Annotated in this window: 156 protein-coding genes and 5 tRNA genes (2 of these 161 only partly in view); 104 read left to right on the top strand and 57 right to left on the bottom strand. The window is 43.5% G+C overall.

Annotated features, from left to right (window positions below):
• From E2K93_RS02865 to E2K93_RS02855, 3 genes are all read left to right on the top strand, one after another.
• Positions 1-1,944: the 3' portion of a hypothetical protein gene (locus E2K93_RS02865; RefSeq protein WP_135437641.1), read on the top strand. The gene continues 738 nt to the left of window position 1, outside the view; the window shows 1,944 of its 2,682 coding nt (coding positions 739-2,682); its start codon lies beyond the left edge, outside the window; its stop codon occupies positions 1,942-1,944.
• 237 nt (positions 1,945-2,181) lie between these two features.
• Complete coding sequence (locus E2K93_RS02860) at positions 2,182-5,577, top strand: FG-GAP-like repeat-containing protein (RefSeq protein WP_135437640.1); 3,396 nt, start codon at positions 2,182-2,184, stop codon at positions 5,575-5,577.
• A 10-nt stretch (positions 5,578-5,587) separates the two neighbouring features.
• Positions 5,588-7,549 carry a vanadium-dependent haloperoxidase gene (locus E2K93_RS02855; RefSeq protein ID WP_135437639.1) on the top strand — a complete coding sequence of 654 codons (1,962 nt, stop codon included), beginning with the start codon at positions 5,588-5,590 and terminating at the stop codon, positions 7,547-7,549.
• 84 nt (positions 7,550-7,633) lie between these two features.
• On the opposite strand, the gene E2K93_RS02850 is transcribed toward E2K93_RS02855, so the two are convergent.
• Positions 7,634-8,200, bottom strand: a complete 567-nt coding sequence (locus tag E2K93_RS02850; protein ID WP_135437638.1) for a DUF1566 domain-containing protein — start codon at positions 8,198-8,200, stop codon at positions 7,634-7,636.
• 6 nt (positions 8,201-8,206) lie between these two features.
• Positions 8,207-10,975 carry a DUF1566 domain-containing protein gene (locus E2K93_RS02845; protein WP_135437637.1) on the bottom strand — a complete coding sequence of 923 codons (2,769 nt, stop codon included), beginning with the start codon at positions 10,973-10,975 and terminating at the stop codon, positions 8,207-8,209.
• Positions 10,976-11,408: 433 nt separating this feature from the next.
• On the opposite strand from E2K93_RS02845, the gene E2K93_RS02840 reads away from it, so the two are divergent.
• The 3 genes from E2K93_RS02840 to E2K93_RS02830 all read left to right on the top strand — a co-directional run bounded on the left by E2K93_RS02840 (position 11,409) and on the right by E2K93_RS02830 (position 24,955).
• Entirely contained in the window at positions 11,409-17,198 is a 5,790-nt protein-coding gene (locus tag E2K93_RS02840) for a S8 family serine peptidase (protein WP_135437636.1), read from the top strand.
• Positions 17,199-17,266: 68 nt separating this feature from the next.
• Entirely contained in the window at positions 17,267-21,763 is a 4,497-nt protein-coding gene (locus E2K93_RS02835; protein ID WP_135437635.1) for a M36 family metallopeptidase, read from the top strand.
• Positions 21,764-21,796: 33 nt separating this feature from the next.
• On the top strand, positions 21,797-24,955 hold the full coding sequence (locus E2K93_RS02830) for a TonB-dependent receptor (protein ID WP_135437634.1): 3,159 nt from the start codon (positions 21,797-21,799) through the stop codon (positions 24,953-24,955).
• A 118-nt stretch (positions 24,956-25,073) separates the two neighbouring features.
• Here E2K93_RS02830 and E2K93_RS02825 read toward each other — a convergent pair whose 3' ends face one another.
• The 3 genes from E2K93_RS02825 to E2K93_RS02815 all read right to left on the bottom strand — a co-directional run bounded on the left by E2K93_RS02825 (position 25,074) and on the right by E2K93_RS02815 (position 28,278).
• Positions 25,074-25,361: a SelT/SelW/SelH family protein gene (locus tag E2K93_RS02825; protein ID WP_228445462.1), complete on the bottom strand. Its 288-nt coding sequence runs from the start codon at positions 25,359-25,361 to the stop codon at positions 25,074-25,076.
• 76 nt (positions 25,362-25,437) lie between these two features.
• A complete protein-coding gene (locus E2K93_RS02820; RefSeq protein WP_135437632.1) occupies positions 25,438-25,698 on the bottom strand; it encodes a hypothetical protein in 261 nt (86 codons plus the stop codon).
• Between the two features lie 306 nt (positions 25,699-26,004).
• A complete protein-coding gene (locus E2K93_RS02815) occupies positions 26,005-28,278 on the bottom strand; it encodes a putative Ig domain-containing protein (protein ID WP_135437631.1) in 2,274 nt (757 codons plus the stop codon).
• A gap of 436 nt (positions 28,279-28,714) precedes the next feature.
• Between E2K93_RS02815 and E2K93_RS02810 the strand changes: the two genes are divergently transcribed.
• The 5 genes from E2K93_RS02810 (at position 28,715) to E2K93_RS02790 (ending at position 43,727) form a co-directional block, all read left to right on the top strand.
• Positions 28,715-31,849 (top strand): TonB-dependent receptor domain-containing protein, encoded by a 3,135-nt coding sequence (locus E2K93_RS02810; protein ID WP_135437630.1) that lies wholly within the window; start codon positions 28,715-28,717, stop codon positions 31,847-31,849.
• 69 nt (positions 31,850-31,918) lie between these two features.
• Positions 31,919-38,395, top strand: coding sequence for a S8 family serine peptidase (locus E2K93_RS02805; protein ID WP_135437629.1), 6,477 nt, complete (start codon positions 31,919-31,921; stop codon positions 38,393-38,395).
• Positions 38,396-38,433: 38 nt separating this feature from the next.
• Positions 38,434-40,875: a Calx-beta domain-containing protein gene (locus E2K93_RS02800; protein ID WP_135437628.1), complete on the top strand. Its 2,442-nt coding sequence runs from the start codon at positions 38,434-38,436 to the stop codon at positions 40,873-40,875.
• Between the two features lie 216 nt (positions 40,876-41,091).
• The gene (locus tag E2K93_RS02795; RefSeq protein ID WP_135437627.1) at positions 41,092-42,189 is read left to right on the top strand and encodes a helix-turn-helix domain-containing protein; all 1,098 of its coding nucleotides are present in this window, start codon (positions 41,092-41,094) and stop codon (positions 42,187-42,189) included.
• 92 nt (positions 42,190-42,281) lie between these two features.
• Positions 42,282-43,727, top strand: a complete 1,446-nt coding sequence (locus E2K93_RS02790) for an amidohydrolase family protein (RefSeq protein ID WP_135437626.1) — start codon at positions 42,282-42,284, stop codon at positions 43,725-43,727.
• Between the two features lie 185 nt (positions 43,728-43,912).
• On the opposite strand, the gene E2K93_RS02785 is transcribed toward E2K93_RS02790, so the two are convergent.
• From E2K93_RS02785 to E2K93_RS02775, 3 genes are all read right to left on the bottom strand, one after another.
• The gene (locus E2K93_RS02785) at positions 43,913-46,495 is read right to left on the bottom strand and encodes a putative Ig domain-containing protein (protein ID WP_135437625.1); all 2,583 of its coding nucleotides are present in this window, start codon (positions 46,493-46,495) and stop codon (positions 43,913-43,915) included.
• 296 nt (positions 46,496-46,791) lie between these two features.
• A complete protein-coding gene (locus E2K93_RS17840; RefSeq protein WP_135437624.1) occupies positions 46,792-50,604 on the bottom strand; it encodes a S8 family peptidase in 3,813 nt (1,270 codons plus the stop codon).
• A gap of 226 nt (positions 50,605-50,830) precedes the next feature.
• The gene (locus E2K93_RS02775) at positions 50,831-52,312 is read right to left on the bottom strand and encodes a peptide MFS transporter (RefSeq protein ID WP_135437623.1); all 1,482 of its coding nucleotides are present in this window, start codon (positions 52,310-52,312) and stop codon (positions 50,831-50,833) included.
• A gap of 514 nt (positions 52,313-52,826) precedes the next feature.
• On the opposite strand from E2K93_RS02775, the gene wecA reads away from it, so the two are divergent.
• The 15 genes from wecA (at position 52,827) to galE (ending at position 71,283) form a co-directional block, all read left to right on the top strand.
• A complete protein-coding gene (gene wecA / locus E2K93_RS02770) occupies positions 52,827-53,885 on the top strand; it encodes a UDP-N-acetylglucosamine--undecaprenyl-phosphate N-acetylglucosaminephosphotransferase (protein WP_135437622.1) in 1,059 nt (352 codons plus the stop codon).
• A gap of 200 nt (positions 53,886-54,085) precedes the next feature.
• Positions 54,086-54,442, top strand: a complete 357-nt coding sequence (locus tag E2K93_RS02765) for a hypothetical protein (RefSeq protein ID WP_135437621.1) — start codon at positions 54,086-54,088, stop codon at positions 54,440-54,442.
• A 2-nt stretch (positions 54,443-54,444) separates the two neighbouring features.
• Positions 54,445-56,247: a polysaccharide biosynthesis/export family protein gene (locus E2K93_RS02760; RefSeq protein ID WP_228445460.1), complete on the top strand. Its 1,803-nt coding sequence runs from the start codon at positions 54,445-54,447 to the stop codon at positions 56,245-56,247.
• Between the two features lie 4 nt (positions 56,248-56,251).
• On the top strand, positions 56,252-57,037 hold the full coding sequence (locus E2K93_RS02755; RefSeq protein WP_135437620.1) for an ABC transporter permease: 786 nt from the start codon (positions 56,252-56,254) through the stop codon (positions 57,035-57,037).
• A complete protein-coding gene (locus tag E2K93_RS02750) occupies positions 57,034-57,684 on the top strand; it encodes an ABC transporter ATP-binding protein (protein WP_135437619.1) in 651 nt (216 codons plus the stop codon). The genes E2K93_RS02755 and E2K93_RS02750 overlap by 4 nt, the downstream gene beginning before the upstream one ends.
• A 2-nt stretch (positions 57,685-57,686) precedes the next feature.
• Positions 57,687-59,111, top strand: a complete 1,425-nt coding sequence (locus E2K93_RS02745; protein WP_135437618.1) for a lipopolysaccharide biosynthesis protein — start codon at positions 57,687-57,689, stop codon at positions 59,109-59,111.
• Between the two features lie 19 nt (positions 59,112-59,130).
• Positions 59,131-60,261, top strand: coding sequence for a non-hydrolyzing UDP-N-acetylglucosamine 2-epimerase (wecB, locus tag E2K93_RS02740; protein ID WP_135437617.1), 1,131 nt, complete (start codon positions 59,131-59,133; stop codon positions 60,259-60,261).
• Between the two features lie 13 nt (positions 60,262-60,274).
• Positions 60,275-61,540 carry a UDP-N-acetyl-D-mannosamine dehydrogenase gene (gene wecC / locus E2K93_RS02735; protein ID WP_135437616.1) on the top strand — a complete coding sequence of 422 codons (1,266 nt, stop codon included), beginning with the start codon at positions 60,275-60,277 and terminating at the stop codon, positions 61,538-61,540.
• Positions 61,541-61,556: 16 nt separating this feature from the next.
• Positions 61,557-65,366 (top strand): FkbM family methyltransferase, encoded by a 3,810-nt coding sequence (locus tag E2K93_RS02730; RefSeq protein ID WP_135437615.1) that lies wholly within the window; start codon positions 61,557-61,559, stop codon positions 65,364-65,366.
• A 43-nt stretch (positions 65,367-65,409) separates the two neighbouring features.
• Positions 65,410-66,393, top strand: coding sequence for a hypothetical protein (locus E2K93_RS02725; protein WP_135437614.1), 984 nt, complete (start codon positions 65,410-65,412; stop codon positions 66,391-66,393).
• 13 nt (positions 66,394-66,406) lie between these two features.
• A complete protein-coding gene (locus E2K93_RS02720) occupies positions 66,407-67,606 on the top strand; it encodes a glycosyltransferase (RefSeq protein WP_228445458.1) in 1,200 nt (399 codons plus the stop codon).
• Complete coding sequence (locus E2K93_RS02715) at positions 67,603-68,499, top strand: glycosyltransferase (protein ID WP_135437613.1); 897 nt, start codon at positions 67,603-67,605, stop codon at positions 68,497-68,499. Before E2K93_RS02720 ends, E2K93_RS02715 begins: the two co-directional genes overlap by 4 nt.
• Complete coding sequence (locus E2K93_RS02710; protein WP_135437612.1) at positions 68,499-69,257, top strand: glycosyltransferase family 2 protein; 759 nt, start codon at positions 68,499-68,501, stop codon at positions 69,255-69,257. The genes E2K93_RS02715 and E2K93_RS02710 overlap by 1 nt, the downstream gene beginning before the upstream one ends.
• A 20-nt stretch (positions 69,258-69,277) precedes the next feature.
• A complete protein-coding gene (locus E2K93_RS02705) occupies positions 69,278-70,237 on the top strand; it encodes a DHH family phosphoesterase (RefSeq protein ID WP_135437611.1) in 960 nt (319 codons plus the stop codon).
• A 35-nt stretch (positions 70,238-70,272) separates the two neighbouring features.
• Positions 70,273-71,283 (top strand): UDP-glucose 4-epimerase GalE, encoded by a 1,011-nt coding sequence (gene galE / locus E2K93_RS02700; RefSeq protein WP_135437610.1) that lies wholly within the window; start codon positions 70,273-70,275, stop codon positions 71,281-71,283.
• Positions 71,284-71,409: 126 nt separating this feature from the next.
• On the opposite strand, the gene E2K93_RS02695 is transcribed toward galE, so the two are convergent.
• From E2K93_RS02695 to E2K93_RS02650, 10 genes are all read right to left on the bottom strand, one after another.
• The gene (locus tag E2K93_RS02695; RefSeq protein WP_135437609.1) at positions 71,410-72,045 is read right to left on the bottom strand and encodes an EAL and HDOD domain-containing protein; all 636 of its coding nucleotides are present in this window, start codon (positions 72,043-72,045) and stop codon (positions 71,410-71,412) included.
• Between the two features lie 175 nt (positions 72,046-72,220).
• Complete coding sequence (putP, locus tag E2K93_RS02690) at positions 72,221-73,690, bottom strand: sodium/proline symporter PutP (RefSeq protein WP_135437608.1); 1,470 nt, start codon at positions 73,688-73,690, stop codon at positions 72,221-72,223.
• A 242-nt stretch (positions 73,691-73,932) separates the two neighbouring features.
• Positions 73,933-74,646, bottom strand: a complete 714-nt coding sequence (locus E2K93_RS02685) for a DUF3379 family protein (RefSeq protein WP_189637837.1) — start codon at positions 74,644-74,646, stop codon at positions 73,933-73,935.
• A complete protein-coding gene (locus E2K93_RS02680; protein ID WP_135437606.1) occupies positions 74,639-75,154 on the bottom strand; it encodes a sigma-70 family RNA polymerase sigma factor in 516 nt (171 codons plus the stop codon). The genes E2K93_RS02685 and E2K93_RS02680 overlap by 8 nt, the downstream gene beginning before the upstream one ends.
• Before the next feature lie 157 nt (positions 75,155-75,311).
• Positions 75,312-76,949, bottom strand: coding sequence for a BatD family protein (locus tag E2K93_RS02675; RefSeq protein ID WP_135437605.1), 1,638 nt, complete (start codon positions 76,947-76,949; stop codon positions 75,312-75,314).
• Entirely contained in the window at positions 76,943-78,877 is a 1,935-nt protein-coding gene (locus E2K93_RS02670; RefSeq protein ID WP_135437604.1) for a VWA domain-containing protein, read from the bottom strand. The genes E2K93_RS02675 and E2K93_RS02670 overlap by 7 nt, the downstream gene beginning before the upstream one ends.
• Positions 78,877-79,887: a vWA domain-containing protein gene (locus E2K93_RS02665; RefSeq protein WP_135437603.1), complete on the bottom strand. Its 1,011-nt coding sequence runs from the start codon at positions 79,885-79,887 to the stop codon at positions 78,877-78,879. Before E2K93_RS02665 ends, E2K93_RS02670 begins: the two co-directional genes overlap by 1 nt.
• A complete protein-coding gene (locus E2K93_RS02660) occupies positions 79,884-80,399 on the bottom strand; it encodes a DUF4381 domain-containing protein (RefSeq protein WP_135437602.1) in 516 nt (171 codons plus the stop codon). Before E2K93_RS02660 ends, E2K93_RS02665 begins: the two co-directional genes overlap by 4 nt.
• Positions 80,387-81,388 carry a DUF58 domain-containing protein gene (locus E2K93_RS02655; RefSeq protein ID WP_135437601.1) on the bottom strand — a complete coding sequence of 334 codons (1,002 nt, stop codon included), beginning with the start codon at positions 81,386-81,388 and terminating at the stop codon, positions 80,387-80,389. Before E2K93_RS02655 ends, E2K93_RS02660 begins: the two co-directional genes overlap by 13 nt.
• A 29-nt stretch (positions 81,389-81,417) precedes the next feature.
• Positions 81,418-82,374, bottom strand: coding sequence for an AAA family ATPase (locus E2K93_RS02650; protein WP_135437600.1), 957 nt, complete (start codon positions 82,372-82,374; stop codon positions 81,418-81,420).
• A gap of 272 nt (positions 82,375-82,646) precedes the next feature.
• Between E2K93_RS02650 and fadI the strand changes: the two genes are divergently transcribed.
• Together fadI and fadJ are read left to right on the top strand one after the other, a co-directional pair.
• On the top strand, positions 82,647-83,957 hold the full coding sequence (gene fadI, locus E2K93_RS02645) for an acetyl-CoA C-acyltransferase FadI (protein WP_135437599.1): 1,311 nt from the start codon (positions 82,647-82,649) through the stop codon (positions 83,955-83,957).
• A gap of 8 nt (positions 83,958-83,965) precedes the next feature.
• Positions 83,966-86,110, top strand: coding sequence for a fatty acid oxidation complex subunit alpha FadJ (fadJ, locus tag E2K93_RS02640; protein ID WP_228445456.1), 2,145 nt, complete (start codon positions 83,966-83,968; stop codon positions 86,108-86,110).
• 669 nt (positions 86,111-86,779) lie between these two features.
• Here the strand turns inward: fadJ and E2K93_RS02635 are convergent.
• From E2K93_RS02635 to E2K93_RS02625, 3 genes are all read right to left on the bottom strand, one after another.
• On the bottom strand, positions 86,780-87,100 hold the full coding sequence (locus E2K93_RS02635) for a hypothetical protein (RefSeq protein WP_135437597.1): 321 nt from the start codon (positions 87,098-87,100) through the stop codon (positions 86,780-86,782).
• A 284-nt stretch (positions 87,101-87,384) separates the two neighbouring features.
• The gene (locus E2K93_RS02630; protein ID WP_145988259.1) at positions 87,385-91,809 is read right to left on the bottom strand and encodes an EAL domain-containing protein; all 4,425 of its coding nucleotides are present in this window, start codon (positions 91,807-91,809) and stop codon (positions 87,385-87,387) included.
• A gap of 180 nt (positions 91,810-91,989) precedes the next feature.
• Positions 91,990-94,755: an insulinase family protein gene (locus E2K93_RS02625; protein WP_189637836.1), complete on the bottom strand. Its 2,766-nt coding sequence runs from the start codon at positions 94,753-94,755 to the stop codon at positions 91,990-91,992.
• A gap of 192 nt (positions 94,756-94,947) precedes the next feature.
• On the opposite strand from E2K93_RS02625, the gene sixA reads away from it, so the two are divergent.
• Positions 94,948-95,424 carry a phosphohistidine phosphatase SixA gene (gene sixA / locus E2K93_RS02620; protein ID WP_135437594.1) on the top strand — a complete coding sequence of 159 codons (477 nt, stop codon included), beginning with the start codon at positions 94,948-94,950 and terminating at the stop codon, positions 95,422-95,424.
• Positions 95,425-95,432: 8 nt separating this feature from the next.
• On the opposite strand, the gene smrB is transcribed toward sixA, so the two are convergent.
• Entirely contained in the window at positions 95,433-95,894 is a 462-nt protein-coding gene (smrB, locus tag E2K93_RS02615; protein ID WP_135437593.1) for an endonuclease SmrB, read from the bottom strand.
• Positions 95,895-96,084: 190 nt separating this feature from the next.
• On the opposite strand from smrB, the gene prmB reads away from it, so the two are divergent.
• The 12 genes from prmB (at position 96,085) to E2K93_RS02555 (ending at position 107,780) form a co-directional block, all read left to right on the top strand.
• Positions 96,085-97,017 (top strand): 50S ribosomal protein L3 N(5)-glutamine methyltransferase, encoded by a 933-nt coding sequence (gene prmB, locus E2K93_RS02610; protein WP_135437592.1) that lies wholly within the window; start codon positions 96,085-96,087, stop codon positions 97,015-97,017.
• Positions 97,018-97,023: 6 nt separating this feature from the next.
• Entirely contained in the window at positions 97,024-98,112 is a 1,089-nt protein-coding gene (gene aroC / locus E2K93_RS02605) for a chorismate synthase (RefSeq protein WP_135437591.1), read from the top strand.
• A gap of 242 nt (positions 98,113-98,354) precedes the next feature.
• Entirely contained in the window at positions 98,355-99,560 is a 1,206-nt protein-coding gene (locus E2K93_RS02600; protein WP_189637835.1) for a carbohydrate porin, read from the top strand.
• A 174-nt stretch (positions 99,561-99,734) separates the two neighbouring features.
• The gene (locus E2K93_RS02595; protein ID WP_135437589.1) at positions 99,735-100,883 is read left to right on the top strand and encodes an acyl-CoA dehydrogenase family protein; all 1,149 of its coding nucleotides are present in this window, start codon (positions 99,735-99,737) and stop codon (positions 100,881-100,883) included.
• 198 nt (positions 100,884-101,081) lie between these two features.
• Entirely contained in the window at positions 101,082-102,113 is a 1,032-nt protein-coding gene (locus tag E2K93_RS02590; protein WP_135437588.1) for a YeiH family protein, read from the top strand.
• Between the two features lie 451 nt (positions 102,114-102,564).
• On the top strand, positions 102,565-103,536 hold the full coding sequence (locus E2K93_RS02585; protein ID WP_135437587.1) for a Phenylacetic acid catabolic protein: 972 nt from the start codon (positions 102,565-102,567) through the stop codon (positions 103,534-103,536).
• Positions 103,530-103,850 (top strand): metal-sulfur cluster assembly factor, encoded by a 321-nt coding sequence (locus E2K93_RS02580; protein WP_135437586.1) that lies wholly within the window; start codon positions 103,530-103,532, stop codon positions 103,848-103,850. The genes E2K93_RS02585 and E2K93_RS02580 overlap by 7 nt, the downstream gene beginning before the upstream one ends.
• 59 nt (positions 103,851-103,909) lie before the next feature.
• Entirely contained in the window at positions 103,910-104,146 is a 237-nt protein-coding gene (locus E2K93_RS02575) for a phenylacetic acid degradation b (RefSeq protein ID WP_135437585.1), read from the top strand.
• Positions 104,146-104,355, top strand: coding sequence for a hypothetical protein (locus E2K93_RS02570; protein ID WP_135437584.1), 210 nt, complete (start codon positions 104,146-104,148; stop codon positions 104,353-104,355). The genes E2K93_RS02575 and E2K93_RS02570 overlap by 1 nt, the downstream gene beginning before the upstream one ends.
• A 45-nt stretch (positions 104,356-104,400) precedes the next feature.
• Entirely contained in the window at positions 104,401-105,255 is an 855-nt protein-coding gene (locus E2K93_RS02565; RefSeq protein ID WP_135437583.1) for a Phenylacetic acid catabolic protein, read from the top strand.
• A 179-nt stretch (positions 105,256-105,434) separates the two neighbouring features.
• Entirely contained in the window at positions 105,435-106,583 is a 1,149-nt protein-coding gene (locus E2K93_RS02560) for an acyl-CoA dehydrogenase family protein (protein ID WP_135437582.1), read from the top strand.
• 21 nt (positions 106,584-106,604) lie between these two features.
• Positions 106,605-107,780: an acyl-CoA dehydrogenase family protein gene (locus E2K93_RS02555; protein WP_135437581.1), complete on the top strand. Its 1,176-nt coding sequence runs from the start codon at positions 106,605-106,607 to the stop codon at positions 107,778-107,780.
• Between the two features lie 195 nt (positions 107,781-107,975).
• On the opposite strand, the gene E2K93_RS02550 is transcribed toward E2K93_RS02555, so the two are convergent.
• On the bottom strand, positions 107,976-109,049 hold the full coding sequence (locus E2K93_RS02550; RefSeq protein WP_135437580.1) for a helix-turn-helix domain-containing protein: 1,074 nt from the start codon (positions 109,047-109,049) through the stop codon (positions 107,976-107,978).
• 74 nt (positions 109,050-109,123) lie between these two features.
• On the opposite strand from E2K93_RS02550, the gene E2K93_RS02545 reads away from it, so the two are divergent.
• From E2K93_RS02545 to E2K93_RS02525, 5 genes are all read left to right on the top strand, one after another.
• On the top strand, positions 109,124-110,161 hold the full coding sequence (locus E2K93_RS02545; protein WP_135437579.1) for an AraC family transcriptional regulator: 1,038 nt from the start codon (positions 109,124-109,126) through the stop codon (positions 110,159-110,161).
• A gap of 229 nt (positions 110,162-110,390) precedes the next feature.
• Complete coding sequence (locus E2K93_RS02540) at positions 110,391-111,692, top strand: carbohydrate porin (RefSeq protein ID WP_135437578.1); 1,302 nt, start codon at positions 110,391-110,393, stop codon at positions 111,690-111,692.
• Between the two features lie 225 nt (positions 111,693-111,917).
• Positions 111,918-112,652 (top strand): ABC transporter ATP-binding protein, encoded by a 735-nt coding sequence (locus E2K93_RS02535; protein ID WP_135437577.1) that lies wholly within the window; start codon positions 111,918-111,920, stop codon positions 112,650-112,652.
• Entirely contained in the window at positions 112,652-114,307 is a 1,656-nt protein-coding gene (locus E2K93_RS02530; RefSeq protein ID WP_135437576.1) for an ABC transporter permease, read from the top strand. The genes E2K93_RS02535 and E2K93_RS02530 overlap by 1 nt, the downstream gene beginning before the upstream one ends.
• An 18-nt stretch (positions 114,308-114,325) precedes the next feature.
• On the top strand, positions 114,326-115,003 hold the full coding sequence (locus E2K93_RS02525; protein WP_135437575.1) for a DUF3299 domain-containing protein: 678 nt from the start codon (positions 114,326-114,328) through the stop codon (positions 115,001-115,003).
• Between the two features lie 103 nt (positions 115,004-115,106).
• On the opposite strand, the gene E2K93_RS02520 is transcribed toward E2K93_RS02525, so the two are convergent.
• The gene (locus tag E2K93_RS02520; RefSeq protein ID WP_135437574.1) at positions 115,107-115,400 is read right to left on the bottom strand and encodes a hypothetical protein; all 294 of its coding nucleotides are present in this window, start codon (positions 115,398-115,400) and stop codon (positions 115,107-115,109) included.
• Positions 115,401-115,733: 333 nt separating this feature from the next.
• Positions 115,734-116,156 carry a MaoC family dehydratase gene (locus tag E2K93_RS02515; RefSeq protein ID WP_135437573.1) on the bottom strand — a complete coding sequence of 141 codons (423 nt, stop codon included), beginning with the start codon at positions 116,154-116,156 and terminating at the stop codon, positions 115,734-115,736.
• 371 nt (positions 116,157-116,527) lie between these two features.
• Here E2K93_RS02515 and E2K93_RS02510 point away from each other — a divergent pair, with 371 nt between their 5' ends.
• From E2K93_RS02510 to E2K93_RS02495, 4 genes are all read left to right on the top strand, one after another.
• On the top strand, positions 116,528-117,664 hold the full coding sequence (locus E2K93_RS02510) for a hypothetical protein (RefSeq protein WP_135437572.1): 1,137 nt from the start codon (positions 116,528-116,530) through the stop codon (positions 117,662-117,664).
• Between the two features lie 13 nt (positions 117,665-117,677).
• Positions 117,678-118,151, top strand: a complete 474-nt coding sequence (locus E2K93_RS02505) for a MaoC family dehydratase (protein WP_135437571.1) — start codon at positions 117,678-117,680, stop codon at positions 118,149-118,151.
• Between the two features lie 182 nt (positions 118,152-118,333).
• Positions 118,334-119,383, top strand: a complete 1,050-nt coding sequence (locus E2K93_RS02500) for a helix-turn-helix domain-containing protein (RefSeq protein WP_135437570.1) — start codon at positions 118,334-118,336, stop codon at positions 119,381-119,383.
• 149 nt (positions 119,384-119,532) lie between these two features.
• Positions 119,533-121,881 (top strand): molybdopterin-dependent oxidoreductase, encoded by a 2,349-nt coding sequence (locus E2K93_RS02495; protein ID WP_135437569.1) that lies wholly within the window; start codon positions 119,533-119,535, stop codon positions 121,879-121,881.
• An 87-nt stretch (positions 121,882-121,968) separates the two neighbouring features.
• Here E2K93_RS02495 and E2K93_RS02490 read toward each other — a convergent pair whose 3' ends face one another.
• Positions 121,969-123,114 (bottom strand): MBL fold metallo-hydrolase, encoded by a 1,146-nt coding sequence (locus tag E2K93_RS02490; protein WP_135437568.1) that lies wholly within the window; start codon positions 123,112-123,114, stop codon positions 121,969-121,971.
• 269 nt (positions 123,115-123,383) lie between these two features.
• Here E2K93_RS02490 and E2K93_RS02485 point away from each other — a divergent pair, with 269 nt between their 5' ends.
• From E2K93_RS02485 to E2K93_RS02470, 4 genes are all read left to right on the top strand, one after another.
• Entirely contained in the window at positions 123,384-124,532 is a 1,149-nt protein-coding gene (locus tag E2K93_RS02485; protein ID WP_135437567.1) for an alpha-hydroxy acid oxidase, read from the top strand.
• Between the two features lie 401 nt (positions 124,533-124,933).
• Positions 124,934-125,428: a RidA family protein gene (locus tag E2K93_RS02480; protein WP_228445454.1), complete on the top strand. Its 495-nt coding sequence runs from the start codon at positions 124,934-124,936 to the stop codon at positions 125,426-125,428.
• Positions 125,429-125,445: 17 nt separating this feature from the next.
• A complete protein-coding gene (locus E2K93_RS02475) occupies positions 125,446-128,928 on the top strand; it encodes an indolepyruvate ferredoxin oxidoreductase family protein (protein WP_135437566.1) in 3,483 nt (1,160 codons plus the stop codon).
• A 12-nt stretch (positions 128,929-128,940) separates the two neighbouring features.
• Positions 128,941-130,101, top strand: coding sequence for a CaiB/BaiF CoA transferase family protein (locus E2K93_RS02470; RefSeq protein WP_135437565.1), 1,161 nt, complete (start codon positions 128,941-128,943; stop codon positions 130,099-130,101).
• Positions 130,102-130,300: 199 nt separating this feature from the next.
• Here E2K93_RS02470 and E2K93_RS02465 read toward each other — a convergent pair whose 3' ends face one another.
• Positions 130,301-131,326, bottom strand: a complete 1,026-nt coding sequence (locus E2K93_RS02465; protein WP_135437564.1) for an AraC family transcriptional regulator — start codon at positions 131,324-131,326, stop codon at positions 130,301-130,303.
• Between the two features lie 249 nt (positions 131,327-131,575).
• On the opposite strand from E2K93_RS02465, the gene E2K93_RS02460 reads away from it, so the two are divergent.
• The 5 genes from E2K93_RS02460 (at position 131,576) to E2K93_RS02440 (ending at position 139,193) form a co-directional block, all read left to right on the top strand.
• Positions 131,576-133,930, top strand: a complete 2,355-nt coding sequence (locus tag E2K93_RS02460) for a TonB-dependent receptor (protein WP_135437563.1) — start codon at positions 131,576-131,578, stop codon at positions 133,928-133,930.
• Between the two features lie 116 nt (positions 133,931-134,046).
• Positions 134,047-135,318 (top strand): FAD-dependent oxidoreductase, encoded by a 1,272-nt coding sequence (locus E2K93_RS02455; RefSeq protein WP_135437562.1) that lies wholly within the window; start codon positions 134,047-134,049, stop codon positions 135,316-135,318.
• 27 nt (positions 135,319-135,345) lie between these two features.
• Positions 135,346-136,989, top strand: a complete 1,644-nt coding sequence (locus E2K93_RS02450) for an amidohydrolase family protein (protein ID WP_135437561.1) — start codon at positions 135,346-135,348, stop codon at positions 136,987-136,989.
• 97 nt (positions 136,990-137,086) lie between these two features.
• A complete protein-coding gene (locus E2K93_RS02445) occupies positions 137,087-137,800 on the top strand; it encodes a Crp/Fnr family transcriptional regulator (protein ID WP_135437560.1) in 714 nt (237 codons plus the stop codon).
• Between the two features lie 148 nt (positions 137,801-137,948).
• Complete coding sequence (locus E2K93_RS02440; protein WP_135437559.1) at positions 137,949-139,193, top strand: dipeptidase; 1,245 nt, start codon at positions 137,949-137,951, stop codon at positions 139,191-139,193.
• Between the two features lie 71 nt (positions 139,194-139,264).
• Here E2K93_RS02440 and E2K93_RS02435 read toward each other — a convergent pair whose 3' ends face one another.
• Positions 139,265-140,176 carry a permease gene (locus E2K93_RS02435; RefSeq protein WP_135437558.1) on the bottom strand — a complete coding sequence of 304 codons (912 nt, stop codon included), beginning with the start codon at positions 140,174-140,176 and terminating at the stop codon, positions 139,265-139,267.
• Between the two features lie 111 nt (positions 140,177-140,287).
• Here E2K93_RS02435 and E2K93_RS02430 point away from each other — a divergent pair, with 111 nt between their 5' ends.
• Positions 140,288-140,581: an ArsR/SmtB family transcription factor gene (locus tag E2K93_RS02430; RefSeq protein ID WP_135437557.1), complete on the top strand. Its 294-nt coding sequence runs from the start codon at positions 140,288-140,290 to the stop codon at positions 140,579-140,581.
• Between the two features lie 44 nt (positions 140,582-140,625).
• Here the strand turns inward: E2K93_RS02430 and E2K93_RS02425 are convergent, their stop codons facing one another.
• Together E2K93_RS02425 and E2K93_RS02420 are read right to left on the bottom strand one after the other, a co-directional pair.
• Positions 140,626-141,336: a TetR/AcrR family transcriptional regulator gene (locus tag E2K93_RS02425; protein ID WP_135437556.1), complete on the bottom strand. Its 711-nt coding sequence runs from the start codon at positions 141,334-141,336 to the stop codon at positions 140,626-140,628.
• A gap of 140 nt (positions 141,337-141,476) precedes the next feature.
• Positions 141,477-143,159, bottom strand: coding sequence for an AMP-binding protein (locus tag E2K93_RS02420; protein WP_135437555.1), 1,683 nt, complete (start codon positions 143,157-143,159; stop codon positions 141,477-141,479).
• A 457-nt stretch (positions 143,160-143,616) separates the two neighbouring features.
• Between E2K93_RS02420 and E2K93_RS02415 the strand changes: the two genes are divergently transcribed.
• Entirely contained in the window at positions 143,617-146,007 is a 2,391-nt protein-coding gene (locus E2K93_RS02415) for a TonB-dependent receptor (protein ID WP_135437554.1), read from the top strand.
• 146 nt (positions 146,008-146,153) lie between these two features.
• The gene (locus tag E2K93_RS02410) at positions 146,154-146,636 is read left to right on the top strand and encodes a GNAT family N-acetyltransferase (protein ID WP_135437553.1); all 483 of its coding nucleotides are present in this window, start codon (positions 146,154-146,156) and stop codon (positions 146,634-146,636) included.
• Here the strand turns inward: E2K93_RS02410 and E2K93_RS02405 are convergent.
• Both E2K93_RS02405 and E2K93_RS02400 read right to left on the bottom strand, forming a co-directional pair.
• A complete protein-coding gene (locus tag E2K93_RS02405; protein ID WP_135437552.1) occupies positions 146,633-147,067 on the bottom strand; it encodes an RNA-binding S4 domain-containing protein in 435 nt (144 codons plus the stop codon). The two genes, E2K93_RS02410 and E2K93_RS02405, sit on opposite strands and share 4 nt — an antisense overlap.
• A 193-nt stretch (positions 147,068-147,260) precedes the next feature.
• Positions 147,261-147,608, bottom strand: coding sequence for a DUF3718 domain-containing protein (locus E2K93_RS02400; RefSeq protein ID WP_135437551.1), 348 nt, complete (start codon positions 147,606-147,608; stop codon positions 147,261-147,263).
• A gap of 438 nt (positions 147,609-148,046) precedes the next feature.
• On the opposite strand from E2K93_RS02400, the gene E2K93_RS02395 reads away from it, so the two are divergent.
• From E2K93_RS02395 to E2K93_RS02380, 4 genes are all read left to right on the top strand, one after another.
• Positions 148,047-148,122, top strand: a tRNA-Val gene (locus E2K93_RS02395).
• A gap of 26 nt (positions 148,123-148,148) precedes the next feature.
• A tRNA-Val gene (locus E2K93_RS02390) sits at positions 148,149-148,224 on the top strand.
• 31 nt (positions 148,225-148,255) lie between these two features.
• Positions 148,256-148,331: transfer RNA gene (locus E2K93_RS02385), tRNA-Val, on the top strand.
• 21 nt (positions 148,332-148,352) lie between these two features.
• Positions 148,353-148,428 (top strand) — tRNA-Val (locus E2K93_RS02380).
• Between the two features lie 534 nt (positions 148,429-148,962).
• Here E2K93_RS02380 and E2K93_RS02375 read toward each other — a convergent pair.
• On the bottom strand, positions 148,963-151,107 hold the full coding sequence (locus tag E2K93_RS02375) for a hypothetical protein (protein ID WP_135437550.1): 2,145 nt from the start codon (positions 151,105-151,107) through the stop codon (positions 148,963-148,965).
• 368 nt (positions 151,108-151,475) lie between these two features.
• On the opposite strand from E2K93_RS02375, the gene gltX reads away from it, so the two are divergent.
• Positions 151,476-152,885 carry a glutamate--tRNA ligase gene (gene gltX, locus E2K93_RS02370; protein ID WP_135437549.1) on the top strand — a complete coding sequence of 470 codons (1,410 nt, stop codon included), beginning with the start codon at positions 151,476-151,478 and terminating at the stop codon, positions 152,883-152,885.
• A gap of 44 nt (positions 152,886-152,929) precedes the next feature.
• Here the strand turns inward: gltX and E2K93_RS02365 are convergent, their stop codons facing one another.
• On the bottom strand, positions 152,930-154,033 hold the full coding sequence (locus tag E2K93_RS02365) for a hypothetical protein (protein WP_135437548.1): 1,104 nt from the start codon (positions 154,031-154,033) through the stop codon (positions 152,930-152,932).
• Between the two features lie 146 nt (positions 154,034-154,179).
• On the opposite strand from E2K93_RS02365, the gene E2K93_RS02360 reads away from it, so the two are divergent.
• Complete coding sequence (locus tag E2K93_RS02360) at positions 154,180-155,514, top strand: DEAD/DEAH box helicase (RefSeq protein WP_135437547.1); 1,335 nt, start codon at positions 154,180-154,182, stop codon at positions 155,512-155,514.
• Positions 155,515-155,606: 92 nt separating this feature from the next.
• Here E2K93_RS02360 and hpf read toward each other — a convergent pair whose 3' ends face one another.
• From hpf to E2K93_RS02330, 6 genes are all read right to left on the bottom strand, one after another.
• On the bottom strand, positions 155,607-155,918 hold the full coding sequence (hpf, locus tag E2K93_RS02355; protein WP_135437546.1) for a ribosome hibernation-promoting factor, HPF/YfiA family: 312 nt from the start codon (positions 155,916-155,918) through the stop codon (positions 155,607-155,609).
• 153 nt (positions 155,919-156,071) lie between these two features.
• The gene (locus tag E2K93_RS02350) at positions 156,072-156,494 is read right to left on the bottom strand and encodes a DUF1801 domain-containing protein (protein WP_135437545.1); all 423 of its coding nucleotides are present in this window, start codon (positions 156,492-156,494) and stop codon (positions 156,072-156,074) included.
• A 38-nt stretch (positions 156,495-156,532) separates the two neighbouring features.
• Complete coding sequence (locus tag E2K93_RS02345; RefSeq protein WP_135437544.1) at positions 156,533-156,979, bottom strand: VOC family protein; 447 nt, start codon at positions 156,977-156,979, stop codon at positions 156,533-156,535.
• A gap of 6 nt (positions 156,980-156,985) precedes the next feature.
• A complete protein-coding gene (locus tag E2K93_RS02340) occupies positions 156,986-157,180 on the bottom strand; it encodes a DUF4250 domain-containing protein (RefSeq protein WP_135437543.1) in 195 nt (64 codons plus the stop codon).
• Positions 157,181-157,330: 150 nt separating this feature from the next.
• Positions 157,331-158,920, bottom strand: a complete 1,590-nt coding sequence (locus E2K93_RS02335) for an ABC-F family ATPase (protein WP_135437542.1) — start codon at positions 158,918-158,920, stop codon at positions 157,331-157,333.
• A gap of 89 nt (positions 158,921-159,009) precedes the next feature.
• Positions 159,010-161,286 (bottom strand): YgiQ family radical SAM protein, encoded by a 2,277-nt coding sequence (locus tag E2K93_RS02330; protein WP_135437541.1) that lies wholly within the window; start codon positions 161,284-161,286, stop codon positions 159,010-159,012.
• A gap of 201 nt (positions 161,287-161,487) precedes the next feature.
• On the opposite strand from E2K93_RS02330, the gene E2K93_RS02325 reads away from it, so the two are divergent.
• The 6 genes from E2K93_RS02325 to E2K93_RS02300 all read left to right on the top strand — a co-directional run bounded on the left by E2K93_RS02325 (position 161,488) and on the right by E2K93_RS02300 (position 170,201).
• Complete coding sequence (locus tag E2K93_RS02325) at positions 161,488-163,956, top strand: S9 family peptidase (RefSeq protein WP_135437540.1); 2,469 nt, start codon at positions 161,488-161,490, stop codon at positions 163,954-163,956.
• Positions 163,957-164,082: 126 nt separating this feature from the next.
• A complete protein-coding gene (gene nadA, locus E2K93_RS02320; RefSeq protein ID WP_135437539.1) occupies positions 164,083-165,141 on the top strand; it encodes a quinolinate synthase NadA in 1,059 nt (352 codons plus the stop codon).
• Between the two features lie 502 nt (positions 165,142-165,643).
• A tRNA-Ser gene (locus E2K93_RS02315) sits at positions 165,644-165,731 on the top strand.
• A 219-nt stretch (positions 165,732-165,950) separates the two neighbouring features.
• Positions 165,951-166,244: a hypothetical protein gene (locus E2K93_RS02310; RefSeq protein ID WP_145988258.1), complete on the top strand. Its 294-nt coding sequence runs from the start codon at positions 165,951-165,953 to the stop codon at positions 166,242-166,244.
• A gap of 431 nt (positions 166,245-166,675) precedes the next feature.
• Positions 166,676-167,983 carry an MFS transporter gene (locus E2K93_RS02305; protein WP_189637834.1) on the top strand — a complete coding sequence of 436 codons (1,308 nt, stop codon included), beginning with the start codon at positions 166,676-166,678 and terminating at the stop codon, positions 167,981-167,983.
• An 850-nt stretch (positions 167,984-168,833) separates the two neighbouring features.
• Positions 168,834-170,201, top strand: a complete 1,368-nt coding sequence (locus E2K93_RS02300; protein ID WP_135437536.1) for a S8 family serine peptidase — start codon at positions 168,834-168,836, stop codon at positions 170,199-170,201.
• Between the two features lie 109 nt (positions 170,202-170,310).
• On the opposite strand, the gene E2K93_RS02295 is transcribed toward E2K93_RS02300, so the two are convergent.
• A complete protein-coding gene (locus E2K93_RS02295; RefSeq protein WP_135437535.1) occupies positions 170,311-170,532 on the bottom strand; it encodes a hypothetical protein in 222 nt (73 codons plus the stop codon).
• 174 nt (positions 170,533-170,706) lie between these two features.
• Between E2K93_RS02295 and E2K93_RS02290 the strand changes: the two genes are divergently transcribed.
• The 6 genes from E2K93_RS02290 to E2K93_RS02265 all read left to right on the top strand — a co-directional run bounded on the left by E2K93_RS02290 (position 170,707) and on the right by E2K93_RS02265 (position 176,857).
• The gene (locus E2K93_RS02290; protein WP_135437534.1) at positions 170,707-172,086 is read left to right on the top strand and encodes an aldehyde dehydrogenase family protein; all 1,380 of its coding nucleotides are present in this window, start codon (positions 170,707-170,709) and stop codon (positions 172,084-172,086) included.
• 10 nt (positions 172,087-172,096) lie between these two features.
• Positions 172,097-173,467: a glutamine synthetase family protein gene (locus tag E2K93_RS02285; RefSeq protein WP_135437533.1), complete on the top strand. Its 1,371-nt coding sequence runs from the start codon at positions 172,097-172,099 to the stop codon at positions 173,465-173,467.
• A 17-nt stretch (positions 173,468-173,484) separates the two neighbouring features.
• Positions 173,485-174,639, top strand: coding sequence for an iron-containing alcohol dehydrogenase (locus E2K93_RS02280; RefSeq protein WP_135437532.1), 1,155 nt, complete (start codon positions 173,485-173,487; stop codon positions 174,637-174,639).
• Positions 174,639-175,346, top strand: a complete 708-nt coding sequence (locus tag E2K93_RS02275; RefSeq protein WP_135437531.1) for a glutamine amidotransferase-related protein — start codon at positions 174,639-174,641, stop codon at positions 175,344-175,346. Before E2K93_RS02280 ends, E2K93_RS02275 begins: the two co-directional genes overlap by 1 nt.
• An 81-nt stretch (positions 175,347-175,427) precedes the next feature.
• Positions 175,428-176,213 carry an RNA polymerase sigma factor gene (locus E2K93_RS02270; RefSeq protein ID WP_135437530.1) on the top strand — a complete coding sequence of 262 codons (786 nt, stop codon included), beginning with the start codon at positions 175,428-175,430 and terminating at the stop codon, positions 176,211-176,213.
• Positions 176,213-176,857 carry an NrsF family protein gene (locus E2K93_RS02265; protein ID WP_135437529.1) on the top strand — a complete coding sequence of 215 codons (645 nt, stop codon included), beginning with the start codon at positions 176,213-176,215 and terminating at the stop codon, positions 176,855-176,857. The genes E2K93_RS02270 and E2K93_RS02265 overlap by 1 nt, the downstream gene beginning before the upstream one ends.
• Before the next feature lie 288 nt (positions 176,858-177,145).
• Here the strand turns inward: E2K93_RS02265 and E2K93_RS02260 are convergent, their stop codons facing one another.
• The gene (locus E2K93_RS02260; RefSeq protein WP_135437528.1) at positions 177,146-177,517 is read right to left on the bottom strand and encodes a hypothetical protein; all 372 of its coding nucleotides are present in this window, start codon (positions 177,515-177,517) and stop codon (positions 177,146-177,148) included.
• Between the two features lie 252 nt (positions 177,518-177,769).
• Between E2K93_RS02260 and E2K93_RS02255 the strand changes: the two genes are divergently transcribed.
• Positions 177,770-178,264 carry a hypothetical protein gene (locus E2K93_RS02255; protein ID WP_135437527.1) on the top strand — a complete coding sequence of 165 codons (495 nt, stop codon included), beginning with the start codon at positions 177,770-177,772 and terminating at the stop codon, positions 178,262-178,264.
• Here the strand turns inward: E2K93_RS02255 and E2K93_RS02250 are convergent.
• From E2K93_RS02250 to E2K93_RS02240, 3 genes are read right to left on the bottom strand one after another with little or no spacing between them, the layout of a single operon-like run.
• Complete coding sequence (locus tag E2K93_RS02250; RefSeq protein WP_135437526.1) at positions 178,261-179,262, bottom strand: LacI family DNA-binding transcriptional regulator; 1,002 nt, start codon at positions 179,260-179,262, stop codon at positions 178,261-178,263. The two genes, E2K93_RS02255 and E2K93_RS02250, sit on opposite strands and share 4 nt — an antisense overlap.
• Positions 179,263-179,316: 54 nt before the next feature.
• Positions 179,317-180,642, bottom strand: coding sequence for a glycoside-pentoside-hexuronide (GPH):cation symporter (locus tag E2K93_RS02245; protein WP_135437525.1), 1,326 nt, complete (start codon positions 180,640-180,642; stop codon positions 179,317-179,319).
• A gap of 56 nt (positions 180,643-180,698) precedes the next feature.
• Positions 180,699-182,027, bottom strand: a complete 1,329-nt coding sequence (locus E2K93_RS02240) for a GH1 family beta-glucosidase (RefSeq protein ID WP_135437524.1) — start codon at positions 182,025-182,027, stop codon at positions 180,699-180,701.
• A 232-nt stretch (positions 182,028-182,259) separates the two neighbouring features.
• On the opposite strand from E2K93_RS02240, the gene E2K93_RS02235 reads away from it, so the two are divergent.
• The 4 genes from E2K93_RS02235 to E2K93_RS02220 all read left to right on the top strand — a co-directional run bounded on the left by E2K93_RS02235 (position 182,260) and on the right by E2K93_RS02220 (position 190,640).
• Positions 182,260-183,516: a sugar MFS transporter gene (locus E2K93_RS02235; protein ID WP_135437523.1), complete on the top strand. Its 1,257-nt coding sequence runs from the start codon at positions 182,260-182,262 to the stop codon at positions 183,514-183,516.
• A 31-nt stretch (positions 183,517-183,547) separates the two neighbouring features.
• Entirely contained in the window at positions 183,548-186,136 is a 2,589-nt protein-coding gene (locus tag E2K93_RS02230) for a glycoside hydrolase family 3 protein (RefSeq protein ID WP_135437522.1), read from the top strand.
• Between the two features lie 145 nt (positions 186,137-186,281).
• Positions 186,282-187,352 (top strand): family 16 glycosylhydrolase, encoded by a 1,071-nt coding sequence (locus E2K93_RS02225; RefSeq protein ID WP_135437521.1) that lies wholly within the window; start codon positions 186,282-186,284, stop codon positions 187,350-187,352.
• A 405-nt stretch (positions 187,353-187,757) separates the two neighbouring features.
• Positions 187,758-190,640 (top strand): family 16 glycosylhydrolase, encoded by a 2,883-nt coding sequence (locus tag E2K93_RS02220; protein WP_135437520.1) that lies wholly within the window; start codon positions 187,758-187,760, stop codon positions 190,638-190,640.
• 214 nt (positions 190,641-190,854) lie between these two features.
• Here E2K93_RS02220 and E2K93_RS02215 read toward each other — a convergent pair whose 3' ends face one another.
• The 6 genes from E2K93_RS02215 to E2K93_RS02190 all read right to left on the bottom strand — a co-directional run bounded on the left by E2K93_RS02215 (position 190,855) and on the right by E2K93_RS02190 (position 199,747).
• Positions 190,855-191,565, bottom strand: a complete 711-nt coding sequence (locus tag E2K93_RS02215) for a DUF6445 family protein (protein ID WP_135437519.1) — start codon at positions 191,563-191,565, stop codon at positions 190,855-190,857.
• A gap of 40 nt (positions 191,566-191,605) precedes the next feature.
• Positions 191,606-193,126, bottom strand: coding sequence for a tryptophan halogenase family protein (locus tag E2K93_RS02210; RefSeq protein ID WP_135437518.1), 1,521 nt, complete (start codon positions 193,124-193,126; stop codon positions 191,606-191,608).
• Positions 193,123-194,139, bottom strand: coding sequence for a cupin-like domain-containing protein (locus E2K93_RS02205; protein WP_135437517.1), 1,017 nt, complete (start codon positions 194,137-194,139; stop codon positions 193,123-193,125). Before E2K93_RS02205 ends, E2K93_RS02210 begins: the two co-directional genes overlap by 4 nt.
• Positions 194,140-194,156: 17 nt before the next feature.
• Positions 194,157-194,894: a SapC family protein gene (locus E2K93_RS02200; RefSeq protein ID WP_135437516.1), complete on the bottom strand. Its 738-nt coding sequence runs from the start codon at positions 194,892-194,894 to the stop codon at positions 194,157-194,159.
• 37 nt (positions 194,895-194,931) lie between these two features.
• A complete protein-coding gene (locus tag E2K93_RS02195) occupies positions 194,932-196,485 on the bottom strand; it encodes a tryptophan halogenase family protein (protein ID WP_135437515.1) in 1,554 nt (517 codons plus the stop codon).
• 232 nt (positions 196,486-196,717) lie between these two features.
• The gene (locus tag E2K93_RS02190) at positions 196,718-199,747 is read right to left on the bottom strand and encodes a TonB-dependent receptor (protein WP_135437514.1); all 3,030 of its coding nucleotides are present in this window, start codon (positions 199,745-199,747) and stop codon (positions 196,718-196,720) included.
• A 565-nt stretch (positions 199,748-200,312) separates the two neighbouring features.
• Between E2K93_RS02190 and E2K93_RS02185 the strand changes: the two genes are divergently transcribed.
• From E2K93_RS02185 to E2K93_RS02150, 8 genes are all read left to right on the top strand, one after another.
• A complete protein-coding gene (locus E2K93_RS02185; RefSeq protein ID WP_135437513.1) occupies positions 200,313-201,722 on the top strand; it encodes an MFS transporter in 1,410 nt (469 codons plus the stop codon).
• Positions 201,715-204,099, top strand: coding sequence for a GH36-type glycosyl hydrolase domain-containing protein (locus tag E2K93_RS02180; protein ID WP_135437512.1), 2,385 nt, complete (start codon positions 201,715-201,717; stop codon positions 204,097-204,099). The genes E2K93_RS02185 and E2K93_RS02180 overlap by 8 nt, the downstream gene beginning before the upstream one ends.
• 48 nt (positions 204,100-204,147) lie before the next feature.
• A complete protein-coding gene (locus E2K93_RS02175; protein ID WP_135437511.1) occupies positions 204,148-204,933 on the top strand; it encodes a sugar-binding protein in 786 nt (261 codons plus the stop codon).
• An 8-nt stretch (positions 204,934-204,941) separates the two neighbouring features.
• On the top strand, positions 204,942-207,593 hold the full coding sequence (locus tag E2K93_RS02170) for a beta-glucosidase (protein WP_135437510.1): 2,652 nt from the start codon (positions 204,942-204,944) through the stop codon (positions 207,591-207,593).
• A 37-nt stretch (positions 207,594-207,630) separates the two neighbouring features.
• Positions 207,631-209,061, top strand: coding sequence for an ADP-ribosylglycohydrolase family protein (locus E2K93_RS02165; protein WP_228445451.1), 1,431 nt, complete (start codon positions 207,631-207,633; stop codon positions 209,059-209,061).
• Between the two features lie 327 nt (positions 209,062-209,388).
• Positions 209,389-209,985 (top strand): protein-disulfide isomerase, encoded by a 597-nt coding sequence (locus tag E2K93_RS02160; RefSeq protein WP_135437509.1) that lies wholly within the window; start codon positions 209,389-209,391, stop codon positions 209,983-209,985.
• Between the two features lie 72 nt (positions 209,986-210,057).
• Positions 210,058-210,267, top strand: coding sequence for a TIGR02450 family Trp-rich protein (locus E2K93_RS02155; RefSeq protein ID WP_135437508.1), 210 nt, complete (start codon positions 210,058-210,060; stop codon positions 210,265-210,267).
• Between the two features lie 166 nt (positions 210,268-210,433).
• A complete protein-coding gene (locus tag E2K93_RS02150) occupies positions 210,434-210,661 on the top strand; it encodes a glutaredoxin family protein (RefSeq protein ID WP_135437507.1) in 228 nt (75 codons plus the stop codon).
• 144 nt (positions 210,662-210,805) lie between these two features.
• Here the strand turns inward: E2K93_RS02150 and E2K93_RS02145 are convergent, their stop codons facing one another.
• Both E2K93_RS02145 and E2K93_RS02140 read right to left on the bottom strand, forming a co-directional pair.
• On the bottom strand, positions 210,806-213,115 hold the full coding sequence (locus E2K93_RS02145) for a zinc-dependent metalloprotease family protein (RefSeq protein WP_135437506.1): 2,310 nt from the start codon (positions 213,113-213,115) through the stop codon (positions 210,806-210,808).
• A 149-nt stretch (positions 213,116-213,264) separates the two neighbouring features.
• Positions 213,265-214,260 carry a YhdH/YhfP family quinone oxidoreductase gene (locus tag E2K93_RS02140; RefSeq protein WP_135437505.1) on the bottom strand — a complete coding sequence of 332 codons (996 nt, stop codon included), beginning with the start codon at positions 214,258-214,260 and terminating at the stop codon, positions 213,265-213,267.
• Positions 214,261-214,544: 284 nt separating this feature from the next.
• Here E2K93_RS02140 and E2K93_RS02135 point away from each other — a divergent pair, with 284 nt between their 5' ends.
• From E2K93_RS02135 to E2K93_RS02110, 6 genes are all read left to right on the top strand, one after another.
• Complete coding sequence (locus E2K93_RS02135; protein WP_135437504.1) at positions 214,545-215,252, top strand: spondin domain-containing protein; 708 nt, start codon at positions 214,545-214,547, stop codon at positions 215,250-215,252.
• 12 nt (positions 215,253-215,264) lie between these two features.
• Positions 215,265-215,975 carry a spondin domain-containing protein gene (locus E2K93_RS02130; protein ID WP_135437503.1) on the top strand — a complete coding sequence of 237 codons (711 nt, stop codon included), beginning with the start codon at positions 215,265-215,267 and terminating at the stop codon, positions 215,973-215,975.
• 43 nt (positions 215,976-216,018) lie between these two features.
• On the top strand, positions 216,019-216,738 hold the full coding sequence (locus E2K93_RS02125; RefSeq protein ID WP_135437502.1) for a response regulator transcription factor: 720 nt from the start codon (positions 216,019-216,021) through the stop codon (positions 216,736-216,738).
• The gene (locus tag E2K93_RS02120) at positions 216,735-218,210 is read left to right on the top strand and encodes a sensor histidine kinase (RefSeq protein WP_135437501.1); all 1,476 of its coding nucleotides are present in this window, start codon (positions 216,735-216,737) and stop codon (positions 218,208-218,210) included. The genes E2K93_RS02125 and E2K93_RS02120 overlap by 4 nt, the downstream gene beginning before the upstream one ends.
• A 43-nt stretch (positions 218,211-218,253) precedes the next feature.
• Entirely contained in the window at positions 218,254-218,685 is a 432-nt protein-coding gene (locus E2K93_RS02115; RefSeq protein WP_135440384.1) for a potassium channel family protein, read from the top strand.
• A gap of 166 nt (positions 218,686-218,851) precedes the next feature.
• A complete protein-coding gene (locus E2K93_RS02110) occupies positions 218,852-219,772 on the top strand; it encodes a prenyltransferase (RefSeq protein ID WP_135437500.1) in 921 nt (306 codons plus the stop codon).
• An 80-nt stretch (positions 219,773-219,852) separates the two neighbouring features.
• Here E2K93_RS02110 and E2K93_RS02105 read toward each other — a convergent pair whose 3' ends face one another.
• The 4 genes from E2K93_RS02105 to E2K93_RS02090 form a co-directional block, all read right to left on the bottom strand.
• Positions 219,853-220,899: a succinylglutamate desuccinylase/aspartoacylase domain-containing protein gene (locus E2K93_RS02105; RefSeq protein ID WP_135437499.1), complete on the bottom strand. Its 1,047-nt coding sequence runs from the start codon at positions 220,897-220,899 to the stop codon at positions 219,853-219,855.
• A complete protein-coding gene (locus E2K93_RS02100; RefSeq protein ID WP_135437498.1) occupies positions 220,890-222,377 on the bottom strand; it encodes a glutamate-cysteine ligase family protein in 1,488 nt (495 codons plus the stop codon). The genes E2K93_RS02105 and E2K93_RS02100 overlap by 10 nt, the downstream gene beginning before the upstream one ends.
• Positions 222,378-222,515: 138 nt before the next feature.
• Positions 222,516-222,821 (bottom strand): DUF3301 domain-containing protein, encoded by a 306-nt coding sequence (locus tag E2K93_RS02095; RefSeq protein WP_135437497.1) that lies wholly within the window; start codon positions 222,819-222,821, stop codon positions 222,516-222,518.
• A 35-nt stretch (positions 222,822-222,856) separates the two neighbouring features.
• Complete coding sequence (locus tag E2K93_RS02090; protein WP_135437496.1) at positions 222,857-223,933, bottom strand: DUF3549 family protein; 1,077 nt, start codon at positions 223,931-223,933, stop codon at positions 222,857-222,859.
• Between the two features lie 102 nt (positions 223,934-224,035).
• Here E2K93_RS02090 and truC point away from each other — a divergent pair, with 102 nt between their 5' ends.
• The 5 genes from truC to adhE all read left to right on the top strand — a co-directional run.
• Positions 224,036-224,824 carry a tRNA pseudouridine(65) synthase TruC gene (truC, locus tag E2K93_RS02085; RefSeq protein WP_228445449.1) on the top strand — a complete coding sequence of 263 codons (789 nt, stop codon included), beginning with the start codon at positions 224,036-224,038 and terminating at the stop codon, positions 224,822-224,824.
• 117 nt (positions 224,825-224,941) lie between these two features.
• Entirely contained in the window at positions 224,942-226,588 is a 1,647-nt protein-coding gene (locus tag E2K93_RS02080) for an AMP-binding protein (RefSeq protein ID WP_135437494.1), read from the top strand.
• Between the two features lie 440 nt (positions 226,589-227,028).
• Positions 227,029-227,238 (top strand): cold-shock protein, encoded by a 210-nt coding sequence (locus E2K93_RS02075; RefSeq protein ID WP_135437493.1) that lies wholly within the window; start codon positions 227,029-227,031, stop codon positions 227,236-227,238.
• Between the two features lie 106 nt (positions 227,239-227,344).
• The gene (locus E2K93_RS02070) at positions 227,345-228,127 is read left to right on the top strand and encodes a DUF6174 domain-containing protein (RefSeq protein ID WP_135437492.1); all 783 of its coding nucleotides are present in this window, start codon (positions 227,345-227,347) and stop codon (positions 228,125-228,127) included.
• 156 nt (positions 228,128-228,283) lie between these two features.
• Positions 228,284-230,686 carry the 5' portion of a bifunctional acetaldehyde-CoA/alcohol dehydrogenase gene (adhE, locus tag E2K93_RS02065; protein WP_135437491.1) on the top strand. Its footprint extends 270 nt past the window's final position, so 2,403 of the gene's 2,673 nt are visible here — the first part of the coding sequence; the start codon lies at positions 228,284-228,286; its stop codon lies off the right edge, out of view.

Raw genomic sequence — 230,686 nt, 5'->3', positions numbered from 1 at the left:
GCGACATTATTCACCGTTAGTTTCGGTCTAGAATTTGCTGATGGTTCTATGGTGACACAAGGTCCTGAACACTTATACCTAAATGACGGCGAATTAATGGCGGCATGGGATGATGCATCACAAATGTATTGGATCACTGACCTATCTTTTGCGCAAGTAATGAACCCAATCGCTCTAGATATGGTTGAAATTGATGGCGTTATGTTCGCCGCAATGGATGTTGCTTCAGCAGGTCTACCGTCATTTGACCAAGCGGCTTCTTCAGCAAACATCACTCTAGCGATGAATACTGACACTGAAAACGGTGAAGCACTACCAATTGAATATAAAGTTGTTTCTTCATCTGTAGTTGCTGGTACCGAAGCTAAATTCACTGTAATTTTCAACCAACCAGTTGAAATTTTAGGTGACCGTGTAACAGCTTACTCAGAATTTGTAAGAATGCGTGGCGACCTTGAAAACTACTCTTTCCGTCAATCAGGTCGTGAGCACAGCTACTACTTCTTTAACGAAGATGGCACTCTATGTGAAGACCCTTGGGAACAAGGCTTATGTCCTACTGAAACCGTACTAGGTGACACACAAGCTATTGATTCAACAGCGGTAACAGGTGTTGATGAAGAAGGTAATAACATCGTTGAAGGTGTTATTAAGTACAAAGCTGATAACTATGATGAAACCAGCACATGGTCACAAGTGACTGTTGGTGCACCAATGGTTGGTACTGATGGTAAAATCTTAGCTGGTACCAATGGTTGGGTTCACGGTTTCTATCGTGATGCCGGCAGCAACACTCGCCACGATTTAATCGCGGCCGGTGAAGATGGCGCAGAGTTTAGCTGGAACGAAGACAAAACTGTTCTTACCATTACTCTAAATAGCGAAAGCTACGACGCTGATGCCGAGACTCCGGTACTGCCTACCGGTCATGTTGACGCATTACCACGCGGTTACTTCAACGCAACTGACCTACAACACGGTGAGCAACTGCAACTTTCATTTGTTACAACACCAGTAGAAGGCAGTGCGACAGCAATCGATGTGATGATCGATGAAATGATTCCAGAAGCGATGGCAGTACAAGCAACGGCTGAAAACTTAGTTGTTGCAACCGGTGCTGGTATTGACGTAGCGGCTACCACGTACACTAACGAAGGTTACCAGTGGACTAACTATGAAGGTCAAGAAAACTGGTTAGACTCAGATGCTAACTGGATTGACTTACCTGGTCTTAATGGTCAAATGGCAGCCGCTGGTGATGCGTACTGGCAATGGCAACAAACGCCAGACGGTCAATGTACTTTCTCTCACCCTTATTGGGACAATGGTACATGGCAATGTATCTACCCTGGCGAAGGTTTTGATTACTTCCCTGCGAAAACGAAAGTTGTCGATATGGCCACTTGGTACTCATACGTTGTTGATGATTACGAAGTTGTAAGCAAAATGCTTTACGCAGACGGTGAAACATCATTCCGTGCGGCATACCTAGTTTCTCCAGAGCCATTAACGGGTAACGTTACTATCGTTAAATCTCATAACGTATTCTGGGATGCAACGGCAAACGACGGTTTAGGTGGCGCTGGTACTGGTGAGCGTGAAGTCAACGAAATCGTTGGTATCAACCTTGAAGAAGATGCGTCTTACGGTAACGCTGCAGAAGAAATGTACTACGTTATGCACACTTGGGATAACACCCTAATTTATAACGGCAACAATAAGTCTGATGTTGAAGGTTCAGCTTACGGCTTACCAGTACGCACAGGTTTCCCAAGCGACGTTATGGAAGGTAAAAACTACTTCTATAAAATCACTAATTCATTAACATCACTGCGTCCATCTGATACGCGTGGTACGGTTACTCACATCACTGTGAACCTTAACCTAACCACAGCATCTGGTGAGACCATCCGTGTTGAAAATGTGATGATGCCTGTTAAGTAATAACTTAATACCCCCAAGTAAAAACAGTAGCTTCGGCTACTGTTTTTTTTGCTTAAAACAACGCCTACGAATAAACACATTGTCAGCTAGCATTGGCAAATCATGTTATCCCATGCTGTCGCCAACGCCGCAGTGGGTAACGCATTATTAGCACCACTTTAACAAAAGTTAACATTATCAGCGTCGTTTATTGTGATAAGGATAGGGGGTGTAATCGATAAGCTGTATACCATCAAAATGAAAATAAAAAATTGCCCATCAAAGCCCGCTGTTTACCGTGTTAAATCGGTTGTTAGCACAGCGCTTCTGTCGTTAACGTTATCCACAACACTCGTCTCATGTGGCGGTTCAAACAAAGGTTCTAGCAACAGCCAAGCAGATAAAGAGGCAGTGTTAGCATTCGATCAGAGCTCAACGCCAGCTAAGCAAGTAAATGAACTTGAGGCATATACCTATACACCCAAGTTAAACATCGATACCAGTCAGCTTAGTTTTTCATTATCCAATCAACCGAGTTGGTTAAGTCTTGATGAACAGACAGGTCAGCTGATGGGCACACCGTCACAAACTGATGCCGGCACGTATAACGACATCACGTTAACCGTGCAATATCAGGGGCAAACGATTACTCAGCACTTTGATATCGCGGTTTATGACCGTTTAACCATTTCTGGCAGTTTAGCGGGGTTTGAACATTTAGACATAACATCATTGTCGGTATTTATAGACCGCAATGGTAATGGTCTGGCTGATGAGAATGAGGTTGCCAGTGAGCTGCAACACGGCGAATTTGAATTTCAACTATCGGCACCATCACTGGCGGATTTAAGCTATATTCAGCCGGTATTGTTATTTTCTGGCAACGAGCAAAACTACCTCGATACGCCGATATTTGCTCACCTTGCAGGCACGATCGCATCGCTGCCAGTAGCTATTGAGAATAGCGACAATGACCTAACCAATCTATCGATAACGCCAGTGCATGCATTACTTGCTGAGCACAGTCGCTCTTATTGGCAAAAGCTGCATATGTCAGCCCTGAATATTAACGATTTTCAGCAACAACTGGCGTCTATAAGCCAACACTGGAGCCATCAATACGGCTTGCCTTTAACGGTTTTAGGCGATGATTTTAATGCACACTATGCAAACTTATCAGCGCAACAAAAAGTCACTGTTGAGCGCCTCAGTCGTCACTATTTTACTGAACAACTTTTATTGCAAAGTACGATTATCGACACTGATGACGACGGCCAAGTAAATCGTATTGATGACGATGTCGATAATGATGGTTTTGTTAATGTCATCGACCAATTTCCAACAAATTTAAATGAACATCACGACAATGACGTTGATGGTCTCGGTGACTATGAAGATAATGACGATGATAATGATCAAATACTAGATCAAGACGATGCATTTCCGTTCGACGCTAGCGAATATCAAGACAATGATGCGGATCGTATTGGCGATAATAAAGACCAAGATGATGACAATGATGGTATCGCCGACCTACAAGATCATTTTCCGCTTGATGCATCAGAACACATGGACAGCGATCTAGATGGTATTGGCAATAACGCCGATGAGGATGATGATAACGATGGCGTAAATGACGCAGATGATGCTTACCCGTTAGACAACACTAAATGGCAGAATAATGACGCCGACGAAGACGGTTGGCCGCTTGGCCAAGACCCTGACGATACAGATAATCGGGTGCCAGATATAGCGTTTAATGATTTCGATTTTGACGGCTTTGCCGATAGTGGCGGCCTATTGCCTGATAACGATGATGACAACGATGGCGTGTTGGATATTGATGATGCCTTTCCATTTGATAAAACTGAATTCTTAGACAGTGACGCCGATGGCATAGGCAATAATCAGGACATTGATGACGATAATGATTTAGTCATCGATATCGACGATGCATTCCCACTCGATGCGACGGAAAGTAAAGATAATGACGACGATGGTGTAGGTGACAATGCCGACAATGACGACGATAACGATGGTATACCGGACGATGAAGATGACATTGACGATATCAACTTTGACGCCGATGTACTAAACAGTGGTCTTATCTTTGCCGACTCTAGCAACTTGCTCGGCTTAACCCATCGCTGGCAACTTGATGACGTTTCGCCAGCAAATGCTACGCAAAATGTTGCCTACAATGTTGCTGGCGGCTTAGCCAGTGGTGATTACGATCAAGACGGTGACATTGATATATATGTGGTTGGTGGTAATAGCCAAGCGAGTAAATTATATCAACAACAAAATGATGGCAGTTACATTGATATCGCAGCACAAGCCGGGGTGCAGCTGAATGGTTTATATTCAGGGCCGGCGTTTGCTGACACCGATGGTGATGGCGATCTGGATCTATTTGTCGCCGCCATGCCAGGCTTTGAAAATGTGCTATTTATCAATGACGGTAATGGTAAGTTCAGTGACAGCAATAGCGCCATAGCCGCAAATAACGCATTCAATATTTCAACATCGTTTGGTGACTTTGATGCAGATGGCAAATTGGATATGTTACTGACCCATTATGGCGAAAGCCTTGCCTCAGAGCCGCAATTACTATGGCAAAATAAAGGCGACAATCGCTTTGTTGCCATTGATGACAGCAGTAAGCTAACCAGCATTGCAACCACACATCAGCGCGATACGCAAAATGAAGACTATATGTTTACCGCCAGCTTTGCCGACATAAATCAGGATGGCTTGCAGGATATCCTCGTCGCCTCAGATCACAGTACCAGCATGTCGATGCTCAGTCAGGAAGATGGCACGCTATCCGATAGCAGTGATGAGTTAAATATCCGTATTGATGATTTGCAAGGCATGGGCAGCAGTCTCGCAGATATTGATAATGACGGTGACTTAGACTGGTTTGTCACCAGTATCACCCAGTTTGATGGTACAAGCGGTAGCTTATCGTTTAGTGGTAATAAACTTCTTAAAAATAATGGTGATGGCAGTTTTGTCGATGTCTCTTATGCCAGCAATACCTTTAACGGTGGTTGGGGCTGGGCAAGTTGTGCCGCGGATTTTAACAATGATGGCTGGATTGATCTGTTTAACGTCAATGGCTGGCTTATCAACTCAGATGCCGCCAGTCATTACGAAAGCCATTTAAACGATACCGTGGCGTTATTTCTTAATAACAAAGATGGCAACTTCTCTCGCACCAACATTAACGTCGGATTGAGTCACCAAGGTCAAGGAAGGGCGGTCTTATGTAGCGATTTTGACAATGACGGTGACGTCGATATCCTTTTAACCGACCACACCGTGGGCAAAAATGCCTTGCTGTATTATGAAAACCAAAACGGTAACCAATTAGGCAACTATCTTACGGTTAGGTTATCTGCCACTGAGCATAACAGCCAAGGTATTGGTGCTATAGTTGAAGTGCACACCCGTAACAATAAGCAATACCGTCATATCAATCTCAACAGTAATTTTACTTCTCAAGCGCCGGCTCTGGCGATGTTTGGCGTAGGCCAACATAAGCAAATTGAACGCATTCAGGTTACGTGGCCAGATGGCGACATACAAACCGTTGAAAACATCGCTGTGAATCAATCCATATTAATAAAGAAAACAGACAATACTCTGTAAGTAGTCGATTATGAACGTAAATAAAATAACCAAAACCAGCCTTTGTTTGGCAATAGGCCTCGCGCTAACGGCGTGTGGTGATAGTAATGATGAAGCCGATAGACCTGTGCTGCCAAAACAATCAGCAGACAAAACCCACAGTGTCGCTAGACAATGGAATGAGGTGTTGCTGCAAGGTATTCGCAATGATTTTGCCAGACCAACAGTACACGCTCGCAATTTGTTTCACGTGTCTGCGGCCATGTATGATGCATGGGCGTTATATAGCGACGATGACAGCTATTTAGCGGGGAAATCATTAAATAATAATGAGTGTCGTATTGATATTGAATTGCAGACTGATGATAGCAAAAGCGCGCAGCAAACAGCGATAAGTTATGCTGCATATCGCATTATTCAGCATCGCTTTGAGTTATCTCCAGATGCCGAGCATACCTTTGAGCTTGCCAATAAGTTGATGCAAGAGTTGGGTTATGATGAGGATTATGTAGACACAGAATTAAGCCCAAATGATGCCGCAGCGTTAGGAAATTATATCGCCGAGTGCTATATCGCTTATGGCTTTGACGATGGTGCCAAAGAAGATATCCTCTATAGCAATATTGCTTACCAAGTGAGTAATGACGCACTAGACCCAGAGCTTCCCGGAAATCCTAATATCAGTGATTTGAATCGTTGGCAGTCACTCGATCTTGGTACCTACATTGACCAATCTGGCAATGAAGTAGCTGGCGCAATTGAATTTTTAGGTCCTGAATGGGGACAAGTGAAACCGTTTTCTTTATCCCAAGACGACCTAACCATCAAACAACGCGATGGCTTTGATTATTATATCTATCATGACCCGGGGATGCCGCCATTGGTAGACGATGAGTTGGCAGATGAATACGAATGGGGCTTTTCTTTAGTCAGTGAGTGGTCCGCTCAACTAGACCCAAGCGATGGCGTGATGATTGACATATCTCCAGCATCACAAGGCAATATTACGCTAGAGCAATACCCTAAAACATTTGCAGAGCATCGTGATTTCTATCAACTTGATGGTGGTGATATCGGCCAAGGTTATGCTCAAAACCCGGTTACCGGTCAGCCATACCAACAACAAATGGTACCAAGAGGCGATTATGCCCGAGTACTCGCTGAGTTTTGGGCTGATGGACCGGATTCAGAAACGCCACCGGGGCATTGGTTTGTTATCTTAAACACGGTATTTGATCATCCTGATTTTGTGCCTCGCTTTGCAGGGCAAGGCGATGTTCTTGATAACCTAGAGTGGGATGTTAAAGCTTACTTTACCTTGGGCGGGGCGATGCATGACTCAGCAATCAGTGCTTGGGGTATTAAAGGCTGGTATGACTATATTAGACCAATCTCTGCGATACGAGCCATGGCCGATTTAGGTCAGCGCAGTGATAATACTAAAGCAAATTATCATCTCCAAGGCTTGCGATTACAGCCTGGTTTGGTTGAGCTTGTTAAAGACGGTGATGTCCTAGCAGGTAGTGAAGGTGAACATGTAGGCAAGCTTAAACTGTTTGCTTGGCGCGGCCCTACGGCAATCTCTGATGCAAGTAACGATGTCGCCGGGGTTGATTGGATTTTGGCTGAGAATTGGTGGCCGTATCAGCGTCCATCATTCGTTACCCCGCCGTTTGCAGGTTATGTTTCTGGTCACTCTACATATTCACGTGCAGCCGCAGAGGTGATGACCAAGCTCACTGGCAGTGAATACTTCCCCGGCGGGATGAGCAGCTTTGCCATAACAGCCGATGACTTTTTAGTCTTTGAACAAGGGCCAAGTGTTGATATGACGCTGCAGTGGGCGACATACCAAGACGCGTCTGATCAGTGCAGCTTATCGCGTATTTGGGGAGGAATTCATCCACCAGCCGACGATATTCCCGGCCGTTTAATTGGTTATAAAATTGGCCAAGATGCGTTTCAATATGCGAGCCAGTATTTTAGCCAATAGATGTGGTAAGGTATTATAAAGTAATGAAAAAACCCACCATTAGGTGGGTTTTTTATTGGCGTTAATTAGCTTAAATTAACACGGTTAGTCTCTAACGTATTTTACTTTTAATAAGTCATCTTTACTAACCGATTGGATTTGACCAAGTCGACTGAAAAAGGCATAGGCTGAATCACCGGTCGCTTTCAGGTTATTAATGGTCGAACTAAAGTAGATATCTGCATAGAAGGTCGATGGGAACACTTGGGTGTTCATCGCCGGACCTGCACAGCGCTCTTCCACTAATGAATAGAGCTCTTTGATATTCGGTACGCGCCAGTCATTATGACCACCAGCAGTGTAGCTTTGCGCACTTTTGTGAGCATCTAACCAGTTGACTTCTTCTTGCTCACCTAAGCAACGACCTTGCTCATCACTCCAAGCTTGACCTAAATCACAACGTGCCCAGGTTAAGCCGGTTTTGTTGTCAAGTACGCTTTGACCGTCATCGCTGATATTAAAACGTTGATTATCGGCGGTGCCTTTAACATTATAAACACAGTGCTGGGTAGTGCTACCAACACCGCGGATGGTCTCAACTTGCGCAATTGCTGAAAAAGCAAATGTTGAACCTGCTAGTGCAACGCTGATAAGGGTTGAATTAAATTTCATGCTTGATTACTCCTGAGTTGCTGTGCGCACTAAGCGGGCGTTAAGGCGGGCGTCACCGGTATATGAGGCATTAAAGTGAAGCGCTTCACCGGTGCCAAAATCAACGACAATGACTTTACGAGTTTGATAATCTGGGTTGCCAACATTACCTGAAAGTGACCCACCTTCACCGGTACGGGTATTCGAGAAGTAGGCTTTATTTACCGCATGCTTAAACCACGTCGAGATGGCCGGTTTGCTTTTGTTGGTGCCACTATAATCAAAAATAGACAATAATTCGGTACCGTTTGGTATACGCCAATCGTTGTAGCCGCAATATCCTTGATCATTTGTTTGTTGCACAAACTCTTCTGTGGTTAAACAGGCTAAGAAAGTCGGATCACAATGCTCTAGGCGTTGTTCTGGTGTTTTACCAGGGTAACCAGCATTGGTTGCAGGGTCACTGTCATAGTAACTAAATCGTTCAAATTTATTGTGGATGCCCGATTGGTCGGTCTTTACTTCCCACATTAGACCGGTGACGTTGTCCAACAAACAGCTGTACTCGGTTGCATCATCGCTTAGCTCTGTGCCATCAGCGGCAATTTTAGTAAAACTAAAGCCGGCAATACCGTCACTGTTGTCATTGTTCGTCGCATCGCGGCCTTGAGTCGCATCTTGATTGAGTGGCGTATAACGATCAGACTCAATGTCTGCACAAATTTGATCGTTTAAATGGCCTTCACTGACATTATCACCAAAACCAAAGTTACCACATGTGGTTACACCACTGTCGTTTAATGCCATTGGGATATAAGTAAAGTTTTCAGTGACATAGACATCAATACTATTTGAGTTTGATTTGCCACCTGAATCGGTTGCGGTCAGTGCGAACTGTAATTTAGTAAACCCATTGCCAACTTGTGGTGTGGTAAATGTCGCATGAGCTGCAGTTGGATCAACAATACTTACTGCCTCTCCACCAATTTGCATCCATTGGTAACTCATCTCTGAGGCAAAATCTTGCCCATCAATGACTTGACTGAATAAGGTAACCGTTTGCTCGGAAGAGACCACTAGATCAGCCATATCTTCAACCGTTGGTTGAGTATTTTCTGGCGTGCTGGCAGGGGATATGGTGATATCTATCGTTGATTCTTCACTAAATCGTTCGGTACTGGCAATCACTTTTATAGTAATGGTGGTGACTTGCTCAACACTTGGCAATTTAACGTTTAAGGTTTCTTTACCGAGTTCCTCGGTTACCAATGCAATATTGTCTGGTAGTACCCAGTCAAAACTCATGCTATCGGTAAGAAACGCTGTGGCATTTGCCCCAAAGTATTTAGGGTTTGCCGTTAAACTGATTTTACTGTGTGCCGTGGTATCAAACGCGGCACCTAAATTTACTGTCAAACGAGTGGTATCACTGGCTAAAAAGATTGAGCCAATGAGTTCCAGTTTGCTGGTATCTTCTTGCAGTAAATAGGCAAGAATTGAGTTAACTACGGCTTGCATTGAGGTCGCTTCGATATGTTGCTGCAATTGCTGTAGCGATATATTTGATTGGCCCTCATCGACAGACTCAACGTATGGGTCTTGTGCGAGTGAAATGTTTAAGCCTTTTTCTATTTCAATAATGGCGTTTTCTTCACTGATAGTGACCATTTCACCAAGTTGCGCTCGTGCATCGATATATTGACGAACCAAATGCGTAAATGGTGTCACATCACATGCTGCGCGTTCGTCTGCTTCACAGATAGCGGCGATATCATCTTGCCAACTAGGCTCTAGAATGAGGTTACCATCTTCATCGCGTTTCGGGATTGGTTGGTCAAACTCATCTTTTTTAAGCGAGCCATCTTCATTTTTTTCATACTGTGGGGTATAGGTCAGATGACTTGATTGCACTACATAGCCGTTATTTAAAGAGTTATTAACCGCAACAGAGAAACTGCCATCATCAGCAGGAATACCCGAGCCAATTAATGTACCTGCCAAGTCATATATATCGACTTTATAAGGTGGTTCATTATTGCCATCGCTTTCAATAACCGCTTGATCTTCATATTGTTCGCGGGTTTCGGCAAGCGGGCGGGCATATAACATACCGCTAATTACTGGGTTAACATTAACGGTAAGGGTGTCACTGCTGGTGGCACCTTCGTTGTCGGTAACGGTAACGCTGACTGAAAATGGAGATGAATTGCTTACCGCAGGCGTTGTGAAACTGGCGGTTGCTTGGTCATTTACCGTAAATACCAAATCGGCACTGGTACTTGTCCAAAGATAAGAGGCAATTTCACCATCGACGTCGTTAGCATCGACGCTGACTGATGCCGTACTTTGCTCATTGACGCTGACATTGGTGATGTTATTGACCAATGGCGCGGTATTAATTGCTTCAATACTAAAGCTTACCGTATCGCTTGCGGTTGCACCGTCATCATCGGTTACCGTTAGTTGAAACTCAACCGTCGGTGCGGCATCCAAGGCACTGACAATTGGTGTTGTAAATTGTAAATCGGCTGAGCTTGTACCATTACTCATGGTCATTGCTGGGCCGGAAATTTGGCTCCAGCTGTAGCTGCTAATCGAACCATCTGAATCGCTGGCAGTTGCGGTTAACACCACATTTTGTTGTTCTTGCACCGAACCTGGCGAGCTAATGCTAACGCTTGGTGCTTTGTTCTCAGGTGTCTTATTGTCTGGTCCATCTGGCGTTGAGCCGCCACCACCGCCACCACATGCGGTAAGCACGAGCAGACTGGAAAAGGTAATTCCTAAATGCTTCATTTATTATTCCTCTAATTATTATTTGGCTGTTGTTATTTTTAAAGCGCCAATTTTCGACACTTCAATGTAAACCAATCAATTTCTGCTCGCTTTCGCCAGCACCACTATAAGTCGTGGATTAATCAATGAGGAATAACGCTGTTTAAACTTAATTGCTAATTAAATCATGTGCTTATACTTGGTTTTTGGCTGGGGTTTGTGATCGCTTTATTGATGTGTTGTTTAACACTTTTTAACAAAATATCAGCATCAGACTTTTAAAGTTCACTTGCTTAACCTGTTTGTTACTCGCTTAACACTTTTTAACATAATTCGTACATCTCATTATCGATAATCGAGGCGCTAATTTATAAGCCGTTAAAGGCAAAAAATACCACCCTTGGTCGATGGTCACGCCGTCGAACCTCAAAATAATTATGATAAGGGGATAGTCTTGAAGTTTAATCGCATACTTGCTGCCATATGCGCGGCAGGTTATTCAATTGGCGTCGGTGCGACTGTGACCAGCTCAGAGAATGAAACCGAGCTAAAACAAGTAACAGGTCAAGCCATCGTTACGCAAAAACTGCTGCAAAACAGCGAGCTTACCGCCAATCACGGCAGGGTTAACCACGTGATTGATAATGGCAAGCAAAGTAAATTTGTTGCAGAACAAAATCTTGTTGGTAAACAACGTTTTGTGGTGATGTTGAAGCAGCCATCGGGCAGTCATTTTGATTCGCATATTCTAGCCAATAGTGGCAGTCAAAAACTGGCGCAATCAAGCCAACTGCAAACGCTTGCTCACAGCTATAAAACCCGCGCTGAGTACGAAGCCTACATTCTTGCAGAACAGCAAGATTTAGTCAGACAAATTAATCGCCAAGGCCACTCGGTCAATATTAGGCACCAATTCAGTAAGGCGCTAAACGGTTTCACCATTGAAGTCGATACTGAGCTAGCAAAATATATTTCAAACTTGCCAAGCGTGGCTAAAGTGATGCAGTTAGGTGCGTCTCGCCTACAGTCCTACAGCACAGGTAAAGATATTGGCGCGGATAGCATTTGGAATGGTTTATCGGGCTTTTCGAGTGAGCAGTATCGTGGTCAAGGTATGTTGGTGGCGGTATTAGATACCGGTATTAATTCAGACCATCCATCATTTGCAGATCAGCCATTTGATCAGCAAACCAGCTTAATTTCAAACTTTCCTAATACAGACAACGTTGGCGTTTGTGCCAGTTCTGCTGACGCTGAACAGCGTTGTAATGATAAATTGATTGGTATTCGCGCCTATCAACAGATTAAAGATGTCACCTTGGGCAATGGCGATATCCCGGCATTGACCTTGTATAACGGTGCCGAGCACGAGTTCGTTTATCAAGATGGCGAAGATTATAATGGCCATGGCTCCCATGTCGCCAGTCTGATTGCTGGTAATCAACTTACCGATGTCAGTTTGCATTACCCGTCATACAAACAATGGCAAGCCGATGGCGTATCGCTCAATGTGTCTAAACACGATGTCGCTGGTATTGCACCGGATGCGCAAATCATTTCTTACCAAGTCTGTGATCCGATTGGCAATGATGTCAGTTGCCCAGATGAAGTAGTGTTGCAAGCCATCGAAGACGCCATTAACGATGATGTCGATGTGATTAACTTCTCTATCGCGAAAGCCGCCGGTGGTAACCAAAACCCATACCAAGACGCGGTTGAACTGGCGTTTTTAAATGCCCATAAAGAAGGCATCGTTGTTGTTACCGCAGTCGGTAATGGTGATAACTACGGTCGCGGATTAGGTGATCATCCATCGCCTTGGCTACTGAGTGTTGGTGCGGCAGATAAAAGCGAATCTTATGTGGTCGGCACGGCCGTCACCGAGGTTGGCGGCGGCGATCCAGAAAGTATTCCTAAACGCTTAGATTTTGCTGGATTGGTGGCTATTACCGAATACAGTGCCAATACAGGTTATGTCGGCGCCTCTTTCTCAGGTAACCCTGTGGTTGCAGCAGCAAAAATTGACACATCATTGTATTCACCTGAGCAACAGCTGAATATCGCCTCGTGTATTGATTTACCAGAAAATGTTTTTGCCAGTAATGAAATATTGGTTTGTCTTGCCAACGGCGAGGGCAATACCGATTTATTACCAGGGTTTAATGCTTATCAAGCCTATCAGCACATGGCTGAGCAGGCAGAGCTTGCAGGTGCCGGTGGTTTATTGATTGTACCGAGTGATTTTGCCACTCCTAATTTGACCGTAAATTATACTAATCAGGCGTTTCCTGTCAGCTTTATGCGCTCAACGCCGCAAGATGATTCCAATGTAATCTACGATTGGGTGCTTACCTCAAATGAGATGAATTTACTGGTTGAGGCAACCATTAATCCACTGTCTGAATTTAGATACCCAACCATACTGGGCATGATGTACAGCAATAATACCGCGGCAGGTCCAGGTGCGGGAATAAATGGTGAGTACATGCTACCAAGTGTTGTTGCACCTGCGGTCAACGTATTAGCCGCCTCTGCTGACCAACGCCCGTTTAATGAATTTGGCAATAGCTCTGATTGGTTACCTCGTTCAGGAAGCTCGACCGCGACTGCCGTGGTTTCTGGTGCTGCTGTTTTAGTAAAACAAGCTCACCCAGATTGGTCACCTTCGGAAATTATTTCTGCCTTAACGCTTACCGCGCAACCGGCTATTCATATTGGCAATACCGAGATATATGGGCTGCCAGATGCTTACACCATGGGTGCTGGTTTAATTAATGTTGAACGAGCCATTAATACCGGCTTGGTGATGCATGAAAGTGTTGAAAACTTTATGGCTGCAGACCCTCAAGCACATAATGTTTCAGACTTAAATATGCCAGCGGTTATTGAACGTGCTTGTTACGGTAAATGTAGCTTAACTCGTACTTTTAAGGCCACCCGAGATGGTAGCTGGCGTTCAGAAATCTTCATGGATTATGCCTCGGCAACGGCGACAGTTAGCCCTGCCAACTTCACCTTGAAAAAAGGTGAGAGCATTGATATCACCATTGATTTTACCGTTGTTGATGAATCGGCGCGTTTTGGCTGGGATTTCGATAACTGGGAAAATCAATACGATGAAGACAGTACAGATATCATCAATAACGAAGGTAATTTAACCGGTGGTGATTTGGTGTTCTTCGCGGATGATAAAACCATTCCAGAAGTACATCTGCCACTTGCCGTTGAATCCAAGTTAGATATCGGTAATGACATGCATCGTGTCGATATTGCCTTAAATAAAGGCTCTAAAGTACTGCCTTTGTTCACCACCGACGATGTGACAACAGCATTGTTCACTGCATATCAGCCTGTGGTATCAGCCCCAGTTGAGACCGCAATTGTGCCAATCCACAGTTTAGATGACATGAGTTGTTATTTGAATCACCCACAGTTTTGTGAATTTACTTTGTTTGATGTTGAGCAGCACATGGCCGATCAAACCGCGCACATTGAATGGTTGCGAGTCGAACAGGGTAGCAAGCGATTATTTGCTGAAGCACAAGAAGTAGGGGTTCGTAACCTTACTGAAAACCGTCGTCGTAATGCAGTAAAAGTGGCGGTAGGTCGTGATTTAAATAAAAACTCACGAGTGGATTTTAGAGAAGAATTGTTATGTATCTCTGATTTCGCGCCACCGATGTCATCAAACGATGACACCCCAGGCTCTAATAACTTCTGCAGTATCACCGACCCTGAGGCAGGTGACTATTGGGTTATGTATCAGTGGGCTAGTGGCTTTAGTCGCGAATACACTGAGTTCTTTAAAGAGCAGCTGACAACAACCATTAAAACCCATTCTGGTGTGGTAAGCGGTCAACCGGCGAACAATATCTTCTTAACCGCAGATACGGTGAGCAAAGAGGTGACGGTGCACTGGGATGCCTCATTAGCGCCAGGCGCAACTGTATTTACCGCTTTTAATGCGGTTGATGACAGCAAGACGGTTAATTTGAATTTAACTCGTGCCAATGATATTGCCACATTAACCAGCAAAGCTCGCCCAGAAGATATTGTTGCTGGCGCCGAAGTGGAGATGGAAATTCATTTTAAAGAAAATCTATCGGACGCGACCCAGTCCATCAATTTAACCACCATGCTACCGGCAGGAGTTGAATTGGTTGGCAGCATCATTCCAGAGACCAATAGCCACTTGCAACTTGCCGTACAAACGGCCAGTGAGCAATTCCGTATCTTTGGTTCAATCGCCAGCGCCAAGGGGCTTGCTCGAGACTACGTTATCACCACCAGTGATAACGATGATATGTGTCGTACCCCAGAAGTCGATGGTCAAAGTCACGGTAAATACCTTGAATTAGGTATGACGCCTATCACCGGCAGCGCCATGCGTCTTGATGAACAAGCGGATGAGCATTACTTATTGTCACCGATTGCTCGTACCATTATTTCAAACCCTCGCCGTATCGATGAAGATGGCGTGTTGGAGTCTGAAAAAGATTGGGCAGCAAGAGTGCATTTCGATCAGTGGGGGCCGTTTAATTGGATGGCAACGGTGGACGCAGATGGTCAACAATACATTGACCGCGAGCATGTCACTATTGATCTGCAAGAGGTTTTTGCCGACTCCGATATAAGCACCCCGTGGGTGTCATTTTTCGGTAACAGTGATTACGCTCGTGGCCGTTATATGTATGTGTTTGGCAATGGTTTTATTGATTTTCAAAACTTTGCCGGGGCGAACCCATTAGGCACCGGAACACCAAACTTCAGCGATTTGTTTAATTTTGCCCATAGTGGCGGGTTAAACGGCGGTAACTTGTCTAATACCATTGCGCCATTGTGGCGTGCAGCAGGTTTTAATGAGCAGTTTATTACGCCATTTAATCCAAACCCTGAACAAGGTGAAGAGCTCTCTGGTATTGCTGTCGGCCATGTTGGCAGCAAACTCGTAGTCGATTATAAAAATATGCAAACCGGTTGGAAGCAAACCTGTTTGCATCAGCAATCGATCAATCTTGAAGATGGCAATGTGGGCACCCAATGTTTGTTGAACAATGGCGAATACGATTACTTTAGTAATACCCAAGGTAAGTCTATTCACCCAAGCCTAATGGAGTTTTACGGTAACGACCGTTATAACATGCAAATCTTTATGGAAACCGGAGAAGCGAAAAACCGCGCTGGTGACTATGAAGTGATCATTGCTTATGGCGACATCAAACGTATTATTTTTGAAGACGAGACGTTGCATTACGGTGATACCTTGTTAGACGACGCCTTATATAGCGCCAATATTGGTTTGCTTGGTCATGAAGGCTATCGCAATAGCTTTGGTGGTGTTTATCACGGTGCAGAATACTACAACTCAAGTAAAGCTGCAGACCGTTCAGAGATATTTAATGCCGTAAAACGCGATAAAGTGGTTTGTTTTGATTACGCCGGACCAAGTGCTAAATCGGGTAAAGTTCGCTTTACGGTGCGCTTACCTGATGATGCTGTTGCCGGTCAGACGTTCGAATTTGATTTAACCAATTCAGGTTCAAATACCGAATTTAGTAACAGTGCACAATTACTGGTAGCGCCATCTCTTGGTTTATCGCAATTGGCAAATCTAAGCATCACTGAAGACAGTCCAGCGCGTATGGTTACCGCAGCCCTGTCTGATGCCGATGTTACGGCCTATGTTGAGTCTAGTGATCGCTTTATTCAGGCCGATGCCACGGTTGTTGGCTCGCAGCTGCAAATCAGTATTCAAAGTGACGCCGACTACTACACTACGTCACCTGCGGTCATATCGGTACAGTTGGTATCAAATAGCAACGCTAATGATGTGGTTCATGCCAGTTTTGAAGTGAACGTCGATGCCATCAATGATGCACCTGAATTGTTTTATGAACAGGACAGCTTTGCCATCATGAGTGATGAATTTGTCGAGCTTATTGCCTTTGCAACGGACAAAGATGGCGATCAATTAATCTATACCTGGTCAGGTGAATATATTGACCAGTCGCAAATTAATAATGCCTCAATTAACTTATCGAACTTGCCAGCAGGTGAGCATGTTTATCAATTGCATGTGACCGATGGTCAGGTTGAGGTAAGTAAATCATTTACGGTCTCTGTTACCCAAGCAGAAGAAGATGCGTCCACACAACGCAAAGAACCAAGCGGCGGTGCCGTGCTTTGGTTATCACTTTTCACCCTTCTTAGCATCTTCAGGAAACGTACCCTGACGATCAAATAACCGATGCGCATAGCCTGCTTGGTGGGCTATGCAATTGCAAGAAGCTAAGAAGACATTTGGAAAAGATTATGTTGAAGAAAAAATTACCATTAACGCTGGCCATTGCCAGCGCCCTGACAGTGTCAGGCGTTGGTGCAATCTCCCACGACTTTAATCAGGTTGCAAACCATAACCAGCAGCACACAGGTGTTGCTAAGCCTTATCAATTACAAAGTCAGTTTGATAGCCAACAACGTGCCACGTTTCAGTGGTTTGATGCGCAGCAAAGTCAAAATCATTTAAATTTTGTTGCCGATAAACAACAGCAAATTGAACGCGCCGCGTCACATCATTTTGCCAGTGTCGCCAGTCAGCACGGCTTTATTAATAATGGTGCTAGCCAAGCGAAAGTCAGCACCGTGCATACAAGTGCCAATGGCCCAATCATCATGCGCTATCAGCAACAGGTCAATGGTGTTGATGTATTCAGTTCGCAAATAAATGTGGTCATGGATCAAAACTTACGTGCTGTTGCCAGCAGCGGCACCTTTGCACCGATTGTCGGTGAAGCGGCGTCATTATCGTCATTACCAGGCGATGCGGCGAAAGCCTCTGTTGTTGCTGCATTTCGCGACGCCGGTGTTAGCATTAGCGACTCAGCATTAACAGCTCTGGGGCGTCGAGGCAAATTTGATGAGTTCGAGATCAACCAACAACAGGATGCTATTGACTCTGAAAGTTGGGGCCTAGGTAAATCTGCGGCGCAGTTTATCTATTTCCCTAAGGCGAAGGGCGTAGAGCCGGCCTTTATGATCAACTTACAACGCATGGTGGAAAACGAAACGCGCAGTGAAATGATGGGTTATATCGTTTCTGCAATCGATCAGCGGATTCTGCACAAAGGCAAATTGGAAGCGGATCATAGTTTCCGTTACCGTCTGTATGCGGAAACCGAGTCGCCATTTAAGCCATACGACTCGCCAACCACCATTGAAGTATCGCCATACCCTATCGGTCTTGACCCACAAAGCTATGGCGATTATCAGCAACATTTGCACGACAGTAACTTAGTTACCATCGATCATGCCGGTGTCAGTACGCAAGATCCATGGTTGCCTGAAAGTTCAAACTGGGCACAAGGCAATAATGTTTGGGCGTTCGTTGATAAGGTGCCGCCAGAAGGCTTTAATCCAGTAGAAGACTTGGATAACGAACGTATTGAAAACGGTGATTATTACTTAATGACCTCGTCGGCGGGTACGTTCAGTTATACATACAATTACCGTGCACCGGCAAGCGAAGATAACAACGTAAAAGCGGCCATGACGTCGATGTTTTACGTGAATAACTTCTTGCATGACTGGTTTTATGACTCAGGATTTGATGAGCAGTCAGGTAACGCGCAATTTGATAACTATGGTCGTGGTGGCCTAGATCGTGACCCAATTGAAGCTCGTGTAGATTTCAACTCAGCCAATAACGCATCAATGGCGACGCCACCAGATGGCCAAGTACCTATCATGCGCATGTATCCATGGGGCTTATATGAATTAGGTTTTGAAATTCGAGGTATGCTGGATGAGTATTACAGCGAAGACGACGCGACCGATGCTAACGGGGAAAAGTTCTTTTGGGTGCCAAGTTTTGGCCGTTCCGTGTTTGGTCCGTCTACGTTTACCATCGAAGATGATAAAGATACGACGGATATCAATGAAAATGAATTGGTTATTGCTTATGACGGTGAAGGGGTAGACGGACAAGATCTGTGTGAACCGGCTATCAATGCAGAAGAATTGCGCGGTAAAACGGCATTGATTCGCCGCGGTAACTGTAATTTCTTCCAAAAAGCATTGCACGCACAAGCCGCAGGGGCAACGGCTTATCTTATGACCAATCATGTCAAAGAAGGTCAAGTTAACGCAGCCGGTAACGCTGGCGGTACCATCAATATGGCGTTAGGTCCGAATGATGATGCCTCGGATATGGAAATTCCCGGTGTGTTCTTATCCTATGAGCATGCTGAGCCGGTTTACCTGTCGATGCAAGCGGGTGAAAAAGTTCGTATTGACGTTGAAGTCGAAACCGATCAAAACCACTCTGCTTTTGATACCAGTATCGTTGCCCACGAGTGGGGTCATTATTTAACCAATCGCTTGATTCACAATGCCTGGGGCTTAATGCAATGGCAGGGTGCGTCACTAGGTGAAGGTTGGTCTGACTTTGTGGCCTTGATGTTGATGCTCAAAGAAGAAGATCGTCATATTGTCGGCAACGAGCAATTTGCAGGTCATATTCCAATGTCGACCTTTGTAGGTCGTAACCTGGTTGGTAATGCATCGTTTGCCGAAGGTATTCGTCGATACCCATACACCACAGACATGAATGTTAACGGCTTAACCTTAGGTCATATCGCCTTTAGCGCGCAGTTGCCTGATCACCAGCAGGGGGCATTCCATGCTGAACATCCGGTGCCGAATAACGAGGTGCATAATGCCGGTGAAGTTTGGACGGCGGCACTTTGGGAAGTCTATGTTGCCTTGCACAATGAACGCAGTGATTTGAGTTTCGACATGGTTGAGAAACGCATGAAGGAGTACTTGGTCGCCAGTTTGAAAATTACACCGTATTGGCCAACCTTTACCGAAGCTCGCGATGCTTTGCTGGCGGTAACCGCCGCAACCGATAGTCGAGACTTCGACATCATGCTAACAGCATTCGCCAAACGAGGTTTTGGTTTGGATGCGGTAGCACCGGATCGCACCGATTTCTTATTTGACAACGTACGTGAAGGTTTTGCCACGCAATACCCATCGTTTGTGGTCGATAATGTTACCGCCGACTACCAATATTTGGGCAACTCAGGATTTTACTGTGATATCGATGGTTCATTAGATGTTAATGAGACCATGCAAATTACCTTGCACCTTAAAAACCTAAGCAATATGCCATTGACGGGTGTGCATGCGGTGATTGATAGCATCTCTGATATTACCTTATCCGTCGATGGGGTCGAATTAACGGATGGCCGATTACCAATACAATTCAATGAAAACAATTACGGTGAAGTGATTGAATTCCCATTTGAGGTGACTTTACACAGCGCCGAGCCGTTATCGACAGTGCGTTTTGATATTCGCTTTGACAGTGATAATGCTGACGCCATTGTACCACCTGTTGGTACAGCCTGGACCAGCGCTGAAACCGATATCGTCAAAAACGAACACCAATTAACGCGTTTTGAAGACAATACCTCATCCGAATCCGATTGGACCACGACGGCGGACAACGTGTCTCCTGCCGCTTATGGTAATGCGGTGTTCCCTTGGGTATTAGATAACGGTTTTGGTGCCAATACGCTTGGTTTACGTCAAGGACAAATGTTCTGGGGCGCGGCAAGTCCAACTCGAGTATTAACCAGCCTGCAATCACCAGACGTTATCGTCAATGAGAGCGGTGATTTTGCCTTTGAATTTTTCCATATTTATGAGTTTGAAGTCGCTGAATACCGAGCAGCAGGTGCGCCGGAAGATGCGCCTTGGACACTAGAGTATTGGGATGGCGGTGTTATCGAAATCAGTGTTAATGGCGGCGAATGGCGCGACATTACTGAATTCAATGCACTGATGTCAGACCCATATGATGCGGTTATTCACGGCACATTTGCCAAAGAAGTGGCAGAAAGTCAAAACCCATTAGGCCATCGTATGGGCTATGCCGGTCAACTGCCTGGTGGTGAAGATGTACGCATCGTCATTCCTGAAGGCGAGCTAAATGGTCAATCAGTGCGGGTACGCTTTGCTATTGGTACCGATGAGCAAGCGCCAACCGCGGGTTGGTTTATTGATGACTTTGTCTTTGAAAACACCCAAGCGCCAGCATTTTCGGCGGCAGTTGCTGAGCAACATGAAGCATGTGGTAATCGTGTGCCAATGATCCGTGTTGATAATCGCCAGCGATTTGTTGAGCGTGCTAACGGTCAACAAGCAACCATTAGCCTAAGTGCCGATGTGGTTGATGTTGATAATGATGATGTCAGCGTCAGTTGGACACAAATATCCGGTCCATCTGCGCAACTGCTTAATGCCAATTCCACGCAAATGAGCTTTGTTGCTCCCGTAATCAATCGCAATGAAGAATTGATGTTTGAAGTGACCGCAACCGACTCGCACAACAATGCCCGTAGCAAAGAGGTGATTGTTAGCCTTATCGACGTCAATATTGCGCCAACGGTGCAAAGTATCAATCTCACCGTTACCGAAGGTGATCGGGTTGAACTTGAAGCCTTAGCTGAAGATGGCGATTTTGATGCGTTACTGTTCAGTTGGCAGCAAACCAATGGTGATGCGGTGCAAATGCAAGGCGCGCGCACGCAAGTGCTTAGCTTTAATGCGCCAAACGTTGACGACACACAAGACTTCGAGTTCTTGGTGACGGTAACCGATGGCAGTGCAAGCGATACGGCAATAGCAACCGTAACCGTAGAACCACGAGAGTCCAATGTATCCAGCGGTGGTGGCCTTAGTTGGTTATCGCTTTTGCTATTAACTTTGCTGGCGCGTATGCGCGCCAGCAAGGCTCAGATTTAGTCTTTAACTTGCGGATATATAAAGAGAATAATTATGCAAAATAAAGTTACTGCGCCGTTTAAGCGCACGTTGATTGCCGCAACGTTATTAACCGTGTTTGCATCGGGTCATGTCAAGGCCGATGCGACAACGGGTCATATTTCAGGGCAAACGATCACCTATAACGACGCGCCGGTTGAAGGCGTTGAAATCACCATCATTAATGTCGATACCGGTTATAGCAAAACCATCACCTCTGATGATGATGGTAAATACCGTTTTCCACTATTGCCTGCCGGTACCTATAACATCATTGCCCACAAAGATGGCTACTTGGTGACCGAGCAAAACAATGTCGACGTCAACATTGGTGGTAAAACCTTAATTAACATCGGCATGAATGAAGAGGGCGTAGAACGCATTGAAGTTCGTGCGACGACGATCGCAGCCATTGATACCACCAATACCGAATCTGGCTTGGTGATATCTAAAGATGAACTTGAGCTGCTGCCGGTGCCGCGAGATATGAGTTCGGTGGCGCTATTGGCGCCAGGCACCAACAAAGGTGATGCGGCGTTTGGTAACCTAGTGTCGTTTCCTGGTGCATCGGTAGCGGAAAACGCTTATTACATCGATGGCATCAACATTACCGATGTACGTACCGGTCTTGGTTTTAGCCAGCTGCCTTGGGAAATGTTCCAAGACTTTCAAGTGAAAACCGGTGCTTTCTCGGCTGAATACGGCCGTGCTGTCGGCATCATCAGTGCCACCACCAAAAGTGGTACGAATGAGTTTCAAGGCGGGGTTAACGCGCGTTACATTCCTGATGAATTACGTGAAGACCGTCCGGATGTAAAGCGCACCGATATTGGCGCTGAGCTATACGGTACGGAGTATTTCGCCATTAACCATGGTCGCACTTACGACAAAGTTGATCTCGATATTTGGGCCAGCGGTCCGATCATTAAAGACAAACTGTTCTTCTACGCGATTTATAATCCGTTGTTTGAAACCCGTGAAAATGCCAGCTTGTGGCGTTATACCGAAACCGACAGTGACGATGCAATTTGGGCAACTAAGTTTAACTGGAATATCAGTGATGACCATCGACTTGATTTTACGTACTTTAACGATGAGCGTGAGTATGAAGTCAGTTCAAAGCCTTATGATTTAACCAACAAGGTGATCGGCAGCTATTACTTCAAACCAAGTATCGACGCTGAAGATGCCAATCATGGTCGCGTGGTGACGCCGATTGTCGGTAATAACTTTGGCTCTTACGAGCAAGTTGAAGGTGGTGAAAACTACTCATTAAAATACACCGGCTACTTCCTTGATGGCGACTTAACCATGTCGGCAATGCTCGGTCACAATGAATCGCAAATCTCGAATCGTTCACTGGTGAATGAAGGTCAGACTCGCATTATTGACAGTAAAACCGGTATTATTTTGCACGGTCCTTCGGTCGGCAATTTTGGTACATCGCGCAATGAACGAGATCAATTTCGAGTCGATTTTGACTACTTCTGGGGCGATCATGAATTCCGTTTTGGTGTTGATATAGAAGAGCTTGAAGCCTACGAAAACCGTGACGCATATGGCTCAGGTACGTACACCATGTCGGTAGGTACCGATAACTTGATTGATTACCTTGAAGGCTCGACCGACGTTATTTACCAGCAAGACAGTGCCATTATCCAATCCGTTGATCTGAACAATAATGGTACCTATGAAACGGAAAACTTTGCGGTTTATATTCAGGATGAATGGCAGATTGCTGATAATGTGGTATTAAACCTTGGCCTGCGCTACGACGAGTTCACCAATAAGAATATCGAAGGCGATGATTTCATTAATATGGATGGTCAAATTGCGCCACGTTTGGGCTTGGCTTGGGATATCTTCGGTGATGGTGAGTCGGTATTTACCGCTTCATTTGGCCGTTTCTATCTGCCAGTTGCAACCAATACCAATATTCGTTTGGCGGGTAAAGAGTTATACATAATCAAACGTGATTTTCAGTTTGATAGCATTCCAGCGTCTGAGTTTGAAAACATTGCCGATATTTTGGGGAACAGCGAAGCTGACTTAATCGCTGCAGACGGTACCTTAAAAGATACCCGACGATTAGTCGATGCCGATATCGACCCTATGTATCAGGACGAATATACCATGAGCTTTGAACAGCAATGGGATGATTACGTTTGGGGCATTCGTGGTACCTACCGTGAGTTAGGTGAATCGATTGAAGATGTTACGGTACAGCGCGGTCTGGAAAAATATCTCGATGAGGTGTTTGACGAAGATTGTCCAGCATGTGCAGGCAGTCAAGCGGCTATGTATGTGTTGACCAACCCAGGTTCATCGGTGGATATCTGGGTCGATACCGATGATTATGTTGATGAAAACGGTAATCTGGTTAAGGGGCCAAAGGAAGCACGTAATTTTGTTATTCCTAACGAGTACTTGGAGTACCCGAAAGCGGAACGTAAATACATTGCTTGGGATTTGAAATTAACTCGCCCATGGCAAGATGATTTCACGTTCTCTGCAACCTATACCTGGTCCCATTCATGGGGCAATACTGAGGGCTTAGTCGACTCAGATATTGGTCAGCGAGATGCTGGTGCAACACAAAGTTTTGACTATGCAGCTTTGATGGATCATTCATACGGCGACTTGCCAAATGATCGTCGTCATACCTTTAAACTAACCGGTGCTTACGCATTCAATGAAGAGTGGTCTGTTGGTTTTAATGCAACATGGCAAACAGGTCGACCGAATAATTGTTTTGGTTATCACCCTGACGCTGGTGCGGTTCCATCAATATATGGGCCAACATCATTCTACTGTGAAGAAGAGGTCATTGACCCGGATAGCGATCCAGAAAATCCAGAATATATTGCTGAGTCGGTACCGAGTCCACGTGGTTCGAAAGGCCGCACGCCGACGACCTTTGTATTGGATTTAAGCTTAACGTATAAAACCACCATTATGGGGCTTGATACCAGAGCGCAATTGCAAGTGCAAAACGTATTTAATGAGATTGAAGCGACTCGATACTTTGAAACAGGTGAAGTGAGCGACATTACCTTGCCAAGGTTAAAAGAAATTAACCCTGAGATGATCGCCAACACCCATCCTGATTATGGTCTGGTGTCATCAACGACGGCACCACGTTATGTCGAATTGTCGATATCCGCTAGATTCTAGCGAGCGAAAGACAACGATTAATACGCGTATAATAAAAAACCACAAAGTTCGCTTTGTGGTTTTTTTATATTCGAGTTTGCCTACTGACGATAGATGTTAACCATCGCTTACTGACATGTCATTCCGGTTGAGCTGATTTACGGTCGATGCAGCCTAAATCTTTGTTGGGGGCGATAGCATCACGCACACATTGTTTTAATTCGGTTATTTCTGGAAATCGAGCCATTTTTTTGCGCGACCAAACCAGTTTGCCATTGGCGACGATTTCAAAAATCCCACCATTGCCCGGACGCAAAGTCAGCTCGTCAATGTCACCATCAAAGGTGGTCAATAATTCCTGCGCCATCCATGTTGAACGCATTAGCCAACGGCATTGAGAGCAATAGGTAATTTCTACTTTATTCATAATCGGATCTTTATCTTGTTTGTGCTTATTCGATGCAGCGCTTAGCTGAACTGTAGCTGAGCTGCATTGGCTTGTGCTATAGCTTAAACAGCTTTTTCGTTAGACGTGATACCGCGAATGCAATCGCTATCGCTAACACGAAATACAAGGCGACGAGGTAATTGGTAAAACTGGCCACGTGCACCTTAGCGTCAGCCAACAGGCATTGACCGGTTTGATAATCAAAGCGTCCACCATGATTTAAACAGTCATCAACGATAGTAAACTCGTTTATTAGCAAGATAACCAAAACCGCGACGACGACACCAAAAAACATGGCAATGGAGTGTTTGTTCATAAACGTTTCTTGATTCCTAATAGGACGATTGGTTACTGGCCTATTTATTAGAGATGTAATGAATCCGCCAAGCTGCGGTAACTAACCTTATCGGTCACACAAGGTAATGTACTGAAATAAACGGTATTGTCAATTTGCTTGCGGCCAAAATAGCAATAATGACTGTTTTAGCTGGTGGCACAATTGACTCATAAAAAACCACAGACAAAAGCGCAGACAAAGCCGCAAACAAAACCGCGTATAAAAATGCACAGATAAAAAAGCCCGGTAATAAACCGGGCTTTTATCGTTAAAGTTGCAGTATTGCTATTGCTTACTTAACTCTTCAAGATATTCGCCATTAGCTACGTAGTTACAACCTGCAGCATTACAGCATGAACCGGCGATGTCATCACCATTAGCAAGTTCACCAGCTGCCGCAGCTGGGTATTTACCAAAGGCACAACACTTGCCATTCGATTCACCGGTTAAACCACGGTGACTTTCAACACACAAGTTTGCCGCGACGTTAGTACAGGCAAAGGTGTTGCGAACAACCGCTTCTGGGTCGCGCACCAATACCTCGGTTTCCAAACCGGCTTCTAGACAGATGTTTACCGTAGGGCCTAGGTCAGGTAGCTCTTCACAACCACCAGCACCATTTTCTTGTTCACCAACTAAACAATTACCGTCTAGCAACCATGGCGTCAAAGTAACCAAGCGACTCACACTGTATGCGGAAGTACCGGTTTCAACCATCAATTGAGCGCCTTGTGACAAGTCTTGCTGACCAATCCAGGTGTAACGCATTGGCAATTGACCGGCTTGGTTGTAATTAACCAGCAGGCGGCCATCGCTATCAACAGACCAAGTGAAATTGCTTATCGCATCAGAGTTATCCGTATGACCACTGTTATCGGCATTGAAGTTGTTTTCAACACTGGTTAAGCCACGATCTTCGATGTATTTTTTGCTGGTGTTGATGTGCTCGAGTAAAATTGGTTTTGACTCAATGTCTACATTGCGCTCTCTCAGCGTCTTATAATGGCTGTAATTAAAGTCGGCATCCCATAGGTTGATTTTGCTTAACTTCGGCAAACTAAACATAGGCGTGAAATCAGCAACCGGGTTTAACTCATTAACCAAGTCGCTAAAGTTCGCCTTGGCAACCGACAAATACTCGAGATTAACAAGCTTTGTGATGGTGTCTAGGGTGCGAATGTTTTGACCTGATAAATCAAGACTGGTCAGATGCTCTAATTCATATAAGTCGGCAATATCAACGCCATCACTATAGGCAAATGACAATTGCTTAATCGACGGCAAGTGCTGAAAATCGCTAAAGTTTACACTACCTGTAAAGTAAGAGTTACTGATGGTCAGCGACTCTAAAGCGCTAAAGTAGGCTAAATCGGTAATGCTATCTACATTGATTAAGCCATCACAGTTTATGTCTGTGATGCTCGCTGTTGTCGCGTTTTCACCGTGTTGCTCTACGATACACGTTTTCAGCTCGTCATTAGTAAAGGTTAATTCATTTAAGAAGGTAACGGTGAAGTCAGCTAAACCGTCACCATCATTATCAACACTGGCGGATTTGTCTAACGGAAAGGCATCGTTGATATCCAATACTAAATCGTTATCGGAATCATCGTCTTCAGCATTAACCATGCCGTCATTATCGGTATCAAGGTTAGCACTATTGGCTAACACCTTATTTTGAAAATGATCGACAAGTAATGAGGCACGAGAGCTGATCATCTGTTTTTGTTGTGAGCTTAACGTTTCTGAATTACTAAAATCCGTCATCAATTCGCTGCTTTCAACGTTTAAGTAACTGGTGATTTGTGCTAAGTATTGTGTTTCACCGTGCGCAGATAGAGTCGAAAATGGCGAGATAGTCGTGCTCATAGCATCCGTTGCAGCATCAAATCCCAAAGCCGATACCGATAAGGTTATTGGTGTCGCGGCAAAATCATCGTCTTGACGGCTTACATCATCCGCCCCTTCACCTAAGTAAGCGTTTAGGTTAGCGCTGGCGTACATGCCCGCTTGCTCTGCTGTCAGGAGAAACTCGAATTGACCTTGTTCAAGGCTTGATACCGACAACTCATCGTCGTCATGTTGATTATTGTTATTGGCATCAAAGTAAACAAGTGCACCGGAAATTGGACCATCAAGTACGCGACCGCTGATTTGCACGAGATTATTTACCGTTAAATCAAACCCAGCTAGATCCGTTGATGCAGAGCCATCGCTTACTGATATAACGATGTCAGCAATCGTGCCGGCATCGGCCAGTGTCGGTGTACCGGCTAAGGTACCCGTCGCGCTGTCAAACTCTGCCCAGCTGATGGTTTTATTGATTGAAAACGTCAATGAATCGCCATCGCTGTCATTGGCGCTAGGCGTAAATGAAAAGGCTTGTAGCTCATTGATGCTGGTGCTTTCTGGTGCACCGCTGATGCTTGGTGCGGTATTTGTTGGTGGTTCTTTTTGCTCTGGCCCTGAGCCACTGCCGCCACCACCGCCACATGCGGTTAATGTCAATGAACCAGCAATCAGCATTGCCAACTTATGACGCGTAAAGAGAGTATTCATAGTTTTCCCCGAGTTAAAACATGTTATCAACTGACCACTTTATAAGAGCGAAAAATAAGCGGATGTTAAAAAGTGTAAATTTTGCCTTGTTAATGCTGATTTTTAGTCAACTATTCCTCCATGATTTAAGGTAAAGGCCAATAAAAACAGGTGATTACAATGGTATTAAATAAATCGTCTGCAGCCTTATTAAAGTCATATTTACGATTTCTTAACGAAGTTAATAAGTTGTTGATTTTGTTATTCTAATGTTGGTTTTTTAGGGCGTATTTGTAGATCTAAATCCGTTAACCTTTTTTCACATATTTTCGCACTTAATTACATTAGTCTGAGGCTGCAATTTTTATCTCTGCAGCTTTTAATAAGTCTGGATGTCAGTGTTTATGAGGCCTGCAGGGTAATTTATAACGATAACTACACTGTATAGGCTAACACTATGAAATTAAGCTTAAACAAGTTAACAAGAGCGATGGGATATTCGTTGTTAACTTCGTCTCTGCTGCTCGCGCAAGCAGCCAGAGCGGAAGCTGAAAGGGATGCAAATCAGCAACAGAACAATGCAGTTGATGAAGTAGAAGTATCACAAGTTAACAATAACGACGTTGAAGAATACCAAGAAGCGGAAGAGGAAATTGAAGTATTTCAAATCACCGGTTCGCGCATTAACCAAACAACGCTAGAAGGACCATTACCGGTTGAAGTCATCAGTGCCGAAGACATGCTCAAGGCAGGTAACTTGACGGTTTATGATGCCCTGCAAAATCTTTCGCAAAATACCGGTTCAGTAACCGGTGATGAGAACTCAAATGGTTTCACACCAAATGCGAAAGTATTAAATTTCCGTGGTCTAGGACCACAATACACCTTGGTTTTGATTAATGGTCGTCGTATCGCCAACTATCCAGCGGCGTATAATTCGAATGCGACGGTTGTCAACGTAAACTCGGTGCCTATGGCAGCGGTTGAGCGTATTGAGGTGGTCTCTACCGGTGCTTCTGCAATTTATGGCTCGGATGCCGCCGCGGCTGTTATCAACGTTATTTTGAAAAACGATTATGAAGGTACTGCATTAGGCGGTACCTTTGGTACACCTGATAATGTCGACGGTGATTCGTATCGTTTTAATATCGTAAAAGGCGTTGATTTCGATAACGGTAATATTACCGCCGTTTTAGAATATGCTGATTCAGATACCATTTTAGGGCCGTCAGATCTTGATTATCCTTATGGCACACCAGTAATGAATCGCGGTGCCGCAAAAGTACGCACCCTTGCATCACAGGGCTACGATGCCTTCTTTAATAACCTGCCTGTTGACTTGCAGCCTGATACCTATATTGATCCGGGTAAAGAGCTATGTGATTCATTACCAGGCCAGGAATATCAATATCGTGCCCGTGATGAAGAAAGTTCTATTCCGGGTTCATACGGCAGTTATTGTGGTTTTGATATCGGCAAGCGCAGCACTATTCGCAACGGTCAAACTAAAATCTCAGCAATGATTTCGAGCAATTTCGAAATTAACTCTGACGTCAGTTTTTTCGCTGATGTGATTTTTACCGACATTGAAGCAGAAAATGATCGCGGCTACATCAACATTCAAGGTGTGGTTGAAGATCAAAGTTCTGCAGCACCTGTTTTCCAATTTGGTGAAGGTGATAACGCGGTATTAATTCCGGGTAATCAATACGGCTATAACCATCACCTTGAAACGCACTTACGTTTAATGGGCTCAGAAGAGATTGGCGATACATCGACCAGTTTTGATGAGCAAGCGTTCAGTGTGTCGCTTGGCTTAGAAGGTTTTGTGTTTGATGACTACCAGTGGGAAGTGAGTTACACCCACAGTGAATACACCATGGATACTGCTCGTACGTTAGCGGACCATAAAATGGTTGAAGAGTATTTCCTTGGCGAAAAAGTCATGGTTAATGAAGACACTGAACTAAGCTACTTCGGCTCACCTGTATACGATGGTAACGCCAAGTTAGGTGTATTCTCGGCGCTAGATCAGCAAGCAATCGATGATATTTTTGGTCGCGCTAAAGAAGAAAATAAAACCTACTCATACATGACCACGGCGGTTCTATCTGGTGACTTATTTGAAGTTCCAAGTGGCTACGTGCAGTTTGCTGCTGTCGCTGAATATATGCACGAAGGCTTTGAGTATAACGCCGATGATAAAATGACCGCAGATCCTGGTGAAGGTTGGTATAACTTTGCCGGCTTTGGTGGTGAAGGTGAGCGTGACCGTTACTCAGCGGGTTTGGAAATCAAGGTGCCAATTCTTGATGACTTAAGTGCTACCGGTGCGATTCGTTACGATGAATATCATGCAACCGGCCCTGTAAACAGTGACTGGACTCCGGCGATCAGCCTTGAGTATCGTCCACTTGATGATTTATTGGTGCGTGCCTCTTATTCTGGTATTTTCAGAGCCCCAGACTTACAAGCCATCTATACCGAAAGTTCATTCTACAGCGGTGGTACTGACTGGTTAGGTTGTTACGATCAAATTTGGGCACCAGAAGGTGTTTCGCCAGAAGAATTCTCTAATGGTCCAAATGCCGGTGTTTATCAATCTGCTTGTCGCAGTTTCTCGGCGACTTTCTTAGCCAATAAATTGCCAGCAAGCGATCTGAAAAACGAAAGCGGTACCACCTTTGGTATCGGTTTTGTGTGGGAGCCTATCGACAATTTATCTATCCAATTCGATTACTACGAAGTGGAAATCAATGATCAAATTCAACAAGCAAGCTTAAATGGCATTTTGTATGACGAATTTGTTTGTGCCTATGAAGATGAAGTTAGCGATAACGTTACCTTTGGTTGTGAGAAAGTCGATCAACTTATCGTTCGTACCCCGAGTGAAGACAGTGAGCTAAACCAAAGTAATCTGGAAAGTGTAAATACCACACCATTTAACTTGGCGATGCACCGTCAAACCGGTACCGATACCAAGGTTAATTACACCTTGTTCACTGAAAGCTATGGTGTGTTCAACTTTGGTATCAGCCATACCGGTATCATCAGCACCCAGCGCGATACCATTGAGGGCGACGGCATCCCGGCAGTTGAAATTCATGACCTATTAGGTAACCCAGAGCCTATCGATACCATTATTGGTTCACTAGGTTGGGCTTACCAAGATTTCACCGCCAACGTTAATGTGCGTTACAAGAGTGGTTTAGGTCCGCGTCGTCCGCAACCGATTCAAAACGATGATGGCAACGATGCGCTATACGACATCGATACCGGTAAAGAAATCGACTACGTGTTTGACGAAGACGATATGCCGATTGATCCGAGTAGCGGTGAGCCAATCGAAAATGCGGAAAAACGTATATCACAAAAACGTTTAGACCCTTACATCACGACCAACTTAGTTCTTGGTTACACCTTCAACGAAGGTGATACCCGCATCAACTTCACCGTAAATAACGTGTTTGATGAAGAGTCACCAGATGACGATACCTTCCTGGCCCATGAATGGCCTTGGTACAACATTGGTGCCTACGCAGGTTCTGCCATTGGCAGAGAGTTCTATTTTGGTTTTGAACACAACTTCTAATAGCTCGCGTTATTGGTTGTGTGAATTGTTACGGGCAGATTATCTGCCCAATATAAAGAGGAATTTAAGGTGAAATTAAAGCAAATCGCTATAGCAGCTTGCTCCACGCTCTATATGGGCGCGGTTGCAGCATCTGCTGTTACCTTACCCGAAGTAAAAGATCGCATTGATCTACCGGATCTTGCAAATTCCGGTTTACCTGACAACTTGAAACAGACTCGTTCTTTCGAGCATCAGGAATTACCAACGTCAACAGAGTCAAAATCGTCGTCTGTTAACCGTATTACAGGTTTACCATTGGTTGGCGGTGTCAATCAGCATATGTCTCAACCGGTTAAATTTACCCCTGAAGAGGGTATTGAAGGTGAGCATCGTTATTTTATTACTCTGCAAGATCGCCCGGTTGCGCAATATACCGGTGGCATTGCTGGATTGGCAGCAACCAACCTAGCAACGGTCGCCAAGCAAGGCTTAGGCAGTTCAATTGCCAGTGCTGATGGTCAAATCGATCTTAGATTTATTAAAAAATCGGATGCTTATCAGACACGTGTTGAGAAGTACAAACACTACTTACGCGCTAAGCAAGACAGCTTTATTAATGCGGCAAGCAGCTTAGGTTATGAACTTGAAGCGGAAACCTCATATGATACGGCGATCAACGCCATTACTGTCGTGCTAACGCAACAACAAGCGGCGCATTTAGCGGAGCTTGCATCGGTTAAAAATATTCATCGTGTTACAGCCCATCAAGTACAAACGCTGGTTAATGCTGACAACGATGTTACTGGTGCTCACGATATCATCAACACCCACCATATTTGGGAATTGGGTGCTAAAGGTGAAGGCATCATCGTTGGCGTCAGTGATACCGGTATCAATACCGACCACCCATCGTTTGTCGATTTTGGTGGCCAACGTTTTTATACCGATGATAGCGGCGTTACATGGGAAGCTGTTGAACTATATGACCATGTTAATCCATGGGGCGAAGGTAACTATGTCGGTGATTGTAATAAGCATGGCTTTGAGCACATGTGTAATGACAAGCTTATTGGTGTTCGTTCATATGAACGTTTAACAGACCAATACAGTAAAACTGATTTGATCAATCACATGCTCGAAGAGCGTGAATTATCTTATGCTGATTTACATTCTGAGAATGGCCGTTATTACGCAGTTCCACCAGTAGGTGAAGATCATGCGGGTCACGGTTCACATACCGCAGGTACCGCTGCCGGTAATGCCATTAAAGATGTTCATCACTTATATCGCGCCATTGAAGGTCCAGGCTTAAAAGCCTCTGAACAGCCAATTGGTAATGTCAGTGGTGTCGCGCCACGCGCCAACATCATTGCTTATCAAGTGTGTATTTCAGCCAACAGTAACTCGGGTTATGCCGGTTGTCTTGCCGACGTTATGGTCGAAGCATTAGAAGATGCGATTGAAGATGGTGTTGATGTAATGAACTGGTCATTGGGTGGTGCGCCATACGATGCCTGGGAGAATCCATTAGGTCAGGCGTTTTTATCTGCTCGTGAATCGGGCATGCACATCGCAGTTTCTGCCGGTAACAATGGCTATCAAGGGTCGGTGAAACATGCTGCGCCTTGGATAATGACCGTTGGTGCGACGCAAACTAACCGTCGTGAACGCACAACCTCTGACGATAGAATGACAACCGGTTCGGTTGTTCCGGCAAGTATCGATGGTGAAGAATTTCCTATCAACTTGAGTCAAGCATGGTACAACATTTCTGGTCATCATGAAGATGGTCGCGCTGTGTTAGGCGAGTTCATGGGGGCCTGTGTTGAAGATGATTGTTCAGAAGGTCCAGTGTGTAAAGTTGGCTATGAAATGCTTGACGATGATCTGTGTTATCTGGAATGTAAGGACGATGAGTTCCGTGATCCAGATACCCTATCATGTGACAGTTTTGAGATTGATGACTTACCGGATCAAAAAGATCCTGCCAATTGTTTGATTGGTACCGAATGGGTCGCACAAGACGAAGTGGGTTCTGGTCAAGAGTGGGGTTGTTTAGATATCAACCGTAACGTTCCAACTAACTACACAACCCGAGAATCAATCTGTCTTAGTAATGATGATGTGATATTCCCATCATTAACAGATGCTGGCTCGCCTTATGAGCAAAAAAGCAAACAACGTTTTTATTGCCCTGATGTCGAAGTAGATGATGCTCACCCTAATTATCGTGGGCGACTTGGCGGTTCTAAAGGTGTGGTTTGTGCTTACGGTGTTGAACCGTACATGGAAACCGAATTCAACAATGGCTTCACTTGGAATAACAAAAACGCCATCGTTTATTGGGATGGTGACTCTTGTAAAGACAGCGAAGAAGAAAACTGTGTACCAGAAGATAGAGATGGTGATGGCGAAAACTCAACCATTGATGAGCCTACGCTAGGCCAATGTCGCGTTAGAGCGCCAGCGGATCGTGATGTTGATTACAGTATCTATGAAAACAGCACAGGCCCAGGCGCATCAACGGATAGCTTTGGTGTTATTGCCAATCGCCCAGTGATCACCGATTACAAAGCGCCAGCACCAACGTTTAAAGGTTCGAGCAAGACACCTGACTCAAGCGTGCAATCACGCGCAGTTGGCTTGCAGCCTGAAATGCGTGTATTTGAAGGTGACCGTTATTGTGAAAACTTGCACGAATGGCGTGATCCGCATAACCCGCAACAGCTTTTCGATTTTGATAATGCTGTAGTCTTTTGTGCCCGTGGTAACGGTAACAACATCAGCTATTTACAAAAGAGTAAAAACGTTATTGAAGTTGCTGAGCGCGATGCCGAACTAGCCGGCCGTGCAAGCGATGAAATGCAGGCATCGATAGTGGTCTATAACGATGTGGAAACATACGGCAGTGTGTATCAATTCCCTGCGAACATCCCGTTTGTAAATGTGCGTTTTGACTCTTGGGTAACTGACTTCGCGCCGTTCTTTAAAGGTGGTGATGTACCATCGAGCCTGACGGAACTGCAAAAAGATCGTCGCATTACCTTATCGTCACAAACTGTTGAAGTTGTGCCTATTAATGAAGACGACGAGCGTATTAACAACACCTTAGCCAACTTTACCTCAAAAGGTCCGCATTACTATCAAGAAGATTTAATGCCGGTGCAAGTGATGGCGCCTGGTGTAAATATCTATGCTCCATGGACTGATAATGCGATTTTAGACAAAGGTTGGAATTCTGCAGATTGGGCGTTTAACAGTGGTACGTCAATGGCTACACCAGTTGTTGCTGGTACATTGGCTATTCTAAAACAAGTTCGCCCAGAGTGGACTCAACACGAACGTGAATCAGCGCTTACCATGACCTCTGGTGAAGTGGCTTACCGTACCGTTTACATGAATGAAAATGATTATGATGAAAATAATCCAGATCATATTAAATCGGTTGGTTTAGTGCCTGCAACGGATGAAAATGGCGAGCTAATCTACGACGAAGATGGTGTATTGGTGATGATCGAAATCGCTCAATACTTGAAAGTTATCAACGTCAGTTCATGGCATGTTGGTACCGGTATTATCAATCTAAAATCAGCGATTAACTCTGGTTTGGTACTTGATGAGTCGCTCGATAATATGATTGCGGCAAACCCAAGCGCTGGTGGCGATGCTCGCCAATTGAATATGCCATACATGTTTGATGGTAGCTGCCCTGAAGTGTGTACCTGGTTACGTACCTTTACCGCGAAACGCGCAGGTCGTTGGACGGTGAATATTGAGAAGCTTGATGCTGCAGTACAAATTAGCTCATCAGTGGATAGCTTTGAATTGAGTGAAGGCGAGACCATCACTATCATGTTCACCGCTAAAATTGATCGCAGTATTGCCCAAGACCAGTCTGACAATGTCACTAATGGTACCGGTTACACCGGTGGTGAAGTGCGCCTTGTTGCTGATGATATCAGTATTCCTGACGTTCGTTTACCTGTGGGTGTGTCATTAGATAATGACTCATTACCAACCTTGATTCAGGCACAAGCGTCATCTGAGACAGGTCGATATCCTGTGGATTTAAGCATGCCATCGATGTCAACTGACAGCATGATCTCAAAGGTATATCACCAAGAAAATATCCAATACATCAATACTGATGACCACGGCGAACTTGCTAAATCTGGCAGTGGTGTGATTGAGTTGCAAGCCAGCACTGGCTATGGTCAAACATGGTTAGGTCGAGTTGAACTACCACTCGATGAGACCAAGCTTAACTTTGACTTTGCAACCGCTCATAAAGAAAAATCGGCCAAATTGATTTGGGTTGATGTGCCAGAAAACACCAAAATGCTGGCCATTGATGTGTTAGGAAAAGTAGCCACCAATGCGCATTCTTTACCTGAGTTACAAGCTGCACAAGGTACGCTGATGATGGCGGTTGGTCGCGATATGATCAATCCGGGTCAATTAGACTTTGAACACGAAGGAACCTGTGCCTCTATGGCAGAGAACCTGCGTAACTTCTGTTACATCATGGATCCACAGCCTGGTCGTTATTGGGTATTAATGCAAAACGTGAACGATAGCTTCCCTGGTTATTCGTCATGGTTATTGGATACCTATGATTACGCGGTATCTGTGGTATCAGACGATCTATCAAGCCACATGATTTTAGATGCGCCACAAACAGCTAACCCAGCACAAGGTGCGCTGCAACTGGATCTTGTATACAGCTTGCCGATGAAAAAGCATGAAGCACGTTTTGCCGTGGTTGAGTTATTCTCCAATGAATTTGCCACAGCTGCCGATATGGGCACCGTGCCGGTACGTTTGTATCGAGAAGATGACCCCGTATCGATTAGCTTCGAGCGTACTCGCGCCCTTGAGCTGCAAGACAATGTTGTATCTGCAGCACCTGGCAGCTATATGAAAGTGAACTTGGATGTTGCGCAAAATATGTCGGGCTACGATCGCCCGGTAAGTCTGAAAGTCGATTTACCTGAAGGTATCACCTATGTGCGTGGTGCCATCAGTGGTGATGGCCGTTTTGTCACCGGTTATCAGGAGATGGAAAATGGTGAAGGTATGGAGCTGTCTCTATATCAACCTAATACGCATCGTCTTGGTAAAGGTTATGTGATGACCACCAACATCGATCCGCAAGACCCGAAAAACAGCAATCATCCATATGTGATTGATGGTAGCCATAGATACAGTGCGCAATGTCGTACGCCAGCGGTTGGTACCTATTACGATGGTTCAAGCCCTAATGGTGGCTATGTTGATTTGGCTAAGCTAAATCCGCTGTATGCTCGTAACATGTGGGGCGAAGACACCTATGTTGATTTAGAAAGATTGTTCTATTTCGACAGTCGTGGTTATGACGTTGGCCTATATGATGGTCCTCGTCGTCATAGTGAATTTAAAGTATCGCCACGTGGTTATGTCTCTGCCGGCATGGGCTCATTTTTAGATACCAAATTCTTCAGTCCACTAGTTTGGCCAAATAATGAAATTTTAATTGCGCCGCTTATGCGAAAAGGTGTGACTTATGAGCAAACCGTTGCATTGAAATCTGGTCGCGATCTCCTGATCGGTGAAAGCCCGGACGTAGTCGAAGGTATGACCATGGCATTGTTCGCCGATGGCATCGAATACAAAGCGATGATCGAATGGGATAATGCCCATACGCAAGACGCTGGCGTTCGTTTAGATGATAACGTTGATTTCCAAGCGTGGTTTGATTTAGAGCATTCGCATTTACCGGGTAAATACGAGCTTATTTTTGCCTACGACAACGTCGATATGATGGCGCCAGATGCCAACTTTAATCGCAGCGATGTCATTGGTTTTCAAGGCATTGAGTCGGATATCCATTTCTTTGGTTTGATTAAAGCGCCAAGACGTGAGTTCTTTGCCTTCAATAATGTTGAAGAGGTCATTCATGACGATCTGGTTATTTGTTATGACTACTACGGTCCAGACTACAGTGCATCAGACTTTAGTTTCTGGGTACGTGTCGATGATCAAAGTGCCGGTGAGCAACTTGAATTGAACATTGAATCAGCGGTGGGTGGCTCGGTTGTCGATCAAACCTATATCGTTAATGTGCCAAGCCAAATAACCATTGGTAACTTCAATAGTGTGGTACTGAATCAAGGTAGCAGTATTGATGTACCGGTATTCTATGCCGATTCAAATGTCACCTCGAATACCATCAGTGCATACAATGATAATTTGAATCTGTCTGTTGATGGCAAAGTGTCTGGTTCAATGTTAACCATTGATGCTAACTGCTCATTCACCGGTGACACGCAAATTGAAGTTGAAGTGGTTGATGACTTTAACAATGAAGATCGCGCCACAGCGACCATTGACGTGACCGTGCTTGCGGTTGCTGGCTTTGACGGTGCTGATTGCAGCACCAGCAAGGACAGTGATGAAACGTCAACAGAAGAAGAAATCAAAGAAAAAGAGCCAGACTCAGATGATTCTTCAGGTGGTAGTTTCGGTGTTTGGATGTTGCTGTTCAGCCTATTGGCAGCAGTACGTTTAAAAGCTATTAAAGGTTAAAGCGAATAGGGCAGCGTTAGCTGCCCTTGTGGAGAATAATGATGAATTATAAAAAACTAACCGGAATCGCTTTATCAGTCGCATTCGCTATGCATAGTGGCACAGCGTTGGCGAATAGCAGCGACGATGCGGAATATAAATTTCCAGAGCAAAACTATAACCATGTCGGAGAGGATCAATTTAGCGATCCTGTGTTTACCGATGCAGGTATTTTACCTAGCAATGGTGATGCCGACTCTGAGCTAGAAAACCCGTTTGAATTATTAACTGCGGCATACGACTTGTTCAATGAACACGTTGTTGCCGGTGCCGACCTATTAACCTTCAGTGTTGATGGTGAGCAGTTTTCATTCAATACTCGAACCGAGTATAAATACGGTTTGTTGCATCTGTATGGTGAGAATGAACAAGGCCACTTTCTGCGTTTGATCCGAGGTGATGATACTCGCTGGTTTGGTGATGTCAGTAATGGCGTTAATGCCTACACCTTAATGCCGCATGTAGCGGTTGGCGGTAGTGCATGGTTTACAGCCGATTGGCGTATACCAAACAAAGGTGAGCTGTTGGTTAACGGTGCTGAGCCGGTTGCCGCCGATCCTTTAACCAGCTTAAATGTTGATGTTGGATATGTATATACCCATTTGCTTGAAGCAACTTATGGCCGTTTGGGTATGCGAGCATCGATATTGTATTCTCACTATCAAGTACAAGATATTTTAGATAACAGTGGTATCAACTTCTATCTGAATCCGGTATTTATCGAACGACAAGATGCTCGATTCTTCGATCAAGGTACCAACAGCCGTGACTATATTGCCGGTCGAGAATTCATGTTCGGTGATTTAGAGGGGGCTGAAAACCTGCGTGAATACCTGATGGATTTCGGTGTCGATTACGTTGGTTCATGGATTGCTGGCGCTGGATTTTTCTGTGGTATTTTACGCCAAGAATATGAATTGGACGATATCGGTTTACCGAAATTTGTTCTTGATGATGAAGAAGAGCGCGCCGATACTCTATACGGTACGTTATTAGGCGGTAATAAACAGTCTTGTCGCAATACCTTTACCAGTCGTTGGTTCTTTATTCATAACATGGCGCGTGCACACCGTCAGTATTATAAAGATAACCCGGTCTTGCCAGCGAACCGCCGCATGGACTTTGGTGGTATCAGTGATTATGCTCACGCGAGCAGCTGTAACGGCCATCCAACCATAATGAACACCTATTATGGGCACGATAATTACCCGTTGCCGGTATTGTCATCACCTACTGTTACCTACAAAGGTGAAGCGTGTGGTGATGAGCGAAACAATAACGTAAAAGTTGTTAGTGAAACACTACCTGGTATGGCCAACAACGGTCAGCGACCAGAGACAAGCTCTGTGGTTTCATTTAAGTCAGTGATCAATCTGGCGAATGAAAGTCAACAATGGGCGACGGTGACCTTGGTCCGCGATGGCGATATCTCAGAAAGCGCCAGCGTCGAAGTAGCTGCGATCAGTAAAGGCAACCCAGGCTCTGCGGTTGCTGGTGTTGATTTTGCTCAAGGATTCCCTCGCGCAGAATTTGCCGCAGGTGAAAAAGAAGCTGAAGTTAAGGTACGCATTATTGATAACGATGTGTATCGTAAAAATGCCACCATAGATCTCGCCTTAAACTTTGCCAAGCGATTGACGGTAGAGTCAGGTACGGTGTCTAAGCTTATCATTCAGGATAACGATTCTGAGCAGCCTGGTCGATTTGATTTTGCCAGTGATTCTATTGTTGTAAATGAGAGCGACCAAGCCGCTGTCATTGAATTAACTCGAAGCGGCGATTTTGTCGGTTCGCAAATGATTCGTTACAACGTGGTTGAAGGCACGGCGAAAGAGGGCAGCGATTTTGTTGGTGACAGTGGTTATGTGGTCTTTGGCGAAAACGATAGCAGCAAAATGATTGAAATTGAGTTGATTGGCGATGATTATCAAAACGCCACGAATCGCAATTTTTATGTTGAAATCAGCTCTGATGTCGATGGCGACCTGCAACGAACTGAAGTGGTTATTGGTGATGATGAAGCTGCCAGTGGTCGCGTTGCATTGCGCTCAGCGGTTGTTGATGTCGATTATCACGCTTCGAGCGCTAATATTACCTTGACCCGTGATGATGCTAGCCAAGGTGAAATCTTGGTTCACTTTGAAACGTTTGATGATACAGCACTAGCGGGCACTCACTATGTGCATACCAATGACAGCGTTAAGTTTTTAGCCGGAGAAACGGAAAAAACCATCAGCATTCGACGTCTAAGAAAAGGTGAGGCAAGCGAACAAAACTCGTTTACCGTGGTATTTGACAGCCCGATGTTAGATGGTGAAAAAGTGGTTACCGTCAACCTTATGGCGCAACCTGAGCGTGAAGAGTCAAGCTCAGGTGGAGCTCTAGGTCTATGCTTTGCACCGCTATTGTTGTTGCTAGCAAGACGTCGTTGTTACCGTTAAAAAATAACAACCTTTAGAATAAAATCCGTAGCTTGTCTGCGGATTTTTTTTGCTTTAATTTCAGTTAACTAACCATGTTCTATAAATTTGACCAGACGCCATACAAAGGGTTAATGTTGGCATGAATGTCATACTTTTCGTGGCAAACGTTACGGCAAAAATTACGGCATAAGTCGACTTAAAACGGCACAAGCGCTAAGGACGAGCATCGCTCAAATGGAACAATTAAATTTTGTTAATCTGATTCAGGCTGGTATCACCACCATAGGTATTTTGGGGGCGGTTTTGCTATGGCAAAGCAAAGGCAATGAATATCGCGGTGTAGCCTTATTGCTATTGATGACGGCAATTGCTTCTTGCATCAATATCATGGAAGAGACAGGACTTACTCGTGATATATATTTGATAAGCCCAGTGTTTATTATGTTATTTGGGCCTGCCAGCTATTTGGCGATTAAGCTACTCATTGAAAAGCGGTTAAATAGATCGCAATTGCTGCACTTACTTCCGGTATTGCCGGTTTTAATGGTCACCGCGTATGTTGAAGTGGTCATCGCTATCGGCACGGTGTGGCGTATAGTGTATGCGTCGTTAACGGTACTGTTGTTGCTCAACTATAAACGTTTACTCGATCAGCAACGCTCCGACTCTGATGAGTTTTCTTTAACTTGGCTTATGTGGATTTTAGCCATCACCGCCACGTTTAATCTGCTCGACCTGTTGCGGTTAAACTTACAACATGCCATTCCGATGCAACTTAATGTGTTTGGGCAAGGTTTAAATAACCTTATTTGGCTTATCAGCGCCATGTTAATTATTGTCAAACTGCAACTGCAGAACAAGATGCCACGTACTGGCCAAGACGCATCAGAAAAACCAGTAGAAAATACGGAAGAAAATCGAGTAAAAAGCCGCGCAGAAAACGCAACACTAAACCCTGTAGAACAGCCTGAGAGTGCACAGCAATCTGAAGGGGATTATGCGGCAATCTTTGTTGAATTAGACCGTTTAGTGAGCAACAATGCTTGGTATTTGACACCACGGTTAACACTTAATGATGTAAGCGAATTAACGGGTTTGCAAACCCGAGATATCTCACGTGCGATCAATGTCTGTGCGAAAAAGTCCTTTAATGAATACATTAATGGCTACCGTGTCGACTATGTTTGTCAAGCCTTGCGCCAAGCCAACAAACAATCTTTGACGGACATTGCACTAGATGCCGGATTTAGCTCGAAAGCCTCATTTAATAAGGTGTTCAAACACATCACAGGTCAAACGCCAAGCCAATATAAATCGGCGAATGAGGTCTAGAATCAAGAAACTGGACGGATAAAAACATGACATTGGACGATCGAATAATTTATTCACGGTAACCTTCAAACATCGAGTTTAAGGAGTTAACCATGAAATATTTTATCGTCATATTATTATTCTGTACCGCAAGCTGCAGTGCCCAAAACAGCGCTAATACCAGCAACACAACCAACACCACAACCAACACCACAAACAAAGAAAATCCCTCTGCCCATAACGGCTTTGTGCTCAGTAACGTGCATATCGTTGATGTTGAAAAGCAAACCATTCATCGAGACAAAATCGTCACCGTTGAAAACGGTGTGATCACCGCTATCACCGACATTAACAATGTTAGTCATGTTAGTGATGTTAGCGATGAGTTACCAAGTAACAGCCAAACTGAGCTTACTCACATTGATGGTAACGGTGGCTACCTCACCCCTGGCCTTATCGATATGCATGTGCATATATATGAAAAAGCATCGTACGCGTTAACGCTGAGTCATGGCGTCACTCATGTGCGCATTATGAATGGCGTTGCTGAGCAATTGGTTTGGCGTGAGCAAGTAAACGCTGGCAGCTTAATTGGCAGCACGTCAACTGTCAGCAGCCCGATCATTTCTGCCTATGAGGATGCCTATTTGCACCATAGCGTGACAACAGCAGCGCAAGCTCGAGAGGCTGTTAGAGCCTATCATCGGCAAGGGTACGATGTAATAAAGGCCTACGGAAACCTTAATCAACAAGCATTAACCGCCATTGTCGAGGAAGGGCAAAAGCTCAATATGCCTATTGCTAAACATGGCCCGCACGCATCAGGTACCATGCCAGTGTCTGCATTAACCGGATTACAGTCTTTTGAGCATGTAGAAGATATTTATCAAGGGCCGCTAAATCATCAGTTTGACGCAGATCTATTACCGCAGATTATTGCCGAGCTAAAGGCAACTGAGGTGGCCATCACACCAACCCTGAATATTTTTCAGCAACTGACTAAGTTAAGTAGCGACAAACAGGATCATCTTAGCAAAACGCCACAACACTATACCTCTGATATTATCCGCCTTGAAACCAAAAATAATCAGGTCAAACGTTGGCTAAATGCCTCTGACGATATGGCGGCACACAATAGAAAAACACTGAATTTTTTAATATCCATCACCAAACAACTGCATCAAAGTGGCGTGCCTTTATTGGTTGGCTCTGACTCTGGAGTCTTGTTGTCGCCACATGGCATCGCCACCCATCATGAAATGCAGCTTTTACAGCAAGCCGGGTTAACCCCCTATGAGGTTTTGCAGGCAGCAACCACTAATCCGGCGAAAGCGCTAAATATGGCGAGCCAAATTGGCTCGGTTGCAGCAAACTATCGAGCGGACTTTATCTATTCAAAATCAAATCCAATAAAGGATTTAAGCGTATTACAAGAGCCGGACGCAGTGGTTAAAAATGGCACTTGGTATTCTCAGCAACAATTGCAGCAAATACGAGATCAGGCCATTGACTCTAGAAGTATGTGGCAGGAGTTTTGGGTGCTATTCGAGGCGCTATAAGCCGTTATTGAGAAAGTTGCGCGGTAAAAAAAGCCCTCTGTATATCACGACAGAGGGCTTTTTGTGTTTTGTTGTTCAAGAGCGAATTTAGATTTAAATACGCGTTAACTAATTCTTTAACTAAGCCTTTAACTGAACCTTTAACTAAGCCTTTAACTGAGCCTAGATTAAGGCTTATTTAACCATTAATTAAGCTTGATTTCACCGTTGAATCCGGCACCAACACAATGAGCTTTAAGAGCGCCAATGGCACAAACCGTATTGCTGTTATTGATTTGTGTTTTTACCTCAAAGTCAATGTCATCAAAGTTAAACTCGACGGTCTGACATTGCCATTCACCATTGTCTAAACCACAATAACGTTGACTATCACAGCTGATTTCACCATCACTGATCAAACAGGTGTTTTTGGTGTAGTTTCTTAATCTAAATACCTCGGTAGCAGTTTGCCCTTGTTCAAAATCCACCTCAGGAAGTAAAACGCGTTGTTGATGAACACCTTCAACATATTTGGTTAGCTGCTCTTCAAATGGGGCGATGAATTCACCGTGGGCGACAATAAGCTCACCACTGTCGGCATCAAAATAATCCTTATCAGCAGAGATTGGCGTAGGCTGATCACTATTACCGTAACAAACAGGTGTTTGCTCGTCGATAAAACACAAGCTATCGCCCGTTAGGTGAATGTTAGACAGCTTGGTTGAAGCGTGATCAACCTTGTCTAGATTGTAATCCGGGTTACCCCAACACTTAATACCTGTGTCATCCAGTGCACAAATGGTTGTCATATTACTGAACAACTGAGTTGGGTTGCTCAGTACTGGTACACCCGTGGTTAATCCGTAACTATCACTGCCCCAACAGCTAACCGCCGTTGACGTTTGTTCATTATCCGTAACTTCAGAGATAGCACATGCGTTTCCAGACGTTAGTGCAAGTGCGCTTGCGTTGACTAAACTTTCCGGCATTGATTCTTCAATGCCGCCGAAACATTTAACCCCAGTTTGGTCAAGATAACACATGCTCAAATAACCCATCTCTAATGCAATTGGGTTTAAGCTTACTGGGTTTTCACCGGCAAAATCGAAGCGCATTTTACCGTCCAAGCAGTACACTTCATTGTTGGCAACGGCACACGTACCGACGGCAGCCGCCGAGTCACCAGACTTAACGATAGAATTGGTATCAATAGGTAATGGCTCGCCTTTGATTGAATCTAGGATAGACCATTGATAGTTGTCTAAACACAACACCTTGTCTTGATTTACTAGACCAACGCACATCTCATAGCCAGGTACGTTCATCTCAGGCACTGGTTTAAATACCGCTAAACCTGCTGGTACCGTTGGCTCCGGATCGTCGGCATTGGTAATGTTGTCACCATCAATGTCGTCATCTTCTTCAACACAAGATTTACCTGGGATTGTGCGCACACAATCGCCTAGACCATCTTGGTCGATATCACTGATGTATTCACTGTTAAAAGGTAAGTCATCTTCAGCATTGACGAAGCCGTCTTGGTCTGAATCGTTGACTTGGTCTTGCAAATCGTTCAGTACCGCTTTGGCAACCGATGCGATGTCGTTACGGCTATTAATCGGAACTTCTGCAGCAAAAAAATCAGACGTGGCTAAGTCAAGATCGACGCTGTACAAGCCGTTGATGCGATCAACTGCACTGTCTTTGATGAGATTGTAAAGTTCTTGGTCGGTGATAAGTGATAAATCACCACCGGCAGCACTTAGAATTTCTTCATGAATTAGGTGCGTAAACGGTGTGATGTAGGCTGTTAAACCATTGCTCATATTCGTTAAATCGCGAATAGGGTAGCTCATCATTTTAATTGGACGAGCGGCAAAGTCATCGTCAAAACGTGACATGTCGTCAGCATCAACACCTTGGCCAGAGCCTAATTCTGCTACCAGCGTGCTGGTCGGAATCGAGTCAATAAGTGTGCCTGGTACATCAAGCGTAAATTCACCGGCATTGTTTGACAGCGCATTAGGCTCGTTATCGTCAAACATCATGTTGTTATTCACATCTAAAAACACATGGGCGCCAGAAATATAGCCATCAATCACTTTACCAGCGACGCTGATGCTGCCTGGGCTAATGGTAAGTGTCATATTGTGTGAGGCAGAATTAACCCCATTTGATGCGGTAATGGTGATGTTGAAACTGCCAATATCATCAGCCGCTGGTGTAACACTTACTTGGCCGGTTGCAGCATCAAAACTAAAACCTGCAAAGCTTGGTGCCCCGTCAATACTGTAGCTAAAATCAGCGTCTACATGGTCAACTAGCGTCGGGGTAAATACATTGGTTTCGCCTACAGTAACCTCTAAAGTGGCGGAACCTTGTAAGGCGAAAATATCATTTACGATGATATCAAAAGGGCTAAGGCTACTAGAGTCGGTACCATCTGATACGGAAATCGTTATCCCTGTAAACGTGCCTACGTCGGCATTACCCGGCGTACCAGTTAAGGTACCTGTCGCAGAATCAAACGCCGCCCATTGCGGCATGTTGGCGATTGAATAGGTTAGTGCATCGCCGTCTGAATCAGCACCATTTGCGCTAAAGCTATAACTTTGGTTTTCGTTAATACTAAGGCTTGGTGAGCCGCTGATCGTTGGTGCGTTATTTGTTGGTGGCTCTATCTCTTTCTTTTCCGTACCACCACCACCGCCACCGCCGCCACAGGCGGTAAGCGATAGAGCAGAGGCGACTAATAAAGCTAAATAGGATTTATTTAAATTCTTACTCATTGATCTTCTCATTTTTTAGCCCCTAAAATTATTGTTATTAGCCAGGGGACATGGTTTTTGACACAAACCAGAGTAAGTTATCGAACTGTCGCTAGTTGTTAAAAAGTGTAAAAACCAGCAGCGCTTGTTTAACGCCCTTAATCAGTCACCTTCAAGCTTTGTTAACATAATGAAAATACAGTAAAAAAACTGTAAATAAAGAGGGCAAAAAAAGGCCTGTTGCTAACAGCAGCGGCCTTTTTATTGAGATTGATATGCGGGGTAATCGCTATTGAAATATCGCTATTGAAATATCGTTATATGTGCTCTGCTTTTGTTTTTTTAGAGACTCGTACAAGCAGTAAGCCACTGAGTAACATTAATAGCCAATGCGATGTACTGCCACCGCCAGATGAATCACTCTTTGGCGCCGGTTGTTGAGCGATTGGTTGCACCGTTATCGTGGTCGTAGTTTGCGACTCTCTACCGCGACTATTGACGATAAGTTGTATTTCAATACTGCTGTTGCTGCTCACATCTGGCGCGGTAAACGTCAGTTGTTCTTGGTTGGTATTGGTTAGCGACAATAGTGGACCAGATACTTGTTGCCATTGATAGATTAAATCACTACCAGGATTAGGGTTGGTGCTCTGGGCTGCGCTTAAGGTGACCTGCTCGCCAGCGGTGACGGTCAAAGCCAATATCTCTTCACCATTTACTTTCGCACTTGGATAGGCAAAGACCATGATTTCTCTAGTACTTTCATTGTATTGCACAAAACCGTCGTCATATTGGTAGTCAATAACAAAACTATCGCCTCGAGTAAGCTCAGGTGCCTGCAAGGTTAGGGTAATAGATTTGGCGCTAGCGCCAGCCATTTGTTGGGTTTGAATAGAAACCATGTTGCCATTTAGCTGGGTTTCGCCAGTCGCCGATACATAGCTAAACCCTTGCGGCAATTCAATGTCGATTTGGTAGTCTTTATTTTTATTACTGTTATTGGCGTCGATGTTAACGCTGACATCAAAGACTTCTTGCGCATCCAAATCGGTTTTACTTAACGCCAGTGATAAAGACTGTTGTGAACGATTAATACGTACCGGGAAAAAGGCAATGTCGTTAATACCAGCACCAGCATTGCCGCTGGCCAAATCTACCGCAGTGATGTACTCGCTATCGGCCTGCATCTGCGCGTCCCAATGTAATTGAAACTGTATGTCTTGGTATGGCAACGGCGCGACAACAAAGCTCGACGTTACTTGGCCCTGATCTTCAGTGACCATGACCACTTCAAATTCAATCTCATCTGTGGTATTGCTTGGGTTGTTATAGTCACCGTAATTGTGAATGGCCAAAAAGTAGTTGCCAACCGGAGGAAACTCTAACTTACATGACTCAAGGGTGATGATTGATGCCGATGAACAAATCAAGTCGTACATCTCATAATCGGCACTTGGGCGGCCATCAAAGTCCAGATCGTAGCCAATGTATAAATCCAAATCTGGTGACGAGGTCGATAAGATATTTACCTCGAGATAGCGGGTATTAAAGCCAATGCTCAATGGCATAGAAAACAGTGAGTCACGATCGTTAAACACGTTGTACGGCCACGGGCTGTCATCACCGTCATCGCGGCTTAGCATTTTACTGTAGCTATCAATGGCGTTTAAGGCGTAGTGAGTCGCTGCAATATTATTTACACCAACCGTAACAACGCCCGGAATGATTTGTGCGCCCTTGTCTGAATTCGCTGTAACACGAATATTGTCAGGTACCTGACCTTTTCTGAACGAGGCAATTAAAGGCAAGGTCGCATCAACGAGATTGCTGTTATCGGTTTGCAAGGTGATTGCTGCAGTTATATCCCCACCTTGATAGCTTTCGTTTATTTCAGCGCTGATGGTTATGGTTATCGACTCGCCTTTTGCCAAACTAAAGTTGCTTGGCGATACCTGTACATTAATTTGCGATGTTGCTGATGATGTTTGTACTTGCCATGACGCGGCCTCTGTCGCGGTTAGGGTACGCGTCCACGAGCAACGGATCATGCAATTTTGGGCAACCATAGCAGGCAGGTTTAAGGTGCTTAAATCACCACCAAAATCTGGATCGGCATTTAAATAATTGTCGTAATTTTCATCAAGCACTAATCCAGAACGCACGGCATTAGCGACATTGAGTCGACCTGCGCCAAAATCGTAGTAATCAAGTACGCTACCATCTTCGCTTTTTACGCTGTTATCGGCAGTCATCATTAATGCAGATTGTGCCATTGCAGGTGACCAGTCCGGTTTTAAACCATGCAATAGAGCCAATGCACCCGCCACGTGTGGGCTGGCCATTGATGTGCCGTTTTCAAAACGATAGGCTGGAAAATCAACGTTTGGGTTGGTGTAGGGTTGACGCTCGGCATTGGCGGCATATATATCAACGCCGGGCGCTGATACATGTGGCACTAAATAACCGGCAAATGCAGGTTCAGGTCCTCGCGAGCTAAAGCCTGCTAAAACATCGCCACTGTTTTGGTCAATGACCATCTCAGAACCGTCAAATTGCACTCGATGATTTTCACCGCTTGCTAACCATTGCACCAGACGTTGTCCATCTTCGGCACCGATATGGGCGCTAGGTAATACGTGGTGGTCGTTATGCAGGGTTTGGCTACCGTCGGTGGTATTAATTAAAATCATACCAGCCGCGCCGCCTCTAGAGACGGTGAGACCTTTGGTGACGCGAGCAACATCGCCGCGACGACAGACGACAACTTTGCCGGTTAGTGTACCGGCACCGAATGATGATAAACAATCACCATTGTTAAATTGTGCGGCGTCAATGATTTGTGCATTAACGCCTGATGTTGCAGAAAAACCGGTGATCGCCGCTAATGAGCTGTCGCCGCCACCGAATGTCAGGGTTTTCGCGGTATAACTTCGGCCATGGGTTGTCGCTGCAACTGACGTTAACCAAGGTGCGTTGCCCGGAGTGCTGATGCTTGCTGCGCCATCTGCACCATTGTTACCGGCAGATGTGGCAACATGAATACCAGCTTCACGTGCCGAAAGCAGTGCCATGGCATCGATGGCTTGCCATGGGCTATATCCAGGTGAACCGATAGAGTAGTTTAATACATTTATACCATTGGCAATGGCGTGCTCTACCGCCAATGCGGTGATGTCTGGCCAACAGCCTTGCAAGTCACAGACTTGATAACTGACAATATTGGCACGTGGTGCAACACCTGAAATACTGCCAAACGTTTCTTGAGTGGCATCGCCAACCACATTATAGACAGGGACATTATTGACCTTGTTGCCGGCGGCAGTACTGGCTACATGAGAGCCATGACCTTGAATATCCAAACCAATAGGGTCGTCGCCAGAGAACGTTGTGGTGTTGGTAATATCTGGGTGAGACCAAATACCAATGAGTTTGTTGTTGCAATAACGCTGGTAGCTTGATTGCTGACAGTCACCAAGGAATACGCCGTCACCCAGTGGGTTGGTGTGGCGGTAACCGGTTGCATCGACCTCGGCAAATGACGGATGTTGCGCATTAATCCCAGTATCGATAATACCAACTATGGTGCCTTCACCTTGATAGCCGACTTCAGAGTCTAAGCCTGACCAAACTTTATCGGCGCTAACTTGCTGTGGACCGACATCGGTATGCAGTTGCGCTGGTTGAATCTTGTGTACTGATTTGACATCCGCATGCTGCGAGATGTGTTGTAACTGCTCATCATTAAGTACAAGGGTGAAACCATTGACTGCTAACTGGTATGAAAATTTGATTTTAGGTTGGTGGTTTTTATTAACCTTGGCAACGCTATCAATGACTTGCTGTTGTTTGTTTCGAAGAGACAGTATATAGCTCTTAGCCTGAGCCGAATTGATATCTAAGCCTTGAGCTTTGTTGCTAAGGTTATGACTTGCTGGGCTTTGTAAAGACGCCTGTGCGAGAGGGGCACCTTTTAGAATTACCGCATATAAGTTATCAACATCACGACCTTGGCCGCTTTGTGCAGCAGAAACAGTTGTGCTGTTTTTTACATCTCGTTTCGCTGCATCAACGCCTGATGAAAAGGTCAGGGTGCATGCGGCAGTAATAGCAATAATTAATGAATGATTCACAACGCGTTTAAACTCCAAATACCAGCGGCTGGCAATTAATCGACGGATTAACGACACAGCATCAACGATTAGCGTATTTCACCAATAGTGTGGTGAGTATATACATTACGCAACTCACAGGTAATAAGATGTTACTTTTTGTAAACACTTTATTTTTTGTTATGGCATAGCTTAAAAAAAACGGAAGCATTGGCTTCCGTTTTATTCGTCTGTTTGAGCTAACTGATTAGTGTTGCTCTTTGATACCTTCGTGAGTACCGGTTACAGATAACTCTTCTTCAATCTTTTCAGTAAGATCTTTAGGTTGGTTATCTTCAGCACCGTGCATCCAGTCAACTAACTTGCCGCTGATTAACCATAACAGGATACCTGCAACAAAGGCCATGATCGCCACACCCATAAATGCAGCGAATGGACCTACATCACCAACCATTTGACCAACCCATGCTGCTGCATAGTTACCAACACCAGAGAAGAAGAACCACATACCCATTAATAAAGAGGTGTATTTCAGTGGTGCTAATTTGGTTACCAGAGATAAACCAATCGGTGATAAACATAGCTCACCCATGGTATGGAACATATAGGCAAGAATTAACCAGATAATGCTCGCTTTCGCGGTATCGCTATCACCAATTTGGATAGCTGCCATTACCATTGAAATAAAACCTAAGCCTAGGAAGAACATACCCATGGCAAACTTTTTAGGAGAATTAGGTTCTGCTGCACCCATCTTAAGCCACATTGCGGCAAACATTGGAGCGAATAGTATTACGAAAATAGGGTTTACAGATTGTAACCATGATGCAGGGATTTCAAAACCAAACATCATAAGGTCAGTCTTTTGCTTAGCAAATAGATTCATTGAACCTGCTGCTTGCTCAAAACCTAACCAGAATATAATGGTAAAGAAAGACATGATTAAAATTACTTTAACACGATCTCTTTCTTCTGACGTTAATGGTGTGTTAGACGCTTCTTGATTGTCGGCACTTTTCTTAGCTGCCGGCTCAACACCAACATTACCTAAGAATTTCTTCGACATAGACATTTGCAGGATAACACCTAACAACATACCTACACCGGCTACTAAGAAACCATATTGATAGTTAATTTTTTCACCGATAGTACCAACGACAAAGTAGCCTAAGATAGAACCTAAGTTGATACCCATATAGAAGATAGTAAATGCCGCATCACGACGTTTATCACCTTCGGTATACAAGTCACCAACCATGGTGGAGATGTTTGGTTTGAAGAAACCGTTACCCATGATAAGTAAGAATAAACCTAGGTATAAGAATTCAACTTCTAAACCTGGGATCATTGAATGCGGCGTACCTAGTGTAAATTGGCCTAATGCCATTAACACACCACCGACAATAATGGCTTTTCGTTGCCCCCAATGGTTATCGGCCATCCAGCCACCTAGCACTGGTGTTACATATACCCAAAACGCGTATATACCTAATATGCCTAGAGCGTTTTTATTAAGTGCTTTGGTTAATTGATCTTGCGCGTCAGCTGCTGCAGGGTCAATGCCAAAGTAGGCCATATCCCAGCCAAAATTTGCGGCAAAGGCAACTAAATAAAGTACAAAGATACCACGCATACCGTAGTAACTCATACGCTCCCACATTTCGGTACCGAAAAGTAAAAACAGACCTTTCGGGTGACCAAATATGGTGCCTGAATTTGTGTTAGACATCAAAACTTCCTTAACTAACAGTTTTTATAAATTTTTAAAATCCGCAATGTTATACCCCAGTGCAAACGGCAATTGCAAGCAAAGATAACCAACTTGTAACAATTCGTTTAAAGAATGCTGTAAACATATTTTTATATGGGTTTGTAATAAAGTTGTTAATCAATGGCTTGTAGAGCAATAAATACACGGGTTGTTGCACAATTGTATAAAAAAGTGGTTGTAATTTTTTATACACTTGTTTTGTGTACACAAATTTACAAAGTTATTATTGCTAAGTTCTTTAAATCAATAAGGTTTATCTTTATAATTTGCATCTTAACTTGAAAAGTTTGTGAAGTGATTTTCATAAAGTGCTTAATATTTTTGGCTATCCTTTTGAAATACTTTACATTTTCTTTCATGGATTATATTGACTTGTTCATAAGCAGTTACAAGTACTGATTAATAAGGATGTTAAGCAATGGGGGAAAGTTTATTTTTTTAGTAAAGTACAGCAGTCACCAGGTAGGTTGGCATGACTAACGTATCACTATTTCTGTATCCTGCTTTAACAGCGTTTCTCTGTGCTTTTATCGTGATTAAAGCGATGAAGCCTATTGCTATCGAATTTGGTCTAGTTGACACCCCTTCAGCACGAAAAACACACAGCGGCAATGTACCGCTAATCGGTGGTATCTCGATTTTTTTGGCGGTATTGTTCGCCACCGTTATTTGGTTACCTAATACGCAAGAGTTGCGATTGTACTTAATTGCTTCGGCGATGATGGTATTTATTGGTGCCGTCGATGATAAGTATGACCTTAGTGTCAGTGTACGCCTTGTCGGCCAATTAATTATTGCCAGTTTGATGATATATGGAGTAGGCGCCTATATTCAGGATTTAGGCAACTTGTTTGCATTAGGCGCAATTGATTTAGGTTGGCTAGGTATTCCGTTTACCTATTTCGCTATCATTGTTGCGATTAACGCTTTTAACATGATTGATGGTATCGATGGTTTGGTCGGGGCATTGAGTATCAACACCTTTGCTAGCATCGCGGTGTTGTTTATTTTGCAGGGGCAAATCGATCACACCAGTTACGCCTTGATTGTCACCACCGCCATATTGCCGTTCTTACTGTTTAATCTTGGTATTCCCGAGGGGAAAACCCGTAAGATTTTTATGGGCGATGCCGGTTCGATGTTTATCGGTTTGAGTGTGGTGTGGTTGCTTGCTGAAGGCTCACAAGGAACAGACCCTTCCTTTAGCGCCGTGGCCGCGTTATTTATTACCGCTATTCCCCTAATGGATATGTTAGCTATCGTTATTCGTCGCGTTAAAAAAGGCCACTCGCCATTTAAACCTGACCGAGATCACATCCACCATATTTTACTTCGCCTTGGCTATAGCCAAGGGCAAACCCTAGCCATTATTGTGACCATGTCAGTGATGTTGTCAGCAATAGGTATTGCAGGGGAAATGTTTCACGTTACAGAGAGCCTAATGTTTGCTCTGTACTTGTTTATATTTGCAATATATAACGCGGTACTGAGAAGCACCAAAGCACTGAATTATTTTATCAAGACTCAATAGTTAAACTATATAGTTATCATTATCTTACTGATAACTGCATGTGGAGAAACTGAGTTTGATGCGCTATTAACGAGTTAAGCTTAGGATAATGTTCAAGAATAGCATTTTGGACTAAACTAAGATGAGTCGCGACAAAAACAATTAATTATAAAAATATGAATTACTTAAGATGCATTATCGGCTTTACGGGCCTGGTTTTTTTGAGTGCTTGCACTTCAGTTCCTGAAGTCAGTGCTCAACGTCCACTTATTGAGCAATCCCAAGTTGCTTACACCAATGCTGAATTATTGCCTGAATCCATGTGGATTGGTTTTAATCAAGCCTACAAAGGGACACAGTTTTCTACCGAATATGGGCAAGTGTTAGTTGAGAATACCTATGTCTCAGCGATGGGACGTTGGTGTGTTGCCTTCAGCTTATTTGAACACCAAGATGGCCAACAATTACTTAACCCTAAGTCAGATTATTACGGTAATAATCGTCGGGCTTGTAAAGACAGCGATAAGTGGTTTTTCATCACACCACTGATGCAAAATAATAATTATAAAGGAACCTAGCGATGAACAGGATGATGCAATCGCTCGTGCTGGGTATGTTTTTGACGAGTGTTAACGCGCTAGCAGAACTGCCCAAGTCAGCAAAAATGGATGCGGCTAATCAAGCATTGCAAGGGGTGATGACGCCGAATGAAGCATTAACCCAGTTGGAAGGTGCTGAATCGACTCAAGTCATGGATACCCAAGCCCTATCTCAGGGTGAGTATATGCAAGTCTACCGAGATAACACCATACTGCCAGGTGAGCAAGACATCACCAAGCTACTGCCTATCGTTGAAGAAGGTTTACCAGCGCCATACGGTGCAAACTTATTTGCCGGCGGCTATGAGTCTGAGCGCATGGACGGCTTAAATGATGACTACCTTATCGCGCCGGGAGATAAGTTATCTATCTGGTTATGGGGCGCGGTTAATTATGCCGATGTCACCACGGTCGATAATCAGGGTAATATTTTTATTCCGGAAGTTGGTCCGATTAAGGTACAAAATGTACCGGCTAGCCAAGTCAATAAAGTGGTCACCAGTAAGCTGCGCACTGTGTACAAACAAAATGTGCAAATTTACGTAAACTTGCTGACCGCAACACCGGTCAGCGTATATATCTCTGGTCCGGTTATTCGCCCAGGGCAATATGCGGGCATGGCCTCAGATAGCATTTTATATTTTTTAAAGCGAGCCGGTGGCATTGATGCAGAGCGTGGCAGTTATCGTCGCATTCGTATTGTGCGACAAGGCAAAACACTAGAAACCATCGACTTATATGATTTTATTCGCCACGGCATTATGCCGGCAGTTAATTTCAAAGATAAAGACGTCATTTTAGTTGAACCGCAAGGCTCGACAGTGGTGGTGACAACTGGCGCGAAAAACCCGTTTCGTTTTGAGTTTCTCGAATACGATGCCAGTGGCGAAGAGTTGACCAAGTATTCAAAACCGCTCAGTAAAATTTCACATGTCGGTGTTATCGGCACCCGCAAAGACGGGCCTTTTTCGGTGTATATGCCATTAAAGGACTTCTCTGATTTTAGATTGAGTGACGGTGATAAATTGTTTTTCAATGATGATTGGGATGCACAGGTTCTTGATATTAAGTTAGAGGGCAGTTTTTTAGGGCCAAGTTACTTTACCGCACAAAAGCCAACCAAATTATATGATCTGTTGAATCATGTTCAGATTGATCCTGAGCTAGCGGATTTCGACAATATTTATATTTTACGTGAATCGGTAGCTGTTAAACAAAAAGAGATGATCGATCAAGCCTTGGACCGATTAGAGCGCAGTGTTTATACCACACCGGCGACATCAACCGGTGAATCCAGTATTCAAGTGCAAGAAGCGTCATTGGTTTCAAGTTTTGTGCAACGAGCCAAACAAGTCGACCCGCTCGGTAAGGTGGTGGTTTCCGAAAGTGGCAAGCTGGCTAATATAAACCTTGAGCAGGGCGATATCATTATCATCCCTGAGAAAACCCAGTTGGTGCATATTGGCGGTGAAGTGTTGATGCCACAGTCTGTGGTATTTAATCCTAGAGCAAGTATTACCGACTACATTGCTTGGGCTGGTGGTTATACCGACCGAGCCAATTTCGAGCGAATTTTAATTGTTCATGCCAATGGCATGGTGTCGTTTCATGATGACGACAGTGACAGCTGGTTGTCAGCGTCAGCGCAAAATCCAGTGTTGCAACCCGGTGATCAAATCCTAGTGTTACCAAGAGCCGTCGCGAAAACAATGCAAACAGTGAAAGATCTTACTCAGATTATCTATCAGATAGCGGTTGCTGCTGATGTGGTGATGGATAACTAGAGCTATGGCTGAGGTAAGGCGGCGAAGTAATCTGCAAATATGGCAAGACGTGATCTTTGCGATATTTTTGCGTGAAATAAGAAGTAAATTTAATGACAAAGTTGGCATCAGTTGGGCATTAATTAATCCCTTACTGTTTGTCTTTGCTTTCTCTTTTATACGCAGTCAGCTTGCCGGCCCGACGACCCATAGTATGCCTACGGTGATTTTTATCATGTATGGCATGTTGATGATTCAACTGTTTTTATCGACGTTTCGCAGCGTCTCAGGTTCAGTGCAAAAAAACAAAGCGTTGTTTGCGTTTAGGCAGGTGCAACCGATAAGTGCGGTATTAGCCAATGCGATGTTTGAGTTATTGGTTATCTTCGCGGTCATATTAGTGACCATGTTGCTGATTTATCTGATTGGTATTGAATTTTATATTTACAATCCGCTGCTGGTTATCAGTTATGTGGTTTTGGTTTGGCTGATTTCGGTTGCCTTAGGTTTGTTGTTTGCTGTGGCCAAAGCATTTGTGGCGGAAATCGGTAAATTAGAAAATTTACTTTTACGGCCGATGTTCTTTATCTCCGGCATTTTTTTCAGTCTTAAAGACATTCCGCAACAGTATTGGCCTTACTTGGATTGGAATCCATTTTTACATGCCGTCGAGTTGTCACGAGACGCGGCTTATCCGACGTTTGCGGCAAAAGGCGTGAGTGTTGAATTTCTGTTGATGTTTGCATTAACCACCTTGTTTTTATCTTTGGCGGTTTACAAAGCGTTTTGGAAACAGGTGGTGAGCCGATGATCACGTTAAGGAATCTCACCAAGTTTTACCCATCGAAGATAGGTAGACAATATATTCTCAATAACATTAATTTTGAGATTCCGTCGAATCATAACATTGCCATACTCGGTCGTAACGGTGCTGGTAAGTCGACCTTATTTAGAATGTTAGCAGGTAGTGAATACCCAAATAATGGTCGTGTAATTACCAACCTTAATATTTCCTGGCCGGTGGCATTGGCAACCGGTATCCATCCACAAATGACCGGGCGGGAGAATACCCGTTTTATTGGCCGAGTTAATGGCGTGGAGAACTTGGATGAATACGAATACTTGGTACGAGATTTCGCCGAGTTAGGACAAAAATACGATTTACCGGTAAAGACCTATTCATCGGGTATGCGTTCGCGCTTAGCGTTTGCGTGTTGTATGTCGATTAGCTTTGATGTTTACCTAATTGACGAAGCCACATCGGTTGGCGATCCGAAATTTAAACGCAAAGCCAGAGATTTTCTCTTAAGTCGCAGCCGTGATGCCAACGTTATTATGGTCAGTCACGATATGGATGAAGTTAGAGAGTTTTGTGACAGTGCTATTATTATTCACAAAGGGCAATTAGCGTTTTTCAATGATTTGGAAGTTGCCATCGATAAGTACCAAAGATTATAAGCATGAAAAAAATAAAAGAATTAGAAGCTCGTTTGGCGCAATTTAAAAATTCGATAAGCCCTTTGGATTGGGAGTCTGCGTCATTGCTACGCGATGAAGCGATTGAGCGCGAAAACGATGATCTCGAATTAGCTTACCTGATCATGAAAAGGGCGAATGTGCTGCGTCCGCATGGCCCGTTTATTGTGAAAAAACTGCATCAATACAAGCTTGAGTTACAAACCGATCAAGCCTATGTATTTGAGGTGAGCTTAGCTGACCCAAAAGAGTCTGCAGCGGATGTTGATGAAACCACCTTGAATTATCGTTTCAAAGCGCTAACCGGTAAGTTGCCAACTTGGGCGCAAAACCAGTTTTTTGCCTTTGTGGTATTACCTTGGTTTATCTTTTGTATTTATCTTGTCGTATTCGCATCGCCGCGCTATGAAAGCCAATCCAAATTGATTGTGCGTCAACCTGATAATATGGCCACTATGGATGCCTCTATGGCAATACTGTCAGGGCTTGGGGTAAGCACAGCAAGCACGGATACACAGTTGGTTGAATCCTATATCCACTCGATGGATATGCTTGAGTATTTGGCGCAAGAACTCGACCTAAAAGGACACTATTCAAATTCGGAGATCGACTTTTTTAGTCGTTTAAGTGGTTGGAATACACGAGAAGATTATCTGCAATTTTATATTGATAAAGTTGACATTGAGATCGACGAAATATCGTCAGTAATCACTGTCAGAACTCAAGCGTTTTCGGAAGACTTTGCCAAACAACTCAACAGCATTATTGTCAAACGCGCCGAGTGGTTTATCAATAATATCAGTCATCAAATCGCCAAAGAACAGCTGGCGTTTGTGCAAGGCGAGCACCAAGTTGTAGCCGATAGAATGGAGCAAGCAAAAGCAACCTTGTTGGCATTTCAAAGTCAATATAATTTGCTCGATCCAGAAATGGAAGGCGCGGCTTATCAAGAAATTGCCTATACCATGGAAAGCCAAATATCGGCGAAAAAAGCCGAGTTATATAGCTTGCAGGAAATCATGTCGGAAAACTCACCGCAGGTGGTCAGTTTAAAGCGTGTTATCGCGGCCCTAGAAACCCAGTTGAAGCAGGAAAATAAACGCTTGTCTGGTCAAGACAGTCAGTCGCCGACATTAAACGTCGGTGAAAAGTTAGCTCGTTATTCTGACTACAAAATTGAACTGGAATTGACGATGCAAGCCTACGCGTCATCACTTATATCCCTAGAAAAAGCCCGTATTGAAGCCTACCGACAGTTGCTATTTTTGGTAGTCGTTGAAACGCCAACCTTGCCAGAAGATAACAAGTACCCAAAGATTATTTATAACTTAACCCTATTTGCGGTGATTTTATTAATGCTTTTTGGCGTGTATCGAATTGTTGCGGCCACCATAAACGAATTGAATTAGATAAGAGAAATATACCAAGATGAAAGTATTAACCGTATTTGGCACTCGCCCTGAAGCAATCAAAATGGCGCCACTGGCCATTGCTCTGAATCAGGACTCTAGATTTGAGCACAAGGTATGCGTTACTGCTCAACACCGCGAGATGCTTGATCAAGTATTGGATCTATTTAATCTAACGCCTGATTTTGATTTAAACATCATGAAGCCAGGGCAAAGTCTCAGTGATGTCACCTGTAATATCTTAAAAGGTATGGAAGACGTTTTCGCTGAGTTTGATGCGGATATTGTCTTGGTGCATGGCGATACCGCCACCACATTTGCGGCAAGTTTGGCGGCGTATTACAAACAGATTGCGGTAGGGCATGTTGAAGCAGGTCTGCGTACCGGTAATATTTACTCCCCTTGGCCAGAAGAAGCCAATCGCAAGCTTACCGGCGCACTCACTAAGTTGCATTTTGCTCCGACGCAAACATCAGCAGACAACTTAAGCAAAGAAAACGTCAACGAAGCCGATATTCATATTACCGGCAATACGGTTATTGATGCCTTAATGCAGGTGGTTGATAAGGTTGAAACTGACGAAAACATTCGTTCATCATTTGCCGATAAATTCGACTTCATTGACGACAACAGCAAGCTGATTTTGGTCACTGGCCACCGCCGAGAAAGTTTTGGTGGCGGCTTTGAGCGTATATGTGAAGCGCTGGTAAAAGTATCCAATGATTTTCCCGATAGCCAGATCGTCTACCCAATGCATTTAAACCCAAATGTACGTGAACCGGTTAATCGATTGTTGTCAAATTCACCTAATATTCATTTGATTGAACCATTAGATTATTTGCCATTTGTTTATCTGATGAATAAAGCCCACATCATATTGACCGACTCCGGTGGTATTCAAGAAGAAGCGCCATCATTAGGTAAGCCGGTCTTAGTGATGCGAGATACAACTGAACGACCTGAGGCATTGCAAGCCGGTACGGTGAAATTGGTTGGTACCGATATCAATACGATATATGAACAAATTAAGCGATTAATGACCGATGATAATGCTTATCAAGAAATGAGCTTTGCCCACAACCCTTATGGTGATGGTAAGGCCTGTCAACGAATCGCTGCCGTCTTAGCTGAATATGCTGAATCGCTTTAATAAGGATTAGAAAATGAGTTTTAAAACCATATCTGTTGTTGGTCTTGGCTACATTGGTTTGCCAACCGCTGCCGTGTTTGCCTCACGCAAAGTTCAAGTGATTGGTGTTGACGTCAATGAGCACGCTGTCGATACCATAAACAGAGGTGATATTCATATTGTTGAACCGCAATTGGATATCGTTGTTCGTGCAGCGGTCACCGAAGGTTATTTAAAAGCGACCACAACAGCTGAGCCTGCAGATGCTTTTTTAATCGCCGTACCAACGCCGTTTAAAGATAACTACCAACCTGATCTGGCCTATATTCAATCCGCTGCTAATGCAATAGCACCGGTTTTGAAAAAGGGCGACTTGGTGGTATTGGAATCGACTTCTCCCGTGGGGACTACCGAACAAATGGCGGCATGGTTAGCCCAAGCTCGACCGGATTTAACCTTTCCGCAAACTCATGGCGAAGACTCTGATATTCGTGTCGCGCATTGCCCTGAGCGTGTATTGCCAGGCCATGTGATCAGAGAGTTGGTTGAAAATGATCGCGTTATCGGTGGTATGACAGCGAAATGCTCGCAGTATGCGGTTGAGTTATACAAAATATGTGTTCACGGTGAGTGTGTTATTACCAATGCCCGCACCGCAGAAATGGCAAAATTAACGGAAAACAGTTTTCGTGATGTCAATATCGCTTTTGCCAATGAGCTTTCGATAATTTGTGATGAATTAGACATCAATGTCTGGGAACTGATCGCTTTAGCCAATCGCCATCCGCGGGTCAATATTTTGCAACCAGGCCCAGGTGTCGGCGGCCACTGTATTGCCGTTGACCCTTGGTTTATTGTCAGTAAAACCCCAGAGTTGGCTCGCCTTATTCATACCGCACGTACCGTTAATGATGGTAAACCGGGTTGGGTGTTAGAAAAAGTAGAGCAGGCTATTTCTGATATTGTTCATCACAGCAGCAAGCAACTCAATGATATTAAAATTGCCTGTTTTGGCGTAGCGTTTAAGCCAAATATTGATGATTTACGGGAAAGCCCAGCGCTCGATATTAGTAAAGCATTGGCAGCAAAATACCAAGGCCAAGTAACCATTGTCGAGCCGAACATAAAATCATTACCTGATGATTTACTTGCTCACGATGCAAGGTTAGTGGATATAGAATCTGCCGTGAGTGACAGTGACGTACTGGTTATGCTCGTTGACCACAAACAGTTTAAAGAGACATCCATTGAACTCGGCGAACAGCAAAAATTAATCGATAGCAAAGGCATTTGGCTTTAATGGGGTACGAAGTGTCGTGAGTGATGCAGTAGACAACTTGGTTGAAATTAACACGGCCAGTGGCCCTTATAAAATTTATCTGCCTAATCGCCAAAACGATTATATTCAGGGCAAAATTTATAAGAATAAGAAACCTTACGAAGAAGAAATTCTTCGTGACATGGCAACCCGTATTGAGGCGGGCGAATTAGTCTTAGATATCGGTGCTAATATTGGCAATCATTCCTTATATCTTGCTAATTTGGGCGCTAATGTTATTTGCTTTGAGCCGAACAAATCTCTATGCGATGCGCTTGAAGTCAGTAAAAAGATCAATGAATTAACCTCCAGTTTAACGATTCACAATCTTGGTCTTGGTGAATCAGGCAATCATGCTCATTTTGCCAGTGAAAATGCGCAAAACTTGGGGGCACAATCCTTGGCACTCGGCCAAGGTGATATTCAAGTAGCCAATCTCGACAGTTTGTCGTTTCAACAGTCAGTTAAGCTGATCAAGATTGATGTTGAAGGTATGGAACTGGCGGTTCTTAAAGGCGGTGAAGCACTGATCAGTAAAGATCAGCCGATCATTTATATCGAGTGCTTAAATAGTGAAGAATTTAAGTGGGTATATAGTTGGTTGTTTGAACGTGGATACCTATATTGGGATACGTTCAACGCGACATTAACCCATTTGTTTATTCCTAAAAGCCAAGTCAGTTTGGAGCAGCAGCTAGCGCAAGTACAATATAAAAATGTACAGGATTCTTATAAAGACATATTGCGCCATAACCGTTTAAGTCGAATGGCGAAAACCGCACATCAAAAGCTTGAGCGAATAGAAGAGTTTACCCCTTTGGTTGATGAGCTAAGGCAAAAATCAACTCAGTTTCAATCACTAAACCAAAAGCTTGAGCATTACCAAATAGAGTTAAATCAGGCAGATAAAAAGTTTCAGCAGCAAGATAAACTGATTGCGTCGTTAGAATCTAAAGTCAAGGGGCTGCAATTTGAAAAGCAAGAACTGCAACAAAAATTAACCGGCGTAAGAACCAGTTTAACCTATCAATTAGGTAGCTTGTTTGCCGGCGTTCGCAGTCCTAAAAGCGTACTAAATCTACCGAAAGATTTGTATCGTCTATTCAATGATTTTCGTCGTCGAGATAATTACAAAAAACAAGTGGCACAAGGTAAGTTTGGCAAGTTTCAGGACGTTGAATTGTTGCCATTGTTGGATGGCCGCAGTAATCAAATTATCGACTTAGAGCAGCCATCTAAAGCCATTGCCGTTAACTTAGAACAGCGCAACAAGTTTAAACTGACCCTCAATCTAGCCACCGAAAATGAACTGCCGGCAGAGCAAAAAGTGATTCTAAAATGTCGCTTTTTTGATAATAACGGCGTACCGGTAGAGCAAATAGCGACCACCAAACTGTTTCATTCGAAACGTTATGGCAAGTTCCGTTATTTTTATCAGGACAAGAGCACCCTGTTAGTGGATATCGACTTTCCACCAGAGGTGTGTTTTTTCGAATATCAGGTTATCCCGTTTTCTCGGGATAGATCGTTGTCGCCATCTATTATCATGGAAAATGTCGCTACCCAGTTTCTAAGTAGTGATTTAGATAGTGAGGCAATCGATTATGATTTTGCCAACAATCAATTTTCAGCGTTTGCTGAGCAGCAGCAAGTGGTTGCTTCTCGCTGTTTGATTTTTGGTGACATTAGCCCAAATGTGATTGATGGCTCTTCTATTTGGTTATCGTCTATAAGCTCGATAATGTCGCAGGTAGGGCCGACCGTATTGTTATTAAAAGACAATGTTGATCCGGACAAAAATGTATTGTCTAACATCGTTAATGCCGGCAACTTGGTTATTGTGCAGCCTAAACATATTGGCTTTAATGCGCCGTTGACCACAAGCTCTGCGGTTAAGGCGATTAAATTTTTAGACGACAAAATTGCCAGCTTAAAATCAGTGGTATTGCGCGGCTTAGACGTGACGGCTGCGGTTATGGATGAGAAAGCATTTGCCAGCCGTGTGTACCCGTATTTAACGGATTTTTATGCCGTTGATGAACATGGTTTCTCGGTACCTGAAGAGAAACTCGCGGTACTGCCAACGATTTTAAACAACGCCAACACGGTACTGACACAAACATGCCAAATTCGAAACAAATTATCCGAACTAACCGATATTGCGTTTGATAGTGTGCAGTTGCCACCGTCATTACCTGCGGATATCGAAGATAAACTGGTTGAGGCTAATGTCGATAACAGCGTTATTAATATTGGTTACGCGGGCAAAGTTCAGCCTGGCTGGGGCGTAGAGCACCTGATTAATTGGAGTGAAAGATTAATTAATCAAGGGCATCAGATCAACGTACATGTGGTCACCCAAAAAGTGACAGCCAAAGGCGAGCGCCGCAACGAGTTTATTGCCGAGATGAATCGTTTGTTAGATAAGCCTTTTGTCACCGTCTATAACGATATGAACCGCTTTCAAGCCATGGGCTTAATGAAAGCGATGCAATTGGTTTGGTGTTACCGCGATGCGTATCTCGAAGATAATACCTTAGAGGTGTCGACGAAGCTGATTGAAATGGGCACCTTATCGATCCCGACGTTATGCTACCCATCACAGATTAATAAAGACTTACTTGGTGACGATTACCCATGTTATGTCAGCGACTTTACTGGTTTTGAAGCCAGCGTAGAGTGTATCGAAAGTCATACCCCATTTGATTATCAAGCACTGTCAGACAAGCTTCGTAAACAACATAGCTTTGCCACTATTGCCAGTAATTTAGCACCAATTCTCATTGGTGATGAACAAGACAAGGCAATGAAAATTACCTTTGCAGGCAATGATTTAAAGTTCTTATATCCGTACATCTCTTATCTAAAGGATAAGAACTACTCGGTACAATTGGATTATTGGCAGTGGGGTAACGGTGATGAAAAAGCGGCAATGCAGTATCTGTATGAATCGGATGTTATTTTTTGCGAGTGGGGACTGGCTAACGCGGTCTGGTATAGCCAAAATAACGTCAACAAAAAGCCGCTTTATATTCGTGTACATGCGCAAGAGGTTCGCGATAAGGCGAAACGTTTTGGTAAAAAAATCGATGTTGATAACGTAACCAAGTTTATCTTCGTATCGGCGTTGGTGCGTGATAAAGCGGTGGAACTGTTTGGCTGGCCAATAGAAAAAACCGTCGTCATTGCCAACTTTTTGAATGACAATTTATTGCCCATGTTTGAACGAGATCAGCAAGTCAGTTTAGGTATGGTAGGCATCACGCCAAAAACAAAACGCTTTGATCGTGCTCTAAAGCTAACCAAAAGCTTATTGCAACAAGGTGTCGATGCTAAGTTGTATATTAAAGGTCATCGACCTGAAAATCTTGAATTTATGCATGGTCCAGGGCGTAAACACGAGCTTGAATATTACTACGATTTGTATCGCATGATTGATGAGGATTCACAATTAAAGGATGCGGTGATCTTTACCGGTTGGGGTAATGACGTGCAAACATGGTACAAGAACGTTAATTATATTTTATCTCCGAGTGAGACAGAATCATTCCATTATGCATTAGCGGATGGCACCTGCACCGGCGCCTTACCATTGGTTTGGCCATGGCCTAGTGCCGACAGTGTTTATCCTGAAGACTGGATAGTCGATTCGGTAAAAAGTGCGGCAAAAAAAGTTATCGAATGGCAAGCAATGGATCAGCAGGCATTAACGCAAGTTCGTTTGCAAAATCGTCAGTATCTGATTGATAACTATGGCTATGAGATTGTGTTTGAGCAATTAGATAACGTCTTAAAACTGGAATCGTAGTGTTTATTAAGTTGGCTGCAAGCGCAACAGGCAGGGGGGATAAATGAAAATATATCACGTTGGTATGATGAAAAGTGGTACCACTTTTTTGCAACAAATTTTATCTAGCAATCAAGCCGCCCTTAAAAAGCATGGCTGGTCGTATCCTGGTAATAGGCTAAATCAACAACATGCCTGTTATGCGCTCTGTGGAGAGCATATTCCTTGGAGGTTTCCTGCGGTGCCAGAGGCACTTGGCAAGGATTTAGTGCAAGCCTTGCGTTCAGCGAAAACCCCTAACAGTGTCATCTCAGCGGAAGCGCTTTCTTGTTTGAGTAAGCAAGGCATCGCGCACTTTATTGATAAAGTCGGCGCGCCAGATAGAGTGGTTTTTACGATTCGCGGTTTATCGAGTGCTATTCCTTCATCTTGGCAACAGCTTATCAAGGGCGGGGCGAGTATTTCTTATCCCGGCTATTTTAAACAGCTGCGCACGCAACGTGGTAGCTTAAGCGGTATTTGGTCTAATTATGCGTTTGGTCACGCTATTGCGTTGTGGTCTCAAGTGGCGCCAGTCGATGTGGTGATTGTGCCGACCCAAGGGCAAAAGAGTGATTTATCCTCCTTGTTCTTTGACGCTTGCGGTATGGAGTTTAGTGACTCGTTTGCAACTGACATTGAGTCAGCAAGCAGTAACATTTCCTTAAGTATGGAGCTCACTGAAATTCTGCGCTTGATCAATCAATTGTTAAAGGACGATAAGAGCCAATCAGAGGCCGTGCGCAAGTATTTCTTAAACAAAATGGCGTTCCCATTAGCGGGTAAATATCGTGGCACTAAAATTACCTTGCCACAACGTTACTGCGAGCAAGTCAATAATTGGAATAACGAAGAGCTGGAATTACTGCAACGTCATGCCGATCGGGTTTATGGCCACATGGATGACTTGTCGGTTACAGGCCAAGATATGCCTGAGTTGGATGAGAAAATGGTCCTGCAATCTGCTGCGACACTAATTAGTCAATATATCGCCGCAAACGTGTCCTAGGAGCAACATCAATTTGAGTAAACCAATTAAGGTATCGATGATCGTATGGAACCCATTTACCAACGATGCCAGGGTACTAAAAGAAGCGGAAACCTTAGTCACCAATGGTTATCAAGTGACGGTTTTCGCCTTATTTAAAGCCGGCGTCAATGTCGAGCATGACGTATTGCCATCCGGTGTGATTGTGCGCCGTATTGATGGCATGGGGTTATTTCGTCGTAAAAATAAAGGCCATGCACAGTCATTGTCAATGAAGCCATTGGCACAGCTATCTCGCTTGGCTAAGCGCGTCGGAACCATCTTTTCGATGATTGCCGCGGTGAGCCGTTCTAAGCCTGACATTATTCACGCTCATGATGTTAATGTGTTGGTTACGGCGTATGTTGCTAGCAAAATGTGCGCTGCAAAGCTTGTCTATGATGCTCATGAGATCAGTACCGATCGTGAAGGTTATCGCCCGTTTCGCAAAGTCGTTGGTTGCATTGAGAAAACGTTGACACCGAAAGTTGCGGCGATGATCACCACCACAGATGTGCGTGCTAAATTCTTTCGTCTGGCTTACAAAGTTCCACGGCCAACGGTATTACAAAATAGACCGACCAAATCTTTTGCCGAACCGCAGCAATCGAATCACATAAGAGACACCTTAAATTTACAGCAATCTTGGCCTATTGCGCTTTATCAAGGCATGTTGCAACCAGGTCGCGGCCTAGAGCGGCTGGTGCAAGTGGCACAACATATTGATGAGGTTTATTTTGTGTTTATTGGTGGCGGGCGGATAGAAGATAAATTAAAACAGTTGGTTGCCAATCTAGGAATAAGCGATAGGGTACATTTTATCGCAACGGTACCACTCGCGGATTTACCGTTATATACCGCATCGGCTACGTTTGGTGTGCAGCCTATTGAGAATACTTGCCTGAATCATTACTCGACCGACTCTAACAAGCTGTTTGAATATATTTTGGCTGGTTTGCCAGTGATTTCTACCGGCTTTCCTGAAATTCGTAAAGTGATAGAGCAATACCAACTGGGCTTAGCCATTAAAGATAACCCGCAAGATTTACAACAGGCTATCGTTCAGTTTCGAGACAACCCAGAACTGTTGCAGCATTACGCGGCCAATACTCACGCTGCGGTAGAGCAACTGTGCTGGGAAGAGCAGGAGCACAAATTGCTCGAACTTTATCAGCGGGTGCAATCGGCTGTATGAAGATAACTGTCATTGTTCCTTTTTATAACGCCGCACCATATCTCGTCGATTTCATTAAGGCGATAACGTCGCAGTCATTAGCGGCGGAGCATTTTGATGTTGTCTTCGTAAACAATAATTCATCAGACGGTAGCGAGGCGCAATTGGCGCAATTATTGGCTGTTCATACCCAGTTAAACGCCCGTCAAATCAATTATCAACAACGACCGAGTTCATACGGTGCTAGAAATAAAGGGGTTCGAGAATCAAGCGGTGATATCTTAGTATTTACCGATATCGATTGTTTGGTCGAGCGCAACTGGTTGCAACAAATCCTTGAGATATTCAGCCAAGAGCAAATCGATGTGATCTCCGGCTTTGTTGATTTAGTGATTGATGACAAAAACAATCCGTGGCAGTGGTATGACAAAACTTTTCATATGGATAACCAAGCTAACGCCGCCAAGGGCCACATTGTCACAGCTAATTTGGCGGTGCGCCGTGATGTATTTCAACAAATAGGCGACTTTGAGGAAGTAGAATCTGGTGGTGACTTTGATTGGAGTCAGCGCATGAATAGACTCGGTAAAAGGTTTCAGTTTAAATCACAGGTAAAAGTGTCACACCCAACTCGCAAAAGCGCTGATGAGATAGGCAAGAAATTAAATCGCTTAGTTCGTGGTGATGCCGAACTCGCGGTAAAGTCGCCAAACGCTGCTGTTGTAAAAATCACTAAAGCTGTATTGCGACCACTCAAACCGAGCTTTTATATTAAAATTCATGGTTTTTTGAGTAAAACCAATTTAGTCGGTAAACAAAGACGACGATTTATGGCGCAGGTGGTTTGGCTCAAGCTTATCCAGTTAGGGCAATTTATACGGTTTTTTATCAGATACTTAAGAGGTAAAGGCTGATGCAGTCGCCTGTCGTCTCAATCATCATGGCTACTTACAACTCATCGGCCTATGTTGAACAAACAATAAACTCAATTATTGCGCAAAGCTTTAGTGATTGGGAATTATTGATTACCGATGATTGCTCAAAAGATAATACGCTAGAGATCCTTGAACGTATTCAAGTGTCGGACCCACGAGTGCAGTATTATCAAAATCAGCGCAATCGAGGCGCTGCCGTATCGCGTAACAGGTCATTAAACCGAGCCCAAGGGCGCTATATCGCTTTTCTTGATTCCGATGATTTGTGGTTGCCAACAAAGCTTGAGCAACACCTGCAGTATATGCAGCAGCACCAAGCGGCGTTATCTTTTACGTCTTACGATATTATTGACCAATACAGCCAATCACGTAATAAAGTTGTCGATAAAGCCGATTTAGGCTGGATTGATTACCATCAATTACTTAAAAAAAAGGCGACCTTTGGCTGTTCAACCGTCATGGTGGATAAGCAATTACTTGGTGACTTTCGCATGCCTTTACTGCGTACCGGTCAAGATTACGCAACCTGGCTAATGTTGATAAAACGTGCGGGTAAAGCGTTGCATTTTCCCCGAGTCTTGACGCGTTATCGTATAACCCCAGGCTCAATTTCGAGAAATAAACTTAAAAAAGCCAAAAGGCAGTGGCAAATTTACCGAGAACAAGAGAAAATAAACCTTGTATATTCCCTATGGTGCTTTGCTTTTTACGCATTTCGCGCTGTATTTAGAAAATAACAATTAATAGAAGAGTTTTTATGCATTACGATGTTTTTAACGGCGATGCCGATGGAATTTTGGCTTTGGTTCAACTTCGCTTAGCGGAGCCAAAAACCAGTACCTTGATCACCGGTGTAAAACGAGACATATCGTTACTGGATAAAGTCGACGTTGGTAACGCTAGTTCCGTTACCACATTGGATGTGTCTATGGATAAAAACCAAGCTGGTCTAGAGAAGTTGTTATCCGCAGATGTGCCAGTGTTCTATGTTGATCATCATCGTGCTTCGAATATTCCCCAGTCTACTTTTTTAAAAACCATTATCAATACCTCTGCCGATGTGTGCACGAGTTTGTTGATTAATGATTATCTTAAGGGCGCACATCATAGTTGGGCGATTGCCGCGGCTTACGGCGATAACCTTAAAGCGGTAGCTGCGCGACATTGCGCCTTAAAAGGCCTGTCACAAAACGAAGCGAACTTATTGGAACAGCTTGGCACCTACGTTAATTACAACGGTTATGGCCGTACTACCGATGACTTACACTTTCATCCGGCAGATTTATTTGAGCGTTTGCTTGGCTATGAGTCACCGGAAATCTTATTTAGCAATAAATCATCGTTATTTTACGACTTACAGGCGGCATATGTTACCGATATGAATAAAGCCAATTCAGCGCAAGTATTGTTTGACAATGACATTTGCAAAGTGGTTACTTTGGAAGATGCGGCATGGTCTCGTCGAGTGAGTGGTGTCTTTGGTAATGATTTAGCAAACCAATCACCAGATAAAGCCCATGGCGTGCTAACGCAAAATTTAGATGGCAGTTATACCGTCAGCGTACGAGCGCCGTTAAATAATAAGCAAGGTGCTGATGAAATTTGTGTGCAGTTTCCGACCGGTGGCGGACGTGCAGCAGCAGCAGGGATAAACGCTTTACCTGAAGAGCAAGTCGAAACATTTATTACAACGCTTGCAAATTATTATAAAAATTAATCGTCACCGATATTCGGTGTTTTTAAGGATGTAACATGAGTTTATTAATAACCGGCGGTACCGGCTATATTGGTAGCCATACCGTGGTTGAATTATTAAATGCTGGCGATGACGTGGTGATCGTCGATAACCTATCCAACTCGTCGACTAAGTCATTGGATAGGGTAGAACAAATCACCGGAAAGCGACCGGTATTTATCAAGGCGGATATCTGCGATAAAGCGGCAATGGAGCAAGTCTTTAGTGAGCATGATATTTCTGCGGTCATTCACTTTGCCGGTTTAAAAGCGGTTGGTGAGTCCACGCAAATACCACTGAGCTATTATCATAACAATGTTACTGGCACCATAGTGTTGCTGGAAGTGATGAAGCAATTTTCAGTGAAAAACCTTGTGTTTAGCTCGTCTGCAACGGTTTACGGTGAAAACAATCTATCGCCATTAATCGAAACTATGCCAACTTCGGCGACCAACCCTTACGGCCAAACCAAGCTAATGATCGAACATATTCTTTTCGATTTGGCGAAAAGTGATCCGCAATGGTCGATTGTCTCACTGCGTTACTTTAATCCAATTGGCGCGCATCATTCGGGCCTTATCGGTGAAAACCCAAATGGTATTCCTAACAATTTACTACCGTTTGTATCGCAAGTGGCGGTTGGTCGATTGCAGCAATTGAGCGTGTTTGGTGATGATTACGACACCATTGATGGCACTGGCGTGCGCGATTATATCCATGTGGTTGATTTGGCACTTGCGCATTTGAAAGCCGTAACGTCATTATCGAAAGTTGATGGCTGTATTGCCATTAATGTTGGCACCGGTAATGGTACCTCGGTGTTGCAAATCGTTAATAAATTTAAAGAGATCAGCGGCGTGGATGTGCCTTATCAAATTAGCCCAAGACGTCCAGGAGATATCGCGACAGTGTTTGCTAAAGCCGATCTTGCCAATGAGTTTTTAGGTTGGCAGGCAGAACGTAACTTGGATGATATGATCCGCGATACTTGGCGTTGGCAATCACAAAATCCAAACGGTTTTGAATAACTGTTAATGCTATTGTCGTTCTTGGTCTAGGCGATTGCGTCTAGACCAAATTAACTCTCCGTTAAACTCAAACTCAATCTAAGTCAAATTCAATCTAAGTCAAATCCTATCTAGGCCAAACTCTCTCTAGGCCAAATCCAGCTCTAAACCTATTTCATCCATTACATGTGGACGTGATTTCATCACTTCGGGCTGATCAATAAAATAGCCTTGAAAGTATTCAAAGCCTAACCGGCTAGCATGTTCAAATTCTTGTTTGTTTTCGATTTTTTCTGCCAGTAGTTTGATGTTCGGGTAGTTGGTAATATGCTCTATCAGTTGCAGTATTTCGGTGGTTGATGTTTGTCTAAAGTCCACTTTGATAATACTGATATAAGGAAAGAACGCATGCCACTGTTGGTGATTAATAAAGTCGTCTAAGGCGATTTCATAGCCTTGTTGATGCAGTTCTTGGCACAAAGAAAGCAACTGTTGGGTTGGCTCTTCGGTCTCTAAAATTTCAACAACGATATGGCGATTATCAAATTTGAAAGGGTAACCTTTTTGCAGTGTTTCGGTGGTGAAATTGATAAACGCTGGCTTTTGTTGAGTAAAGGTTTTGCTTTGCGAACTTTGCAATGCGGTGTGTAGCAATTTTTGTGTTGCCGTATGCGCGTCTACCTTAGGGTAAACATTGATCATGCTGTCTCGAAACAGCAGTTCGTAGGCGATGATCTGTTGTTGTTTATCAACGATGGCTTGTCTAGCTGCAAAGCTTGGCATAGTTATTATTATCCTGTTGAAGGTGGCAGGTACAACTTAAACCGTTATTAATAACCTATCACAGCCTTGGCTCGCTGTTAACTTAATTAACCGGGTTTCTGGTAAATAGTACAACAAAAAGGGCTTGATATGCGTATGGTGCATTTCAAGCCCTTGTTACGCTGTCGTGTTGTTATTATTTGCTGTTTAACTGCGCATATATCTTGCTGCTTTCTTTATCTAAGTGCTGGGTTGCCATACTGGTAACAACACCAGCGATGCCAGCTAGGATAAAGCCAGGGATCATCTCATAAAGCGCAAAGATTCCACCGTATTCTGCTTTGAGCATTGACCAAGCAATGACCACGACAGCACCCGTTACAATGGAAGCCAAAGCGCCAAAACGATTATATTTATGCCAAAATAGCGCTAATAAAATGGTTGGGCCAAAGGCACTACCAAAACCGGCCCACGCATAGCTTACGAGTCCCAAGACACTGCTTTGCGGGTCTAGCGCGACCAATGTCGCTAATATCGCTATAGCAAGTAAAGAGAAACGAGAAATCCAAACTAACTCATTTTCTGAGACGTCTTTCTTGGCGAAATTTTTATAAAAATCTTCAACAATGACACTAGAACAAACCAATAATTGCGAGTCAATGGTACTCATAATGGCTGACAATATGGCGGCAATAATGATACCGGCTACCCAAGGGTTCAACAGTGCTTTCGATAGGAAAATAAAGATTGTTTCTGGATTTTCAAGCGGCGCATTGGCGTAATAGGCAATACCGACCAGACCAACAGCTAAGGCGCCTATCAAGGATACAATCATCCAAACCATAGCAATATTGCGTGACATTGGAATATCATCAACGCTGCGAATTGCCATGAAACGCGACAGGATATGCGGCTGACCAAAATAGCCAAGTCCCCATGCCATTAGCGAGAAGAATCCAAGCCAACTAAAGTCTTTAAAAAGCGCGGCGTAATCTGGGTTGGTTTGTTGCAGAATTTGTGTGGTTTGTTCAATACCGCCTAATTCGTTTAAGGCAACGATTGGCAAAATGACCAATGCCAATAACATTAAACAACCTTGGAAAAAGTCGGTCCAACTGACCGCCAGAAATCCGCCAAGGAAGGTATAAGATACAATCACAACCGCGCCGATAACCAGCGCCGTTATGTAATCTAAACCGAATACTTTTTCAAATAAAATAGCGCCGCCGACCAAGCCTGATGACACATAAAATGTGAAGAAAATCAGTATGGTTATAGCGGATATAAATCGTAATGTGTGGGATTTGTCGGCAAAACGATTTTCAAAGAATTCAGGGATGGTATGTGAGTTATTAGCCTTTTCAGTAAAAGAGCGAATCTTTGGCGCGACCAATATCCAGTTAAAGAACGCACCGAGCACCAAACCGACACCGATCCAGACTTCACTGATACCAGATAAGTATATTGCACCAGGCAAACCAAGTAGTAACCAGCCACTCATGTCAGACGCGCCAACACTTAGCGCGGTAACCGCAGGGCCAAGTTGACGACCACCAAGAATATAATCGCTTAGTGTGGTGGTTGCTTTATAGGCGATATAACCTATCAGCAATGTGGTTAGCAGGTAACCAATAAAGGTAACCATCATTGGAGTTTCTATTGTCATAATAACGTCTTTTATTTGAGTTTGCGGCGATGTTAACAAGTTTACATTTACTGTGCTAGTTTTCGTAACAATTGGTTGGATTTTTGCGATAGATCAACGTAATTGCGAGATGTAGTTGCACAACGGCAAAGTGATCAGAGAGTTACGCTTATAGTGGGTAATTAATGACAAAAAAAAGCCTGCCAAACGGCAGGCTAAAAATAAGTATGGCTGGAGTCATACTTGTGAGTACCTAGTGAATATTAGATTGACCACTCGATGGTTTCGTCAATTTTTTGTTGCCATTGCTCCAATGGCTCTTTGACATCACCCATGATGATAACACCGCCTTTACTGTATTGACGGCTGATACCTTTAACGCTTTGATCGGCAAATTGTTCGCTTTGGGCTAAGTGTTCATTTTTAGGAATGATAAACACCGTCACATTGTCGTAAAGGCCCTCAAACACCAAATGAACTGAATTCATGCCATCAAAGAAACACTCATCAACCGACACCAGTTTACCTAGCTTGTCGGTAAAACTGACATCAAGGCCTGCGACCGACTTGTTAAAGCTGGTTAGGGTGTACTTACTGTCACCGCTATGAGCAAAGTTGCCAGCTTCATGGTGATAATGAGCTAATGAGTAATCGGCGATGCTCGAGTGTGATGGGGTAATTGCCATATAGCTGACACTGATTCCAACGATAAATGCGACAGATGCAGCGACAGCCAAATGCCATCGTGATTTACGTTGACGTTGGCTATGTGAGTCTAGGCTTTGACGCAGTATTAATCTGTCCGCCAGATCTTCTGGTACATCAACCCGCAATACAGAATCAATTTTATCGTCGAGAGATTTTAACTCTTTGGCGAATTTTTTACGGCTGGGATCTGCTTCAATAGCGTTGAGCAGCTCATTGTCTTTGCTGTTCGGATCACTATACAGCCTTCTACGGAATTCTAATTCATCCATTGTAGCGCCCCTTGATGTGTTTGTTTTGTTCGATAGCATCTTTTAATTGGTTTCTTGCGCGAAACAGTCGCGTCATTACAGTGTTTTTGTTTAACTCGAGGATTTGTGCGATTTCTTCACCGCTGTAGCCACAGATAATTTGCAATACCAGAGGCTCTCGATATTCTTCAGGTAAGCTGGCAATGCGTTGATGCAACCATTGGTTTTCCTGACTTTGTTCGCTCGACAATATATGTGTATCCATTGTCGCTGCCTCATCATATTCGCTCATATCAAATTGCTTGCGCTCAAAACGTCTGGCATTTTCTCGCCTTAAGATGGTGATCAACCAAGACTTTGCGGCTTTCTCATCTTTTAAAGAGTCAAGGGCTCGCCATGCTCTTAGGAATGTTTCCTGAACAAGGTCTTCGGCGACTTGTTTGTCATGAACCAACCAGTAAGCATAGCGATATAAATCCTTATGCAATGCGTTTACTAGCGCTTCATAGCGTTTCTGTTTACTAGCCATAGGTTCCGTTTTATTGCGTCTCTTGATTGTATTGACCTTGCATGTTGCAATTTAATTTCTAAAAATTTGCAATTTTTTCAATTTTTTTTATGTGCTTACAAAAATGCCCACAGATGTGGGCACTTATTTCATTGTGTAATTAACAGCTATCACCTCATTATGGGTTTATTGCAAAGGCGACCTGTTGCTGTTGCTCACCTTGGGTTTGCAGCCTAGAAATGATTTTAAGTAATTTATCTGAATGCCAAGCTTGCTGTTGTGCACCGTAATAACAATGCTGCAGATGACTTAATTGTTTATCAAAGTCGTCATTTTGCAAGTGCTGACTCAGTTGCTGCAGGTTGCTGAAATTTTGCTCAGGGAACAATTCATTCCCCCAAGCTGGTAGCAATGCCATCACCTGTTGACCATTATTTTGTTTACATGCGGCCAGCAGTTTAAGATAAGCGTGTTTAGTCGACGGGACAAAGGTTTCCCGCTTAAAGCTACGCCCTTTTAATTTCGTTTGATACAACCAAGCCATTGCCGTCAACAACCAACCCGCTAAAAACAGCCATTGTAAAGTCGTATTACTTTGCTCTACCACATGCACTGGCAGTGGGGTGTTCATTGCCGTTGTGTTGTCGATATTGACCGGCACCGCTCCCTTGACGACGATGGTTTTCGCTGGCAGTACAGCGAGTTCCGTGCGATTTAATTGAGTGTTAAACCAAGGTAGCGTCACTTCCGGCAATACGAATGTCCCTGGTTTGGTAGGAACTATCGCAAAATCTTGGGTCTTTTGGCTGATCAGTGCGCCTTTTTGCACACCGTTTTTCACATCTGCTTGATCTGGGTATATTTTAAGGCCATCAGGTGCGTTAAACTCAAGTTTAGGTAATTGTTCAGCCCCTAGTGCCGCCGCAGTTATTTTAACGGTACGCGTTATCGGCTCACCAAGCTCATATTCGCTTTGTTCATCTGGCCAATTCTCTTCAATGACAATTAATTCACTTGGTAACCATTCACCAGTAAAGTCAGCAGGTGCGGCATTCACCTGAATATCTATTTCCTGACCTTTCATGCGCACAGGTTTACCGCGATCGAAGCTTGAAAATACCGAACGTCGTTGTTGTTTGCTGGCACTGATTTCGCCATCAAACATGGTGCTGTGTAACACAAACTTACCCGATGTTTGTGGTTTGACCGCATAAACACGTTCAATGATACGAAAACGCTTACCATCAATTATTTGGCTGTATTCGTTGTTCTCACCGATTTGCTTAATCTCTGCGCCGGTCATTTTAGGTTCCGCTAATGAACCGCGTATAAGCTCAGCGGCAAGATGTAAGCGCACCGTTAAGGTAAATTGTTGTTGAACATAAACCTCATGTTTTGATACATCGGCGGTTAAGTAGATATCTTTTTGTTGTTGTGCGGTTTTGTCACCTTGTGCTAATACCTGTAACTGGATAGGTTTCGTTGTCGCGTCATCAACCGTTAACGCTGGAATCGTTAATACCCCGGTCTTACGAGGGATTATAAGCGTGGTCCATTGCGTGGTGCGGGTGGTTTTAAAATTGACCATGCTGGTTTGGCTGCTGATCGATGTACCACCAACAACAAAGTCTTGTTCAAGTACTGATGGGTCGAAGGCGTCTGCAGCAACAGAGCCATCGGCTATAACCGTAAGCACCACTGATTCATCAACTATCGCTGGGTTTTTATCAACCGTGGCGGTTACATTTAACGCCATGGCCTGAATGCTAACCAATAAAGAGAACAAACCTGCAATAACAGGTGTCGAATTTACCATTTTTCCTTAACTCCAATACTACTGCGGTTTTGACGACGTTTCTGATATTCAAGACGCATTTTATTTCGTAACAACAGTTGCGGGTCGTCTGTCACACGACGCAAAAGCTGTTCGTGTTTTTGTTGTTGTTCCGTTTGGCTTTGTTGTTCGCCATCGGTTAACGCTGCCTGTTGCTGCTGCTGTTGTTCTGGTTGTTGTTGCTGTTCGCTATTTTGTTGTTGAGCAGCGGCTTGTTGCTCTTGTTCAGATTGATCTTGTTCAGCCTGTTGTTTATTTTGCTCACCGTTGTCTGAGTCAGACGATTGATCTTGGTTGTTATCCTCATCGCCTTGTTGCTCTGATTGCTGCTGCTCAGATTGTTCAGGATCTGATTGCTCAGAGGAATCTTGCTGTGACTGATCTTGGTTGCTGTCACTAGAGTCACTGCTACCTTGCTGCTGTTGGTTTTGATCCTGCTGTTGCTGTTCTTGGTTTTGCTCTTGGCTCTGATCCTGGTTCTGATCTTGGCTTTGGTCCTGGTTATCTTGTTGTTCTTGGTTTTGTTGCTCTTGTTGCTGTTGCTGCAACATTTGTTCAACGATGGCTTTATTGGTCAACGCATCTTGATGCTCAGCATCAGCTGAGATGACTTGCTCATATGCTGCAATCGCTTGTTCTAGCTCACCAAGTTTTGCAAGGGCATTGGCTCTGTTGTAATTGGCTTGCACGGTATCAGACTTTGCAAAGGTCTCGACCGCTTTTTCATAATCGCCAGCACGGTAGTAACTGCTGCCGCGCCATTGGTTATCATCAAATGTTTGCGCTGCTTTTTGATAGTCTTGGTTATCGAATTGTTGCTGACCTTGTTGGTTTTTGGTCTGCCATAAATCGTCCCAAAGAGATGCGGATGACGGCGCACTGTAAAACGTCGAAGATAATAAGCTCACCATTAACACTGGGGTTAATAAGATGCCTTTGCGAAAATACGCAAGCGCAAGTGGTAGGGCTATCAATAACAAATATGGGCCAAATTCTTGCCATTGGTCACCCATATTTTGTTGCTTTGATTGCAATACTTTTTGCGCATCGAGGGCGCTTAATGAACTTAGTCGAGCCAAGTCAGAATCATCGGCGCTAATAACGGTAAATACACCACCAGAATTGTCGCTAAATGCTTCTAAACGACGACTGGTAAGTTTAGGGATAACAATGTTACCACGGCGGTCCTTCATTAATTCACCATTGGCGAGGGTAATCGGCGCACCCTCGGCGGTACCTACCGCTAAAATATTAATTCGGTGATCGCTGTTGTCGACAAAATCATTAATATCGTCAATTTCATCTTGCGTAACACCATCGGTAACCCAGTAGATATCGCCCTTAATGTGGCCAGCGTTTTGCAGCATTTGTTCTGCCAGTATTAACGCAGGGTAAGGGTTCGAGCCAAGCTCTGGCATGATTTGCGGCGACAATGACGGTAATAATAACCTGATGTTGTTGATATCCGCGGTTAGCGGGCTGATAGTAAACGCATCACCCGCGTACGCGATCAGACCTATTTCGCCTTCATCAATCTTTTCGACTAAATCCATGGCTTTATAACGTGCCATGGTCAATCTGTTCGGTTTGATATCGGTAGACAACATTGAAAATGACATGTCCATGACTAATACCGAACCGCGCTCTACGTCATATACCGGTTGTGGCAGTTTTTGCCAAGTAGGTCCCGCCATGGCAATAATAAGCAAACTACCTATCAGAGCTGCGGGTATAATCGACACTGGTCTATTGTTTTCGGTATTACTTAACAGCTTACTGCTTAAGTGCGACGGAATAACACGGTGCCATGCGCTGCTGGATACGCGCAAGCGACGAACTTGCCATAACACCCATACTAAACCAATAAACGCAATTAACCACAATGGTCGGATAAAGTGAAATTCAGTCATTAGCTTTTGCCCTCACTGCCAAGGTTGAACAAGCCATAGGTTTGCTGCTGAACCAGTGCCAGTTGCAACATGATAAGTACTAACGCTAACGCTAATGGGTAAAAGAATAATGCAGTAAGTGGACGCATTTGTTGTTCGTCTTGAGCAACAGGTTCCAGTTGATCGAGCAGAGTATAAATGTCTGCCATAGATGCACCATCGGTGGCTCTAAAATAACTGCCTGATGTTTGTTTTGCGATGTTCTTCAGTGTTCCTTCATCAAGATCTCTTGATGGGTTCACTTTACGGGTACCAAATAACGATCGCTCCATCATCACTTCAGCACCGATACCAACGGTATAAATGGTCACATCTTTTGCGACAGCCAGATCTAACGCTTGCTCCGGCGTTATTTTTCCTGAAGTATTCTGACCATCCGTTAATAGCAACAGCACTCGGTTCGAGTCATCTTTGCTGACAAAACGCTTTACGGCTAACGCCATCGCATCACCAATGGCTGTCTTTTGGCCAACCAGACCAATCACCGATTCGTCAAGCATTTGCTTAACCGTATGTCGGTCAAATGTCATCGGCGTTTGCATATAGGCGTCGTCGGCAAACAAAATAAGCCCTAAGCGATCGCCTTGGCGGCGCTCAATAAAATCACCCAATAAGGCTTTTAGTAAGGTTAGGCGGTTGACCGTTTTACCGTTATGACGCATGTCTTCCATTTTCATGCTGCCAGATAAATCAACGGCAATGATCATCTCGCGACTTTCATTTGGTAAGGCAATGGTTTCACCTAACCATTGTGGTCGCATACTGGCACAGACCAATAATATCCAAATAATGGCAATCAACCACAACGGTGCTTTTTTATTATTCACCGCCACAGAGTGACGACTTAAACTGCCTAACAATACTGGCATTTTAAGCGCCGCAGCATTAGGCGACGTCTTCGGCGATAACCAATAAACCAATAGCGGCGCAGGTAACAACAAAGCAAGCCATGGCCAAGCAAATTCAATCATGCTGCCTTCTCCTGCGGTTCTGTTGCTGATGTGTTAGCGCCGATTGAAGTGTTATTTTTACTGACTAAATCTATATGGGTTAGCCAATAAATCGCAGCACGCTGCATATCTTCACCGTAAATGGTATTGGCATTCTTACGATATTGTTGGGCTAACGCTGACTCGGCTAATTCAATGAACTTAGCTTGGTGTTGTTCAGGCAATTTAACTTTCAGTGCTTGCAAAAGCTCTACGGAAAAGTTGTTGGCAAATAGGTGGCGTTGAAAATAATGCATAGCCACCCACTTTAAAATCGCCACACATTGTTCAACCGTAGGCGCTTCAAGCTGTTGTAGCTGCACTAGCGCCGTTTTTTGCTGGCGAAGGAAGCGTTGTTTTCGTTTGTTTTTAATCAACAGATAAACAACGATTGCCAGTACTAAGGCCAATAATATCCACCAACCCGGTGCGATAGGGTATGCGTGAATACTATCTGGTAGATGGATATCTTTTAAATTCTCTAGCGGATCCATGTTTCAATCCCAGATTTTAATTGATGTTCGACACTATCACCGGCGCTGAAATGAATGACTCGTGCACCGGCTTGTTGATACAGCTGTTGTTTTAGCTTATTGGTTAGCATGGCTTTATCTTGATAGCGTTGTGCGGTTTGCTGATCACCAAGCAATAGTTGCTGTTTTTGGCTGCCATCGGTTATTGCCACAGAGGTTTTTTGTTTTGACTGAGGAAGAGTGAACTCTAATGGGTCATTCACTTGGCAAATAACCAGCTCGCAGTGACGTGATACTTTCGCCAGTGGTCGCAATACCTCTTCATTAAAATGATTGCCATCGGTGATCAGATAAACCAATGAGCCAGGTTTGGCGAGCTGTGCTAAACGATTACAGTTTTCAATAAAGTAAGTTTGTGAACTGGGTAATTCTTGTTGCCAGTGAGCTAACCCTTGCTGGTGCAGCTCTTCAAGAGTGTGTAAGTAGTGTAATACGCCGTTTTGTCGGCTTCGAGGCTTGAGCTCTTGATGTTGCTGTTCATTAAAAACCAGGCCGCCGACACGATCACCACGTTTTTTCGCATGCCAAGCGACAAGCGCCGCAATATGACAGGCTTGTGCTGATTTAAATAGTAATTTAGAACCAAAAAACATCGATTGGCCGAGATCGGTAGCGATTAAAACAGGACGTTCAACTTCTTCTCGAAACAGTTTGGTATGGGTCTTACCGGTTCTGGCGGTAACACGCCAGTCGATTGCGCGTATGTCATCACCCGTTTGATAATGACGCACCTCATCGAACTCCATACCGCGGCCTTTGGTGCGCGCCAAATAATTGCCGCTTAAGTGTCCTTGCACGGCTTTTTTCGGCGCCAAATTCAACAATGAGGCCTTGCCTTGATAGGGCAGGAGCTGCTCAATATCGATATTTATGCCATCACAACCTAACTGCTCAAGCGTGGCTTGAGCAAGCTGGTTTTGATCGTCTGACGCGATTTTTTTCCACCACATATTAGATTTACTTCACCTAATGGGACGAATTAAGCAACTGCAACTAATTCGAGAATACGATCCAGTACCTGGTTTGTGGTGATACCTTCAGCTTCTGCCTGATAGGTTAACAACAAACGGTGACGTAATGTGTTATGGAATACCGCTTGGATATCTTCCGGGCTGACAAAGTCGCGGCCGTTTAACCAAGCTCTGGCTCGCGAACAGCGATCTAAGGCAATGGTGGCTCGCGGACTGGCGCCATAGGCTAACCATTTACCTAAGTCATCATCGTACTTCTCACCTTGGCGTGTTGCCATGATCAGGTCGACAATATATTGCTCAAGAACCGGTGCCAAATAAATTTCCAAGGCTTCTTTACGTGCAGTAAAGATTTCTTCTTGGCTAATGGTAACCACAGGTAGCTTTTCGCTGTTTAATGCTTCGCCACGATTGAGACGGAGAATGTCTAATTCTGACGCAGCATTTGGGTAGTCAATTTCCAGATGCATTAAAAAGCGGTCTAATTGCGCTTCAGGTAACGGGTAGGTACCTTCTTGCTCTAGCGGGTTTTGCGTTGCCATAACCAAAAACAATTCTGGCAACTTGTAGGTGGTTTTACCTACGGTTACCTGTCCTTCAGCCATCGCTTCAAGTAATGCGGACTGCACCTTTGCTGGGGCACGGTTAATTTCATCGGCTAAAATAAGGTTCTGAAATAGTGGACCTTGTTGAAACACAAAGCTGCCATCTTCTGGGCGATAAATATCGGTACCGGTTAAATCCGCAGGTAGCAGATCTGGGGTAAACTGAATACGGTGAAAGCTTGCATCAACGCCATCAGATAAGGCATTGATTGCTCTGGTTTTTGCCAAACCCGGAGGGCCTTCTACAATTAAGTGACCATCAGCGAGTAATGCGATGAGAAGATTTTCGACCAAAGCGTGTTGTCCAACGATTTGGCCGCTTAGGTGCTCTTGTAGTTTAGAAAATTGTTCAATTGCCATAATAATTATAATTTTCCTTCAATGGGCGCACAGCCGGAGTTTATTAGCGCACTAACTGCCTGAAGGCTTTGGCTGCGGTATTTCATAACTTATGCTTATATTGGGCTAATGTTATTAAAAATCAACTCTTTTAAAAAGTGTGAATTGTCGTTAGAATCAATAAAACGATCAGGTCAGACCACTTTTGCGGTTTTATGCGATGTTGGCTTTGACTAAATGACTATAAAAAAATTCACAATTAAGAATAGATTTGGGAAATTAAAGGAACAGGCATGGCAAAAATGCAAAACTTAAAGACCGCATCCGGTGAGCGTATCGCTGTTGTTACCGGTCTAAGAACGCCATTTGTAAAACAGGCGACTGACTTTCATGGTGTACCGGCTCTTGATTTAGGCGCTATGGTCGTAAATGAAATGCTGACTCGTACTGATATCGATCCGGCGTTGATAGAGCAATTGGTGTTTGGTCAGGTAGTTCAAATGCCGAAAGCGCCTAACATTGCCCGAGAAATCGCCTTGGCAACGCAAATGAACGTTCATACTGATGCGTACAGTGTCTCTCGTGCTTGTGCTACTAGTTTCCAATCTACCGTCAATGTAGCGGAATCTATTCTGCTTGGTAACATTGATATTGGTATTGCTGGCGGTGCGGATTCAATGTCTGTGCCTCCGATTGGTGTATCAAGAAAACTAGCGCGTACCTTATTAGATTTATCTAAAGCTAAGACCATGGGACAGCGCTTAAAGCTGCTTAGTGCGTTACGATTTAAAGATTTGATCCCTGAACCACCGGCGGTTGCTGAATACTCGACAGGCTTGTCTATGGGGCAAACCGCAGAGCAAATGGCAAAAAGCCACGGCATCACTCGAGAAGAACAAGACGCATTAGCGCATCGTTCACACTCTCTTGCAGCGAAAACGTGGGCCGATGGCCTGATGGCTGATCAAGTTATGGTGGCGCACCCTGAACCGTATAAAAAGGCCGTAGAAAAAGATAACTGTTTCCGTGCAGATTCAGATCTAGCTGGATACGCTCGACTGCGTCCAGTATTTGATCGTAAACACGGCACCGTAACGGCGGCTAATTCTACCGCATTAACCGATGGTGCTTCTGCGGTGCTATTAATGCGTGAAGGCCGAGCTAAGGAGCTTGGCTTGGATGTGCTAGGTTATATCCGTTCTTATGCGTTTACAGCGATAGACGTATGGGAAGACATGCTTATGGGCCCATCGTATTCGACACCATTGGCATTAGATCGTGCAGGCCTTACCTTAGCTGACCTTGATTTGGTTGAAATGCATGAAGCCTTTGCCGCGCAAACATTAGCCAATGTAAAAATGTTCGCCAGCGAAAAATTTGCGCGAGAAAAGCTTGGTCGTGATAAAGCCATTGGTGATATCGATATGGATAAATTTAATGTGCTTGGTGGTTCATTAGCTTATGGTCACCCATTTGCCGCCACCGGAACACGCCTTATTACGCAAACCTTGACTGAATTAAAACGTCGTGGCGGTGGTGTTGGTCTAACAACCGCATGTGCTGCGGGTGGGTTAGGTGCAGCCATGGTGCTAGAAGCAGAATAATTGAGGTGATGAATATGGAAAATAATACGACAAAGCAATCTGCATTTACCTTAATTGAGCAAGATAATGGTATCGCGCATTTAAAAATTGATGTTGCAGATGAAACGATGAACGTTTTAAAAGCGGAATTTCTTGAAGACATTCAAGAGGTTTTACAACAACTTAAAAGCAACAGCAATATTAAAGGCATGATTGTCTACAGTGGCAAGGAAAACTCGTTTGTTGCCGGTGCTGATATCACTATGCTTGATGCGTGCAATACCGCCGAAGAAGCAACTGCGATTGCCGCAGGTGGACAGATGATATTCAATCAACTGGAGCAATTAAACATTCCAGTGGTTGCTGCAATCAATGGCCCGTGTTTAGGTGGTGGCTTAGAGCTGGCGATGGCATGTCATATGCGAGTCGCCAGTGATTCAAATAAAACGGTGTTGGGTGTACCTGAAGTACAGCTTGGTTTATTACCAGGCAGCGGTGGTACGCAACGTTTACCAAAACTGGTTGGTCTGCAAAAGTCACTTGATATGATGTTGACCGGCAAGCAGTTGCGTCCTAAGCAAGCATTAAAAGCAGGTTTGGTTGATGATGTAGTACCTTTATCGGTGTTACTTGATGTCGCTGAGAAAATGGCGTTAGCCGGTAAGAAAAAATCGAGCCGCAAAGCATCGTTGGTAGAAAAAGCGTTAGAGTCAAATCCATTAGGTCGACGCATTGTTTTTGATCAAGCAACCAAGACGGTATTAGCCAAGACCAAAGGAAATTATCCTGCGCCTCTTAACATTATTGAGTGTATTCGTACCGGTCTAGAGAAAGGTATGGCAAAAGGCTTGGCGGTTGAAGCTAAGTATTTTGGCGAGCTAACGCAAACCAAAGAATCAAAACAATTGCGCAACATCTTTTTTGCGACCACAGATATGAAAAAAGAGCAGGGCGTTGACGGCGTTGATGCGTTACCTGTAAATAAAATCGGTGTGTTAGGTGGCGGCTTAATGGGCGGTGGTATCGCCTATGTTAGCGTCAATAATGCCAAAACACCGGTGCGCATTAAGGATATAAATCATCAGGGTATCTCCAATGCCTTAAAATATAGTTTCGATATTCTTAATAAAAAGGTCAAACGTCGTTTTATGTCCAGCGCCGCTATGCAGCAACAGATGCATAAAATCACCGGTACTGTGGATTACACTGGCTTTAATGACGTGGATATGATTATTGAAGCGGTATTTGAAGATTTATCACTGAAGCAAAGTATGGTTGCCGATGTAGAAGCGAACTGCAAAGACGACGTTATTTTTGCAAGTAATACCTCGTCATTGCCAATCAATCAAATTGCGGCGAAAGCAAAGAAACCAGAAAATGTGATCGGTCTGCATTACTTTTCGCCAGTGGATAAAATGCCATTGGCTGAAATTATTGCCCATGAAAAGACATCAGACAGCACAATTTCCACTACCGTTGCGTACGCTAAACGACAAGGTAAAACACCTATCGTTGTCAAAGATAAGGCCGGTTTTTATGTTAACCGTATCTTAGCGCCTTATGTTAACGAAGCGGCGAGCATGGTACTCGCTGGCGAGCCTATCGACAAAATAGATCGTGCACTCGTTAAGTTTGGTTTTCCGGTAGGTCCAATCAAATTATTGGATGAGGTCGGCATTGATATTGGCGCTAAAATTAGCCCTATTCTTGAAGCTGAGTTAGGTGAACGTTTCAAAGCACCTGATGCATTTAATAAGTTAATTGATGACAACCGCAAAGGTAAGAAAACCGAGAAAGGCTTTTACCTTTATAAAGGTAAGAAGGCCAATGGTAAAGCCGTGGACGAAAGTGTATATACCTTATTAGGTGTGCAGCCGAACGGTACCTTATCGGCTGATGATATCTGCCATCGCAGTGTGTTGTTAATGGTAAATGAAGCCGTACGCTGTTTAGACGAAGGTATTATTCGAAATGCCCGTGACGGTGATATTGGCGCCATCTTCGGTATTGGCTTTCCACCATTCTTAGGTGGTCCGTTCCGTTACTTGGACAGCCTAGGCGCACAAACAGTTGTTGATAAGCTAAATCACTATAAAGATCTGTATGGTGAGCACTTCACGCCATGTACTGCGTTAGTGACAATGGCTGAAAATAATCAAAGCTGTTATGGATAATATACGGTAAAAGCGGCAAGCGATTTCCGCTTACTGAGGAAGAGAGGGGCAAGGCATTGCCTCTTTTTTTTGAGCTTAATTTAACAGTTGTTACAAGGGGTTAACAAATTTGCCCAAAAAACAACCTTAAAGGACTTTAGTGTAAATAGTCTATTTGCTATACTGCGCGTCCATTTGCTGTAGTGAGAGCCGAAAATGTTGTTGATTCCATTGTCCCTAGTCTGCGCTATATTCTTTTATTGCCAAGCTTTTAAGTCTGGCATGGGACGTAAACGTTGGGCAACAGCCGGCTTTATCTTTGGCCCACTTGTGTGGCCAATGTTTTGTTTCGAAAAACGTATGAAAACCTTCAAACTATTCGGAACTAAATACAGTTTATTTAATGCGTAGCCACTTTTGGCTACGCGTTAAATAGTGCTTAGCTCTATGACCACCAGCTATCAGCGGCCATTTCATGAATGTCTAAAGATGGTATGGTAGAGGTTTTTTTAAGTCCCAATAACGATTTAATGAAACCTAGCATAATATCCTCCAGGCCTTTATTTTAAAGGCTTAAGACCACCAGCTATCCGCTGACATTTCACAAATTTCAATGTTGTCTGCAACTTGTTTTGCAGTCATTTTTGATGAGAAAATATTTTTAATCATTGCTAACATTTTTCTATCCTCTTACTGCTTGATACGAATACGGTTATTGGCGGTAGGCTTAATACGAATACGATTGTTCGCTGACGGCTTGATACGAATGCGATTGTTCGCTGACGGCTTAATACGAATGCGATTGTTCGCTGACGGCTTAATACGAATGCGGTTGTTCGCTGACGGCTTGATACGAATACGGTTATTTGCTGACGGCTTAATACGAATACGATTATTCGCTGTAAGCTCAATAACTGTGTTGTTAGCCGGTGCTAATTGATCAGTAGTTACTGAATTGTCTATATCTAGACCCGTGTTTAATAGTGTTGCAAGAATTAATGAGCTAAGCATTTTCAATATTCCCTAATTTATTATTTTTAAATAAAAATGTTTGTACTGGCAGTACTTAAGCGAATATCGTGCCAAGTTTAAAATTGGGTGGTTTTATTAATGCGAGCGTGCTTTAGTTCAGCGAACAAGCGCTAACAAATTGAATTAATGTTCTAGGTATTAGATAACGGTTATTAGCAATTGATTACTAGGGGATTGTAGGTTGGCTAACAGCGATGAATAGATAATAGGTGCGTGATTAGCGTGTTAGATTAGTATTTGAGATTCTTGTTTTTGATTGGCTTTTACGTGGGCGTCGATTGATTGGTGATTATATGCGATAACAAGTAACGGCCAAAATCCGGTTCAGCTAGAGGTTTCGAATACAAGTAACCTTGCATCTGCTCACAGTTAAGGATCTTCAAGTAATCGAGTTGCTTTTCCGTTTCAACACCTTCAGCGACAACTTCCATTCCTAAGTTATGAGCGATGGTAACAATGGTTGCAACCATATTGCGACCTTCTTCGGACGCTTCAATATCATCAACGAAGGCTTTATCGATTTTAAGGGTATTGATAGGGAACTGCTTTAAATACGCTAACGATGAATAGCCGGTACCAAAATCATCTAAAGACAAGTGGATACCCATACGACGAATTTGATGCATGGTCTCAATCGCTTCCTGCGGAGAGTTCATAACCGTGCCTTCGGTTATTTCAAGTTCAAGTCGATCGGCCGGTAAACCGGTTTCTTCGAGTATTTCATTAATGATTTGAACTAAGTTCGGCTGTTTAAATTGTACCGCTGACAAGTTGACAGCGATGCGGCCATTAAATATGCCATTGTCCATCCAGGCTTTTGTGGCCAAACAAGCTTTACGCAATACGATTTCGCCAATCTCAATGATTTGACCGGTTTCTTCCGAAATAGGAATAAATATATCTGGTCGAATGACACCTTTAGATCCGGCTTCAAAACGCACCAGTGCTTCCATGCCAACAACTTTTCCAGAGCTGACTTCAATTTTCGGCTGATAAAACACTGAGAATAAGTCTTCTTTTAAACCGTGTCTTATCAAGTTTTCAATTTGTAAGCGCTTGACCGCTTGTTTGTTCATCGAGTCATTAAAGAACTGGTAACAATCACCACCTTCGTCTTTGGCGTGATACATTGCGGTATCGGCGTTTTTAAGCAATTCATGGGTGTTATTGCCATCATCTGGGTATAAGGCGATACCGATACTACAGGACAGCGAAATCTCGTTATTCTGGATGCTGTATGGCTCGACTATGGTACTGAGGATTTCGTCAGCAACCGAGGTAATGTTGTGGATATCATTATTGCCTTTCAATACCAATGAAAATTCATCACCACCAAGGCGATAAAAGGTGTCTTTGATGCCATTTATCGTCGCGATTCGCTCAGTGACTTTACATAACAATACGTCACCGACTTGATGACTTAACGAGTCATTGATTTTCTTAAAGTTATCTAAATCGAAAACGAGCAGGGCGTGTTCGGTTTCTTGGTTAATCAGTTGCGAATGACTGCCTTGAAAGAATGAGCGGTTTGGCAGTCCGGTCAGGGTATCTGAATTTGCTAATTTGCGCAGCTCTTCTTCGGTTTGTTTACGTTTGGTGATATCCGAAAATACCGCAACAAAATGCGATATTTCATCGTTTTCATCTCGGATAATATCCAGCGTGATATCAATTAAATAGGCCTCGCCATTATCACGCTTACTTTCTATTTCACCTTGCCAAGTACCGTTCGCTAATAAATTGCGCTTAAGGTTTTGCAAAAAGGTCGGCGGATAAGAATTAAATTCAAGCTCTTTACCAAGTGCTTGTTCGCGCGTTTGGCCGGTAATCAACTGGTATGAATCATTACAATCAACCGCTTTAAATTGTGCGTCATAGACAACCACGGCATCGGATATATTGGCAATACATTTTGCAAATAATTTTAAGCTTTCTTCATTGGCTTTGATTTGGTTGATGTCTTTTAAGGTACCCGTCATTCGGATTGGTTCGCCGTCATCGTCACGCTCAACCACTTTACCTCGGTCAAGTACCCACATCCATTTGCTGTTCATATCTTTTACGCGATAGGCCGCTTCGTAATGCTCACTTTTGCCTTGTCTGTGTTCGAGCAATAATTGTTTTACGCGAGGGTAGTCTTGCGGGTGAATATTACGTCTTTGCTCACCATCTTTGCTTTCCGACTTGCCATTCTTAGGGAAATTTAATACCCCCCAGATATTGGAGCGGTACATACGATTAGTAATTAAATTCCAATCCCACATTTCATCGCCAGAGCCCCACAACGCAAGTTTTAATCGTTCTTCCGATTGTTTTATTTTGGCATTGGTGAGTTGCTTTGTTTTGGTCTGGTTATAAAAGTAGTAACCAATAAAGAAAATGATCAGGCCGTAAATCGCCCAAGCGGTATTGGTTTTCCACCAAGGTGGCAATATATGAACGGTTAATTGTTTGCCTTTGAGGTATTTTGATTTGTTTTGATCGTATGATTCGACCAAAAATGTATAGCTTCCATCATTTAAATTAGTGTAGGTCGCTCTGCGGTAATGGCTGTCTGTTTCTATCCAGTTGTTATCAACACCCATTAATTTATAGCGGTATAAAACTTGTTCGGCAACACTTGAGTTAGGCGATGAAAACTCGATGGTAAAAGGCGATTGGTTATACTCTAAGGTGATAGAATCTAATGCGTATAATAACCCGTCGAGCTGTTTATATTCTTTGTTGGCAATTAGTAATTTAGTATTTATTGGTGGCGATATAACACCTTTTTTAGGGGTGATATCTTCCGCGTAAAAACTATTAAAGCCCCTAATGTTGCCAAAATAAAATTGTCCATCGCTGCCTTGAAAAGACGACATTACCCAAAATTGACTGTTCTGCACACCATAGGAATTATCATAATTAAATACGGTTTTACTAGTTGGGGATATTTTTGATATTCCCTTGTTGGTACTTAACCAGGCATTCGATTCGTTATCGAGCAAAAAACTGAAAACATAATCATTTACTAAGCCATTGGCTTCATTGTAATGCTGAAATACTCGTTTTTGTTTATCGTAGGTAAGAATACCTTTTCCCCAGAAACTAAACCAAATAAAGTCGTTTGTGAATTTAACTTCAGCAAGCGTATCTGTTAGAAACAGTTTATGTTTGGGAATATTCAGCTTTTCAAATGTATCTAGGTCAATATCGAATTCAAAAAACTCCCCTGAACTACCAAAGATCATAACTTTATCATTATGATTTGCCGGCAATATATAAAACTTTTCCGATGCGCCCGGTATCGGGAAGGATGATAATCGTTGAGACTCTATATCAAATTTAAATATCTTTCTGTCATTGGACCCATGAAAAACAAATCTATCCACCATTTCAAAATCAAATCTATCGTGGCCACGCAAGTGCTTGAGATTAAACTGCCAAATTTCCTCTATTTCATTTGATTCAATGTTAAGGTTTAAAAGGCGATATTCATTTGTAAAAATAAGCAATTCAGTCGGACTTCCTCGATGAATTGATCTTATGCCTTCAGTTATTGTAGTGGTTACAGGACTGATTATTTGGGTCTTATAATTCTTGTAAAAAATGCCTTCAAATTGGTTGGCAATATACAAACCTTGATTATCGAGTTCGGCAAAATCCACAATATTATTTTTACTATTGCCCTCAGCCATTTCTATATTAAACAATGAGCTATTAATTGTGTGCTTCGCAGCCCCTGATGTATAAGTGCCTGCCCAAATAGATGACGCTTTATCTTTAAATAGGCTGTAAACAAAATTGATATCTAAGCTTGTACTGTCTACTCTTTCGTGTCTTCGTTCAGAGATGGTTTCAGTGACTAGGTTATATGAATACAGCCCCACTTCAGTACCAAGAAATACTTCAAACTCATTTGCCTTTTCGATAGCTCGCACTTTATTAATGCTTGGGTTATCGCTTTCGAGGTCAGCTTTGATATGTTTTTTAATGTTATAAGAATTATCGACAACATAGATCCCGTCACCAGTGGCCACCCAGTAATGATCTTCAATAAGTTCGATTTCATAAATGCTAAAGCTTGCAATTTCTAGATCTAATTTATTATTTTCTTGAGCTGAAAATACAAAATCTAACGATTCATTGGCGATATATAGGCCGTTTTCAAACGTACCAAACCAATAGTTATTGTTGTTATCTTGGAATATGGTTTTAACTTCAACGACATCGCTCGAGAACTGTCTAAGACTGACTTTAGTGAAGTGCTCTTGCGTGGCACTTAATTTGTATAGCCCTTCGTTGGTCGATATTAGGATGTTTTTTTGATTATCTTCAAAAATAGACCAAATAGGTTGGTTATCAAAAATTTCAAATCTATCTTCAAACGAATCAGTTGTCGCATTGTATAACGCCAGGCCAGCTTGAGTACCGACCCATAATCGATTGCGCGAATCGACAAAAACAACGCGGATAAGATCTGATGGTAATGCGCTGTTGTTGGAATCCTTGGTGTGATATTGGACAAATTCATAACCATCAAATTTGTTCAATCCATCGAGGGTTGCAAACCAAATAAAGCCATTGTGATCTTGCGTAATTGAATACACAGAATTTTCACTAAGCCCTTCTTTAGTGGAGTATTGCTGAAACTTAAGTGGGGATTGTGTTGCTGACGTGGCCAGTGCGGAGAAAAATAACAGGAACACCAATAAACCTGTGGTCAGGATACTAGCGAAATTTTGCTTTTTGTTATTCCTATTTAATCGCACAAATTGTCTATTTCTATTAGCGACTCGAGCAATATAGATCGAGTATATTTTTATTATTAGCTTAGAAATTCATCTTAAAGCAAATCAACTGTGATTAAAAGGTTAAGCCCCTGTAAATCAGGATTTAAATGGTAGCTGACGATGAAACTCGTCAATGTCGGTGATCGCTTTAGCGCTGTGGGTCAGATAGGTTAATTCATCGCCGTGTTTAACCGACGCCAGACAAATCTTATCTGGGTCAGATTTACTCGACAATCGGGCTTTGATAAATGCGCCAATATCTTTTAATTGAATGCTTTCTATCGCTGCCATAAGGCGTTCTTTTTGATCAAAATCGAAGTCTTTATTGCAAATGCTCATCCAGTAGCGTTGGCTTTTAATACGCGGACTGGTGTCTTTCTCTTGCAATTGACCAATAAGGCCTTGTTTTAAGTGGGTCCATTCGTTGTCATTCACAGACGCATCAAATTCGTCGATAAATTCGTTTATCGCCGCAAATAACGTATCGGCACTGGTATCCGGCGATTGAATATAAAAAGCGATACCCGGGTAGCGATTCATCGGTACATAACCGACGCCGACCAAATAGCCATATTGCCTTTCGGTGCGCATTTGGTGGAAAAAGTGCGGTGATATTAGATGACTGGCAATCATGGTGATGGCCATGGTATGGGTATCGTAGTCAGGCATTGGAAAATACATCACACTGGCATAGTCATGCTCAGGCAGCAATTGCGGTAAAATCGCTGTTTTCTGCCCAGCAAAATCCACCACATTACAAGTCACATTAGCTTGATCATCAATATGTTCACCCAACTCGTCAACGATTAAGTTGGCAATGGACAGCGCTTGTTGCTGATTCCAATTACCGTAAATAAATGACTCTATGGTTAGTTTGGCAAAGTACTGACCACAAAAAGCGGTAAAGTCATCGTATCCCACCTGTGATAAGGCATTGGCCAAATCATTACCTGATGGGCTAAATGGTTTCATCAGCGCGCTGAGCTTTGAAAACAGTTGCGAGATCGATTTACTCTTTTCTGCATTACGCCAGTTGGTGATCAGTTGGTTTTTAAATAAGTCAAAACGAGTAGGGGCCAATGAATGATCCTTCATCGCCAATAACAGGTTTTTAAGTAGCAATGGTTGCTTTTCGTTGATGCCAGAAAGCTGCAGTGTCATGCCACCTTGGTGTGGGTACAAATGATAATGAATACCAGCTAATTCGGCGTCGTAATTTTGTTCTAAAACCGAGTCGCTAAATAACTCAACAAACAATCGCGTCATAGCAATGTGCTTTTTGCTGGCAATGGCCGTCGGTGAGTCAATACCGATAACAATTTGCCCTTTGGGCACATAAAACGAACTGTCTTGTTTAAACCAAACTCTAAAGCCAGCTTGTTCTTTGACTAGCTTCGGGATATGCATTTCCTCAACTACTGGGGTCAGTTGCGGGTTGGCGACAATATACGGGTTTGCATCAGGTAGACCCAATTCGTCATGTACTTTGGGCGAGGTTAAGCGAGCCAAAACATCATCGTCAATGTCGCTGACATTATAGGGCACCTTATACCAGTGACTGGTTTGGTTGGTGATGACATCCGGGTTAATGTGTACCATTCGCATGTTGTTTGGTGTTAACAAATCAAGAAAGCTTTTCACCAGCTCAGGTTTGAATTGCAACATCACATAATCGCCATAGATGTAATCATCACTTGGGTAGTGATGCATGGCAATCACTAGCTGATTTACCGAGTCCAGTGCTTTTAACTTTTCTTGGTATTGAAACGAAAACTCTAATATCGCTTTCTTTTCATCATAATAGCCGGCGCGAATACCATCATGCTTTATAAGCTCAATGTAGGCGAAGATCATTTCAGCTATATCAGCTTCATGCTTTTGGCCTTCTTGGGTTAAGCGAATACTGATATTAAAATCTTTAAAATTCGAGCCATTAACGCCGCCACCAGCGCTTAAGCCTAATGCCCACTGCTTGTTTTTTAATATCGACAAAATACTGCCAGGCCCTTCATGCCCAAGTAAGTAGGCGATGTAGCTAACCGGTTTGTATTGGTAATCTTTGTCGATGCCCGGTAAGGCAAAACTTAATATCAGTTTACGCTCTTCTTTTTCTGGGCGGATATTAATATTTAGGCCGAGATTTTTCTCAAGGTATAACGGCACATTTATATCTGGTTTTGCGGATACACCCTCGGCAATGGCTAGGAATTTTTGTTCAGCCAACTGTTTTAGAGCCTCTATAGACTGGGGGCCCTCTAAAACTAACGTCATGCGATTAGCACGATAATGCTCATTAAAGAATGCTTGAACTTCGTCTTTAAGCTCGCTGTTTGGTCTATCCGCCAAAGTATCGATATTACCGACACTGAACTTACTGAACGGATGCGCAGGGTTGATGGTTTCTTTGTGAACATCATAAATACGACGCATATCATCTTTAAGTTTTAACTTAAACTCAGAGTCGATGTTCATCCGCTCTTTTTCGATAAACTCTTTAGATAATAAGGGAGAGATAAAAAATTGACTGAATCTATCAAGTGCCTGTTCAAAGTATTTGTGATTGATATCAAAAAAGAAATTGGTGTGCTCGGTGCCTGTCCACGCATTGTTCGAGCCATTGTGTTGTGCGAGAAACTGCTGGTATTCGCCACTTTCAGGGTATTGTTCAGTGCCTAAAAATAACATGTGCTCGAGAAAGTGTGCCATGCCTTGACGATCGATAGGATCATCAAAATGACCCGCATTTACAGCAAGAGCAGCAGCACTTCGATTTGATTCACTATTATGAACCAATACAAGTCTCAAGCCATTTTCTAGAGTAAGGGCTTGATATTGTTTCGAATCGTTAGGGCTTATTTTCAAAGACTGCTCCAATGGGCGTTATTTGGACGAGCTAACCAGGGCAATTGGCCAGCTTATGAAGGCTATTTTTTTTAATTATTTTAATAATATAGCTGATTACAATTTATTTCTGAACTATTGTTTATCTATAAACTCAGATTCTTTAGAATAACGCACTAATAACAAATCGATTGGCTTAACAATTCGTATAAAATGAATGTATATATAATGCGTCATGGTGACGCTGATACCAGGGTACAAGAAGACAAGCAAAGACCGCTCACTGAAACCGGCGAACTCGAGGTTAAAGTGATGGCCAAATGGCTTGGCTCAGAAGGCGTCAAGTTTGACGCTATTTTTGTTAGCCCGTATAAGCGTGCTCAGCAAACCGCAAAATTACTGCATACGTTATTGGCTGCCGACGTACCATTACAGACCTTTAGTTTAATCACTCCTGCTGGCAGTGCCAGTGAAGTTCACGATTATATTGATGGCATGCTGTCTGTTGAGCGTTGGCAAAACATACTGTTGGTCTCGCATATGCCGTTAGTGAGTTATTTATCGGCTGAGATGTCGACTGATAAAAGCGCACCTATTTTCGCGACAGCCAGTGTGTTACACATCGATTATGATCTGCAAAAAATGCACGGCCCAATCGTACGTCATATAAGTCCTGATAACTTTTGTTAGTACACGTCTTATTTACAGAGAAAATCGTCCTTTAAATCAATCAATATTAATAACGCGCCATCTCCGCCAAACTCTAATGGTGCTTGATGAAACGCCATGATGTCTGGGTGTTGTACTAGCCAGTGTGGGACTTTTGTTTTTAATACGCGATTGCCAATGCCATGAATGATGCATGCACAATTAACGTGTTGTTTAATACATTCGGCAATTAGGGCGGCGATTTCTTGCTTTGATTGTTGTTGCTTTAAACCGTGTAAGTCGAGGGTGATCTCTGGGTAATATTCACCTCGCCTTAATCGTTTGGCTTCAAAACTGTCAACGTCATCGCGGACGAATTTCATTGGTCCTGATTCTTCAAGATTAGGTTCAAATTCGTCAGAAAAGTAAAACAGTTGTTTTTGCTGATCAAGTGTTTGTTTTTTTTTGTGCCAAACGTTTCGCGGCAGTTTTTTGCTTGTCGCTAACTGCATGCGAAGGTATGGTATCCTGCTTGATACGCTTAACCTTCCCTACGGCTTGCTTGAACAAGGTTTTATCGTTTTCGTCTAAGAGATCTTTAAATTTCATAGGCAAATTTTAGCGTTTTTTTGCAGTAAAAAACAGTTAAGCATCAGTAAAATAGTTTATTATTAATTGAAATTAGAAAGTTGGGAGTTTGCTTTGCTCGAAGTCAATGTAAAAGAAGTCATTGAAGATCTAAAAACCATTCACGATTTCTTGCGTTGGTCGGTTAGCCGATTTAACGAAGCTGATTTATTTTATGGTCATGGTACCGACAATGCATGGGATGAAGCCGTTGCATTAACCTTGTTTGCGTTGCATTTGCCTTACAACATGGGTGATAGCATTATGCAAACACGATTGACCAAATCAGAAAAGCAAGCCTTGATAGATATCTACTTGCGACGCATTGATGAGCGCGTACCTGCGGCTTATATCACCAATCTGGCCTACTTTAATGGTTTGCCTTTTTACGTTGATGAGCGGGTTTTGGTGCCAAGGTCGCCAATTGCTGAACTTATCAATAATCGCTTTTTTGGCCTTGTTGACGACGAACCGCAACGCATACTTGATCTTTGTACTGGCAGTGGCTGTATTGCTATAGCCTGTGCGTATCAGTTTCCAAACAGTGACGTCGATGCGGTAGATTTATCTGCCGATGCACTCGATGTTGCGGCGATTAATATTCACAACCATGAATTAAATGAACAAGTTATTCCAATCCAATCTGATCTTTTCTCTAGCTTAACCGAGCAAAAGTATGATTTGATAGTGACAAACCCTCCATATGTGGATGTGGAAGATATCGGTGATATGCCGGAAGAGTTCCATCACGAACCAGAAATGGGGTTGGGCAGTGGCCAAGATGGTCTCGATCTTACTCGCAAAATATTGGCACAAGCCTCGACGCACTTAAACGACGGTGGCAGCTTAATATGTGAAGTCGGTAACTCTATGGTGCATCTTACAGAGCTGTTTCCAACCGTTGATTTTCAGTGGCTTGATTTTGAACGTGGTGGATTAGGGGTCTTTAAATTGAGTAAGCAACAATTACAGCAACATCAACAAACATTCGAAGAGGCGTTAAAGTAGTCGATTATGGCAGGTAATACATTTGGTAAATTATTTCGAGTAACCACCTTTGGTGAGAGTCATGGTCTGGCATTAGGGGCTATCGTTGATGGCTGTCCGCCAGGTATTGAACTAGACGAAGAAGATTTGCAACTTGATTTGGATCGTCGCAAGCCGGGGACTTCTCGCTATACCACCGCTCGCCGCGAAGAAGACTTGGTTAAAATCTTATCCGGTACTTTTGAAGGCAAAACCACGGGTACGCCAATCGGCTTGATGATCGAAAATAAAGATCAGCGCTCAAAAGATTATGGCGAGATAGCCAAGTCTTTCCGTCCGGGGCATGCAGATTATACCTATTGGCAAAAACACGGTATTCGTGATTACCGTGGTGGTGGACGTTCATCTGCGCGTGAAACCGCGATGCGAGTTGCTGCTGGAAGTATTGCCAAAAAGTACCTTAAACAAAAGTTCGGTATGGAAATTAAAGCCTGTGTTTATCAAATCGGCGATGTTAAAGCTCAGAACTACCAGTGGGATGAAGTCGAAAACAACCCATTCTTTTTCCCTGACACCAGCAAACTTAGCGCATTAGATGAGCTGTTACGCGGTATTTTACGTGAAAAAGATTCGATTGGTGCAGGTGTAAAAGTCATTGCGACGAATATGCCAGTTGGTCTTGGTGAACCGGTATTTGACCGATTGGATGCGGATTTAGCGCATGCATTAATGAGTATCAATGCGGTTAAAGGTGTTGAAATAGGCGATGGTTTTGACTGTATCGACCAAAAAGGCTCTGAACACCGTGATGAAATGACACCGGATGGCTTTCTATCTAATTCTGCTGGTGGCGTATTAGGTGGTATATCATCAGGTCAGAATATCGTTGCCAATATTGCCCTTAAACCAACATCGAGTATTGGTGTCAGCGGTAAAACCATCGACATAGATGGTAATCCGACAGATATAATTACCCGTGGTCGACATGACCCATGTGTTGGTATTCGTGCGGTGCCAATTGCAGAGGCTATGGTGGCAATTACCATAATGGACCACTACCTTCGAAATTTAGCGCAAAATCACGACGTCAACTGTCCAACACCCGTGATTGAATAGTCCTTTATTTCTCATAAATCACATTATCAAGAGCAGGCCCTAGAGCCTGCTTTTTGTATCTATATAGCCTCAATTTGTAACTCGCTGTAGCACCTTGTTTTAATTCGTTTTCAGTAAAAACTGATGCTCAAATTAACAAGTTGATTTACTAAACCTTGTATATATTTTCCGCATTCGGTCGCCCCTGAATATGTGCGAACTCGTGTTTGGGGTTGACCACCTTAATTGAATAGGTAGATATGATGAACAAAAGTTTAATTGCTTTAACGGTTGCTGGCTTGTTCGCTACATCGGTAAATGCTAAAGATAATCAACGTGTTGGTTCACCTGACTCAACCGAGCATGCGATTGAAGATGCTAAGCATAAACCGCGATTGAGTTGGAAAGAAAGCTTAGAAAAAAACTATGGCTTGAGCATCGCTTCTGATTATAACTCGTATTATGTGCAATCGAATGATGTGATGGATGGTGCCGATGATAACGCCGCATCTGGCGTATTCCGTATCATGGGTTCATGGGCTGCCACTGAAAATGGCTCTTTAAACTTTAAGATAGAACATCGCCACGCATATACCGACCAAGCACCCAAGTGGTTTGGTTTAAATGATGTGGGTATGGGCAGCATGACAGGCGCTAATTTTTCAGATCAAGGTGCACGAGTTACCAACCTTTATTGGCGCCAAAATTTTGGTGATACGGTACTTTGGGTCGGTTTTTTAGATATCACTGATTACTTAGACGCTTATGCCCAAGCAAGTCCTTGGACTGACTTTACTAACCTAACTTTGGGTACGGGTAACGGCACCATGGGACTGCCAGATGATGCTGCCTTTGGTATTGCCGCAGGTCATATGCTTACCGATAACCTATATATGTTAGGTGGTGTGGTTGATGCAACGGGTAAATCTGACCTAGATGAATTTACCGATAACGTTGATGCGTTCTTAAGTGAAAATGTATATCACAAGTCGATTGAATTTGGTTATACCGGTGCCGGCCAAGGGCGTATTTACTTAGACAACGTGCACGTATCTTACTGGCATCAAGACGAGGGTTCTCGCCACGACCCATACGGCGATAGTGAAGGTGTAAACTTCTCCGCCAGCTTTATGATGGGCAAATGGATGCCATTTTTCCGTGCCAGTGTTTCCGACGGTTATGCACCATTATTGTCTGAATCCGTAACCGTTGGTACTGGCTATTATGGCCTGTTTCAAGAAAAGGATACTTTAGGTTTTGCTTATCAATGGGGTAAAGCAAATGAAGAGCAGTTTGGTCATGATGATGATCAATATATCGGCCAGGTCTACTATAAGATGCCGGTAACGGATTACTTCCAGATCATCCCTGATATCCAATATGTTGATGGCGGAGCCATGAACAAAGCCATGGGTAATGACAAAGGCAGTCAAGTTGTATTTGGTTTGCGTGCTCGTATTATTTTATAACGCACACGCTATAATTCCGCTAAAAAGCGCCAGCTATTAACCAGTTGGCGCTTTTTTATTGTCAAAATTTTAATACATTCGCGCTCTTTGCCGGCAACCTATTTGCATCGATTGACTGGCGATATGTTGGCTTTTTATGTATCTTTTGCGCAACGAAATATATTGGGGAACGCTATGCATATCGCATTAACTGAAGAACAAACCATGATCCAAGACATGGCGAAAAAATTTGCTGAAAGTGAATTGGCACCTGTTGCCGCACAGCTTGATGAAACAAAAGATCAGGCTCTGTTTAAAGAGAATATCGGCAAATTGGCTGAACTTGGCTTTATGGGCTTGAATGTCAAAGCTGAATACGGTGGTGTCGAAGCGGGCGTTGTCGCATTTTCATTGGCAATCACTGAAATCGCTAAAGCGTGTGCGTCAACTGCTGTAACAACCTCGGTAACCAATATGGTTGCTGAAGTTATTCAAGCGGTTGGAAACGAAGAGCAAAAACAAAAGTATTTGCCAAAGCTATGTTCAGGTGAATACCTAGCTGGTGGCTTTTGTTTAACCGAATCAGGTGCAGGCTCTGATCCCGCAGGTATGAAAACCACTGCCGTTAAAGATGGTGATGAGTACGTATTAAACGGCTCGAAAATTTACATCACCAGTGGTGATTTCGCCGGTTGCTTTGTGGTCTGGGCGGTAACCGATGCCGAAGCCAAAAAAGGCAAAGGCATATCGTGCTTTATCGTCGAAGCGGGTACTCCGGGAATGACGATAGGCAAAAGCGAACATAAAATGGGACAACACGCGTCGCCGACGAATGAAGTACATTTTGACAACTGCCGAGTACCGGCGAGTGCCTTAATGGGCCAAGAAAATCGCGGCTTTGGTGTTGCTGTTGGCGAGTTGGCTGGTGGCCGTATCGGTATTGGTTCACTTGCTTTAGGTATTGGTTTAGCGGCTCTAGATTACGCCAAAGAGTACAGCAAAGAGCGTAAACAGTTCGGTACCCAAATCAGCAATTTCCAAGGGCTGCAATGGATGATGGCTGAACGTTACACGGAAATGGAAGCGGCACGTTTATTATTGATGCAAGCGGCATTCTTAAAAGAGCAAGACCAACCATTTGGTCCGGCTGCGTCTATGGCCAAACTGTTTGCGGCAGAAAAAGCCAATAAAGCGGTTTATGATGCGTTGCAAATGTTAGGTGGCGCCGGTTACATTAAAGAATACCCTTTAGAGCGAATGGCTCGAGATGTGCGTATCACCTCGATTTATGAAGGCACCAGTGAAATTCAAAAAGTTATTATTTCACGTGAATTGCTAAAATAACGACATCGTCACTAATTGAACAAAAATTCGCCGAGAAAAAAGTACAACGCCAGAGCATCATACTCTGGCGTTACTTTTTAGCGAACAGTTACATGTTTTGCACTAATTGATAATAAAAATCACTGTAATATCAGCCAATGTAAGGCACAATAAAGCGGTGGAATTCCGCGTTGACGTACAAATATCAGGGAACATGTCATGTCTTCAGGCACAGATTCGAAACAACTTTCCAGCATCAGCCAGTTTATGTCGACCTGCAAGTCTTACTATTCAGGTGTTGCAATCAGCATAATTATTGCTATCGCGTCAGGCGCGTTGGCGAGTCGTTATGATGCACCTGTGATGTTGTTTGCCTTATTGCTTGGTTTAGCACTGCATTTTTTATATGAATCGCCGCAGCATCAAGCGGGCATTAATTTCTCTTCTCGGTCACTATTACGTTTCGCCGTCGCTTTACTCGGGGTGCGAATTGCGTTTTCTGACATCGTTTCATTAGGCATTACGCCACCGCTTATCGTCATTGCGTCAATGGCATTAATGATGCTGTTTGGCATTGTGTTAGCCAAAGCATTGGGTTTGTCTAAAGTATTTGGCGTGTTGTCTGGCGGTTCGGTCGCCGTTTGCGGCGTATCTGCAGCCGCGGCAATATCGACGGTATTGCCGAAAAAAGAATACGAAGAAAAAATGTTTGCTCTGACGGTTATCGGTGTGACCACACTGAGTACCTTAGCCATGGTGCTTTACCCTGTTTTAGTGTCTTATTTAGGATTGTCAGATGAGTTAGCCGGTGTATTTATTGGTGGCTCAATTCATGATGTGGCGCAAGTGGTCGGTGCCGGTTATTCCATCTCACCTGAAGCGGGTGATATCGCCACCTATATTAAATTACTGCGGGTTGCCTTGTTGTTACCTATCGTTATGATCATCTTTTTTGCCTTTAAAGAAAAAGACGGCAAGATGGAAGGTGGCGTCTCAACCTTTATCCCAACGTTTTTAATTGGATTCTTTGTTTTGGCGGTGCTGAACAATGTCGGCTTGATACCTGAGGTTGTTGCTGCAGCCGTGAAAACTTTATCGAGCTGGTGTTTGGTGGTATCGATTGCAGCCATTGGTGTTAAAACCTCACTAAAACAAATCGTCTCAGTTGGTTGGAAGCCGGTGTTTTTGATCACCGCACAAACCATCGTGTTTGCCGCATTAATACTTGCTGGCATTTATCTATTCGCCTAGCGCTATTTATCGCTTAGACGTTTGCCTGTAAATACCAACTTAGCCCGTTGCAATGACGGGCTTTTTTATGTGCAAAAATCATCAAAGAGTAGTGGCTTAAATATCTCTTAATCGCTTTCTAGTGCCTATTACCGTTAGGTTTTTTTACTGTGTCATTTCCTGTGAACTCGCCATTTATTGGCAAAATCAATACAAAAAAGCTCGGCAAGTAAACTGTTTGGCTCAAAATGAATATTATTACTGAACGCGTATTTACCAAAATTTAGCTAATTCTATTTGCTAATCCCTTGTTTTAACTGATGTATACGCGGTTTTTGTCGGCAATATGGGGGGCTTTTTAGCCGGATGAAAAGTTATCGCTAAGGCTAGGTAGTCCTGCTAATTTTACTAGCACAAGATTGAATCAATCTGAACAAGAACAACAAGAATTCAGACTTTATTGGAGAAGACTATGGAATCAACAGTTATTCGTCCCATGCCAAACCCACCAATGGTAGCGGACGATCCTGCCGAGCAGGCGTTGCTAGACAGAATCGCGGCAGGTGAGCTGATAGAAGACATCAGTGAAATGACACCTCGTTATCGTAAAGTGTTAGAAAACACTCTTGAGATTGCCGCCGCTGGTGAAGTGACAGTATTAACTTGGGCACAAACCGGTTATGACACCGCACCGGATCTCGGCGCGAAAATTGCGATTTCAGGCTCTATTCAAGATGAAGTAGGTCATGCACATCAGCAAGGTATGTTATGGGAGCGTTTTGGCGTCGATATGCACGCTGAGGCATTTGAACGTCCAGCAGACAAATTCTGGTCGATGCCTGTTTTAGAGTTTGAAGTAAAAAATTACATTTACTTTTTGGTTGCCCAAGCACTGCTTGACCGTGCCGGACGATACACCACATGGGATATCGAATTGCACTGTTCGTTCGCTCCATATCGTCGCGCATTAAAGAAAGTTAACTTTGAAGAAGTGTTCCATTTCCGTCACGGTTCTTACTGGATGGAATACTACTGGAATCATTCAGAAGAAACCCGCCAGATGGTTCAAGAAGCCGTCGATTGGGTATTTCCGCACGGTGTATTTTGGTACGGCCGCCCCGATAATATGAAAGGCAAAATGGACCAACTTATCTACGGTGTTCGTAAATGGTCTAACGATACCATGCGCGATAAGTGGTTACAGTCAGCATGTAAATTAGCTGAACGCATTGGCTTTAATGTGCCAGCTCACTTTGACGAAGACGAAGGTAAGTACGTATTAGACCTGCCTTACCCGATGACTTGGGATCGTCAAACAGGCGATTGGATTCAGGAAAAATGTGAATGGAGCGATGTTGTTGCCAACATGAAAAGTGGTGGTCGCATGCGTCCTGGAATTTATGAGCGCTTGCAGCGTGAAGAATGGGGTAGTTCATTGTGGTAAACGATCAATTAGAACAGGTTCATAAGGCGCTTAATGATGTTATCGACCCACATATGGGCGTATCCATTGTTGATATGGGAATGGTTAAGCGTGTCGAAGCAACACTCGACGATGAAGTGTATGTGGGCATTGTGAATCCGTGCGTTGGTTGTCCTGCATTGGAAATTATCCTAGCCGATATCCGCAAAGAAGTTGGCAAACTAGACGGCGTAATAAAAGTTAAAGCCCGCGTTGAATGGGGCCATCAATGGGACAAAGAAGATATCTCATGTGAAGGTCGCGCACGCGCCGCCCGACATGGCTACGTTATTTAGCAAATAAGAATAAAGTAAAAACACCCAGAGCGATTCTGGGTGCTTGGAGAGATTTTACCATGAGTAAACTAGACCATAAAAAAGACGCCCATGTATACGAGGTATTCGGTCGTCACAAAATCGACAAAGACCTGGTTCATCTTGGTTGTATTTACGCTCTTAACGATGAGTTAGCGCGAGCACAATCGTATATGACTTACTCAGAAAAACCTTGGGTAGAGTTAATGTGTATCCGCCAAGACAACATTTTGAGTGTTGTCGCCCAAGATGAAAACGTGGTTATAGGTTTCGCCTAATGACAGATAATGCCCCAAACGAACCAAAGAAAAACGTCAAAACGTTTCAGGACGAATACGACCAAACGGTTGAATGTCCTTGGTGTAACAGCACCGATACCGTCGTCGCCAGCCCATTTGGCGGTACCGTGTCGGAAATCCTGTTTCGTTGTAACAGCTGCAAAAACACCTTTGGTTGGATGAAGTGGCAACACAAAATGCCGAAATAGTCATGACGGCATGTGGCAAGAATTTAAAATTATGGGAAGAGAACAATGAGTACTGATAATAATTTAATGGCGAACCTATTATGTATCGCTGATTCACAATGGGTACTTGGCCATTGGTATACAAAGAACCTATTGAACAGTCGTAACCTACAGGATGCGACGGCGTTGGCGGCGATGTCGCAAGATGTCTGGGGCCATACCCGTGCCTTGTTCCGTTGGTTGGAAGAAGAAAACGATTTGCCTGACTTTCAAATTGAGTTTGGTCGAGATGCCACTCAAGTACACAATATGGAGGTGCTGGATAAGGCACCGCAATCCTATGGCGATTTCATTCTGAGCATCTTTTTAGCGGAATACTCGGTTTGGCGATTGATGGCGACGTTAAAGGACGGTAACGATCCTGCGGTTGCTTCTATGATGACGGCCTTTGGTAAAGAGTGTTATTTTCACCGCTTGAATATTGATGGTTGGTTTGCCTTGCTAAGTGATGCTGAAAAACAAGAAATCATCGAGGCCTTACCGCAACGTTTAGGTCAAGCCATCGCTTGGTTTGGCACAAAATCAGCATCTGAAGCCGATCCATTACTTATTAGTGGTCAACGTTCACAAGCGGTATGGGATGCCAGAGAACAGTTTATTGCCGAAATCAGCAAAAAATTAGCGAATGTACTCGATCTTAGCGAAGATAAGATTGAAGCCATGGCGGATCAGGTGAACGCTGCTGAGCGCAATAATGCTCGTCGTCGCGTCGTCGAATCAGCCATGCCGGCCAACTTATGGGAATACGTATTGCCGTCGTCAGAAGATGCAGTCAAAACACGTCGTCCGTTATCAATTGGTATTGATGAAACTATCGATCTATTTGATAAGCCAGAAACGCGAAGCTTCGATTACAACTAAGCGAGAGCTCATTCAAGCATATTATCTAAAACCCGGTATCTACCGGGTTTTGTTGTTTTAACACTTGCTATGCCTGTTTTGATAAAGCCAATTGTATTGAACTCGGTATTATCAATAGCAATGTGAATGAATGATCCGCTTTAAAAATAATAACAGATGCGGATTAACAAGAGGTTCTTATGGATTTTTCATTAGATGAAATGCAAACCATTGCCGTTGATGGTTTTCAAAAGTTTTTACAAGCCGAAATTAAACCGATTGCTGAGCAATATCGCGATAAATATATTAACACTGAATTGGCGAAAGAGATTCAAGCGAAACTAGCGCCATTTGGTGTGGTTAATGGCTTCTTGCCAGAGGAGTTAGGCGGCTTCGATATGGATCCTGTGACCCAAGGCATGTTGATGCATGAGCTCGCAAAAGTCTCGCCTGACATCGCCATAACAACATTAATTTACTTTGCGTCCGGTAAAATGGTCGCCGCCACACCTGAGCCTTTGCGCAGTAAATACCTTGATAAGTTTCTGTCTTGTGAATTGATCGCCTCAGTGGCTATTTCGGAACCAGGCACTGGCTCTGACATTTCATCGGCAAGCTGTCGCGCCAAGCAAGACGGAGATCATTTTGTCATCAATGGTGAGAAAATGTGGATTTCATCCGGTGATTATTCTGATTTTATGTATGTCTTGGTCAATGTGACCGAAGGCGATGAAACCGGGTTGGCGGTGTTTTTAGTCGACCGAAATGAGCATGGTTATGAAACCACGAATATTGATAAGACCGCTTTAAATAGTCAGTCGACAGCGCAAGTGTTTTTCGATAATTGCCGAGTACCTAAAGAGAATATGGTTGCCGCACCAGGGAAGGGCTTAAAAATGCTTTTAACCTTGTTGCAGTCCTCGCGCCCAATCGTTGGCTTGATGTCTATGGGTATCGCTCAAGCGGCGTTCGATGAAGCGTTGCAATACGCGCTTGATCGCAGTCAGTTTGGTAAACCAATTGCGGCGAAACAAATCGTTCAGGAAAAACTGGCGGAAATGATCACTAAGATCGAAGCGGGCAAACTCATGGCCTATCGTGCACTAGATTGTATCGCTAAAGGTAAACGCTCTGATATCGATGCCGCTATGGCAAAATGGTATTGCACCGATATGGCCTGTGACATCGTTGACGAAGCAACCAAGATACATGGCGGTAATGGCATCACTCGAGAATTCCCTGTGGAGTATATGGCAAGAGCTGCCAAGGTATTTCGTGTAACCGAAGGCACCAATGAGATCCAAAAATTAATGATTGGCCGTGCCATTACTGGCTTAAATGCGTTTTAGGGTTATAAGAGGGTTTAGTAAATGAATTTTGATTTAACCATGGAACAGCAAATGATCGCCGATACCGCGGCGGACATTGCCAAGCAATATGGGCCAGAATACTGGCGAGAAAAAGACGACAATAGAGCATACCCGATTGAATTCATGAATGAGATTGGTTCGCTTGGCTTTTTTGGCCTGCCATTGGAAGAAAAGTGGGGTGGCGCTGCCGCAGGTTTAACCGATGTGGCATTGGCAATGGAAGCGCTTTGCCGCGGCGGCGGCGGAGGTGGTCCTGCGCTAGGCTACCTGTTTGGTCTTCTCGGCACCTTATCTGTGTCACATCATGCCAATAATGCGCAAAAACAAAAGTACTTACCTGCGTTTGCCGCGGGTGAGAAAACCTGTGCGTTTGCGTTATCAGAACCAAACGCGGGTACCAATTCACTAAACATTGAGACCTTTGCCGAAAAAGATGGGGATGACTACATCATCAACGGCGGTAAATGGTTTATCACCAACATCGATAATACCGACGCCGTGCTAATTGTTGCCAGAACCAGCAAAAAAGAAGACGTTAAAAACAAAGCGGCAGGTATTTCGTTATTTCTTGTTGATTTACCTTGCGAAGGCATCACCTATACGCCTATCGATAAGCAAGGCTATCATTACTATAAATCGTTTCAGGTGTTTTTTGATAACGTGCGCGTCTGCAAAGAGTGTTTGTTAGGTGAGGAGGGCAAAGGTTTTTATCACTTGCTTGGCACACTTAACCCAGAACGAATCTTGATTGCCTCCGGCGCCGTTGGTACCGCTAAATTGGCACTACAACACGCCATAGAATATGCCAAAGAACGCAATGTTTTTGGTCAGCCTATTGGTGGCCATCAAGCGGTTCAGCATCCATTAGCGGCGGCTTATGCCAAAGTGGAGGCAGCATGGGGGCAAGTGTTAAAAGCAGCGACCTTATTTGACCAAGGCAAGCCAGACAAAGAGGTTGGTGATGTGGCCAATATGGCCAAGTATCTTGCCGCAGAATCCGCCTTAGATGCCACGTATCATGCAATGCAAACGCTCGGTGGTTGCGGCTTTGCTCGCGAGTATCATGTTGAACGTTGGTTCCGCGAGTGCCAGCTGTTCCGACTAGCGCCTGTCACTCAACAAATGACTTTAAATTATTTAGGTGAACACGTATTAGGCTTGCCAAGGTCGTATTAGTCTTCCGTGTCTTGCGATATGAAATTGCGATGTGGAATTGCTGCGCGCTATAGCTAATAACGAAAGGTCACTCTAAAACTATCTAAATAGCTAAGTGACCTTTTTTAGAGATGGTCTATTGCCATGCAGGTTTGACCGCCATTGTGCTGCAGAGCAATCCCATAAACAGTAATGCTCAAATACGTTAGACAGGGCTCAGAATTTTAAATTGTTGATTCTGTCGGTATAGGATTTGCGATACTCTGCAGGGCTTTCATTCATCCAGCGATTATAGGCTTTGTTAAATGAACTGGAGCTGGTGTAGCCCAATTTAAAGGCGATTTCTTTTATTTGCACACCGGGTTGTTGCAATAGATGACGGGCGATAACCGGCGTAACTTCATTTTTCAGCTTTTGTATATCCGTGTCTTGCTCTGCTAATTTTTGGTTAATGTACTCCAAACTTAAGCCCAAATCTTTACTGATATCAGCCGTATCAACGTTGTTTTGCAATATGCTATCAACAATCCAAGAGCGCACTTTTAACGCCATATTATCAGGGAAAAGCTCACTGATCCTTTTCGCTGCTAACTGATAATAGGTTAGGTTTGAATAACTATCACCCGCTGGCAACAGGGTTTGCAATCGTTCCTTTTTAATAAATAGCTTGCCCACCTTTTGCTCACTTACAACGACTTCACAGCCGGCTATTTGCGAGAATTCAGAACGAATGTTTTCACTAGAACCGACGGGTAATGACAGTTTGTCTGGACAAAAGCTGGCGCTGGAAACGGTACGTAAATTAGAAATGCTGGCAGACATAAAGCCTTGGATAGTCTGGGTAAAAATATTGTCTTCAATAACGTCTTGATCAGGAATAAAGGTCAATATGCCGTATTCATCAGTCTCTTCAAAACTGGCAGAGTTAAAGATAAATAAAATTCTTGAAAACTCGGCCCAGAATTCAAAAAAACAACGTAACGTTGTCGCGCTGCCAACCGTTAAACCAAAAATTCCAAATAACGCCGGATTAATTGGGTTGGTAAAACTTAAATGAATAGGGTACTCACGCTTGCTTGCCGCCCAGTGTTGAATAATGTTTTTAATGTACTTGCGACCACTGGTCGCTAAATCAGGCGCTTGACTATAGGTATCGAGCAGTCGAGTGACTTCTTTGTCTTCTTTTTCGACGATAGAACAGTTGATCTGTCTAAATGCGTCGAGCAAAAACAGATAACGCTTGGTGAAGCGAGAAATATCCAAGTTCGCTGTTTTATCTTGAAAATTCATTAATCTTTGTCATTATTTACGTTATGATTACAAGTCATTTTATGCGGATAATAACAAGGTAGCAAGGTGCGACTATGCGAATATTAGACTACCAACATTCTGTATTGCGCTCTTATCTTCACATGTTGATTCAAACGTTAGAATCAACCGGGGATAGCTTTGAGTCCATTCGTCAATATTTACAAATAGTAGATAGCCAAGATCTGCTGGCTCAGTGTGGGCGAGTCAAAGGTACGTCATTTTTGGGTATTTACGCGATGATGGCAAACCACCCTAGACGCAAATACTTAGAACTTGATCTTGGTAAAAACTATCGCCCAGTTACCTTTAATGCACTGGGTCCTTTGTGCTTTTCAAGTAAAACCCTGAAAGAAAATGTAGAACTGCTGATTGAGAATTTTTCCCTGATCTCTACTGGCGGTAAGGTCAGTAAAACAGAGCTTGACGATGGCTGGCTGATCACCGCAGGTTCTACGCATCATAAATTCAGTGAGCATCGCCTAGGCTTAGCAGGCTTAGTCGTGTTATATGCGCATATTAGATTTAGTCTTGGTAACGATTTTAAATTTAATAGAATTTATTTAACCATGGGGCAGCCAGAAGCGGATATTAACGCACGCATTAAAGAAACCTTCCAAACGGATATTGAATACAACGCGCCATATAACGGCTTTAAGCTGACACATGGTCAGTTAGCCATTGAGCAGCTTGGCCATGATCCACAGCTGTTTGCGGTCAACAGTCAGCTAATTGATGACTACAAACAGCGTTTTTCTCGGTTTGAATTACCGACGCGAATATACGGCAACATCATCGAACTGATGAAAAAGGGCATTTTTTCAAAAGAAGCAATCGCTCGAGAGTTAGGCATGAGTACTCGCTCTCTGAGTCAAAAAATAAAACAGTTTGGTCTCAATTATCGCGATATTTCTGAAAATGCACGGATGACGTTAGCCCGTGAGTATCTAGCCAATTTTGACTTGAAACTCGTCGAAGTCGCTGAAAAGTTGTGTTTTTCTGAGAATTCTAATTTTACTCGCTCATTCAAGGCGCATACAGGTCAAACACCAAGAGAATTTCGTAGTCAACTAAAAGCGAACGATATGAATTAGTTTGTACGCTCAATAGGCTTTTATCTAAGCCAACAACAATCTAAAAAAGCCAGTTGTTTTTCAAGCGATGAAAACACTGGCTTTTTGTCGTTAATGCATTGAAATAAAATTACTTTTATTTGATATCTGAGGTTTTCTTTCTAGGCTTAGTTATATCGAATGCGTCTTGTTGAAGGGGTTGGGCAAGCGCGTTGAAGCAACTTATAGTATCCGTTGTTAAAGGAAAATAATGACCAGATCGCACCCGCTGATCCATAGCGCATTAGTGGCACTAGTGTTAATGCTGTCTTCGCCTGTTTTGGGCAAAGACCAATCAAATAAAGACAAACCATATGATGACAATGAAGCATATGGCTCACCAAGCTCAACCTCAGCGCAACTAGAAGAGGACAACACCTCCAAATACCCGATTATCCGCATGCCGGCATTGGATCAAGCCACAGAAGATTTACGTCAATGGAAGTCTGACCTATATAAAGACACCGGTTTCCAGTTCGGTTTAGCATACACCACGATTGCTCAACGTGTTGTTGACCCGGATATTGTTGCTGACGATGCCGCTGGCGGCATATTGCGTTTTTCCGGTAAATGGGAGCTGTTTAATCGCTCAAAAGTCAATAGTGGCTCGTTAGTGTTTTTTGTCGATCACCGTCATAAATATGGTGATACAGCACCAGCAGAACTTGGTAATGAGTTCGGTTACCTTTCGCAAACAGCTATGTTGTATCGTGATTTCGATGATGTTATTGGCGATTTTAAATGGGTGCAAAATTTTGCGGACGATAGTATCGGAATCGTCGTTGGTCGCTATGACCCAAATGATTATCAAAACGTATTAGGCTATGCCAGCCCGTGGACCGGATTTTCCAATTTAGACAACCTCATTAATATGAGTATTGCCGTTCCGGATTACAGTTGGGGTATTGGTGCGGGCACCTGGATGGCAAATCAGTATTATGTCTTGGCAGGCGTTAACGATGCCAACGGCGTCGTCAGTGATGATCTCGAGTTTTTTGAACAAGGCATGGATGAGCTGTATAAATACTTTGAATTTGGTTGGTCACCAAGCCCTCAAGAGCGTTACTTTAAGAATATTCATATCACCTTGTGGCACGTTGATGAGCGAAAAATTAAAGGCCCTGATTCCGACTCTTCTGGTTTTGTCATCGGTTTTAATTGGACTTGGGATTTACAATGGATGATTTTCGCGCAACTTGGTATAAGCGATGCCGATTCAACCAATGATGTGCAGCTATATGAACAGCAAATAAGCTTAGGCTTTATCAAATACTTTGAAGCACGTTCTGACTTGCTAGGTCTGGCGATTAATCACGGTAAAACCATTGAGCCACTATACGATGCAGGTTTTGCTGCCCATGAATATACCACAACAATCGAAACCTTTTATCGAATCCAAATTGCTGAGACCATACAGATAACACCAAATTTACAATACATTATCGATCCCCATACTAATTTCGAAGATGATACAGCAACGGTTTTTGGTGTGCGTATACGCTTGGTTATTTAGCATGTAAAAAGGCCTGTTGGAATATCATTTTACGCCAAATAAATGTGTTTTAATTATGTTAACCCAGATTGCTAAGGATGAAATTGAACAGGTTATATTTCATACAGTTATGATTTTTTCAGTTTGTGAATTTAAGGTAACATTGTTCTACAAATACTTTCTTGAGATAGCATCGGCTAACCGTTATATTAGGCAGCCATTGCTAATAACGGGACAAAGGGTTTAATGAGCGCGGTAATCGATATAACCAATCTAGATTTCAGCTGGTCGCCACAATCGGACTTTCGATTCCATGTTGACCGCTTTTCTATCTCTAAAGGCGAAAAATTATTTCTCAAAGGCCCAAGCGGCAGTGGTAAAACCACATTGTTAAGTTTGCTATGTGGTGTGACTCGTGCCAATAGCGGCGAGTTAAAATTATTAGGCCAAGACCTAACCAAGATGTCAGGCGCGGAACGAGATCAATTTAGAGCGGATCATATTGGCGTTATTTTTCAAATGTTTAACCTGATCCCGTATCTCAGCACGATTGAAAATGTGATGCTGGCAGTCAACTTTTCTCCGATTCGTAAACAACGAGCATTAAAGAATTCAGACACCCTTGAAGACGAAGCCATCCGCTTATTATCGCATTTAGACATGGGCGATGAACACTTATTGCATAAGCCTGTTAATGAATTGAGTATCGGCCAACAACAGCGTGTCGCCGCCGCTAGAGCGTTAATGGGTAGCCCTGAAATTGTGGTTGCCGATGAACCAACATCATCGTTAGATGCGGATCGCTGCCATTCCTTTTTGCAATTGCTATTCAAAGAATGTCAGGAAGCTGGCGCAACCTTGATTTTTGTTAGCCATGATATGCGTTTACAACAAGACTTTGATCGCAGTTTGTCATTGCACAGAGAAACGCTGACAGATGCTAAAGATATTGTCACCATTTGTGATGGAGTATCGGCGTAATGGCTATTGCAAATTTAGCGATTAAAAGCTTTCGTAATCGTAAAGCCACAGTGTTATTAACCATATTTTCTATCGCCATGAGTGTGGCCTTGCTTATTGCAATCGAGAAAGTGCGAGTACAAGCCAAAGACAGCTTTACCAGCACCATTTCGGGTACCGACTTGATTGTTGGTGCGCGCACAAGTTCGGTAAATTTGTTGTTGTCCTCGGTGTTTCAAATGGGCACCGCAACACAAGGTATTAAATACGAATCATTTGAAGAGATAAGTGCTAACAAGCTGGTGAAATGGACGATACCTTTTTCATTGGGAGATACCCATAAGGGGTATACCGTAATGGGCACAACCGCAGAGTTTTACCAGCATTATAAGTACGGTGTGAAGCAATCCTTGCAAGCACGCCAAGGGCAGTGGTTTGTTAAACAAACAGATGTGGTCATTGGTGCCGAAGTTGCGGAAAAACTCAATTATAAGCTCGGTGATAAAGTGATTATTTCCCATGGCGGCGCGGATAGTTATATTCATCATGATGAAGACCCTTTCTATATCGTTGGTATTTTAGCGCCCACCGCGACACCAATAGATCGCACGGTGTTTATTTCATTGGAAGGTATTGAAGGCCTGCACAAAGAGCAAAAAATCATCGAACAGGGTATTGACCCTTTTGCCATTGCAGATAGCGGAACATTGTCTGTGAAAGACGCGTTAAAAAAGGCGTCTGCGGCTAAGCCAAACACTAAACCAAGCGCCCATGTCACAGAAGCGGAGCATGCCGCACATGACGAGCACGATGAACATCACCAACATGATGAACATGCCGCACATGACGAGCACGATGAACATCACCAACATGATGAACATGCCGCACACGACGAACACGATGAACATCACCAGCATGATGAACATGCCGCGCATGACGAACACGATGAACATCACCAACATGAAGAACATGCCGCGCATGACGAACACGACGAGCAGCATCAACATGATGAACATGCCGCACACGATGAGCACGATGAGCAGCATCAACATGAAGAACATCAACAACCGTTAGCAAACGACAGCTTTGATGCCCATAATCATGCCGATCATCATCATGCAGCCGATACCATAAGCGGGTTTTATGTTGGTCTATACGAGCGACCACATGCGCTCACCATGATGCAAGTGATCAACAAATTTAAAGCGGAACCTTTGATGGCAATAATGCCTGGGGTGGCGTTATTAGAGCTATGGTCAATATTGTCTGTGGTTGAAAAGACCTTATTCGCAATCTCCATTATGGTGGTCATTATTTCATTGGCGTCAATGTTGATCATATTGTTGAACAGTCTCAGTCAGCGTCGCCGAGAAATGGCGATATTGCGCGCTATAGGTGCTCGTCCTGGGCATATATTTGGCTTGATGATGGGTGAGGCAACCGCCATTATCGTTGCCGGTTTAGTGGCTGGACTTGGTTGTTTATATGCAGTTTTATTTGCAATTAAGCCATTTGTCCTGAATAATTTCGGCATCTATCTTGATATTGGTTTACCGTCAAATCAAGAGCTGGCCTTGCTGTCATTAGTTGGTGTCGCTGGTATATTAATCAGTTTAATTCCAAGCATTCAAATTTATCGTTACGCTTTATCCGATGGCATGTCGGTCAAAAGTTAAATAGGAAACCGTTAAAGTATGAAAAATCTACTTGCATTAATTTCGTTATCCGTGGCTCTGTTTACGGCCAGTGTTTCGGCCGCTGACTACAAAAAAGTGACTTGGGAAACGCTCAATGAACACGTGGTCAAAAAAGAAATAGAAAACCCATTTGAAGGCATGGAAATCGAAGATATTCGTAAAATGCAGCAAATTGCCATCGTTAACGACATCATTGCTAGCGGTCAAGAAGTTGACGAAGAAACGCAAAAACTAGTTGACCAAGCCAATGCTGATTTAAAAGCCAAAGGTTATGATGTAGAAAAGTTGTTTAAAATACGCGAAGACATTATTGCTCAACGTGAGCAAGAGTTTGCGTCAACAAATCCGGCATTAGATGACGCCAATATTCAAATGCGTGGTTTTTTACTACCTCTTGAATTTGAAGGGAAAAAGGTTAAAGAATTTTTGTTAGTGCCATATGTCGGCGCCTGTATTCATGAGCCACCACCGGCAGCGAATCAGATTGTATATGCTAAGCTAGTGACACCAATTGAACCGCCGTCACTGAGCATGTTCACGCCAATCGAAGTTAAAGGTAAAATGTCATCAGAACAAGCATCACCTGAATTGAATTTAGTCGATGGCGCGAAAGAAATACCGACAAGTTATACATTAACCGTCGACAATATAGAGTTTATAACAATGGAACAGTAATGGTTCTAAGCGATTGATATAAAAAAACGCCCGATATCCTATCGGGCGTTTTTTTATGGGTATTTACAACAACCTGTGGTAATAAATACAAGCACAAGCGAGGTTATTTTTTGTCTTCTGCTACTTCAGGTTTACCTGGTTTCATTTTTTTGATGTCTTTACCGTCCATAAGTAACAGTAAATCAGCGAACGCACTGCGCAATTTTTGCGTTAAGGTTCGTGGAAATCGAGTACGGTTTCGTGTCGCTATTGCATCCCTAGCATATACAGACTCGAGAGCCCTCTCAATGGACTCAACATTCTCAATATTAAGCTCTGGTCCATTAAGGTTGAGTTCTGATTGGTACTGTTGATACAAATCCACTACCGTTTCTTTAACGCTTGTTAATCTTTCCATTTTCTAAATCCTTATTCCTTCAATAACGACAATAAAAGATCCCCGGCCCGAAAATTTATTCAGGTCAGTCTCTACAATGTAAAAAAAATGTTGCTTTGTAAAGCGGCGAATAATGATTTTTTATAATCAATATGTTCCGACTTAATCAACTTAGTTATAAAGAGATTAGAATCTCTATAGCTATTGAACTAAGGTGCCGCTAAAGAGGTTACGCTGTGGTTGGGCATTTGGATCAGTTTAGCTGTTTATCAGCATTTCTTACCATAATAACAAGACGTTACATTAAGATTTATGACGGGCAGTTAGAGCGCAATGTATTAACGATGACTCATATTAGTCGTCTCTAAGCAATACTTTCATGCGGGCTGAAATCAGCAGTTCGCCCTGACTATTTGTCATCTTTCCAGAAAACACGGCGATATAACCTTGTAACGATTTTTTGGGCTCCAGGCGTTTAGTCTTCCAACTAATGGTTAATGCGTCATCAGCGGCAACTGCCTTGTGAAATCGGTAACTGCAATCGAGTCCCATAAAGGTACCGGAGTCCTGAAATTTTTGCGTCAACACACCACCGCATAAACCAGACGTATGTGCGCCGCTAGCAATAATGCCTGGGTAACCGGCTTTAATCGCGGCGTCGCTGTCGAAGTGAATAGGGTTGGTGTCACCAAGCGCTTTAGCACCGGCTTCAATATCCTGTTTCGATAGTATGATGGTTTTACTGTAGCAATCACCAATAAAGGTACGTTTGCTCATTCTCCGCGCCTCGCAATAAAAGATAATGAGTTTAACTCATGTTATCGTTGTGTTGCAGGTTTAGCAATGTTTTTAGTTTGGTGTTGGTTTTTGTTGGTTTTTGTTGGTTTTGTTGTTTTTTCACTTATTTTGTATATTTGTTATCTTGGCATTAATGAGTTAGGCTCATTGGTGTTTTTGAATAAGTGGCTTTAACAATAATTAACAATAAAGGTCGCTGTATTTGCTTGGCATCGGCTGGTGTTTGCTTTATTAACTAAAGCACTAACGTTAAGTGCTAACGTTAACAGCGCTAACAACATTGTTGTGTAATACATCAAAACGACCTAATAAAAACACATTTTTTAGTAAACGTTTAAAACGAGGTTTCTGTGGGAAATACATTTTTAACCAGAATTATCATGATACCAGCGGCGGTTTGGTTATCGGTATTTTTTGGCGGGTCTATGGGATCAGGTGTAGAGCTGGTGCAATACATAACCTCCAATGGGCCAATCGGTGGATTCGTGGCGATTGGCAGTGTTGCTTTGGTGGTGATGGCCGTTATGTTTTGTTGCTTTGAGCTTTCTCGGCGCTATAAAGCATATGATTATCGACAATTTAGTAAAGTGATTTTAGGCAAGCTATGGTGGTTGTATGAAATCGCTATTTTATTATCGATGATTATCGTTATCGCTATTTCATCGACTGCGGCAGGCACCGTATTAGGCGAGTACTTGCAAACGAATCATTATGTAGGGCAAGTGGCATTGCTAGCGGTTGTGATCTTTTTTACCTACAAAGGTCGAGAGTTCATTGAAAAATCTATGACAATTGCGTCAATGTCGTTGTTATTGATCCTCGCGATTATCGCCGGATATGTCTACGTAAACTTAGGTGAGATTGTTGCCTTTGAGTTAGCGAACGATGAGGTTTCATTGGCCGCTGCCAGTGTCGGTAGCCAATATGCTATGGTCAATGTGGCATTTTTTCCTTTGCTATTGTTTGCTGGTCGTCACATTAAAAAATCGACCGACTCAGTGGTTGCCTCGTTCAGCGCAGCTTTTGTTGGTGTATTGCCATTAGTTGCATTGCACTTTGCTTTTTTATCTCATTATCCGGAAGTCTTAACTTCAGGCGTTGAAGTGCCGGTATATTGGTTGCTCGAGCAACTGGGAAGTACCTGGTTGATTGATGTCTATGTGCTCATTCTGTTTGTACTTATTTTGCAAACCGGCGTGGGTATGATGCAAGGCTTTGTTGAACGTATTGATAATTATATGCAAGAGAAACGCAATAAGACCTTATCAGCGACGCAGCACGCAGGGGTTGCCGGTTCAATGGTATTGTTAAGTTTGGCGTTATCAACGTTGGGCATTGTTGCGCTGATTTTAGCGGGCTATAAATTTTTATTTATGACGTTTATCGTGGTGTTTTTTATTCCATTATTTACAGTCGGCATATACAAACTAATAAAATCATCAGGTAAGGGTAGTGCTATTGTTATCGAAGGTGCTAAAGCGCAATAAGCAGAGACTAACTATGAGCCAACAAAAAATTCAATTAGACGGAATAGACTCTTTACGAGCTCTCGAAGGAGAGGCGTTGTTCTGTTCAAAGCCGCTTGTGGTGACGACGGCGATGATTCAAGACTTTTGTCGTAGTGTGAATCAATTAGATTGGTTTCATTTTGATGAGCAACGAGCGAAACAGTCCAGTTTTGGCGCTATTGTCGCACCCGGTATGTTTACCATGAGTTTGATCCATTCTGTGTTTTTCGAGCATGTTGAATTGCACAATATGAAAGCGCTGTTTTTAGGTACCGATCGGTTTCGTATTTTAAAACCGGTGAAAGCCGGTGACAGTCTCACCTTACGGTTTTCATGCCATAAAGTTGAGCAGCGTGAGCAAGGCATTGCCGTACATTGGGATTTTAGTTGGCATGTTAATGATGAAACTAGCCCGGTTACGCTAGGCAACTTTATTGTTCGTTATTGGCCGCAGCTTACGCCATAAAGCCTCACACTAGAACCTCACACTAAAGCCTCGTATATAGATCTCGCATCGAATTAAAGCTCGCTTTGGCGGGCTTTTTTAGTATTGCCCAGAGTAAATGATGAGCAGATTTTGAACCGCTAACGTAAATTAAGCCCTCGTCTATACTTTGCATTACCTAATTGTTAACACCAAACTGTCAGATGACAAATCAAAATAGTACGCTGTCGCACGACCATGGCTCGCACCAAAGCTTTTTTCAAGCGCTGAACAAAGTGTTGATAGAGCATGATATTGAGCAAGATGTCATTAATAAAATAATGGCCGCAGGCAATCATCACAGCAGTCATCATTATGACAACCGCTTAGAGCATTTCGATTTTGTGCAAACACTAGAAAAAGCCCGAGAACTAAGTGGCATCTCTCATATAGGCTTGCTTACTGGGCAAAAAATGAAACCCGAATATATTGGCAGTTGGGGCGTGTTACTGTATTCGCAAGACACCTTGTTGGATTTTCTTAAGGTCTACGAGCGCTTTTCAAAGTATTTAACCATTAAGGTTTCTATCGTTGCCTACGATGATTTTTACGATGTCACTTACCCATTTACTCGCGCCGTTAATGTTGAAGTCAATGAAGCTGTACTGAGCTTTTTACTGCTATTTATGCGTCGCTTTAGCATGTCGCATATTAATCCAATTGAAGTGGCATTACCTGCTGACTTTATCGCCTTAAATGGCGAGCATTATAACCAATACTTCGACTGCCCCTTATTACAAAGTGAGCACCATATGCGTCTACGATTTAAAAAAGACGATATGCATTTGTCGATATTTACCGCCAATAAAGCCTTACAAGAGGGCTATAAGGAAATGACTGAGCAAAGCTTTTATTCGCTGTCGAGCAATAATTTTTTATTGCTGGTAGAGAAAAAAGCAAAAGACTTTATGGTGGCGCAAAATTTATCTATGGACAACCTTGCCGAGTATTTCGCCATGTCATCGGCTGATTTTGAGAAAAAGATTAATGCGTATGGCTATCAGTACGAGCAAATGTTAGAAGAGGTACGCTATGAAATTGGTAAAGAAGCATTAACTGAAACCGACATGAGCATGAGTGATATCGCTTCACGACTCGCCTATAGCAGTGCTGATGAATTTGCCGCGCATTTTATGCAGTGGACAGGGATTTTACCTGAGGAGTTTCGCCAAAGGGGCATACATGTACCAGGATTACGAACCATAAAATTCTAATACTAAGGCTGTATCTTAAGCCTATGCTAGCTCTATGTTAGGCCTATGTTTTGTCAACAGTTTGGTCAACTGTTTGACACAAATAGATAAAACCCTACCGCAACGTTCAACATAAGATGGTTGTATATTCCTTTATAGAAACCCATTTTATGGCCAATTCTCGTATTACACCAACATGCACCCACTGGGGCAACTACTTGGTTGAGTCCGATGGTGAGTCACTGCTGTCTATCAATCATTACGATGTCGATAAAGAAGCCACAGCCATTGGCGATTCACTGATTGATGGCTTAGATAAAGGCGCGCGTATTCCTCAGCCGATGATCCGCGAAGGCTATTTTAAAGATGGCGTTGACAGCTGTGGGGCAGGTCGCGGCAAAGAAAAGTTTGTGCCGGTAAGTTGGTCGGTGGCGCTTGATTTGGCTGCGCAGGCGCTTAAGCACACCAAACAAAATTATGGCACAGATGCGGTGTATGGCAGTTCTTATGGTTGGGCAAGTGCAGGTCGATTCCATCATGCACAAAGTCAAATACACCGATTTTTAGGAAAATATGGCGGTTATGTCGACTCGATGAATACCTATTCGTCAGCCGCCGCCGAAGTGATCATGAATCATGTTACAGGCATTCCTTTTCTGTTATTGGTACGAGAAGCACCGAGCCCGAAGGAAATCGCCGACAATTCGCAATTATTTGTGCTGTTTGGCGGCGCGGCCATTAAAAACTCACAGGTTAACGCCGGAGGAATAGGCTCGCACAGTGCCGTTGAGCAGTTGTCTCAGCTTAAATCTGCGGGTGTTAAGGTGGTTAATATATCACCTATTCGGGATGATGTTATCGAACAAGTAGACGCTCAATGGCTGCCGATTCGCCCCAATGGCGATGTGGCGTTGATGTTAGCCTTAGCGCATACCCTCTACAGCAATAACCTGCATGACGCCAATTTCCTTGCGCGCTACACCACAGGCTTTGACCAGTTTGTTCCTTATTTAACGGGCCAATCTGATGGCGTGCCGAAAGACGCCAAGTGGGCCAGTTTGCTCACCGATATTAGTGAACAAAATATTATTGACCTGGCTTTCGAATTGGGCAATAAACCCAGTACCTTGAGCATCAGTTGGTCCTTGCAAAGGCAACAGTATGGTGAACAAACCTATTGGATGTTGACAACCTTGGCAGCGATGTTGGGGCATATTGGCAAAGTTGGTGCCGGTGTTGGCTATGGCTATGGCTGCATCCATAACATGGGCTTTGGTGGTCGAAAAGTACCGACCTATAAGATGGGCGCCTTTGGTATGGAGATTGGCGAGCGACCAGCACTTGGTGATAAAAAGTTTATACCGGTTGCGCGTCATGTCGATATGTTGAATAACCCAGGGCAGTCATATCAGTACAATGGTTTGGATCTAACCTACCCAGACATTAAGCTGATTTATTGGGCTGGTGGTAACCCATTTCATCACCATCAAGATTTACACGCATTGGCAAAGGCTTGGTCAAAACCCGATACCATCATCGTTCAAGATGCGTTTTGGACCGCCTCAGCCCGTCATGCCGACATCGTTTTCCCAGTAACAACCATGTTAGAGCGCAATGATTTAGGTGGCAGTAGCTATGATGCCTTTATCTCTCCTATGCGCCAAGCGGTAAAGCCCTATGCGCAAGCACGCTCAGACTTTGAAATATTCTCTGGTTTGGCACAAAGGTTAGGGTTTGCTGATCAGTTTACCGGCGGTAAAACAGAAATGCAGTGGGTAGAAAACCTCTATAACACCACCCGTGAAAACGCCAAAGCAAAAGGCGTCGAATTACCCGCATTTGATGTCTTTTGGCAAGGTGAACAGTTTTATGTTGGCGATCAATTACCGGATATTCGCTTTACATTAGAGCGATTTCGCCAAGACCCTGATAAACATCCTTTACGCACCCCATCTGGAAAAATTGAAATTTTCTCTAGCACCATTGCCAACTTTAATTATGACGACTGTCATGGCCATCCCATGTGGTATAGCGAACGGGAGTGGCTTGGTTCGAAGCGAGCCAAAGCGTACCCGTTACACTTGATCTCTAATCAACCGAAAACCCGCTTACATAGTCAGTTTGATCATGGTGTTACCAGTGTGCAGCATAAAATAAAGGGGCGTGAACGAGCTCGGCTAAATCGCCATGAAGCGGGTAAAAGAGGCCTGGAAAATGGTGATGTTATTCGTTTATTTAATGATCGTGGCCAGTGCCTTGCCGGTGTTGAAATCAGCGATGAGTTACGTGATGGTGTCATTGAGTTACCGACCGGCGCTTGGTATGACCCGAAGCAACTTGGCGATAGCGTATTAGATGCTCATGGCAACCCCAATGCCTTGACCGCCGATGTTGGCACATCGCGCTTAGCGCAAGGGTGCAGCGCCCACAGTTGCCTGGTTGAGGTGGAAAAGTACTGTGGCGAATTACCTGATATTAGCGTCTTTAAGCAACCGCAAACAACACAACCTGTCGACTAACGTGTGGGCTAATCATGTATTCAATCATTGGCTTATGCGGCGTTAATCGCCGCGCTTATTGCTGCGCGGATTGCCCCCGATTTTAGTTTATCGGCTCAGGTAATCGTCAATTTGTTGACACATATCTGGCGCGCTTATGGTGCTAAAAATATCTACCTCCGCGCCTTGTTCTCGCGCCACTAAACCGAGTTGTTCTAAAAATTGAATGTGAGCCAACAATTCAGATATAAACATCACGTACACTTGATCGCGCACCTTACGCTTATATATCGGCATGATGCTTTGGCTCACGGTTTTTCCTTGCTGCAAAGCCGCTAAAAGTTGATTTAACAAAGCACAATGATTGGCAATGATTTCGTCGACTCGAGCGTGCAAGCCAATAAAAGGCTTATTATGAGACGGCAGTACTAGAGTATCACTTGGCAGGGCCTTTAAACCGTTCAGGGCTTTTAGCCATCGTCCCAATGGGTTTTGTTTACGATGGTCTTTAAATTTGGGGTTTTTCGGGTACAAGGTGACCATGGAGGGAATATCCGGCAGTACTTGGTCACCACTAAACAGAATATTTAACTCTGGGCAATACAAGCTGACATGTGCTGGCGAATGGCCGCTGCCAATAATGATGTTAAATTGATATTTACCTAACGTAATGTTGTCACCATGGTCAACAAACTGGCAGTCCTTAGGTAAACCGTCCACGGCTTTATCGTAACCGTTGTCGCGATGTTGCCTGACTTTATCAGCATGCTCTGTAGACATGCCGGCTCTGAGTAAGTAATCCAGGTAATAATCCGGAGGTGTTGAACCACTAATCGAAAATAAATACGCCATGATCTCAAATTCACGCTTGGACATGATCACCGGACAGTGAAATTTTTGCTGAAGCCAGTTGGCCAAACCAACATGGTCTGGGTGATTGTGGGTAATAACGATACGGGTTATTGGTTTACCTTGTAAGGCGCTATCGAATAATTGTTGCCAATAGCGTTTGCTGTAGTTGGTGCCCATGCCGGTGTCTATTAAGCACCAGCCATCTTGCTCTGCAATAAGGTAAACATTGATATGATCTAACTTGAAGGGCAGCGGAATGCGCAACCAATAAATATCGTCAGATATTTTTTGCGTTAAATAGGGTTCAGGCGCTGCAAAAGGAAAGCGTAATGAACTATCACTGCCGTTGATTTGGCAACTGTTACCATGCTCATCATCTTCTTGGTATTTTTTCTCATTCATAAGTTTGCTGCCTCAATCTCGTATTCGCATCTTATCTTGCTTGCTCATTATGAAATAAATTTGTCTATTTTTGCGTTTTATTTGCCATATATGGCGGCATTGAAAACGGCCATGCTCAGAATGACAATTTTGTTAGGTTAATAGTGTGTAAAGTGGCCTGAAAAGCATCGCAGAATGCTAAACGCAATTTCAGGATACGCTGGTTAAGTGAGATACGTTGAATAAAACGAATACCTGAACCTAACATATTGAAGTCAAGACGATAGGTTATGCAACAAGATAAAATACCCGCTCGCCTTAAACATTGTTTAAGTGTTCGAGATGTACAAAAAGTGGCTCTTAAATCATTGCCGTGGTCGATACGAGAGTATATCGAAGGTGGCGGTGATGATGAAAAAACTCTGCGGGAAAATAGCCGTGGTTTTGACGATTACACGCTAATGACCGATATGGGCACTGGACAGGAAACCGCCGATACACAGACGGTTATCCTTGGCCAACCATCGGCGTCACCCATATTGTTGTCACCATGGGGTGTGCATCAATTGATGCATAAAGACGGTGAGCGAGCAACCGCGAAAGCAGCAATGCAAACCGGCTGTATTTATTCGATGTCGAATTTTTCAACCACCTCTATCGAAGATGTTGCTCATATCAGTGACGCAGCTAAGTTTTTTCAATTGCAACCGGCTCGTGACAAAGCCATCATGCTTGAACAAATGCAACGCGCCAAGGCTGCCGGTTACAAAGCGTTAATCGTCACCATCGATAACCCCATACATGGTAATCGAGAGCGTGATCATCGCAGTGGCTTTGGCCTGCCTCCGACATTCCCTATGCGCAGTTTGTTATCGTTGATGGCTCATCCTAAGTGGGTGTTCAACTACCTGCGAAATAAACCTAATTTCGCCAACTTTTCCCGTTACTTTGCCGACGGTAAAGACCATATGTGGCTATTTCATAACTTGGTTACGCCAATTACTTGGGACACGTTACAGTTTGTTCGCGACAACTGGGATGCGCCAATGGCAGTAAAAGGCATTATGTCCAGTAAAAATGCCAAACAAGCGGTGTCTATTGGTTGTGACGGGGTAATCGTGTCTAATCAAGGCGGTCGTAACTTTGATGGTATTACATCGACTATTGCCGCGTTAGAGGAAGTGGTTGATGCCATATCTGGTCAGGCTGACATCATTCTTGATGGTGGTATTCGCCGTGGCAGTGATGTGGTCAAAGCCTTAGCGTTAGGCGCGACAGCCTGCTCAACTGCGAGACCTTTTGTTTACGGTTTGTCTGCAGCTGGTCAGCAAGGGGTCGAATACGTCATTAACCTGCTACGCGCTGAAGTAGAACGTGCCATGGTGGTCAGTGGCGCCAAAGACATCGCCAGCATCAATGCCGATATGCTGCGCCGATAACTCAATGGCTACTCACATTGTGGGTGAAACAATCCTGCAGACAGCATATCCATTTTAGCAACAAAGCAATACGCGCAGATATTACGCCCAGGCAATACGCCCAGGCAATACGTCCAGACAATACCTCTAACCATACGTATAAGTAAGACCTCTAAAAGATGCGCCTAAACCATACACCTAGCTGACCGGGCGTTTTACCTTTAATGGCAAAGTTACAAGATTATTGCCGGTTATGATTGCTTAAATCTTGATAAGCCCACTGTTAGGCAATGTCTTTGCCGATTCTGACAATTTTTTTTAGCAGACAAGTGCTACTTTTTAATCATCATCACAAAACATAATAATAAATTAACTTACCCAGCGGCATTGACGTGGCGTTGAGTATTAAGGAAGAGAAGACAATGGTAGATAACATGACACCCGAACAACGTATGCAACAACTGGGCTACGACATTACAGCAGAGCTGCAACTGCCGGCTGGTTTTGAAGTCTTGCTATCGATGGTAAAGGTTTTAGATAAGCGCGTTATCGTATCTGGGCATGGCGCATTAAATCCTGATGGCACCATTGCCGCTCACCTTATGGGCAAAGTTGGTGACACCGTCACAATTGAACAAGCTCAAGAAGCTGCGAAACTTACAGCGCTAGCCATGATTGGCAGCTTAAAGCGCGAACTTGGCGAATTATCACGCATCAAATCTTGGGTCAAAGTGTTAGGAATGGTCAATTCTACCCCTGACTTTAATGGCCAGACCCCTGTCATCGATGGCTTTTCACGAACCATCATTGAAATTTTCGGTAAAGACGTTGGTATGGCCTGTCGCAGTGCGGTGGGCATGGCGGCGTTACCAATGAACCTATCGGTTGAAGTCGAAGCAGAATTAGAACTGCACTAATCGGTTAGGTGATTAACATGCAAGATTCAAAGGTTTCTCTACAGGATAAGTACGAGCGCGATAAAGACAGTGCCTATATGACAGGATCACAGGCATTGGTCCGTGCTTTGCTTGAACAGCGTTGGCTTGATGAAAAAAACGGTTTAAACACCGCCGGTTATATTAGTGGTTATCGTGGTTCACCGATGACCGCGATGGACGTTCAATTATGGCGCGAAGAGCAACGATTGACTGAAAACCACATTAAGTTTGTCCCTGGTATCAACGAAAATATGGCGATGACATCGGTTTGGGGAACACAGCAGATCGACTATTTTGGTGATCAAAACTACGATGGTGTTTTTGCTATGTGGTATGGCAAAGGCCCTGGTGTTGATCAAACCATTGACGGTTTACGCCAAGGAAACTGGCATGGCAGTGCTAAACACGGTGGGGCACTTATTCTTGCCGGCGATGATCCGAATATGTCGTCAACGATTAATAACTATCACAGTGAAATCTTATTTGAAGATTTGCTGATGCCAGTATTGTTTCCTGCCGATATTCAAGAGGTGCTTGATTATGCCTTAATGGGTATTGCGCTATCTCGCTTTAGCGGGGCTTGGGTCGGCTACAAGCTATTACCAGAAACCATTGAAACGTCTTCTCGAGTCAATATTGCCGACAATCGATTTGACATTATTTACCCAGATTATGACTTTCCAGAAGGTGGTCTAAACGCGCGTAAGCAAGACTCACCATACATTCAAGAGCAACGCATTAAGCAACATAAGCTCAAAGCCGCGCTGCATTTTGCTCGAGCCAATAATCTCAATAAAATTACCTTTGATAGCGAAAATGCCAAAATAGGTATTGTTGCCATGGGTAAGATTTGGCGTGATAGTTTGCAATCTTTAAAAGACCTAGGACTGGATGAGTCACACCTACAGCAACTTGGCATTCGTATTTTGAAAGTGTCTATGCCGTTTCCAGTCGACTTACAGACCTACCGAGAATTCGCCGATGGCTTAGAGCATGTCATCGTAATCGAAGATAAGCGTGAAATTCTTGAAAAAGGCATTATTCAAGCCTGTTACGATTTGCCTGAAGCACAACGTCCTAAAGTGCATGGTCGTTACGATCAGCAAGGCAATGCGATCTTGCAAAATTTTGGTAACATCAATACCGACCATATCACCAAGGCATTGGCTACGCACTTATTGAATATTGCACCACAGCACATGGTCGAACAAAAGTTACAAGACTTACAGCAATCCGGTTGCAAATTAGCGGCCCTACCAAGCTTAAATATGGCTCGTTTACCGTATTTTTGTTCTGGCTGTCCACATAATAGTTCAACGGTTACCCCCGAAGGCAGTCGCAGCTTTGGTGGTGTTGGTTGTCACTATATGGCGAATTGGATGGACAGAGACGTCGATTTATATACCCATATGGGCGGTGAAGGAGCAACCTGGATTGGTCTATCACCGTTCGTCAAGACCGAGCATATGTTTCAAAACCTCGGGGATGGTACCTACTATCACTCCGGCTCTGTAGCGGTTCGTGCTGCTATTGCCGCAGGCATAAACATCACTTATAAAATCTTGTATAACGATGCAGTTGCGATGACCGGTGGACAACCGGTCGATGGTCCCATTTCGGTTAATAATATTGCCGAGCAAATGCGCGCGGAAGGTGTTGAGCGCATTGCTATCGTTAGCGATGATATTGCTAAATATAACAATTACCCTGCGTTTCCAGCGGCAACAACAATACATCATCGTGATGATTTGAATTTACTACAACAAGAACTTAGGCAGATCAAAGGCGTAAGTGTGCTTATTTACGATCAGACCTGTGCCTCGGAAAAGCGCCGTCGACGTAAACGTGGCAAGTTTCCAGATCCTGCCAAACGTATGTTTATCAATGACCGCGTGTGTGAAGGGTGTGGTGATTGTGGCGAGCAATCGAACTGTTTGTCAGTCGAACCGCTAACCACCGAATTTGGCCGCAAACGCCATATAAACCAATCAACTTGCAATAAAGACTATCGCTGTAACGATGGATTTTGCCCGAGCTTTGTTACGGTCTTGGGTGGCGATGTGAAAAAAGGAAAGGGCATTAGCGCCAAGCCAGATTTATTAGCAAACTTGCCTGAGCCACAACGACCGACCATTAATGGCGATGATACATACAACATCATTATCACCGGTGTTGGTGGTACTGGGGTGGTAACCGTTGGCCAAATATTGGGTATGGCGGCTCATATCGACGACAAAGGTTTATCGGTAGTTGAGCAACTTGGATTTGCGCAAAAAGGTGGTCCGGTTAAGTCGCATGTAAAAATAGGCAATAGCGCTGACTCAATTAAGGGCGTTCGAATTACTTCGGGACAAGCGGATTTGCTGTTAGCTTGCGATATGTTAGCTGGTAGTGATGATGAAACCTTGAGTATGGTGCAACAGGGCAGAACCTATGCGGTGGTCAATAATCATCAGGCGATAACCGGTGAGTTTACCCGCGACGGTGACTTACAGTATCCAATTGACGCGGTTGAAAGCCGTTTGCAGAGCGCTCTGGGGAGTGAACTCGAATTCATTGAAGCCAGCAAAATAGCGACTCAATTAATGGGAGATGCGATTGCGGTCAATTTATTTGTGGTCGGCTACGCATGGCAAAAAGGTCGTTTACCATTATCACAGCAAGCCATTATGCAAGCCATTGCTTTAAATGGTGTCGCCGTTGAGTTTAATCAACAAGCGTTTACTTGGGGACGTAATTTCGCCCACGACGCAAACACGACACTGCAACAATTAAACAATAATGCCAATGACTCGGGGCCTGTGACGTTATCGGAACGTATTGCCTTAAGATTTGAAGAACTGGTGCAATACCAAGACCAGTTTTACGCTGAACGTTATCAGTCACTAGTTAATAAGGTTAACGAGGCGGAAAAACGCTTAGATATAACAGACAGTAGTCTGACCGAAGCGGTAGCTATGTATGCCTATAAATTGATGGCATATAAAGATGAATACGAAGTGGCACGCTTGTATAGCAGCAAGGAATTTCTAACCAAATTAAACGCCCAATTTGAAGGCGATATTAAACTGCAATTTAATTTGTCACCGCCACTTATTGCCCCGAAAAACAAATCGACCGGCAAACCGAAAAAAATTCAACTTGGCAGCTGGGTGTTAAAAGCATTCGCGATATTGGCCAAATTTAAAGGTTTACGAGGCAGTGCATTTGATATTTTTGGTAAAACCGCTGAGCGAAAAATGGAACGTGCCCTTATCGAAGAGTACTTTTTATTGGTCGATGAATTGCTACTAAATCTTGATCAAAGCAATTATCATTTGGCTGTGCAGTTAGCAAAACTGCCGGACATTATTCGCGGCTATGGTCATGTCAAAGAAGCGAATGTTGAGCAGTATCAACAAGCGCTGAAGCAACAGCTGCATACCTTTAAGCATGCGCATTTAGCGGTCGAAGCGCAAATCGACGTTGTTAATGTATAACGGTAAATAGATATGGAAAATGATAAAAAATCGGGTCCATTAACAGGCTGTACCTTTATTGAGATTGAAGGCATAGGTCCAGGTCCTTTTGCCGGTATGATGTTAAGCGATATGGGCGCTACGGTGATAGTGATTGAACGCCCTGATGGCAATGACTCTATTGATTTGGCCGACAAAGATATTCTCAAACGCGGTAAACAGTCTATCGCTGTTGATTTAAAGTCTGACAAAGGTCGCGACTTAGTTTTACAACTCATCGCTAATGCCGATGGCTTAATTGAAGGCATGAGGCCAGGAGTAATGGAACGTTTGGGCTTAGGTCCTGATGTTTGCTTAGGCGTTAATCGAAAACTTGTTTATGGTCGAATGACCGGTTGGGGACAGACTGGACCTATGAGCGAACGAGCAGGCCATGATATCAATTACATTGGCTTGTCAGGCGCACTTTGGTATGCCGGTAAACCAGGTGATGCGCCATTTGCGCCACCGACATTGGCCGGCGATATAGGCGGTGGCGCGACTTACTTAGTGATTGGCTTATTGGCTGGTGTACTGAATGCCAAAGCTAATGGGCAGGGGCAAGTAGTCGATGCCAATATCGTCGATGGTTCTGCCAATATGATGAATCTGATTTTGTCGATGGTGGCCAATAATATGGCCAGTTTTAATCGAGGGCAAAGTATTCTCGATGGACCGCATTGGTTTGATAGTTATAAAACCAGCGATAACAAAGCGGTTACCGTCGGGCCTTTAGAGCGTAAGTTTTATCATATTATGCTCGACGCGCTTGGGCTTGGCGAAGATGATGACTTCAAGCAACAGTTTGACCCGAGTTTGTGGCCTAAGCAAAAGCAAAAATTACAACAAATATTTGCCGCTCATACTCAGGCTCATTGGGACCAGGTTTTTGCTGGACTCGATGCGTGTTACGCGCCGGTATTGAGTCCAGCGCAAGCGGCGCAGCATGAACATAACCAACAGCGTGGTTATTATTTTGAGAAAGACGGTATATTGCAGGCGGCCGCCGCGCCAAGGTTTAGCCAAACCCCAAGTTTTGACAAGGGTGATATTGCGTTGCGAGGCGCTGACAGTCAGCGCATATTGCACACATTAGGGCTAAACGATAATGATATAAAAGACTTGGTTGATGAAGGTATTGTTGGCTTGCGATAGCCTAACTAAGCGTGGTGTTGATTGCCAAAAAAGCCAAGTGAATTGCCATTTAAGCTATTTATGTGCGCATTTGATCTGTTAATCTAAACAGGTCGGTGGGAACCGATAGCCAAAGTTTACCCCTGGGTTTTCCTTTGGTGCTTATGTAAAATCCTGATTTATCAGGTGATTAGCCCCTAAATAGGATTTAGGGGCTTTTTTATGACGAACTCGAAAGCGTTTTTTTATAACGACTTGGTGCGACGCCATACCAACGCTTGAAAGCGCGAGTAAAACTGCTGCTATCGGCAAAACCCAATAAGTGGGTTAACTCGCCAACCGGTACCTTCATTTCTTCTAAATAACGACATGCCAGCTCCTGCCGCGTTTCATCTAAGAGCTGTTGAAATGATGTCTTCTCTTTTTTGAGTTTGTCATGAAAGGTTCTCGGACTCATATATAGCTGTTTGGCAATGCTTTCCCGAGCAAAATTATTCGCCGGTAATGAGGCGATTAACAGCTCTTTAACTTTTGCCGTAAGACTGGTTTTCGATAAGGTTTCCAGATATTTAATCACCAAACCATCAAGCTGACGACAAAGCTCAGCATTCGCGGCAGGTAAGGCTAAGTCGAGTTCGTCGCGATTAAGGAAAATACGAGTTGAGTCACAATTATATTCGATAGCGCAGCCAAAGTGATCAACGTATTGTTGCTCGGTAGCGAGATTTATTTGCCCCATCAACTGCAATCTGTGCGGCGTATAGTTAGGGCGAAATATCTGCCTGATCATTTTGATCAACACCGCAACAATGGTGGTTGAGTGAAAATGACGGGTCGTTTCTGGGTGTTTAACCAAAGCACGAAACTCAACGTAAGGGCTTTCCCCATCCAGCTCAAGAGAAAGTGAGGTGATGGTACTTACTAAAGCAAAAAATTTATGCAAGCGCTGCCAATAGTCGCGCAAGCTGACAGACGATAATAATGACATACCTAATGCGTGGTACGTTGTCGGATGAACGTATTCGGCAAAGTGAATAGGCAGTAAAGGGTCGTCGGTGAGCTCGAGTGCCATGGTGATCAATTCATCCAGTTGTTCGGCATTAAGGCGTATGCTTTTACTGCGCAACTGGGATATATCCAAAGATAAGGTCGCTGCTAACGATTCATTATCAACGCCATAGGAATTGAGTAATTCCAGCAGCGATAGAATATTACCATGGTGGGTCGTTAGCGTAAGTGAGGACATAAAGGTGTTTTCCACAACGGGTGAATAAGTGATCAGATGGTTATATTTTTATCTTTGTTTACCTTATTTGCAATAATTGCAAAGTAATACTCGGCTGTTTTTAAGCCTTGTTTAGCATTTTTAGCAATAAAGCTGACGCACAATGCAAGAATAGATATCTGTTTGTCGCCCTGATTCCTCTAGTTTGTAGTTAACGGAACAATAACGTTCACGAAAAATAATAATAAAAAACTACACCTGGGGTGAGATATGAAATTTAAGTTAAATAACATCAGTCGTTGTTTCGCTGTTTTGTCGTTGGGAACCGCAATAAGCTATCCGGCGCTGGCACAACAGCAAGGACAGCAAGAAACACAACCACAAACACAGCAAGCGCTTGAACAACAAGGTCTGGAGCACATAACCGTAACCTCAACCAAACGCAGTCAATCCATTAATGATATACCTATGTCTATTCAGGCGATTGATGGTGAAGCGTTGACGGCTGAATCCATAGAAGACTTAGGTGAATTGTCAGGTGCCATTCCAAATCTAATTATTTCTGAAACCTTAGGCACAACCAACGTCAATATTCGTGGTATGGGTACGGGTACAGATCGTAGCTTTGAACAATCGGTGAGTATGTTTATTGATGGTATTTATATGCCTCGTTCGCGTCAATATCGTTCACCATTTCTAGATACTGAACGGGTAGAAGTTTTGCGCGGCACCCAAGCGGTATTATTCGGTCTAAACTCGACCGCTGGTGCGATAAGCGTAGTATCTAAAAAATCTCGTCCAGAAGATGATTTTTATGCTCAGGTAAGTGTTGACCATGAAACTGAAGCGGCAGAAACCGTATTGGTAGGGGTTGTCGGTGGTGGTGTTAGCGACACGCTAGGCCTGCGTTTAGCTGTGCAGAATGTCGAATCTGATGGCTTTGGTGAGAACACCTTTACCGGTGAAGACACCGGTGGTAAAGAACAGACCCTTATTCGTTTGAGTGGGGTGTGGGAGCCAACGGCAGATTTAACCGTTACGGCAAAAGTTGAAAATGCTGAATACGATGTTGATGGCAATTTGCATAACACCTTTACTGAAAACGGTGATTATGATTTTGATATCAGCATGGACGGTGGTAACTTGCCATTGTTTGTTCGTAACGAATACAGTGATTTTGATCACCCTCGCAGCACGGCGGGGATGGAACAAGAGTCAACCAATGTAGCTATCGATATTTCCTACGATATTAATGACTATACGCTATCTGCCATTATTGGCTACTCGGACTTTGAATTTACCCATGCCCTTGATTTGGATTCGACCTCTGATTGGATCCTTGGGCCATTGTTGGGCGCACCTGTTATCCCGGCGACGCCTACGCTAGATAATATCTTGCACGAAAACTACGAGCAAACCAGCTTTGAATTGCGTTTGGCATCACCGGTTTCTGATACCTTTAGCTACATCATTGGTTTGTATTATCAAGAAAGCGAATTAGAAAACGTTAACCCAAACATCACCAACACCGAATTCGTTTATCCAGCGCTAGCGGCTCTGCCATTTACGCATGAATGGGCGGAAGCGAGTTTTGATCAAGACACCGAAGCTTATTCTGTTTTTGCTAATGCAACCTGGGCGTTTAGTGACGATTGGCGTGCCATTTTTGGCGCACGTTATATCAGTGAAGATAAAGAACACAGCCGTAAAACCACGAACCTTGTGCGAGATCCTGAAGGTAACTGGCTACCAGTACCTGGGCTAATTATCTTTACCGGTACCTTTGACGGCTTGACTGGCGATAGAACCTCTGAAAACTTCATGCCAGAAGCTATGCTGCAGTGGGATGCCAACGATGACACTATGGTATACGCCAAAGTTGGCACCAGCGCCAAATCTGGTGGTTTTGCCAGCTCAGTGCAATTGCGTGACGAAAATCAATTTGAATACGACGATGAAGAAGCGCTTGGTTATGAAGCCGGTGTCAAAATGACTTTTGCTGAGGGCTCTGCGGATGTCAACTTAGCTATCTTCAGAACCGAATACGACGACTTACAGGTTAATACCTTTGATGAAAACGGCTTGCCAGCCATTCAAAACGCGGCGTCTTCTATTTCACAAGGCTTAGAACTAGAGTCGCGTTGGATGGTCAATGATTGGTTACTTGTCGGTGCATCTGTTGCCTACCTTGATGCCGAATACGATGATTTTGAACGTGGTTCTTGTAATGGTCAGGAGTTAGCTGCCGGGTTAAGCAACCCTTGTGATAAATCCGGTGAAACCATGCCATTTGCACCTGAGGTGTCAGGTAAAGTCTTTGCCGATGTCATCTATCCAGCGTTTAGTGGAGTAGACCTAACCTTTGGTGTCAGCGTGCAGTATTCGGATGAATTCTACACCGAAGGTACGCTGGATGAGCGCGGCCTGCAAGAATCCTTTACCAAAGTGAATGCTCGTATTGGTTTGAAATCGTCTGATGATATTTGGGATTTATCTGTTATAGGCAAAAACCTTGGTGACGAAATTACCTTAGGCAGTTATCAATCCTTCCTAGGGCAAAATGTCGCTACCTTTAAGGCACCTATGACCGTTAACCTGCAAGCTACTTATCGTTTCGGTGGTTAATATAAAAAGGCAGAAGCGCTCGCTTCTGCCTTTTTAAGTTTATTGCTCATCAAGATAATTCCTTTCTAGCAAGCATGGGATAGCTTGTTATTACTAATTCAATTCAAAGGGTTAACATGCACGTTATTGTCATTGGTGCAGGGGTTCAAGGTATCACCACTGCCTATTATTTAAATCAATATGGCTGTGAGGTAACGGTGATCGATTCCGCTGCCTCCGCTGCTATGGAATGCAGTTTTGCAAATGGTGGTGGGGTTACGCCATCGGCGGTAGATCCTTGGAATGCGCCGGGCATTGGCAAAGTTATGTTTAAGTATTTAGGCCGTAAAGACTCGCCGTTATTATTTCGTTTAAAGGCATTGCCAGAGCTTACCGGCTGGGGCTTAAAGTTTTTAAAGTATGCCAATAGCAAAGATTTTTTATATGCCAATAAGCAGACGGGTAAATTAGCCAATTATTCTGTGCAGTTATTTGACGAGATTCGTCAGGATGCAGACATTAATTACCATTATTCAGGTCAAGGCACGTTAAAGATATTCCGTGATCAACAATCTCTAGATGAACACCTGCAGTTGTCTGAAGTATTGCGGGACATGGGCAATGCTGACTTTCAAACATTGAGCCAACACCAGACGGTAGAAATAGAGCCGTCATTATCCGCCATCAAAGACAAACTATCAGGTGCATTACTGTTTCCTGGTGATGAAGCTGGAAACTCGCATATATTCTGTCAACAACTAAGCAAAGTGCTGGCGCGTCGTGGAGTCGAGTTTTGTTATAACAGCCTAGTGACATCAATTGAAAAACATCAAAATTTATTTGAGTTAACCATATCCACACAAGGCAAGCCACTGACTATCAAGGCAGATAAAGTGGTTGTCGCTGCAGGCGCTAAAACTTCACCGATATTGGCGCCAATGGGCATTAATGTACCGGTCAAACCTGCCAAAGGTTATTCACTTTCAATTGATATGATTGGTTGGCAAAATCGTCCACAACATTTGATCGCCGATATGAACCTGCATGCGGGCATAAACCCGCTCGGTGACGTACTTCGCGTTGCCGGTACCGCTGAGTTTGCGGGATTTGATAAAAGCATCAGTGACGAACGCATTAACAACCTTGTTGGCTTGGTTGAATCGGTATTTCCAGAATTTATCGCCACCATTGATAAAACCAATTTAAATCCTTGGACAGGATTAAGGCCAATGAGCTGTGATGGTATGGCGATACTGGGGCAAACCAAAGTGGACGGATTGTACATCAATACCGGTCAAGGGGCGCAGGGCTGGACCACGTCACCAGCCAGTGGACGTCTGGTTGCCGATGTCATTTGTAATCGAACGCCGCAACTAGATATCAAACCATATTCAATTGCCAGATTTTAAGTCAAACCGAATCGTAGGGGGAAATACATGAAAAAGCTTATTTCAATATTATTGTTATCTACTTTGCTAACCGCTTGCGCGCAAGACAGCGGTGAATTGACACAAGCCGCTGTTCATACCCAATTCGATCTGGTTATTGTCGGTGGGCGAGTAATTGATGTTGAAACTCGCTTTGATGGCATTGCCAATGTTGGCATTAAAAATGGCCGTATCAGTGCCATTTCAACGCAGTCACCTACTGGCGACAAAACCATAGATGCCGAGGGCTTGGTGGTTACTGCGGGTTTTATCGATACCGAACAACACGGTTTAAGTGCGATGGGCATCAAGATGAATTTGCGAGATGGGGTGACCACGCAAATGGATTTTGAGGTGGGTGCGTTGAATATCGAACAATGGTATGCGGCTCGACAAGGCAAAACGCAAGCAAACTATGGAACAACGGTAGGCCAAGAATTTGCTCGAATGCGTATTCATGACAATATGCCATTACAAGGTCCAGATGTCTCTATGCCAGAATTCCTGCGCTATCGTGCCGAGAGTAAATTAGATGGCATCGAAGGCTGGTCTGTTACTCGCAGTAGTCATCAGCAGGTCAATCAAATCAGTCAAATATTGGATGAAGGGTTAAGGCTTGGCGCGTTAGGTGTTGGTTCTACTGTCGGTTATGCCAGACAAGGAATTACCACCTTTGAGTTGTCCGAAGCACAACGCATGGCGGCTAACTATGGACGTTTAACTGCGGTGCACCACAGGTTTCATCCAAGCGCCAGTACGCCTACTGAAACCGCCATAGGCGCCGACGAAATCATTGCCAATGCGGTAGCGCTGAATGCACCATTACAAATCCACCACAACAATGATTATGGTTGGTGGGAAGTGGAAGAAAAATTAAAAGCATTGCGCCAACAAGGTTTCAATATTTGGGCTACCTGGTATCCATGGGTGGCTGGCTCGGGACCCATTGCAGCCAGTGTTATAGCCCCGGATAACTGGGAAAAGAGTATGGGGTTTAAATACGATGAAACCATCTTTGACTCGCAATTAGATCGCTTTCTGACAAAACAAGAATATCTTGATTTGGCTGAGAAAGAGCCGGGCAGAGTAATTATTGCTTATAGTCCACCTCGACAGCGCTGGATCAAACACTGGCTAGCGATAGAACACTTTGTCATTGCTGGAGACGGTATGCCAACACTTGATAAAGATGGGCAACCGCTGAATTGGTACGATGATTTTCATGATTATGTAGGCCATCCTCGCACCGCAGGCACCCATGCCAAAGTTTTACGTATGGCCAGAGAGCAGGGTATCGACTTGATGCAAACACTGGGACAACTCAGTTATTGGACCGCTAAGCACTTGGGTGATACCGGCCTTAAAGCCATGCAAGAGCGAGGCCGCATGCAAGAGGGGATGGTGGCCGATATTGTTATATTCGATCCTGACACAGTCCAAGAAAACGCTGACTACGCCGCCGGTAAAAATGGATTACCCTCAAATGGCATACCTTATGTATTGATCAATGGCACGGTCGTTGTTGAACAATCTAAAGTCCTGGAAAACGTATTCCCAGGCCAGTCTATTCGCTTTCCGGTAGAAGCGGTAGGGCGGTTTACTGCCTCAGATGAGCCTCTCACCATTCAATCCCTATTGCCAAAAGATTCATGAAAAACTATTAAAGCTAATGATTTTATTAGCTTTTTCTCTTTTCTGGATTACCCTTTTTATAGAAGGGTAAATATTATTGGGATAAGGGGTGTCAGTCTTGCAACAAGACGTAATAGAGTGGCCGTGCGAACTAAGTAAGCTGTTTAAAGAGTCCTTGCTAGATGGTGCAACAAAAAAGTCTCACAGCAGTGGCAACAAGTTTAATATCCATCACCAGCAACAATACGGCCTTTATTACGTGCTTAATGGCTCGGTAATGATGACCGCACCGATGTTGCATGAAGACAACTTGATCAGCAAATTGTATGGTAAAGGCGATTGGTTTTGTTACGCGCCATTAATGAATTTTAAATTTTCGTTTGGTATGCAAGGTCAATTTTTACAAAAGGTTGAATACATCAAAATCCCACTCTCGCATCTTAATTACTTACTTAGCCAAAGTGATGAGTTGTTCAAATTATTATTTTTTATCAAGTCTGAACGTGCCGATACCTTATTAGAAAAATGTCTGGTCAATGCCTATGCCAGTTTGCCTGAGAAAGTTGCCTACAGCTTGTTGGATTTATACCGAGTACAGGCTGGAACATTAGCAGGGCAGCGACATGAGGTTGATTTACAGGTGACCCAGCAGCAAATCGGCCAGTTGGCAGCGATGAATAGAGCAAGAGTGAATACAACAATACAATCCTTCTCGGACAAGGGAATAATTGAACCCTATCGTGGCGGCATAAAAATACTGGATATCGACGGGTTAAGGCGTGAAATAGAACCGCTACAGTTACTTAACGCCTCTAAGCTGCTGGATTTATAGCGTTTTTTTAACAATCTATTTAATTTTTACAAACAATTACTTTTATCTGTTGCCAAGCGAACACAAGGACAAGATGTTTTGATTGATAATTGACCTCGTTAGCAAATTACATCATTCAACGGCTGCAGAGTCGTTACAGGAGCTAGATATGAAATTAGGTACATCATTTAAATCGTTAGTCGCCGTTGCTGTTACTGCATCTTTCATCGGAACAGCGTCAGCGTCTATTGAAACCAAAGATTGGCATAATACGGCAACACCTAAAGCACAAAAGTTTTTGCTAGATAACATGGCGATTGACTTTTATGCATCTCCTTATACTGTAGGTTGGACCGAAAACCGCCAAGTTTCGAACTATATTGATTTAGCTCATTCTCGCGGTATCTCGGGTGCAACGGTCACTTTGACTTCTCCAGCGACACCAACATGGGCAAGATATAAAGAGGAACTTGCAAAGTGGACTGAAGCTGTAAATGAGTCGAACGCAAAAATTCGCATTGTTAAAAATCCGGAAGATTTCGCCCTAGCTCACAAAAACGGTGAATACGCAGTTATGTGGAACGCACAAACAACGATGATGATGGAAGGTGATTTGAGCCGTGTGAAAGAGCTTCACGAAGATGGTATTCGTGTAATGCAACTTGTATACAATGGTGTGGAAGCTACAGGGGTTGGCAGTTTATCAGCAATTGGTGGTGAATCATCAGGATTAACCGACTATGGTAAGAAAGTCATCGATGAAATGGTGAAATACGGTATCACGGTTGATTTGTCTCATAATGGTTATCAAACAACTAAAGACATTACCGACTATATGAAAGAAAAGCACCCAGGAGTTCCTGCGGTTTATTCTCATTCGCCACTGGCATCAACCTACGGTTGTGAGCCTCACGAGACTCTTACTGAAACTGAAAAACGTATGGCAGAGAAAGGCTACAAGAAGGGCGACCCGTTTTACCGTTTAGCTTCATGTTACCGTTTGATCTCTGATGAGCAAGCACTAACTGTAAAAGAGATGGGCGGTATGGTGTCTATCACAGCGACAGAGTGGATGATGGACGGCGTATGGCCTGAAGATATCACGCCAAAGCAATTTGCAGAAATGATTGATGGCGCAGTTAAAGTATTGGGAGTTGATCATGTAGGTATCGGTACTGACGATATGATGACAGTGAGTGCTGTTGCTGAATTTGCAAAGGCAAACCCTGATGTATATACAGATAATGGCTACATGGTAGAGGCGTTTAACCGCGGTGCAGAAGGTTGTGCGGAAATGTCTAAGCATTTAGCTCCTGTCATTGATGAGCTTTGGAAAATGGGTTACTCAGACGAAGATATTCGTAAAATCATGGGCGAGAACTTAATCCGTGTTTACAAAAAATCTTGGAAGTAATTAGACCCAGTGACGAATAAACGATAAACAAAAGGCTCTGCATTGATAATGCAGAGCCTTTTTTATGTGTTTTAAAACATCACGCTATATAGGTAGCCACTGATAACCGCCATTGCAATAATCACAGTCAAGAAAGCAATGATCAGTTTATTTTTAAAAATAGACTTTAATAAAATGACCTCGGTTAAACTGGCACCGGCACTACCAATAATTAACGCCATAATCGCGCCCATTCCCATGCCTTTTGCGGCTAATGCAGCGCTTAATGGAATAACCGCTTCTGCTCGAATGTACAGCGGAATACCGATAACCGCAGCGACTACAATGGCAAATGGATTGTCATCGCTCGCATATTTGGCAACTAATTCGGTTGGCATAAAGCCATATATTAACGAACCAATCGAAATACCCAATAATAGATACGGTAAGACTTTTTTAAAGTCTTTAATGGTCGATTGCCACACTTGCTTATAAGGGCTGATAACCACTTTATCTTTACCGCAACCTGTGGCGCAGCCAGCGGGTTTTGGTTCTTCATAAGCGCTTTCTTTTACCGCGCTTTCAAATCCAGCTTTTTCCAAAAGAAAACCAGCGAGCATTGAAATACCCATGGCCATGACAAAATAAAATACGGTTACTTTTACGCCAAAGGTGACCATAAATAAGCCTATGATGATCGGGTTAAGCAATGGACTGGCAAATAAAAAGACCATCATGGTGCCAAAGCCGGCTTTGGCTCGTAACAAACCTTTTAAAAATGGAATGGTTGAGCAAGAGCAGAATGGCGTGATTGCACCTAGTAATCCTGCCACCCAATAGCCTCGACCGTTTTTGTCACTTAGGATCTTTTCAATCTTTGCTGGCGGTATCTTCAATTGCAACCAACCAACCAAGTAACTGATGAGCAGAAATAGGGCGGTTAATTCGACCGTTAAAAATAGGAACATATTGAGCGTTTGCATTATCGCTTCAGTGGTAAACATGGTAATAAACCTTTAACTATATTTCTAGAATAGTCGAAATATAAAGATCTTTTATGGAAAGATCAAGATATTTCTAGTAATATCGAAATATAATTAACAAAAGAGACGAGAATGGATATAGAAACGACAGCCAAAGCCTTTAAGGAATTAGGGCATGCAACGCGCTTATCGGTATTTCGTAGTGTGGTGCGAGCCGGTCACACCGGTATTGCGGTAGGCCAGTTACAGCAGCGCTTAGAGATCCCGGGTTCTACTTTGTCGCATCATATTAGCGCATTAGTGAATGCCGATTTATTAACGCAACGACGAGAAGGGCGCACGTTATATTGCGTTGCCAATTTTGACATGGTGCAAAAAGTGATTGGGTTTTTAGAAGATGAGTGTTGTATTGAAGAGCAGCAATAAGACAAGCTTGAGATTCATTTGCCTTATTGCCCGTATATGTTAATTCACTTGAGTTTATCTAGTTTTTGCTCAAGTTGTTCTAATTTTGCCAGAATAGCACCGTTATCGTTTTGCCGAGGCTGTTCAGAGTCTTTATTGTCGCTGTTTAGTAGCGCACGATAGACAACATCGGATATTTGATCGGCAATACTGTCGACATCCAAGCGATTGCTGCGGCCAGTCACATAACGCCAAGCATGGTATTCAACGCCACCATAAATCATGTCTCGAATTAACGTAATCGGTGCATCACTGCGAAAGGTATTGTTTTTGATGCCTTCTTTAATGATTTTATCAACGTTACTCGAGTAGGCTTTATTTAGCTCAAAAATTTTCGTTGCTTCGTAATCGTCACCAACCCGCACGTGCTGAACTATCATGTCACACAGTGCTGGCTCTGCTTTTAATACGTTTAAATGGTGCCAGATCATAAAGTGCAAGCGGTTTTTGACACCGGTAATGCCTGCAAGGTTATGGGTATAGTCGGCCAATGCATCATTATACCAACGCTCTAAGACACTTATTAGCACGTCTTTTTTGGTTTTGAAGTAACGATAAATGGTGCCTTCAACGATGCCAATTTGCTTGGCCACATCTGCCATAGATGTTGCCTCATAGCCTTTTTCGACAAACATTTTGTGTGAAATATCAAGTATTTCGGCAAGTCGCTCTTCAGGCTTTTGTCTTATTCTTTTTTTCTTGGCGTTTGTTGTCATAACATACTGCTCTTTTGCAAACCTTACGCAAGCTATTGTGCCAGTGTATTTTCACCTTGTAAAAAAAATTGCGACCAAAAGCCGCAATTTTAATTAACAATGCGGTTTAAACCCGCTTTAAGTTATTGAACAACTCGATATTAACTGGCATTTGCTAAGCGTTGTGCCATTTCATCACGCATCACGAATTTTTGCATTTTACCGGTAACCGTCATTGGGTATTGTTCGACAAATTCAATGTAACGAGGGATCTTAAAATGGGTAATTTGACCTTCACAAAATGCTAATACTTCATCCACAGTGCAAGTTTCACCTTCTTTTATTTGGATCCAGGCGCAAACTTGTTCACCCAATTTTTCATCAGGGACGCCAAATACCTGTACTTCAGCAATTTTAGGGTGATGGTATAGGAACTCTTCTATTTCTCGCGGGTAGATATTCTCTCCACCGCGAATGATCATGTCTTTGATTCGGCCCGTGATCATTACGTATCCATCTTCATCCATGCTACCGATATCACCAGAGTGGAGCCAGCCAGAGCTATCTATGGTCTCCATGGTTTTTTCTTCGTCATTCCAATAACCTTGCATCACCGAATAGCCCCGGGTACACACTTCACCTGGTTCACCTATTGCGCACACGTTGCCATTGTCATCGATGATTTTTATTTCGACATAAGGCACCGCTCGGCCAACCGTTGCGGTGCGTTTCTCTATTGTATCTTCAGGCAAAGTTAAGTGATTAAGCGGGCTTACTTCAGTTTGACCGTAGCCAATCAGAATATTCTCCATATGCAGATCGCTGATCACTTCTTTCATCAGCTTCATAGGGCACGGAGAGCCGGCCATAATACCAGTGCGTAAGCTACTCACATCATATTGCTTGAATTCAGGATGATCTAACATCATCACAAACATGGTTGGTACACCATGTAAGCCAATACATTGCTCATCACTAACCGCTTGTAATGTGGTAAGCGGGTCATAACTGGCCGCGGGAAATACCATGGTCGCGGCTTGAGAGACACAGGCAAGTGAGCCAAGCACCATGCCAAAGCAATGATAAAGGGGCACCGGAATACATAATTTTTCACCCGCTTTTAGCTGCATACCCGTTGCCGATAGCGAGGCATTGTTCAATATATTGCAATGGGTAAGGGTGGCACCTTTTGGCGAGCCGGTGGTGCCAGAGGTAAATTGAATATTTATTGAATCATCAGGCTTTAATTGTGACTTAAGTGCCTGCAACAATAGTTGTTCATTGTCGCCGCCCATATCGCACAGTTGCTCAAAATTAAACATGCCTTTGCTCGGTTCATCGCCCATGCGAATCACAAATTCGAGATGCGGTAGTTTCTTTGATTGCAATGCGCCGGGTTTACTAAGTTTTAACTCTGGCGCCAATTCATTGAGCATGTCTAAGTAACGCGATGACTTGAATGACTCGGCACATATAATGGCACGGCACTCAACCTTATTTAGGGCATATTCCAGCTCATATAAGCGGTACGCTGGGTTTATACAGACCATAATGGCGCCGATTTTGGCTGTCGCAAATTGTGTCAACACCCATTCGTAGCTATTCGGTCCCCAAATGCCAACTCGATCACCTGGCTCAATACCTATGGCGAGCAGCCCGGTAGCTAATCGATTGACTTGTTCATTGAATTGTTTATAGGTCCAACGGATATTTTGATGACGAACGACAAGGGCTTCGGTATCCGGATGTTGTTCACTGATATTGTCGAGATAACTGCCTATGGTTTGATAAATAAGTTGGCTACTACCTTCCCCACAATAATAGCTTTGTTGTAATGCGCTCATTCTTGGCTTCCTAATAATTTGCTTTTGTCGTGTTTTTTAGGCCTTGTTCTAATTGTTTATAGCCTGCTTGCTATTTTTATAAAACCTGCGGCCAAACAAGTCAATGTGAGTCTGGCTCATTATTACGATTTAATACATTTACAGGGAGTTTTTCATCATGCTGGCCGATATTGACAAGTTTTAACATACTTTTTTCATTAATGATTTTATCTAATAAGTGACTGAAACCGGTTAAAATTCAACCTACGGTCGTCATTTTAAACTTTAATGAATCTGACTCATTAGTGTTGACAATCAATTTTTAACGTCATAATGTTAGCCATGTGAATAAAGTTTGGCCTATCCAACCAATGATTTAATTCACTGTCTTTTAATGAGGCAGCTACACTGCAAGGACGTGGTGCAATAACAATAAAAAAAGAATAAAAATTACATAAGTATCCAAAGAGAAAACGTTATGAATATCAAGTTCAACAAGATTTCCCGAGGCGTAGCGCTAGCCTGTGGTATAAGCATGGCTTATATGCCGTCAGCAACAGTATCGGCACAACAACAAGCGGCTGAAGACGATATTGAAATCATTCAGGTACGTGCGACCAAGCGTGCAGAGAATGCTAAAGATATCCCTATGGCCATCAATGTCACCACAGGTGAAGCCATTGAAAAGCAAAGTATCACCCACTTAGAAGACTTATCTGCAACAATCCCTAACTTTATTGTTGGCGATTCACTCACCACAAACAACGTTTACATGCGCGGTATGGGCTCAGGGGCTGACCGTGGATTTGAACAATCCGTATCTATGTATGTCAACGGCGTGTATATGCCACGCTCTCGTCAAACTCGAGCATCATTTTTTGATGTCGGCCATATTGAAGTGTTACGTGGTGCTCAATCGGTATTATTTGGTTTGAATTCAACCGCTGGTGCGGTGAGTATTCACAACAATGTGACTAACCCAGGTGACGATTTTCATGCCAGTGTGTTAGCTGAGTATGAAACCGAATACGAAGGTACCAAAGCCGACGTTATTGTTGGTGGTTCATTAACTGACACCTTTGCCGTGCGTGTTGCTTTGCGAGAAGCTGACTCAGATGGCTGGATGAAGAACGTTGTGACAGATGTGCCAACATTATTGGCCACAGGTGAATTAAACCAACAAGATAGCTATGTTGGCGGCCGTGACGAGTCTGTTCAAAGAATTACCGCCGTATTTGAACCATCAAGTAGCTTTAAGCTAACTGCCGGATATGAAACCGGCGAGTTTACGGTAGATGGTTCGATGGGGGAGATTTTTAATATCAAACCAACCGGTGAAGCGTTTGGCTACCCACTTTACGATGATGGTACATTAAATTGGCAACAATCTTCAGATACATCATTGATTAACAATGCCAGTGGCATGACCGTTAACTTTAATGTCAATGGCGGTGAAACGTATCAAGAGTCTGATAACGCCTTTGTACAAACCAGCTATACATTTGGCAACGGTTATGAGTTGCAAGCGAATCTAGGTTATTCCGACTTTGAATACTCTGCTGCAGTGGATGTGGATACCACGTCTTTACCGTTGTGGGACGCGTATAATTTTGAAACCTATGAGCAAACCTCTGGTGAGTTGGTGTTCTTATCTCCAACCGATGGTCGCTTCTCGTACATCGTTGGTGCTTATTACCAAACCAGTGATTTTTATACCGCACAGCCAAATATCGTTGATTTGAATTGGTTCGGCAGTGCGATAGTTGAGCGTGGTGATAATCCACTAACGGTTGATCAAACCATGATGTCGGTTTATTTTTCAGCAGACTATGACATCACTGATAACTTAACCGTGATCGCAGGTGCTCGTTGGACTGACGATGAAAAAGATTATGATCGTCAAGCTTACTGTCAGTGGGATATGGGCGCAGGCTTTATGAATACCGCTGACATTTTTGGTTCTCCGGTAAACCCTGGTGGCGCCTTTGTTTGTTCTCCAGCAGGTTATGACGGTAACTCAGACACCATTGATTCAGATAATGTGATGCCAGAAGTCACCATTAAGTATCAAATCAATGACGACTCGTCTATATACGCTAAGGCGGGTGAGAGTGTGAAATCTGGTGGTATTGCCACCGCCGGTTCCATCGCACCGGAAAGCCTAGTGTTTGATGATGAGACCGTGTTTGCGCTTGAAGCAGGTTACAAATTGTCATTTATGGACGATGCAGGTAGCTTCGGTATTACCGTATTCCAAAGTGAATTTGATGATTTACAGGTTAAGACATCGATCTTAAATGATATGGGCGCGCCGGTAAGTATTGCCTCTAACGTTGGTGAAGCGACAACCGCCGGTGTTGAAATGGACGTTAATATGATTTTGACGGACTGGTTAACCATTGGTGCCAATGTGGCGTATTTGGATGCTGAATATGACAGTTTCCGCAATGGTCCATGTAATTACAATGCCAACTTGCCTGAAGATCCAAATGGTCAAGGTGGTTGTGATTTGAGTGGTGAAACCATGCCGTATGCGCCAGAAGTGTCAGGTAGCGTTTTCGCGGATTTAAATTTTGATTTGACCTCAAACCTTGTATTGCAAGGTGGAGTCGTGGTTGCTTACTCTGATGAGTATTATACCGACGGAGCCTTAAATGAAGATTTGGTGCAAGGTTCTTATACCAAAGTAAATGCACGTCTAGGTATCGCCTCCTCTGAAGGTACGTGGGAAGTTAATGTTATCGGTAATAACTTGACCGAAGAAGAAATCCTTACCGGTGTTCAGGAGTTCGGTGGTTTTGCTGACTTAGGTTACTTAGCTGCGCCTCGCACGGTTACCATTCAAGGCGTCGTCCGCTTTGGTGGCTAAGCAAATAAGCTGTTAATTTCTCCCAAACGCGCGATTCGCGTAATTATTGCAAGCCCGCATTAGCGGGCTTTTTATTTACTTAACGTTATTGAATTTAGGCCATGCCTTGTATACATTGAATGCCTTTATCGTCAATGGACTAGGTCATGTCAGAACATATTGTATTAGCACAATTAGAAAACCCGCAACATCAACAAGACTTACTTATGCTGCTCAACGCTTATGCCGTTGATCCTATGGGCGGCAACGAGGGCTTGTCAGACTACACCAAGAAAAACCTGATAGAGGCGATGAAACATAACCCTCAAGTATTTTCTTTACTGTGTTACGTTGACGATAAACCGGCGGCTATTTGCAATTGTGTTATCGGTTTTTCAACCTTTAAAGCCAAACCATTATTAAATATTCATGATATGGCGGTGCTGCCAGAGTATCGAGGCCGTGGCTTAAGTCATAAATTATTAGCCCGCGCAGAGCAAGAAGCTCGAGAGCGAGGCTGTTGTAAGCTGACGCTGGAAGTATTAAACGGTAATGAAATCGCCAAAGCCAGTTACCTTAAATTTGGTTTTACTGGCTATGAACTTGATCCGCAATTAGGCTTAGCTGAGTTCTGGGAAAAGGCGCTTTAAAACGAGATTGATTTACGCCCGGTGCGTGAATTAGTGTCTGGCTCAGCTTTATTGTCTGAGCCTTTTTGTTTTTGCGGATTTTTACGACGGCCGCTATTAGCCTGTTTTTGGGCTTTGTTGGTTTTCTCGTGCTTGCTCGGTTTGTTTTGCTTGGCTGGCTTTTTAGCCGGTGCCGCCGTGGCTGTTGGCTCTTGGGCGACATAATCTGGGTTTAAGATAGGCATTACAGCCTCACCATTAAACTGCACAATGTCTTCAAAATACACTTTCTTGCGCTTTTGATATTCAACTTCGCCGTTTAAGAATACGTAGCCTTCTGAGATCATCATTTTCGCTTCTCCGCCACCGCCAACCAGGTTGGCAATTTTTAACAGCTTATAGAGCTCAATAGGCTCTTGGTTTATTTCAATGGCGAGAACTTCGATTTCCACAGTGTCATCTCAAAAAGGATAGATGCATTAAGTGTATCATGAGCATTTTCACCCACACCATTAAATTCACTGATTTTATTCAAGTAAACAGGGTTTATTGCGGCGTTAGATAGCAAAACGCCACCTGCATTTAACAGATGGCGTTTATCGACAAAACAGCTTGTCAGCCTGATGTGACTGTAACTAGCCATGCTTATGGCGTAGTAACAAAGTTCACTTCAAACTTCTCAATTGATGCTAAGTCAGTGATGCTGGCTTGACCTAGTGCTTCATTTAAACGCTCAGCTGTTTTATTAGCACCATGGCTTTCGGCAAAAGCAATAATGTCTTGACCATTACATACCACACCTAAGGCGACGGTTTCTTTATCAAGGCGATATTCTTTTACGGTACGCTCAAAGCGTAAGGTATTGCCACTCATCGCTGCTTTACACGTGTCTACCAAAGCGTTATGAATATGGTCGTCCATATTATCGGCATTTGCGTTCATAGTGGTTGCTGAAAAAAGTAGTGCTGTTGCTAGTGTTGTTAAGGTTTTCATAGTCGTCTTCCTGTGTGCAGTTCTTTAAGTTAAAAAGTCAGTTTTTGTTTGGTTTAACTTACTAGACGTATGAATAGCGGGAAAAAGTTGCACGCTTTTTAGGGATGGATGTAACAAAGTGTTGCGGTCAAAAAGTGACCAAAACGGCGCTGAAAACCGCTTATCTACTGAATTGTATGATGTTTATTGATAAGAGGGTTACATTTGTTATAAAAGTGTTAAACATACTTTTTTACATCCCGTGATAAATTTCGGACTAATTTTCGTAAAATTCGTCAAAAAAGTCGCTTAGAAATTGACTCGATTGCTGTAAAAAACAGCGAACGATCAAATAATCACAAAATAAATTAAAGATACTGTTGACAGTTTTTTAGTGATCCCTATAATACGCATCACTTTCTTGCTGTAGCAATGCAATAAGAGAGTCGCAAAGTAAATGGACGGTTAGCTCAGTTGGGAGAGCATCGCCCTTACAAGGCGAGGGTCACTGGTTCGAGCCCAGTACCGTCCACCACTTACTTTTGCGCTTTGAATTTGTTTGGACGGTTAGCTCAGTTGGGAGAGCATCGCCCTTACAAGGCGAGGGTCACTGGTTCGAGCCCAGTACCGTCCACCATTCAAATTCAAATATCAAATTATTACTTGTTGGACGGTTAGCTCAGTTGGGAGAGCATCGCCCTTACAAGGCGAGGGTCACTGGTTCGAGCCCAGTACCGTCCACCATCAAGTAATAATTCCCCATATGGACGGTTAGCTCAGTTGGGAGAGCATCGCCCTTACAAGGCGAGGGTCACTGGTTCGAGCCCAGTACCGTCCACCATATGTCTTCTTTATTCAACATATCTTAAAAATTAATCGATACCATTCGATAATTTCGCGTATCTGAAATTTACTAATTGAGAAAAATATCACCGTCATTCCGTCATGTTTTAGGACGGAACCTGGTTACAGTAAGAAGATTGCTAATAGAGCGAAATGAAATCGATATAATTCGATAATTTCGCGTATCTGAAATTTACTAATTGAGAAAATTATCACCGTCATTCCGTCATGTTTTAGGACGGAATCTCGTTACAGTAAGAAGATTGCTAATAGAGTGAAATGAAATCGATACCATTCGATAATATCGCGCATTTGAAATTTACTAATTGAGAAAAATATCACCGTCATTCCGTTATGTTTTAGGACGGAACCTCGTTACAGTAAGATGATTGCTAATAGAGCGAAATAAAATCGATACCATTCGATAATTTCGCGTATCTGAAAGTTGATATCAGTGCGATGAGCATCGCATGCTAATACTGCTTAGCCCTTAGCCCTTAGCCCTTAGCCCTTAGCCCTTAGCTCCTAGTCCCTAGTCCCTAATCTCCAGCCCCTCATAAACACTCAATCTTTCCGCCAAATAAGGGATCCATTTACCGTGTGCAACATAATACTCGATGATTTTAGGGTGGACGAGCAATCGCCAATGGCTTCTCGTATCGATAGCTAGGATATCTGCACCTAACCAATTAGGGTATTTAGCCGCTTCGGCTAAAAACAATTCAGCGGCTTTGTCTGCATCCACATACGCCATGGCGACAATGCCATCTAGACCATGTGGGTCAAACCGTTTATCTCGATTATCTACCAAATACTGTGCATTTTCTCGTGCGTTTTCTAAATCTCCTAACGCAAATGACATTTGCGTATGCAATCTATACCAATACTCGCCCCAATATTCTGGGTTAGTTTGCGGCTGAAAAAATGCTAAACGCTTTGTCGCTTTTTCAATATTGCTACGATCTTGCTGCATCACGTAGTGCTCGAGCAAAATAACATTAATAAAGGTGTGATTGGCCAATGCCCATTCATTGTCGAAGGTGACGTGCTCAGGTTGTTCTTGATAAGGCAGAAAAACGGCAATAGGGGTTTGCATTACCGAATTTAGCATAAGCATGTCAAAGCCATATTTGAGGATAAACTCGTCCCCTTGTTTTTGTTTTAGTTCGTCAAAAACACTGGCGTCGCCGGATTGATAAAAGCGTCCTTTTAACCGGCCCAAGGTATCCAAAGGCGTGACACCGCCAACACTGTCGGCCAGTCTGTTATATAGGGTATCAACATAGTCATGGCAAGCTTGAGACTTACAGGTTGTATTAAACGAAAAGAAAATGTGCGCACCTTGCAAAATGCGGGCATTAAAAGGGTCTTTTTCAACAGCAAGTTTGAAGGATTTGGTGGCGTTATCTAATTGACCATTGAGTTGATACCACCAGGCGAGCACATACACTGGCATACCGGCATCTGGATACAATTCTATGGCTCTATCTATAAACACTTTTCGCGTATCTTGAAAATCAGGCACGTTTTCTTCGGCAACGTAATCACTGGCTTGTGCTAATAAGACTTCTAAATTATCTGGCGCTAACGACACTGCTTTATCTAGGGCATATTTTGCTTGTGTTGTTAGCTCTGCAAATAGATCCTCGTCATTTTCGTACCAGCCACTCATTGAAATCGTGCGACGCATGTGATCGCAAACCTCATTTAACAAGCCCCATGCATCAGCAAATTCAGGATCTTCTTTGACCGCAAGCTCTAATAAGCGTTTGGTACGTTGCAGTGATTCTTCGGTCTCTCGTTCACTGGCTTCGATACTTTGTGCTCGCTGATAATACGTTAGTGCCTTAGCGTTTGTTGACACTGAGCTTGTTGAATTGCTCTGTTGTGTGGGTTGAATCTCCAATTGGATGGAGTTCTTTATTTCTTTGGCTACGGCAGATTGCATGGTGAAAATATCGTCAAGCTTGCGATCGTAGTTGGTTGCCCATAAATGAGCGTCCGTGGTGGCATCAATCAGTTGAATGGTAATTCTAACGTTATCGTTAATGCGCCTGACGCTGCCCTCGACGATATAGCGTACGTTTAATTCTTTACCTATGTCGGTGAGTGATAACGCTGATTGCACATACTTCAGTGACGATGTGCGTGATGCAACGCGTAAGCCATCAATAAAAGACAGTTCGGTTAAGATTTCTTCATGGATGCCGGCGGTAAAAAACTCATTATCGCTATAACTGCTTAAGTTAGTCAGTGGCAGTACGGCAATCGATAGGTGGCCTGCTGGTTGCTTACTCGAAGCTTCGCCAGATTGCACTGACTCAGTTGAGTCGGAGCGCCAATAATTATCCCAAACCACGAACAAAAGGGTTACCGACAATAAACCTATGATGATGAAGTCTAAACGACGCCCGGTGATATTGGTTATCGATTCATCATTGCTGACATGAGTGGTTTTTTTTAAACCGCCAGGAGTTAATTCATACGCCCAAGCAAAGAAAATAGCGAAAGGAAAGCCAATAAGACCAATAAAAATAACGATGCGATTTACTTGTTCAGGCAGCTCGAAAGCGGGAACAACAATAGAGGTAACTTGCAGCACTAACCAAGCTAAGGCTAGGTAGGCAACAGCCACTTTGACCACATTTCTTCGCTTCAACTCTTGCCAAAAACTCATGAATAAATTAATCCAGCCTGGATGCTAATGAGGTAAATACGTCGGAGATAGAAATGCTTTGCTCGTATCACTACATATAAAAACTCGATAGAGACCGAGTTGATGTAGACGCAATTGTAATTTGTTAACTATTGCTAGTGCCTGTTTTATATAAATAAACACTAGCAGTGACGCTGTAATTAAGCAAACTTGCCGATGGCCTTTAACAATAGATAAATGCTTGTTGCAAAAGGTGAAACAATGCAACAAACAGGGCTAATTTTCTAATGAATTTTTTTACGCTAAATGCTAGAATACGCGGCAATTTTTGAACATCCTATTGCCTTGATATTAAATTTGTTTAATCAAGGCGTTAAAGCGAGATAAATATGACAACAACCCGTTTTGCACCTAGCCCTACAGGTTACCTGCACGTTGGTGGTGCCCGTACCGCACTTTATAGCTGGTTATATGCTAAGAAAACCGGCGGTGACTTCGTATTACGTATTGAAGACACAGACTTGGAGCGTTCAACGCAAGCGTCTGTTGATGCAATCATGGACGGGATGAATTGGTTAAATCTAGAATGGGATCAAGGCCCAATCTTTCAAACCGATCGTTTTGACCGCTATAAAGAGGTTATCGCCCAGTTGCTTGAGTCAGGTCATGCATACCGTTGTTATTGTACGCCTGAAGAAGTTGAAGCAATGCGTGAAGAAGCGATGGCGAAAGGGGAGAACCCTCGCTATAACGGCATGTGGCGTGATCGTACTGATTACCCAGCAGACAAGCCATTCGTTATCCGTTTTAAAAACCCGCTAGATGGTTCTGTTGTTATTGAAGACATCGTTAAAGGTCGCATTGAAATCGGCAATAGTGAGCTCGATGATTTGATCATTGCCCGCTCTGACGGTTCACCAACCTATAACTTAACCGTGGTTGTTGATGACTGGGATATGGGCATTACTCATGTTGTTCGTGGTGATGACCATGTCAACAACACCCCTCGTCAAATTAACATTTTGGCTGCGCTTGGCGCACCATTGCCACAATACGCGCATATTCCTATGATTTTAGGTGATGACGGTAAACGTTTATCTAAGCGTCATGGCGCAGTTAGTGTGATGCAGTACCGTGATGACGGTTACTTGCCTGAAGCCTTATTAAACTACTTGGTTCGTTTAGGCTGGTCGCATGGTGATCAAGAGATTTTCTCACGCGAAGAGATGATAGAGCTTTTTGATCTGACCGGATGTAACCGTGCGCCAAGCGCGTTTAATACCGATAAATTGGTTTGGGTTAACCAGCATTACATTAAAACATTGGATGCTGAATATGTTGCTGAACATTTGGCATGGCACATGGCTGATCAAGGCATCAATACTGACCAAGGCCCTGCGTTAGCAGACATTGTTAAGGTGCAAGCAGACCGAGTTAAAACACTAAAAGAAATGGCGCAAATTTCTCGTTATTTCTATGAAGAGTATTCAGAGTTTGACGCTAAAGCGGCGAAAAAACACCTACGTGGTGTCGCTAAAGAGCCATTAACGTTAGTACAAAGCAAACTAGCGGCATTAACACAGTGGAACGCTGAAAACATTCACGCGGCCATTAATGGTACAGCTGAAGAGTTGCAAGTTGGCATGGGTAAAGTGGGTATGCCTTTGCGTGTAGCTGCGACCGGTGCGGGTAATTCACCGTCTTTAGATGTCACCCTTGAGTTGCTAGAGCAAGCGCAAGTCGTTGCTCGTATCGACAAGGCGCTAGCGTTTATTGCTGAGCGTGAAGCAAACGCTTAATGATGTCGTTATAACAAAGAAAAAAGGCGCTTAGGCGCCTTTTTTTATGGGTTATCGAGTTGTTGCTTTTGTCGATATTCGTCGCGTAGTTTGGCCATGAAATGCGATTCAGTTGGTACCTGTATTAATGGTAAGGCTTGTTCAACAAAGGTTTTTGAAAAAGACGCAGGAAAGGTGGCTCGAAATTTAACGAATTTATCGCCATTGATAAACACATAAGTTGAGGTATACAAATCTTCCTGACCCGGTTCACTGATGATGCCGTCAAAAAATACCCCTTGAGTGTCACCATGCTCTAACGCTAACTGAATAAATTGGTTATCTTCGGTCGTCACAGATAAGCTTTCTTGTTGAGCTATAACGTATTCAATTTCTTGGCGCACCAAATTTATTTCTTCATTTAATGCATCGCGTCTGTCTTGCCATTCGATTCTGCGTATTGGATAAACATAAACGTCGATGTAATCGGAGAGAAACTTTTGATGATGATAGCGCATCGACGCGCCGAGAAAGGGATCGGTGTATACGTATTTAAAATTTAGGGCGAAATCACCGATCTTTTCAGTTAACTGAAAGTCTTTGTCATAATCACTTGATTGTAATTGTTGTGCTAAATATGTTGCTGAAAATAGCGCTTGTTGATCTGCATCACTGATAAACTTTGTGACCAAGGTATTCGCAACGTCTTCATTGGCACTGTTTGTTTGCAACAAGCTGATGCTTCGAGCGTGTGGCAATTGATAGTCCGCAGAGTTAATTTTTTGATTGCGCCAATACAGGTTCATTTCGACATTAATGCTATCTTTATTGAAACTGGTCGATGCGATTTCCAGCTGGTAATCAACATCGTTTTTCGCTTCATGCACTTCATGAAATTTATTGGAATCACGAAAGCTATTCACATAATACTGCCAATCAATTGGGTTTAATTGACAATCATTGAATGCCGACGCATTTTCAAATTCCTGACAAGCAACAAGCATTTTGTTGCTAGGTAAGGCAAAAAATATCGATATAGGTGGTAACGATTTATTTTCAATGTGGGAAGTATCTGTCAGATGTGTATTCGGTTGATTTGCACAAGCCGATACAAGTGTCGCAATCATCAATGACAGCGATAAACGAGCTAATGTTTTGAATTTTTTCACATCAATGTCCTTATTCTTTTCTTTACCTTAAACCCTGCGATATTTTCTGTACAACAAAAACTTCGATAAAATATTCATTTTTTAGCGATTTTCTCACCTTTGTTGCCTTATAATTAGAGCCATTGATAATTCAGGAGTAAATCTTTTTGGCCTTTGAGCAATTTAAACTCGATCAGCGACTTTTAAAAGCTGTTAATCACCTTGGTTTTGAAAAACCAACAGACATTCAATTACAAGCCATCCCCGCAGCCATGCAGGGCAATGACTTGATCGCTTCATCAAAAACAGGCTCTGGTAAAACCTTAGCGTTTTTGTTGCCGGCGGTACAGCGCTTGATCAGACAAAGAGCTTTGTCTAAAAAAGATCCTCGTGTGTTGATTCTGGCGCCAACGCGAGAATTGGCAAAACAGGTATTCATGCAACTTCGCACAGTAACCGCAGGTACGCGTTTTAAGAGCGCTTTGATTCTTGGCGGTGAAAACTTTAATGACCAAGTTAAAGTATTGGATAAATACCCTGATATTGTCGTTGCCACACCAGGCCGATTAGCTGACCATTTAGCCAAAGGGTTGTTCTATCTTAATGGCTTAGAGTTACTTATCCTCGATGAAGCCGATCGTATGCTCGATATGGGCTTTGCCGAACAGTTAAAACAAATCAACTTGGCGGCGGATCATCGTAAACGCCAAACCTTGATGTTTTCTGCAACCTTAGATCATGAGCAAATAAATATTTTTGCCAACGATTTACTGAAAAATCCAAAACGCATTGCCATTGGTGCGATTACCAGTGAGCACAAAGACATTAATCAGCGATTGGTATTGGCTGATCATTTAGATCATAAACAAGCATTGCTTGAGCATTTTTTACAACACGAAAATTATCAACAAGTGATCATATTCACCGCAACCCGCAGTGATACCGAACGTTTGGCTGAGGTGCTAAATAAGCAACAACTTGATGCCATAGGCCTCAGTGGCGAGTTAAAGCAATCAGAGCGTAACCGCATCATGGAAAGCTTTGCCAAGGGACAGCACAAGATTTTGGTAACAACGGATCTGGCGTCTCGTGGTTTGGATTTAACCAACGTTAGCCATGTATTTAACTTTGATATGCCAAAACACCCAGAAGAGTATGTACATCGCATTGGACGCACCGGTAGGGCTGGCGCAAAGGGCGATGCGATATCATTCGTTGGTCCAAAAGATTGGTATAGTTATCTAAACGTGAAAGCCTTCTTACAGCAAGATATGCCGTTTATCAGCGTTGAGGGACTGACTGCAAAATTCACCGGCTTGAAACCAAAGAAAACCGTCAGCAAAAAAGCACCAAGCAAAAAAGCACAAGATGCTAAGGTGGTTAAGAAGAAAGCACCTAAGGTTAAAAAGAAAGTGACTTTCGTTGATGAGGGCTTTGCTGATTTACCAATGACCAAGAAAAAAGTTGGTAAGCTGGTTGATCGAGACGAAGAAGAGACCTAGCTAAAAGGCGAGTCGAAGCCAAGATATTTATCATCTGACAGGCAATAAAAAAGAGCTCAAATGAGCTCTTTTTTTAAATCCGGTTTGCAGGATTATGCTGCTTTGATTTTGCTGTGCAGATTTGCTTTGAGAACACCTTTTCGATGTTGTAACGCTGCTTCCATTTTTTTCACACAACTACCAATTGCGATATATAAATCATCGTCTTTAGCTGAGACTGCAATTTGCATGTTTTCATAGTTGGTGACCGCTTCTATTTTTTGGGAATTTTTATCAACTTTTAAAATTACCTCGAGAGACATTAAACTTGGAAAGTGGTTCGCGATTTTAGCGAATCGACTGTTTATGACATCTGTGATGGCTTCAGTTACTTCTACGTGATGACCTGAAATTGTAATTCTCATACATGTCTCCTAACTTGTTGTCCAGAGCGACGTATTCCGCCCTTAACTTTAGAATGGGGTTATTGAGCAAAAGATACAAGGGAAAGTTACATTTTTTTGCATTTTTTTGCTTTTGCATTATTTTATCTCTTAAATTTCAACACCTTACCAGCTCTACTTGGTTGTATACTTATTACACATGTGTTCAAAACCTAAGCGGATTATTTGTCTTAATACCTCCTCGTTAACGTCGGCAAGTTTGTTAATGTATAAACAGGATTTACCTGTTTTATGTTTGCCTAGTTTAGCCAACAAAGTCTCAAGTTGGCTAAACCCTGGCATGATGTATAAGCTTATGTTTTGTTTTCGGGGAGAAAAACCTGTGATCATAAAATCGCCTTCACGACCACTTTCATACTTATAATGATACTGACCAAAGCCAATGATTGAAGTTCCCCACATGACAGGTTTTTTTTCTGTGATCTGTTCAAATAGCGCCAACAATTTAAGACTATCTAGGCGTTTGTTTTCGGGCTCTACGGACGCTAAAAATTGCGTAACATCGAGTTGGTTAGCTTGTGTCTTGTTTTCGCTCAAAAATGTGTCCTTTTGATGCTGTGTTAAACAATTCTTGGTCAGTCAATATTCTGATGTTCGGGGATAAGTTTTTCTGCACCTGGACCAAGAGGTTGTCCGTAACTGAATTCGACAAAATTACCGTCGGGGTCTTTGATACCACAATAATACCCCACAGGGTAAGGCTCTTGTTTGCACGGCCATGCTAGGATGCCATGGGCGTGGGCTTTGGCGGCAATATCATCGACAGCTTGTTTGCTCGCTAGGGCAAAGCCAAGGTGAGAAAAATCCGTATCAATTTGGTTTCGACCGGGGCCGCCGGGCAAGATAACAATAATAAACTGCTGTTCTTTGCCGGTCTCGGCAAGCCAAACGATGCGCTTACCATCCGGGCCATTTGGACGGCGGTCACGAACAATGTTGAGCCCCGCATATTGCTGGTAAAAGTGCACGCAAGCGTCCAAGTCTTTTACATGTAATGCAATATGGGTCAGGGCGATGGCCATGGCCTATTAACTGGATTTAAATTGATTGGTTAGGGGGTCGTAGTGATAGCCGAGTTCGTTCATTTTGTCATATAAGGTGTCTTCGTCTAATTCATAGCGAGAAACCAATTGATCGATTGAACCACATTCAATACGAAGTCGTTCATTTACTATGCCTAAAACAATGGAACTGTGCATGTTTAGAAGATTACTAATTTCCATCGGTTCTTCCTCCGAATGTCGCGTTGTATACCAAAATGTCTTGGTACGTTTAGTATTATCATTACTGTAAGTATAGCAGTCAGGCACAAAAAAACGCCGCGAAAGCGACGTTTTTACTGGGTTTGAATAAGTAATTGAAACTTATATTATTTATGACTCTTTAGATTTTAAATACTGCTCGTAAGTGCCGGCGAAATCAACGTAACCGTGTTCTGTTATTTCAATGATTCGTGTCGCGATTGACGATACAAATTCACGATCGTGAGAGACAAATACTATCGAGCCTTCAAATTTTTCTAAGGCCATATTTAATGATTCAATAGACTCCATATCCATGTGGTTGGTCGGCTCATCCAAAATAAGAATATTTGGTTTTTGCATCATCATTTTACCGAACAACATGCGACCTTGCTCACCACCTGATAACACCTTAACGGATTTCTTTATGTCATCTTGGCTAAACAATAAGCGACCTAAAAACCCACGTACGACTTGCTCATCGTCGCCTTCTTGACGCCATTGACTCATCCACTCGAATAAGGTCATGTCTTGTTCGAAATCTTCCGCATGATCTTGCGCATAGTAGGCGATGTTATGATTCTCTGACCACTTGTAATGGCCACCATCAACCTCGTAATCACCCATCAGAGTGCGTAGTAAGGTGGTTTTACCGACACCGTTCTCACCGATAACCGCGATTTTTTCGCCAACTTCAGCCATTAAGTTAATGTTTTTTAATACCTGATTGTCATCAAATGATTTATTAAGGTTTTCGATTTCTAAGACATTACGAAATAATGGCTTTTCTTGTTCAAAGCGAATAAACGGGTTTACACGACTTGACGCTTTAACATCATCAAGTTGAATTTTGTCAATTTGCTTAGCACGCGATGTCGCTTGCTTGGCTTTAGAGGCATTAGCAGAGAAACGACGCACAAAGTCTTGTAGCTCAGTGATTTGTGCTTTCTTCTTGGCGTTATCAGCCATTAGACGAGCACGTGCTTGGGTTGCTGCTAGCATGTATTCATCGTAGTTGCCGGCGTAAATGCGTAGCTCACCGTAATCAAGATCAGCCATATGTGTACAAACACTGTTTAAGAAGTGGCGATCGTGAGAAATAATGATCATGGTTGAATTACGCTCATTAAGCATATCTTCAAGCCATGTGATGGTGTGAATGTCCAAGTTGTTGGTTGGTTCGTCCAAAAGCAAGATATCTGGATCAGAAAACAACGCTTGTGCCAATAGCACTCGAAGTTTCCAGCCTGGCGCGACTTCGCTCATTTTGCCGTAATGTTGATCAATTGGAATACCAACACCCATAAGCAATTCACCGGCGCGACTTTCTGCGGTATAACCATCCATTTCAGCGTATAGGGTTTCAAGATCAGCAACGCGCATACCGTCTTCTTCACTCATTTCTGCTTGCGCATATATGCGGTCACGCTCTTCTTTTACAGCCCACAATTCGTTATGGCCCATGATCACCGTATCGACGACTGAGTATTCTTCAAAGGCGAATTGGTCTTGGCGCAACTTACCAACACGTTCATTAATGTCGACTTTGAAATTACCGCCGCTAGGTTCTAGATCGCCACCTAAAATTTTCATAAAGGTAGACTTACCACAGCCGTTAGCGCCGATAAGACCGTAGCGGTTACCGCCACCGAATTTAACTGAGATGTTTTCAAACAGAGGTTTAGCACCAAACTGCATGGTGATATTAGCTGTTGTGATCAAAAGAGAGTTCCTTAAAAAAGATGCACCGCATAAAATTGCGGCGCATTATAAAGTATTTGCGCCATCAGCGCATTGCTTTCGTTGTGCTTTTACTTGCGTTTCTTGCTTGGCTTTTTAAACTGATTGTCACTAAAGCGTGTTAAACCGGCTTTGCCATTGCTTGAATGCGGCTTGTTATGGCGTTTTTGCCCATAGGATGTCTTATTACCCTTGGCGTTGTTTTTGCCTTTACCATAACCGGCATTTTTTTCACTGCGGGTTTCGTGAGGTACCAAACATTCAGGACCACTGCCGATAAGCTTTCTTGCTAAGCCCATTTTGGTTAGCGCTTCGCGAATCAAGCCCCAGTTATGTGGATCATGGTATCGTAAAATCGCTTTATGCAATCGACGTTGAATGGTGCCTTTCGGTACCGCGACTGAGTCATTGTCTTTGCGGATCTTATTTAACGAGTCAATCTCGGTATGATAAATGGTGGTCGCATTAGCCAACGGTGATGGATAAAAGTTTTGTACTTGATCCAACTTAAAGTCGTTTTGTTTTAGCCATAGCGCCAAGTTCACCATATCTTTGTCTGTAGTGCCTGGATGAGCAGAGATAAAGTAGGGGATCAAAAACTGTTTTTTACCAGCAAGCTTAGAGTAATGATCAAACATCTCTTTAAACTTGTGATAAGAGCCCATGCCCGGTTTCATCATTTTTGCTAATGGCGCGTCTTCGGTATGCTCTGGGGCGATTTTTAAATAGCCACCTACATGGTGCGATGCCAATTCTTTGACGTACTCAGGATCGCGAATGGCCAAGTCATAACGAACCCCAGAAGCGATAAGAATTTTCTTAATGCCTTTAATTTTTCGCGCTTTACGGTAAAGCTCGATGGTTGGTTTGTGGTCGGTATCCATATGGCCACAAATATCTGGCCAGACACAACTTGGTCGACGACACGTAGCTTCTGCTTTAGGGCTCTTACAACGTAATTGATACATGTTGGCGGTTGGGCCACCTAAATCAGAAATAACCCCGGTAAATCCAGGTACTTTGAGTTTGATGTCTTCGATTTCTTCTAAGATCGACTCATGCGAGCGCGATTGAATAATGCGACCTTCGTGTTCGGTTATCGAGCAAAATGAACAGCCACCAAAACAACCGCGCATGATATTGATCGAGGTTTTGATCATATCGTAGGCAGGGATCTTAGCCTTGCCATAAATTTGGTGTGGCACACGCGCATACGGTAATCCAAATACGCCGTCCATCTCTGCTTCACTTAATGGGATCGCCGGCGGGTTTAGCCAAATCAAACGGTCACCGTGGGTTTGCACTAAAGCGCGAGCACTGGCAGGGTTTACTTCCTGATGAAAAATGCGCGAGGCGTGGGCATACAATACTTTGTTGGCGCTGACCTGTTCAAAAGACGGTAATTTTACGTAGGTAAACTCCCAAGGCTTGTGCTTTTTCTCCCAGCTTTTGTTTTGATAATCACTGATTTGAATAGGCACCGCTTCTTTGCTGATGTCAGGGTTACTCGTCGCAGCATTGGCGCCGTTAACTATGGTCACACCTGAGTCGGTGGTTTCATCGGCTTTATCGCAATTTGAAGGCATCATATCTTGATAAGGGCTGGCGATGGCATCTATCTTACCGGGCTTATCAATAGCGCGTGAATCAACACCACGCCATCCTGGTAGGGCGGTTTTACTTAAAAACGCCGTACCACGAACGTCTTGAATGTCTTTGACTTCTTCGCCACGAGCTATACGGTGGGCGACTTCAATTAACGGTCGTTCAGCATTACCGTATATTAATATATCGGCTTTGGCGTCAAACAATACTGAGCGACGTACTTTATCAGACCAATAGTCGTAATGGGCAATACGGCGTAAACTCGCTTCGATACCACCCAGCACAACTGGGACATCTTTGTACGCTTCTTTACAACGTTGTGAATAGACTAACGTTGCTCTATCTGGGCGTTTGCCACCTTCGTTGTTTGGCGTGTAGGCATCGTCATGACGCAAACGACGCTCGGCAGTATAGCGATTAATCATCGAGTCCATGTTGCCAGCCGTAACACCAAAGAAAAGGTTAGGTTTTCCTAACTGCATAAACGCATCTTTGCTATGCCAGTCTGGTTGCGAAATGATACCAACGCGAAAGCCTTGCGACTCCAGCATACGACCAATAATCGCCATACCAAAAGATGGGTGATCAACATAGGCATCACCGGTAACCAAAATAATGTCGCAACTGTCCCATCCTAGTTCGTCCATTTCCTTACGTGACATAGGTAAAAACGGGGCTGTGCCGTAACATTCGGCCCAATATTTCGGGTATTCAAATAATTCGGTTTTTGGTAATGGGATCATAGAAACTGATGGTCTCGTAGTAATAAAAGTGGCTGTCGCTAAACAATTCGGCGGATTATAACAGAATCTTCACTTAAGGTGTGGTTAAAAAATGTACACCGATTACACACTATTACACTTTTGTAGTGAGCAGTAATTGCCTTGTAACCTAAGTTTTTGTTTTAATAGGCTCGAAAAATTATTAATACTATGTGGGAAACTATGAAATATTCTTTGCTAGCGGCATCGGTTAGCGTATTGCTAAGCGCCTGTGTAAGTACAGATATGTCAGAGCAATCGGAACAGGTTGCCAAATCAAATACAGAAACAATGGCGCCCGTACAAGGTGCTGATGTTGCAAATCCTGATGCTGATATCAAAATCACCTTAGAAAAAGCCATGTCAGATCCTGACTGGATCGCTCGTTCACCGCAACAGTGGTATTGGGGCGATGACAGTAATACGGTTTTTTATCAGCAAAAGCGTGAAGGTAACCCGGTTACCGATTTATTCTCCAAAAGCTTAAACGCACAAGGCAATGGCGAGAAAGTCGATTACGCCAATTTGCATAAAGTCGCCGACCGAGGCGCAGTCAGCAACGCTGACGGCAGCAAAGAGCTTTATGTCTTCAAAGGTAATGTCTTCCTTAAAGACTTAAACGAGCAATCGGTTAAGCAACTTACCTATACCTCAGCGATTGAATCACAGCCAATGTTTTTAAGCGATGGCAGCGTGGCTTACCGTATCGGCAACATCTTTTACAGCTTAGATTTGAATAATAATCAGGTAAAAGAACTTGCTAACTTGCAGATGACCAATACCCCAGGTAAGCAGGCTGAGAAAACCTATATCGCCAAAGAGCAACACAAACTGATTAAGTTTGTTGCGTTACAAGAACGCAATGCCGGTATTCAAGCAGATAAAGACAGCAATATTCGCAAACAAAACGACACCATTGCAACGTCAACGTTTTACTTTGGTGAAGGCAAGCGCGTCGTACAAGCACAGCTTTCGCCTAATGGTGAAATGATGGTGGTATCTGTGGCGAAAAATATGTCATGGAGCAACGCTGGCGATATCATGCCAAATTACGTCACCAGTGATGCGATGATAGACCCACAACGCGTACGTTACCGTGTATCAGATAACCGTCAGTACTCTGAGCAAGTGTACTTACTTGATTTGAAAAACGATGCACAATATTTATTGGGTTACGACACCTTACCGGGTTTTGACGACGACGTTTTAGCGGATGTTCGCAAAGAAAACTATGCTCGTGAAGGTAAAGAGTACACCTCAGAAAAAGCGCCACGTAACATTCATTTGATGCAATACCGTCAAGCGATCAAGTGGCACAAAGATTCCAATCAGGTTGCCTTAATGATGGAAGCCTGGGACAACAAAGATCGTTGGATCGCGACCATTGATTTTGACGAAAAAGCCTTAGTAAACCAGCACCGTTTGCATGATGATGCGTGGATCAACTGGGACTTTAACAACTACGGTTGGTTTGATGAGTCAGAAACATTGTACTTCCAGTCTGAAGAGTCAGGCTATGGTCACTTATATGTCAAACCTGTTGACGGCAAAGCCAAAGCATTGACATCGGGTAACTATGAAGTGCGTCAAGTTACTAAAACCAAAGACGAAGACAACTTTTATTTTCAGGCCAACAAAAAGCACCCTGGCATTTACGAAGTTTATAAAGTGGACGTCGACAGCGCGAAAATCACTGCTGTTACAGACTTAGGTGGCAACAATTCTTATGCATTGTCGCCGGACGAAAGCAAGTTATTGATTGAACATTCAACAACAACGATGCCACCAGAGCTTTACATACAAGATACCAATATCGATGCAACGGCGGTGCGTTTAACTCATACCGTCAGTGAAGAGTTTTTGGCTATGCCTTGGACGGCGCCGTCGGTAGTTGAAATTCCATCTGAGCACAGCGAGCAAGGAATATTCACTCGCGTTTATCAGCCGGAGAATAACGACGGACCTAATGCCGGTAAAGCGGTGATGTTTGTGCATGGTGCCGGTTACTTACAAAACTCGCATTTAGGCTGGTCTGGTTACTTCCGCGAGTTTATGTTCCATTCAATGTTGGTGCAGCAAGGTTACACTGTAATTGATATGGATTACCGTGCGTCTAAAGGCTATGGCCGTGATTGGCGTACTGCGATTTATCGTCACATGGGCAAACCTGAAGTTGAAGATATGCTGCAAGGCGTTGATTGGTTAGTAGAAAACGCTAACATCGACAAAGACAAAATCGGTGTATACGGCGGTTCATACGGCGGCTTTTTAACTTTGATGGCCTTGTTTAAAGAGCCTGATACGTTCGCAGCGGGTTCTGCTTTGCGTCTAGTGTCAGATTGGACATCATATAACCACGGTTATACGTCGAACATTTTAAACACGCCAGGTGATGACCCAATTGCCTTTGAGCGCAGTTCACCTATCTATTTCGCTGAAGGTTTAACCAAGCCATTGTTGATCAACGCACCTATGGTTGATGACAATGTATTCTTCCAAGACAGTGTGCGTTTAGTACAACGCTTAATTGAGCTTGAGAAGGAAGATTGGGAGACTGCGATTTACCCAGTTGAGCCACACGGTTTTGTGCAACCAAGCAGTTGGTTAGACGAATATCGTCGTATTTTTAAGCTGTTTGAAACCCATCTTTAATAGCATATAACGAAAAAGGCGCCCTCTGGCTTAGGCTAGACGGCGCCTTTTGTTTATCTTTAACGCGTATTCTTTTATAATATCCGCCAATTTTATAAAAACTGATTCATAACGAGTTTTGCGAACATGCTAGAAACTACCTTAGCCGTTGATTTTGACTACACCTTTCCGCCTAAACCTGCGCCATTGACTGATGCAGAGAAACAGGATTACAAAGACAAAATCAAAGTCTTGTTGAAAGAGAAAAATGCGGTACTGGTTGCCCATTACTATACAGACCCTGAAATTCAGGCACTGGCTGAAGAAACCGGCGGCTGTGTAGCAGACTCATTAGAAATGGCTCGTTTTGGTAATCAACACCCAGCAGAGACGCTTATTGTTGCTGGCGTAAAGTTCATGGGTGAAACCGCAAAGGTTTTAACACCAGAAAAAACCGTACTTATGCCAACCCTAGAGGCGACCTGTTCACTCGATTTAGGTTGTCCAATCGACGAATTCAACAAGTTTTGTGATCAACACCCTGAGCGCACTGTGGTTGTTTATGCCAATACTTCAACAGAAGTAAAAGCACGTGCAGATTGGATTGTCACATCAAGCTGTGCCCTTGAAATTGTCGAACATTTGGACGAGCAGGGCGAAACCATTTTGTGGGGACCTGATAAGCATTTGGGCGCCTACATTGAAAAGCAAACTGACGCTGACATGATCATGTGGGATGGCGCGTGTATTGTTCACGATGAGTTTAAAACCAAAGCCTTGAGCGATATGAAAGCATTGCATCCAGATGCAGCTGTTTTGGTTCACCCTGAATCACCATCGTCAGTGGTTGATTTGGCTGATGCGGTAGGCTCAACCAGCCAGCTTATTAAAGCTGCGCAAGAAATGCCAAACAAAAAATTCATCGTCGCTACTGACCGCGGTATCTTCTACAAGATGCAGCAACTGTGTCCAGATAAAGAATTTTTTGAAGCGCCAACTGCCGGTGAAGGCGCAACATGTCGCAGCTGTGCGCATTGCCCGTGGATGGCAATGAACGGTTTGAAAGCCATTCATGATTCATTAATTGACCCAACGGGCCGTGAAATTTTTGTTGATATGGAGCTGCGTCAAGGTGCGTTAAAATCGCTAAATCGCATGCTTAATTTTTCTGCTCAATTAAAACTCACACAAGCCAACAATACCTAATATCATCAATTGATTAAAAACAGTACAAACGATAAATTAATTTATCGTTTGTACTTGCGTCGTTAGTGAATATTCCCTAACATACGCGCTGCTAGTACCTAGTACCTAGTACCTAGTACCTAGTACCTAGTACCTAGTACCTAGTACCTAGTACCTAGTACTTTATTTAGGTGACGTGTCCGAGTGGCTGCCAAGGTGAATATCACGCCAAGGCGTGCTCAGCAAAATCACTAAGTGCAATAACAAGCACTATATAAAAATGTTATACAAAATGAATTTAGGTGACGTGTCCGAGTGGCTGCCAAGGTGAATATCACGCCAAGGCGTGCTCAGCAAAATCACTAAGTGCAATAACAAGCACTATATAAAAATGTTATACAAAATGAATTTAGGTGACGTGTCCGAGTGGCTGCCAAGGTGAATATCACGCCAAGGCGTGCTCAGCAAAATCACTAAGTGCAATAACAAGCACTATATAAAAATGTTATACAAAATGAACTTAGGTGACGTGTCCGAGTGGCTGAAGGAGCACGCCTGGAAAGTGTGTAAAGGGCAACCTTTCGAGAGTTCGAATCTCTCCGTCACCGCCATATATTGAAACCCGACGTAAGTCGGGTTTTTTTATGGCTAGTGAAAAGGAGTGAGAACTCGAGAAGAGAGGTCAAAAAATTTGTCAGGAACAAATTTTCACACCTAGTGCCCTAAGGGGAAAATACAGGATGTATTAATGCGCAAGGTTAAAAGTAAAATCAAACAAGTTTGAAGAAGTTAAAAGTTACGCTAACCTTGAAACCAGATTTTACGAAAGAATGAGTGAAGTTGTGTCTAAACCAAAAATTTGTAATTGCGCTTTCGGTAAACAATGTAGTCAAAAGTGGGGAAAGTTATCTGAAACCGATGATTCTAATGTTCGCTATTGTGATGAATGTCACAAGGAAGTTCATTTCTGCCACAACAAAAAAAGTTTAGCTGAACATATGATGGAAAACCATTGCGTTGCTGTACCGTTTTCAATCCTTGATGAGAGTGATATACGGCGACAGGGAATGTTTGTCGGTGAAACCATTGCTCCGTATAAATTTAAAAGAGAGCTTGATGATTAAATTGAAGTAGCTCTGACTAAACCTTAGATATCTGCCAATAAGTTGAGAGTACCCATTTTGATTAATAGTACCGTATCAAATACCAACGTTTAAAAATTAGGCGGCAACCTTTTTGGTCTTTTTTCTGCAAAAGCTCGTTGCTCAACTACCTTTGAATACCCGTGAAATCCAAATAAAAACCTTGCGTTGACTCAATATATGGCCAGTGAAAAGGAGTGAGAACTCGAGAAGAGAGGTCAAAAAATTTGTCAGGAACACATTTTCACACCTAGTGCTCGCAAGGGAAAACACAGGATGTATAGCAAATACAAAGGGATACATAGCTTGTAACAGATATAGCCGTTTTAGACTTAAACGGATCTAGCGTATATAGTCCTATATACGAGTTCTTTCGGAGATTGCTCATTCTCATCCTTGAACGAAGCGCCAAGTTGCGTCTTATTACGGTATTTTTATTCTATTTTACCCAAGGTATCCCTGTTGGGCTTTTTTTCTATGCAATTCCTGCTTGGCTTGCTGCCAATGGTGCCTCTACTGCTGCCGTTGCGGGTGTAGTCAGCGCGTCTATCCTGCCTTGGACGCTTAAATTCTTTCTCGGTTTTATAATGGATCGGTACACTTATTTGCCGATGGGGCGCAGGCGTATTTGGATAATCGGCGCCCAGTCGACAATTGTCGTAATGCTCATACTCGCTGCGATACTTTCGCCTGGGGCGAAGGAAATATGGCTAATCTCTATGCTGGCTTTTCTTGTCAATTCGGGAACCGCGTTTCAGGACGTATCCATTGACAGTCTTACCGTTGATATTATGCCTGAAGATGAGCGTGGCAAAGCTGCTGGTATCATGTTTGGTGGGCAAGTATTAGGGATGTCTGTGTTCACTTTTTTCGGTGGTCACCTAATCGCAAATTATGGACCTATGGCAGGGTATCTGACCGCAGCTTTATTTGTCTCAAGCGTCGTTGTTTTCGGGATTTTTATTTACGAACGTGAAGGTGAAAGGCGTTTTCCCTGGAGTGATGGCGACGCGCATCCGCGCAATGTTCATATACAGATCAAGGCTTGGAAGCCACTATTGATCAATAGCTGGAAAGCCATGCTTGCGCCGATAAGTCTGGTTGCGTTTGCTATTTTTTGTGTCCGAACCATGCCAAGTGGCATAGCTGAGGCCTATCATCCTGGCCTTGCAACCAACCTCGGTGGTTGGACTCAGACAAGTTATACCAATACCATCTCAGCCGCCCAGTTTGCCTCTGGTATATTTGCTCTTGTGTTAGGCGGCAGGGCTGTGACAAAAATAGGTGCGCAACGTGCCGCCTTGATCATGTGTATACTGGTCAGTGTGTGTGCGATTAGCTTTGGTTTGGCACACAATCATTGGTCAAACGTTTCACTTCTTACCGCTTATTTCTGGCAGATTGAATTTTTTGCGACGATGCTAATCGTAGCCTTTATTCCAATCGCAATGCGGCTTTGCAACCCAGGTGTTGCGGCAACGCAGTTCACGCTCTATATGGCGGCATCAAATGTAGGGCGTCCACTAGGTAGTTCAATTGCTGCTGCGACAGATAATATGGGCGTGCCGTATCTCATGTATTTTATTTTGGCCAGTGTCTTCGTTGTACTGTCAATTGTGCTCTGGTTTGTCCGTTTCCCAACCAAGGCTCCTGATGTGGTGCAAATAATCGAACAAAATGACCCTATTGTCGAGGGGGAGCCGGCACCAAAAATCAACTAGGCAGGCATTATATGTGAGCAATTATTTAGCCACTCATTAGCCAGTCTTTAAGCAATAAAAATACTTGCTGCCTATTACTCAAGACTTGTATAAAAGTTCTTAGATAAGCGAAAACTACCTATCTTATAAACCATTTAATGATATTGAATATTTTGCTGCCATTGCTGCCATTGCTGTCGATCAAGAAATGGTCGCTTGGTTAATTAAAGAGCAGGGCGAGGGTGTTCAAGATAAAATTCAATTAGTTAAACTTGAATCAGATAATTCACATCGTTGGGCAGTGAACCAGCAAGGACTATATTTCACGTCTAGGCAAGGTCGCAAGGCTATTTTAAAGTTCCAGCCGTTTGATGACATACTCAATCAACCTAATGCTAGGCAGGCCAACATCAGTAGCGTGTTCATTGGCAACAACAGATTTAGGCTCAGTTTTGACCTGCACCCAAGTAAAAATAAAATGTTATTAGTTGAGTCGTTAAGTGCTCAAAGTGATTTAGTCAAAGTCAGATGGTGATGCGAATTTAACGTTAACTAAAGGCTGTTTTCAACTGAAAGTGCAACCACTCGCGTATTAGCGAGTTGTAACAGCCAATTATGCGGCATAGACTTTAAGCCATTTTAACTTCAATCCTTAAGAGCTTTTTAGATTCATTTTAAGGTAACTCTTTGCTCCCTAAAATCTTTTCATTTTCAATAGCTTGAATCGATTTTTATGTCAGCTTATTTTACATTTAACTGGTATGCATTGTTTTTGAAAAATCTAACGTATTGAATTGTTTAACAATATTTTTATTGGCGCAATATTTGCTCGTCGCAGGTTGGATTCGAAACCTATGAGAGTACATAAAATATGAATAACCAACTCCGCAATTTTATCTTAATATCAATAGCAAGCCTCTGTTTTATCGCCAATTCTGCATCTGCAGAATCTTATCTTGTCATCGGTAACGGTGCCAATAAATCGACGATGAAAAGTATGACTAAGCAAGCCAATAAAATAGGTGCGCGTGTTACTAATGTCATCACAGAAGCCGGTGTGATTGTTATCGAGGCAAGCCCTAAGCAGGCAGCTAAAATGACTGGAGTCATGGCTGTCGTACCAAACATCAAAGTACAAATGACGACACCTAGTGAGCGTATTTCAGTTCAAGCTGCCAACCCACCAAATAGTGGCGATGATGATTTTTTCTTTGATCGTCAATGGGGTCATGATGCGGTGAATGCGCCTGAAGCATGGGAAGCTGGTGTGCGCGGTAAAGGCGCACGTGTTGCTGTTTTAGATGGCGGTTTCAGCCTGAACCACCCTGATATTGCAAACAATGTTGTCGGTGCCGCCGATATGACAGGCGAGGGCATCGAATATGGTCCAAATGAAGATGATCCTGATGGAATCTTTAGCCATGGTATGCATGTAGCAGGTACCATTGCCGCTGCAGACAATGCCTTTGGCACCATTGGTGTCGCACCTGAAGCGGAATTAGTATTAGTTAAAGTGCTTGGTAATAATGGTACTGGTTCGTTTGAAGACATATTAGAAGGTATTATCTTTGCCGCCAATTTTGATGAAGTCGATGTTATTAATATGAGTCTAGGTGCGGATATTCCACAAGGCCTCGGTGTTGATGCAAGTTTAGTGGCGTCATTGCGAGTGGTAATGAACCGAGCCGTTGCTTATGCATACAAACAAGGTATCACGGTTATTGTAGCCTCTGGTAATGATGGACGAGACTCAAACGCAGACAAGAGCATGGTCGTGTTCCCTGCGGATATGCCACATGCGATATCTATTTCAGCAACCGGTCCAGAAGGATGGGGTTATGATCCTACAACCGACTTAGATACCCAAGCTATCTATACCAACTATGGCCGCAGTGGTATCGACTTTTCAGCCCCCGGTGGTGATTATGAATTGATCGAGACTAACCCGGAACTGGCGTTTAGTGGTTGTGCGGTTGGTAGTACTGTACGTGTTTGTTATGTATGGGACTTCGTTTTCAGCGTCGGTAGTGATTACAACGGCATTTGGTATTACTGGTCGGTTGGCACAAGTATGGCAGCACCACATGCTGCAGGTGTAGCAGCTCTCATTGTAGGCGAGAATGGTGGTCAAATGCACCCAGCTAAAGTTAAAGCCGAAATGCAAAGACGAGCGGATGATTTAGGTCAACCAGGTAAAGACGCGGTTCATGGCAATGGTCGAGTCAGTACCGGTTACTAAAACACGACCTAATTCTTAACGTAAGTTTTACAAATAAAAAGATTTGGCATTGCCAAATCTTTTTTTATGGGTGAATCAAAACCTATCGCACGAACAATGAGCTTGGGGATTACCTAAAATACTGCTTCAATTCGTTGATGCTTGGTTGGTAGCGAAAGACAAGCTTGCCATCCACCAATACATTAGGCGAATGTTTTATATTGTATTGCTCTACCAGTTCTGGGTGCATTTCTATGTAATCGATACGGTAGTTGACACCGACGCAGTTCATCTCATTTTCAAGGTTAGGAATACTAAAGTCTGTTTGTGTTACCAGCAGTTGTACATCCACGATTATCTTCCTGTTGATGGCCCTTATAAAAGTATAGTTTTTTTTGCAGATCGTGTAGAACTTTGAACTATTCGATTTTTCAATCTAGGCTTGAGTTATAAGCATATTTAACGTACTGATTTAATAATAATTTATTGTCGCTTTATGGCGATGACGTTAGGAAACCAATAAGCCATGCCAACAACTAGCAGCCGCAATCCATACACGGGCGACATAATTGCGCATTACCCACAGCAAAGCATAGAGCAAATTGATGACAACATCCTTCGTTTGCAGAAACGCTTTTTAGGTTGGAAAAATACCCCTGTCGCGGAACGTGTCGAGATTTTGCGACATGCCTGTCAATACTTTGATGTAAACCGAGATGTTATTGCCAAAGATATTACCGAGGCGATGGGTAAACCATTAGCGCAATCTAAAAATGAATTAAATGGCTTTTTTGAGCGCGCTAATTATCTCCTCGATAATGCTGAGTCGTTTCTTGCCGATGAAATCATTAGCGCCGATTCCAAGCAGGCGCAGATCATTAGTCACGCGCCTTTTGGCGTCGTATTGATCGTAGCCGCGTGGAATTACCCATTACTGATCGCCATAAATGGTGTACTGACCGCTTTATTAGCAGGCAATACGGTGCTATTGAAACATGCCTCAAATACCATCGTCATAGGGCAGCACTTTCAACGTGCATTTGGTCTGATTGGCGGTCATGAAGAGCTGTTGTTGCATTGTGTTGCTGAGCATAGTGTCTTAGCCAATGTTATGGCGCAGTCGAACATCAACCATGTGGTGTTTACCGGCTCAGTTGCCGCAGGCGAAAAAGTCTATAAACACAGCGCCAAACAATTTAATCATTGTCACTTAGAGCTGGGCGGTAAAGACGCTGCCTATGTCGATGAAGGCGTCGATGTTGACCAAGTCGCCGCGAGCTTGGTTGATGGTGCTATGTATAACGCCGGGCAATCTTGTTGCGGTATCGAACGAGTTTATGTGCACCACAGTCTTTATTCACAGTTTGTCGACGCCTGTAACAACCTTATCGCCAAATACCGGTTGGGGGATCCCATGGATGAAACCACGGATATGGGGCCTCTTGCCAGCGCGAGTGCGGCAGAGGCTATGGATCAACAAATACAAAATGCGCTTAGTTTAGGGGCTGAAATTGTCATTGGCGGCGAAACTGCCAGCATTAATGGCGCGACGTTTTTTAAACCGACCCTATTAAAGCATGTCACAAATCAGATGTTGGTGATGCAAGAAGAAAACTTTGGCCCGATATTGCCGGTTATGTCGGTGCAAAATATGCAACAAGCGATCACCTTAATTAACGACAATGTCTATGGCTTAACCGCAGCAATATACAGTCACAATCAAGACAAAGTTGCAGAATTTGCTGATGCTGTCGATGTTGGCACTGTGTTTCAAAATCGCTGCGATTATCTTGCACCGGCATTACCTTGGACTGGATGCAAGCAAAGTGGCATTGGTTCTGGCCTGTCAAAGTTTGGCTTTTACGGCCTGACACGACGCAAAGCGAAAAATTTTAATAAATCATAGGGAGTCGCGCATGACAACAATAGAAGCAAAACTAAAGCAGCTTCGCGATGAAAACATCAAGTGGATCAAGCTAGCCTTTACCGATATCGACGGTGTGCATCGTGGTAAGTATGTCAGCATCGACAAATTTGCGACCATTCTCAGCAACGGTGCCGGTTTTTGTGATTGTGTACTTGGTTGGGATATGGATGACCAGCTCTATGATAACGTCGAGTTCACCGGTTGGCACACCGGATTTCCTGACGCCTTGTATAAAATTGATTTAAGCACCGAGCGTCGCTTACCTGATGAGCACAATATTCCTTTTTATTTGGTCGAGTTCAACACCAAAGACGGCGGTGATCACCCGATTTGTCCGCGCAGTTTGTTAAAACGGGTATTAGCGAAAGCAAATTCGATGAATATTGATGTCAAGCTCGCCTTTGAATACGAGTTTTTTATTTTTAACGAAACCCCTGAAACGGTGCGTGAGAAAAATTATCAAAATCTCAATCATTATACCCAAGGTAACTTCGGCTATTCGCTGTTGCGCGCCAACGCGAAAGCTGACATGTATCACCAATTTCTTGAATATTGTGAACAGATGGATTTTGCCCTAGAAGGCTTGCATTGTGAAACCGGCCCCGGTGTCTGGGAAGCGGCAATCGGCTACGATTCGGCGTTAAATATGGCGGATAAAGCAACCTTATTTAAAACCTTTAGCAAAAGCTTTTTCCAAAAGCAGGATCTTATGGCGACCTTTATGGCCAAATGTTCTATGGATTATCCAGGGCAAAGTGGCCATGTGCATCAATCACTTTATGACGCGACAACCGGTGACAGCTTGTTTTATCAAGAGGGGGCAGAGCATCACATCAGTGACACCATGCGTCACTATATTGCCGGCCAACAAAAATACTTAAAGCCATTGCTGGCGATGTGTGCACCAACCATCAATTCATATACGCGTTTAATCAAAGGTTTTTGGGCTCCAACCGCGGCAACGTGGGGCGTTGAAAACCGAACCACGGCATTACGTGTTATTGGTAACAACGCAAAAAGTCAGCGCGTCGAATTTCGACTCGGCTCGGCAGATGCCAATCCTTACTTAGTTGCCGCGGCGGTTATCACCGCGGGTTTGCTTGGTATCGAGCAACAATTAACACCAACCAATGCACTTATAGGTAATGCCTATGAGCAAGAAGAAGAACTAGCGGATGAATTACAGTTGGCGACGAATTTACGTGATGCGGCGAGAGACTTTCAGCGCTGTGATGAGTTAACTCAGGCGTTAGGTGAAGATTTTTGTCGCCATTTTTATGCGACAAGGATGTGGGAAGTTCGTGAATATGAACGCCAAGTTACCGACTGGCAAATGCAGCGTTATTTTGAAATTATCTAACTGGGTATAACGACACCATGCAGCAATTTAATTTTCCGACCATTATTTATTTTGGCGAGCAGGCATTACAAAGCTTGGCGACAACGCTTAAGCAGAAACAACACAAAAAAGCGTTGTTGGTAACCGACAAAACCTTAACAGAACTAGGGATCGCCAATAAGGTAAGCCAGGTAATCCAATCTCAGGGCATCGAGGTCGTGGTGTTTGATGATGTGCACCCTAACCCAATAGAGCAAGATGTTGAGCTTGGCAGCCAAGCGTTTATTCAGCATCATTGTGATTGCTTGATAGCGCTTGGTGGGGGTAGCCCTATGGATGTGGCTAAGGTTATTAAAGTCGCCAGCACCCACCCCGGACCTTTAGCGCAATACGATGATGCCATCGGCGGTGATAAACTCATTGTTAATGACATGCCAGCGCTTTATGCCATACCTACAACGGCAGGTACGGGCAGTGAAGTTGGTCGTTCTGGGGTGATTATTCTGCGCGAAAGTGGCCAAAAAACCATTATATTTGCGCCGCAGTTGATGCCGGATATCGCCGTATTGGCGCCGGAGTTAACTGTTGATTTACCCGCTCACATTACCGCAGCTACCGGCATTGATGCGTTTACACATTGTTTAGAAGCGTATTTTGCCCCAGGATTTCACCCTATGGCGGATGGTATTGCACTTGAGGGCATGCGATTGTGTTTGCAATACCTCGCGACCTGCGTCGAACAGGGCGATAATCTTGATGCCAGAGGACAGATGCAAATGGCAGCGACCATGGGGGCAACGGCATTTCAAAAAGGCTTAGGAATGACCCACTCGTTAGCACACCCGCTGTCAGCAGAATTTAATACTCATCATGGCTTAGCCAATGCCTTGTTATTGCCATTTTCATTAGAATTTATCGAACAGCATGCCGAACTCAATAATGAGCAGAAAGAGAAGATTTCTGCTATTAAACAGCTGTTTTATCGCCACAATATTGATGCTGACAGATTGTCACAGTGCACTCTGCAGTGGTTTACGCAATTGGGGATTACATTTGGGTTATCGCAACACGGTATCAGTGAACAAGATATCGCTATGCTTGCCGATAAGGCGTTCGATGATCCTTGTCATCACAGCAATATGGTCTCCGTCAGCCGTGATGATTTATATGCTGTATACGCTAAGGCTTTGTAATGCGTATTGCCTTATTACTTTGTGACCATGTAAAACCCGAGCTAGTGCATGTCAGTGGTGATTACCCTGAAATGTTTCAAGCCATGTTCGCTAAGCATGCACCTGAGGTAAGGTTAACGGTATTTGATATACAAGCAGGGCAATACCCTCAAGATATCGATCAATTTGATGCTTTTCTTAGTTCAGGCTCGGCCTCTTCGGTTTATGAGCAGCATGATTGGATTTTAGAATTTACGCTATTTGTTCGGCAGTTGTTTGCCGCCGAGAAAAAATTTATTGGTATTTGTTTTGGCCATCAGATGATAGCCCATGCACTAGGTGCCGATGTTGAATTGTCGGAAAAAGGTTGGGGTGTGGGTATTAAAAAAAGTCGAGTCGTCAATAAAAAGCCGTGGATGACGCCAGAGTCACGCGACTTTTCCATGTTGTTATCGCATCGCGATCAAGTGTTATCTTTACCGCCAAATGGCGAACTATTGGCTTGTAATGAACACTGTGAAATCTCTATGTTTCAAATTGGCAAAAACTTTTTGGGGCTGCAAGGTCACCCCGAATTTACGCGGCAATACGCAAAGGCATTAATGCAGTTTCGCAAAAATATTATCCCGCTGGATATACGCCAACGGGCGAGTAATACCTTTGAGCAATCGCTTGATACCCAGGTCATTGTATCTTGGATGCTTAGGTTTGTAGGCAACGGATGCTAGACAATTTATTTATCAGGTAATGTAACTTTTTATATTTGTGGCACGTATTTGTTTATAGAAAGTTTAATTGTCAGGTGAACAATGTCTTGGCCATCCATTGCGGTTAAGCAAGCGAGTAACCTCAAAGGACAACAGCAAAGTGTGCGCTGTTTGCTATCAGTGCGCGCAAAGCAGATGAGTAAAGCACAACTTCGTCGCAGCCTTAAAGGGCTATCGAAGGCGAGTAAGCCAGCAAACCTGCTCAATAATGTTGAGCAAACATTGCGCTTTACAAAAGCAATTAAACCCGAGGTCTTTGATACAAAGATGAATGATAATCGCTCGTTACCGCATGCTGATGATGCACGTTGGTCATCTTTGATGAGCAAGGCGCAAGCAGGCAGTAAAACCGATTATCAACAATTATTAGGTGAACTGGGTGAGGTTACTCAAGCGTATTTACGTAAACGATTAGGTCAGCAACACTTTATTGAAGATTGCGTACAAGAAACGTTGTTGGCGATTCATAAAGCGCGACATACCTATGACAAACGACGTGCTTTTCGCCCTTGGTTTTTTACTATTGTACGTCATAAATTGGTCGACTATTTGCGTCATAAACAGAATTATCAGCGACTGATCGATAGCCAACAACAATGTGCAGAAAAACAAATAACAACGGACAGTATTGTTGAACAACAAATCGATAGCGCCAGCTTATTGGCGGGTCTGTCGAAAAGCCATCAACAAGCGTTAACATTGACGAAACTATTGGGGTTTACCTGCGCTGAAGCAGCAAAACGACTAGGAACATCTGAAACGGTTGTTAAGGTGCGTGTGCATCGAGCAATCAACAAGCTTAAACAGATTATGGAGGCAGAAGATTAATGCCCAACAGAGATAAATTTATTGCAGATCTCACCGATAACCTTGAGCCGGTCAAGCCAATGCTGAACATTGATGCATTGGCAATGATTTGGTGTGTTATCAGTGTGCTTTATGTTATCGCGATCATTCATTTAACCGGGCCTACTCGCCCTGGGGCATTGTCACAATTGGTCACTGAGCCACGTTTTTTGCTCGAAACTTTGCTTGGCTTAACGGCGATCATTTGCTTGTCTTTATTAGCCTTTCGAGATGCGGTTCCTGGCGCACTAAGCTCAACATTTATGAAGATTGGCATCGTATTAGTGATGGTTTGGTTAGCGCAGTACGCTATTGGTTTGCTGTCTCCTGCATTACAACCGTCAGACTTAGGCAAACGCCCAATGTGTCTTTATGAGACCATGATGTATTCGTTGCCACCTATTTACGCAGCTTGGTATTTAGCTCGCCGTTATTACCCATTGCAACCGGTAAGAACGGCGATGATGCTTAGTCTATCTGCGGGCTTAATGCCGGCGCTATATATGCAAATTGCCTGTATGTATGAGCCTAAACACATCTTAAGTTTTCATATCATGCCGGGGGTTCTAATGGCCTTGTTTGGTATTGCACTTGCGTGGTTTTGGCAACGTGATAAAGCAAAATAAGTCAGGGTGTTATTGATAACGTTAATCTAAAGTAGCCGTTATTACGCCTTGGTTAGTAGCTAAATGAACTGACTCAATAATCATTAAGCTTACTGCCTTTCGAACAACTCGGGATTTGCTCAGAATTCGCATCCGCTCTGGTTTTATAATAGAGAACTCGGACTAGCGCATGATCATTTTTATTGTCAATAGCACACTGATTTACAATAGATCACTTAATAAAAAGGCTACCTCGGTAGCCTTTTGTGTTGTTAAAAATATAACAGGGATGAAATAAATGAATGAGTATTAGTCTTCGACGTACTCTTTACCTGGACCTAATAATGGGCATAAGAAATAAAAATCCTCTTCATCCATATGGCCATTGCTGTTCGAGTCTACCCACCAGCGGCCGCCATAGTAATCGGTATCTCTAGGACCTACAGCTGTTTGCGCACCAGTAGGGCCTGCAAATTCAAGTAGCTGATAGTTGGTGGTGCTGTTGTAAGGCAATTCTTTCAACAACACGCTCTCATAGATTTTGTTTTGTGAAGTGACGTAGATCATCGCTCTGTCGGGTTTGCCGATACCTTGGTTGTGGTCCTTGGCACTGGCGATAAATGGTGTCGATGCAATCATGCTGGCTAAAGTAATCGCTGTGATAGTTTTTAAGCTTTTCATTGTTGTCTGTTCCTCTTCGTTTATTTATGGGCTGAGCTAGCTCATGTATACATAGGTGAACAACAGTCAGCAGACGCTGACTCACCAACCCTAAGTTGGGGTTAACAGCGAATACGTTTACTATCTGTAAATAGTTACAGCATGGCGAAAATTTTTTTATTATTGCGCTTATTGCATGCTTAATAATTTCATAAAGCAAAAATTTTGCACTGATCTATACTTTGAAAATATCAATAAATTCAAGGATAAAGAATGGATTATCGAAACAAAATTGGCATAGTGGCGTTGTTAACAAGCAGTCTATTATTGTCAGCCTGTTCCAGCGGATTGGAAGAGGCCGGTCCACCGCCGTGTAATGATTCAGAAATACTTGAGATTAGCGCAAGAGCTAAAAACTTTGTATGGGGCGATCCAGAGAGGCAAATATTTGAATCAAAATGGCATACTGTGGTTGTTGAGCAAATTGAAAAGAAATACCAATACCTTGAACGCAAAGGTTTGCAAGATGCCGTCGCTGCGCGACAAGATTTATCTAATTTTGAATCGGATTTACAGACGTTATTACAGTTAAACCAACAAAAAGAACACGATATTAAGAATTTTGTTTGCTTAGCAAGTGATGCTGAAATAGCCGGTGCTGCAAGTCAAAATCAATCTATTGAATATATATTGGCGGCCTTACCTGATATTTATAAAGTTATCGAAGTGAAAACCGCACAGATTGAAGCGAGTAACGAAAAGCGTTAATCCTTTACGCTGATAGAATCCCTATTAACCAGTGTTGGTTCAAATACACGCTGGATTGATAGGGTTTTTTGTTTGTACACATCATGTAAAACCATGCGCGCTGCCATATGGCCCATTTCATCTACAGGGTTGTTAACCGTCGTTAGGCGAGGATATAGGTAGTTGGTAAAAATGACGTTATCAAAACCGATTATCGATAAGTCATTAGGTAAATCGTAACCATGCTCTCGAGCGTATTTCATTGCACCGGATGCCATTTCATCATTGGCGCAAATTACCGCTGAAAAAGTAAAGCCTTTATCTCTAAAGAATTTAAGTCCATCGGCGCCACCGGTTTCGCGAAAGTCACCCACATAAAACAGATTTTCATCAAATTCTAGTTGGTTATCTTGTAGCGCTTGCTTATGACCTTTCAAACGTTCGCTAGAGTCACCTTTAAATAACGGACCGGCAATATACGCAATGTCTTTATGACCATTGTCTATCAGCGCTTTCGTGGCGATATAACCACCTTGATAGTTATCTAGGCTGATGCATTTATCTTGCATGCCTTCAATATAACGGCTAACTAAGTAAATCGGCGTTTTACCTTCGCTTAGCTTGATCAGGTATTCGTCTGATAAGGCTTCACTGTGAACAATAATGGCGTCACAGTTACGGCTGATTAAAAACTCAATGCCTTCTTTTTCACGCTCTTCATCACTGTGGCCGGTGGTGATGATAACGTGCTTACCGGCGGCACGACATTCCGCTTCGATACCGGACATCATAGAACCAAAGAATGGGCCGTGTAATTCGGCAACTAAAACACCAATACTGTTGGTACGGTTTGATGCAAGAGATTGGGCAATAGAGTTAGGTCTGTAGCCTAACTCTTCCATTGCTTTAAGGACTTTTGCGCGGGTACGATCACTGACTTTGGCGTTATTGTTCATAACCCGTGAAACGGTTGCCAAAGACACACCTGCCAATTTAGAGACTTCGTAAATTGTTGCCATATCTAACGATTATTGTTCATTAAAATTGCCAAATCATACCCTAGTAACAATATATTAACTAGTGCTAGTTAATTCACTTTGAATTTTTACCACTTGCTCAGTATCTAATGTGTATTTGCGCATTACCCAGGCGACTACAAATGAGCCAATAGCAGGGAATACAGTAAATGAAATTAAGATACCTTGTTTGGTTGCTTCGGTTTGTGCAGCATCAGGCTGATAGTTGTAATAAGCCAACAACCAACCGGCAATAGCACCACCTAAGGCAACGCCCATCTTAATAAAGAAGATGACTCCAGAGTAAACCATGCCGGTTATACGAATACCGGTTTTCTTGTGTCCGTAGTCAATGGTGTCAGCCATTTTTGACCATAGCAACGGTGTTGCCATATCAAGGAAGAACTTCCAAAAGATAAATGCCACAAACGCGAGTACGGTCTGATCCGGTGCGATAAAGAAACTCAATACACAGATGATGGCAGAAATAGTTTGTAGCCAGATGTATGCTTTGATTTTACACACTCGTTTGGCTAATGGCTGGGCAAGCGCACAACCAATCATACTGGCAACCACACCTAAGGTCATAAATGAGGTGATTAGATCTTCTCGGCCAAGGAAGTATTTAACGTAGTACACTGCGAGGGTGAATCGCAGTACTTGGCCCGTTAATAAGAACATGGCTGCTAGGCACAAGATGCGCCATTGATCATTTTTCCAAAGTGACGCTAAGCTTTCTTTGAAGGAAACTTGCTGCTCTTTTGGCTGCTCGATGCGCTCTTTGGTACCGGCAAAGCAAAGCAGAAACATCACCAAACCCATTAAGCTCATAATGGTCATTGCGTATTGATAGCCTTTGGCGCTATCGCCTTGACCAAAATACTCAACCATAGGCATGGTACAACCGGCAACGATAACACCACCTAGCATACCAAACACAAATCGGTAAGATTGTACTGAAACACGTTCTTTGGCGTCAGCGGTTATCACCCCGCCAAGCGCACAGTAAGGAATATTTATCGCCGTATACGCCACCATAAGCAATACATAGGTACTGAAGGCATAAACGATTTTAGCCGTACCTTCTAAATCTGGCGTGGTAAAGGTGACAATACTGATAATCGCAAACGGTAAGGCTAACCATAATAGGTAAGGGCGGAAATGGCCCCAGCGAGTGCGGGTTTTATCGGCAATATTGCCCATTAATGGATCGGTGATGGCATCAAATATACGTACCGCTAAAAACATGGTACCAACGGTCGCCGGATCGAGACCAACGACATCGGTATAGTACAACATTAAAAACATCATTACGGTTTGGAAAATGATGTTGCTTGCGGTATCACCTAAGCCATAGGCAATTTTTTCTTTTACACTGATCATGACAACTTCTCTTACAACGGGAAACGCGATTGCGTATTATCTATACAATAAGTTGATTAGCGATTGCTAATCAACTCTTTATACGCCAAGCCACTTTTTTTAATGGTTCTTTGCTGCGTTTCATAATCAACATAAACAATACCAAAGCGTTTTAAGTAACCTTCAGCCCATTCAAAGTTGTCCATTAAGCTCCAAGCAAAATAGCCTTGAATATCGATACCTTGTTCTATGGCATCGTTAACGGCATTTAAATGTTGTTGGTAATAGCTCAAGCGATCGTCATCATTAACAACACCTTGGTCAATGCTATCGTCCATCGCTGCACCGTTTTCAGTGATATAGACTGGCGGTAATTGATACTTGCTATCCAGTGACACCAACAACTCTGAAAACGCCTTAGGATAAATTTCCCAGCCAATATCGGTTAATGGCGCTGGAGCGGGTAGTTGCTCGTAAATGTCTTCTGGATGTGCTTTATAAATGGCACGGGTATAAAAATTGATACCAAGAAAATCAATGCTCTGACCGATAATCTCCATATCACCGGCTTCAATATCAGGTTGATGCTCGGCTGGTAAATCTTTGATGATATCAGGGTAGCATTTATCGAAGATTGGTTTGATATACCACTGATTAAAGTATTGGTCGGCGAAATCGGTTGCATACAAATCCGCTTCACTGTTACTTGCTGGGTAACATGGCGTGAAGTTTAACACGATACCATTCATGGTCTCTGGCGTGTTTTCTTTCAAAACTTGCATCGCTAAACCGTGCGCTAATAATAAGTGGTGTGCACTTTTGCGACCGTACTCTTTACCGACGATACCTGGCGCATGAACGCCAATTTCATAACCTAAATACGATGAACAAAATGGTTCATTTAAGGTTGCATAAGAATGTACTTTGCCTTTGAAAGCCTTGCTGATCAGGTCGACATAGTGGGCAAAAGCATAAGCGGTTTGGCGATTTAACCAACCACCGGTGTCTTCAAGGTATTGTGGTAAGTCCCAATGATATAGGGTGACATAAACTTTAATGTTACGGTCATTGAGTGCATTAATAATGTTTAGGTAATAGTCGACACCGTCTTGATTCAATGTGCCATCTTGATGCATAACACGTGGCCATGAAATAGAAAGGCGATAGGCATCAACGCCTAAAGAGTCAATCAAAGCGACATCATCTTGCCATAAATTGTAATGGTCACAAGCTACTTCGCCGTTTGAGCTATCGGCAATTTTACCGTCGGTGTTACAAAAGGTATCCCAGATACAGTCTAATCGGTATTCTTTGCCGCCTTCAATTTGAAATGAAGCGGTTGCAACACCGAATGTAAATGACTTATCCAGCATTTTAGAATTGCTTGGTAATTGAAGCTTGGCCATGTTTGACAATACCTTTTTGACTCATCCATTTATGGAATTTGGTGAACTTTTTTGAAAGCGCTTTCAAAATTGGTTGATTATACCATGGAAATTTACTTTAATAGTGTGAAAGCGCTTACATGAATAAGCTAAGATTATTGTTTATTGAATTGTAAATCAACTAAATTTTTTCAGTGATTCAACTACAATAGCGCATAATAATAATGAAGCACATTGAAAATCAGGAGATACTATGGCCTCGTCGCTTCCTACGGGTTCTGTACAAAGTAATAACGGTGTAAATGTCGATTACCGTTTTGCTTTAACATCACTAACATCACTTTTCTTTATGTGGGGGTTTATTACTTGTCTAAATGACATCTTGATCCCTCACCTTAAAGGCATTTTTGACCTTTCATACGCACAAGCCATGCTAGTGCAATTTTGTTTTTTTGGGGCTTATTTTATTGTCTCACTACCCGCTGGCTCGTTAGTTAAAAAAGTCGGGTTCCAACGCGGTATCGTAACCGGGTTAATTATTGCTGCTGTTGGTTGTTTGTTATTTTACCCTGCGGCATCAATGCACAGTTATCCGGTATTCTTGTTTGCGTTATTTGTGTTGGCCTCTGGTATCACTATTTTGCAAGTATCAGCGAACCCATATGTAAGCTGTTTGGGTCGCCCTGAAACCGCCTCTTCACGTTTAACACTAACCCAAGCCTTTAACTCGTTAGGTACTACTGTTGCACCATTTTTTGGTGCTTACCTTATCTTAAATGAAGCCGCGGGTGCCATGGCTACTGCGCAAGAAAAAGCGGCGGCAGTGCAAATGCCGTATGTTATGTTGGCTGCCATGCTACTTGTTCTTGCTGCTATTTTCGCTTGGTTGAAGTTACCACACATTGAAGAGCAGCAAGCCCATGAAAAAACATCAAAGCAAGTCGGCAGTGCTTGGGGCTACTCACACCTTGTACTTGGTGCGGTAGGTATCTTTGTTTACGTAGGTGCTGAAGTCGCCATCGGTAGTTTTTTGGTTAACTACTTTCATGAATTAAATATTGAAGGTCTTGAGACCGAAGCCGCGGCGGCGAAATACATCGCCTATTACTGGGGTGGTGCTATGGTAGGTCGCTTTATTGGTGGTCTAGCAATGCAGAAAGTTGCTGCAGGTAAAGCTTTAGCATTTAATGCGGTTGCCGCGATGGTATTAATTGTGGTGACCATGATGACCGAAGGTAATGTCGCAATGTGGTCTATTTTGTTGGTAGGTCTATGTAACTCGATTATGTTCCCAACAATTTTCTCATTAGCGGTTACCGGCTTGGGTCGTCATACCTCGCAAGGGTCTGGTATTTTATGTTTGGCGATTGTTGGTGGTGCCATCGTTCCTGTTATTCAGGGCTTTTTAGCAGATTCGATGGGCGTGCAAATGTCTTTCTTCTTACCGATAATCTGTTACGCATTTATTGCCTATTACGGTTTGAAAGGCTCTGTGCCAAAACATGTCTAAGCAAAGATTCATTATCTTAGGAAAAGAAACTATGAACACAAAAATTAGCAAAATTGCTTTGTCTACCACGCTGGCGATGGTTGTTGCCGGGTGTGGTCAAAAGGCAACTCAATCAGCAAGTCCAGAAGAAGCAAAGGTCGAAACACCTGTTGCTGCTGATGCAACTGGCAGAAATTTAGACATCTGGCCGAAACTCGATATTGCCGTAAAGCAAGACGACGCCGTTGAAAAGCGTGTAAGCGATATTTTGGCGACAATGACGCTAGAGCAAAAAGTTGCGCAAATGATCCAGCCGGAAATTCGTGATATCACCATTGAAGATATGCGTAAGTATGGCTTTGGATCGTATCTAAACGGTGGTGGTGCGTTTCCAAACAATAATAAACAGTCAACACCACAAGACTGGATAAAACTTGCCGAGGACATGTATCAGGCATCTATCGACGATAGTGTTGATGGTTCAAATATCCCAACCATGTGGGGTACAGATGCAGTGCATGGCCACAACAACGTTGTTGGTGCAACCTTGTTTCCACACAACATAGGTCTAGGTGCGGCGAATAATTCTGATCTTATTGAAAAAATAGCAGCGATTACGGCAACTGAAGTTATGGTTACCGGCATTGACTGGGTATTTGCGCCAACAGTTGCCGTTGTACGTGACGATCGTTGGGGACGCACCTATGAAGGCTACTCGGAAGATCCAGACATCGTTCGTGATTACTCTGCTGCCATTGTTAAAGGTTTGCAAGGCCATGCCGATGGTGACTTCTTAAGTGACAAACGTGTTATCTCCACTGTTAAGCATTTTATCGGTGACGGCGGAACCGAAAAAGGTGACGATCAAGGCGATAATATCGCCAGCGAGCAAGAATTGTTTGATATTCATGCCCAAGGTTATGTTGGTGGCTTAAGCGCTGGTTCACAGTCAGTGATGGCCTCGTTTAATAGTTGGCATGGTGAGAAAAACCATGGCAGTAAGTATCTGCTTACTGACGTGTTAAAAACACAAATGGGCTTTGATGGTTTTGTCGTCGGTGACTGGAATGGTCACGGTCAAGTTAAAGGCTGTACAAATGAAAGCTGTGCACAAGCGGTAAATGCCGGTTTAGATATCTTTATGGTACCTACAGCTGCATGGAAGCCTTTGTATGAAAATACCATTGCTCAGGTCAATTCTGGTGAAATCGCCATGAGTCGTATTGATGATGCGGTTGCGCGAATTTTACGCGTTAAGGTTCGCGCCGGCTTATTTGAAAAGCCAAGCCCTGCAAAACGTCCTTTTTCGGGTAAAACCGAGTTGATTGGCGCACAAGAGCATCGTGATGTTGCCCGTCAAGCGGTTCGAGAGTCTTTGGTTCTGTTGAAAAACAAAGGCAATATTTTACCTTTATCACCGAAACAACATATCTTGATGGCCGGTGATGGTGCTGACAACATTGGTAAACAATCCGGTGGTTGGACAATTACGTGGCAAGGTACCAACAACACCAACGATGACTTCCCTGGTGGCACATCGATTTATGATGGCATTAACGAACAAGTGAGTGCCGCAGGTGGCAAGGTTACTTTAAGTGCTGATGGCAGCTTTAGCGAAAAGCCTGATGTCGCCATTGTTGTGTTTGGTGAAGACCCATATGCTGAAGGTCATGGTGATAGAGACAATCTAGACTATCAACGCGGTGAGAAAACCGATTTGGCATTGCTAAAATCTTTACAACAGCAAGGCATTCCGGTGGTAGCGGTATTTATCAGTGGTCGCCCAATGTGGGTTAACGCTGAGCTGAATGCATCGGACGCGTTTGTTGCAGCATGGCTGCCAGGCTCTGAAGGTAATGGTGTTGCTGAAGTGATTTTGGCTAACGCTGATGACAGTGTGCAAAACGACTTTGTTGGTAAGTTGTCGTTCTCATGGCCTAAAGACCCGGATCAAACCACGGTAAACCGTCATGATGCAGATTACAGCCCATTATTACCATATGGTTTTGGTTTGCAATACGGTGACGAAAATGTCTTGGCTGACGATTTAGAAGACACGGTGAAGGTTGATCTAAGCAAAGCAGCAGAGTTGAAACTGTTTACAGGGCAAATGCACAAACCATGGTTGATGACATTAATGTCTGGTGAGGAACTGCTGTCCATTACCTCGAATACTCATCAAGTTGGTGCGCTAAGCTACCGTACGATTGATAAAGTCGTACAAGAAGACGCACGTAAATTAAGCTTTGATGGCAGCGAAAATGCCGGTGTTCGTATCAGCAGTTTTGGTGGTTTCCGTGAAGATTTGCGTTCTCAACTAGAAGTTAACGCGGTAGTGAGTTTTGAAGCCAATGTGATGCAGCGCCCAAGTGGTAAAGTTATGCTCAGCATGTTGTGTGAAGGCGAAGGTGAGCAAGAGTGTGGAGGTCGTATCGACATCACTGAGCAAATCAATGCGCTGGCACCGAATAGCTGGGAAAAAATCACGGTTGACTTACAGTGTTTCAAACAGGCTGGTATGAGCTTTGCGGATTTACATACACCGTTTGAGTTAACCACAGATGGCACCATGGAGCTAGGTCTTAGCGAGATTAAGCTTGTTCCTAATGCCGTCGCTTCAGCAACACTAAGCTGTCAATAGAGTAAAGCGTTGTAATGAACTGAATTACATTGCAATTCATATCAAACCCTTGAGTGCATTCTCAAGGGTTTTTTTATGGACAAACACCCTACAAAAAGCGATAAATAATAAAGCACCCAGAACATCAAAAGCATAAGGAATAACTATGCAACAACATAATTGGACAAAATCATTTGTCGTGATATTGGCATTAACTTGCTTAGCAAATCATGGGGCTATTGCCGCCGACTTAGAAACCGCGTCAGCGAAAACCGTGAAAGTACTGTCTAATGATAATGCCAAAGCAAAAAGTGAACACTGGCAGTTGGTTTGGCAAGATGAGTTTTCCAGCGAGCAAATTGATTTACAAAAATGGTCATTTGAAGTCAATTGCCATGGTGGCGGTAATGATGAAAAGCAATGCTATACCAAGCGTGCTAAAAACGCCTTTATTGAAAACGATATGTTAATTATTCAGGCGTTTAAGGAAGAGTTTCAAGGGCCTGCTAAGCATGATGATGACAAACAGTACTCAACCACAGACACTCGAACCTTACCCTACACATCTGCGCGGTTACGCAGTAAAGATAAAGGTGACTGGCGATACGGTCGTTTTGAAATCCGCGCTCAACTGCCACAAGGTCAGGGCACTTGGCCTGCTATCTGGATGCTGCCAACCGATTGGTTATACGGCACTTGGGCCAGCTCCGGTGAAATCGATATTATGGAGGCGGTAAACCTTGGGGCTGCTTCTGATGCTCCTGGAGACGCTGCAGGCACGCCTGAGACACGAGTGCATGGCACATTGCATTATGGCGCTATGTGGCCAAATAACGTCTATACAGGAACCGGTGTGAAGCTCAGTGATAAACTAAGCCCTGGCGATGGCTTTCATACCTATGCGATCGAATGGGAACAAGGAGAGATCCGTTGGTATATTGATGATATCCATTACGCAACGCAAACCTCTGAACACTGGTACAGCAAATTTAAAGATGACAGCGGTCAATGGCAACAACGCGGTGGTGATGCGCCATTTAATGAAAGGTTTCATCTGCTCATCAATTTTGCTGTAGGTGGTGCATGGCCAGAAAAGGTTAATGAAACCGGCATCGACCCGTCAGTATTTCCACAGCGATTTGCTATCGATTATGTCCGAGTCTACCAATGTGCCGTGGACACTAACACTGGCAAGGGCTGTGCAACAAACAGCGAATCGGCCACCTTAGTGAAATAACCTTTTAATGAATTTATTTATAATAAGGGTTAAAAAAGTGTTAGATATTTGTTTTAAAATGTGCCATGTTTATTATTAACGATTAGATTTTAATCGTTGTTTTTAAAGAAATAATGCTTAATTAAACACTGCTGCTAGTAGCCATTTCGGAATCATCCTGAAAATAGCTTTCTAAACCAGTGTTTTTTAAGGGTTTTTCATGTAAGCGCTTACATTCACCTTGCCGATTTTAAAGGCTAAGAGTAAAGGATAAGCAACATTAAACACTGTTTTGGAATTTCGCGGCTAAAAGCATAATTAGTAAGTCGATGAAATCCCTTGTAAATCAGTGTTTTTTAAGGGATTTGCGTGTAAGCGCTTACATAATGAGGGAGAGCTGTTTTGAAAAAACATAAGAGAGAAACTATGAGAAAATCAAAGTTAAGCATGATATCCGCCATTGTTGGCGCAAGCTTTTTCGGCTTGTCTGGCTGTGTGGGAGAGTCAGTTAATGCGGATGTTGACGAAGTTGTCGGCAAACAAGCACCTACATTTACCAGTCTAGCGGTTGTTGAGGCCACTGAAGGGAAAATGTATAGCTACACGATTAGTGTCGAGGACGTAGATTCTTCTGACTTAACCGTTACTGTTTCTGGGATGCCAGACTGGTTAATGTTTGATGAAGCGACCAACACCTTATCTGGCATGCCGTCAGAAGGGGATGTAGGTGAATATACTGTTGTTGTTTCGGTGACTGATGGCACCAAAACAGCTACTCAAGAATTTACAATTGTCGTTGCCGAAGGCGCCGGTGACTGGGTCATGGTCTGGAGCGACGAATTTGATGGCAGTAGCCTCAACATGGAAAACTGGAATATTGAAACCGGTGATGGTTCTCAATATGGCATAGTGGGTTGGGGTAATAATGAACTGCAGTGGTATCAACAAGACAACATTACCGTAAGTGACGGTAATTTGGTGATCACCGCAAAACAACAAGCCTCTAATGGTTACAACTATACCTCTGGCCGTATGCGCAGCGATGGTAAAGTTGATGTTCAATATGGTCGTATTGAAGCGCGTATCAAGGTGCCTGCAGGTCAAGGCTTTTGGCCAGCGTTTTGGATGTTGCCTACCGACAGTCAATACGGTGGTTGGGCAAGTGGCGGCGAAATCGATATTTTAGAAGTGTTCAGTGCAACTGAAGACAATAATAATGATGCCCATGGTACTGTACATTTTGGTATGGCTTGGCCTCTAAACGTATTCACGAATGCTTCAGCTGGTCAGCCGGTGCTTGATGATTATCATGTATACGCGGTTGAGTGGGAGCAAGATGAAATCCGTTGGTATATGGATGACTTGCATTATGCAACGATCACATCTGATGCTTGGTGGAGTTACTACTACAAAGATCAAGAAACAGGTTACGTCGGCGATAGCGCCGCACCTTTCAATCAACCGTTCCATGTCCTATTAAACCTTGCCGTTGGTGGTAACTTGCCGGGTTCGCCTGATGAGAATACCGAATTCCCATCGGCGCTTATGGTGGATTATGTGCGTGTTTATGAATGTGAAGACGATCCTGTAACAGGCACAGGTTGTGCCGCAAATGTGAACCCAGACGTAACACTACCTGCAGCACAAAGCTTTTATGTTGCTGAATATCCGTTATTTACCGATGGTGAAGATAAGCTGAGCTGGGATATTTCTGGTGAAGCTTTAGAGCGTGGTTTACAAACGGTCGTGGGTTGGGATAACGGTGGTGCTATCGCATTAACCATGCCTGATTTGGGCGGTGATCGCGGTAAAGTTATTGAAATCAACACCAGCGATAAAGGTAACGTTTTGATCAACGCTACTGATGGTGAAACCATGTCATTGTTTGGTATGGGTAACTCTTCTGAACCTTGGCGTTTACACGCAGGTGAACTGAAGTTTGACCTGTTTATCGATAGTGCGGTTACTCCTGATGACAGCCAAATATTAATCAAAATGGATTCCGGTTGGCCGGCATTGGGTTACGTTGCATTAAACGTTGCCGATCTAGAAAAAGATATGTGGCAAACATTGTCGGTAAAAGTGAACGATATCATTGCCATGCCTGGAGAAGCTGCGCTTAATACCAATGAAGTGTTGAACCCATTCATTGTTGAGTTTAGTGGCGCAGCACGCGTTATGCTTGATAATGTTGTTTTAAAATGTGGTCATAAAGATATCGATGGTTGTGGTATTGCACCACCTGCAGTCAGTGTTGATACCGAAACATTAGACGTTTACGTTGATGAGGTGAATGCTGAAATCTGGACCAACGGTATTGGTGCTTGGGATACCGCTATCAGTCGCGATTACTTTGACGGAACAACCGGTTTTGTTCAATGGCAATCTGTTGAAGAGCAAGGTCGTGGTAACGTCTTGCAAATTAGCTTTGGTGGTGGTGATGCCGATGGTTTGCTATACATCCAATCTGCACAACCGGTTGATTTAAGTGCGTTCAGTGAAGGCGATTTAGTATACGACCTAAAAGTGGTTGATTATGCTGAAACGACAAGTGGTATCAGTTATAAAGTTGACTGTGTATTCCCTTGTACAACGGGCGATCAAGTACTTGGTGTTGTTGCCGATGGCGTATGGGAAACTATCCGTGTACCAGTAAGCCAATTGGTAAGCCAAGGCTTAGACATTACATCAGTAAACACTGGTCTAGTTATCTACCCTACGTGGGGCGACCAAAAGAATGTCACCTTAATGGTCGACAATATTCGTTGGGAACGCTCAACAGGCGCTGTTGTAGAACCTCCAGTAGAGCCGCCGGTAGCCGAAGGCGATGTGGTCATCTTCTCTGAAGAAACCGATCCTAATTGGTCTTTCTGGGATTGCTGTGGTGGTGCAACGATTTCTGCTCAAGTTGATACAGAATACGGTAACGTGATGCAAATTGATTTTGCCGGCGCTCCTACGGTATCTGGTGTTCTTGCTGAAACGGGTATTGATGTATCAGGTTTGGCTAACGGTACGCTTGAGTTTGACCTTAAGATGATTTCTGCGCCTACTGATGATACTGCTGACTGGTTATTGAAACTTGAAAGTAATCAGGCATCGCAGTTTACTGAGATCATGCTATCGCAAAGCAATGAAGGTGTAGATCCAACATTAGGTGAGTGGCAGCATTTCACTTTCCCATTCTCGGTTCTAGAAAGTGGTTCACTTGATTTAACTAATGTGAAGATCATTCTGGTATTCCCGAGCTGGAGCAAAGCCAACGGTGCCAGTTATCAAATTGATAACATCGTATTTAAAGCAAACTAATATCACTATGGGCTGAGCCTTGCTCAGCCTTTAGCGATTCAATCAGAATGTTTTAATTGCTATGAATAATAAAAAGCCGGTATTGCTACCGGCTTTTTTATGTCTAAAAATCAGAGTTAACCTTTTACTTAATAAAAATCAATTGGTTAACGAATGGCTTAACGAATAAGTTAGCGAACAGAGCGGTATGATGAGCAGAAGTCGGGCACCGTGGTTATTTAAAATCGACAAACATGTTGGCGGTTAACCGGCCTTGTTTGGGATCCGCACTAACGTCGGTTTCAGTATTAACAATAGTTGAGTGCAATAGATTACCAGGGTAGATCACTAACCGATTCGGTTTGTAATCGATTTGATAGTACAGCTCGAATAGCTCATTTGATTCGATACAATACTTCGCTTCAGGTTCACCATGCGCGTCAAAATGACGTTGTAATGAATCGAAATAGGTTTGCTTGCGTTGTTCATTGATGCGTTCAAATCCGGTTTGTTTGTGACGAAATAAGCCGGTACCGCCATGAGGTTTATCATCGAGATAATGCAATATGGCAAAGTGGTAATGATAGTTGGTATCAAAATGTGGAATACGCTGCAATGGCACTAAGTCTTGTTCAGCTAAAGTGATCAATGAGTAATATAAATTATAGGGGTGGGGTTTGACGTTACCTTGTAGCTGATAAATTTTACGAATACCGCCCAATAAGAAATTGAGACAGGTATTGGCATACTCATCAGGTAAGCGGGTACGACAACCAGGGTAAAACGAATATTGATCTTGTTTAAAATCGACATCGTTGTATGCGCACTGTTTCAATGCCTCAATCGACATTAAAAAGTCATCGATGATCAATACCGGGGTTTGTTCATTGCCAACATGTATAACGTTGGCGGTAAACCCCTCTCTGATTTGGTAGTCAGACTGCATTAATTAAACCTTGTACAAAAAGTCGTGTTCAACATGACGGCTAGCCAGTTTTCACCATTTTGTCGTCATCATCAGCCGACTTTGATGGACAATAGTGATTAATAAAATCCCAATGATCAGGCCAGTTTGCGACTTTATTCGCGGTGTGCTGTTTAATTTTGTCCAAAAAGCCTTTTAATTCTTCATCGCCCATCATATCGACAATTGGGTGATACTGCTCCGGCGTTAAGCCTTGCCCCATCATAACTTGTACCCAAGATGATTCACCAAACAACTCTTCCGCCTTTTTAAAGACGCGGCCGGATTGTCTGAATAACTCCATACGGTGTCTTAATGAATCGGTAATGTCCATATCGGCACAGTAGCGCCAAAACGGCGTATCACGGCGATCGGTTAAATGGTAATGCAAAATAATGAAGTCACGAATATCGAGCATTTCATCAGACGTTTGTTGGTTAAATTCGTCGACATCGGCCTGATTGATACCGGTGTGCGGGAATATTTGCATTAAACGCACGACGGCGCGTTGGAATAAATGAATACCGGTAGATTCTAAGGGCTCGATAAAACCAGCCGATAAACCAATGGCAATACAGTTTTTATTCCAGTGTTTACGGCGGGTGCCGGTTTTGTATTTGATCACTCGAGGCTGATTAATTGGCTCGCCTTCGATGTTATCAAGTAAGGTTTGGATGGCGTCTTCATCACTCATGTATTTCGAGCAGAATACCAAACCATTACCGGTGCGATTTTGCAACGGAATACGCCACTGCCAGCCTGATTCACGAGCAATGGAACGGGTATAAGCGACTGGTCTACCTACGGTTTTTGTTTGTACAGCAACGGCGCTATCACATGGCAACATATGACTCCAATCGTCATAGCCCGTGTGCAATGCATCTTCAATTAACAAGCCTCTAAAACCGGTACAATCGATAAATAAATCACCTTCGACATGCTTGCCATTGTCTAAATCGAGCGAGGTTATGTTGCCGGATTCAGAGCACAGGTTAACCTTGTCTATTTTTCCTTCAACACGCTGACAGCCGTGTTGATAGGCTATTTTCTGTAAAAACTTGGCGTACAATCCGGCATCAAGGTGATAGGCGTGGTTAAGGTCTTGTTTAGCCATAACCGCAAAGCGGCCTTCACGGCTACCAAGGTGCTCAGGACAATAGTCGCCAATCTCGCTAACTAACCCTTTTTGTAAACCTTTCAACCAGAAATGTTGAAAACCACAGGCCCAACAATCGTGGCCAAGATGACCGAATGAGTGAATGTAGTCTTTGCCCACATCGCGCCAATTTTCAAACGAAATACCGAGTTTAAAGGTGGCATTGGTTGCCGCCATAAATTCGGCTTCATTGATGCCAAGCAAATTATGCAATAAGTGCAGGGTAGGGATGGTCGCTTCACCAACACCAACAGTTGGTATTTGGTCCGACTCAACCAGAGTGATATTAATCGCTTTGCCCAACAACTTAGCCATTGACGCTGCAGCCATCCAACCAGCGGTACCACCGCCGGCAATAACGACATTTTTAACGGGTTTGTTATTCATCGTTTTAACTTCTCAATCAGTTCGGCACGAATCTTACGTGCGGTTAATTCGTCCATTGGCGTTTTTAGCATGCCTTGCGCCGCTTCAGGTAAGTGCGCAGTGTCTTGCTCGTCATGGTCAAAGATGTAATGTTCAAAAATATTTTTCCAAGCTTGGCGTTGCTCATAGGGTAAGTTGCGTAAACTTAACATGGCCATTAACAAGGCATTATGAGGTCGGCCCATATAAGCGGGCGTATCACGCCACCAGTGGGTTACCAATATATTCAGGCTGTCTAAACCTTGCACATGATGCCACCACATACTTGGCATAAATAACGCATCACCAGGCTCTAGTTCAGCGACTTGCGCGTGCGCTATTGCCTGTTTAAAATTCGGATACTTGTCAAAGTCGGGGTTATCAAAATCGACCATGCAAATATCTTGGCCACCTGGTGCGAATTCCATTGGCCCGGTATAAAGATTTTTAACTTGCTCTGGCGGAAACAGGGTAAAACGACGTTTGCCGACGACATTACAGGCCAAGTTCAATGGAAAATCATAATGCGCCGCAACTTTTGAACGGTTACCTATCCAAATACTGGTCAGCGGCTTATGCTCATCAATGCTGACGCTATGTTGCTCTTTAAAGCCGGGTAAAAAGTTGGTTACCTCGGTTGAGCCAACATACATAGTCGGTGGTTCTGGGTTATCGGCATGCTCTAAAAGTTTGTCGAGCACCGGATTTAAATCGATTTTTGCTGCGCGATAATTAAAACCATCGACGTTGTCATTGTAAAACACTCGACCTTTGGTATGCGGATCGCCGTAACAGGCGTTAACGGGTTTGCCTTGATACAATTGGCGCAGATAGTCACACGCCGCTTGATTCGATTTTAAACCCGCTTTAACGATAGGCCAATCTAAAGCAAAGCCTTTTAATATAAGCGGTTCCGTAGAGGCAATGACCGATTCAGGGATCGCCTCTGGAGTAACGCCTGCTATTTGTTTTACCTGGGTTTTAATGTCCAGCATAACAACGCCTATTTGGTTTACACGGCTGTCGCAGCGACCTGCGCATTTTTCTTATCAAGCAAGTTGTTGATATTACTTTGCGAAGCGATTTGCATATAGATGGCTTGTAAGTAACCTTTTTCTTTTAATTCTTGTAATACGCTGACGTCCAAATCATTTAGCTTTTCTTCGCTAATGGTATAAAAACCAAGCATTTGATGCTTGCTTTGATCGTTTAGCGTTACATCGAGAGTGAATGGTTCAATCAGGTTTAGCTCAACCAAGCGCTCACAGAATTTCATGCCATCGAGCGCGCCAAAGTGCAGGGCTTCCATAATGCTTGCCATGCGGTCTAGGTATTCGCTGTTACCACCAAACTCGAGGAATAACTCTTCACCCTCGTCGCTGTTTACTCGCGGGTTATCCATATCAATGGTCAACATGCGTTTCTCTTGCTCTTGACCATCCACTTCAACAGTTTGGCGGGCAATCAAAAATGGATGACGTAATACCGAAATAGGAATATAACGCGCGTGCCAGCCATCGTCGTTTAAGAATAAGTTTTCTTGCTCGGCAAAACCAAATAATGCGGCACAAATGAACTTGCCTGTACCTGGGTCTTTGGTAAAGAAAATAGGGTAGTATGCTTGGGCACTGCGAAATTCTTGCGGGAAAGTCATTGAATACCACATGTTGTCGCCATATTGAGCGCTGCGTTTGGTGATAACTTTGACGTCTTTGTGCTCAACGTTATTTAATAGGGCGTGATTTGCCATGGTGTTCTCCCAGTAAAATTGACGGTTTTCTTAATAATTAGAGTTTGGCGAAACCGTACTTCTTAATTTTGTTAATGAGCTCTCGATTGCTTCCTAAGGAACGCATCAATTGCTGTGTTTGTTTTATATTGTCGTTAAAAAACGTATTGGCCATGTCACTTTTGTCATGGCGTTTTTGTCTATTTGGTAATTGTGTCTCAAAGCCCATGCCATATAACACAAATTGAAAGCTGGCTGCAGGGAACAAATCATCACTGTGATCACTATCATAACCATAAGGTGACTGGTATTGCCACAGTTGCATTAATTCTTGCAGGTGCTCTGGTATCGATTCTGCGCTGCGGTTATCTCGCCAATATTGACTGTCGTCTCGTTGTGACAAGATATAGTGCAGTTTTAAAAACTCAATAATGCGCTGCCAACGATGATTGAACTTGGTATTAAAACGTTTCGCGGTAATATCCATGACCTGTCTATTGGCGGGCAGTTGCTCAGCAATCATCTTCGCCGACAGTTCAATTAACGCCAGAGCGGAGGCTTCTAAAGGCTCGATAAACCCCGCAGACATACCTATAGCGACACAGTTTTTATGCCAAAATTTTTGTCGATAACCTGGGTTTATCTTAATGTGGCGTAAGGCAACATCGTCGGCTTTATTGCCAAGCGCTGGGCGAATATACTCGCGCAGCTGCGCAGCCGCGGCATCGTCACTGATGTGCGCACTTGAATAAACATGGCCAATACCGCGTCTTGACGGTAGGCCGATATCCCAAATCCAGCCACAACTTTGCGCGGTTGATATCGTATGTGATGCAATCGGTTCGTTATCGTTTGCATAAGGCACTTGTACCGCAAGGGCTCTATCGTTAAACAACACATGCTTTTGACTGATAAAATCAATGCCGTAATGCTCACCAAGTAACAAGGATTTAAAGCCAGTACAATCAATAAATAAATCTGCTTCGATATCGCCATGTTGTCGCGTTGATACCGACTTAATGTCACCATTTTCATGGCTGTTTATTTTAACAACATGATCAAGTACATGACTTACGCCAAGTTTGCTACAACAATGCTTTTGTAAAAAGGTTGAGAATTTACCGGCATCAAGGTGATAACCGTAATTGACGTTAAACGAGTACTCAGGGGTCGAAATTTGTTTTGGCGCTAAGCCATTGCGACAAATATGACTTTGACTGGTGGTGGCATCGGCAAAACTGACTTGCTGTCGGTGCTGTTGCCAAAAATCGGCAATGTTCGTTTCATGATAACCCGCGGGCATGGTAAAAGGATGAAAGTAGCTATCACCATTGCCATGTGTCCAATTTCGAAATTCCGACGCTTGCTTAAAGCTGGCGTCACAATTGAGGACAAATTCGGTCTCGCTAATTCCCATTTTTTTTAAGGTCTGACGCATCGACGGCCAAGTGCCTTCGCCAACACCAATGGTTTGCACATCAGGTGATTCAACTAGGGTAATTTGCACGCCATTGTCAGCTGCGGTTTTATGCTCACTAGCGATAATCCCAGCACTTAGCCAACCGGCGCTGCCGCCGCCAATAATGACGATATGTTTAATAGATTGGTTCATACTGCCTTTTATTAAAAACCTTAGTAAAGCACTCGACGTCTTTGTCACTATATCGACTTTAAAGTTGCCAATCCAGTGACAATATACCTAGTCAGGAAATTGTCTCTATTAGGGCACTAAAATCGAACACTTTAGTAAAATTTTTGTTATAAAAATATTGCTTTAGAGGAAATGAAAGCCGCGAGAAGGGGAGAGTCTCCTGCGGCTTTCATGTATTACCTAAACGATTCGTTTAGAAGGTGTAACGTGCACCTAAGCTGTAACGTGCACCCTGTTGGGCTACGTTCATTACTTGGTACTTGCTACGACCGTGCTTACGACGATATTCATCAGTAATGTTAATACCTTCGAAGAAGACCGCTAGACCTTCAATGTTGGCAAATTCATAGCTGACGTTAAAGTCGATTTGCTCGTACTCTTCAACGAATGTTGGGTTAGCACCGGTGTCATTACCTTTACTTTCTAAGTAATCATCACGCCAGTTATAGGCTAAACGTGCTGAAATACCGTAGTTTTCATAGAAAAGTACAAGGTTGGCGGTATCAGAAATACCTTCTTGTACTTGGTCATTCGAACCATATACATCGGTATTGTCGTAATCACCACCGGTAATGATACGGTTGTCGTAATCGTCACCAGCATCAACCATAGTGTAGTTGGCAAACATACCGAAACCGGTATCCCAGAAAACGTGTTGAACAGCGAATTCGAAACCGTCAAATTCATTTTCAACGCTATCATTTACCGGAACGTTGATTAAGAATTCAACTTCGTTGTCTTCTTCAACACCTTCAATGATAAGTTTACCGTCTTGCATGTACACTTCTGGGCGATCGCCGTAGTTGTCGTAAATCCATTGACGTTGCTGACCTGCATCACCACCAACAGCGGCTACAGCTTCATTGTATTTAGGACCATCTACTGGGTTATCAATGTTAAATAAGTTTTCTCTTATTTGACCATTGGTGATCCAGTTGGTTACGTCTTTTCTGAAGTAACCGATAGCCGCATAACTTGACTCATCGTAGTACCATTCAAGTGAAAGGTCATAGTTATCTGATTCAAGTGGTTCTAAGCTAGGGTTACCCGAGCTACCGCTTGCGCCACCTTTGTTAAACTGTGTACCAACGGTTGTACCACCTTGAATGTCGCCATACCAAGGTCGACCAATGGTTTCACTGTAGGCTGCACGGAAGATGATCTCTTCAGTAACTTCTAGGTTAAAGTTGATATTCGGTAAGGTGTGATCGTACTCACCAGAACGGCTAAGTGCTTCTTGACCAGATTGTTGTAGTACAATCTCGGTATCACCTTCCCAATTAGCACCATCGTATACTGGTACTACAGATTTCGAGTCAACTTCAGTTTCTTCGTAACGAACACCGATGTGAATATCGTATGGCATATCGCCGATTTCACCTTCGTAGTTCCATTGTAGGTAGAATGCGGTTACTTCTTCTTCAACGAAACGGTCAGTATCGGCCGCATAATCTGTTGAGGCACAGAATTGAGTACCACAATCACCAACTAGGCCACTTAGGTTGTCAGGCGTGTAGTTTGCTTCAGCATAACTACGTAGGTCATCGAAATCCCAAGCAAAGTAGTAGTCAACGATTTCATAATCGTCAGGACCGTCAGGATGATCTTTAAAGTCACCACCGTCTACGTCATCAAACTTGCTGTGTACACCTTCAGTGGCACCTGCGATATCCGCTAAGTCACCAGCAGCACCTACACCACCCCAGTCGTTACGTTGAACTTGAACGGCGCGGTTGTGTTTTTCAGCTTTCATGTAGCTCGCACCAAAATCAATGCTACCAAACTCGTCAAGCTCTAACTTACCGTTAAATTGGGTTTGATCGATTTCTGCGCGGTTATCATCGTTACGGAAGAATGAACCGGTAACAAGGTAATCGGCTTTCGTTACTGTACTTGAACCACGTACCGCCAAGATAGGAAGGTCGCGAGTAAAGTCAGTTGCCGCTTGTTCACGTATAAATGCCGCAGTTGATAAGGTATTTGAGCTACCGTATGGGCTGTTTGGCGTTTCTTCAGCGTCAGACGAGTGGTGATCCACTTCTAACCATAAGCTGTCGTTAACTTGCCATGCAAAGTTAAAACCGATTGAATCAGATTCAGCTTTGGTTGCAGAGTCACCGGTCGCCATTGATAAATCTTGGTTACCGATACCGTTAGCTGCGTAATCTTCTTCATAGAATAACGGTGAAGATACGTCGCCATCGGTCCAAACGTTCTCAGAAGGAGCGAATGTAAACCAAGCTGATACCTCATTGAACTGACGATCAACTTCGTTGCTCATATGAGTGTAATCAAGGGTAAATGTCATGTTATCGTTTGGTGCGTATTGCAACACCAACTGACCGTTAATACGCTCACGTTGTTGTTCTTCAAAACGATAAATTGTTGTTTGTGGTACAGAGTAGTTTGCATCACCAGCTGGATCTGGACGGTTTACTTGGTTCTCGTATGGAACACCACCCCAACCAGCGTTTGAGCCACTCCAATCTTGGTTAATACGTGCTGGGAATGTACGCCAGCCGGTACCAACCATTGCTTGTTGGTTACCACTTTCACGCTCTGAATAGCTACCAGAGATTGAAATACCAAACTTGTCATCCATAAAGGTGTTTGAATACAAACCTGACATTTCTGGTGTGATATCACCATCATCTGCAGACGAATCATCCATACCTTTAACCGCGAACGTCGCCGTCATACCAGGCTTGTTTAATGGACGGTGAGTTAGGATGTTAATGGTTGCACCGATACCACCGGTTGCAATAGATGCTTCACTTGTTTTGTATACTTCAGCACCAGATACAAGCTCAGACGCGATGTTATCAAAATCAAATGAACGACCACCGGTCGTAGTTGGCATTTGACGACCATTTAGTAACACTAGGTTACGATCCGGACCAAAACCACGAACAGTAACTTGGCTACCTTCACCGTTGTCACGGTCAATAGCAACACCAGAGATACGTTGTAACGATTCTGCTAGGTTAGAGTCTGGGAACTTACCGATATCCTCGGCATTGATGGCGTCAACGATACCAGAGCTAGAGCGCTTGATATCCATTGCTTTGGTTAGTGAGCCACGTATACCCGTGACCTCAATAACCTCTACGTCTTCCTCGACGGCTGATTCTTCTTCCCCATGTGCAGGAAGTACAACAGAAGCACCCAAAATCAAAGAAAGGCTAGAGGCCAACTTTGTTTTGTTGAACTTGTAAGACTTCATTAAATTTCCCTCGGTTAATTTATTATCATTTGTAATGATTATTTTTGTAAGCGCTTACATTTAATGTTTCCGATCTCGCTTTTGGATGGTGTAATAAATTTGAAAGCGCTTACACTAAATTAGAATAATTAAGATAGTAGATCAACTATTTTTTTACAAGTTGGTTACAATTTGCGCAAACCTAGACGGTTATTAGCGTGCGTTGATTTTGTGGGATATTAACTAAGTGCGCCGCCAGACATGACTTTTTGTTATTTTTAAAGGTCTACAGTGTTTTTTTGAGGGGCAGACAAATATTGCACAGTTGTAACTAAAACGTAATCGCTACTCTTGCAATATTTTACTTGAGAACGTATATTTTTGTGAAAGCGCTTACATGAGGTGGCTGAAATGTCAGCAAAAAGTGCTTTAAAAATAGACTTTGGTGGTACCCGCTATAAAAGTTGAAGATCAAGTAGCCGGTTAGAAGTCACATAAATAACAATAATAATTCCTTTGCTCTATTGCTTTGGCGATGGCCAAAACAGCAATATTTTAAGAGCTATGACATTAAAAAGGATCTAGCTTGAGTACCACAAAATTATCCTTCAATGAAAAAGCCGGATATGCGTTAGGCGATGTAGCTTCCAATTTCTATTGGCGCGTATTCGATGTATTCCTCTTTATTTTTTATACCGATGTGTTTGGTTTGCCGGCAGCAACTGTGGGCACCATGATGTTGGTTACCCGCTTAATTGATGCCTTTTCTGACCCTATCATGGGCGCAATCGCCGATAGGACGCAAACACGCTGGGGGAAATTTAAACCGTATTTGCTGTGGGGCATCTTACCTATCGCTGCAGCCGGGGTATTAACCTTCACCGTTCCTGATGTCTCAGATTCAGGTAAAGTGGTTTGGGCGTATGCAACGTATATATTCATGATGTTAGCCTATACCTTTATTAACGTTCCTTATGGTGCGTTACTTGGTGTTATCACCGATGACAGTAAAGACAGAACATCGTTGACAAGTTTTCGTTTTATCGGTGCGTTTTCTGGTGGTTCTTTAGTTGCTTATATCACCCCAGAGTTGGTGATTATGTTAGGCGCTGGTGATGAGGCCCTGGGCTGGCAATTAACGATGGCGTTATACGGTGTCATCGCCGCAATATTATTTTGGTTCACATTTCGCAGTTGTCGTGAGCGCATAGCACCACCGCAGAACCAACAAAGCAGTGTCTGGCAAGATATTCGCGATCTGGGTTCAAACAAGCCTTGGCTGGTGTTGTTTGCTTTGGCGCTTATCATCATGATGACCATTTCATTACGAGCCAGCACCGGTACCTTTTACTTTAAGTATTTTGTCGAACGAGAAGATCTGATCGGTAGCTTTTCTATGGTTTACCTATTGGCATTGGCCTGCGGGGCGGCTGCGACACCCTTTATGTGCCGCTATCTTGATAAAAAAGTGTTGTTGTTGATTTTAATGACCTTAGTCAGCGCATTTTCGATGGCTTTCTATTTTATTCCAAAAGACGCCATCGGCCTGATGTATGCGTGCCAGATTATTATTGGTTTTTGTTTGGGGCCTAAATCGCCATTGGTGTTTTCAATGTATGCCGATTCAGCAGATTATTCTGAATGGAAAAACGGCCGTCGTGCAACGGCGATGATATTTTCTGCTGCGGCATTTTCACAAAAACTCGGCGGCGCTTTGGCGGGGGCGCTAATTGGTTATCTACTGGCATCCCTTGGCTACGTCGCCAATCAACAGCAAAGCAGTGAATCGCAAGCCGGTATTGTGTTGCTGATGACGGTGATCCCCGGAGTATTTGCCTTATTGTCGGTGCTATTAATCAAAATTTACCCACTCACAGAAAAGCGGCTAACGGATATCCAGCAACAACTAAAAACGAGAAAGGCGAACGACAATAACCCGATGGACAATAATAACCCCCCAATTCCCCTAGCTGGAGAAGGCAATCAACATGGCTAAAGTGAACTTTGATTTCCAATCTCAGCAAAAGCAAGCGTCGATTAACTTGCGAGATGCCACGGTAATGCCGTTAGCATCGGCCTATTTGTTTAACCCAAAGTTGAGTGTTCAGGCAAATTGCCAAGGTTATTTGCAGGCGCAGTTTATGCAACCTGAGCCTGGCAAATATTCTCGCGGTCCAAGTATTGAAGCGACGACCTTTATGCAACCGGAAATGCCGTACTTTGCCCACGCACCTGGCCGTTTTGTCTATATCAAAGACGAAGACACTGGCGAAATTTTTTCGGCACCACACCAACCGTGTCGACAAAAGGCCAAGTTTTACCGATTTCGCCAAGGCATGTCATCGATTCAGTGGTGTTACCGTTTATCCGGTATCGAAGTATTACTGACCTTACAAATCGACAGCGAAGATATTTGTGAACTGTATACCTTAGAGGTGAAAAACTTAGGGAAGAAAACCCGTAGAATAAGTATTTACCCCTATTTTTCAATCGGCTATATGAGCTGGATGAATCAACAAGCACAATACGCAGACGAATTAGAAGGCATCGTCGCTACGTCTATTACCCCTTATCAAAAGGTTGATGATTACTTTGCTAATCAAGAACTAAAAGACAAAACCTATCTGTTAACATCGAAAAAGCCGTATGGCTATTGTGCCAATCAACAAAAATTTGAAGGTGATGGCCATTTATCGATGCCGGACGCCTTAAAAAAAGCCCGATTAGCCAATGATGAAGCCATATATGAAACTCCTTTGGCTTGCTTGCAATATCGACAAGTTCTTGATGAAAAACAGGTTTTTTCGGTAAAAATGGTGTTTGGGCCAGCCAAAGATGCCGACGAAATCGAGGCTATCAAAGCCAAATACATTGATGATCCCGATGGTTTTAGTAAAGCCAGCGAGCGCTATCAAGCCTATCAGCAGCAAGCACAACAACATTTTGTTATCGATAGCCCGGATGACGCCTTAAACCAGTTTGTTAATAACTGGCTGCCAAGACAGATTTTTTATCATGATCAATGCCAACGATTAACCACCGACCCACAAACCCGTAATTACTTGCAAGACAGTATCGGTATTGCTTTTATTAACGCAGAGCAAACTCGCAAAGCGTTATTGCATGCGGTGAGCCAACAACACCGCGATGGTCGTATGCCCGATGGTATTTTAATCGAGCAAAATGCGACATTGAAATACATTAATCAGGTACCACATGCAGACCATTGTGTTTGGTTGCCATTGACGCTGCAGGTATACCTCGATGAAACCAATGATAGCGATATTTTGCAGCAGCGCTTGGCGTTTGGCGATTCGGCCGAAAACGTCAGTTTCGCAGAGCATGTTGAACTGGCGATGCAATACCTACTTGATGCCACTGACGAGCAAGGATTGAGTTATATTGCCCAAGGCGATTGGTGCGACCCGATGAATATGGTCGGCTATAAGGGTAAAGGGGTATCGGCATGGTTGTCACTTGCAACAAGTTATGCGATTAAAACATGGTGTTATATCTGTAAAACCTACCTGCCTGAATACCCAAGCAGTAAGTTGGCCGAGTTTGAATACGCCAGTCAGGCGATAAATAAGGCGGTTAATAAAGTATTTTGGGATGGCGGTTGGTATGCTCGAGGCAAAACCGATGCTGGTGTTATTTTTGGTTGCAAAAACGATGTTGAAGGTAGTATTTATCTCAACCCGCAAAGCTTTGCTATATTATCTGGTGCGGCAACACCAGCAAAACGCTTTACCTTGCTGCATGAAGTGATGCAACGATTACACACGCCTTATGGGGTGATGATGCTGGCTCCAGCCTATACCGGTATGCGTGACGACGTTGGACGCATTACACAAAAATTCCCGGGGAGTGCTGAGAATGGTTCCATTTATAATCATGCCAGTGCGTTTTACGCCTATAGTTTATTGCAAATAGGCGAGTCGAGTATGGCGTATGATGTATTGCGAAAAATGCTCCCCGATGAAAACGATGCGCTTATCCGTGGACAGTTACCTAATTTTATTCCCAACTACTACCGCGGTGCCTATTTATTGCACCCAGAATACACAGGGCGTTCAAGCCAATTAATAAACACTGGCACTATCGCATGGGTGTATCGATGTTTTATCGAGCATATTTGTGGTTTAAAAGGTGAGGGCGATGGTTTGCGAATCAATCCTAACCTACCGCAAGCTTGGAACCTGTGCAGCGGTTCTCGAAATTTTAGAGGGGCTTATTTCACCTTTAATATTCGCCGCGCTGAGGTAAAGAAAACACGAGTTCATATTAATAATGTATTATTAAATAGCAATGTTTTCAGGGCGATAGAGGCAGGAAAACATTATATGTTGGATATCGAAATACCGAGACCATAAAGCCAAAACATAATTTATCAATGTTTTGTCAATGTAAGGAGAAAGGCCGTGTTGCGTGCCATTGTACTTGTTTTATTAATGACCATAAGTTGGCAAAGTTTAAGCTGGCAGAAACCTGAAAAGCAATCATTTACAGCCCCATATAGCGAGCAAGCGATTAACATAAATGCCGACGCGGATGATCCCGTATGGCAGCAGGGGCAATGGTATCCATTGGATCAAGACATGATTGGCAATTACCCTAAAAGCGATGATTTTTCTGGGCGATTCAAGGTCGCTTGGGACGAAAAATATGTGTACTTATTGGTAGAGATGAGCGACGACGTGCTGTTTGACCAATACGCCGACCCACTGTTTTTCTATTGGGATGATGACGCGTTAGAAGTGTTTATAGATGAAGACGCGTCCGGTGGTTCCCATACCTTTGACTATAATGCATTTGCCTATCATATTGCTTTGGATAATCAAGCGATTGATATCGGTGGTCAACTGGAAAACGGTGAGCCGGAATTTTTAGCCCTAAATTCTCATGTCAAAAGCCAGTGGCGTCGTGATGATAAACGACCTAATGGCATCATTTGGGAAGTGGCGTTAGAAATTCATAATGATTCATTTGATCATAACAAACCGCTCGACAAGTGGCAGACGTCGCGGGTCACCTTGCAAGAAGGTAAAGTGTTGGGCTTTATGCTCGCCTATTGTGACAATGACGGCAGTAAAGTCAGAGAACACTTTCTCGGCTCTACGACGATTACGCCAATCGCAGGCGATAAAAATTTAGGCTATAAAACCGCCGATGTATTTTCTCGGCTAACGTTGGTTAAAGGTAACTAAAACAGATCATGAAAAACGCTATCAAACATTCGATATTAAGCCGAGCGATAACATATGGCGCGTCATCAATATTCGTGCTTGTTGGTTTATCGGCGTGTAAGCAGTCGACACAACAAAATGAACAAACCGAGCAAACTCAACAAGCGGTGCAAGCAACAGTACAAAGCATTGATAGCGCGGATTACCAGCAAGCCAAACAAACACGGTTAGCCAAGGTAGAGCAAGACGTTGAACAGTTGCTGGCAAAATTGACGTTAGAAGAAAAGGTATCTTTGGTGCATGCCAGTGGCAAGTTCCACGTCAATGCCATTGAACGTTTGGGTATCCCAGAATTGTGGTTATCGGATGGCCCACATGGTGTTCGTTATCAACACGAACGCGACACCTGGAATGCCGCAGGTTGGGACGATGATCATGCCACTTATTTACCGCATTTAACCACGGTTGCAGCCAGTTTTGATCCGGAAATGGCGCACCTACATGGTAGTGTGTTAGGGGCAGAAGCGCGGCATCGCGGTAAAGATATCATTTTAGGTCCCGGTGTAAATTTGGCGCGCTTGCCGTTATACGGTCGTAATTTTGAATACATGGGCGAAGACCCGTTTCTTGCCGCCAGTCTTGTGGTACCTGAAGTTAAAGGCATTCAATCGCAAGACGTTGCCGCCAACGCAAAACACTATGCGCTCAATACCCAAGAATTAAACCGTATTGGTGTTAATGCCAAACCGGATGAACGTACTTTACGCGAAGTGTATTTGCCGGCCTTTGAAGCGGCGGTTAAGCAAGGCGGTGTGTATTCTGTTATGGGCGCATACAACCAATACTATGGCACCAATGCCAACCAATCGAAACATCTGGTGATGGACATCTTAAAAGGCGATTGGGGCTTTGACGGCGTATTGCTCACCGATTGGAACGTCGATATCAATACCTATGATGCTGCGGTTAATGGTTTGGATTTAGAAATGGGTACCAATGTTGAGTCTTATGACGACTACTTTTTGGCGCAGCCGTTTTTGCAAATGCTAAAAGACGGTAAAATTTCTGAGTCGGTTGTTGATGACAAAGTCAGACGCATCTTACGTTTGATGCATCGAGTCGGTATGTGGGATGAGTCACGTTTACCGGGCAGTCGCAATACCAAAACGCATCAACAAGCAGCGCGACATATTGCCAGTCAAGGCGTGGTGTTGCTAAAAAATAACGGCAACGTTTTGCCATTGAGTAAAGACATTAAAAACGTCTTAGTACTCGGTCCTAACGCCGATCGTATCCATGGCTTAGGCGGCGGTTCTTCAGAGGTGAAGTCGTTATATGAAATCACGCCATTGCAAGGGCTGAAAAACTATTTGGGTGACGAGGTTAATATCGAGGTGATGCGCGCTCGTTCGAGTTCTTTAGCGCCAATTGCGGCCGATTATATCGCCTCGAAACATTGGACCGGTACGCCCGCTTGGACCTACAAACGTTTTAGTGATGCATCTAAGTCAGAGTTATTAGAAGAGTCTTGGATCATTAATGCCAGCTATAAAAGTGGCTCTGACAATGCCAGCGAGTTTATTGAGATGGACGCTGAGGTAAAGCCATTTGAAAGTGGCGAGCATCTGTTAAAACTCGAATATCAAGGGAAAATAAGCGTTAATATTGATGGTGATACGGTTTTAGAGCTGGACTCTGACAGCAAGCAAACAGCCAGTATTAGCGTTAATTTGAGTGCCGATAAAAATCATAAATTTGCCATTAGTTATCAAGGTAACGGTGAATTTGTGCTTGGTTGGGATGCACCCGGTGCATTTTTTGTCGACAAGGCAGAATATACCGCTGCTGCAGCGAAAGCCGATGCGGTCATTTATTTTGGTGGCTTAAGCCATGGCGATGACAGAGAAGCTATTGACCGTACAGATATGAAACTACCGGGCTCGCAAGACGAAGTGATCAACAATCTGCTTCAAGCCAACCCGAATACCGTGCTGTTTATGGTCGCTGGCTCTGCGGTTGAAATGCCATGGGCTGAGCAAGCGAACGCACTTGTTTGGGGCTGGTACGGAGGCCTTGAGGCCGGTAATGCTTTTGCTGATGTGATATTTGGTGATGTGAATCCAAGTGGCAAAATGCCAATTACCTTACCAAAACGATTGCAAGATACCGCGGCAATCGCGCTGAATGACTACAATGCCACCGAATCATTATACAAAGAAGGTGTATTTATCGGTTATCGCTGGTTTGAGCAACAAGCCATTGAGCCTGAGTTCGTGTTTGGCCATGGTTTGTCCTACACTGATTTTACCTTTGAAAACATCGATATAAGCAAAGGCGAGTACGCTTCCGATGATGATTCTAACGGCCTATATCAAGTCACCGTCGATGTTAAAAACACCGGCAAACGAGCTGGGGCTGAAGTGGTGCAATTATATTTGCAGGATGTCGAAGCCAGTGTTGAGCGACCAATTAAAGAGCTTAAAGGTTTTGCTAAAGTATTTTTACAGCCCGGCGAAAGCAAACAAGTCTCTATGGTGTTGAGTCAACGCGATTTATCGTTTTGGAGTGTCGAGGCTAATGACTGGAAGGCCGAGGCTGGCCAGTTTAAGGTGCATTTAGGTGCCTCGTTAGCTGATATACGCTTAACCGAAGCATTTCAATATGAGCCTGGCAATAACTAATCAACAAGTGGGTATCGCCAAACTAGGAGCAAATACGATGAATAAATCTACACAAGGTTTAAACACCATGCTGATCTGTTTTGCTCTGCTTGGTTGCTCTGAGCAAGCAAAACAAGATCAGTCTGTGCACGCTGAGGCTGACGATACGCAAGTTGTTGCAGCGCAAGCAGAGGATGAGCAAGGTAGCCAACCGGCTGCGTTTGTCGAAATCGATAAGCAAGCATACCAGCAGCGATTGCAAGGCTTTTGGTTAGGGCAAAGCATTGCCAACTGGACCGGTTTGATCACGGAAATGGATAAAGTCGGTACCCCAGAAACCATGCCGTTTTATACTGACCAAGACTGGGGCAGCAAAGATTTACCGGCGATGTGGGGCGAAGGTGTTCCACATAGCGATGTTATCGACTTTTACTTAGAGCGTGAGGGCGTGCCTTGGGGCGCAGATGATGATACCGATATTGAATACATTTATTTGCACCTTCATCATCAGTTACAAACAGCCAAGTTAACCGCTGAGCAAATCAAGCAAGGTTGGCTCAAGCATACCTATTCAGAAGATGACGCACCATTGTTTAAAAAATTCGCTGATTCAGAGCCTGTAAAAGAAAATTTTTTATGGGAATCAAATGAGCGTGCCCGTATTTTAATGGCACAAGGCATGTTGCCACCAGAAACCAGTGAAGCTAAAAATAATGCCAAATACATGATGATTGATGCCCAGTTAACCACCGAATTTTTCGGTTTGTTGGCACCGGTTAATGTCGCTGTTGCCAAAGATATAGCCTACTTACCTATACGCGTCGCCGCCAATCATGAGTCCGCGCAAATTGCCAACTTTTATGTGGTAATGCATTCTCTGGCAAGCAGCGTTGATAAAGACTTACCCATTGCTGAGCAAGGCATTTGGTTAGCAACTCAGGCGCGAAAACATCTTAACGATAATGACTATCCGGCGAAAATGTTTGACTTTGTATTGGCCCACTATCGCAATAACCCCGATAAACAAAATTGGGAAGTAACTCGAGATGCGGTGTATCAGCGCTATCAATTAGAGCAAGCTGATGGTTATCAATACAAAGACCCATTTGAAGCGGGCATTAATTATGCGGCAAGCTTGGTGAGTTGGTTTTATGGTCAAGGCGACGTAAAAAGAACCATTCAAATAGGCAGCTTAAGTGGCTGGGATTCTGACAACCCAACGGCAACTTGGGGCGGTTTATTGGGTTTTTTGCACGGTATTGATGGCGTTAAATCGGCGTTTGCAAGCGACAATATATCAGATACCTATTGGATACATAGGACCCGCCGTAATTTTCCTGACCATACCCCAACAAAAGATGGTGAAGACAGTTTCGCGCTGATGGCAGAGCGCATGTTAAGCATTATTGATTTGGTTGTCGTTGAAAAAATGCAAGGCCGAAGCGATGCCAATAAATGGCAAATCCCTGTGGCGTTGAATACCAAATAGAGTGCACAGCACACGCGCCTAGATTTATGACTCGGCACCTAATTCTAAGAAAAGTTACGAGCTTAGTGCATGATTAATGCATGAGAGTCAGCTTAAAAGCTAAACAGAGGCGAAACCTTATAGGTTTGGCCTCTGTTTATTTTTACCGCTGTTAATTTGTGATAGGCGTTAATTTTGAGCTGAGCTTATTGCCGAGTTATTATAGCTACTGGCGATGTTGTTCGAGTTTGATTGCCGCAAATAGTCATCGCATATTGCAATACCTGTTGGCATTTCTCGACTAAACTATTTAAAATCCCCACAATTTTAGACAATAGCTGAATATTAATGAACGCAGAATTATTTTTTATATATGATAGCCATAGCCCATGGAGCTATGCATCATCGGCACTGGTTGAACAAATTCACAAGGCATTTGCTGATATGCCTATCCATCTTTGGCATATTGCTTACTTTGATGGCAATGACAGTCCGGGTAAAAAACAGGCGCAACAAGTCGCTGAGCAGAGCGCGGCGCATTTTGGTATGGATTATCTGCAATACGCTGATGACAGCAAAGACTCGCTGATGTCTGCTAACTTTATGGCTTGGGCGGCAAATAAACAGCCACACCAAGCAATTGCGATTTTACGTGCACTACAGCAGCAGCACTTTGTCGACAATAACCCGTTATTGGATAAAGAAGATTTTCAATCATTGTGTGACACCTTTAAATTGTCACCACCAGGTAAGGTATTTAAAGACACCTTAACGCGCGATGCCGAGTACGCATTAGCGGAAATTGATGAGATTCAACAAGTGATCAATACCAAAGCATTTCCGGCGTTACTATTGGCTGTGGATGATAACTTAGTGTTATTGAATCACAACCTGTATTTGACCAAACCTGAAGCCATCATTGATGCCATTAAGATGGAGCTTTAACGTCGAGTTAAGCAGCCACAATGCATCTAAACTGAGCTTTGTATCGTATCATCTGCAAAATAAGGTGATACGATGATCTCTCCCAAAAAATTACTAAACAGCAAGTGGACAAAACTGCAGGTCAATAATAAGGAACGCCATTTCTTTATTGCCAAAGTCACATACGATGATAACGGTAAGGTAATAGAGTGCCTCATTCAGGCGGTTATCAATAATAACCAATATGATATTGATTGGCGTCAGCTAAAAGATAGCGCGATATGGCGCAGTGGCTGGCATTAACTATTGGCCTATATGCGGACTGTCATTGCCATTGCCATTATAGGTGTTTAGTTTTAGGTGTTTAATTTTAGGTGTTTAATTTTAGGTGTTTAATTTTAGGTGTTTAATTTTAGGTGTTTAGTTTTGAACGCTGTGCGAAGACATACTGAAAACGAGTAACAATATTGTGAAACGAGTGACCTTATACACCATGAATAAATGCCCGCATTGTCAAACGGCGAAGCAATATCTGGACAATTTAGGCATCAAATATCGGCTTTGTAATGTTTCGACGCCTAATGGCAAAAAAGAGTTTAATCAACTTGGTTTTCGTGGCGTGCCAGTGGTTAAAGTAGGCGATCAATTTATCAATGGTTTTTCAATTAAACAATTTAATCGCTTGTACAAATCCTGATAGCTTGTGATCTACAATGACAAACTCATCGACAACTTCAGCTTTAGCAGCAACTTTAACACCAGCCCTAACACCCGCTCTAACATGGCTATAGCAGTAGCTTTTGCAATAGCTTTTGCAAAAGCGACGAAATGGCGTTCATGCCTATCTAAATGCCTGTCTAGATGCTTTTCGCCATCTTGTTATCATCACCATTAATAACCCCAAGCTAGCGATAAACCAAGATAGAGAACCGCCACTGCCGCCACTAGAAGATGAGCTTTGCTCGGCACTGGTGACTTGTTCATTACTGATGATCACGTTGGCGCTGCTGGAGTTGTCACCACTATTTAACACTAATTGATAGGTTTTACTGCTGCTTTGCAGCTCACCAATATGCAAATTCAGTGTGGTTTCTAACTGTCCATGAGCAAAACTTAATGTTCGTTGCTGTAATGTAATAACCTCATCGCTGACCACATTATTATCACCATCATTAACGGCAACAGATACCTCGAGAATACCGACATTGCCATTGCGACGTTCAACTTTAACGCTGACATCGCCAGCGCCACCATTAAATTGGTAACTGGCAATTGCAAAGCGCGCAACACCGGCTCCGAGGGCGTTTAACGCTGGATTGGTGTTATTGTTGAGTTCGTCTCGATTACTTGTGCCATCCATATCGTAATCGTCATACTCGGTGGCATCGTCGCAATCCGCGGGTAAATCTATGGCATAAACATCTTCAAAGTTTTGTAGATAGTCCACTTGCCAACAATAGACCGGATTATTTTGTAATGATAATTTTAGCCAGCGCTTTTGTTGGTTAAATAACGGCGAGACATCACTTACTTGATTATTGTTTAGGTTTAAAGACACTAAGTGCTTAAGCTTGCCTAGCGTCTCAATATTGTTTATCTGGTTGTAGCTTAAGTTTAAGGTGCGCAGAGCAAACAAGTTACTTAAATCGTCCAGATTTGAAATTTGTTTTGCTTCACAACTGAGGCTGTTAAACATGCCAATATAATAATGGCTGGCGATATTGGCTTGAATGCAGCCTTTAAGTTGCGCATGCTGAAAACTGGTCAGCAAGGTTTCACTGCGGGTCAGGTTGACCGGCTCACTATAAAACTGAGCAACATCATCTCGAATAACATTGAGGGCAAAGCTGGCATCTGCACCCTGTTGCTGATCAGATTGATCGACACCGCAAGGGTAACCTAAGCAAGATAACTCGGGGTTAGAGAATACAGCTAAGCGGTTTGATGTTTTGAAATCACTGTTATACGCCATGACCGTGATAAAGCGTTTTTCAACGCCATGGCCCAAGGCAAAGTCGAAGGTGGAGCCTTCATATGGCCATTGCATTCTGGAATGTCGCAAGCCAAGATTATGGCCGATCTCATGGGCAAACACGTAATCCGAGGCATTGACATGCATAACCGAATACATGGAACGAATATCCTCACTTATCACCCCATACTCACCATTTACCCACGCATAACCGGTAACATTTGATGTTCTGCGCCCAAGGATAAAAAACACCAAATCCGCCGCCGTTTCATAGCGGATTTGCTCGATTTTTTCTCGTTGTTGTAAATCGTTGTAGGTCACATCGCGCAATGCGGTTTGTAAATCGCCATCAAATTGATAACTCAGTTTATGGCTAGCGGCCAATGTCAATTTGATATCTACCTTGCTGTTGCTAAATGTTTGATTGGCGACTTCGATGAGGTGACTAAAATGTAAGTCTTGCTGCCCGGAAAAGTAACTTTCGACCTCGTCTGTGTAGACCATAAGTATGGCTATCTCCGACTCCGGTGGGGGCGTTGTTAACGACATGTTCGCGGCAATTCTGTTTTGTATTTGACGGGCTTTGTCATGATCATGCAGATCATCACTATGCAAGTATTTGTGCGGTCTAACATCGTCCGCGTCGTTATGCATACTATGGATGGCGAACAACTTACCCTCACCATTTTGCACCAACAGTCGCAGGCTTTGCGTTGGCGTTCTTAACCAACCTTGGCTGGCGGTATCGCGATGGCTTAAAAACAAGGTGGTTGGTGTATGTTCATGGTGATCACTGGCGCTGATAAATAATGTTTGTTTGCCGTGTTTCTCACTGTGTTTTTTGCTGTCTACAGTGAGAGTAATGTGTTGCTGATGATTAACTTGCAATCGTATTTGTTGACCGACGAGCAGCTCAGTAAGCGCTTGAGTATTAAAGTTGACTATTATGTCTTGCTCGTTGATTAGCTCATGAACGTGGGTTTGCTGATGGTCAGGTTGTTTGTTGCGAGCAGCAAGCTGCCACAAATTGGTCGTCTGCGTTGTTGGTCGTTCGGATGTCTGCGTAGCTGACTGCTGCGCAGACTGTGCTGGGGTCGCATAGCTATTTTTGCTTAAAGCAAAGCTGCATAATACTAGGGAAAACCCTGACAATATCAGCAGGATGGTTCTTAGCCACATAAAAACTCCATAGAAATCTTACGACGCCTATTACTGTTATTATATGGCCAAGCGTTGTCACAAATTTTAGTTCATGATTAGCGGTTATGCTTGCCATTTTGACAAATGGTTTTTTATTTAATGGCATCAAAAGATGCCGTTAAAAACGATTACTCGCCAATGTTCACCAAGTATCGCCCGGTGACTTCACCTTTAAAAAACTTAGGTAAAATATCAGGCACCTGATCCAACGAGATTTGTTGGGACAGTGTCGCTAAAACCGGTAGGTAATATTGCTCGGATATTTTGTGCCACATATGCGCTTTTCTCGAAAGCGCAATATTTACTGAGTCAACGCCTAACAAGGATACGCCACGAGTAATAAACGGAAACATGTTTAAGCTAAAGGTGGCAGACGCTGCTAAACCACAGGCAGCGACGCCGCCATTGGGTTTAATTTGCTTAATTAGGTTTGCCATAAAATCGCCGCCTAACGTATCTATACCGTGGGCATACAGGGCGCGGCCCATCGGTTTATCACCTATATCATTGAGTCGATCGCGATGAACAACGTCATTGGCTCCTAATTTTTGTAAGTAGCTGTTATCTGTTTTGCCACTAAAAGCGACGACGTCAAAGCCGAGCTTATGTAATAGCGCGACGGCAACGCTGCCAACGCCTCCCGTTGCGCCAGTTACAGCAACCGGACCATCATCAGGCTTAGCGCCCATAAGCAATAGCTTATCAACGCATAACGCTGCGGTAAGGCCGCCGGTACCGTAAATCATCGCATCAGATAAAGATAAATTGTTAGGGCAAGGCACAACCCAACTAGACGGCACGCAGATATATTGTGCTAATCCGCCAGGTGTATTCATACCAAGATCATAGCCAAACACCAGCACCTTGCTGTCTTTGGCAAATTGATTGGTTTTATCGTTAACAATGGTACCTGCCGCATCGATACCTGGGGTGTGTGGGAATTGTCTGGTTACCCCTTTATTACCGGCCGCAGACATTGCATCTTTGTAGTTTAGTGACGAATAATGCACTTTGATTAGCACCTCGTCATCGGGAAGATTACTCATGTCGAGTTGCTTTATTTGTTGGCTAAAACTGCCGTCTGCTTGCTCCTCAACCCAAAGTGCTCGATACGATTGCGTCATAATGATTACCTTATATCTAACGATAGCTACAAAAAACGATACCTATTAAGCCTAGGCATGCCTTAATGATGATAGGTGTTTTTGCGCAATTTGCTGAGTATAAATAACAAAAAATTCTGGCAGATAAGGAACACAAGACCTGCCAAGTTAGAAAAAAATTTCATCAAAAATTCGCCAGTTTCTTGTGATAAATTTGTGATAATTTCGTGAGCGATTTGACAGCTTTGCTTTGCATACTGATTTTGAAAATTACAAAAAACTTAGTAAATCAAAGAGGAAGCAAAATGAATTTCGTAAGCCCAAATAAACTAATTGCCATTGCCACCATGTCTACTTTATCGATGACGGCACAAGCTGCTGAAATAGAAGTGACCATAACCAATGCGACGCAAGGCATTTATTACACGCCAATTATCGTAGCCGCTCATAGTGGTGACGCACACGTCTTTGAAACGGGCACCATGGCCAGTGCTGAATTACAAGCAATGGCTGAGGGTGGTGATATTTCTGGCCTTTCCAGTGTCCTCGCAAATATCGGCGCTGATGTGGCTGAAAACCCTGCTGCCGGTTTATTAGCTCCAGGCATGTCGGCGATGGCGATGATGTCGACCTCAGAAGGTAATGACTACTTGTCATTAGCGGCGATGATTTTACCAAGTAACGATGGTTTTGTCGGTTTAGACAGTTGGATGATTCCAAGTGAACCAGGAACCTATACATTTACTTTAAACGCTTATGATGCGGGCACTGAAGCCAACGATGAAATCGTTAACGGTGGTGGTGCACCTGGTACTCCGGGTATTCCTGCCGCACCAGGTGGCGCTGCGGGTACTGGCGGTACGGGTGTCACCATGAGTGAAGAAAACACCTATGTACATATTCATCGCGGCAATATGGGGGATGGTGACGCCGAAGGTGGTAAAAGTGATCTTGATTACACGGTGCATCGCTGGCTTAACCCGGTTGCGAAAGTAACCGTTGTTGTTAAGTAATGGGAGGTTGTGATGAATTTTAAAATAAACAAACTAGCCGCTCTGGCGATCAGTTCAGGATTATTACTCACCGCTTGTGGTGGTGATAGCGGTGATGACAGCGTCTCAGCTGTCTCAACCAACATCCCGAATTTCAGTTACCAGGTAGATGTGGTCAACTTAACTTACGCGCAACCTATGTCGCCAGTGGCCGTAGTGTTGCACGATGAAGGTCAATTATGGACGCTAGGTGAGAGTGCCAGTATGGCATTGGAAAACTTAGCCGAAAGTGGTGATGGTGCCATGATCATGGATTTAGATGTGGTGAGCGTCAGTGCTGCCGGGGAGGGCATGTTAATGCCTGGTATGAATCAACAGATAACTATCACCACCAGCGCCTTGTTACCGCAAAAGATTTCATTGGCTACCATGCTGGTGAATACCAATGATGCCTTTGCCGGTGTTAACGGCTTAATGATCGCTGATCTTGAAGTTGGTGAAAGTATTTCCTTAGTTAGCGGTTCATATGATGCAGGAACAGAAGCAAACAGTGAAACCGCCGCTAGCATTCCAGGACCCGCTGGCGGTGGAGAAGGTTATAATGCGATTCGTGACGACGTCGACTTCGTTGCTATGCACCCGGGTGTTGTCACCATGGATGATGGCTTGATGGCATCTGCATTAACATTCGATCACAGGTTTGATAACCCAACGTTGAGAGTAACCATCACACGTACTGAGTAGCGAGCAGCTGTTATGCGGCTTCGCCATTTGGTAGGAGCCGCATATGACAGATACTGTACTGGTAGTAGAAGATGACGATGATTTAGCTGAGCTGGTGACCATGCAACTGCACGAGCTCGCTATCGATGTTGAACACCAACGTTGTGGACAAGAGGGCTTGGACAGGGCTTTGGCTAACGATTACCAGTTGGTGATCCTTGATGTGATGTTACCCAAGTTGTCTGGGCTTGATATTTGTCGGCAATTGCGAGACAAAAAGCCTGAGCAGGCGATTATGATTTTAACCTCGAAAAGCAGCGAAACGGACCGCGTATTAGGGTTAGAACTTGGCGCCGATGACTTTATGACCAAGCCGTTTAGTGTACGAGAGTTACAAGCTAGGGTCCGCACTCAGCTGCGTCGTGTGCATCTTCTTGCTGGATTTTGTCAACAGCAAGCGCCAGTAGAGTCGCAATTACAACTTGGCGACTTACACATTAATCAGCTAACTCATAAAACGACCTTAGCAGGGCAACGCTTGGATTTAACATCGACAGAATTTGATTTGTTGCTGTATCTAGCGTCGCACCCTGATCAAGTGTTTTCACGTTCACAGTTACTGAGCTCCGTTTGGGGATACCACCACTCCGGTTATGAGCATACGGTAAATTCTCACATTAATCGTTTGCGTAATAAATTAGAGAAAGATATCAACAACCCACAAATCGTGCAGACTGTTTGGGGGGTTGGTTATAAATTTAATCGACAAGGCGTTAGTGCATGACATTATCACTGTATCAAAGATTGAGCCTGGCGCTTTGCTTGGTGTTTATTGCCGTAGCCAGTGTTTTTTATCTTTGGTCAGAGCGTGCCGGTCAACAATTTCGACTTGAAGCTCAACAGCGTTTACATGTTTCACTTGCCGCTAATCTTGCTCGTGACAACCCGTTATTGCAACAAGGTATCTACGACAAACAAGCGTTAACTAACCTGTTTCATACGCAAATGGTTTTAGGGCCAGCGTTTGAATTTTATTTTGTCGACAAAGGCGGCAATATTGTTATCCACTCCGCCGATGATTCGTTGATAAAACGACAAACAATTGATTTACAACCCTTGCTTAACCTCACCAAAAATCAAGCACCTTTACCGATCCTTGGTGACGATCCTCGACACGTATCAAGAAAAAAAATCTTTTCTGCGGCACCGGTATTTAATGGTGCTGAACTGCAGGGCTATTTGTATGTCATTGTCGCTGGGCAGCGCTATGACAATATTTTCAATTCAGACCGAAGCCAGCGCAAGTTTACCGACTATTTAGTATTAAGCATTAGCGCGTTACTGTTTTTGCTGTTGTTGATGCTCGGCTTGTTTTGGTTTGTCACCAGCCCAATACGTCGTTTGAATCGAGATATTGACCAACTCATTGCCGCTTCATTTGACAGCTCGCAAATAGATCTGCGTTATTGGCAAAGCGATAGCGACAACGAGATCCAACAATTGGGCTGTCAGTTTAGGTTATTGGTGCAAAAAATTGATCATCAATTGCGAGAACTCACCGCCAATGATCAACAACGGCGTGAGTTATTGTCGCATTTATCCCACGATTTGCGCACGCCGCTAACGGCGATGCAAGGCTATATTGAGACATTGGCGATTCGAGATAAGCAATTAACCGATGACAAACGCCAAGAATACATGGCTATTGTGTTACGCAACAGTAAGCAGCTCAATATGCTTATTGACCAAATATTCGAACTCGCTCATCTTGATACCGGTCAGGTGTCACTGGACTGGGAAAGCTTCAATATAGGTGAGTTGTTGTATGACATTGCCGCTAAATTTCATTTGCAGGCGGAAAAGCACAACGTTGCTATTCATATCGAGCCACCACGATGCCAGTTATCTGTGTATAGCGACATAGGTAAGTTGGACCGCATTCTCACCAATTTGCTTGAAAACTCATTACGACACAGCTTTGCTGGAGGGACCATCAGTATTGACGTCGAAGATCTAGGTAATGATGTGCAAGTATCGGTTATCGATACCGGGACAGGCATCAAAAAAGAAGAAATCGCCTATATTTTTGAACCTCGTTATCGAGCCAGTAATGCCATTGATAATGAGCACAAACATAACGGCTTAGGGCTGGCAATTAGTAAACGATTATTGAAGTTGTTGAGCATAGATATCAAGGTGTATAGTGAGCTGGGTAAGGGCAGCCGTTTTGTTTTAACCCTTGCCAAACCGTTATAAAAAAGCCATCCTTATATGTACCTAAATCAACGAGTTAGAATTGATGATCGTACTGTCACTGGTGACGACTGTGGTTGTTGCTACTTGCGTCCTCTTACATTACGAGGCACTTAGGTCGTTATCTCGCCGATTGCCTTATTTGCACTATAAAAATAAATATCAAATTGTTGTTGGCGTCGTTGGAGCGCTGCTCGCTCATTGCGTACAAGTATGGATCTTTGCCTTGGGTTATTATTTTATGATGCAAGATGAGGCCTTTGGTACGCTAAAAGGCAACTTCAATGGCAGTTTGCTCGACTGCACTTACTTTTCTTTTACCACATTTAGTACCGTCGGTTTTGGTGATATCGAACCTCATGGGGCGATTCGATTTTATACCGGTGTAGAATCGTTAACCGGTCTATTATTGATTACTTGGACAGCATCCTTTTTGTTTTTGGAGATGCAGCGTTATTGGCAAACTGAGTCAGAGTAGTATCGATGATTGTTCGTCGCCAATTTAGCTGCGCCTTGATAGCTGAGTCTTGACCTAAAAGTTTGTAAATTTAGGTCTTAAATTTAGGTCTTAAATTTAGGTCTTAAATTTAGCTCTTAAATTTAGCTCTTAAATTAGGGATTTTAATTAAGGTTATTTACTGCACATGCGACAACCTATTATCTATGCCGTATGGCAATCCTGCAGACCTGCATTTTTAACACTCACCTTGTTTTGTGTGCTGCTGGCATACGCTGTTAGCTATTGGCTGCAAATCGAAGTCCACTTTGTGCACCTAGCCTTGGTATTACTTGCAGCTCTTGCTGCTCATATCAGTGTCAATACCTTAAATGAATATCAAGACTTTCAATCCGGCCTCGACTTACATACCGAGCGCACGCCATTTAGCGGTGGTAGTGGTGCCTTACCTGCCTGTCCTGACGCCGCACCAGCTGTTTTTAAATTAGCGATGTTTAGTTTAACTTTGTGCGCCGCCATTGGTTTGTATTTCGTTATCATCTTGGGCTGGCAATTACTGATACCTGGGCTATTTGGGCTCATTATTATCATTAGCTATACCAAATACATTAATAAATTGCCGGTAATGTGCTTGCTGGCACCGGGCATTGGTTTTGGTTTGCTGATGGTGGGCGGCTCCTTTTGGGCTTTAACGCAACAACTTAATGCGGCCAGTATGGTTGTCGCAATAGTCACCGCGTTACTGGTCTCAAATCTATTATTAGTTAATCAAATTCCTGATGCCAGTGTTGATAAACGCTTTGGTCGTCATCATGCGGTGATTGCTTTTGGGGTTAAAAACGCGGTAATTATCTATGCGCTGTTCATTGCTCTCGTTGCCGTCCTTATTTGCTGGGCAACACGCCAACTGTGGCTACCAAGGATGACCTTGCTTGCCTTGTTACCATTGCTAGCAGGTGTTGAATGTCTGCGTCATTTGCGCCGCTATGTGATTGAACGCTCTAATACTCAGGCATTAGATAAAGCCTTAGGCTTAAATGTGGTGGTTGCCAATGTCACGCCGTTAATGTTGGCGATTTGCTTGTTGTTGGCCAAGCCGTCTGTTTGAGCATTTCTGTCAGCCTATCTGCCTGTTTATCGCTGGTTATTACTCGCTGATTTTATTGCGGCTTCTAACATCTCTGAAGTTTAGGCTAATTGGTTGTCATGGGTAACCAAATAGAACAAGCAATCGTTGCGAGCGATACGTTCATTTCTGGTTGCCATGAACAAGTGAATGGATGTTTTGGGTAATAATTGGTTGCCGCGTAATTGAAAATACTTATCAACCACGTTGACTCCGTTGGCATCCAGCAGTCGTAAATTTTCCAGCCCGTTATTGTCGAGCCAACCTAACATTTGTTCGGGAAATATTTGCCCAAAATTGTGCTGCTCAATGTGCTCACACAAGGTCACTCCAGGTAAGCCAAGGTCGTGTTGCGCATAATTTAATTCGATATCGCCATTGACCTGTAAACGCATAGGGTTTAAGTAGGTGGTGACATTATTTTGTAGGTGCTGTTGACTTAAATCGTCGATATTGGCGAGTTTTAACAAACCCAGATAGGCCACTTCATGGGATTGACTGTCTTTACTGCCACCGCATTCAATGGTGATGGCTTCACAACCAAAGTCTTGCTCCATTAATGCACCTAAACGAATTTGTGATAAAACCAATGAGTGACAAAATACTGCGGTAAGTGATAATGCCATTTCGTTTTTCATAATGGACACGGCAAACGCTGGGCTAAAGCCTGAGGTGTTATGTAAGTCCACCACCAATTCAGGGTTTACTTGCCGTATCGCCTTATCGATAAGGTTGGCACGATGATAATAACCGCTAGTCTCGGTGCTATTGCCAAAACAGCGATTTAGATCCAAGCCGTCTGCCAAATAACGATGGCTAAAATTTGGCGTCGCGCTTGCTGCTTCAATACTGCAGATAATAAATCGCAAATTGGTTGTTGGTCGTTCGCTGGCCTTTAAATTGGTTAGGTAACGGTGTGTGGCAATAAGGCCAGACGGTTCATTGCCATGAATAAGCGTTGTGATGACGCGAGTGCGCTGTTGGTCTTTGCCTGAAACATCAATTATCGTTGGCGCATATAGGCTCAATAAAAACTGTTCATAGTCGGATTTTAGCGCGTCTATGTCAGGATCTTTTAGATAGCAAAGCTCATTAAAGTCTATTGCCATGGTCGCTCCCACTGGCACAAGTTGTTGCCACTTTGATAGTTGCGTTGATAAGCCAATACCATCGCCTTTAATGCCGCATCGTTACTCATTGTTTGTCGATAGTGCTGCAACGTTTGTCGTTGCCATCGAGCACCGGTTAACCCGCTATCTAAACGTTGCTCGATAATGGACATAAAATAATTGCTTTCATCGGCGCTAATACCAATACGTCTTAGTCCTTTACGTGCCGTGGTTAACATCGACTCGATAACCTGTTCAATCGACACGGTTTGCAATTGATACTTGTGATGTAACGGCCATAATATTTTCGCATCAAGCCCAAATTGTGCGGCACGATAGAAATTATGTTCGGCGTATTTAAATGGCATTAGGGCAATAATCTCATCGACATCATCAGCCAAGCCTTCTGCTAAACCAATCGCTAAGGCGGCATTGGCGAGCATATCATCCACCGTAGGGCCGGAGGCGATGGCGCGAAATTCAATGCGCATATGACCGTTATTATGATGATCATAAACCGGTCTATGCCATGGCCAAAGCGTGCCCATATGCAAACCAAGCTCAGCTAATTTAGGTAAATGCTGTGGTGAACCATTTATCGGTTCAGAGGCGTCGCGCAGAGGAATAATCGGCGGGTATAAGGCGACCGCTTCAGCAAATAGATCCCAAACATTGTTGCGCAGCCAACCGTAACCGTAACTGACTCGAGCCGGCTCGTTTGGTAATAAGGCATTGTTATGACGTACATCAATGGACTGCTTAAATAAGGCGATGCGGGTTTCATCCCACAATTGTCGCCCTAAAAATGTCGGCGAGTTGGCACTGATTGCGGTAACTAACGGCAGGGTTAATTGCGCCGCATTAAACACTCGGGTAAAACGCTCTGGTGATGTCATCAAATGAATTTGTAATGAGGTATTGGCACCTTCTGCACTTATATCGGCTAAGCGCATATCTAATGGCTCATCACCATTAATTTTAATGTGAAAGTCGCTACCGCGTTGGCTCATCAATTGTCGAGATAAGCAATGGTAGCGACCCAAAGGTGTCATCCATTGAGCACATAAGTCGCTGTCATTTAAGGTTGGTAATATACCGATAGGCAAGGCGCTGATACCGAGCTGCTTATTGACCTCGGCAAGATTGGCGAGCTTTTGTTGTAACTCATCTTTTAGGTGAAACAGAGGGGTTTTATCGAGATCGAATGCCGATAAATTGATCTCTAAATTATATTGATTCAATTCATATTGGCATTGCGGATCAGACAGTTTTTGCAATACCGCTTGATTACTTGGACTCGCCTGAGCGTTTTCATCAATTAAGTACAGCTCAAGCTCTGCGCCAAGTTTATGACGTTGTTGGCCAAAGTTTGGCGTAGCCAGAATGTCTTTTAATTGATCCAGTTGACGATACAGCTCGAGCCTGAATTGTTCAAAATCCTGGCGTTGAAAAGTGGTGTTAGGTACATTTTGTCCCATAGCAAGCCCTCGCTGTTTTACAGACTTTAGCTTGCCAATAATTATGCGTCTAAATATTGATTAACATCAAGTTAACAGCAGTTTACTTGCAAATAAACCAGCGCTAGTTGTGCTAATTAGAGGGATAACAGCGGCTGATCAGACTTTGTATGGTGGCAGGTCAAAAGCGGCGACTTTTTTGCTGTGCATGATTAACGTACCTGCATAAGCGCTTTCACCGTCACCGCTGAACTCAAATAAGTATTCAGCGTGAATGTACAAACCTTGGCGTTTTGAGAAACGAATGCGGGTTTTGGTACGAGCAATACTGATAAACTGCAAGCCATGTTGCTCGCAGTATTGTTGACATTTATTGCGCGCTATTTCGGCGATTTCTCGACTAAACCAAATGTACCAAACCAGTAAGAACAGGCCTAGAAGTAAATAAATGTCAGACAATACCATGTGATGCGTTACTCTTTTGTTGCCATTAAAATGGGTTATTTCTTATTTTGAACGGCGGCAAAAATGGCACCGATAGCGTTAACCAAATTGTCACTGCGTTGTGGCGAACGCAGACATTGTAATACATATGGGCGAATTGTTGGGATTGCAACAAGGTCTTGAAAAACAGCTGAAAATACATCTTGTTCGAGATGGCTGCTGACGTTTTCCAGATACTGCAATAAACGCTCGTTGTCCGCGAGTAGACCCCAGGCTTTGCCGGTAAAGGTTAACAATAAATTCAAATCATTACTGACATCGGCAGCTAAAATACGTTGCGCTAAAGCGATTACTTGTGGGTGTTGGTTATGATCACTCACTGCTCTGAGCAAATCGGCAAGACGTTGTACATTGACGTCACTGCGGTCTAGCTCGTTATTGGCTTGTTCGATAAAGGCCTGTAATAAATGAATATCAAATTGCTGGTTTTCTAATGCCGAGCATAACGGTGTAAGCACCTCGCTTGGCAATTTGTTTAACGCATTGATAAGCAATTGGCTGTTGTTATTGTCGTTAATACGAGCGGCAAAATCACATATGCCTTGTACCGCAACACCTTGCCATTCTGCAAAACCAAGTTTGCCAGACATGTACAACTGACAATGTTCATAATATTGCGAGGCACTCTGTTTTAAGTCGCGCTTCACCACCGCATTAAGCGAAGCAAGCTTGTATTGTGTTGGGGTAAAGTTGTAAGGGTTAGCCTGTAACAACTCTTCCTGTTTTTCACTTGGATCTTGCGTTAGATCCTTGCCCAAGGCATCGAGAATGATGGCTAAATAATGATTTCGGGAACCTTGATTTAATAAACCACGTTCATCCAGCGGTAATTTCACAAACCAAATGTATGGTGTGGTTTGCGCTTTTTGCCAAAACACCAAGGCAAACATGGCATGACCCTGTATTGGGAACGGATAGGGTTGCATCGCTTGTTCCACTTTTTCAAAGTCTTGCTTACTCATTTTGCTGACTTTGCGACCCAAATCATAGATTCGATATTGGCAGCCACTTAATTGCAATAATTCAGAAATGGTATCAATGGTGTCTTTTTTGGTGGATGATTGTTCGCTCATACAGCCCTACAGGATAATCAAAGTTTACGTTTTTAATTTCAATGCCGCGCATTATAATAAATGCCCTGTATAAATAACAGCAAAGAACCACTTGATAAGCGAATGACCGACCTATTTGATAAACAACAGCTTGATGAGCAAAACCAAGCGGTAGACGAAGATGCACCAAAACTCGATATCCTCTATCAGGATGAATATCTGGTGGCCGTTAATAAACCGAGCGGCTTATTCGTGCATCGCTCCTACCTGGACCGTGACCAAAAATACTTTGCCTTACAGTTGGTACGTGATTTGGTTGGCCAATACGTATATCCATTGCATCGCTTAGACCGGCCGACTTCTGGGGTGTTGCTGTTTGCACTTGATCAACAGACCGCCCGTTTAATGGGGCAGGCGTTCATGGACAAGAAAATGGACAAGCAATATCTCGCCGTAAGTCGAGGTCATGCGCCGCAAAGTGGTCATATCGATTATCCGTTGAAAGAGAAGCTGGATAAGATTGGCGATAAGTACGCCAATGCAGAGGCGGCGGAAAAACAGGCACAAACAGACTTTCGTCGATTAGCCACTGCAACCTTAGATATTGCTGTAGGCAAGTACCCTAGTGTGCGATATTCTTTGCTTGAATTAAGCCCGCATACTGGCAGACGTCATCAAATTCGTCGCCACCTAGCTCACCTTCGACATCCCATCATTGGCGATATCAACTATGGCGATAACAAACAAAACCCATTTTTTCGTGAGCATTTTGCCATTAACCGCCTGATGTTGCATGCCAAAGTATTGTCGTTTGAGCACCCACACAGTAAGCAGTTAGTGACGATTGAAGCACCACTTGATGAGCAATGGCGAAAACTTTTTGTTGAACTGGACTGGCTGTCTTTCTTTTAAGGCGATATACGTGTCGCATTGCGGCCTTCGATAGTCTTTTGCAGAACAAATTAAGTCTTTGTTATTGAGTTATTTTTCCATATACTAAATTCATAACTCACAATAAACGAACCTAATATGCAATATCAAACGCCGTTAAGTCATTTTCTTGGCCACGCTCAAGAGCGTCCACAGCAAATATTTTTGCATCAACCTGTCAAAGGCGAATATCGTGAATTCAGCTTCGCCGAAACCGAGCGACAAGCCCGCATAATCGCCACCTTTTTACATGCTCAAGGGTACCAAAAGGGCGATCGCATCGGCATTTTGTCGAAAAACTGCGCTCAGTGGTTTATTGCTGATTTGGCTATTATGATGGCTGGCATGATCAGCGTGCCAATCTACGCGACGGCAGGTGCGAGCACCATTACCTATGTGGCTGAGCATTCTGATATGCGAGCCTTGTTTATTGGTCCTTTAGATGATGCAAAAGCAGTAAAAGCGGCCAAAGCGGAAGAGTGTCATACCATTTCATTTGGTGAGTGCTACAACAATGGTGTCGATTGTGATTTTGACGTCGATGCCATTTTACAAGAGCATCAGCCATTGGCAGAATTGCACCAAGCCGATATTGAAGACACCATGTCGATAGTTTACACATCGGGCACAACCGGTGCACCAAAAGGTGCGGTAATAAGTTACAAAAACCTAGCCTCTGCAGGGCAAGGAACGATTAAAGTTATTAATGCCAATAAAGATGATCGTGTGGTGTCATATTTGCCTTTAGCGCATATCACCGAACGCTGTGTGATTGAGATGACGGCAATAGAAAAAGGCTTTGCGGTTTATTTTGTTGAGTCGTTGGATACCTTTATTGAAAACGTAAAATATTGTCGACCAACGTTTTTTGTCTCAGTACCTCGTCTATGGACTAAGTTCCAATCACAAATATTGGCTAAACTGCCACCGACAAAACTTAATTTCCTGTTGGCAATGCCATTTATTGGCAATATGGTGGCGAAGAAAATCCGCAGCCAGTTGGGCTTAGACCAATGTCGCGTGTTTGCCAGCGGCTCGGCGCCGATATCGGTCGCCGTACTGGAATGGTTCTATAAAATTGGCATGCCTATTGGCGAAGGCTGGGGAATGACCGAAACATCAGGTTTCTCCTGTGGCAACCTGCCTTTTGAGCGCAAATTACTGGGCACCATAGGTCGTCCGGCGCAATGCGTTGAAATGTCGTTGTCAGATGATGGCGAAGTGTTGATTCGCGGTGATGCCGTGACCAAAGAATACTATCGAAACAGCAAGGCGACACAAGAGTCTTTTGTTGATGGTTGGTTCCGAACTGGCGATAAAGGCAAGATGACCGAGGATGGTGCTTTTCAAATTATCGGCCGCATAAAAGAGCAATTTAAGACCGCAAAAGGTAAATATGTGGTGCCCGTTCCTATCGAACGTATGCTGGCTAAAAATGTGCAAATTGAGCAAGTCTGCGTCATTGGCTACGGTCGTCCACAACCGCTTGCGTTGGTGGTTTTATCGGAAGGCATTGATATCAATCACGGCAGCGTGAAGCAATCATTAATTGATACCTTAAATGAGGTTAATGAAGAACTGGAATCTCATCAGCGTCTAGATTACCTATACATATGTAAAGACGGCTGGACCACGGAAAATGAGTTGTTAACGCCAACATTGAAATTAAAGCGTACCCAGATTGAAGAGATATATACACCAAAACTGCCTGCCAAAGGCCAAGATAAGGTGGTTGTTGAAGACTAGTGTCTTGTTTTGATTGAACATAAAATGTTCCGTTGTTTTAGCTTAAAAAAAGGCGATTTTTGGTCGCCTTTTTTGTTGGTTGAAATTTGTACAGTTGTTCTGTTTCCCTGTTAAATCAATACATTGCGAGCAATCATCGATTGTGAAATTATCATGAAATTTCAATAAATTGCTTGAATTGACAACACAATGACGTATAGTAAAGTTCGAGTTTTGCAAATGCTTCGCCTTTATTTCGAAATTTATACCTTAAGCGATCAGAGTTAACCGCAAAATGCTTATCTGGTTTATAACTAGATAATTGATTTAACTCAGAAAGTATCGTTTAAGTAAGTACACGCGTACCACCATCTCGACATAAAACTGTAACATCTACAAAGCTACAATAGGGACAGGCAACAATGCTTACCCACAAACTTTTAAATATTTAGGAAAAAATTATGTCAGATGTAAAAACTGGTTCAGTAAAATGGTTCAATGACGAAAAAGGTTTTGGTTTTATCGTTCAAGAAAGCGGTCCAGACGTATTCGTTCACTTCCGCGCTATCCAAGGTACTGGTCGTCGTACTCTTACTGATGGTCAGCAGGTTGAGTTTGAAGTAACTCAAGGCCAAAAAGGTCCTCAAGCGGAAAACGTTAAACCACTTTAATCACTCGATTAATTTGTGAAAACGGGTGATTAGCACAGCTAATCACCCGTTTTTTTTAACATGCTATTAGCGGCTAATAAAATAACAACAGTTAAAAGGAATTAAAATGACCCTGGTAAAATGGATGCTACCAATCTTAGCTACGACTCTTATGGCTTGTGGCGGCGATGACCAATCGCAAGACCTATCTAAATTAAAAAACAATCGACAAAAGTGGGAGAGTCAACAAATCGATCAATACGCGTTCGATATTGATTTAAGCTGCTTTTGTTTTGGCAATACCTCGTTTAGTGTCGAGCAGCGCGGTAGTGAGGTGATTCGCTACAACAACGAAAGTCTGCAATTCGTTGATGCAGACCAACAACGTGCTTGGCTGGCATCAATTAATCAGTTGTTTGATTTTCTTGAACAAGAAATTGGCAGCGTCGATGCCATTGATATTGAGTACGACGAGACCTATGGTTACCCAACCTATGTCTACGTAGATCGTTATGAAGACGCAGTTGATGACGAATACAGTTTGTCCATTACCAATATGACCATGCCGGATAATGGCGTGTATGTATGCAACCCGGTAATAAGCCCTGTCTATCGACTGCGGGTTATCGATTTACATAGCGGTAAAGTTCTCAGTTGTGAGACTGAGGTCAGTTTGCGCAACAAAGACTATGGCACCTTGATTGAAACCTTTGTTTCACCACAACTAAATGATGACAGTTGCGCCTATAACGCGTCTATACAAAGCAGCGAAAACGCACCATTAACCGGTGAGATAAGCATCACCGCACCAGGCTATGTAAGTAAAGTATTAGATATCGACGCGAAATCCATGGCGTGCGGTTTACGTGATGCCATAGGTACGTTTTACTTAGAGAGTGAGCCGTTATAGTGCGGCTTTGGGCATGACATCATCAATTAAAGAAACCGGCATTTAGCCGGTTTTTTTATTTTCATGGTAAATGAACAGGCAGTTTTATGAATTTTCATTATATTTAAAGAACACTTTTGTTTAAGTCGACAAATAATATTAACCCATGGAGGCCTCATGCCGGTTAGCAATATCGATGAACTCAATGCCATGGTTGCCCGTGTAAAGGCAGCTCAAAAGAAGTTTGCCAATTACAGTCAAGAGCAGGTGGATGAAATATTTCGTGCTGCATCTTTGGCAGCCAATAATGCTCGTATCCCGCTAGCGCAAAAAGCCGTTGAAGAATCTGGTATGGGCATTATTGAAGATAAGGTGATCAAAAATCATTTTGCTTCAGAATTTATTTACAATAAATATAAAGATGAGAAAACCTGTGGCATTCTCGAGGAAAATGAAGAGTTTGGCACCATAGAAATTGCCGAGCCGGTTGGTTTGATCTGTGGCATTGTACCAACAACCAACCCAACATCAACGGCGATTTTTAAAGCCTTAATCTCCCTTAAAACCCGTAATGGTATTGTATTTTCACCGCACCCTAGAGCGAAGTTTTCGACCAATGACGCGGCAAAAATTGTGCTTGATGCAGCGGTTGCCGCAGGTGCGCCAAAAGATATCATTGGTTGGATTGATGTGCCGTCGGTTGAATTATCTAACGCACTTATGACCCATGATGATATAAACCTGATTTTGGCAACCGGTGGTCCAGGCATGGTTAAAGCAGCGTATTCATCGGGCAAACCCGCCATAGGTGTCGGTGCGGGTAATGTGCCGGTGGTCATTGATGAAACCGCAGATATCAAGCGGGCCGTTGCCTCTGTGCTGATGTCGAAAACCTTCGATAATGGCGTGGTATGCGCCTCAGAGCAAGCGGTGATCGTTATGGATGACGTCTACGATCAGGTGAAAGAGCGTTTTGCTACCCATGATGGTTATGTGCTGAGTAAGTCCGAAGCAGATAAAGTTCGAGACATCATTTTAATTGATGGTAACTTGAACGCCGCTATTGTTGGCCAACCGGCGGTGAAAATCGCCGAATTAGCGGGCATTAAGGTACCTGCAAAAACCAAAATTTTAATTGGCGAAGGTAAGCGCGTTAGTCTCGATGACCCTTTTGCCCATGAAAAATTATCACCAACCTTGGGCTTATTTAAAGCATCAAGTTTTAAAGATGCGGTAGACCAAGCCTGCGTTATGGTTGAGCTTGGCGGTATTGGCCATACATCGGCGATATACACTGACCAAGACTTAAATAAAGATCGCATTAATTATTTTGGCGATAAAATGAAAACCGCGCGTATTCTGGTTAATATTCCTACCTCACACGGTGGTATTGGCGATCTCTATAACTTTAACATCGCGCCGAGTTTAACCTTAGGCTGTGGTTCTTGGGGTGGTAATTCTATTTCTGAAAACGTAGGGCCTAAACACCTTATCAACAAAAAGACCGTCGCCAAAAGGGCTGAAAATATGTTGTGGCATAAGTTACCTAAATCCATTTATTTTCGTCGAGGCAGTTTGCCGATAGCATTATCGGACTTATCGGGTAAGCAGCGTGCCTTTATCGTTACCGATAAATTCCTGTTTAATAACGGTTACACCGACGATATTACCGCGATATTGAAAGATCTTGGCATTGAATCTCATATATTCTCCGACGTAGAAGCCGATCCTACATTATCCATTGTCAAGCGTGGCGCACGCGCAATGACAAGCTTCCAGCCTGATGTGATCATCGCTCTTGGTGGTGGCTCACCAATGGATGCAGCAAAAATCATGTGGGTCATGTACGAACATCCAGACACCGCCTTTGAAGAATTGGCGATGCGCTTTATGGATATTCGCAAACGTATTTACAAGTTCCCTAAAATGGGCGCGAAAGCCGAATTAGTGTGTATTACCACAACATCAGGCACGGGATCAGAAGTGACGCCGTTTGCGGTCGTTACCGATGATGAAACCGGCGCCAAATACCCTCTGGCTGATTACGAGTTAACACCAAATATGGCGATTGTAGACGCCAATTTAGTAATGAATATGCCAAAGTCCCTCACCGCATTTGGCGGTTATGACGCCATTACGCACGCATTAGAAGCGTATGTCTCGGTGCTAGCCAATGAATATTCTGATGGTCAGGCGCTGCAAGCCTTGCGGTTATTGAAAGATTACTTGCCGTCAGCGTATCAAAATGGCGCTAATGATCCGACCGCACGAGAAAAAGTGCATAATGCTGCGACGATTGCCGGTATCGCATTTGCTAATGCCTTCTTGGGTGTGTGTCATTCGATGGCGCACAAAGTCGGCGCTGAATTTCATTTAGCACACGGCTTGGCGAACGCCTTATTGATATCCAATGTGGTGCGCTATAACGCCACGGATAATCCCACCAAGCAAGCGGCGTTTTCACAGTATTCTCGACCGCAAGCGCGTCGTCGCTATGCTGAAGTTGCCGATCATTTAGGCTTGAGCAAAGATGGCGATAAAACCGCAGATAAAATCGAGCGTTTATTAGCTTGGATGGAG

Origin of the sequence: Thalassotalea sp. HSM 43, from assembly GCF_004752005.1 — a bacterium.
Taxonomy (GTDB): domain Bacteria; phylum Pseudomonadota; class Gammaproteobacteria; order Enterobacterales; family Alteromonadaceae; genus Thalassotalea_A.
This window is presented reverse-complemented; position numbering and strand designations above follow the sequence as displayed.

What these genes read in the sequence shown, in the direction of transcription:
- E2K93_RS02860 (WP_135437640.1), top strand. Translation starts at nt 2,182, where the DNA reads ATGAAAATAAAAAATTGCCCATCAAAGCCCGCTGTTTACCGTGTTAAA.
- E2K93_RS02855 (WP_135437639.1), top strand. Translation starts at nt 5,588, where the DNA reads ATGAACGTAAATAAAATAACCAAAACCAGCCTTTGTTTGGCAATAGGC.
- E2K93_RS02850 (WP_135437638.1), bottom strand. Translation starts at nt 8,200, where the DNA reads ATGAAATTTAATTCAACCCTTATCAGCGTTGCACTAGCAGGTTCAACA.
- E2K93_RS02845 (WP_135437637.1), bottom strand. Translation starts at nt 10,975, where the DNA reads ATGAAGCATTTAGGAATTACCTTTTCCAGTCTGCTCGTGCTTACCGCA.
- E2K93_RS02835 (WP_135437635.1), top strand. Translation starts at nt 17,267, where the DNA reads ATGTTGAAGAAAAAATTACCATTAACGCTGGCCATTGCCAGCGCCCTG.
- E2K93_RS02830 (WP_135437634.1), top strand. Translation starts at nt 21,797, where the DNA reads ATGCAAAATAAAGTTACTGCGCCGTTTAAGCGCACGTTGATTGCCGCA.
- E2K93_RS02825 (WP_228445462.1), bottom strand. Translation starts at nt 25,361, where the DNA reads ATGAATAAAGTAGAAATTACCTATTGCTCTCAATGCCGTTGGCTAATG.
- E2K93_RS02820 (WP_135437632.1), bottom strand. Translation starts at nt 25,698, where the DNA reads ATGAACAAACACTCCATTGCCATGTTTTTTGGTGTCGTCGTCGCGGTT.
- E2K93_RS02815 (WP_135437631.1), bottom strand. Translation starts at nt 28,278, where the DNA reads ATGAATACTCTCTTTACGCGTCATAAGTTGGCAATGCTGATTGCTGGT.
- E2K93_RS02810 (WP_135437630.1), top strand. Translation starts at nt 28,715, where the DNA reads ATGAAATTAAGCTTAAACAAGTTAACAAGAGCGATGGGATATTCGTTG.
- E2K93_RS02800 (WP_135437628.1), top strand. Translation starts at nt 38,434, where the DNA reads ATGATGAATTATAAAAAACTAACCGGAATCGCTTTATCAGTCGCATTC.
- E2K93_RS02795 (WP_135437627.1), top strand. Translation starts at nt 41,092, where the DNA reads ATGGAACAATTAAATTTTGTTAATCTGATTCAGGCTGGTATCACCACC.
- E2K93_RS02790 (WP_135437626.1), top strand. Translation starts at nt 42,282, where the DNA reads ATGAAATATTTTATCGTCATATTATTATTCTGTACCGCAAGCTGCAGT.
- E2K93_RS02785 (WP_135437625.1), bottom strand. Translation starts at nt 46,495, where the DNA reads ATGAGTAAGAATTTAAATAAATCCTATTTAGCTTTATTAGTCGCCTCT.
- E2K93_RS02775 (WP_135437623.1), bottom strand. Translation starts at nt 52,312, where the DNA reads ATGTCTAACACAAATTCAGGCACCATATTTGGTCACCCGAAAGGTCTG.
- wecA (WP_135437622.1), top strand. Translation starts at nt 52,827, where the DNA reads ATGACTAACGTATCACTATTTCTGTATCCTGCTTTAACAGCGTTTCTC.
- E2K93_RS02760 (WP_228445460.1), top strand. Translation starts at nt 54,445, where the DNA reads ATGAACAGGATGATGCAATCGCTCGTGCTGGGTATGTTTTTGACGAGT.
- E2K93_RS02755 (WP_135437620.1), top strand. Translation starts at nt 56,252, where the DNA reads ATGGCTGAGGTAAGGCGGCGAAGTAATCTGCAAATATGGCAAGACGTG.
- E2K93_RS02750 (WP_135437619.1), top strand. Translation starts at nt 57,034, where the DNA reads ATGATCACGTTAAGGAATCTCACCAAGTTTTACCCATCGAAGATAGGT.
- E2K93_RS02745 (WP_135437618.1), top strand. Translation starts at nt 57,687, where the DNA reads ATGAAAAAAATAAAAGAATTAGAAGCTCGTTTGGCGCAATTTAAAAAT.
- wecB (WP_135437617.1), top strand. Translation starts at nt 59,131, where the DNA reads ATGAAAGTATTAACCGTATTTGGCACTCGCCCTGAAGCAATCAAAATG.
- wecC (WP_135437616.1), top strand. Translation starts at nt 60,275, where the DNA reads ATGAGTTTTAAAACCATATCTGTTGTTGGTCTTGGCTACATTGGTTTG.
- E2K93_RS02725 (WP_135437614.1), top strand. Translation starts at nt 65,410, where the DNA reads ATGAAAATATATCACGTTGGTATGATGAAAAGTGGTACCACTTTTTTG.
- E2K93_RS02715 (WP_135437613.1), top strand. Translation starts at nt 67,603, where the DNA reads ATGAAGATAACTGTCATTGTTCCTTTTTATAACGCCGCACCATATCTC.
- E2K93_RS02710 (WP_135437612.1), top strand. Translation starts at nt 68,499, where the DNA reads ATGCAGTCGCCTGTCGTCTCAATCATCATGGCTACTTACAACTCATCG.
- E2K93_RS02705 (WP_135437611.1), top strand. Translation starts at nt 69,278, where the DNA reads ATGCATTACGATGTTTTTAACGGCGATGCCGATGGAATTTTGGCTTTG.
- galE (WP_135437610.1), top strand. Translation starts at nt 70,273, where the DNA reads ATGAGTTTATTAATAACCGGCGGTACCGGCTATATTGGTAGCCATACC.
- E2K93_RS02695 (WP_135437609.1), bottom strand. Translation starts at nt 72,045, where the DNA reads ATGCCAAGCTTTGCAGCTAGACAAGCCATCGTTGATAAACAACAACAG.
- putP (WP_135437608.1), bottom strand. Translation starts at nt 73,690, where the DNA reads ATGACAATAGAAACTCCAATGATGGTTACCTTTATTGGTTACCTGCTA.
- E2K93_RS02685 (WP_189637837.1), bottom strand. Translation starts at nt 74,646, where the DNA reads ATGGATGAATTAGAATTCCGTAGAAGGCTGTATAGTGATCCGAACAGC.
- E2K93_RS02680 (WP_135437606.1), bottom strand. Translation starts at nt 75,154, where the DNA reads ATGGCTAGTAAACAGAAACGCTATGAAGCGCTAGTAAACGCATTGCAT.
- E2K93_RS02675 (WP_135437605.1), bottom strand. Translation starts at nt 76,949, where the DNA reads ATGGTAAATTCGACACCTGTTATTGCAGGTTTGTTCTCTTTATTGGTT.
- E2K93_RS02670 (WP_135437604.1), bottom strand. Translation starts at nt 78,877, where the DNA reads ATGACTGAATTTCACTTTATCCGACCATTGTGGTTAATTGCGTTTATT.
- E2K93_RS02665 (WP_135437603.1), bottom strand. Translation starts at nt 79,887, where the DNA reads ATGATTGAATTTGCTTGGCCATGGCTTGCTTTGTTGTTACCTGCGCCG.
- E2K93_RS02660 (WP_135437602.1), bottom strand. Translation starts at nt 80,399, where the DNA reads ATGGATCCGCTAGAGAATTTAAAAGATATCCATCTACCAGATAGTATT.
- E2K93_RS02655 (WP_135437601.1), bottom strand. Translation starts at nt 81,388, where the DNA reads ATGTGGTGGAAAAAAATCGCGTCAGACGATCAAAACCAGCTTGCTCAA.
- E2K93_RS02650 (WP_135437600.1), bottom strand. Translation starts at nt 82,374, where the DNA reads ATGGCAATTGAACAATTTTCTAAACTACAAGAGCACCTAAGCGGCCAA.
- fadI (WP_135437599.1), top strand. Translation starts at nt 82,647, where the DNA reads ATGGCAAAAATGCAAAACTTAAAGACCGCATCCGGTGAGCGTATCGCT.
- fadJ (WP_228445456.1), top strand. Translation starts at nt 83,966, where the DNA reads ATGAATATGGAAAATAATACGACAAAGCAATCTGCATTTACCTTAATT.
- E2K93_RS02635 (WP_135437597.1), bottom strand. Translation starts at nt 87,100, where the DNA reads ATGCTTAGCTCATTAATTCTTGCAACACTATTAAACACGGGTCTAGAT.
- sixA (WP_135437594.1), top strand. Translation starts at nt 94,948, where the DNA reads ATGAATGTATATATAATGCGTCATGGTGACGCTGATACCAGGGTACAA.
- smrB (WP_135437593.1), bottom strand. Translation starts at nt 95,894, where the DNA reads ATGCAGTTAGCGACAAGCAAAAAACTGCCGCGAAACGTTTGGCACAAA.
- aroC (WP_135437591.1), top strand. Translation starts at nt 97,024, where the DNA reads ATGGCAGGTAATACATTTGGTAAATTATTTCGAGTAACCACCTTTGGT.
- E2K93_RS02600 (WP_189637835.1), top strand. Translation starts at nt 98,355, where the DNA reads ATGAACAAAAGTTTAATTGCTTTAACGGTTGCTGGCTTGTTCGCTACA.
- E2K93_RS02595 (WP_135437589.1), top strand. Translation starts at nt 99,735, where the DNA reads ATGCATATCGCATTAACTGAAGAACAAACCATGATCCAAGACATGGCG.
- E2K93_RS02590 (WP_135437588.1), top strand. Translation starts at nt 101,082, where the DNA reads ATGTCTTCAGGCACAGATTCGAAACAACTTTCCAGCATCAGCCAGTTT.
- E2K93_RS02585 (WP_135437587.1), top strand. Translation starts at nt 102,565, where the DNA reads ATGGAATCAACAGTTATTCGTCCCATGCCAAACCCACCAATGGTAGCG.
- E2K93_RS02575 (WP_135437585.1), top strand. Translation starts at nt 103,910, where the DNA reads ATGAGTAAACTAGACCATAAAAAAGACGCCCATGTATACGAGGTATTC.
- E2K93_RS02570 (WP_135437584.1), top strand. Translation starts at nt 104,146, where the DNA reads ATGACAGATAATGCCCCAAACGAACCAAAGAAAAACGTCAAAACGTTT.
- E2K93_RS02565 (WP_135437583.1), top strand. Translation starts at nt 104,401, where the DNA reads ATGAGTACTGATAATAATTTAATGGCGAACCTATTATGTATCGCTGAT.
- E2K93_RS02560 (WP_135437582.1), top strand. Translation starts at nt 105,435, where the DNA reads ATGGATTTTTCATTAGATGAAATGCAAACCATTGCCGTTGATGGTTTT.
- E2K93_RS02555 (WP_135437581.1), top strand. Translation starts at nt 106,605, where the DNA reads ATGAATTTTGATTTAACCATGGAACAGCAAATGATCGCCGATACCGCG.
- E2K93_RS02550 (WP_135437580.1), bottom strand. Translation starts at nt 109,049, where the DNA reads ATGAATTTTCAAGATAAAACAGCGAACTTGGATATTTCTCGCTTCACC.
- E2K93_RS02545 (WP_135437579.1), top strand. Translation starts at nt 109,124, where the DNA reads ATGCGAATATTAGACTACCAACATTCTGTATTGCGCTCTTATCTTCAC.
- E2K93_RS02540 (WP_135437578.1), top strand. Translation starts at nt 110,391, where the DNA reads ATGACCAGATCGCACCCGCTGATCCATAGCGCATTAGTGGCACTAGTG.
- E2K93_RS02535 (WP_135437577.1), top strand. Translation starts at nt 111,918, where the DNA reads ATGAGCGCGGTAATCGATATAACCAATCTAGATTTCAGCTGGTCGCCA.
- E2K93_RS02530 (WP_135437576.1), top strand. Translation starts at nt 112,652, where the DNA reads ATGGCTATTGCAAATTTAGCGATTAAAAGCTTTCGTAATCGTAAAGCC.
- E2K93_RS02525 (WP_135437575.1), top strand. Translation starts at nt 114,326, where the DNA reads ATGAAAAATCTACTTGCATTAATTTCGTTATCCGTGGCTCTGTTTACG.
- E2K93_RS02520 (WP_135437574.1), bottom strand. Translation starts at nt 115,400, where the DNA reads ATGGAAAGATTAACAAGCGTTAAAGAAACGGTAGTGGATTTGTATCAA.
- E2K93_RS02515 (WP_135437573.1), bottom strand. Translation starts at nt 116,156, where the DNA reads ATGAGCAAACGTACCTTTATTGGTGATTGCTACAGTAAAACCATCATA.
- E2K93_RS02505 (WP_135437571.1), top strand. Translation starts at nt 117,678, where the DNA reads ATGAGCCAACAAAAAATTCAATTAGACGGAATAGACTCTTTACGAGCT.
- E2K93_RS02500 (WP_135437570.1), top strand. Translation starts at nt 118,334, where the DNA reads ATGACAAATCAAAATAGTACGCTGTCGCACGACCATGGCTCGCACCAA.
- E2K93_RS02495 (WP_135437569.1), top strand. Translation starts at nt 119,533, where the DNA reads ATGGCCAATTCTCGTATTACACCAACATGCACCCACTGGGGCAACTAC.
- E2K93_RS02490 (WP_135437568.1), bottom strand. Translation starts at nt 123,114, where the DNA reads ATGAATGAGAAAAAATACCAAGAAGATGATGAGCATGGTAACAGTTGC.
- E2K93_RS02485 (WP_135437567.1), top strand. Translation starts at nt 123,384, where the DNA reads ATGCAACAAGATAAAATACCCGCTCGCCTTAAACATTGTTTAAGTGTT.
- E2K93_RS02480 (WP_228445454.1), top strand. Translation starts at nt 124,934, where the DNA reads ATGGTAGATAACATGACACCCGAACAACGTATGCAACAACTGGGCTAC.
- E2K93_RS02475 (WP_135437566.1), top strand. Translation starts at nt 125,446, where the DNA reads ATGCAAGATTCAAAGGTTTCTCTACAGGATAAGTACGAGCGCGATAAA.
- E2K93_RS02470 (WP_135437565.1), top strand. Translation starts at nt 128,941, where the DNA reads ATGGAAAATGATAAAAAATCGGGTCCATTAACAGGCTGTACCTTTATT.
- E2K93_RS02465 (WP_135437564.1), bottom strand. Translation starts at nt 131,326, where the DNA reads ATGTCCTCACTTACGCTAACGACCCACCATGGTAATATTCTATCGCTG.
- E2K93_RS02460 (WP_135437563.1), top strand. Translation starts at nt 131,576, where the DNA reads ATGAAATTTAAGTTAAATAACATCAGTCGTTGTTTCGCTGTTTTGTCG.
- E2K93_RS02455 (WP_135437562.1), top strand. Translation starts at nt 134,047, where the DNA reads ATGCACGTTATTGTCATTGGTGCAGGGGTTCAAGGTATCACCACTGCC.
- E2K93_RS02450 (WP_135437561.1), top strand. Translation starts at nt 135,346, where the DNA reads ATGAAAAAGCTTATTTCAATATTATTGTTATCTACTTTGCTAACCGCT.
- E2K93_RS02440 (WP_135437559.1), top strand. Translation starts at nt 137,949, where the DNA reads ATGAAATTAGGTACATCATTTAAATCGTTAGTCGCCGTTGCTGTTACT.
- E2K93_RS02435 (WP_135437558.1), bottom strand. Translation starts at nt 140,176, where the DNA reads ATGTTTACCACTGAAGCGATAATGCAAACGCTCAATATGTTCCTATTT.
- E2K93_RS02430 (WP_135437557.1), top strand. Translation starts at nt 140,288, where the DNA reads ATGGATATAGAAACGACAGCCAAAGCCTTTAAGGAATTAGGGCATGCA.
- E2K93_RS02425 (WP_135437556.1), bottom strand. Translation starts at nt 141,336, where the DNA reads ATGACAACAAACGCCAAGAAAAAAAGAATAAGACAAAAGCCTGAAGAG.
- E2K93_RS02420 (WP_135437555.1), bottom strand. Translation starts at nt 143,159, where the DNA reads ATGAGCGCATTACAACAAAGCTATTATTGTGGGGAAGGTAGTAGCCAA.
- E2K93_RS02415 (WP_135437554.1), top strand. Translation starts at nt 143,617, where the DNA reads ATGAATATCAAGTTCAACAAGATTTCCCGAGGCGTAGCGCTAGCCTGT.
- E2K93_RS02410 (WP_135437553.1), top strand. Translation starts at nt 146,154, where the DNA reads ATGTCAGAACATATTGTATTAGCACAATTAGAAAACCCGCAACATCAA.
- E2K93_RS02400 (WP_135437551.1), bottom strand. Translation starts at nt 147,608, where the DNA reads ATGAAAACCTTAACAACACTAGCAACAGCACTACTTTTTTCAGCAACC.
- E2K93_RS02375 (WP_135437550.1), bottom strand. Translation starts at nt 151,107, where the DNA reads ATGAGTTTTTGGCAAGAGTTGAAGCGAAGAAATGTGGTCAAAGTGGCT.
- gltX (WP_135437549.1), top strand. Translation starts at nt 151,476, where the DNA reads ATGACAACAACCCGTTTTGCACCTAGCCCTACAGGTTACCTGCACGTT.
- hpf (WP_135437546.1), bottom strand. Translation starts at nt 155,918, where the DNA reads ATGAGAATTACAATTTCAGGTCATCACGTAGAAGTAACTGAAGCCATC.
- E2K93_RS02345 (WP_135437544.1), bottom strand. Translation starts at nt 156,979, where the DNA reads ATGGCCATCGCCCTGACCCATATTGCATTACATGTAAAAGACTTGGAC.
- E2K93_RS02340 (WP_135437543.1), bottom strand. Translation starts at nt 157,180, where the DNA reads ATGGAAATTAGTAATCTTCTAAACATGCACAGTTCCATTGTTTTAGGC.
- E2K93_RS02330 (WP_135437541.1), bottom strand. Translation starts at nt 161,286, where the DNA reads ATGATCCCATTACCAAAAACCGAATTATTTGAATACCCGAAATATTGG.
- E2K93_RS02325 (WP_135437540.1), top strand. Translation starts at nt 161,488, where the DNA reads ATGAAATATTCTTTGCTAGCGGCATCGGTTAGCGTATTGCTAAGCGCC.
- nadA (WP_135437539.1), top strand. Translation starts at nt 164,083, where the DNA reads ATGCTAGAAACTACCTTAGCCGTTGATTTTGACTACACCTTTCCGCCT.
- E2K93_RS02310 (WP_145988258.1), top strand. Translation starts at nt 165,951, where the DNA reads ATGAGTGAAGTTGTGTCTAAACCAAAAATTTGTAATTGCGCTTTCGGT.
- E2K93_RS02300 (WP_135437536.1), top strand. Translation starts at nt 168,834, where the DNA reads ATGAATAACCAACTCCGCAATTTTATCTTAATATCAATAGCAAGCCTC.
- E2K93_RS02290 (WP_135437534.1), top strand. Translation starts at nt 170,707, where the DNA reads ATGCCAACAACTAGCAGCCGCAATCCATACACGGGCGACATAATTGCG.
- E2K93_RS02285 (WP_135437533.1), top strand. Translation starts at nt 172,097, where the DNA reads ATGACAACAATAGAAGCAAAACTAAAGCAGCTTCGCGATGAAAACATC.
- E2K93_RS02280 (WP_135437532.1), top strand. Translation starts at nt 173,485, where the DNA reads ATGCAGCAATTTAATTTTCCGACCATTATTTATTTTGGCGAGCAGGCA.
- E2K93_RS02275 (WP_135437531.1), top strand. Translation starts at nt 174,639, where the DNA reads ATGCGTATTGCCTTATTACTTTGTGACCATGTAAAACCCGAGCTAGTG.
- E2K93_RS02270 (WP_135437530.1), top strand. Translation starts at nt 175,428, where the DNA reads ATGTCTTGGCCATCCATTGCGGTTAAGCAAGCGAGTAACCTCAAAGGA.
- E2K93_RS02265 (WP_135437529.1), top strand. Translation starts at nt 176,213, where the DNA reads ATGCCCAACAGAGATAAATTTATTGCAGATCTCACCGATAACCTTGAG.
- E2K93_RS02260 (WP_135437528.1), bottom strand. Translation starts at nt 177,517, where the DNA reads ATGAAAAGCTTAAAAACTATCACAGCGATTACTTTAGCCAGCATGATT.
- E2K93_RS02255 (WP_135437527.1), top strand. Translation starts at nt 177,770, where the DNA reads ATGGATTATCGAAACAAAATTGGCATAGTGGCGTTGTTAACAAGCAGT.
- E2K93_RS02250 (WP_135437526.1), bottom strand. Translation starts at nt 179,262, where the DNA reads ATGGCAACAATTTACGAAGTCTCTAAATTGGCAGGTGTGTCTTTGGCA.
- E2K93_RS02245 (WP_135437525.1), bottom strand. Translation starts at nt 180,642, where the DNA reads ATGATCAGTGTAAAAGAAAAAATTGCCTATGGCTTAGGTGATACCGCA.
- E2K93_RS02240 (WP_135437524.1), bottom strand. Translation starts at nt 182,027, where the DNA reads ATGGCCAAGCTTCAATTACCAAGCAATTCTAAAATGCTGGATAAGTCA.
- E2K93_RS02235 (WP_135437523.1), top strand. Translation starts at nt 182,260, where the DNA reads ATGGCCTCGTCGCTTCCTACGGGTTCTGTACAAAGTAATAACGGTGTA.
- E2K93_RS02230 (WP_135437522.1), top strand. Translation starts at nt 183,548, where the DNA reads ATGAACACAAAAATTAGCAAAATTGCTTTGTCTACCACGCTGGCGATG.
- E2K93_RS02225 (WP_135437521.1), top strand. Translation starts at nt 186,282, where the DNA reads ATGCAACAACATAATTGGACAAAATCATTTGTCGTGATATTGGCATTA.
- E2K93_RS02220 (WP_135437520.1), top strand. Translation starts at nt 187,758, where the DNA reads ATGAGAAAATCAAAGTTAAGCATGATATCCGCCATTGTTGGCGCAAGC.
- E2K93_RS02215 (WP_135437519.1), bottom strand. Translation starts at nt 191,565, where the DNA reads ATGCAGTCTGACTACCAAATCAGAGAGGGGTTTACCGCCAACGTTATA.
- E2K93_RS02210 (WP_135437518.1), bottom strand. Translation starts at nt 193,126, where the DNA reads ATGAATAACAAACCCGTTAAAAATGTCGTTATTGCCGGCGGTGGTACC.
- E2K93_RS02205 (WP_135437517.1), bottom strand. Translation starts at nt 194,139, where the DNA reads ATGCTGGACATTAAAACCCAGGTAAAACAAATAGCAGGCGTTACTCCA.
- E2K93_RS02200 (WP_135437516.1), bottom strand. Translation starts at nt 194,894, where the DNA reads ATGGCAAATCACGCCCTATTAAATAACGTTGAGCACAAAGACGTCAAA.
- E2K93_RS02195 (WP_135437515.1), bottom strand. Translation starts at nt 196,485, where the DNA reads ATGAACCAATCTATTAAACATATCGTCATTATTGGCGGCGGCAGCGCC.
- E2K93_RS02190 (WP_135437514.1), bottom strand. Translation starts at nt 199,747, where the DNA reads ATGAAGTCTTACAAGTTCAACAAAACAAAGTTGGCCTCTAGCCTTTCT.
- E2K93_RS02180 (WP_135437512.1), top strand. Translation starts at nt 201,715, where the DNA reads ATGGCTAAAGTGAACTTTGATTTCCAATCTCAGCAAAAGCAAGCGTCG.
- E2K93_RS02170 (WP_135437510.1), top strand. Translation starts at nt 204,942, where the DNA reads ATGAAAAACGCTATCAAACATTCGATATTAAGCCGAGCGATAACATAT.
- E2K93_RS02165 (WP_228445451.1), top strand. Translation starts at nt 207,631, where the DNA reads ATGAATAAATCTACACAAGGTTTAAACACCATGCTGATCTGTTTTGCT.
- E2K93_RS02160 (WP_135437509.1), top strand. Translation starts at nt 209,389, where the DNA reads ATGAACGCAGAATTATTTTTTATATATGATAGCCATAGCCCATGGAGC.
- E2K93_RS02155 (WP_135437508.1), top strand. Translation starts at nt 210,058, where the DNA reads ATGATCTCTCCCAAAAAATTACTAAACAGCAAGTGGACAAAACTGCAG.
- E2K93_RS02145 (WP_135437506.1), bottom strand. Translation starts at nt 213,115, where the DNA reads ATGTGGCTAAGAACCATCCTGCTGATATTGTCAGGGTTTTCCCTAGTA.
- E2K93_RS02140 (WP_135437505.1), bottom strand. Translation starts at nt 214,260, where the DNA reads ATGACGCAATCGTATCGAGCACTTTGGGTTGAGGAGCAAGCAGACGGC.
- E2K93_RS02135 (WP_135437504.1), top strand. Translation starts at nt 214,545, where the DNA reads ATGAATTTCGTAAGCCCAAATAAACTAATTGCCATTGCCACCATGTCT.
- E2K93_RS02130 (WP_135437503.1), top strand. Translation starts at nt 215,265, where the DNA reads ATGAATTTTAAAATAAACAAACTAGCCGCTCTGGCGATCAGTTCAGGA.
- E2K93_RS02125 (WP_135437502.1), top strand. Translation starts at nt 216,019, where the DNA reads ATGACAGATACTGTACTGGTAGTAGAAGATGACGATGATTTAGCTGAG.
- E2K93_RS02120 (WP_135437501.1), top strand. Translation starts at nt 216,735, where the DNA reads ATGACATTATCACTGTATCAAAGATTGAGCCTGGCGCTTTGCTTGGTG.
- E2K93_RS02115 (WP_135440384.1), top strand. Translation starts at nt 218,254, where the DNA reads ATGATCGTACTGTCACTGGTGACGACTGTGGTTGTTGCTACTTGCGTC.
- E2K93_RS02110 (WP_135437500.1), top strand. Translation starts at nt 218,852, where the DNA reads ATGCGACAACCTATTATCTATGCCGTATGGCAATCCTGCAGACCTGCA.
- E2K93_RS02105 (WP_135437499.1), bottom strand. Translation starts at nt 220,899, where the DNA reads ATGGCAATAGACTTTAATGAGCTTTGCTATCTAAAAGATCCTGACATA.
- E2K93_RS02100 (WP_135437498.1), bottom strand. Translation starts at nt 222,377, where the DNA reads ATGGGACAAAATGTACCTAACACCACTTTTCAACGCCAGGATTTTGAA.
- E2K93_RS02095 (WP_135437497.1), bottom strand. Translation starts at nt 222,821, where the DNA reads ATGGTATTGTCTGACATTTATTTACTTCTAGGCCTGTTCTTACTGGTT.
- E2K93_RS02090 (WP_135437496.1), bottom strand. Translation starts at nt 223,933, where the DNA reads ATGAGCGAACAATCATCCACCAAAAAAGACACCATTGATACCATTTCT.
- truC (WP_228445449.1), top strand. Translation starts at nt 224,036, where the DNA reads ATGACCGACCTATTTGATAAACAACAGCTTGATGAGCAAAACCAAGCG.
- E2K93_RS02080 (WP_135437494.1), top strand. Translation starts at nt 224,942, where the DNA reads ATGCAATATCAAACGCCGTTAAGTCATTTTCTTGGCCACGCTCAAGAG.
- E2K93_RS02075 (WP_135437493.1), top strand. Translation starts at nt 227,029, where the DNA reads ATGTCAGATGTAAAAACTGGTTCAGTAAAATGGTTCAATGACGAAAAA.
- E2K93_RS02070 (WP_135437492.1), top strand. Translation starts at nt 227,345, where the DNA reads ATGACCCTGGTAAAATGGATGCTACCAATCTTAGCTACGACTCTTATG.